Source organism: Vibrio sp. CDRSL-10 TSBA (assembly GCA_039696685.1).
Lineage (GTDB): Bacteria > Pseudomonadota > Gammaproteobacteria > Enterobacterales > Vibrionaceae > Vibrio.
Window position 1 is genome coordinate 1,384,117 of record CP155566.1, and the last position, 230,686, is coordinate 1,614,802.

The 230,686-nt window shown below is 49.1% G+C and carries 190 protein-coding genes, 6 tRNA genes, 37 pseudogenes and 1 riboswitch (2 of these 234 running past the window's edge); of the genes and pseudogenes, 139 read left to right on the plus strand and 94 right to left on the minus strand.

Annotated features, from left to right (window positions below; all coding sequences use genetic code 11):
• The 6 genes and pseudogenes from hutU to ABDK09_13880 form a co-directional block, all read right to left on the minus strand.
• Positions 1–686, minus strand: a pseudogene (gene hutU / locus ABDK09_13855) (urocanate hydratase) (it extends 1,013 nt beyond the left edge of the window).
• Positions 687–882: 196 nt separating this feature from the next.
• Entirely contained in the window at positions 883–1,896 is a 1,014-nt protein-coding gene (gene hutG / locus ABDK09_13860) for a formimidoylglutamase (GenBank protein XAW90480.1), read from the minus strand.
• Positions 1,889–3,092: pseudogene (hutI, locus tag ABDK09_13865) on the minus strand (imidazolonepropionase). The gene hutG and the pseudogene hutI overlap by 8 nt, the downstream one beginning before the upstream one ends.
• 304 nt (positions 3,093–3,396) lie before the next feature.
• A complete protein-coding gene (hutC, locus tag ABDK09_13870) occupies positions 3,397–4,110 on the minus strand; it encodes a histidine utilization repressor (protein XAW90481.1) in 714 nt (237 codons plus the stop codon).
• A 103-nt stretch (positions 4,111–4,213) separates the two neighbouring features.
• Entirely contained in the window at positions 4,214–4,501 is a 288-nt protein-coding gene (locus tag ABDK09_13875) for a DUF3187 family protein (GenBank protein ID XAW90482.1), read from the minus strand.
• Positions 4,502–4,505: 4 nt separating this feature from the next.
• Positions 4,506–5,183 carry a DUF3187 family protein gene (locus tag ABDK09_13880; protein ID XAW90483.1) on the minus strand — a complete coding sequence of 226 codons (678 nt, stop codon included), beginning with the start codon at positions 5,181–5,183 and terminating at the stop codon, positions 4,506–4,508.
• Positions 5,184–5,346: 163 nt separating this feature from the next.
• Here ABDK09_13880 and yqfB point away from each other — a divergent pair, with 163 nt between their 5' ends.
• Positions 5,347–5,661 (plus strand): N(4)-acetylcytidine aminohydrolase, encoded by a 315-nt coding sequence (gene yqfB, locus ABDK09_13885; protein XAW90484.1) that lies wholly within the window; start codon positions 5,347–5,349, stop codon positions 5,659–5,661.
• A 154-nt stretch (positions 5,662–5,815) separates the two neighbouring features.
• Here the strand turns inward: yqfB and ABDK09_13890 are convergent, their stop codons facing one another.
• Positions 5,816–6,136: an HI1450 family dsDNA-mimic protein gene (locus tag ABDK09_13890; GenBank protein ID XAW90485.1), complete on the minus strand. Its 321-nt coding sequence runs from the start codon at positions 6,134–6,136 to the stop codon at positions 5,816–5,818.
• 2 nt (positions 6,137–6,138) lie between these two features.
• Entirely contained in the window at positions 6,139–6,705 is a 567-nt protein-coding gene (yeiP, locus tag ABDK09_13895; GenBank protein ID XAW90486.1) for an elongation factor P-like protein YeiP, read from the minus strand.
• Between the two features lie 214 nt (positions 6,706–6,919).
• Here yeiP and ABDK09_13900 point away from each other — a divergent pair, with 214 nt between their 5' ends.
• Both ABDK09_13900 and ABDK09_13905 read left to right on the plus strand, forming a co-directional pair.
• The gene (locus tag ABDK09_13900) at positions 6,920–7,687 is read left to right on the plus strand and encodes a nucleotidyltransferase domain-containing protein (GenBank protein ID XAW90487.1); all 768 of its coding nucleotides are present in this window, start codon (positions 6,920–6,922) and stop codon (positions 7,685–7,687) included.
• A 187-nt stretch (positions 7,688–7,874) separates the two neighbouring features.
• Positions 7,875–9,957, plus strand: a pseudogene (locus ABDK09_13905) (EAL domain-containing protein).
• Here ABDK09_13905 and ABDK09_13910 read toward each other — a convergent pair.
• Positions 9,939–12,303: pseudogene (locus ABDK09_13910) on the minus strand (DNA polymerase II). The pseudogenes ABDK09_13905 and ABDK09_13910 sit on opposite strands and share 19 nt — an antisense overlap.
• 599 nt (positions 12,304–12,902) lie before the next feature.
• Between ABDK09_13910 and uvrY the strand changes: the two are divergent.
• From uvrY to ABDK09_13945, 7 genes are all read left to right on the plus strand, one after another.
• Complete coding sequence (uvrY, locus tag ABDK09_13915) at positions 12,903–13,547, plus strand: UvrY/SirA/GacA family response regulator transcription factor (GenBank protein XAW90488.1); 645 nt, start codon at positions 12,903–12,905, stop codon at positions 13,545–13,547.
• The gene (gene uvrC / locus ABDK09_13920) at positions 13,547–15,376 is read left to right on the plus strand and encodes an excinuclease ABC subunit UvrC (GenBank protein ID XAW90489.1); all 1,830 of its coding nucleotides are present in this window, start codon (positions 13,547–13,549) and stop codon (positions 15,374–15,376) included. The genes uvrY and uvrC overlap by 1 nt, the downstream gene beginning before the upstream one ends.
• A 46-nt stretch (positions 15,377–15,422) precedes the next feature.
• Positions 15,423–15,980 carry a CDP-diacylglycerol--glycerol-3-phosphate 3-phosphatidyltransferase gene (gene pgsA / locus ABDK09_13925; protein XAW90490.1) on the plus strand — a complete coding sequence of 186 codons (558 nt, stop codon included), beginning with the start codon at positions 15,423–15,425 and terminating at the stop codon, positions 15,978–15,980.
• Between the two features lie 273 nt (positions 15,981–16,253).
• Positions 16,254–16,327 (plus strand) — tRNA-Cys (locus ABDK09_13930).
• Positions 16,328–16,330: 3 nt separating this feature from the next.
• Positions 16,331–16,406 (plus strand) — tRNA-Gly (locus ABDK09_13935).
• A 68-nt stretch (positions 16,407–16,474) separates the two neighbouring features.
• Positions 16,475–16,561, plus strand: a tRNA-Leu gene (locus ABDK09_13940).
• A 22-nt stretch (positions 16,562–16,583) separates the two neighbouring features.
• Positions 16,584–16,659: transfer RNA gene (locus tag ABDK09_13945), tRNA-Gly, on the plus strand.
• 78 nt (positions 16,660–16,737) lie between these two features.
• On the opposite strand, the pseudogene ABDK09_13950 reads toward ABDK09_13945, so the two are convergent.
• Together ABDK09_13950 and ABDK09_13955 are read right to left on the minus strand one after the other, a co-directional pair.
• Positions 16,738–17,822 (minus strand): annotated as a pseudogene (locus tag ABDK09_13950) (PQQ-dependent sugar dehydrogenase).
• A gap of 215 nt (positions 17,823–18,037) precedes the next feature.
• Positions 18,038–18,538 (minus strand): GNAT family N-acetyltransferase, encoded by a 501-nt coding sequence (locus tag ABDK09_13955; GenBank protein ID XAW90491.1) that lies wholly within the window; start codon positions 18,536–18,538, stop codon positions 18,038–18,040.
• Positions 18,539–18,914: 376 nt separating this feature from the next.
• On the opposite strand from ABDK09_13955, the gene pheS reads away from it, so the two are divergent.
• The 3 genes and pseudogenes from pheS (at position 18,915) to ihfA (ending at position 23,052) form a co-directional block, all read left to right on the plus strand.
• A complete protein-coding gene (gene pheS, locus ABDK09_13960; GenBank protein ID XAW90492.1) occupies positions 18,915–19,898 on the plus strand; it encodes a phenylalanine--tRNA ligase subunit alpha in 984 nt (327 codons plus the stop codon).
• Positions 19,899–19,916: 18 nt separating this feature from the next.
• Positions 19,917–22,305, plus strand: a pseudogene (gene pheT / locus ABDK09_13965) (phenylalanine--tRNA ligase subunit beta).
• 450 nt (positions 22,306–22,755) lie between these two features.
• Positions 22,756–23,052, plus strand: coding sequence for an integration host factor subunit alpha (gene ihfA / locus ABDK09_13970; protein ID XAW90493.1), 297 nt, complete (start codon positions 22,756–22,758; stop codon positions 23,050–23,052).
• A gap of 75 nt (positions 23,053–23,127) precedes the next feature.
• On the opposite strand, the gene ABDK09_13975 is transcribed toward ihfA, so the two are convergent.
• Positions 23,128–23,904, minus strand: a complete 777-nt coding sequence (locus ABDK09_13975) for a phosphoribosylglycinamide formyltransferase (GenBank protein ID XAW90494.1) — start codon at positions 23,902–23,904, stop codon at positions 23,128–23,130.
• A 319-nt stretch (positions 23,905–24,223) separates the two neighbouring features.
• Here ABDK09_13975 and ABDK09_13980 point away from each other — a divergent pair, with 319 nt between their 5' ends.
• A complete protein-coding gene (locus ABDK09_13980; GenBank protein XAW90495.1) occupies positions 24,224–24,871 on the plus strand; it encodes a thiopurine S-methyltransferase in 648 nt (215 codons plus the stop codon).
• Between the two features lie 170 nt (positions 24,872–25,041).
• Positions 25,042–26,355, plus strand: coding sequence for a PAS domain-containing methyl-accepting chemotaxis protein (locus ABDK09_13985; protein ID XAW90496.1), 1,314 nt, complete (start codon positions 25,042–25,044; stop codon positions 26,353–26,355).
• Between the two features lie 229 nt (positions 26,356–26,584).
• Here ABDK09_13985 and purT read toward each other — a convergent pair whose 3' ends face one another.
• The 3 genes and pseudogenes from purT to ABDK09_14000 all read right to left on the minus strand — a co-directional run bounded on the left by purT (position 26,585) and on the right by ABDK09_14000 (position 30,208).
• Positions 26,585–27,760, minus strand: coding sequence for a phosphoribosylglycinamide formyltransferase 2 (purT, locus tag ABDK09_13990; protein ID XAW90497.1), 1,176 nt, complete (start codon positions 27,758–27,760; stop codon positions 26,585–26,587).
• Positions 27,761–27,868: 108 nt separating this feature from the next.
• Positions 27,869–29,182: a ferric reductase-like transmembrane domain-containing protein gene (locus ABDK09_13995; protein ID XAW90498.1), complete on the minus strand. Its 1,314-nt coding sequence runs from the start codon at positions 29,180–29,182 to the stop codon at positions 27,869–27,871.
• A 143-nt stretch (positions 29,183–29,325) separates the two neighbouring features.
• Positions 29,326–30,208, minus strand: a pseudogene (locus ABDK09_14000) (AEC family transporter).
• A gap of 609 nt (positions 30,209–30,817) precedes the next feature.
• On the opposite strand from ABDK09_14000, the gene ABDK09_14005 reads away from it, so the two are divergent.
• Both ABDK09_14005 and ABDK09_14010 read left to right on the plus strand, forming a co-directional pair.
• Positions 30,818–31,873, plus strand: coding sequence for a CHASE4 domain-containing protein (locus tag ABDK09_14005; GenBank protein XAW90499.1), 1,056 nt, complete (start codon positions 30,818–30,820; stop codon positions 31,871–31,873).
• Positions 31,824–33,314, plus strand: a complete 1,491-nt coding sequence (locus ABDK09_14010; protein ID XAW90500.1) for a GGDEF domain-containing phosphodiesterase — start codon at positions 31,824–31,826, stop codon at positions 33,312–33,314. Before ABDK09_14005 ends, ABDK09_14010 begins: the two co-directional genes overlap by 50 nt.
• Positions 33,315–33,455: 141 nt before the next feature.
• On the opposite strand, the gene cdd is transcribed toward ABDK09_14010, so the two are convergent.
• From cdd to sbcB, 4 genes are all read right to left on the minus strand, one after another.
• Positions 33,456–34,346: a cytidine deaminase gene (gene cdd, locus ABDK09_14015; protein ID XAW90501.1), complete on the minus strand. Its 891-nt coding sequence runs from the start codon at positions 34,344–34,346 to the stop codon at positions 33,456–33,458.
• A gap of 218 nt (positions 34,347–34,564) precedes the next feature.
• A complete protein-coding gene (locus ABDK09_14020) occupies positions 34,565–35,245 on the minus strand; it encodes a CidB/LrgB family autolysis modulator (GenBank protein ID XAW90502.1) in 681 nt (226 codons plus the stop codon).
• Positions 35,236–35,610 (minus strand): CidA/LrgA family protein, encoded by a 375-nt coding sequence (locus ABDK09_14025; protein ID XAW90503.1) that lies wholly within the window; start codon positions 35,608–35,610, stop codon positions 35,236–35,238. Before ABDK09_14025 ends, ABDK09_14020 begins: the two co-directional genes overlap by 10 nt.
• A gap of 200 nt (positions 35,611–35,810) precedes the next feature.
• Entirely contained in the window at positions 35,811–37,262 is a 1,452-nt protein-coding gene (gene sbcB / locus ABDK09_14030; protein ID XAW90504.1) for an exodeoxyribonuclease I, read from the minus strand.
• 359 nt (positions 37,263–37,621) lie between these two features.
• On the opposite strand from sbcB, the gene ABDK09_14035 reads away from it, so the two are divergent.
• Both ABDK09_14035 and ABDK09_14040 read left to right on the plus strand, forming a co-directional pair.
• Positions 37,622–39,244 carry a methyl-accepting chemotaxis protein gene (locus tag ABDK09_14035; GenBank protein XAW90505.1) on the plus strand — a complete coding sequence of 541 codons (1,623 nt, stop codon included), beginning with the start codon at positions 37,622–37,624 and terminating at the stop codon, positions 39,242–39,244.
• Positions 39,245–39,517: 273 nt separating this feature from the next.
• Entirely contained in the window at positions 39,518–40,567 is a 1,050-nt protein-coding gene (locus tag ABDK09_14040) for an NAD(P)-dependent alcohol dehydrogenase (protein XAW90506.1), read from the plus strand.
• A gap of 114 nt (positions 40,568–40,681) precedes the next feature.
• On the opposite strand, the gene ABDK09_14045 is transcribed toward ABDK09_14040, so the two are convergent.
• The 3 genes and pseudogenes from ABDK09_14045 to ABDK09_14055 form a co-directional block, all read right to left on the minus strand.
• Positions 40,682–40,981, minus strand: a complete 300-nt coding sequence (locus ABDK09_14045) for an MFS transporter (protein ID XAW90743.1) — start codon at positions 40,979–40,981, stop codon at positions 40,682–40,684.
• Positions 40,982–41,027: 46 nt separating this feature from the next.
• Positions 41,028–42,405: pseudogene (locus ABDK09_14050) on the minus strand (L-cystine transporter).
• Positions 42,406–42,805: 400 nt separating this feature from the next.
• Positions 42,806–43,561, minus strand: coding sequence for an NAD(P)H-binding protein (locus ABDK09_14055; GenBank protein ID XAW90507.1), 756 nt, complete (start codon positions 43,559–43,561; stop codon positions 42,806–42,808).
• Between the two features lie 446 nt (positions 43,562–44,007).
• On the opposite strand from ABDK09_14055, the gene ABDK09_14060 reads away from it, so the two are divergent.
• The 9 genes and pseudogenes from ABDK09_14060 to ABDK09_14100 all read left to right on the plus strand — a co-directional run bounded on the left by ABDK09_14060 (position 44,008) and on the right by ABDK09_14100 (position 51,883).
• The gene (locus ABDK09_14060; protein XAW90508.1) at positions 44,008–44,619 is read left to right on the plus strand and encodes a flavin reductase family protein; all 612 of its coding nucleotides are present in this window, start codon (positions 44,008–44,010) and stop codon (positions 44,617–44,619) included.
• A gap of 12 nt (positions 44,620–44,631) precedes the next feature.
• Positions 44,632–45,661, plus strand: a pseudogene (gene cobT, locus ABDK09_14065) (nicotinate-nucleotide--dimethylbenzimidazole phosphoribosyltransferase).
• Positions 45,662–45,663: 2 nt separating this feature from the next.
• Entirely contained in the window at positions 45,664–46,461 is a 798-nt protein-coding gene (locus ABDK09_14070; protein XAW90744.1) for an adenosylcobinamide-GDP ribazoletransferase, read from the plus strand.
• Positions 46,462–46,480: 19 nt separating this feature from the next.
• A pseudogene (gene cobU / locus ABDK09_14075) lies at positions 46,481–47,027 on the plus strand (bifunctional adenosylcobinamide kinase/adenosylcobinamide-phosphate guanylyltransferase).
• A complete protein-coding gene (locus tag ABDK09_14080; protein XAW90509.1) occupies positions 47,024–47,635 on the plus strand; it encodes a histidine phosphatase family protein in 612 nt (203 codons plus the stop codon). Before cobU ends, ABDK09_14080 begins: the two are co-directional and overlap by 4 nt.
• Positions 47,636–47,894: 259 nt before the next feature.
• Positions 47,895–48,923: a succinylglutamate desuccinylase gene (locus ABDK09_14085; GenBank protein XAW90510.1), complete on the plus strand. Its 1,029-nt coding sequence runs from the start codon at positions 47,895–47,897 to the stop codon at positions 48,921–48,923.
• A 117-nt stretch (positions 48,924–49,040) separates the two neighbouring features.
• Complete coding sequence (gene btuC / locus ABDK09_14090) at positions 49,041–50,030, plus strand: vitamin B12 ABC transporter permease BtuC (protein ID XAW90511.1); 990 nt, start codon at positions 49,041–49,043, stop codon at positions 50,028–50,030.
• 35 nt (positions 50,031–50,065) lie between these two features.
• A complete protein-coding gene (gene btuD / locus ABDK09_14095; GenBank protein ID XAW90512.1) occupies positions 50,066–50,821 on the plus strand; it encodes a vitamin B12 ABC transporter ATP-binding protein BtuD in 756 nt (251 codons plus the stop codon).
• Positions 50,822–51,310: 489 nt separating this feature from the next.
• A complete protein-coding gene (locus ABDK09_14100; GenBank protein ID XAW90513.1) occupies positions 51,311–51,883 on the plus strand; it encodes an NADPH-dependent FMN reductase in 573 nt (190 codons plus the stop codon).
• Positions 51,884–52,110: 227 nt separating this feature from the next.
• Here ABDK09_14100 and ABDK09_14105 read toward each other — a convergent pair whose 3' ends face one another.
• Entirely contained in the window at positions 52,111–53,493 is a 1,383-nt protein-coding gene (locus tag ABDK09_14105; protein ID XAW90514.1) for a carboxylesterase family protein, read from the minus strand.
• 316 nt (positions 53,494–53,809) lie between these two features.
• Between ABDK09_14105 and ABDK09_14110 the strand changes: the two genes are divergently transcribed.
• Complete coding sequence (locus ABDK09_14110; GenBank protein XAW90515.1) at positions 53,810–54,118, plus strand: DUF1272 domain-containing protein; 309 nt, start codon at positions 53,810–53,812, stop codon at positions 54,116–54,118.
• 156 nt (positions 54,119–54,274) lie between these two features.
• Entirely contained in the window at positions 54,275–54,487 is a 213-nt protein-coding gene (locus tag ABDK09_14115) for a hypothetical protein (protein XAW90516.1), read from the plus strand.
• A gap of 87 nt (positions 54,488–54,574) precedes the next feature.
• On the opposite strand, the gene ABDK09_14120 is transcribed toward ABDK09_14115, so the two are convergent.
• From ABDK09_14120 to ABDK09_14135, 4 genes and pseudogenes are all read right to left on the minus strand, one after another.
• Entirely contained in the window at positions 54,575–55,150 is a 576-nt protein-coding gene (locus ABDK09_14120; protein ID XAW90517.1) for a nucleoside triphosphate pyrophosphohydrolase family protein, read from the minus strand.
• 178 nt (positions 55,151–55,328) lie between these two features.
• Positions 55,329–55,680, minus strand: a pseudogene (locus ABDK09_14125) (DUF2750 domain-containing protein).
• Between the two features lie 338 nt (positions 55,681–56,018).
• A complete protein-coding gene (locus tag ABDK09_14130; protein XAW90518.1) occupies positions 56,019–56,579 on the minus strand; it encodes a DUF1415 domain-containing protein in 561 nt (186 codons plus the stop codon).
• A gap of 177 nt (positions 56,580–56,756) precedes the next feature.
• Positions 56,757–57,978: pseudogene (locus tag ABDK09_14135) on the minus strand (MFS transporter).
• 118 nt (positions 57,979–58,096) lie between these two features.
• Between ABDK09_14135 and ABDK09_14140 the strand changes: the two are divergent.
• A pseudogene (locus ABDK09_14140) lies at positions 58,097–58,967 on the plus strand (LysR family transcriptional regulator).
• 81 nt (positions 58,968–59,048) lie between these two features.
• Here ABDK09_14140 and ABDK09_14145 read toward each other — a convergent pair.
• Positions 59,049–59,282: a glutaredoxin family protein gene (locus ABDK09_14145; protein ID XAW90519.1), complete on the minus strand. Its 234-nt coding sequence runs from the start codon at positions 59,280–59,282 to the stop codon at positions 59,049–59,051.
• Between the two features lie 220 nt (positions 59,283–59,502).
• Here ABDK09_14145 and ABDK09_14150 point away from each other — a divergent pair, with 220 nt between their 5' ends.
• The 3 genes and pseudogenes from ABDK09_14150 (at position 59,503) to ABDK09_14160 (ending at position 61,566) form a co-directional block, all read left to right on the plus strand.
• Positions 59,503–60,006: a M48 family metallopeptidase gene (locus ABDK09_14150; protein XAW90520.1), complete on the plus strand. Its 504-nt coding sequence runs from the start codon at positions 59,503–59,505 to the stop codon at positions 60,004–60,006.
• Positions 60,007–60,242: 236 nt separating this feature from the next.
• A pseudogene (gene rlmF / locus ABDK09_14155) lies at positions 60,243–61,214 on the plus strand (23S rRNA (adenine(1618)-N(6))-methyltransferase RlmF).
• A gap of 121 nt (positions 61,215–61,335) precedes the next feature.
• A complete protein-coding gene (locus tag ABDK09_14160; protein XAW90521.1) occupies positions 61,336–61,566 on the plus strand; it encodes a hypothetical protein in 231 nt (76 codons plus the stop codon).
• A 111-nt stretch (positions 61,567–61,677) separates the two neighbouring features.
• Here the strand turns inward: ABDK09_14160 and pilW are convergent, their stop codons facing one another.
• Both pilW and metA read right to left on the minus strand, forming a co-directional pair.
• Entirely contained in the window at positions 61,678–62,364 is a 687-nt protein-coding gene (gene pilW, locus ABDK09_14165) for a type IV pilus biogenesis/stability protein PilW (protein XAW90522.1), read from the minus strand.
• Positions 62,365–62,778: 414 nt separating this feature from the next.
• A complete protein-coding gene (gene metA, locus ABDK09_14170) occupies positions 62,779–63,720 on the minus strand; it encodes a homoserine O-succinyltransferase (protein XAW90523.1) in 942 nt (313 codons plus the stop codon).
• 140 nt (positions 63,721–63,860) lie between these two features.
• Between metA and ABDK09_14175 the strand changes: the two genes are divergently transcribed.
• Positions 63,861–64,235: an ATP-binding protein gene (locus ABDK09_14175; protein XAW90524.1), complete on the plus strand. Its 375-nt coding sequence runs from the start codon at positions 63,861–63,863 to the stop codon at positions 64,233–64,235.
• 86 nt (positions 64,236–64,321) lie between these two features.
• Here the strand turns inward: ABDK09_14175 and ABDK09_14180 are convergent.
• The 5 genes and pseudogenes from ABDK09_14180 to ABDK09_14200 all read right to left on the minus strand — a co-directional run bounded on the left by ABDK09_14180 (position 64,322) and on the right by ABDK09_14200 (position 69,555).
• Positions 64,322–65,480 (minus strand): annotated as a pseudogene (locus ABDK09_14180) (ABC transporter permease).
• On the minus strand, positions 65,467–66,714 hold the full coding sequence (locus ABDK09_14185; protein ID XAW90525.1) for an ABC transporter permease: 1,248 nt from the start codon (positions 66,712–66,714) through the stop codon (positions 65,467–65,469). Before ABDK09_14185 ends, ABDK09_14180 begins: the two are co-directional and overlap by 14 nt.
• Before the next feature lie 2 nt (positions 66,715–66,716).
• Positions 66,717–67,692, minus strand: a pseudogene (locus ABDK09_14190) (biotin/lipoyl-binding protein).
• On the minus strand, positions 67,689–69,134 hold the full coding sequence (locus tag ABDK09_14195; GenBank protein ID XAW90526.1) for a TolC family protein: 1,446 nt from the start codon (positions 69,132–69,134) through the stop codon (positions 67,689–67,691). The pseudogene ABDK09_14190 and the gene ABDK09_14195 overlap by 4 nt, the downstream one beginning before the upstream one ends.
• Before the next feature lie 202 nt (positions 69,135–69,336).
• Positions 69,337–69,555, minus strand: coding sequence for a hypothetical protein (locus ABDK09_14200; protein XAW90527.1), 219 nt, complete (start codon positions 69,553–69,555; stop codon positions 69,337–69,339).
• Between the two features lie 352 nt (positions 69,556–69,907).
• Between ABDK09_14200 and ABDK09_14205 the strand changes: the two are divergent.
• The 5 genes and pseudogenes from ABDK09_14205 (at position 69,908) to ABDK09_14225 (ending at position 75,234) form a co-directional block, all read left to right on the plus strand.
• Positions 69,908–71,534: pseudogene (locus ABDK09_14205) on the plus strand (sensor histidine kinase).
• On the plus strand, positions 71,531–72,214 hold the full coding sequence (locus tag ABDK09_14210) for a response regulator (GenBank protein ID XAW90528.1): 684 nt from the start codon (positions 71,531–71,533) through the stop codon (positions 72,212–72,214). Before ABDK09_14205 ends, ABDK09_14210 begins: the two are co-directional and overlap by 4 nt.
• A gap of 187 nt (positions 72,215–72,401) precedes the next feature.
• Positions 72,402–73,097 carry a transporter substrate-binding domain-containing protein gene (locus tag ABDK09_14215; protein ID XAW90745.1) on the plus strand — a complete coding sequence of 232 codons (696 nt, stop codon included), beginning with the start codon at positions 72,402–72,404 and terminating at the stop codon, positions 73,095–73,097.
• Between the two features lie 23 nt (positions 73,098–73,120).
• On the plus strand, positions 73,121–74,095 hold the full coding sequence (locus ABDK09_14220; GenBank protein XAW90529.1) for a chemotaxis protein: 975 nt from the start codon (positions 73,121–73,123) through the stop codon (positions 74,093–74,095).
• A gap of 452 nt (positions 74,096–74,547) precedes the next feature.
• Positions 74,548–75,234, plus strand: a complete 687-nt coding sequence (locus ABDK09_14225; GenBank protein ID XAW90530.1) for a DUF2726 domain-containing protein — start codon at positions 74,548–74,550, stop codon at positions 75,232–75,234.
• Here ABDK09_14225 and ABDK09_14230 read toward each other — a convergent pair.
• Positions 75,226–76,281, minus strand: coding sequence for a GGDEF domain-containing protein (locus ABDK09_14230; protein ID XAW90531.1), 1,056 nt, complete (start codon positions 76,279–76,281; stop codon positions 75,226–75,228). The two genes, ABDK09_14225 and ABDK09_14230, sit on opposite strands and share 9 nt — an antisense overlap.
• Positions 76,282–76,559: 278 nt before the next feature.
• Here ABDK09_14230 and ABDK09_14235 point away from each other — a divergent pair.
• The 8 genes from ABDK09_14235 (at position 76,560) to ABDK09_14270 (ending at position 83,251) form a co-directional block, all read left to right on the plus strand.
• A tRNA-Val gene (locus ABDK09_14235) sits at positions 76,560–76,636 on the plus strand.
• 37 nt (positions 76,637–76,673) lie between these two features.
• Positions 76,674–76,750 (plus strand) — tRNA-Val (locus ABDK09_14240).
• A gap of 542 nt (positions 76,751–77,292) precedes the next feature.
• On the plus strand, positions 77,293–77,910 hold the full coding sequence (locus ABDK09_14245; GenBank protein XAW90532.1) for a tripartite tricarboxylate transporter substrate-binding protein: 618 nt from the start codon (positions 77,293–77,295) through the stop codon (positions 77,908–77,910).
• Positions 77,882–78,277 carry a tripartite tricarboxylate transporter substrate-binding protein gene (locus ABDK09_14250; GenBank protein ID XAW90533.1) on the plus strand — a complete coding sequence of 132 codons (396 nt, stop codon included), beginning with the start codon at positions 77,882–77,884 and terminating at the stop codon, positions 78,275–78,277. Before ABDK09_14245 ends, ABDK09_14250 begins: the two co-directional genes overlap by 29 nt.
• Before the next feature lie 100 nt (positions 78,278–78,377).
• Entirely contained in the window at positions 78,378–78,872 is a 495-nt protein-coding gene (locus ABDK09_14255) for a tripartite tricarboxylate transporter TctB family protein (protein XAW90534.1), read from the plus strand.
• A gap of 11 nt (positions 78,873–78,883) precedes the next feature.
• On the plus strand, positions 78,884–80,386 hold the full coding sequence (locus ABDK09_14260; protein ID XAW90535.1) for a tripartite tricarboxylate transporter permease: 1,503 nt from the start codon (positions 78,884–78,886) through the stop codon (positions 80,384–80,386).
• A gap of 564 nt (positions 80,387–80,950) precedes the next feature.
• Positions 80,951–82,318: a sensor histidine kinase gene (locus ABDK09_14265; protein XAW90536.1), complete on the plus strand. Its 1,368-nt coding sequence runs from the start codon at positions 80,951–80,953 to the stop codon at positions 82,316–82,318.
• A gap of 246 nt (positions 82,319–82,564) precedes the next feature.
• Complete coding sequence (locus ABDK09_14270; protein ID XAW90537.1) at positions 82,565–83,251, plus strand: response regulator; 687 nt, start codon at positions 82,565–82,567, stop codon at positions 83,249–83,251.
• Positions 83,252–83,309: 58 nt separating this feature from the next.
• On the opposite strand, the gene ABDK09_14275 is transcribed toward ABDK09_14270, so the two are convergent.
• From ABDK09_14275 to ABDK09_14285, 3 genes and pseudogenes are all read right to left on the minus strand, one after another.
• Complete coding sequence (locus tag ABDK09_14275; protein ID XAW90746.1) at positions 83,310–84,239, minus strand: ABC transporter substrate-binding protein; 930 nt, start codon at positions 84,237–84,239, stop codon at positions 83,310–83,312.
• Between the two features lie 32 nt (positions 84,240–84,271).
• A complete protein-coding gene (locus ABDK09_14280) occupies positions 84,272–85,060 on the minus strand; it encodes an ABC transporter permease (GenBank protein XAW90538.1) in 789 nt (262 codons plus the stop codon).
• Positions 85,053–85,800: pseudogene (locus ABDK09_14285) on the minus strand (ABC transporter ATP-binding protein). Before ABDK09_14285 ends, ABDK09_14280 begins: the two are co-directional and overlap by 8 nt.
• 230 nt (positions 85,801–86,030) lie before the next feature.
• Positions 86,031–86,128: riboswitch (TPP riboswitch) on the minus strand.
• A gap of 311 nt (positions 86,129–86,439) precedes the next feature.
• On the opposite strand from ABDK09_14285, the gene ABDK09_14290 reads away from it, so the two are divergent.
• The 12 genes and pseudogenes from ABDK09_14290 (at position 86,440) to ABDK09_14345 (ending at position 97,337) form a co-directional block, all read left to right on the plus strand.
• Positions 86,440–87,249, plus strand: coding sequence for a LuxR C-terminal-related transcriptional regulator (locus ABDK09_14290; GenBank protein XAW90539.1), 810 nt, complete (start codon positions 86,440–86,442; stop codon positions 87,247–87,249).
• 85 nt (positions 87,250–87,334) lie between these two features.
• A complete protein-coding gene (locus ABDK09_14295; GenBank protein ID XAW90540.1) occupies positions 87,335–88,555 on the plus strand; it encodes a M20 family metallo-hydrolase in 1,221 nt (406 codons plus the stop codon).
• Positions 88,556–88,570: 15 nt separating this feature from the next.
• The gene (locus ABDK09_14300; protein XAW90541.1) at positions 88,571–89,479 is read left to right on the plus strand and encodes an arginine deiminase family protein; all 909 of its coding nucleotides are present in this window, start codon (positions 88,571–88,573) and stop codon (positions 89,477–89,479) included.
• Positions 89,480–89,507: 28 nt separating this feature from the next.
• Positions 89,508–90,377 carry a TIM barrel protein gene (locus ABDK09_14305; GenBank protein ID XAW90542.1) on the plus strand — a complete coding sequence of 290 codons (870 nt, stop codon included), beginning with the start codon at positions 89,508–89,510 and terminating at the stop codon, positions 90,375–90,377.
• A 14-nt stretch (positions 90,378–90,391) separates the two neighbouring features.
• Positions 90,392–91,441, plus strand: coding sequence for a 2-oxoglutarate and iron-dependent oxygenase domain-containing protein (locus ABDK09_14310; protein ID XAW90543.1), 1,050 nt, complete (start codon positions 90,392–90,394; stop codon positions 91,439–91,441).
• Positions 91,442–91,550: 109 nt separating this feature from the next.
• A complete protein-coding gene (locus tag ABDK09_14315; GenBank protein ID XAW90544.1) occupies positions 91,551–92,351 on the plus strand; it encodes a transporter substrate-binding domain-containing protein in 801 nt (266 codons plus the stop codon).
• A gap of 140 nt (positions 92,352–92,491) precedes the next feature.
• Positions 92,492–93,100, plus strand: a pseudogene (locus ABDK09_14320) (amino acid ABC transporter permease).
• Between the two features lie 138 nt (positions 93,101–93,238).
• Positions 93,239–93,983 (plus strand): annotated as a pseudogene (locus ABDK09_14325) (amino acid ABC transporter ATP-binding protein).
• A complete protein-coding gene (locus ABDK09_14330; GenBank protein XAW90545.1) occupies positions 93,983–94,714 on the plus strand; it encodes a class II aldolase/adducin family protein in 732 nt (243 codons plus the stop codon). The pseudogene ABDK09_14325 and the gene ABDK09_14330 overlap by 1 nt, the downstream one beginning before the upstream one ends.
• Positions 94,714–95,256, plus strand: a complete 543-nt coding sequence (locus ABDK09_14335; protein ID XAW90546.1) for an NAD(P)-dependent oxidoreductase — start codon at positions 94,714–94,716, stop codon at positions 95,254–95,256. The genes ABDK09_14330 and ABDK09_14335 overlap by 1 nt, the downstream gene beginning before the upstream one ends.
• Positions 95,257–95,269: 13 nt before the next feature.
• Entirely contained in the window at positions 95,270–95,620 is a 351-nt protein-coding gene (locus ABDK09_14340; GenBank protein ID XAW90547.1) for an NAD(P)-dependent oxidoreductase, read from the plus strand.
• A 121-nt stretch (positions 95,621–95,741) separates the two neighbouring features.
• The gene (locus tag ABDK09_14345; protein ID XAW90548.1) at positions 95,742–97,337 is read left to right on the plus strand and encodes an ABC-F family ATPase; all 1,596 of its coding nucleotides are present in this window, start codon (positions 95,742–95,744) and stop codon (positions 97,335–97,337) included.
• Between the two features lie 416 nt (positions 97,338–97,753).
• On the opposite strand, the gene ABDK09_14350 is transcribed toward ABDK09_14345, so the two are convergent.
• Together ABDK09_14350 and ABDK09_14355 are read right to left on the minus strand one after the other, a co-directional pair.
• Positions 97,754–97,993 carry a hypothetical protein gene (locus ABDK09_14350; GenBank protein XAW90549.1) on the minus strand — a complete coding sequence of 80 codons (240 nt, stop codon included), beginning with the start codon at positions 97,991–97,993 and terminating at the stop codon, positions 97,754–97,756.
• 96 nt (positions 97,994–98,089) lie between these two features.
• A complete protein-coding gene (locus tag ABDK09_14355; protein ID XAW90550.1) occupies positions 98,090–98,569 on the minus strand; it encodes an Lrp/AsnC ligand binding domain-containing protein in 480 nt (159 codons plus the stop codon).
• 177 nt (positions 98,570–98,746) lie between these two features.
• Here ABDK09_14355 and ABDK09_14360 point away from each other — a divergent pair, with 177 nt between their 5' ends.
• Positions 98,747–99,763: a 1-aminocyclopropane-1-carboxylate deaminase gene (locus tag ABDK09_14360; GenBank protein XAW90551.1), complete on the plus strand. Its 1,017-nt coding sequence runs from the start codon at positions 98,747–98,749 to the stop codon at positions 99,761–99,763.
• 214 nt (positions 99,764–99,977) lie between these two features.
• On the opposite strand, the gene ABDK09_14365 is transcribed toward ABDK09_14360, so the two are convergent.
• Positions 99,978–100,892: a LysR family transcriptional regulator gene (locus ABDK09_14365; protein XAW90552.1), complete on the minus strand. Its 915-nt coding sequence runs from the start codon at positions 100,890–100,892 to the stop codon at positions 99,978–99,980.
• 357 nt (positions 100,893–101,249) lie between these two features.
• Here ABDK09_14365 and ABDK09_14370 point away from each other — a divergent pair, with 357 nt between their 5' ends.
• The 14 genes and pseudogenes from ABDK09_14370 to ABDK09_14435 all read left to right on the plus strand — a co-directional run bounded on the left by ABDK09_14370 (position 101,250) and on the right by ABDK09_14435 (position 115,962).
• Complete coding sequence (locus ABDK09_14370) at positions 101,250–102,776, plus strand: ABC transporter substrate-binding protein (GenBank protein XAW90553.1); 1,527 nt, start codon at positions 101,250–101,252, stop codon at positions 102,774–102,776.
• Positions 102,777–102,872: 96 nt separating this feature from the next.
• Positions 102,873–103,790: an ABC transporter permease gene (locus ABDK09_14375; protein ID XAW90554.1), complete on the plus strand. Its 918-nt coding sequence runs from the start codon at positions 102,873–102,875 to the stop codon at positions 103,788–103,790.
• A gap of 21 nt (positions 103,791–103,811) precedes the next feature.
• Complete coding sequence (locus ABDK09_14380) at positions 103,812–104,708, plus strand: ABC transporter permease (protein XAW90555.1); 897 nt, start codon at positions 103,812–103,814, stop codon at positions 104,706–104,708.
• A gap of 28 nt (positions 104,709–104,736) precedes the next feature.
• The gene (locus ABDK09_14385; GenBank protein XAW90556.1) at positions 104,737–105,252 is read left to right on the plus strand and encodes an ATP-binding cassette domain-containing protein; all 516 of its coding nucleotides are present in this window, start codon (positions 104,737–104,739) and stop codon (positions 105,250–105,252) included.
• Entirely contained in the window at positions 105,164–105,727 is a 564-nt protein-coding gene (locus ABDK09_14390; protein ID XAW90557.1) for an ABC transporter ATP-binding protein, read from the plus strand. The genes ABDK09_14385 and ABDK09_14390 overlap by 89 nt, the downstream gene beginning before the upstream one ends.
• Positions 105,727–106,548, plus strand: coding sequence for an ATP-binding cassette domain-containing protein (locus ABDK09_14395; protein ID XAW90558.1), 822 nt, complete (start codon positions 105,727–105,729; stop codon positions 106,546–106,548). Before ABDK09_14390 ends, ABDK09_14395 begins: the two co-directional genes overlap by 1 nt.
• Positions 106,549–106,775: 227 nt before the next feature.
• Positions 106,776–107,522: a M20/M25/M40 family metallo-hydrolase gene (locus tag ABDK09_14400; GenBank protein XAW90559.1), complete on the plus strand. Its 747-nt coding sequence runs from the start codon at positions 106,776–106,778 to the stop codon at positions 107,520–107,522.
• A complete protein-coding gene (locus ABDK09_14405; protein ID XAW90560.1) occupies positions 107,434–108,195 on the plus strand; it encodes a peptidase dimerization domain-containing protein in 762 nt (253 codons plus the stop codon). The genes ABDK09_14400 and ABDK09_14405 overlap by 89 nt, the downstream gene beginning before the upstream one ends.
• The gene (locus tag ABDK09_14410; GenBank protein XAW90561.1) at positions 108,185–109,339 is read left to right on the plus strand and encodes a M20 family metallopeptidase; all 1,155 of its coding nucleotides are present in this window, start codon (positions 108,185–108,187) and stop codon (positions 109,337–109,339) included. The genes ABDK09_14405 and ABDK09_14410 overlap by 11 nt, the downstream gene beginning before the upstream one ends.
• Before the next feature lie 111 nt (positions 109,340–109,450).
• Positions 109,451–110,771, plus strand: a pseudogene (locus tag ABDK09_14415) (D-serine ammonia-lyase).
• Positions 110,772–111,016: 245 nt separating this feature from the next.
• Positions 111,017–112,084 (plus strand): iron-containing alcohol dehydrogenase family protein, encoded by a 1,068-nt coding sequence (locus tag ABDK09_14420; protein XAW90562.1) that lies wholly within the window; start codon positions 111,017–111,019, stop codon positions 112,082–112,084.
• A gap of 414 nt (positions 112,085–112,498) precedes the next feature.
• Positions 112,499–113,816, plus strand: a pseudogene (locus ABDK09_14425) (methyl-accepting chemotaxis protein).
• Between the two features lie 238 nt (positions 113,817–114,054).
• Entirely contained in the window at positions 114,055–115,026 is a 972-nt protein-coding gene (locus ABDK09_14430; GenBank protein XAW90563.1) for a calcium/sodium antiporter, read from the plus strand.
• A gap of 77 nt (positions 115,027–115,103) precedes the next feature.
• Positions 115,104–115,962: pseudogene (locus ABDK09_14435) on the plus strand (mechanosensitive ion channel family protein).
• A gap of 155 nt (positions 115,963–116,117) precedes the next feature.
• Here ABDK09_14435 and ABDK09_14440 read toward each other — a convergent pair.
• Positions 116,118–117,762, minus strand: a pseudogene (locus ABDK09_14440) (BCCT family transporter).
• 345 nt (positions 117,763–118,107) lie between these two features.
• On the opposite strand from ABDK09_14440, the gene ABDK09_14445 reads away from it, so the two are divergent.
• The 11 genes and pseudogenes from ABDK09_14445 (at position 118,108) to ABDK09_14495 (ending at position 129,010) form a co-directional block, all read left to right on the plus strand.
• Entirely contained in the window at positions 118,108–119,625 is a 1,518-nt protein-coding gene (locus ABDK09_14445; protein XAW90564.1) for a methyl-accepting chemotaxis protein, read from the plus strand.
• 93 nt (positions 119,626–119,718) lie between these two features.
• Positions 119,719–119,844, plus strand: a complete 126-nt coding sequence (locus ABDK09_14450) for a hypothetical protein (GenBank protein ID XAW90565.1) — start codon at positions 119,719–119,721, stop codon at positions 119,842–119,844.
• Between the two features lie 278 nt (positions 119,845–120,122).
• Positions 120,123–121,386 (plus strand): annotated as a pseudogene (gene glyA / locus ABDK09_14455) (serine hydroxymethyltransferase).
• Between the two features lie 48 nt (positions 121,387–121,434).
• The gene (locus tag ABDK09_14460; protein ID XAW90566.1) at positions 121,435–122,688 is read left to right on the plus strand and encodes a sarcosine oxidase subunit beta family protein; all 1,254 of its coding nucleotides are present in this window, start codon (positions 121,435–121,437) and stop codon (positions 122,686–122,688) included.
• 13 nt (positions 122,689–122,701) lie between these two features.
• A complete protein-coding gene (locus ABDK09_14465; GenBank protein XAW90567.1) occupies positions 122,702–122,986 on the plus strand; it encodes a sarcosine oxidase subunit delta in 285 nt (94 codons plus the stop codon).
• Positions 122,987–122,998: 12 nt separating this feature from the next.
• Complete coding sequence (locus ABDK09_14470; GenBank protein ID XAW90568.1) at positions 122,999–123,598, plus strand: 2Fe-2S iron-sulfur cluster-binding protein; 600 nt, start codon at positions 122,999–123,001, stop codon at positions 123,596–123,598.
• The gene (locus ABDK09_14475) at positions 123,549–124,895 is read left to right on the plus strand and encodes an FAD-dependent oxidoreductase (protein ID XAW90747.1); all 1,347 of its coding nucleotides are present in this window, start codon (positions 123,549–123,551) and stop codon (positions 124,893–124,895) included. Before ABDK09_14470 ends, ABDK09_14475 begins: the two co-directional genes overlap by 50 nt.
• On the plus strand, positions 124,834–126,018 hold the full coding sequence (locus ABDK09_14480) for a glycine cleavage T C-terminal barrel domain-containing protein (GenBank protein XAW90569.1): 1,185 nt from the start codon (positions 124,834–124,836) through the stop codon (positions 126,016–126,018). Before ABDK09_14475 ends, ABDK09_14480 begins: the two co-directional genes overlap by 62 nt.
• Positions 126,011–126,679: a sarcosine oxidase subunit gamma family protein gene (locus ABDK09_14485; GenBank protein XAW90570.1), complete on the plus strand. Its 669-nt coding sequence runs from the start codon at positions 126,011–126,013 to the stop codon at positions 126,677–126,679. The genes ABDK09_14480 and ABDK09_14485 overlap by 8 nt, the downstream gene beginning before the upstream one ends.
• Positions 126,680–126,744: 65 nt before the next feature.
• Positions 126,745–127,615, plus strand: a pseudogene (purU, locus tag ABDK09_14490) (formyltetrahydrofolate deformylase).
• 14 nt (positions 127,616–127,629) lie between these two features.
• Positions 127,630–129,010, plus strand: a pseudogene (locus tag ABDK09_14495) (L-serine ammonia-lyase).
• Positions 129,011–129,200: 190 nt separating this feature from the next.
• Here ABDK09_14495 and ABDK09_14500 read toward each other — a convergent pair.
• Positions 129,201–129,365 (minus strand): hypothetical protein, encoded by a 165-nt coding sequence (locus tag ABDK09_14500; protein XAW90571.1) that lies wholly within the window; start codon positions 129,363–129,365, stop codon positions 129,201–129,203.
• A gap of 280 nt (positions 129,366–129,645) precedes the next feature.
• Between ABDK09_14500 and ABDK09_14505 the strand changes: the two genes are divergently transcribed.
• The 3 genes and pseudogenes from ABDK09_14505 to ABDK09_14515 all read left to right on the plus strand — a co-directional run bounded on the left by ABDK09_14505 (position 129,646) and on the right by ABDK09_14515 (position 131,154).
• On the plus strand, positions 129,646–130,242 hold the full coding sequence (locus ABDK09_14505; GenBank protein XAW90572.1) for a DJ-1/PfpI family protein: 597 nt from the start codon (positions 129,646–129,648) through the stop codon (positions 130,240–130,242).
• Between the two features lie 46 nt (positions 130,243–130,288).
• Positions 130,289–130,696: a GFA family protein gene (locus tag ABDK09_14510; protein ID XAW90573.1), complete on the plus strand. Its 408-nt coding sequence runs from the start codon at positions 130,289–130,291 to the stop codon at positions 130,694–130,696.
• A gap of 106 nt (positions 130,697–130,802) precedes the next feature.
• Positions 130,803–131,154, plus strand: a pseudogene (locus ABDK09_14515) (DUF3147 family protein).
• 132 nt (positions 131,155–131,286) lie between these two features.
• On the opposite strand, the gene ABDK09_14520 reads toward ABDK09_14515, so the two are convergent.
• Positions 131,287–131,817, minus strand: coding sequence for a chorismate mutase (locus tag ABDK09_14520; protein XAW90574.1), 531 nt, complete (start codon positions 131,815–131,817; stop codon positions 131,287–131,289).
• Between the two features lie 282 nt (positions 131,818–132,099).
• Here ABDK09_14520 and ABDK09_14525 point away from each other — a divergent pair, with 282 nt between their 5' ends.
• From ABDK09_14525 to ABDK09_14545, 5 genes are all read left to right on the plus strand, one after another.
• Complete coding sequence (locus tag ABDK09_14525) at positions 132,100–133,065, plus strand: sulfatase-like hydrolase/transferase (GenBank protein XAW90575.1); 966 nt, start codon at positions 132,100–132,102, stop codon at positions 133,063–133,065.
• Positions 133,046–133,690, plus strand: coding sequence for a sulfatase-like hydrolase/transferase (locus ABDK09_14530; protein XAW90576.1), 645 nt, complete (start codon positions 133,046–133,048; stop codon positions 133,688–133,690). The genes ABDK09_14525 and ABDK09_14530 overlap by 20 nt, the downstream gene beginning before the upstream one ends.
• 71 nt (positions 133,691–133,761) lie before the next feature.
• Entirely contained in the window at positions 133,762–134,994 is a 1,233-nt protein-coding gene (locus ABDK09_14535; GenBank protein XAW90577.1) for an anaerobic sulfatase maturase, read from the plus strand.
• 108 nt (positions 134,995–135,102) lie between these two features.
• Positions 135,103–135,408, plus strand: coding sequence for a YkgJ family cysteine cluster protein (locus ABDK09_14540; GenBank protein ID XAW90578.1), 306 nt, complete (start codon positions 135,103–135,105; stop codon positions 135,406–135,408).
• A gap of 115 nt (positions 135,409–135,523) precedes the next feature.
• Entirely contained in the window at positions 135,524–136,465 is a 942-nt protein-coding gene (locus ABDK09_14545) for a D-2-hydroxyacid dehydrogenase family protein (protein XAW90579.1), read from the plus strand.
• Positions 136,466–136,503: 38 nt separating this feature from the next.
• Here ABDK09_14545 and ABDK09_14550 read toward each other — a convergent pair whose 3' ends face one another.
• Entirely contained in the window at positions 136,504–137,409 is a 906-nt protein-coding gene (locus ABDK09_14550; GenBank protein XAW90580.1) for a LysR family transcriptional regulator, read from the minus strand.
• Positions 137,410–137,540: 131 nt separating this feature from the next.
• Here ABDK09_14550 and ABDK09_14555 point away from each other — a divergent pair, with 131 nt between their 5' ends.
• The 3 genes from ABDK09_14555 (at position 137,541) to ABDK09_14565 (ending at position 140,646) form a co-directional block, all read left to right on the plus strand.
• Positions 137,541–138,296 (plus strand): SDR family oxidoreductase, encoded by a 756-nt coding sequence (locus ABDK09_14555; GenBank protein XAW90581.1) that lies wholly within the window; start codon positions 137,541–137,543, stop codon positions 138,294–138,296.
• Between the two features lie 509 nt (positions 138,297–138,805).
• Positions 138,806–139,690, plus strand: a complete 885-nt coding sequence (locus ABDK09_14560; GenBank protein ID XAW90582.1) for an isochorismatase family protein — start codon at positions 138,806–138,808, stop codon at positions 139,688–139,690.
• A gap of 140 nt (positions 139,691–139,830) precedes the next feature.
• Positions 139,831–140,646 carry a siderophore-interacting protein gene (locus tag ABDK09_14565; GenBank protein ID XAW90583.1) on the plus strand — a complete coding sequence of 272 codons (816 nt, stop codon included), beginning with the start codon at positions 139,831–139,833 and terminating at the stop codon, positions 140,644–140,646.
• Between the two features lie 123 nt (positions 140,647–140,769).
• On the opposite strand, the gene ABDK09_14570 is transcribed toward ABDK09_14565, so the two are convergent.
• Together ABDK09_14570 and ABDK09_14575 are read right to left on the minus strand one after the other, a co-directional pair.
• The gene (locus ABDK09_14570; GenBank protein XAW90584.1) at positions 140,770–142,389 is read right to left on the minus strand and encodes a (2,3-dihydroxybenzoyl)adenylate synthase; all 1,620 of its coding nucleotides are present in this window, start codon (positions 142,387–142,389) and stop codon (positions 140,770–140,772) included.
• An 8-nt stretch (positions 142,390–142,397) separates the two neighbouring features.
• Positions 142,398–143,583, minus strand: a pseudogene (locus ABDK09_14575) (isochorismate synthase).
• A 196-nt stretch (positions 143,584–143,779) separates the two neighbouring features.
• On the opposite strand from ABDK09_14575, the gene ABDK09_14580 reads away from it, so the two are divergent.
• The 3 genes from ABDK09_14580 (at position 143,780) to ABDK09_14590 (ending at position 149,181) form a co-directional block, all read left to right on the plus strand.
• On the plus strand, positions 143,780–144,565 hold the full coding sequence (locus ABDK09_14580; protein ID XAW90585.1) for a 2,3-dihydro-2,3-dihydroxybenzoate dehydrogenase: 786 nt from the start codon (positions 143,780–143,782) through the stop codon (positions 144,563–144,565).
• A 112-nt stretch (positions 144,566–144,677) separates the two neighbouring features.
• Complete coding sequence (locus ABDK09_14585) at positions 144,678–146,594, plus strand: condensation domain-containing protein (GenBank protein XAW90586.1); 1,917 nt, start codon at positions 144,678–144,680, stop codon at positions 146,592–146,594.
• Positions 146,566–149,181 (plus strand): amino acid adenylation domain-containing protein, encoded by a 2,616-nt coding sequence (locus ABDK09_14590; protein ID XAW90587.1) that lies wholly within the window; start codon positions 146,566–146,568, stop codon positions 149,179–149,181. Before ABDK09_14585 ends, ABDK09_14590 begins: the two co-directional genes overlap by 29 nt.
• Positions 149,182–149,249: 68 nt before the next feature.
• Here ABDK09_14590 and ABDK09_14595 read toward each other — a convergent pair whose 3' ends face one another.
• Entirely contained in the window at positions 149,250–150,629 is a 1,380-nt protein-coding gene (locus tag ABDK09_14595; protein ID XAW90588.1) for a condensation domain-containing protein, read from the minus strand.
• A gap of 246 nt (positions 150,630–150,875) precedes the next feature.
• Positions 150,876–152,084 carry an NtaA/DmoA family FMN-dependent monooxygenase gene (locus ABDK09_14600; GenBank protein XAW90589.1) on the minus strand — a complete coding sequence of 403 codons (1,209 nt, stop codon included), beginning with the start codon at positions 152,082–152,084 and terminating at the stop codon, positions 150,876–150,878.
• A 366-nt stretch (positions 152,085–152,450) separates the two neighbouring features.
• Between ABDK09_14600 and fepB the strand changes: the two are divergent.
• From fepB to ABDK09_14645, 9 genes and pseudogenes are all read left to right on the plus strand, one after another.
• Positions 152,451–153,390 (plus strand): annotated as a pseudogene (gene fepB, locus ABDK09_14605) (Fe2+-enterobactin ABC transporter substrate-binding protein).
• An 83-nt stretch (positions 153,391–153,473) separates the two neighbouring features.
• On the plus strand, positions 153,474–154,424 hold the full coding sequence (locus tag ABDK09_14610; protein ID XAW90748.1) for an iron ABC transporter permease: 951 nt from the start codon (positions 153,474–153,476) through the stop codon (positions 154,422–154,424).
• Positions 154,421–155,467 (plus strand): iron chelate uptake ABC transporter family permease subunit, encoded by a 1,047-nt coding sequence (locus tag ABDK09_14615; GenBank protein XAW90590.1) that lies wholly within the window; start codon positions 154,421–154,423, stop codon positions 155,465–155,467. The genes ABDK09_14610 and ABDK09_14615 overlap by 4 nt, the downstream gene beginning before the upstream one ends.
• Positions 155,468–155,769: 302 nt before the next feature.
• Positions 155,770–157,846 (plus strand): annotated as a pseudogene (locus ABDK09_14620) (TonB-dependent receptor).
• A 90-nt stretch (positions 157,847–157,936) separates the two neighbouring features.
• On the plus strand, positions 157,937–158,176 hold the full coding sequence (locus ABDK09_14625) for an acyl carrier protein (protein XAW90591.1): 240 nt from the start codon (positions 157,937–157,939) through the stop codon (positions 158,174–158,176).
• Positions 158,177–158,214: 38 nt separating this feature from the next.
• Positions 158,215–161,082, plus strand: coding sequence for a condensation domain-containing protein (locus ABDK09_14630; GenBank protein ID XAW90592.1), 2,868 nt, complete (start codon positions 158,215–158,217; stop codon positions 161,080–161,082).
• Complete coding sequence (locus ABDK09_14635) at positions 161,069–161,212, plus strand: hypothetical protein (protein ID XAW90593.1); 144 nt, start codon at positions 161,069–161,071, stop codon at positions 161,210–161,212. Before ABDK09_14630 ends, ABDK09_14635 begins: the two co-directional genes overlap by 14 nt.
• The gene (locus ABDK09_14640) at positions 161,209–162,024 is read left to right on the plus strand and encodes an ABC transporter ATP-binding protein (GenBank protein XAW90594.1); all 816 of its coding nucleotides are present in this window, start codon (positions 161,209–161,211) and stop codon (positions 162,022–162,024) included. Before ABDK09_14635 ends, ABDK09_14640 begins: the two co-directional genes overlap by 4 nt.
• On the plus strand, positions 162,017–162,547 hold the full coding sequence (locus ABDK09_14645; protein XAW90595.1) for a 4'-phosphopantetheinyl transferase superfamily protein: 531 nt from the start codon (positions 162,017–162,019) through the stop codon (positions 162,545–162,547). The genes ABDK09_14640 and ABDK09_14645 overlap by 8 nt, the downstream gene beginning before the upstream one ends.
• Before the next feature lie 206 nt (positions 162,548–162,753).
• Here ABDK09_14645 and ABDK09_14650 read toward each other — a convergent pair whose 3' ends face one another.
• The 6 genes from ABDK09_14650 to ugpC all read right to left on the minus strand — a co-directional run bounded on the left by ABDK09_14650 (position 162,754) and on the right by ugpC (position 166,623).
• Positions 162,754–162,993 (minus strand): hypothetical protein, encoded by a 240-nt coding sequence (locus tag ABDK09_14650; protein ID XAW90596.1) that lies wholly within the window; start codon positions 162,991–162,993, stop codon positions 162,754–162,756.
• 196 nt (positions 162,994–163,189) lie between these two features.
• Positions 163,190–163,402: a glycosyl hydrolase 53 family protein gene (locus tag ABDK09_14655; GenBank protein XAW90597.1), complete on the minus strand. Its 213-nt coding sequence runs from the start codon at positions 163,400–163,402 to the stop codon at positions 163,190–163,192.
• Between the two features lie 32 nt (positions 163,403–163,434).
• Positions 163,435–164,220 (minus strand): glycosyl hydrolase 53 family protein, encoded by a 786-nt coding sequence (locus ABDK09_14660; GenBank protein ID XAW90598.1) that lies wholly within the window; start codon positions 164,218–164,220, stop codon positions 163,435–163,437.
• A gap of 203 nt (positions 164,221–164,423) precedes the next feature.
• Positions 164,424–165,317, minus strand: a complete 894-nt coding sequence (locus tag ABDK09_14665; GenBank protein XAW90599.1) for a substrate-binding domain-containing protein — start codon at positions 165,315–165,317, stop codon at positions 164,424–164,426.
• Entirely contained in the window at positions 165,259–165,432 is a 174-nt protein-coding gene (locus tag ABDK09_14670; protein XAW90600.1) for a LacI family DNA-binding transcriptional regulator, read from the minus strand. The genes ABDK09_14665 and ABDK09_14670 overlap by 59 nt, the downstream gene beginning before the upstream one ends.
• An 87-nt stretch (positions 165,433–165,519) precedes the next feature.
• Positions 165,520–166,623, minus strand: coding sequence for a sn-glycerol-3-phosphate ABC transporter ATP-binding protein UgpC (gene ugpC / locus ABDK09_14675; GenBank protein ID XAW90601.1), 1,104 nt, complete (start codon positions 166,621–166,623; stop codon positions 165,520–165,522).
• A gap of 222 nt (positions 166,624–166,845) precedes the next feature.
• Between ugpC and ABDK09_14680 the strand changes: the two genes are divergently transcribed.
• From ABDK09_14680 to lamB, 7 genes are all read left to right on the plus strand, one after another.
• Positions 166,846–167,862 carry an extracellular solute-binding protein gene (locus tag ABDK09_14680; GenBank protein ID XAW90602.1) on the plus strand — a complete coding sequence of 339 codons (1,017 nt, stop codon included), beginning with the start codon at positions 166,846–166,848 and terminating at the stop codon, positions 167,860–167,862.
• A complete protein-coding gene (locus ABDK09_14685; protein ID XAW90603.1) occupies positions 167,828–168,085 on the plus strand; it encodes a hypothetical protein in 258 nt (85 codons plus the stop codon). The genes ABDK09_14680 and ABDK09_14685 overlap by 35 nt, the downstream gene beginning before the upstream one ends.
• 177 nt (positions 168,086–168,262) lie before the next feature.
• A complete protein-coding gene (locus ABDK09_14690; GenBank protein ID XAW90604.1) occupies positions 168,263–169,516 on the plus strand; it encodes a sugar ABC transporter permease in 1,254 nt (417 codons plus the stop codon).
• Positions 169,506–170,348, plus strand: a complete 843-nt coding sequence (locus tag ABDK09_14695; protein ID XAW90605.1) for a sugar ABC transporter permease — start codon at positions 169,506–169,508, stop codon at positions 170,346–170,348. The genes ABDK09_14690 and ABDK09_14695 overlap by 11 nt, the downstream gene beginning before the upstream one ends.
• Positions 170,349–170,364: 16 nt before the next feature.
• Positions 170,365–171,597 (plus strand): glycosyl hydrolase 53 family protein, encoded by a 1,233-nt coding sequence (locus ABDK09_14700; protein XAW90606.1) that lies wholly within the window; start codon positions 170,365–170,367, stop codon positions 171,595–171,597.
• A complete protein-coding gene (locus ABDK09_14705; protein ID XAW90607.1) occupies positions 171,597–173,666 on the plus strand; it encodes a beta-galactosidase in 2,070 nt (689 codons plus the stop codon). Before ABDK09_14700 ends, ABDK09_14705 begins: the two co-directional genes overlap by 1 nt.
• Positions 173,667–173,810: 144 nt before the next feature.
• Positions 173,811–175,052: a maltoporin LamB gene (gene lamB, locus ABDK09_14710; GenBank protein XAW90608.1), complete on the plus strand. Its 1,242-nt coding sequence runs from the start codon at positions 173,811–173,813 to the stop codon at positions 175,050–175,052.
• A gap of 117 nt (positions 175,053–175,169) precedes the next feature.
• Here the strand turns inward: lamB and ABDK09_14715 are convergent, their stop codons facing one another.
• The 3 genes from ABDK09_14715 to ABDK09_14725 all read right to left on the minus strand — a co-directional run bounded on the left by ABDK09_14715 (position 175,170) and on the right by ABDK09_14725 (position 178,500).
• Positions 175,170–176,750 (minus strand): penicillin-binding transpeptidase domain-containing protein, encoded by a 1,581-nt coding sequence (locus ABDK09_14715; GenBank protein XAW90749.1) that lies wholly within the window; start codon positions 176,748–176,750, stop codon positions 175,170–175,172.
• Positions 176,719–177,543, minus strand: a complete 825-nt coding sequence (locus ABDK09_14720; GenBank protein ID XAW90609.1) for a transglycosylase domain-containing protein — start codon at positions 177,541–177,543, stop codon at positions 176,719–176,721. The genes ABDK09_14715 and ABDK09_14720 overlap by 32 nt, the downstream gene beginning before the upstream one ends.
• 435 nt (positions 177,544–177,978) lie before the next feature.
• Complete coding sequence (locus tag ABDK09_14725; GenBank protein ID XAW90610.1) at positions 177,979–178,500, minus strand: Rrf2 family transcriptional regulator; 522 nt, start codon at positions 178,498–178,500, stop codon at positions 177,979–177,981.
• Positions 178,501–178,662: 162 nt separating this feature from the next.
• Here ABDK09_14725 and ABDK09_14730 point away from each other — a divergent pair, with 162 nt between their 5' ends.
• Positions 178,663–179,652 (plus strand): FAD-dependent oxidoreductase, encoded by a 990-nt coding sequence (locus ABDK09_14730; protein ID XAW90611.1) that lies wholly within the window; start codon positions 178,663–178,665, stop codon positions 179,650–179,652.
• Between the two features lie 28 nt (positions 179,653–179,680).
• Positions 179,681–179,866 carry a hypothetical protein gene (locus ABDK09_14735; protein XAW90612.1) on the plus strand — a complete coding sequence of 62 codons (186 nt, stop codon included), beginning with the start codon at positions 179,681–179,683 and terminating at the stop codon, positions 179,864–179,866.
• A 99-nt stretch (positions 179,867–179,965) separates the two neighbouring features.
• Here the strand turns inward: ABDK09_14735 and ABDK09_14740 are convergent, their stop codons facing one another.
• Positions 179,966–180,394, minus strand: a complete 429-nt coding sequence (locus tag ABDK09_14740) for a hypothetical protein (GenBank protein XAW90613.1) — start codon at positions 180,392–180,394, stop codon at positions 179,966–179,968.
• The gene (locus tag ABDK09_14745; protein XAW90614.1) at positions 180,366–181,346 is read right to left on the minus strand and encodes a PLP-dependent aminotransferase family protein; all 981 of its coding nucleotides are present in this window, start codon (positions 181,344–181,346) and stop codon (positions 180,366–180,368) included. The genes ABDK09_14740 and ABDK09_14745 overlap by 29 nt, the downstream gene beginning before the upstream one ends.
• Before the next feature lie 114 nt (positions 181,347–181,460).
• Between ABDK09_14745 and ABDK09_14750 the strand changes: the two genes are divergently transcribed.
• The 3 genes from ABDK09_14750 (at position 181,461) to ABDK09_14760 (ending at position 185,408) form a co-directional block, all read left to right on the plus strand.
• Positions 181,461–182,072: an NAD(P)H-dependent oxidoreductase gene (locus ABDK09_14750; protein XAW90615.1), complete on the plus strand. Its 612-nt coding sequence runs from the start codon at positions 181,461–181,463 to the stop codon at positions 182,070–182,072.
• Positions 182,073–182,143: 71 nt separating this feature from the next.
• Positions 182,144–183,211, plus strand: coding sequence for a redoxin domain-containing protein (locus tag ABDK09_14755; GenBank protein XAW90616.1), 1,068 nt, complete (start codon positions 182,144–182,146; stop codon positions 183,209–183,211).
• Between the two features lie 103 nt (positions 183,212–183,314).
• On the plus strand, positions 183,315–185,408 hold the full coding sequence (locus ABDK09_14760) for a protein-disulfide reductase DsbD domain-containing protein (protein XAW90617.1): 2,094 nt from the start codon (positions 183,315–183,317) through the stop codon (positions 185,406–185,408).
• Positions 185,409–185,490: 82 nt separating this feature from the next.
• On the opposite strand, the gene ABDK09_14765 is transcribed toward ABDK09_14760, so the two are convergent.
• Both ABDK09_14765 and ABDK09_14770 read right to left on the minus strand, forming a co-directional pair.
• A complete protein-coding gene (locus ABDK09_14765; protein XAW90618.1) occupies positions 185,491–185,937 on the minus strand; it encodes a PaaI family thioesterase in 447 nt (148 codons plus the stop codon).
• Between the two features lie 40 nt (positions 185,938–185,977).
• Positions 185,978–186,838, minus strand: a complete 861-nt coding sequence (locus tag ABDK09_14770; protein ID XAW90619.1) for an alpha/beta fold hydrolase — start codon at positions 186,836–186,838, stop codon at positions 185,978–185,980.
• Between the two features lie 79 nt (positions 186,839–186,917).
• Here ABDK09_14770 and ABDK09_14775 point away from each other — a divergent pair, with 79 nt between their 5' ends.
• Together ABDK09_14775 and ABDK09_14780 are read left to right on the plus strand one after the other, a co-directional pair.
• On the plus strand, positions 186,918–187,274 hold the full coding sequence (locus ABDK09_14775; protein XAW90620.1) for a hypothetical protein: 357 nt from the start codon (positions 186,918–186,920) through the stop codon (positions 187,272–187,274).
• Entirely contained in the window at positions 187,246–187,491 is a 246-nt protein-coding gene (locus ABDK09_14780; GenBank protein XAW90621.1) for a hypothetical protein, read from the plus strand. Before ABDK09_14775 ends, ABDK09_14780 begins: the two co-directional genes overlap by 29 nt.
• Positions 187,492–187,548: 57 nt before the next feature.
• Here ABDK09_14780 and ABDK09_14785 read toward each other — a convergent pair whose 3' ends face one another.
• The 8 genes from ABDK09_14785 to ABDK09_14820 form a co-directional block, all read right to left on the minus strand.
• Positions 187,549–188,442: a GntR family transcriptional regulator gene (locus ABDK09_14785; protein ID XAW90622.1), complete on the minus strand. Its 894-nt coding sequence runs from the start codon at positions 188,440–188,442 to the stop codon at positions 187,549–187,551.
• A 113-nt stretch (positions 188,443–188,555) separates the two neighbouring features.
• Positions 188,556–190,259: an aconitase family protein gene (locus tag ABDK09_14790; GenBank protein XAW90750.1), complete on the minus strand. Its 1,704-nt coding sequence runs from the start codon at positions 190,257–190,259 to the stop codon at positions 188,556–188,558.
• Positions 190,153–190,947 (minus strand): aconitase family protein, encoded by a 795-nt coding sequence (locus ABDK09_14795; protein ID XAW90623.1) that lies wholly within the window; start codon positions 190,945–190,947, stop codon positions 190,153–190,155. The genes ABDK09_14790 and ABDK09_14795 overlap by 107 nt, the downstream gene beginning before the upstream one ends.
• Before the next feature lie 70 nt (positions 190,948–191,017).
• Positions 191,018–191,191, minus strand: a complete 174-nt coding sequence (locus tag ABDK09_14800) for a hypothetical protein (protein XAW90624.1) — start codon at positions 191,189–191,191, stop codon at positions 191,018–191,020.
• 25 nt (positions 191,192–191,216) lie between these two features.
• A complete protein-coding gene (locus ABDK09_14805) occupies positions 191,217–192,194 on the minus strand; it encodes an NAD(P)-dependent oxidoreductase (protein XAW90625.1) in 978 nt (325 codons plus the stop codon).
• A gap of 432 nt (positions 192,195–192,626) precedes the next feature.
• Complete coding sequence (locus ABDK09_14810) at positions 192,627–193,487, minus strand: GTP-binding protein (protein ID XAW90751.1); 861 nt, start codon at positions 193,485–193,487, stop codon at positions 192,627–192,629.
• A complete protein-coding gene (locus ABDK09_14815; GenBank protein XAW90626.1) occupies positions 193,393–193,671 on the minus strand; it encodes a GTP-binding protein in 279 nt (92 codons plus the stop codon). Before ABDK09_14815 ends, ABDK09_14810 begins: the two co-directional genes overlap by 95 nt.
• 245 nt (positions 193,672–193,916) lie before the next feature.
• Positions 193,917–194,510, minus strand: coding sequence for an undecaprenyl-diphosphatase (locus tag ABDK09_14820; protein XAW90627.1), 594 nt, complete (start codon positions 194,508–194,510; stop codon positions 193,917–193,919).
• A 577-nt stretch (positions 194,511–195,087) separates the two neighbouring features.
• Here ABDK09_14820 and ABDK09_14825 point away from each other — a divergent pair.
• The 5 genes and pseudogenes from ABDK09_14825 (at position 195,088) to ABDK09_14845 (ending at position 200,742) form a co-directional block, all read left to right on the plus strand.
• The gene (locus ABDK09_14825; GenBank protein ID XAW90628.1) at positions 195,088–195,468 is read left to right on the plus strand and encodes a DUF4011 domain-containing protein; all 381 of its coding nucleotides are present in this window, start codon (positions 195,088–195,090) and stop codon (positions 195,466–195,468) included.
• The gene (locus ABDK09_14830; GenBank protein XAW90629.1) at positions 195,446–196,906 is read left to right on the plus strand and encodes a DUF4011 domain-containing protein; all 1,461 of its coding nucleotides are present in this window, start codon (positions 195,446–195,448) and stop codon (positions 196,904–196,906) included. Before ABDK09_14825 ends, ABDK09_14830 begins: the two co-directional genes overlap by 23 nt.
• Entirely contained in the window at positions 196,827–198,698 is a 1,872-nt protein-coding gene (locus ABDK09_14835) for a DEAD/DEAH box helicase (GenBank protein XAW90752.1), read from the plus strand. The genes ABDK09_14830 and ABDK09_14835 overlap by 80 nt, the downstream gene beginning before the upstream one ends.
• Before the next feature lie 19 nt (positions 198,699–198,717).
• The gene (locus tag ABDK09_14840; GenBank protein ID XAW90630.1) at positions 198,718–199,791 is read left to right on the plus strand and encodes a DUF3320 domain-containing protein; all 1,074 of its coding nucleotides are present in this window, start codon (positions 198,718–198,720) and stop codon (positions 199,789–199,791) included.
• A 428-nt stretch (positions 199,792–200,219) separates the two neighbouring features.
• Positions 200,220–200,742: pseudogene (locus tag ABDK09_14845) on the plus strand (GNAT family N-acetyltransferase).
• A 118-nt stretch (positions 200,743–200,860) separates the two neighbouring features.
• Here the strand turns inward: ABDK09_14845 and ABDK09_14850 are convergent.
• Complete coding sequence (locus tag ABDK09_14850; GenBank protein ID XAW90631.1) at positions 200,861–201,298, minus strand: DUF3859 domain-containing protein; 438 nt, start codon at positions 201,296–201,298, stop codon at positions 200,861–200,863.
• A gap of 289 nt (positions 201,299–201,587) precedes the next feature.
• Between ABDK09_14850 and ABDK09_14855 the strand changes: the two are divergent.
• Positions 201,588–202,615: pseudogene (locus ABDK09_14855) on the plus strand (IS630 family transposase).
• On the opposite strand, the pseudogene ABDK09_14860 reads toward ABDK09_14855, so the two are convergent.
• From ABDK09_14860 to ABDK09_14880, 5 genes and pseudogenes are all read right to left on the minus strand, one after another.
• Positions 202,612–203,682: pseudogene (locus ABDK09_14860) on the minus strand (IS3 family transposase). The pseudogenes ABDK09_14855 and ABDK09_14860 sit on opposite strands and share 4 nt — an antisense overlap.
• 200 nt (positions 203,683–203,882) lie before the next feature.
• On the minus strand, positions 203,883–204,404 hold the full coding sequence (locus ABDK09_14865) for a DUF2058 domain-containing protein (protein XAW90632.1): 522 nt from the start codon (positions 204,402–204,404) through the stop codon (positions 203,883–203,885).
• Between the two features lie 168 nt (positions 204,405–204,572).
• Positions 204,573–204,893 carry a DUF1840 domain-containing protein gene (locus ABDK09_14870; protein XAW90633.1) on the minus strand — a complete coding sequence of 107 codons (321 nt, stop codon included), beginning with the start codon at positions 204,891–204,893 and terminating at the stop codon, positions 204,573–204,575.
• A gap of 58 nt (positions 204,894–204,951) precedes the next feature.
• Positions 204,952–205,098, minus strand: a complete 147-nt coding sequence (locus ABDK09_14875; GenBank protein ID XAW90634.1) for a hypothetical protein — start codon at positions 205,096–205,098, stop codon at positions 204,952–204,954.
• A complete protein-coding gene (locus tag ABDK09_14880; protein ID XAW90635.1) occupies positions 205,085–205,942 on the minus strand; it encodes a LysR substrate-binding domain-containing protein in 858 nt (285 codons plus the stop codon). Before ABDK09_14880 ends, ABDK09_14875 begins: the two co-directional genes overlap by 14 nt.
• 40 nt (positions 205,943–205,982) lie before the next feature.
• Between ABDK09_14880 and ABDK09_14885 the strand changes: the two genes are divergently transcribed.
• Together ABDK09_14885 and ABDK09_14890 are read left to right on the plus strand one after the other, a co-directional pair.
• A complete protein-coding gene (locus ABDK09_14885; GenBank protein XAW90636.1) occupies positions 205,983–206,417 on the plus strand; it encodes a DMT family transporter in 435 nt (144 codons plus the stop codon).
• 9 nt (positions 206,418–206,426) lie between these two features.
• Positions 206,427–206,888, plus strand: a complete 462-nt coding sequence (locus tag ABDK09_14890; protein ID XAW90637.1) for a DMT family transporter — start codon at positions 206,427–206,429, stop codon at positions 206,886–206,888.
• A 105-nt stretch (positions 206,889–206,993) separates the two neighbouring features.
• Here the strand turns inward: ABDK09_14890 and ABDK09_14895 are convergent, their stop codons facing one another.
• A complete protein-coding gene (locus tag ABDK09_14895) occupies positions 206,994–207,887 on the minus strand; it encodes a helix-turn-helix domain-containing protein (protein XAW90638.1) in 894 nt (297 codons plus the stop codon).
• Positions 207,888–208,499: 612 nt separating this feature from the next.
• Between ABDK09_14895 and ABDK09_14900 the strand changes: the two genes are divergently transcribed.
• From ABDK09_14900 to ABDK09_14910, 3 genes are all read left to right on the plus strand, one after another.
• Positions 208,500–209,699: a type III PLP-dependent enzyme gene (locus ABDK09_14900; protein ID XAW90639.1), complete on the plus strand. Its 1,200-nt coding sequence runs from the start codon at positions 208,500–208,502 to the stop codon at positions 209,697–209,699.
• Between the two features lie 247 nt (positions 209,700–209,946).
• Positions 209,947–210,630, plus strand: a complete 684-nt coding sequence (locus tag ABDK09_14905; protein XAW90640.1) for a response regulator transcription factor — start codon at positions 209,947–209,949, stop codon at positions 210,628–210,630.
• A gap of 1 nt (position 210,631) precedes the next feature.
• Positions 210,632–212,134: a HAMP domain-containing sensor histidine kinase gene (locus tag ABDK09_14910; GenBank protein XAW90641.1), complete on the plus strand. Its 1,503-nt coding sequence runs from the start codon at positions 210,632–210,634 to the stop codon at positions 212,132–212,134.
• 232 nt (positions 212,135–212,366) lie between these two features.
• On the opposite strand, the gene ABDK09_14915 is transcribed toward ABDK09_14910, so the two are convergent.
• Together ABDK09_14915 and ABDK09_14920 are read right to left on the minus strand one after the other, a co-directional pair.
• On the minus strand, positions 212,367–212,522 hold the full coding sequence (locus ABDK09_14915) for a hypothetical protein (GenBank protein ID XAW90642.1): 156 nt from the start codon (positions 212,520–212,522) through the stop codon (positions 212,367–212,369).
• A gap of 88 nt (positions 212,523–212,610) precedes the next feature.
• Positions 212,611–213,522, minus strand: a complete 912-nt coding sequence (locus ABDK09_14920) for an AraC family transcriptional regulator (protein ID XAW90643.1) — start codon at positions 213,520–213,522, stop codon at positions 212,611–212,613.
• A gap of 468 nt (positions 213,523–213,990) precedes the next feature.
• Here ABDK09_14920 and ABDK09_14925 point away from each other — a divergent pair, with 468 nt between their 5' ends.
• From ABDK09_14925 to katG, 3 genes are all read left to right on the plus strand, one after another.
• Entirely contained in the window at positions 213,991–214,620 is a 630-nt protein-coding gene (locus tag ABDK09_14925; protein XAW90644.1) for a carboxymuconolactone decarboxylase family protein, read from the plus strand.
• A gap of 382 nt (positions 214,621–215,002) precedes the next feature.
• On the plus strand, positions 215,003–215,353 hold the full coding sequence (locus tag ABDK09_14930) for a cyclophilin-like fold protein (GenBank protein ID XAW90645.1): 351 nt from the start codon (positions 215,003–215,005) through the stop codon (positions 215,351–215,353).
• A 395-nt stretch (positions 215,354–215,748) separates the two neighbouring features.
• Positions 215,749–217,923: a catalase/peroxidase HPI gene (gene katG / locus ABDK09_14935; protein ID XAW90646.1), complete on the plus strand. Its 2,175-nt coding sequence runs from the start codon at positions 215,749–215,751 to the stop codon at positions 217,921–217,923.
• A 126-nt stretch (positions 217,924–218,049) separates the two neighbouring features.
• Here the strand turns inward: katG and ABDK09_14940 are convergent, their stop codons facing one another.
• Entirely contained in the window at positions 218,050–218,658 is a 609-nt protein-coding gene (locus ABDK09_14940) for a DUF554 domain-containing protein (GenBank protein XAW90647.1), read from the minus strand.
• A 536-nt stretch (positions 218,659–219,194) separates the two neighbouring features.
• On the opposite strand from ABDK09_14940, the pseudogene ABDK09_14945 reads away from it, so the two are divergent.
• Positions 219,195–220,149: pseudogene (locus ABDK09_14945) on the plus strand (EamA family transporter).
• Positions 220,150–220,326: 177 nt separating this feature from the next.
• On the opposite strand, the gene ABDK09_14950 reads toward ABDK09_14945, so the two are convergent.
• The 8 genes and pseudogenes from ABDK09_14950 to ABDK09_14985 form a co-directional block, all read right to left on the minus strand.
• On the minus strand, positions 220,327–220,782 hold the full coding sequence (locus ABDK09_14950; GenBank protein XAW90648.1) for a hypothetical protein: 456 nt from the start codon (positions 220,780–220,782) through the stop codon (positions 220,327–220,329).
• Positions 220,783–220,785: 3 nt separating this feature from the next.
• Positions 220,786–221,229: a cytochrome c gene (locus ABDK09_14955; GenBank protein XAW90649.1), complete on the minus strand. Its 444-nt coding sequence runs from the start codon at positions 221,227–221,229 to the stop codon at positions 220,786–220,788.
• Positions 221,222–221,761: a methylamine dehydrogenase light chain gene (locus ABDK09_14960; GenBank protein ID XAW90650.1), complete on the minus strand. Its 540-nt coding sequence runs from the start codon at positions 221,759–221,761 to the stop codon at positions 221,222–221,224. The genes ABDK09_14955 and ABDK09_14960 overlap by 8 nt, the downstream gene beginning before the upstream one ends.
• A gap of 16 nt (positions 221,762–221,777) precedes the next feature.
• Positions 221,778–222,041: a hypothetical protein gene (locus tag ABDK09_14965; GenBank protein ID XAW90651.1), complete on the minus strand. Its 264-nt coding sequence runs from the start codon at positions 222,039–222,041 to the stop codon at positions 221,778–221,780.
• Positions 221,998–222,384: a hypothetical protein gene (locus ABDK09_14970; GenBank protein ID XAW90652.1), complete on the minus strand. Its 387-nt coding sequence runs from the start codon at positions 222,382–222,384 to the stop codon at positions 221,998–222,000. The genes ABDK09_14965 and ABDK09_14970 overlap by 44 nt, the downstream gene beginning before the upstream one ends.
• Positions 222,384–222,938 (minus strand): MauE/DoxX family redox-associated membrane protein, encoded by a 555-nt coding sequence (locus tag ABDK09_14975; protein XAW90653.1) that lies wholly within the window; start codon positions 222,936–222,938, stop codon positions 222,384–222,386. The genes ABDK09_14970 and ABDK09_14975 overlap by 1 nt, the downstream gene beginning before the upstream one ends.
• A gap of 1 nt (position 222,939) precedes the next feature.
• Positions 222,940–224,082, minus strand: a complete 1,143-nt coding sequence (locus tag ABDK09_14980; GenBank protein XAW90654.1) for an amine dehydrogenase large subunit — start codon at positions 224,080–224,082, stop codon at positions 222,940–222,942.
• A gap of 339 nt (positions 224,083–224,421) precedes the next feature.
• Positions 224,422–225,616: pseudogene (locus tag ABDK09_14985) on the minus strand (class I SAM-dependent methyltransferase).
• A gap of 266 nt (positions 225,617–225,882) precedes the next feature.
• Here ABDK09_14985 and yccX point away from each other — a divergent pair.
• Positions 225,883–226,158, plus strand: a complete 276-nt coding sequence (gene yccX / locus ABDK09_14990; GenBank protein XAW90753.1) for an acylphosphatase — start codon at positions 225,883–225,885, stop codon at positions 226,156–226,158.
• Positions 226,159–226,195: 37 nt separating this feature from the next.
• Here the strand turns inward: yccX and ABDK09_14995 are convergent, their stop codons facing one another.
• The 5 genes and pseudogenes from ABDK09_14995 to ABDK09_15015 form a co-directional block, all read right to left on the minus strand.
• Positions 226,196–226,525 carry a TusE/DsrC/DsvC family sulfur relay protein gene (locus tag ABDK09_14995; GenBank protein ID XAW90655.1) on the minus strand — a complete coding sequence of 110 codons (330 nt, stop codon included), beginning with the start codon at positions 226,523–226,525 and terminating at the stop codon, positions 226,196–226,198.
• 253 nt (positions 226,526–226,778) lie between these two features.
• On the minus strand, positions 226,779–227,441 hold the full coding sequence (locus ABDK09_15000; GenBank protein XAW90656.1) for a Bax inhibitor-1/YccA family protein: 663 nt from the start codon (positions 227,439–227,441) through the stop codon (positions 226,779–226,781).
• A 441-nt stretch (positions 227,442–227,882) separates the two neighbouring features.
• A complete protein-coding gene (locus tag ABDK09_15005) occupies positions 227,883–228,638 on the minus strand; it encodes an amino acid ABC transporter ATP-binding protein (GenBank protein ID XAW90657.1) in 756 nt (251 codons plus the stop codon).
• 22 nt (positions 228,639–228,660) lie between these two features.
• Positions 228,661–229,759, minus strand: a pseudogene (locus ABDK09_15010) (amino acid ABC transporter permease).
• A gap of 1 nt (position 229,760) precedes the next feature.
• Positions 229,761–230,686, minus strand: partial view of an amino acid ABC transporter permease gene (locus tag ABDK09_15015; GenBank protein ID XAW90658.1) — the 3' portion only. It continues 283 nt past the right edge of the window; 926 of the gene's 1,209 nt are visible here — the last part of the coding sequence; its start codon lies beyond the right edge, outside the window — the gene reads right to left on this strand; the stop codon is at positions 229,761–229,763.

Sequence of the window (230,686 nt, forward strand, 5' to 3'; positions counted from 1 at the left end):
GCCAGTGCTTCGTCCAGGCTGGTGGCTTTTTTATCGACATAGCCGGTACGCAGACGATAATCGATCCGTGATTCGTCACACTCAACCGCGATCATTGAGAAACCGGCCATGGTGGCTGCCAGAGGCTGTGCGCCGCCCATACCGCCCAGGCCACCGGTCAGTACCCAGCGTCCTTTGGCGTTGCCGTCAAAATGCTTTTTCGCGACTGCAACGAAGGTTTCGTAGGTTCCCTGGACAATGCCCTGTGAGCCGATATAAATCCATGAGCCGGCGGTCATCTGGCCGTACATCATCAGACCTTGTTTATCGAGCTCGTTGAAGTGCTCCCAGTTGGCCCAGTGCGGGACCAGATTCGAGTTGGCAATCAGCACGCGTGGCGCGTTTTTGTGGGTCGGAAAAACGCCCACCGGCTTGCCGGATTGCACCACCAGAGTCTGGTCCTCTTCGAGGCGTTCCAGTACTTCAACAATCTTGTCATAACATTCCCAGTTACGCGCTGCGCGACCAATACCGCCGTATACCACCAGAGATTGCGGATGTTCAGCCACATCCGGATCCAGGTTATTCATCAGCATACGCAGCGGCGCTTCCGTCAGCCAGGATTTAGCCCGCAGGGTAGTGCCGTGCGGTGCGCGGATAATACGACTGGTGTCCAGACGGGTACCTTGTTCTGGTTGCTTGGTCATGTTACAGCTCCTTCATGGTTAAGCTTAGCGCTGCCGCTTGTCGTAGGGTCGGGGTCAGCGCTGTATGGTCAGTCTTGCTCGGTGTCCGTGAGCGTTTTGTTGTTATAACTTGCTCTGCGCCAGTCAGCGCAAAGCGGGTGTTTATTGTATTGAGTCGTACTGGAGAACCGTCTCCTTGCAGTTCAACTCTGTTCAGTTAACAGGGAGAGGGTGCCTTTTTGTCCGCCATGGTGTTGGCAATCTCCCAGCACAAGCGTGCAGCCAGTCTGGCGGTCTGATGGTCGATATCGTAGCTCGGGTTGTACTCGGCGATATCGGCAATCATGAGTTTGTTTTTGTAATGCAGGATACGATCGAGAAACGGACTCAGTGCTTCGATACTGACACCCCGCGCGGCCGGTGCACTAACGCCGGGCGCAGTCGCGGCCGGAAAGACATCCAGGTCGATGGTCAGATACAGATAGTCACAGTCATCGATAAAGTGCTGCAGTTGAGTCATGTGGTAGATGTGGTTGAGTGACGAGAGCGCTTTGTCTTCGACATACCACACGCCCAGTTCATCTGCGCGCTCAAACAGGGCCGCAGTATTGCTGGCCCGGCTCACGCCAAGACAGGCATAGTGAAAACACCAGTTATGTTCGGCGCAAAAGCGTTGGATCTGATAAAACGGGGTGCCGGAGCTGGGTTTAACCTCAGCCTGCTCTGACTCAAACGCGCGCAGATCAAAATGGGCATCAAAATTGATGATCCCGATGCGCGGCGCCTGCGCGCCCGTCTGCTGCAGGTGCGCGGCCAGGCCCTGAAACGTGGCCCAGGCGACTTCATGTCCGCCGCCCAGCACGATGACCGGAGTGCGTTGCAACGCCTGAGTAATCACGCTGGCGGCATCGCCCTGAGCTTGTTCAAGCGCATCGCCCTGGCAGTGAATATTGCCGAGATCATACAGTGGCGAAGCGCGATGCCAGGCCATATTTGCCAGTGCCTGACGGATCAGATCCGGTGCCTGCTGCGCTCCGGTGCGGCCCTTATTGCGCGCCACGCCGGTATCACAGGCAAAGCCGAGTACAGAGACCGCCTGTTGGTCGGGCTCAAGACCGGGCGCAGACTGGCATTGCATTACATGATGCACGCGAGTCCCTAAAGCGCCGTCTTCGGCATCGTGACGACCTTGCCAGGTAAAGTTGTGTGAGGTTTGAATTGCATCAGTCATTGCACAGCACTCCATCGACGATTCGTGCATGTAATCTCGGAAACTCCCACCTGGTAGCTGAGGTCAGCCGGATGGTCGATACTCCAGATCGCCAGATCTGCATCAAAGCTGGGGGCAATTTGACCGCGGGTGTTGGCAAAGCCAAGTGCTCGCGCAGCATGCTGCGTCACACCGCGCAGAGTTTCTTCAGGGGTCAGGCCGAACAGAGTGCAGCCCATATTCATCATTAAGGTTAGGTCGGCAAAAGGTGATGTGCCCGGATTGATGTCGCTGGCCAGCGCCATCGCCACGCCATATTCACGCAGCAGTTCGACCGGTGGTTTTTGCGTTTCCCGTAAAAAATAGAACGCGCCGGGCAACAGGGTTGCCACTGTGCCTGATTGTGCCAGCGCCGCCACACCGGCCTCATCGAGATACTCGATATGATCGGCGGACAACCCCTGATAGCGTGCGGTCAGTGCACTGCCGCCAAGGTTCGACAGCTGTTCGGTGTGACCTTTGACCTGCAGGCCGTATTCGCGGGCGCAGGCAAAGACGCGCTCGGTCTGCTGCAGGTTAAAACCGACCGACTCGCAGAATACATCGACGCTGCTGGCCAGCTGCTGCTCAGCCACAGCCGGGATGATGGTCTGGCAAATGTGTTCGATGTAGGCGTCAGCGCGTCCGATAAATTCCGGCGGCAGCGCGTGGGCAGCCAGTAATGTCGTGCTGACTTTTACCCGCCGGTGTTGCTGCAGGGCCTGCGCCGCACGCAACATTTTCAGTTCGTCTTCCAGTGTCAGGCCATAACCGGATTTAATTTCCACCGAGGTAACGCCGCTACGCAGTAATCCGTCCAGGCGCGGAAGTGACAGTTCAATCAGCTCTTCTTCGCTGGCCTGTCGGGTAGCCGTGACCGTTGAAAGAATGCCGCCGCCCTGAGCTGCGATGGTTTGATACGGCACACCGTTAAGGCGCATTTCGAATTCGTTGGCTCGGTTTCCGGCATAGATCAGATGGGTATGGCAGTCAATCAAGCCCGGCGTGACCAATTTACCGTGGCAGTCTAGCTGTTTGCTGCTGTCAGCGATCGCGTCCGTGGTAATAGCCGTAATCTTACCGTCACGAATATGTACATTCAGCGGTTCAGTTGGCTGGTAGCCATTGGCCTGCGGCTGCATGCTGACAAGCCGGGCGTTGGTCAGAGTCAGGTCCATAATTCCCTCTTGGTGTCACAAGTCGTGTCGCGTGTACTTTGATCTTATGACATTTCTTGTCTGACACCGGGCTTTCGCTGCTTAACGGCGGCGGTCTGGCTGTGTCGTGACAAGATGATTTAATTGTCTGTTTAAATGTATATACAAATAATGATGCAATTAAACGCAACCGACAAGATGAATGTTGCAAAACTGTGATCAACTTTCCGTCTTACGGATGAGGAGGTCTTGCGGCAAACAGAGGTTTGATCTTTCACGAGGTCGAGAATCCTGAAAGATCAAAGCGAACAGGAGAAGTGGCCAATCAGGATAAAACGATCTTTGACGTCAGTTTGTATTTGGAGCCCGGATGATAGAGCAGAGCCGAGCTGACCAGACGATCGCCGCTCCAGGTACGGCGGTTTAACAGCAGGCAGGGCTCGCTGGCGCTCAGTGCGAGCGTGGTTTTGATGTGATTATCCGGCACGATAGCTTCTACCGTATGCTCAATGGCGCTTAACGGGCAATTCTCAGACAGGTATTGATTGGGCGTGATGAGGGTAAAATCTTGTTCGAGGTAGTGCGGTGCGTAGCGGGCATTAACCCAGCGTACCTCCAGTTGCAGCGGGGTATCATTAGCATAATGGAGGATCTCACTGTAAAACACCGCTGTACCGACCATGACGCCCAGTTTAATCGCTACGTTGTCATCGGCAATAAGCTCGCGCTGGCTGATGACTTTGTTGTGGTAGCGCTGACCGCGGCTGACCACTTCTTCGGCAATATTGCGAATATCCAACAACGGGGATTCGGCTTTCTCTTCCGGCGCGCAGACAAATGTCCCCAGACGCGGTCGGCGCTGCAGAATGCCATCGGCAACCAAATCACGGATCGCCTTGTTGACGGTCATCCGGCTGACACTGAACTGCTCGGTCAGCTCCAGCTCGGTACTGATACGATGACCGACCGGCCAACGGCCGGACTCAATGTTGTCCAGAATAAACTGTTTAATCTGTAGATAGAGGGGCGAAGAGGACATACACAATAAACCTTAATTTGAATATACAAATAATCCATAACTGAGCATAAAAATGCAATTCATCGTTTGTCTTTTCATCTTAAGGTGTTAGCTGGCTCCGGTTTTAACCGGGATTAAACTGGTGCCGATAGGCGAGGCTGAACGCGATATCGGTACTGTTGTCCATATTGAATACATTTTCGATCATAGAGAATTCAATCGCGCTGCTTGGTAGCAGGTAACGATAACCGAGCACAAATTCGGTTGATGGTTTGGACATTTCGCTAAAGCCATCTGAAACACCTTCATAAACATGTGCCTCGCCAATCAGATGATGGCGGGCGGCCAGCTCATACTGGTAACTGAGGCCAAATGTGGCGGTATTGTCACGGTATTCAAGATGGCGGAACACAGATTCACTGTGATGAAAAGAGACACCGAGCAGAAACGTTGAACAGATGGCGTTGGTATTGGTAGGCGTAATTGAGCTGCAGTGCCTGTTCGAAGCGACTGTTACTCAGTAAGCCGTGGTCGAGGTCGTTGTAATAGAGTGAGCCTCCCAATGACAAACCCTGGTACTGATCCTGATAGAGCTGATATTGCAGGTACGCCGTCAGCGCACTGCTTAAGGTTTCGCCCTCGAAGTTATCGTAATGGACATCATGATCCGGTACGTCGAGATAAAAGCGATCTCGATCGACGTCTTCTCGTCCTGCCTGATCGAGGCCAAACATGCGATGGAATCCCATTGTGACTTCATCAAGATGGTTGTTGAATGCCACGTTCCAGCGATAATTCATGCCCAGTTGCCAGCCTGGTGACATCTGCCATTTCATGCCGAGAAACAGTTGATTCTGATAGTAGTCAGCTTCGTAATCATCGGTCACAGCCCAGACACTGGCCATGGTTCCGCTGGTGGCAAATTCCATCGTGCCTTGCGGGAGTGAGAAACCGGAGCGTATCTGCGGAGTCAGGGAGTTGGTCTGCAGCGGCGATTGAGCGTAGAGTTGTAACGGGCCATATTGGCTGTTGGCATACGACAGACAGGGGAAGAGCAGCAAAGCTATTAAGCCGTTTCGGGTCTTGTTTATCATGATGTATCCTAGAGCAACCTAATCAACGCAAATGAGGTTGATATTTAACCAATCTATATTGGTGCCGTCCAATTGACATTTTGTATGGTTTGACCAGCAGGTGCCTTGATTGGATATAGTAAAATATCAGTCAGTTAATTGTATTAAATAAGGAATATGCAGTATGGCAGCGCCAACAACGATGACATTTTTTGCCCGTTTTGAAGCCGATATTCTGGCAGGCAGGAAAGTGATCACCATTCGTGATGAAAGCGAGAACGACTATCAGCCAGGTTCAGTGGTTGAAGTGTCAACGCTGGAAGAGGGGCGCTATTTTTGCCATTTACGGATTGAAAAAGTAGAACCGGTGCAATTTTCGCAACTGACCGAATTTCATGCCGAGCAGGAGAATATGACGTTAGATCAGCTCAAGCAGGTGATCAGCGATATCTATCCCGGTATCGAAGAGCTGTATGTGATCCATTATCAGCTGGTGTAGCAGAGCATCGTCTGCCGAGAATACAAAACGCCAACCCTGAGGTTGGCGTTCGACTTATCACTGCGTGTTCACTTTGTGTGATGAGCTTATCCAGTACAGAATTAACCCATTAACGGAATCACTTAGAAAACTGAATCCATTCACAAACTAAAAATTAATCACGTTTCCACAGCATGTGACAAGATTTCTGATCCGGATCGCGGCTGATTAGCATTCGGGCGAATACGTCATCCAGTACGTCATTTTCTTCGTCTACCAGACCAATGCGTACTTCTGCGAACACTTCCTTATCGACTTCGAAACCGACTTCTGCGTCCCAGTCATCACCCACTTCGACGATTTCTGCTGCACCGCGATCTTCAAATTGCGCGGTAAACAGAATGACATCGGCAGGTTCGAGGTTATCAGGTGCCATTTCGAGGAAAATATCGTAAGCGGCGTCGATAGCATCGTCGTAAGAAATTAAATCAGACATAATTAAGCTCGGCTCATAAATTTGCGTTCTGTGGTGTTCACAATAACACGTTCGCCAGTCGCAATATACTCCGGAACCTGAACAACCAGGCCAGTTGCAAAACGAGCTGGTTTAGTACGTGCAGAAGCAGAAGCGCCTTTGATTGACGGATCGGTTTCTTCGATAACCATTTCAACAGAAGAAGGCATTTCGATGGCGACAGCAGTACCGTCTACCAGTACCACTTGCATGCCCTGAATGTCTTCAGTGATGAACAGCAGCTCATCTTCGATATCAGCTTGTTTGAACACGAACTGTGAGTAGTCTTCGTTGTCCATGAAGATGTACTCGTCACCGTCTACGTAAGAGAACGAAATATTGCGTTTGTTCATCTCAACGGTATCCAGGAAATCGTCTGACTTGTAGCGCTCGTCAACACGGGCACCAGTTGTCAGATCAGTACAACGCAGTTTGTAGATTTTAGAGCCGCCGCGACCGCCAGGAGTGGTCACTTCGATGTCTTTGATCAGTAGCGTTTTGCCGTTAGAAACAATCGCAAAACCTTTTTTCAGTTCACTTGCCTTTGGCATGGATTTTTATCCTTCGTTCTAGAGTTGGCGGCATTATAACTAAAGGGCGGGGCAAAAAGGAATATCTCTGCACACTGCGACCTCAAGATAGTGTATTTATGGATGATTATTCGGCAGCGCAAACAGCAAGGTATTGATTCGCGGCGGGTCATCAGCGAACATTATATGAGTGAGTACAGCAATAAGTTAATTCAGCGCGGAGTTTCTGTTTGTCATGACATTGTCGGTCATCGATCCCAACCAGCCTTTTCAACCTGCTTATCAGCCGGCCATTGACGACTTAGTGCGTTTTTTACGGGCCGGATTGGGCGAGGTGCTGCACAGTATTTATATCTACGGCAGTGTGGCACGTAAAACCGCTCAGCCCGGACTCTCTAATCTGGATGTGGTGCTGGTCACTCATCGTGATTTTGACGATAAGAAAGCCACCCTGCTCAATACGATTCGCTGGCGCTTTCAGAAAAGCTTCCCGTTTGTGACCGATGTGGCGATCAAAACCGCTCTGGTGAGCGATGTGGCGACGCTGGAAAGTATTTTTTCCTGGGGGCCGATGCTGCGCCACTGTTGTGTGTGCGTGTATGGCGATAACCTGGGTGACTGCTTTGGTGATTACGAACCGAGCTGGGAAATCGCCAAACACTGGAATATGGATGTGGGTGACTGGCTGGTTTACTACCGGCAAAAAATCGCCAAAGCGGCCACGGCCAAAGAGCAAATCAGGGCCCAGCAGACCATTGCTAAAAAGCTGCTGCGCGCCAGTTATTCGCTGATTATGTACCGTGACAAAAACTGGTATGACGATCCGAAGGAATGTGGTCAGCATTTTGTCCGTTACCATCCGGAGAAGCAGATCGAGGTAGAGCGGCTGAATATCCTGCTCACCGCCAGAGCCATTCCCAAGCGCTCGGTGATTGGTCTACTGGACAGTTTTGGCGTTTGGTTAGTGAAGCAATATGAAAAAACCGAGTTTCGTATCGGCTGAGGGCTCAGATTCGGCGCAAATCGAGGGATTTCTCCCATATTCGAAAGATTTATTTACCATGTATCGTGCGGATTATCATGATATGTGACTGATATGTTAAGCTCAAGGTTCTGTGAGTAAACTCTCGCTCTGTGAGTAAATCGAGTTCTTTGAGTAAATGGAGTCATCTGGGTAAATGGAGTTATAGATGCCAGAGTTGTCAAAACCTCTCGCTTCTGGTCGGGAGCGGTTACTGGATAAAGGCGCACGGTTTATCGTCAGTTCTATGCAGGCGGTACGTGAAAGCATGGTCTGGCTGATTCCTTGTCTCATTTTGTCATCGTTTGCGCTGCTGCTGGCCAGTATGGGCGAATTGTTGCTGGATGATCGCCCGGGTTGGGTCGATGTGATGTATAACACCAATCAGGTTATCGGCGAGTTTCTTTCCTTACCTGATGACGGCGACCTTATCTTACGTGCTGGCAATGCACTGGCGTCTGCCAAGGCCGCCGGTAGCCCTGCTCAACATTTTTTATCTGGTGTTGGCGGCGGCAATGTCACATTCTGATGTGGCACTGATGACTTTTCATATCGTGCTCTCGATCGTTATCCCGCTGTTCTCGGTCCCTCTGCTGGCAAAACTGCTCGCTTTTGAGCGGTTCAATATCACCTCATCCAACAGTGCCGGATCCATCGTTAAAGAATCACTGAATATGGTGATCCCGGCCATCATGGTAGCTGCGGTGGTGATGTTGGTGACTCGTGGTCTGTTTCTCCTGTTATCCCATCTGCCGTTTGAAAGTTTATTCAGCCCCGATTATGCCAATGATCCGTGGCTGTTTGGCCTCACGTTTTCCGCCCTGAATTCGCTGCTGTGGTTTGTTGGTGTCCATGGCTATTATGCGCTGTTGCCTATGGTGAATTTGCTGCAGGAAGCCAGCAGTCTGAGCTATTCGACCGTACTTGCCGGTGGCGCCGCACCCTATGTCATGAACCTGTCTTTTATGGGCACGTTTGTGTTTATCGGCGGCAGCGGTGCGACCTTATCTCTGGTATTGGCGTTGCTGCTGTTTGCGCGTCAGCGCACCCTGCGTTTGATTGCCCTGGCCAGCATTCCGATTGCGTTTATCAACGTTAACGAGATTCTGCTGTTTGGCCTGCCCATCATTTACAACCCGCGTCTGTTACTGCCTTTTGTACTGACGCCGATGCTGAATGTAGTGACCGGCCTGCTCGCGGTACAGTGGGGCTGGGTCAGCGCCCCGAGTGTTTCGGTGCCTTTTCATACTCCGGTACTGTTTAATGCCTGGGTATCGACAGAAGGCGACTGGCACGCCGTGTTGCTGCAATTGTTCAATGTGGTGCTGGGCTGTGCCATCTATTTCCCGGCCGTGAAGCGGATGAATAAGTTCTATGCCGGCAGCGAAATCAAAATTTCCGCACTCAATACCTCTTACCTGCGCCGTGAAGAGGAAGCGCAGTGGCTGCAGGATGACCCGATTCTGCTCGCGCAGCAAAAACAACGTGAACAGCTTAACGTCGAGCAACATCTGCGCGGTATCAGCAGCAAAGAGTTTTGCCTGCAATATCAGCCTCAGGTTGATCCGCGTACTGGCCGGGTGACCGGCTGTGAAGCGCTGATTCGAACCATGGATGAAAAGGGTAATCTGCAATATCCGGGCAGTTTTATGCCCTGGCTGGAACAGGCCGGAATGATGAAAGAGATGGATTTGTGGGTGTTTCGCCGGGTCGCGCAGGACGTCGCCCGATGGCGAAGACTGGGGATGGAGTTACCGGTCAGTATTAATCTTTGCCCGCAGACTCTGGTCGACAGCGACAGTCTGGATATCATCGCGGCATTGATTAAACCGCTATCTGGTCTGGTTCATATCGAAATTACCGAAGAATCGTTGCTGGTGGACGAGCAGTACATTATGTCGGCCTTCAAACGCTTACGCGAGCTGGAATGTGAAATTCACATTGATGACTTTGGTACCGGCTACTCATCACTCAGTTATCTCAACCGCTTTGATATCGATTGTATTAAGATCGATCGTTCGTTTGTGCTGGCGCTGGACAATCCGAAAGGCAGAAAGGTATTCGCCAGCCTGCAGTCTGTGGCTGAGTCGCTGGATCTGAGTGTGATCGTGGAAGGTGTGGAAACAGAGCAACAGCTGAGCTGCATTGAAACCGGCCCCGAGGTGTCCGTTCAGGGCTGGTATTACGCCAAAGCACTCAATAGTGACGATTTAGTTGAGTATGTGCGCCAGGCTCAGAATAAGCCCAACTGAGGCGCACTCAACTGGTCGAATTGCCGGCCGATGAACGGCAGTATGGCATCGGCAACCGGTTTGAGCTGTTTGTCGATGTAATGCTGATAGTCCATCGCGCTGCGCTGATACTCTTTCGGCTCTGGCCCGTTAACCGTGATGCAGTATTCAATCAGCCCACGGTTCTGGTATTGCAACGGACGTCCGAGACGTTGATTGATTTCATCGGCCATACGGGCTGCACGTACCTGCGGCGGCACGTTTTTCTGATACTCATGCAGCTTACGGCGCAGGCGTTTCTGATACACCAACTCTTCATCGTGTTCACCGGCCAGCGTCTCCTCGACAATCCGGCGGATATAATCATCAGGCTGCTCGCCATGGAAAATCATCCGGTACAGTTCGGATTGGAACTGTTGTGCCAGCGGAGTCCAGTCGGAACGGGCGCTTTCCAGCCCCTTGAACACCATTCTTTGATTGTCACCCTCACCAATCAGTCCGGCGTAACGCTTTTTCGAGCCGGTTTCTGAACCCCGGATGGTCGGCATCAGAAATTTGCGGTAATGAGTTTCATATTCCAGTTCGAGAATCGAATTGAGGGCGTACTCTTGTTTGAGGTGTTCGCGCCACCATTGGTTGATGTGTTGTACCAGTGACTGACCAATTTGGTCGGCATCCTGCTGCGAGTGTTCATTGCCGAGCGAGACGAAGGTCGAGTCGGTGTCACCGTAAATGACCTGATAACCGCGCGCTTCGATGAGCTGTTTGGTCTGCTTCATGATCTCGTGCCCGCGCATGGTGATGCTGGACGCGAGGCGGGTATCAAAAAAGCGGCAGCCGGACGACCCCAGCACGCCATAAAACGAGTTCATGATGATCTTTATCGCCTGGGAGAAGGCTTTCTCGTTGTTCTTTTTCGCCACGTCACGTGCGGCCCACAGGTTCTCGATCATCTGTGGCAGAAAATGCCGGCTGCGGTGAAACTGGCCGCCTCGAAAACCGGGCACAGCCTGGTCAGGTGCGTTGCCAATCTCCAGCTGCAGCCCTTCAATCAATCCCATCGGATCAATCAGAAATGAGCGAATAATGGACGGATAAAGGCTTTTAAAATCCAGCACCAGCACCGAATCGTACAGGCCGGGGATTGAATCCATCACATAGCCGCCGGGACTGGCCAGCCAGTTTTCCGAATGCAGGTTGGGAGCGATGTAACCGGCGCGATGCAGCTGCGGCAGGTACAGATTGGTGAAGGCGGCAACCGAACCGCCGACGCGATCGAGTTTCGACACCGGTCAGACGCGAGCGCTCAATGGCAAACTCAAGCAAATGTGTGTGCTCAAAGATACGATTCACCAACACACAGTCCTGCAGGTTATATTTGGCCAGAGACGGTTTGTCTTCACGATACATGCGATTAATTTCGTCCATGCGGTCATGTACGTTATGAATCGCTTTCCCTTCGCCGAGCAGTTCTTGCGAGACCGACTCCAGTGACCAGGAGCGAAAATGGTAGGTCGCGGTTTTGAGGGTATCGATGCCATCGAGCACAACGCGGCCGGGGATAGTGATAAAGCCTTGTTGCGTCTGGCTGGCGGTGCGGAAAAAGCTCGGTTGGCGAGCGCGGCCGAGCATCAGTTTTAGCTTGTGCCACTCCGCGCGTTTATGCAGCAGACGAAAGTCAAAATCAATCACGTTCCAGCCGACGATGACATCCGGGTCAAACTTTTCGAACCACTCTACCATCGCGGTCAGCAGGGCATATTCGTCCTCAACCCACTGAATCTGAGTTTCTGCCGTTTGCGGTTTGCCGACCATGATAACCCGGCTGTCCATCTCGGAGTCGAGTCCGACAGAATAGAGAATGCCTTTTTCTGAGCACTCAATATCCAGTGAGACAACCTTGAGGTTGGGAATGTAATCGCCCGGGCGACACTTGACCTGCTGGGCGCTGGAGTAGGCGCCCATCGACTGGGCCGGACCGGAAAATTCGACGCTGCCACGAATAAAACGCTCCATCAGGTAGCGGTCGGCAAGGCGAATGTCCGCTTCTAGAGTCAGCAACTCCGCCTGGGTCAGATGCGAGACGAGTGCATTGGAATGCTGGATCGAATCACTGTAACAAGCGGCCAGTGGCTGTTGCTCGAATGATTTGAGCGGCAGGGGGCGAAACTGTGCCTGCAGACGATGTTGACGGGCGATGTTCTGCGCAGTGTCAATATCCTGCTGGAGGATAAAAAACACCGGCTGTTCGCCACGGATCAGCAGTTGAGTCGGGCCTTGCTCAGTCGCCAGCCACAGTTCGATCTGGGTCTGGCCTCTGACGTCCCGGGCTTGTCTGGTTAGTAAAAAGCCTTGTTGAATACTCACGTTTCTGATCCGCTATTTATTGTGCCGAGTGGTCATTATGCCGACGGATTATTATGCTGACTGGCAATAATTGACTTCACCGTTGCCACTGTGCGACTTTGTCCGCAACCGGACCAAGAAAATTGCATATAATGATAAGATGGTCGGTGACTGCGCGTCAGGCAGTACCGGGACGTCATCAGAAATGCTCTTGTGTCGCTGGTGGTGTCGTTGATTGCGCACTATAACAAATTTTTGTTTAGTGCGGACTCAATCCTGCTTTTAACCACCAGAGCCGGGCCTGATTGCTGATACCTTAAGCAAGATGAGCTGTTTTTGTTCATTGAACCGATTCAGGCACTTGTGCAACCTTTGTTCAAAGTCGTAGACGGCAAGCTTGTTGCGCGATAGTCTGAGGTTGAAAAGTTTCTTAAGTTATTGATTTGATAAATAATGCACAATCAATGGCATTAAGGATTAATAAGTGCTTGCTAAAGTTTGCGTTTCAGCACATATTCAGGGTAAGCAAAAAGTTTAATTTAAGTTAGACTAGGGCAGCCATGCTGCTATCCACTACCTCGGTGGGTGCAGAGCCATTAGTTAAGTGTGGAGATACAAGTTTGATAAGTGTTTTCCTTGTAGATGATCACGAGCTGGTTCGCACAGGGATACGACGTATTATTGAAGACGTCCGTGGAATGAACGTAGCAGGGGAAGCTGATAGCGGTGAAGAAGCCGTCAAATGGTGTCGTAATCACCATGCTGACGTTGTACTGATGGATATGAATATGCCTGGAATCGGTGGCCTGGAAGCGACTAAAAAGATTCTGCGTTTCAATCCTGATGTAAAAATCATCGTGTTAACCGTTCATACAGAAAACCCGTTTCCGACCAAAGTTATGCAGGCCGGAGCGGCAGGCTATTTGACCAAGGGTGCCGCCCCGGATGAAATGGTGAATGCCATTCGCGTGGTGCATAGTGGTCAGCGTTATATTTCTCCGGAAATAGCGCAGCAAATGGCTTTAAGCCAGTTTTCGCCAGCCTCTGAAAATCCATTTGCCGATTTGTCCGAACGTGAACTTCAGATCATGCTGATGATCACCAAAGGGCAGAAAGTTACCGATATTTCGGAGCAACTCAATCTGAGTCCTAAAACGGTCAATAGCTACCGTTATCGCCTGTTTGCCAAACTCGACATCAGCGGTGATGTTGAACTGACGCACCTGGCGATCCGTCACGGAATGCTGGATACCGAGAAGTTGTAGTGTCTTCGTTTGATTCTGTTTCGTTTCTAAAGACTGTCACTAATCAGCCCGGCGTGTACCGTATGTACAACGCTGAGGCTGATGTGATTTATGTCGGTAAAGCCAAAGATCTGAAAAAGCGCCTCTCGAGTTATTTTCGTAAGAAAATTGACAGTGAGAAGACCAAGGCGCTGGTCAGTCATATCGAGAAAATCGACGTCACGGTGACTCACACCGAGACCGAAGCCCTGATCCTGGAACACAATTATATTAAGCAGTATCTGCCGAAATATAATGTCTTGTTGCGGGATGATAAATCCTACCCTTATATCTTTATCAGCGGACACAAGCATCCGCGTTTGTCGATGCATCGTGGCGCGAAAAAGCGTAAAGGGGAGTATTTCGGGCCTTATCCGGACTCGGGGGCCGTGCGTGAAACGCTGCATCTGCTGCAGAAGATTTTCCCGGTACGACAGTGTGAAGATACGGTTTACAGTAACCGTACCCGTCCGTGCCTGATGTACCAGATCGGGCGTTGTGCCGGACCTTGCGTCAGTACCATTATTTCCGATGAAGAGTACGCCGAACTGGTTAACTATGTTCGTTTGTTCCTGCAGGGCAAAGATAAACAGGTGCTGGAAATTCTGATCGCCAAAATGGAAAAGGCGAGTCAGGAACTGCGCTTTGAACAGGCCGCCAAATATCGCGATCAGATTCACGCCATACGCCGGGTACAAGAGCAGCAGTTCGTCTCGGAAGACAGCATGGATGACATGGATGTACTCGGTTTTGCCCAGGAAAATGGCATCGCCTGTATTCATATCCTGATGATTCGTCAGGGTAAGGTACTGGGCAGCCGCAGCCATTTCCCTAAGATCCCAAACAATACCACCCAGCAGGAAGTGTTCGAAAGCTTCCTCAGCCAGTATTACCTCAGCCATAATGAGGCGCGCACTATTCCGAGCCGTATTATCCTCAATCAGGAACTGCTGCCGGATACCAGCGCACTGCAGGTGGCTCTGGGCCAGTTGGCGGGGCGTAAAGTCACCTTCCATGCCAATCCGACCGGCATCCGTCGTCGTTATCTGAATTTGTCGAACACCAATGCGCTGACGGCACTGACCAGTAAGATCAATCATAAGATGACCATTAACCAGCGCTTCAAAGCGTTGCAGGAAGAGTTGGGGATGGCCAGTATCGCACGTATGGAATGTTTCGATATCTCCCATACCATGGGTGAAAGCACCATTGCGTCTTGTGTGGTCTTCAATCAGGAAGGACCGGTGAAGCAGGAATACCGTCGTTACAACATTACCGGAATTACCGGCGGTGATGATTATGCGGCGATGGGGCAGGTACTGGAGCGACGTTACAGTAAGCAGTTGGATGTCGATAAGATCCCGGACATTATCTTTATTGATGGTGGTAAAGGACAGCTTAACCGGGCGCATGAGATTTTGCAGCAATGCTGGCAGGACTGGCCCAAACGGCCACGTTTGATCGGTATTGCCAAAGGCGTGACCCGCAAACCGGGACTGGAAACTCTGATCAGTACTGACGGAGAAGAGTCCCATCTGCCAAGTGATGCACCGGCACTGCATTTGATTCAGCACATTCGTGACGAAAGCCATAACCACGCGATTGCCGGACACCGTGCCAAACGGGGCAAAACCCGTCGCACCAGTGCGTTGGAAGGTATCGAGGGCATCGGCCCGAAACGTCGCCAGGCGTTGCTGAAATACATGGGCGGTTTGCAGGAGCTGAAACGGGCAACTGTCGAAGAAATCGCCAAAGTACCCGGCATCAGTCATTCTTTAGCAGAAAACATTTATCAAGCATTGAAACAATGACAAAAATACCGCACCATTAACGCGCAGTTGATAAGAGCCTAAAAATATGCGTTTGAACATACCCAACATTTTGTCTTTAATACGACTTTTCCTGATTCCGGTATTTGTCGTGTGTTTTTACCTGCCTTACAGCTGGGCACCGTTTGCTGCGGCAATGGTGTTCTGGGTTGCAGGCTTCACTGACTGGCTGGATGGTATGTTGGCGCGTAAGTTGGGCCAAACCTCCCGTTTTGGCGCTTTTATTGACCCGGTTGCCGACAAAGTACTGGTCGCCACCGCGCTGATTTTGATCACTGAGTATTACCACAATATCTGGATTACCATTCCTGCTGTCACTATGATTGCGCGCGAAATTATTATTTCGGCACTGCGTGAGTGGATGGCAGAAATCGGCAAACGCGCCAGTGTTGCCGTCTCTTGGATTGGTAAAGTGAAGACACTGACTCAGATGTTTGCTTTGTGGGTACTGATTTGGCATTACGATGACTGGATGGTCTGGTTGGGGTACGCCGCAATTTACGTCGCAACCATTTTGACTTACTGGTCGATGGTGCAGTATCTCGCTGCCGCAAAAGACGATCTGCTCAGCGCAGAACATCATTAGGAAAACGGGCTTCGGCCCGTTTTTTCGTTTCTGCGCTTTCTTTCTCCTGGCGGGCGATCTTTATTAAAAGAAACAGGGCGAGAGAATTCGGTTATCTTATGGAAATTACGACATTTTTTGTCGTCTAAATGAGCAATTTAACGCTTTTTGAATGTAAAATAGACAAACGATTTAAAATCAAAAAAATTGTGTTGACTCAAGGCATCGAATCCGTAGAATGCAATCCCGTACTCAGGAGCAACGTTGCAAAGCGTTAGCGAATAAGTGCACGAAGGCGCGTTGGCAGAGTGGCCATGCAGCGGATTGCAAATCCGTGGACCTCGGTTCGACTCCGGGACGCGCCTCCATTTGCGACACTAGCTCAGTTGGTAGAGCGCAACCTTGCCAAGGTTGAGGTCACGAGTTCGAACCTCGTGTGTCGCTCCAGATTTTATTTTAGTATGGCTGATGCAGCGATACTTTTAGATGGCGTTACCATCGCAACAATTTTGCGTGCCCTGGTGGTGAAATTGGTAGACACAAGGGATTTAAAATCCCTCGACTTTCGAGTCGTGCCGGTTCAAGTCCGGCCCGGGGCACCATCTCTCTGCTTATGCAGAACATGCGACACTAGCTCAGTTGGTAGAGCGCAACCTTGCCAAGGTTGAGGTCACGAGTTCGAACCTCGTGTGTCGCTCCATTTTAAACAAAAAAGCCTGACTAAATAGTCAGGCTTTTTTGTTTTCGGGATTCCGTTTTTTCGTTGCTGCCAGGTGAGCTAAGGCTTGAGCCGATACAGATTACCGTTGTCGGTGGAGAAGTAGATCCAATCGTCTGGTGAACGGCGGATATCGCGGATACGTTCGCCGAGTGAATCGAGCAGGCGCTCTTCTTTTACCCCGACCTGATTGCTATCGAGTGTAATTACGTTGATGTGAGTCAGCTTGAGTGCACCGGTGAGTAGTTTGCCATTTAAATCCGGGTAGCGCTGGCCGCGATAGAGCAGTAAACCACTCGGGGCGATTGAGGGGATGTAAACCTGACGCGGCGATTCAATCCCGGGCGCTTCTTTACTGTCACCGACATCGAGCGGGCCCCAGTATACTCTTTGCCGTGTGATGTATTCGGCCAGCCATAGTTCGCCCCCTTGTGGATCAGATTAATTTCGTCGCCGCCTCTCGGACCGTGTTCAATTTCCCACAGACTTTGAGTCTGCTGATCATAAAACAGCCCCTGCGGGTTGCGGTGGCCATAACTCCAGATCTGTGCCTGAGCATTCGCCTGGCCGGCGAACGGGTTATCATCCGGCGTACTGCCATCGAGATTGAGGCGCAGAATACTGCCGGAGTGGACACTGAGATCCTGACCATTGGGGCGCTTGCCGCGGTCGCCCACGGAAAAGTACAGATGCTGGTCATCAAAAGTGATGCGACTGCCGTAATGGCGGGAAGTGTCAGAGCCAGAGGTGGTAACCAATAAATCGTGCCACTCTTTGACTTGTTTTCCATCCCATGTCGCAACCGCTAACGTGGTATCGGAACCTGAATCGCGCTGTTTGCTGTAGGTGAAATAGAAGGTTTTTGGATCGCGTGGTGACAGGGCCACATCCAGCAGGCCGCCCTGGCCGTTGGCATATACGGAATCAACACTGAGCAGCGACGTTTTGCTCTGAGAGAGCAGATCAACTAACACCAGATCGCCGTTGCGCTCTGTCACCAGAAGCTGTGTATCAGAGACAAAACTCATTCCCCAGGGAACAATCAAACCGCTCATGACTTTTTCCGCCTGATAGGCCCAGGCCGGCGAATTGACCGCTAATACTGCCGCGACACTGAGAGCCGAGCTGCTTAACCAACGCAACATAATCTTTTCCCTGCTAGTTTCTGACTGACATATCTTGTCACTATAGCTAGCTTAGCAGTTCAAATATGCAATTGGTCAGGCATTAAGAAACGGTTACATTTTGTTTATCCGGAATAATGCGGTTCAGGGGATAAACCGCACAAATCAGGGCAGGACTGGTTACAAGGGCTGGGTTGTTTACCAGGGCAGAGTGGTTTACATCAGGGAAGAAGCGTTTACAGTTGTTTTAGCATCCAGACATCGCAGCCGTTATGCTCAGTACCGGGCATAGGCGCGGATAAATGCTGAAAACCAAGGGCTTCATACAAGCGCACAGCACTGGTCATCGTCGACAGTGTATCGAGATAACATTCCTGAAAGCCCTGTTGGCGTGCGTAAGCCAGGCATTGCTCTGCCAGTCTTTTGCCAAGTCCATGGCCACGACTTTGCGGCAGCAGAAACAGCTTACGCAGTTCACACACGCGGTCGCTGCCATTGAAAGGCGCAATACCGCCGCCGCCAACCACGTCACCATTCAGTGTCGCGACCCAGTAGCCCCAGCCATTATCCAGCCGGTAATAGTGACTCATTTGCGTGACTTCGGCATCCGACGGGCCGAATCCTTCACCGATAGCGCCGAACTCCGCGCCGACCGTTTGAATAATGTCCCCAATAGACTGATCAAATTCGGCTGAGATGGGAAAAATATCTGTTTGCTCGGATTGCTTGGATTGCATAGTGAGTGACCTCATAAGGTTCGGGTTTTATTCATCGCGGTTAGTGCAGCAACATAGCATAAAACCTGAGCTGACAGGGGTAAATTTAGTTGCCGCAACGAACCGTGATGGGCTGTTTTTGTCTTGGCTGCGCCCTTTTGCGGTCTGGTTTGGAAACAATTCTTTAACCAGAGGAAAAAAGCTGCCTAACAAATACGCGAAAGTCGCGTCAAAGCGGATTTCAATTTGGCTTTGACACCAGCTTTCGTTACTATGTACAGCTATTTAGAAACCCCCAAGAAACCCTTATGGTCACCCTTATCGGTCCCCCAAAAGGGCACCAAGGTAACCCTTTCGGGCTCCTTAAGGAAACTGCTCCTTAGCAGACGAGGAAACGATGCAACATCTACAAGAGATCATTGCTAACGCGACAGCAGCCATCAATGCTGCGGAGTCGTTAGTCGCACTGGATGAAGTGCGTGTTCAGTATCTGGGTAAAAAAGGTGAGCTGACCGCTCAGCTTCAGAGCCTGGGTAAACTACCACCAGAAGAGCGTCGCGCTGCTGGTCAGGAAATCAACGTCGCCAAAGAAACGGTTCAAAAAGCGATTGCTGCGCGTAAAGACAGCCTGCAACGTGCTGAGCTGGAAGCCAAACTGGCTGCGGAAACGATTGATGTGACCCTGCCTGGCCGTCGTATCGAAAACGGTGGTCTGCACCCGGTAACCCGCACTATCGAGCGTATTGAAAGCTTCTTTGGTGAACTTGGCTTTACTGTTGAGTCTGGTCCTGAAATCGAAGATGATTTCCATAACTTCGATGCCCTGAACATTGCTGACGATCACCCGGCGCGTACTGATCACGATACCTTCTTCTTCAATCCGAAGCTGATGCTGCGTACTCACACCTCAGGTGTTCAGATTCGTACGATGGAAGAGAGCCAGCCACCACTGCGCTTTATCGCACCTGGCCGCGTTTACCGTAACGACTACGACCAGACGCATACCCCAATGTTCCACCAGGTGGAAGGTATGCTGGTTGACGAGAACGTTAACTTCGCGCAACTGAAAGGTATCCTGCACGACTTCCTGTGCAACTTCTTTGAAGAAGATCTGGAAGTGCGTTTCCGTCCGTCTTACTTCCCGTTCACAGAGCCTTCTGCAGAAGTTGACGTGAAAGGTAAGAACGGCAAATGGCTGGAAGTTCTGGGCTGTGGCATGGTGCACCCTAACGTGCTGCGCAGTGTCGGCATCGATCCTGAAAAATACTCTGGTTTTGCCTTTGGTATGGGCGTAGAGCGTCTGACCATGCTGCGTTACGGCGTGAACGACCTGCGTGCATTCTTCGAAAACGATCTTCGTTTCCTTAAACAGTTCAAGTAATCCAGAGGTTTAATCACTATGAAATTCAGCGAATCTTGGCTTCGTGAGTGGGTAAGCCCTGCGGTTACCACTGACGAGCTTACTCATCAAATTACTATGGCCGGCCTGGAAGTGGACGATGTTCTGCCAGTTGCGGGTTCTTTTAACGGCGTTAAAGTCGGTCACGTTGTGGAATGTGGCCAGCACCCTGATGCTGACAAACTGCGTGTGACCAAAGTGGATGTGGGCGAAGAAGAACTGCTCGACATCGTGTGTGGCGCACCAAACTGTCGTCAGGGTCTGAAAGTCGCTGTGGCAACGGTTGGCGCAGTACTGCCGGGTGATTTCAAAATCAAAAAAGCGAAGCTACGCGGCCAGCCTTCACACGGCATGCTGTGTTCGTTCTCTGAGCTGGGTATCGACGTTGATTCTGACGGTATCATGGAACTGGCACAAGATGCGGTTATCGGCACTGACTTCCGTGAGTTTCCTGGGCCTGAACGACGTTACTGTCGATGTTGACCTGACGTCAAACCGTGCTGACTGTTTCAGCATTCGTGGTATGGCGCGTGAAGTGGGTGTTCTGAACCGTGCTGATGTGACTGAGCCTTCAGTGGCAGCCGTTGCGCCTTCAATTGACGATACCATTGCGATTGAAGTGAAAGCGCCAGCTGCATGTCCGCGTTACCTTGGCCGTATCGTTAAAAACGTCAACGTTGCAGCAAAAACGCCGCTGTGGATGCAGGAAAAACTGCGCCGCTGTGGTATCCGCTCTATCGACCCTGTGGTTGACATCACTAACTACGTGATGCTGGAGCAGGGTCAGCCAATGCATGCGTTTGACCTGGCACAAATCGACGGCGGCATCGTGGTGCGTCTGGCAGAGCAGGGCGAGAAACTGACTCTTCTGGATGGCAACGAAGCGGAATTGAACGCGGACACACTGGTTATCGCAGACAACTCGAAAGCGTTGGCGCTGGCCGGTATCTTCGGTGGCGAGCACTCAGGTGTGAGCGCAGACACCAAAGACGTGATGCTGGAGTGTGCATTCTTTGCTCCGGATCATATCCGTGGTCGCGCACGCAGCTACGGCCTGCACACCGATTCATCCATGCGTTTTGAACGTGGTGTGGACTACGCACTGCAACACGCCGCGATGGAGCGTGCGACGCAACTGCTGGTTGACATCTGTGGTGGCGACGTAGCGCCAGTTGTGGCGGCTGAATCGACTGCGGATCTGCCAACGCCAAACACTGTGACTCTGCGTCGCAGCAAACTGGATAACCTGCTGGGTCATCACATTGCTGACGCGGACGTAGTTGAAATCCTGCAGCGTCTGGGCCTGAGTGTTGAAAGCAACGCTGAAGGCTGGACGGCAACGGCACCAACCTGGCGTTTTGATATTGCTATCGAGCAGGATCTGGTAGAAGAAGTTGGCCGTATCTACGGTTACGACAACATTCCAAACCAGGCTCCGGCTGCGGCTCTGAACATGAACCTGCACAAAGAAGCCAATCTGCCACTGAAACGTGTGCGTGATCTGCTGGTTGACCGTGGTTACCATGAAGCGATTACTTACAGCTTCGTAGAGCCAGAGCAGCAAAAACTGATCGTGCCGGATGTCGAGCCGCTGGTTCTGCCTAACCCGATTTCAGCGGATATGTCTGCGATGCGTCTGAGCCTGCTGCAAGGTCTGCTGAACACTGTTGTTCACAACCAGAAGCGTCAGCAGCCACGTGTCCGTTTGTTCGAACAAGGTCTGCGTTTTATCCCGGATCAAGCAGCTGAAAACGGTATGCGTCAGGAGCCGATGCTGGCCGGTGTTATCTCTGGTACCCGCAGCGAAGAGCACTGGAACATTGACACCGCAACGGTTGATTTCTTTGACCTGAAAGGCGATGTGGAAGCGATCCTGGAACTGACCGCGAACGGCAAAGCGTACAGCTTTACTGCCGCTAAACACCCGGCACTGCACCCAGGTCAGTCTGCAGCGATTGTTGTTGACGGCAAAGAAGTGGGTATCCTGGGTACTGTTCACCCAGAACTGGAGCGCAAATTTGGCCTGAACGGTCGCACCATCGTATTCGAAATCGAATGGTCTGCGATCAACAGCAAAGTGATTCCAGAAGCCGTGGCGCTGTCTAAGTTCCCGTCTAACCGTCGCGATATCGCTGTAGTTGTTGATGAGAGCGTCGCATCCGGTGAAATCGTCAATGCCTGTCTGGCTCAGGGCGGTGAATTCCTCAAAGATGCTAAACTGTTTGACGTTTACGTCGGTAAAGGTGTCGAAGATGGCAAGAAGAGTCTGGCGATTGCGCTGACGCTGCAATCCGGCGAGCGTACGCTGGAAGATGCGGACATCGCAGGAGCGGTTGACGCGATTGTTGCTCATGTGTCTGAGACATTTGGCGCGACTCTGCGTGACTGATTGATTTTATGACTGAAAAGAGCAGGCCTTTGGGTCTGCTCTTTTTTTATCCGCGATTTGTCAATTGTCGGCTATTTTGCTGCATTTGGTGGAAATAGCGTGAGCAAGCACCTGATTTTACGATCAATTTGAAAAAATTTTTGGCGGAACAAAAAAAATTTCCTACTCTCTATTTAGAGAGAACCTCTGAAGATTTTGGTATACTCATTATAACTGACTAAAATATCAGTGATTTTTTACTCAATTTGATGTCACGTGTTGCTTTTCCACCCGAGTCTCGCCCTTTTGTAACTGATTGAATTGCAATAGAAGGATAAAAAAGTTGGCGAAAATCATACGGTTGGCATACACTTTTCAGAGAAAGCCGATAGGTTATTGATTGGCTGAGTAAAAGTTGCTTTGGTGTTGCCACTGGGCAGCAAGGTTTAACATAGCTTTGAGGGAAGTTTTATGGCGCTCACAAAAGCCGATTTGGCTGAAAACCTGTTTGAAAAACTTGGGTTTAGTAAACGGGATGCCAAGGAAACGGTGGAGGTGTTTTTTGAAGAGATTCGCAAAGCACTCGAAAGTGGCGAACAGGTAAAGCTCTCCGGGTTTGGTAATTTCGATCTGCGTGACAAGAATGAACGTCCGGGACGAAATCCGAAGACCGGTGAGGATATTCCGATCACCGCTCGACGTGTCGTAACGTTCCGCCCAGGGCAAAAACTAAAAGCCCGAGTCGAGAATATAGAACCGTCCGAATAAGACCGCGCATTAGACCACGCATCGCTGCGTGGTCTTTTCATTTCTCCTGCCGTCTAAAGCAGCGTAGCGTGCTGTTTATGCCGCCTGAATCCGGGTCGTAATATACGGCTGCCAGGCGTTCTGATACAAATCGCGTGAATGCTGGCGTATTTGATGTATTTTGGCCTGCTCCCAGTCATTAAGACCACGCTGTTCCTGTCCCGCTCGGCGTTCAATCGCCTGAATATCTTCATACAATTTATGCTCTGGGCCGCTTTTGACGTCAGCGATGGCTTTCAGGTGCAGCTGGACTTCGGCGATCAGTTTACTGCCGGGTAGTTGAACCAGAACCATGAGGTCCCGGTAGCCGGAAGGCGCCGGATTTTTAAAGCGGTTTTTGACTTTGACTATGGTGGCTTCGCGGCTGAGGACTTCATAAGCTTCGACCAGGCTTGGTACGTCGTCGGCGATTAATGTGGCCCGTGCCAGGTCGGTAATGCGCTGGGCATTGCCATCAAACTCAAGTTCCACTTTCTTGGCGGCGCGCGGATAAGATTTTACTCCGGCAAAGTAGGCTTGGGTGGAGGTCAGCATTGCGGTGCTTTGACACAGAGTTTCTAATTCGGTTTGTGCCTGCGCTGCATGGCTGTATAGGGTATCTAAGTCCTGATAAGGCTGCAGAACGTTACGTTCGCTGGTATGGATGGCGTATAGACCGCTCAGACTATGCTTAAAAAATCGGGCACTGACCTGATCCCGGGACTCTTCACGTGTCTCTTCCGCTGACACGTCATACGGCAGAGTTGCGGCGAATGCCGGCGCACGGCTGAGTACCAAAAGCATTAAAGCAGTCGTTCGTAGCAGTAGGCTCATTCCCTCTCCTTAACTTACGCTGTTAGGTCAAACGTGGCATTTAAAAGGCCCTAACACGAGATAAACGGCTGCTGCTCTGTTATGAGGTATGGGTGAGAGCGCTAAAATTCAATTCCACGCTGCGTCGTCTTGTGCACACTGTGGTTGTGATCACACCATAATCCTCGTTAATTCAGACGATTGTTAGCATAAACAGTTCCGTGTCCGGATGTAACCAAGTGTGACTTTCACAAAATGCTGACCGGAATTTGAAAAGCGGCTATCGAATCGTGCCGGAATTGGGTACTCTAGCGGGCTCGAAAATCTTCATGGAGCGGGTATGAAAGATCCAGAATTCTGGCACCAGAAATGGGCCGCAAATAAAATTGGTTTCCATCAGATGGATGTCAATACGTTGCTGACCGACTACTGGCATGCGACACAACCCAAGCGCGAAGATCGCGTGTTGGTGCCTTTATGTGGCAAAAGCGAAGATTTGGTATGGTTAGCCCAAAAACATGATGATGTTCAGGGTGTTGAACTGAGCCCAATCGCTGTACGCGCGTTTTTTGCAGAACACTTCTATACTCCATTGGTGACTCAGGTAAACAGTCAGCACGAACTGTATCAATTTGATGAGCTGTCAGTTTACACCGGAGACTTTTTCACGGCGCCGTTGGAGTCGGTTGATCTGATTTACGACCGTGCGGCTTTGGTGGCATTACCCGAAGAGATGCGTACAGACTACGCGCAGCGCTTAAAGCAACTGCTGCGTCCCGGCGGGCGTATTTTACTGGTCAGCCTGGATTATGACCAAAGCGAAATGAGTGGTCCTCCGTTTAGTGTGCCGCAACAGGAAATTGAAGCTTTGTTTAGTGAGTTTAGCGTCACCCGTTTGCATCGTGATGACAGTGAGGCTCAGCAACCTAAGCGCGGCGATAAGGCATTAACTCGTTTTGCTGAGGAAGTGTGGCTGCTTGAGTCGTAACAGAGTGCATGATTGTCCGATGATTGATTTGTCAAAATAGAGATTGCAAAGGAGGTGCTATACGCTAAAATACGCCTCCTTTTTCGCTAGGTGAAAAAATAAACAGCGCGAAGAACGTTGTGGCTATTCCTTAAACCGCGGTCGTTTGCCGCAAGAACAGAGGTCCTAGTATGTTTCTTTTTGGTAGCCGTAAACAAAATTCCCAACTGTCACCAGAGCAACTGAGCGAGATGAGCTCGGCGTTGCACATCCTGAATGCTGTTAAACAGAGCGTGCCTTATATCGAATTCACCACTGAAGGACGGATCCTGGCGGCTAATGATGCGTTTTTGCAGGCGGTTGGCTATACAGCGCAAGAAATACAAGGTCAGCATCACCGTATTTTTTGTGATTCGAAACTGGCTAACAGCCCTGAATATCAAATATTTTGGCGTGAACTGGCGCAAGGACAGCCACAACACGGTACGTTCCAACGTATTACCAAAACCGGCAGTGATATTTGGATTGAAGCAACCTATATCCCGGTGCAAGACGACAGTGGCAAAACAGTGAAAGTGGTTAAAGTCGCCAGTGATGTGACGGAAGAAACCCTGCAACTGAAACGTCAGGATGCCATTTTCTATGCGCTGAAGAAGTCGCTGGCGTTTATTGAGTTTACGCCGGAAGGTCATGTTCTCAATGCGAATAAAAATTTCTGCCGCACCGTCGGTTACAGCCTGGAAGAGATTAAGGGTAAACATCATCGTATGTTCTGCACCGATGAATTCTTGAAAAAACAGACTGATTTCTGGCCGTCGCTGGCACGCGGTGATTTTAAATCCGGTCTGTTTGAGCGTCTCAACCGCCAGGGAGATATTATCTGGCTGGAAGCGACCTACAACCCGATTTTTGATCATAATGGTAAAGTAGTTCGAGTCGTGAAATTCGCCAGCGAGATCACTGAGCGGGTGCTGCATATGCAATCCATTCAGCGCGCTTCAAAGTTGGCTCAGCAGACTTCACTGGATACGCTCGGTATGGCTAACGATGGTGCCAATACCCTGGATGCGGTGACCGAGATCGCCAACAATATTGATCGCTCGGTGGAGAAAGCCTCGACCTTGATGGATCAGCTGACTGAACAGTCACAACAGATCGCGAAGATTGTTACCACGATTTCTAACATTGCCGATCAAACCAACTTGCTGGCGCTGAATGCCGCGATTGAAGCGGCCAGAGCGGGCGAGTACGGGCGCGGTTTTGCGGTTGTGGCTGATGAGGTGCGTAAGCTGGCTTCAAACACTTCGAACGCGACCGGTGAGATTAGCAATATAGTGCAGCGCAACAGTGAGTTGACCAAGGTGTCCGGTCAGACGATGGATGACATTCAACGTAAAGTGATTGAGTGTAACCAGCAGTTGCAGGCCACTCAGGCGCTGATTGAACAGATTCGTGGTGGCGCTAATAATGTTGCCGACACGGTCGGACAATTGGTTAACGATTAAAGCCGGCGATTGTCTGTCTGGTGAACTGTTTGCCTGGTGAACTGTTAGCTTGGCGGGTAAATTCTGGCAGGTAAACAAACAATAGCTATGAAAAAGCGCGCTCTTGGGCGCGCTCATTTTTTTGTAGCCAACCTGAACAATTCCTTCAGGGCTATTTTCAAAGCCCTTGGGAATCTCTTGGGTGTGTGACGTTGTTATTTTTACTCAGCTAACACGGATACAGTCCCTGTTAGTATTCAATTTTTACCTGTTTAGCACATTCAATCGCACGTTCAGTCGCCTGAGTTGTGTCTTTACCACGTGACAGTGCGACACCAAGGCGGCGGCGGCCGTTGATTTCCGGTTTACCAAACAGACGCAGCTGAGACTGAGCAACGCTGAGCGCATCCTGCAGGCCCGAGAAACGGATATCGCCAGACTGACCCTGACCCAGAATAGCCGCTGAAGCTGACGGGCCGTATTGGGTAATCTGACCGATTGGCAGGCCGGTGAAAGCGCGTACGTGCAGGGCAAACTCGGAGACATCCTGAGAAATCAGAGTCACCATGCCGGTGTCATGCGGACGAGGTGAAACTTCGTTAAAGATAACCTGGTCACCTTTGACAAACAGTTCAACACCAAACAAGCCGTAACCGCCCAGCGCGTTAACGATCTGCTCTGCGACGTATTCTGCCGCTTTAAGCGCATTTTCAGACATGACTTGTGGTTGCCATGACTCACGGTAGTCGCCATCTTCCTGGCGGTGACCGATTGGTGCACAGAAGTGCACGCCATCCACTGCGCGTACGGTCAGCAGGGTGATTTCGTAGTCGAAGTCGATAAAGCCTTCAACGATGACACGTCCGGCACCGCTGCGGCCGCCTTCCTGGGCGTATTGCCACGCTTTATCGATATCTTGTGCAGTTTTGATCACACTCTGGCCTTTGCCTGATGAGCTCATAACCGGTTTACACACACATGGAATACCCACGAATTCAACGGCAGCAACAAAGTCTTCATAACTGTCAGCGAAGCGGTAAGGAGAGGTTGGCAGCGCCAGTTCTTCAGAAGCCAGGCGACGGATACCTTCACGGTTCATGGTCAGGCGAGTGGCATTTGCGGTCGGCACGACGTTCAGGCCCTGAGCTTCAAGCTCTACCAGTTTACTGGTCGCAATGGCTTCGATTTCCGGAACTACATAGTGAGGCTGCTCCAGTTCGATTACTTTCTGCAGTGCCTCAGCATCCAGCATGTCAAACACATGACTGCGGTGAGCGATTTGCATAGCCGGTGCGTTAGCGTAGCGGTCGCAGGCGATCACTTCCAGCCCCAAACGCTGACATTCAATCGCCACTTCTTTGCCCAGCTCACCAGAGCCCAGTAACAGTACGCGCGTTGCGCTTTCTCGAGTTGCAGTCCCGAACATACAGAAAGAATCCTTATAAAAATGCTTATGACTTTAGCGAAAACAGCGCAATGATACTGGATCCAAATAAAAAAGCAAACGTTTGCGTAAGGGTAATATGCTGCAATCTTATCGCATGGCGAAACGCTCAGAATAGAAACAATGCTTATCTAATCCCATGTTTACCAGTTGGTTTTTGAGACTGTGACCAAATCCGACCGGACCACAGAAGCTGACACTGGAGCGGGACAGGTCGAGTTGCCGGGCCACTCTCTCTGCGCACAGGTATTGATTCTGACTCGCCGTGTAAACATACAGGGTTACGTTTGGTAAACCTTGTACCAATTTATCCAGCAATTGGACAAAGTAGCGCTGATTTTCATTTTCACGGCAGTAAAACAGTTCGATGTGACGTGCTGATGACGAAGGTGTTATCCGCAGTGCCTGTAACCAGGCGAGGAACGGGACAATGCCGATACCCGCACCAATCCAGACTTGCTGCTCATGCGCGGGGATCTGAAAGCGTCCGTAGCCTCCCTCGACTCTGACCGTTTGATTTACTGACATTTGCTCAAACAGTTGATGGGTATAGTCGCCTAAGTCTTTGATCGCGAACTGAACGATCTGTTCAGATGCATCATAAGCGAGTACCGAAAATGGATGAGGCGGCTCGCCATCTTTAAAATTGAGATACGCGAACTGTCCCGGATGATAATCGAGGGCAGAATCTAACTGAATCGAAAGGTGAAGTACGCGATAATTACTGCTGTCGTCACGAACAGGGATGAGCGAGATTACCTTACCGTTGACGGTACGACGACGGCCGATTTTACTGCCAAGCGAAATCAGGGCGAATACACTGCCAAACAGGGCACAAACCAGCATGACGGCGTTCATCGCTGCCGCGCTCCACTCATATTCAAGCAAAATGACAGAGTGAAATGCACCGGCCAGAAAAAGTGCGCCCGCCACTTTATGAATAAAATGGAAACGACGATAGCTGATCGCCTGGATTAAGCTGATGGCGATAAACAAGACAAACGCGTAAAAACTGTATTCACCGACGACTTTCGCCCACTGTGTCCAGTTGATACTTTCTGACATTTGACCAATGCGAGCCCGTCTTTCCGGTCTGGCCAGCATATCCAGCGCTATCAGCCATTTAGCGGATTCAATAATCAGCCAGTGCAGAACCAATGTTACTAATGCACCGATCCCCATTTGCTTGTGAATAGCGTAACCTTTATCCAGTCCACGGACATACTCTTCAACGCGTTGGAAACGCATGGCCAACAGCATGGCAACACTCATATAAGCAAACCCCAATGCTCCGGTGAGCAGAGTCAGCTGATGTCGCCAAAAGTAAAAATCTGACTCCGGCTGCCAACTGAACACCACAAAGGGTAACCAGAGCAGAGTGATGATAACCGCGATGACTTTCATTGAATTCGAACCCTCAAATAGATGGTATATAAATCCTAATCCTGGCCATCAATATCCGGTATCGCTTTTAACCTGTTTTACCTGATTTGACATTTATTTACATAATTATTACTAATCGATAATGGGAGTGAGAGTGATTATTTTTAACTCGCCAGAGAAAACGCGAAAATTAATAACAGTGGCAGAGTAAGTACACAGAAAAAATTACCAAATAACACCATAGAGGCAACGTGTTCAGGTTCTATATGAAAACGCTCGGCAAAGAGATAGTTCATTACGGCGGGAGGCAACATGGTGAAGAGCACCATCATCTGCAACTGCATTTGAGGTAAGGGGATCAGATAGTAGATACAGGCAAACGCAATCGTGCCGGTAACCAGTGACTGCAGGGTTGCAATGACGCCGACTTTTAATCCGGACAAGCGCAGATTCGTCATTTGCGAGCCCAGCGACAGCAGCATCACGGGCACCGCAGCCTGGCCAAGCAGTGCAGTTGCTTCATACAGCGGTGACCACACCTGACTGCCAGTAAGATTCAAAGCCATCGCGGTGGCTGCGGCAATGAAGACCGGTGCGGTCAGGATTTGGCGCAGCGAACCGCCTTTGCTGAGCAGAGCTAGCCCGAGACTGATGTGCAGGCACGCGGAAACCACAAACAGCAGCACCGCCGAAGAGAGCGCGGCATCACCGAAGGTATAAGTAAAGAGTGGAATAGCCAGGTTTCCGCTATTACGAAACATATGCAGCGGCGCCCAGGCTTTAAAATTCCAACCACCCAGACGGCAAATCGGCACCATCAGCAGACCCGGTACCAGCACCGCAATAAGAGAAGCATAAATTAAAGGCAACTGTCCGTCACTGAGCGGCATGGTCGAGAGCGATGAGAAACACCAGGGCCGGCAGACAGGCATCCATGTTAATGCGGTTGATGGGACGAAAGTCGGGTTTGAGCCAATGGCCGATGGCAAAACCGACCGCAACCAGGGCCATAACCGGAAAGAGAATACTGACAACCTGCGCAAACATAGAAATCCTTTTCTTCAGTGCTGACAAGAGCGTCATGTGTGATGACGATATCTAAAACTATCAGGCTTTTAGGTTCAGGTCGTCGTGCTGGATAACAATCCTGAATGTTGCCAAAGCGAAACTTGCAGTATTGGTATGGTGCACATCGCGAATTATTTCTCTTTAATCGGAGCAGAGTATTCAAGCACCGGTTTTGTTGCCGCAACTGGAACGATGAACCAATACGTTATTTTGGGGTGTTGAGCTATACCATATCCCAAGTGAAATGAAATCCTGATGCGCTATTTTGTTGTTTTTGGTCATATAGTGATAAAAAAAAATGGATGATTTATTTTTATTGTGGGTATTTGCCATTACAATTTTTTCTATAACTAATAAGTCTATTTCGTGATTATTTGATGGTCAGTTTTCGAAACGTTCGACTACATACAAAAACCGCTTTAATTTTCACTGTCGCTTTAATGGCAGTGATTTTCAGTTGCTTGTTTGTAACACGCTATTTCTTTCTGTTCAGCATTAATCAACTGGAAGATATCGAAATTCGGCGTGCCAGTATGCAAGCCAAAGCGGTGATTGAGGATTTGGCTACCCGGCAGGAGGATGCTTCTTATGATTGGGCGTTTCTGGGACGAAACTTACCATTTGCTGACCGGCGATGATCCGGACTACGTTGAACGTAACTTCTCGATTGAAACTCTTGATGCACTCGGACTCGATTTGATGGCGGTGCTGCAACCGGACCGTAACGTCTTGGCAGTGAAGGTCCGAGGCTCGGACGGGCTATTTTTAACTCAACTGATCCTCAGCAGTCAAAGCATTGATGGTTACCTGGACTCGATGCAGCATAAACTAGACGGGGATAAAGTCAGTACATCAGGGCTGCTGAAAATTGGCAGGCAAGTCTGGATTGTCAGTCTGTCTCCGGTGCGTGACAGCAGTGGTGAATCTGAAACCGTTGGCTGGATGATTTGGGGGCAGCACTTAACCCAGCGCTTCCCGGCTAACTATCAGGATATTCTGATGGCGGATAATCATCTGATCACCAGTTATCAGGGTATGGCAGATGTCCATCATAAAATTGACCTGAATGATGACACTGATCCTGTGTACCGGGTTGACGGACGTCTGGTGCATTTTATGCCTCTCTACGACAGCGTTGGCAATGAAGTGGCGGTACTGAAAACGTCCGAAGAGCGGGTTTACTACCAGAAAGGCAATGATGTCTTTTTATTCTTGATCATCAGTATGCTGGTGGTGATGTGTGTTATCTCTTTGCTGTTTTACTGGTTGTTTAAGGATAAAATCAGCAAACGTTTCATACACTTTGAGCAGGATATCCAAAATCTGCTCGGTGCGTCCCCCGTCGGCTCTGACAGCCAAAAAGACGAGTTCGAACGTATTACTGAGCTGGTCCAGTCTCTGGCATACACATCGAGCCAAGCTCATGATCAGCTGAAAGATACACTGCGTAAATTTGATGCTCTGTATCACGGACAGTCGATGGGGATGATCCTGATTAACGATCAAGTCATGGTGGATGTGAACCCGGCTACTTTAGAACTGCTCGGTTACCAGCGTGAAGAGTTGATAGGTAACACACTGGATTTCATTTGCGGTGATAGCAATCAGAAACTGTGCGGTAGAGCAGTTCTATCAGCAGCTTGAGCGTGGTCAAAATAAGTTCGAGACCTTTATGCGTCGCAGCGATGACAGTGAAATTGCCTGTTTTGTCGAAGCGACGGTGCTGCAGGATAAAGCTCAGAAGTCGGTGATGATCGCGGTGCAGGACATCAGTGAGCAGAAGCAGCAGGCCGAACTGATTCAGACTCTGACCCAATACGATCCGATATCCGGTTTGCTCAACCGGCCGACCTTGCTGCATGCAATACGTCGCCAGTTACGTAAACAGGAGCAAGGGCAGGAGTTTTCGATTGTTTATTTCAATGCTTCTCGTTTGAAAGAGATCGATGAAGTCTACGGGCACGACATCTATGACGCTTGTGTGCGTCATTTTGCCGATACCTTGAAGCGCTACTTTATCAAAGATGACGTTGGCCGTATTAGTGAACAGGAGTTCACCGTTTGCTATACCGGCTCGCAGAAACGTCTAGAACGGATGTCGAATCATATTCTTGCGCTCTATCGCCAGAAAATTACCTTGCATGACACTGAATTGGATCTTGGTCTGAAAGGAGCACTGCTGCCTTCATCCATCGAGTTTGAAAGTGTCGAGAATATGGCGCATTGTGGTCATTTTGCGGTCACACACCAGGATACGATGGGGATCTCGCCGTTGATTGTGGTCACTCCGCAATTGTTTGAACAAACACAGGAATCTTTGGTTCTGAATCGAGATATCGTCGCCGCTTTGAAAAATCGTGAGTTCATTGCTCATTATCAGCCGATAGTTAAAGCAGATACCGGCCAGGTTGTGGGGTTTGAAGCTCTGGCTCGCTGGATTCATCCTCAGTTGGGGATGGTCTCGCCGGCGGTATTCATTCCGCTGGCAGAGGAGCGCAAACTGATTGTTGAGCTGGGTGAGCAGATTCTTGAGCAGGCGTGTCAGTTTTTACACACTTTACAAAGCAGCAGTGATGAGCTGCGCCGGCTGAGTATCCACGTTAACATTTCCAGCCCGCACTTCCACCACAACAGCTTGGTAGAGACGCTGCAGCGTATGATGGCGCAGTACCAGTTAGCGCCCGGGCAGCTGGTACTTGAACTGACGGAAAGTATCCTGCTTGGTGTGGAAGAAGAAACCCAGCAACGGATGGAAGCGGTCAAAGCGCACGGAGTCCAGTTAGCGCTGGATGACTTTGGTACCGGTTATTCATCGTTTAGTTCATTATGTAATTTCCCGCTCGATATCGTGAAACTGGATAAGTCCTATATTGACCGTCTTGAGACCAATGAGAAAGCCAAGTCGCTGATCCGTAATATCATCCATATGTCACAAGAACTGGGGTTAACGACAGTGGCAGAAGGCGTGGAAAACGGCGCTCAGTTGAGAAAACTCAATGTCTGGAATGTCGATGAAATCCAGGGTTATTACTTTTACAAGCCAATGGATGCAGAGCAGGCCCTGCAGACGTTTGGCCCAAAGTAGCTGGGCCTAAAGTCGCCGAGAGCGATGTGAAAGGTTAACCGTAAACCAGGTAAAACAGAAAAAGCCAGACATCAAGTCTGGCTTTTTCTGGCTGTGATGTCGTCCTGAAATGTGTTTATACAAAGGAGACGAATGATGGCTTCAGTCCAGTGACAGATAGGTCATCGGGATATCAGGATGGATGACTTCCAGCGTTGACTGGGTTGCAGCCAGATGACTGATGCGACCTGAGTTCATTTCAACCAGGGCAGCGGCCTGGATCTGCTCAAACTCTTCGCCGGCCATGCGAACCTGAATCAGAGCAACCTGGAGTGGTGGCAGGCTGGGGTTGAATGCTGCATTCTCTGCGTATGAACCCAGATAAACCTGCCCGTTCTGAGTTTGCAGGGCTACGCCGCTCAGATTGTTGGTGTAAGGTGAATGGCTGCGATTCAGCGCACTGAGAGCGTGTTGCAGTAACGCATCGTCTTCATCGCTGGTTTTACCATGGTCAACCTTCGCCATCAGTGCGGATTCGATGCCAAGATCTGACGGGCCGAACGATTCAGGCAGATAGTATTGCAGTGACTTTTCTTCGCGCTCCGGTAACTGAATCGTCAGCGTTTGCGACGTGTTGAGCTCATTCATAAACTGACGACAGTGGCCGCAGGGACTGTAGTTGACCGTAACGTCTGCCAGTCCTTCTTCGCCTTTCATCCAGGCATGGCTGATGGCCGCTTGCTCCGCGTGAATGGTCTGGTTCAGTTGCGCTCCTGAAAACTCCATGTTACCGCCAAAATAGAGGCGACCGGACAGACCGCGCACGATCGCACCGACATAAAATTCCGAAATCGGCACGTAAGCATATGCTGCTGCCATGGGCAGCAAGGCGACACGCAGTTCGGCATCGCTCATTTCTGCGATGGCCCGTAACTGGTTAAATTGATCGGAAGACAAAGTCGCGTCAAAGTCATCAGCCAGCACTATCGGAGCCAGATATTCTCTGACGGGTTGTGGCATGCCTGCCAGCGCCTGTTCAATACGGCTTCTCATACTCAATCCTTATTGGTGTATTGAAGTGTATTTTAGGCAACTGGCACCAAATGGATGTGATTTGCGTCACTTAATTAAATGTAACGTATTTTAATGTTTCATTATTAGAGTGATGTCACACATGGTATCGATTGCAGCGAGGCATAACCGCGCAGCCCGGCTTCTGCGAGAGAAAGCCGGACAGGTAAGAGAGCAGGAATGTTTACCAGAGAATAGCGTCAGAGACTGGATAGCCAGAGAGCCAGGCTAAAAACGGTCGGTGCCAGAATTGAGGTGATGACACCGCAGACCACCAGTGCCAAAGAACTGAATGCGGCATCACGGGGATCTTTCTCTGCACAGGTCGCAGTCCCGAGCGCATGCGAAACCGTCCCCATGGTCAGGCCTTTGGCGATAGGATGGGAAATATTGAGCAGATTGTAAATCGGATAAGCCATGATGGCTCCGAACAAGCCGACCAGCAGGACCATGATCGCGGCAACTGCCGGTTCACCACCGAGATTGCTGGCCACTTCCATCGCGATCGGGGTTGTGACCGATTTGGCCATTAAGGCCGCAATTAAAGTGATGTCCGCGTGCATAGAAACCGCAATCAGGCTGGCACTGAGCATCGACATCACGCTGCCGACGCCGCAGGCAAGCATAATGATGCGCCAGTTTGCGCGTATTTGTGGTAACTGTTCATACAATGGAAAGGCCAGTGCGACAACCGCAGGTTGCAGCAGATAGCTGATCCAGCGGTTGTCGGCATAATAGGTCTCAAAGGGGACTTTTAAAGCCAATAAGAGCGGGATCAGTATCGCGATACAGACCAACAACGGATTCACAAAAGGGGAACGTGCCTTTTTGGCGACCCAACGGGCAAAGAAAAAAACCAGTACAGTAACAATTAACCACATGATTTATTGCCTCTTTTTAGTAGACGATCGAGGATAAACCCTAGTGTGACAATCACCAGCGTGGTGCCGCCGATGGCGCTGGCAAGAATGATCCAGATATTGGCGGCCAGCATATCAAGGTGAACCATTAAGCCGACGCTGACCGGTACAAACAACAGCACCATATAGCGAATAAAGACGTTGGCTCCCGGTTTAACCCAGGCGACCGGTACCAGGCCGCTGGCCAGCAGGCCGAATAAAATCAGCATGCCGATAATGCTGCCCGGAATAGAGACTTCCAGCCAGCTTTGCAGATTGGTTCCTGCCAGCAGACAGAGAAAAATCAGTAAGAATGAAACAATATATTGTGCGATGGTTTTTGCCATGAATATCAGCCGTTATCCATTTCTGACATGATGAGTCAATTAAAAAGAGAGTGAATCAAATAAACGTTGTGTGAATCAACTAAAAAGTTGGTGAAGCAATTATGTGTGGAACAATTAAAGGGCTGCCCGTTAACTCCAAATAAAGCAGGGGCCTTGGCCCCTCAGAGATAACCTTAGATACAAGTCGAGCGCAACCAGGTTTAACTGGCCAGTTTTTCTACATATTGATAGACAGATTTTAATATTGCTATTTTTTTGCTGTCACTCTCATGTTCGTGAACTAAGTTTTCCAGGTTCAGCATGTAGTCGGGCAGATGAGTTTCAAAGTACTCCCGGCAATGTGCGTTCCAGCGACGCTGTTCGTTTTCGTTCAGCGTCCATGGATAGTGACGGGCACGATAACGGAACAGCAATGGTTCAATTCTCGGGTCACTGAATGTGATGCCCAGCTCTCCCAGAAACTCAGGGTTGGTCGAGCGGATGATATCCATTGACGCTTTGTCGGTGGGGGAGAAGAAACCACTGTAAAGCTGGGTATCCACATCGCCACTGTTATCGAATTCGCGCTCAATATTAAACAGACCAATCAGTTTTTCCCGGATTTCCGGATGTTGACGAATCAGTGCCAGATTGGCCAGACACTGCTGACGGTCAATCCCGATCTGCTCGGCATTTTCTGCCGTCAGGGTTTTAGCCGGCGCCAGAATCGGACATTTATTTAGGTGGATCAATTTGACCGGTACCGGTAGTTCATCCGGGCCCAGTTCATCGTGCCTCGTATACATACGGGCGTGCAGAGCATCGGCGTCTAAGTCGAGCAATGGCTGCGGATCTTTGGCCAAATCAACCACGATGGCGGCGTTCTGGTTGGTCGGATGCCAGGCCACGGGGACCACCCAACTGGTGTACTGGCACTCACGCCCCAGCATGCCGGAAACATGCATCAGCGGCGTCATATTAACGATGTCGATCAGTTCATTAAGCTTGCGCTTGGTGCGCATTGAGTAGAAATAATCAAACAGTTTGGGTTGGGCGGCTTTCACTTTCTTAGCCAGCTCGATAGTGGCGATTACGTCTGCCATTGCATCGTGGGCATTCTCATGTTCGATGCCGTTGGCCTTGGATAAATGCTCAAGCTTAAAGCTGGTGAAACCGTCTTCATTCTCCGGCCATTCAATGCCCTGAGGACGCAGAGCATGACAGGCACGCATCACATCCAGCAGATCCCAGCGTGAATTGCCGTTTTGCCAGCTCCAGGCATAAGGGTCAAAGAAGTTGCGGTAGCAGGTGTAACGAGTCACCTCATCATCGAAACGAATGCTGTTATAACCCAGGCTGGTCGTGTTTGGGGTTGACAGTTCCTGATGGATACGCGCGATAAATTCAGGCTCCGGCAGGCCTTGTGCCATCGCTTTCTGTGGCGTGATGCCCGTGATCAGCGCCGCTTCCGGACCTGGCAGGTAATCGCTGGGTAACTGACAGTAAATCACCAGTGGTTCACCAATGATATTGAAATCTTTGTCGGTACGTACGCCAGCAAACTGGCTTGGTCTGTCTTTCGCGGGACTGGTGCCCCAGGTTTCGTAGTCGAAAAAGAAGAATGTCGGTTGATTCTCGTGGTCGGGGCGATGTGGTTGCTGTTCGTTTTTCAAGCCAAGCCTATTCAGTCGATGGATGTTTCTTGCTGTTAGGCCACATGATATTTCAGTACAGCTGGGGTTACAATGGCAGTACCGGGTTTCGTAGGGTTGATAGCTAATTAATCATTTAAATCTGGTCTGTCCTTTGCTCCATTCGTGCAAAAATCTTAAAAATCAAACCACTTAGTTATATATATTGCTTTTGGTTATATCACTGTCGCTTATGGGTATTGATATTAATGGTCAAGGTGTTCAGGATGGCGCACTTTCAAAACTGGGTACGATATATTCCTGTAAATTATAAAGCTGCCATAAGCAATAAAAGGGATATTAGTGCTAGAGCCACTTTGACGTAAATAAATAGGAAATCAATGAGTCGTCGTTTAAGAATAGCAGCCAGAACTTCGTTGGCGTTTGGGGTGCTGGGGGTAATTACTCTAGTTTTAGGTATTTTTTCTTTGTTGCAGTTGTCGAAGCTCAACGACACCACCGATGTACTGACCTTACATCGTATGCCCGCAATCATGGCGGTGGATGACCTGAGGCGAGACACTTTGTTGATTCAGGTGCGGCTAAATCAATTGTCTGATGCGCAAAACCAAAAAGAAATTAGTGATTTAGTCGAATCTATTGATGCTATTTCCAAACGTTACGATGCCTCTGAGAGAAGAATGCTAGGTTTTTCACAATCTGCGGACTCCCAGCGTTTATATCATCAGGTTAAGAAGCTAAACGACGATTTGATGTCTTCGCTCCCGGCACTGATCAAGCTGAGTGAGCCTGGCAATATGGTAGCGGCGATCGCATACCGTGAGCAAACTGTGATGCCTATTGCAGTCGAGTTAAGAAAAGTGCTTGATGAATATGCCCGATACCAGCACCAGCGTGCCGAAGAAGACAACAACGCGGCGACAGAAAATTATCAGCAATCAAAGGCCTGGGTAATTGGCGGTATTGTCAGCTCCTTGGTGGTGATGGGGCTGCTTGCTTTCTTCTATACTCGTAGTCTGGTGACACCTCTGCGTCATGCTGTTGCGATTGCTCAAACTATCGCAACCGGCGATTTAACCCAGCGTTTCTCTGATGATCATCGCGATGAAGCAGCAGATATGCTGCGTGCCTTAGCCGACATGCAAAACCAGCTCAAAGAAGCGATGTCACTGATTTCAGACTCGTCACAACAGCTTGCAACCACTTCTGAAGAGCTCAGCGCTGTGACTAAGCAGTCGTCTTCGACCATCGAACAGCAAAGTGATCAGGTTAATCTGGCGGCAACGGCGGTGAGCGAACTGACCAGTGCCATTGATGAAGTGGCTCGTTCGGCCAACTCGACCAGTGATAATGCTGAAGTGGTGGACAGTAAAACCCAGCAGGGTAAAGTGAAGATCGTAGAGACCATTAGTACAGTCGACACATTGAAAAATGAAATTCAGCTGTCAGAGCAGAGCGTTATCGCTCTGGCTGACAGTATCCGACAAATCAGCTCGGTGCTGGATGTTATCCGCAATATTGCTGACCAGACCAATCTGCTGGCACTGAACGCGGCGATTGAAGCGGCGCGCGCCGGGGAAAATGGCCGTGGATTTGCGGTTGTGGCCGATGAAGTGCGCGCTCTGGCGCATCGTACCCAAACGTCCACTAAGGATATCGAGGTGATGATTGCAGAAGTGGGCGCGGAAACCGACAAAGCGGTGCAGAATATGCATAACAGTAATGAGATGGCGAGTTTAACTCTGGATATTGCCAATGCTGCCGGTGCGGCATTCGAAGAGATATCAGCACTGATTTCCAGCATCAATGATCAGAATGCGACGATCGCCAGTGCAGCGGAAGAGCAGTCTACGGTGGCGAGAGAGGTGGACCAGAACTTGGTGTACATCCGCGATTTGTCGATTCAGGCGTCTGCCGGGGCCGACCAGACCTCAGCCTCGAGTACTGAACTGGCCAAACTGGCCGAACACCTGAATCAGTTGGTGAAACGCTTTAAATTCTGATGCCTGAGCGCCATACTCAGCACATTGCTTGAATCTTTAATCCGGCCAGCCAGGCCGGATTTTTTCGTCGTCGTAAAATTCATGTTGCGGTTGGGGTAATGCTAGGGGCCAGATTTCTGAGCGACAACTGAGCGTTTATCGGCAATTTTGTAGGAATGGGCAAAAGAAAAATAAAATTGGGTATGCCCACTGAGTATCTATCATTAGATAATGGCTTTATGTCTTCGGGCATATTACGAGAAACTCATAGATACAACGAGAGGTTGGAAATCAATGAAAACTTTAGGATATGCGGCTCACTCCGCTGATTCAGCGCTAGTACCTTATCACTTTGAGCGTCGTGAGCTTCGCTCAAATGACGTTGCGATTGAAATCTTATACAGTGGTGTGTGTCACTCAGATCTGCACACTGTGAATGGCGACTGGGGTCCACAGCCTTACCCGCTGGTACCAGGTCACGAAATCGTAGGTGTGGTTACTTCTATTGGTTCTGACGTCACTAAGTATAACGTTGGTGATCGTGTTGCAGTTGGCTGTATGGTTGATAGCTGCATGGAATGTGACCAGTGTTCACATGGTGAAGAGCAGTACTGCCGTAACGGTATGACACCAACTTACGGTGCGCCGGATCGTCAAACTGGTGACATCACTCAAGGTGGCTACTCTAAGCACATCGTCGTACGTGAAGAGTTTGTTCTTTCAGTACCAGAAAACATGGATATGTCAAAAACTGCACCAATTCTGTGTGCAGGTATCACTACGTTTTCTCCACTGCGCACCTGGAATGTTGGTGAAGGCTCTCGCGTTGCGGTAATCGGTCTGGGCGGTCTGGGTCACATGGCAGTTAAACTGGCAGTGGCAATGGGCGCTGAAGTTACTGTAATCAGCCGTACCAAGAAGAAAGAAGCAGAAGCTGTTGCTATTGGTGCGAAGAAAATTCTGGCATCGACAGACGCTGAAGAGATGCAAGCCTCTGCATCGTCATTTGATCTGATTGTTGATACTGCGCCAGTGAAACATGACCTGAACATCTACACTCCGCTGCTGGATGTCGATGGTACTCTGGTTATCGTTGGCCAGATTGGTCTGATGGATGAGCCACTGACTGTACCTCTGGTTATGGGCCGTCGCCGCGTTGCAGGTTCATTAATCGGTGGTATCAAAGAAACTCAGGAAGTTCTGGATTTCTGTGCTAAGCACGACGTGTACCCAGAGTGTGAAATGATCAACATCGATCAAATCAACACTGCATTTGAACGTCTGGCACAAGGTGACCTTGCTCACCGTTTCGTTATCGATATGGCGTCTCTGAGCGCTGAATAATCAGACATGATGAAAGGGTGCATTGCACTCAGATTCAAACAGTTTGAAGGAAGCCGAAAGGCTTCCTTTTTTTTGCCTGCGGTTAGCCATCTTTATTCCTACTGGCAGCCATTTTTATTCTTGCTGTGTATAGGTAGCCAGAGTCAGCTGAGCTGAAGGCTCGGTGAGCCACTGCAGCAGTATAATCAGTACCGAAATGATCCCCACCGCAATAAAGACTGTGCGCCAGCCAAGCTTATCTCCCAGATAGCTGCCCAGCGGTGCGGCTGCCACTAAGGCGAGCGATACGCCGGAAAAAATGAACGAGAATGCGGCCGCGACATGATGCTCAGGTAAAGGGATACCGGACAGAGTGCTGGAATTGTAAAAGGAGCCCAGATTAAATAAGGGTAGAGTTGCTGTTGTGCACCGAATAAAAAGCCGACGGCTAAGCGTCGGCTTTTACTTTATTTCTGGACGATTAGGCAATCGCCTGTTCGCTTTGAGGCTGTTTGTCCGCGGTTTGGTTTAGCACGCGGCTGGTAATGGTACCTGCTGTCATGGCGCCAGAAACGTTAAGCGCAGTACGGGCCATATCAATCAAAGGTTCAATTGAAATCAGCAGAGCAGCGATAGTGACCGGCAAGCCCATCGCAGGCAGTACAATCAGTGCTGCGAAGGTTGCGCCACCGCCGACACCGGCGATACCAAATGAACTGATGGTGATAATCGCAACCAGTGACAAAATGAACTGAATATCAAGCGGGTTGATGCCCATAGTCGGAGCGACCATCACAGCCAGCATCGCTGGGTAGATACCTGCACAGCCGTTTCTGACCAATCGTCGCGCCAAACGATGCCGACAGGTTGGCAATCGCCGGAGACACATTCAATTTGGTGATCTGCGCTTCGACGTTAAGCGGAATGGTGGCGGCAGAGCTGCGTGATGTAAAAGCAAACGTCAGCACAGGCCAGATATTACGGAAATAGGTTTTCGGATTGACACCAACAAATGAAACCAGAATACCGTGCACCACAAACATCAGCGCGATAGCAATGTAAGAGGCGACGATAAAGCCCAGCAGGTTGAGGATGTCGCCCGCACTTGACGTTGCTACCACTTTCGCCATCAGAGCGGCAATGCCGTAAGGCGTCAGCGCCATGATCATTTTAACCAGACGCATCACAATCGATTGAATTGCTTCAACGAAAGTTCGGATAGGTGTTTCCAGCTGTTCTTTTTCGATGATGACTTTACGGGCTGCAATGCCGACCAGCACACCAAAAATTACCACGGCAATGATAGACGTTGAGCGGGCGCCAGTCAGATCGGCAAACGGGTTGGTCGGAATAAAGCTCAACAGCATCTGCGGAATAGTTAAATCAGCCACAGTAGAAGCGCGGCTTTCCAGCACGGCGATACGCGCTGTTTCGCGCGCACCTTCAGTCAGGCCGGCAGCAGTCAGGCCAAAAGCCTGGGCAACGAAGATACCGATCAGTGCGGAGATCGCTGTTGTGATCAGCAGAACAAAAATCGTCAGACCGGAGATTTTACCCAGCGAGCCGTTCTTATCCAGCTTAACCACGGCTGAAATCATCGAAACCAGCACCAGCGGCATGATCACCATCTTAAGCAGGCCAACGTAGCCATTACCAACGATAGCAACCCATGACAGAGTATCGCTGATGACAGGGCTGCCTTCTCCGAAGATAAGTTGCAGCGCAAGGCCAAAAATGCTGCCCAGCACCAGGCCCATTAAAACCATACGAGACAGGGTGTGTGACTTTTTCTGTTGTCCGAACAGGAAGAACAGAATGCCGACAAATACCGCAATCGCTGCGATAGAGGCAAATGACATGGTCGAAAATCCTTAAATTGGGGTTTATCCACGAGCCAGACCAGGCTGGAATTCGTCGATGCAATTAAGACGAATTGCATTGGATATAAAAGAGAGTCAGTGATTCAGTGCGCACTCTAGCGAGGATGATTTCAAATAGAAAAGATAAAAACCGAATTATTTATAATTAAAAGTTATATTGTTGGTGTTTTGTTTTGGTATTGTCGATAAATTCTGGTTAATTTGTCTATTTTCTATTCACTGGCAACAAAGTGAGTGTCTACGGGGCTTGGCAGGCGTATTGGCGGGCAGTAACAAAACCTCACCCGGAAAGAATGAGCCGTTCGAAAAGGTATATATCCAAACAACGTGGAGTTGCAGCCAACAGCGCTGCAGCTTCAAGTAGGAAGGGTATACGTGATTATAACGAGTCGTTGGTCCTGGTCAGCACCTGGCGCATAGCTTGTGAATTGAGGCAGGTAACAGGTGCGTGCTGGTAATTCAATAATCCGTCGATCATCACGGCAGCGACATCTTTCGCTGCGATCGGAATAAAGTTTTTTAACTCACCTAACATCAGGTATTGGCCAAATGTCATAAAACGCTGCAGCCATAACTCACTGGCCCGGATTTCTTCCCGCTTTCCGACTAATGGACCGGGGCGAACAAAGATAACCTGTTCGAACCCCATTTTGCTGATGGTCTGTTCAGCTCTCCCTTTGCAACGTAGGTAATGCGACATTGAGTTAGGGCTGGCACCGTAACTCGATACCACGGCTAAGCGGGTTACTCCTGCGTCTTTCATGCGCTGGGCGACCTGACACACCAAGGTATAGTCCACCGACTCCAGTGCAGACTTTGAACCTGCTTGTTTAAGGGTGGTGCCTAAAGCGATGATGCCAAGTTGTATGGTCATTGCCGTATTTACCCAGTCTTTGGTGTCAAGCAGGGGCGAAATCACTTCGCTCAGTTTGTCATGCTGAACCTTGAGAGGATGGCGGGTAAGGGTGATGACCTTATCGATCGCCGCATGTTGTAGTAACTGATCCAGGGTATGTGAGCCGACCAGTCCGCTGGCTCCGGCAATCATAACGCAATGAGCAGGTTTATCTGATGAAACCATAGCTGGTGAAGGTACCTTTTTATCTGAGTGGTTGTCTGAGTGATGGTGACTCATTGCTGTCGCTATATCATTGCTGTCGCTATAGTTGAACCGGCGTGACTGATACGGTAATAATTTAAAAATCGGTGAGTGTATGGGTAATGAACAGACACACTATAGTGCGGTCTTGAAGAGCATCACAGTTACGTTAAACCCAGAGGAAACCTGATGGCTTTTCTTATGGTCAGAAGGTTTTGTAGGTTGTTTTTGTGAACGTTGATTAGCAAACATAACGTCTCCTTTATCGGATGGTTTGTCATTAGTTAGTGTAGACCATATTTCTATCAACCACTTACTAAGTTGCTGAGCAACCTTTTACATACCTGGTGGTGAATGTTTGATCGATTTTGTGATTTAAATAGGCTGACGAGTGGGTTTCGTTTGTTATCGGTAAACGATTACGGTTAGACTGCCTAAAAGACTTCATCTTAATGTGTTTACCCAATTTACGGATAAATTGTATGTATATTGATTTAAGTCAGTGGGACCCGGCTAACATTTATCATTTAATGACACAGACTGTCGTCCCTCGTCCCATCGCATGGGTATTAACCGAATCTCATGAAGATAATTTCAATCTGGCGCCTTTTTCTTACTTTACTCCGGTGTCGAGTAATCCGCCTCTGTTGATGATTTCGATTGGCAAGAAACCCAATGGAGATATCAAGGATACTGCGGTCAACGTGAAAAAAACGCGTAAGTTGGTGATTCATATTGCTAATGGCTCATTAGCCAAGAGTGTTACCCGTACTGCGGCAACGCTTGAGCATGGCGAGTCCGAAGTGACCGCTAACGATATTGAACTGGAAGAGTTTGAAGGGTTTTCGCTGCCAAGAGTCAGTAATTGTCCGGTGGCCTTTGGTTGCTCATTGTACGAGATTCAGGAAATCGGCTCGACGCCGCAAACTCTGCTGATCGCTAAGGTAGAAAAAGTCTATCTGGCCAGCTACATCGCAGAGCAACATGGCGAAGGGCTGAAGGTCGATGCACGTAAACTTAATCCACTGTCCCGTTTGGGCGGTGGTGAATATGCCACATTAGATAAAGTATTCAGTTTTCAACGACCGAAATAATCAGGAACACACATGTTAGATCTCTCTTTTCGCGATGCGATTGCGCAGCGAATTGATCAAAAAACTAAGCCGCTTGGCGCGCTTGGCCAATTAGAAACTGTTGCCGCGCAACTGGCATTGATTCAGAGTCAGGGACGCAGTGCAGCGACAACTCAGATTGAGATTCACCAACCGACAGTGCTGGTGTTTGCCGGTGACCACGGTATTGCTGATGAAGGAGTCAGCATTGCGCCGAGTGCCGTCACTCAACAGATGGTGCTGAACTTTCTGGCTGGCGGAGCGGCCGTTAACTGTTTCTGTCGTGCTAACCAGGTTGCCATTAAGGTGATTGATTGTGGCATTTTATTGCCAGTGGAATCGGACCATCAGGACTTCGTGCAGCAGCGTCTGGGTGAGCGTACCGCTAACTTCGCGCAGCAGCCTGCAATGACGGCAGATCAAGTTGAGAAAGGGCTGGAGTTTGGCCGTCGGATTACCCGACAGGTCATTGAATCCGGATCTAACCTGGTGATGTTTGGTGAGATGGGTATCGCGAATACCAGCAGCGCAGCGGCATTACTGGCTGCATTGAGCGCTTTACCGGTTGAACAGTGTGTGGGTTTAGGCACCGGTATTTCCGAGCAGCAGTACCAGAAAAAGTGTCAGTTGGTTGCCCAGGGCGTCAGCCGTTGTGAGAGTGCGGATCCTAAATCCGTGCTGGCACAAGTGGGCGGCTTTGAGATAGTACAGATGGTGGGCGCTTTTCTGGGGGCTTGTGAACAACGTACACCGGTTCTGGTTGATGGCTTTATTGTCACTGTTGCCGCTTATATTGCGACTCTGCTGCAACCTGAATGCCGCGATTATCTGCTGTTTGCCCATCGTTTCCCATGAGTCGGGCCACAAAGCGGTACTTGAACTTCTGCAAGCGCAACCTTTGCTTGACCTCGACCTGCGTCTGGGCGAGGGCACAGGCGCTGTGCTGGCGGTTCCTCTGCTGCGCGCTGCAGCTGAGTTTTACAACTCAATGGCCAGCTTTGCTGAGGCAGGAGTAACCGTGTAATGCTGCGCGGCATGACTTATCAATGCCAGCTGTTTTTGCTGGCAGTGAGCTTCTTTTCCCGTCTGCCAGTACCCCGAAATTTACCTTACAGTAGTGAACGAATGAATCAGGCCGGGCGCTATTTCGCTCTGGTCGGTTTGCTGCTTGGGGCAATTTGTGCCGCTGTATATGGATTACTGAGCCAGTTTCTGCCTGCTAATGTCGCGATATTACTGACCATGGCAGTCAGCTTACTGCTGACCGGCGCATTTCATGAAGATGGGCTGACCGATATGGCTGATGGTATCGGTGGTGGCATGACGCTGGAGCGGCGCCTGACTATTATGAAAGACAGTCGCATCGGGACTTACGGCGCATCAGCTCTCATTATGGCGTTGCTTGGCAAGTATGTGTTGCTGACTACGCTGGCCGGGCAAATCTCGCTGCTTCCGGTGCTGTTGCTTGGCTACACCTTAAGCCGCGCTGTCGCTGCGACGCTGATTTATGACATGCCTTATGTCTCCGACCCCGACAGCAGTAAATCCAAACCTTTAGCTAACCGACAGAGCCGCCTGGAACTGGTGGTGTTGTGCCTGTGTGGTATCTTGCCGTTATTGGCATTCACTGGCGTTGTCTGGTTGTGGGCTGTGCTCATCTGTTTAGGTCTGCGTTACGCAATGAAGCACTGGTTGATGAAGCGCTTAGGCGGTTTTACCGGTGACTGTTTAGGCGGGGTTCAGCAGATCACTGAATTAGCACTCTACATCCTTGTGATTGCGTTACAGCACAACGGTATGACCATTCTTGGAGGAGTGCTATGAGTATTTGGGTAGGGGTTGTATGAGCATTCATCTGATTCTGGGCGGTGCCCGCAGCGGTAAATCCAGCTATGCCGAGCGTCAGGCCAGGCAGTATCTGGCTCGTACTCCGGGCGGGCGCTTGCATTACGTGGCGACCGCGATTGCGTTTGATGACGAGATGCGTGAACGCATTGCCCATCACCGGCTGCAGCGTGGTGGTGACTGGCAAGAACATGAAGCGCCGACGCAACTGGCTCAGACTCTGGCTGAGATGCAAGCCGGCGATGTGGTGCTGGTTGATTGTCTGACACTGTGGCTTAATAACGTCATCTACAATGATGGCCAGACGATGAATGCCGGGCAGATCAGTCAACAGGTGGAACAACTGGCTCAGTCTCTGGCGCGAAACGCAAGCCTCGGTGCTGTTAGTTTCTAATGAGGTGGGCATGGGTGTGGTGCCTATGGGCGAGGTTTCCCGTTTGTTTGTCGACCACGCAGGCTGGATGAACCAGGCGATTGCCGCGGTCGCAGACTCCGTTGTGTTGGTCGCGGCAGGCCTGCCACTGACACTGAAGAGTTCCTCATGATTCGGGTGTATCTGTTACGGCATGCCAAAACGCAAGGGCCGGCGGCGTTAAACGGCCGGACTGATGTTTTGGTGGCACCAGAGCGTCAGCGCCAGCTGGCCAGTCAGTTGCAAGCGTACCACTTTCAACAGGTGATCAGCTCACCGCTTAGCCGCTGCGCTGATTTAGCGCTGTTGTTGCAGCAGCAATCTCCGCAGTTGCCCGTCAGCCTGGAAGCTGACTTTCAGGAAATGGACTTTGGTTTGTACGATGGGCGCAGCTTTGATGCTCTTGCGCCTCACTGGGCGGAGCTGGAAGCATTCTGGCGTTCACCTGCCGATAACCCTCTGCTACAGGCCGAAACATTACAGGCTTGCTATCAGAGAGTCACATCAGCCTGGCAGCGTTGGTTGCCCTCTTTGCAGGACAACAGCCTGATTATCGCCCATGGCGGAACGATCCGGTTGTTACTGGCGCATATTCTTAAGGTGGACTGGCGTAACCCGGCCTGGTTCGCTTCACTGGCGATTGGTAATCAAACCCTGACCCGGCTGGATATCTATCCTGCTCAGCCACCAGTGGTTACCGTAAAGTGTATTGGCAGTGAACTCTCTGCCCCCGCCGATTAGTGGTGAGCAATTTGCAGCGAATGAAAAGATAACGTATTGAACTAATTCAATATAGAGTATCTGAAGCAGTTAGTGATAGAATTCGCGCTAACCAGCAATTCGTCACCCCGTTGTTTTTATCTGATGATTCGGTGTGGGCATTTAAAGAGTCGCTGTTTTTGACTGAACCCGGCCAACAGGTCTCCATAAGTGGGATCGTACCAACATAATTTGGCTGCACAATTCTTTAACATACCGCTGTGCAATAAAGGAGTAGCGCATGACGAAGTCTCTATTTCGCCAATCTTTTCTTTTTGACAGTTTAGATCTCGACCAGGCGGTCAGTGCAGCAGAAATGCAAACTGGCGGCGGGGTGACACTTAAGCTCCATGAGCGCGGTATTCTCGAAGTGATACCGGCCCGGCTTGACCACGAAACCCGACACATTGTGATTTCTACCGGTATCCATGGCGATGAAACCGCGCCGATGGAACTGATTGATAAACTGGTTGAAGATATCATGATCGGTTTCCAGCCGGTCAACGAGCGTCTGTTGCTGATTATCGCGCATCCGCAAGCCACCAATCAGCACACCCGTTTTATTGAAGAGAACCTGAACCGCCTTTTCGATGACAAGCCGCGAGAAACCAGCACTGAGCTGGTGATTGCTGATCAGCTTAAAATTTTACTGCATGAGTTTTTTGCCGATACGCCGATGGAGCAGCGCTGGCACCTTGATCTGCATTGTGCGATCCGTGGTTCCAAACACTATTCGTTTGCGGTCAGCCCTCGCGCACGCCATGCAGTGCGCAGCCGTGCCCTGATGGATTTTGTTGAAAGTGCGCATGTTGAAGCGGTGATGCTGTCCAATGCCCCTTCGGCGACGTTCAGCTGGTATAGCGCTGAGACATTTGGTGCTCAGGCGCTGACGCTGGAACTGGGCCAAGTGGCCCGGATCGGTGATAACGATTTAAAACGTCTGGTTGCTTTTGATTTGGCAACTCGTGACCTGATTTCACGCGAACCTTCCGAGCATTTACCGAAAAAAGCGGTCATGTATCGGGTCAGCCGTACCATTGTGCGTCTGCATGACGATTTCGATTTCCGTTTCGATGATTCAGTCGAGAATTTTACTTCGTTCGTCCATGGTGAAGTGTTTGGTCATGATGGTGATAAGCCTTTAATGGCAAAAAATGAAGGGGAAGCCATTGTGTTCCCCAACCGCCGGGTCGCGATTGGTCAACGCGCCGCATTGATGGTGTGTAAAGTGGATGTACGGTACGAAGACGATCAACTGGTATACGATTAAAGCGTAATCAGCCTGGTGCTTAATGCGGCGCTGCGTCGGTTGCAAGCAAAGTTAGTTCTTTCTATTTGAGTGGCTTAACGTTAATGTTAGGCCATTCTTATTTATCGTCCGAGTTTCATGGATTTTAGTCAGCTTATACAACATAAACAGCGCCGTTGGCAGCGCGCCGCGGTGGTCATGCTGCTCCTGCTGCTGGTGGCCAGTCTGTCCTATGTGATGGTCGGAGAACTGTTTATCTCACCATTCGAACCCATGAGCCCGCTGGAGCAGAAACTATTGCTGGATTTGCGTCTGCCGCGTCTGTTCGCCGCTATTGTCATCGGGGCTGCGCTGGCCGTTTCCGGTGCGACTTTGCAGGTGCTGCTCGGGAATGTATTGGCCGAGCCCGGCGTGATTGGCATTTCCGGCGGGGCCAGCGTCGCTATGGTTGTGGTGCTGTTCTTCTTTCCTGAGTCTGCCAGCCCGGAGCTTTTCATGATATCGGCTGTGATTGGCTCTTTGCTGTTTACTCTGCTGCTGGTCTCAATAGCGAAAGCGATGCGTCTCACCACAACCCGGTTACTGTTAGTCGGGGTGGCGCTGGGTATCTTATCCGGTGCGGTGGTAACTTGGGCGTTTTACTTTAGCGATGATCTCAGTTTACGTCAGTTGATGTACTGGCTGATGGGCAGTATCGGCGGGGCAAGCTGGTATCAGCATACTTTGTCTCTGGTCGCGGTGCCGGTCATCATCTGGCTGATGCTGCAGGGTAAAACACTCGACAAACTGATGCTGGGTGAAACCCATGCCAAGCAGTTAGGTGTTGATGTCGCACGTTTACGCTGGCAATTGATCCTGGCGGTCTCTGTTTTGGTTGGTGCGGCGGTCGCCCTGGGCGGAGTGATTGGCTTTGTGGGTCTGGTGGTACCGCATCTGCTGCGTCTGGCGCTGGGTACTGAAAACCGTATGTTGTTACCGCTTTCGGCGATAAGTGGCGCTTTACTGTTGGTGTTTGCCGATACCATCGCACGGCTGGCACTCAACTCAGCTGAACTGCCGCTCGGCGTAGTGACCACGTCACTCGGTGCACCTATCTTTATCTGGATGTTGATTAAAAATCATCACTAGCTCCTGTTATTTGAACTGTCCGGAATTGCGACGCTATGATTCAGATTAAAAGCCTCAATGTAGACTCACGTTTATTACCTCTCTCGTTTGATTGCCAGGCGGGCGAAGTGCTCCACGTTGTGGGGCCGAACGGCAGCGGCAAAAGTACCCTGCTGGCGGCTCTGGCCGGGGTACTCGACAGTGATGGCGACATCCGGGTGGGGGAAGTCGATGTTCGGGGTGCCAGTCTGTCCGATTTAGCCTTGCATCGTGCTTATCTGTCACAAAGTGAAAAGCCGGCATTTAACTTGGACGTGTTCCAGTATCTGGCATTGTCATTACCAGCCAGTGCGACAGGGATGGAAGAAGAGGTTAATCAGGCAATTAAAACCATCACTGCCATGCTGAAAATTGCGGATAAGTTGCATCGTTCCATTCACCATCTGTCCGGAGGGGAATGGCAGCGGGTGCGTTTAGCCGGCAGTTGTTTACAAGTCTGGCCGGCACTTAACCCCTACGCCAAGCTGATGATTCTTGATGAGCCGGCAGCCCCGCTCGATATTGCTCAGGAAGGTTTACTGTATGCTCTGATTGAGCAAATGGCAGAGCAGGGGATTACGGTGGTTATGGCCAATCATGATCTTAACCGTTCACTGCGTCATGCCGATAAAGTGCTACTGCTGAATCAGGGCGTTGTTCATCGCTTTGGCCGCGCAGATGAGGTACTGAGTGCCGAAAATCTGGCCCAAGTATTTGAAACCTCAATCAAGCGGGTCGAGCTTGAAGGCAAACCTTACCTGATCTTCGACTAATTTGGTGCACTGAGCACAACTCTGGGTCAGCTACTCCTTTAGAGTCAGAACGCTAAAAATAATACAATTAATTATTTTATTTTAAAACAATGAGTTATGTTGATTTTAAAAGTTGGCACGGTTATGGCATTAATAAGATCGATACATTCTCGTTCTTGTTAGGCTTTTTATAGTCTCCTTAGCCACCTTGCTCCCAAGGTGGCCTTTTTTTATCTGTCTTCCGACGACTTTCTGGTTTCTTTGTTGGTTTTTTGTTCTCCAAGGCTTTGCTGACCGTACATGACGTCATTATTTCTGAACTCCTGACCATCGCTGACCGTCAGACCAATCCGTATTCGACCAATTCAATCGTTCAGTCCTGCTCATGGAGAGAGGACGTTATCTCAACTAGACTCAATACGATTAAATCGAGTCGTTGCTGCGTGCTGGTTTGGTGGCAGCGATAAAATCTACCGATAGTGGATGCCGCTATTCTGATGAGGAGTTGTTATGGCTAACTATAAAATAGGTTACTTTGTCGGCAGTTTATCTTCGACGTCGATAAATAGAAAGCTCGCCCTGGCCTTGGCTAAACTTGCACCGCCTGACATGCAGTTAGTCGAAATACCCATTAAGGATTTACCGCTTTACAGCCAGGATTACGATGATGATTTTCCGCCGGTTGCGCGGGCGCTGAAACAGTCTATCGCTGAATGTGATGGCTTGTTATTTGTGACCCCTGAATTCAACCGCTCGATTCCCGGTTGCCTGAAAAACGCGATTGACTGGGCCAGCCGCCCCTGGGGTCAGAACTCATTCTCAAGTAAGCCTTCAGCGGTCATCGGTACTTCACCTGGCGCGATTGGTACTGCCATCGCACAGAGCCAGTTGCGCAGTGTGCTGTGTTTTTGTAATTCGCCGCTGATGAATACGATGGAAGCTTATATCCAGTACCATGATGGTATGATTGATGATAATCACGCAATTACCAACGAGCGAACAGAGGAGTTCCTGCAAAAATACATGCACGAACTGCATGCGTTTGTGGTGCGGGTACTGACGGTACTGCCGCGTCAGAGTTAGCCGGTTTGACGTGGAGTATTCTAAAGGATAGAGCGGCTCTTTCGGAGCCGCTCTTTGTATAGTCTGTCAAACTCGCTAAATGTTACTTGCGCGCATCACTAAAGAAATCATCGATTGCCTGCAACTGTTCGAGGTTTGCCACACTACCGATGCTGGGGTGCGTATTGAAATGCATCACCTGCTGTGTCTGATTGTCCCATTGTGGCCAGGCGGGGAGACCTTCCCCGTTAGGATCGCCGTTTCTTAGCGAAATTGATCCAGTAAGAAGACATCTGTTCAGCCAACTGTTTGTCGTTGTCGCGCCATGCCAGCGGTGGTAGCAGTAAGTTAAATACGTAAGGCATTTCCGCGGCGTGAGTCGGCCCTAAACTTGGCATATTAGGAAACGAAGGCGGGGTATGGTTAAAGTAGTAACTATAAACCGGACCTTGACCGTGTTGCGTTTGTAGTTTGGCCCAGGTCCAGCTGTGCCACGCAAATACCAGATCGCGGAACAGGTTCTGGCGCGATATCAGCGCCTGCTGGTCGTTTTCGGCCGGGAAGGCGGTCAGGATATTCTCGGCATGTTCACCGAAACTGCGTTTCACCAGATCGATATAGTTGTCCAGGCTTTCCTGATAAAAGAATAATGAGCCTTCAGCGGCGTTCGAACCGATAAGCACCGGCGTATCATTATGTTGAGCACTTTGATAGCGCGTCACCGGGTCACCGGCAATCACGTAATCATCACATATCGGCCAGGACGACTGCATAACAAAAGCACTCAGTTTTGGCATTCGCTCCAATACAGTCTGAGCGGGAAGGGCACGCAGATCTTCAATCGATTTGGCGCCAACCAATTGGCTGAATTCGGAGCCGAGAGATTCGGCATCAGCCAGCGGTTTTATTGACTGGCCGTCATTACCGTTTGAGCAGATATTGCCAAAGGAGGCGCCACTTTCCGCGATTGCCTTGTGGAAAAGTCCCCGGGTCAGCGGAGAAGCCACCAGCAGGCTGACTGATATGGCACCAGCCGATTCGCCCATGATGGTGACATTATCCGGGTTACCGCCAAACTGACGAATATTGTCTTGTACCCATTGCAGCGCGGCAATCTGATCCAGCAGGCCATAATTACCGGAGCCGTTATGTTCGGTCTCTGCTGACAGTTCAGGATGAGCGAAAAATCCAAATGGCCCGAGGCGATAGGCCATACTGACAAACACCACGCCTTTTTTAGCCAGCTCTGTGCCGTCAAACATCGCTTGCGCGGTCGAGCCAAAGGAGAATCCACCACCATGTATCCATACCAACACGGGCAGAGCGTCATCTTGGTGAGTAGCCGGTGACCAGACATTGAGGTACAGGCAGTCCTCACTGCGGGTCTGACCCGGAACATCGGTGAAGGGATTTCCCGGCTGCATACAGGCGGACTCAAAATTTACCGCCTGACGTGTACCCTGCCACGCGGCAGCTGGCTGCGGAGCTTTCCAGCGTAAGTCGCCAACCGGGGGCGCGGCATAAGGGATTCCTTTAAAAGTAGTGATATTCTCTGTCGTGGTCCCGGCCAATTGCCCCTGCTTTATTGTGGCTAGTGGCTGCTGCTGTGCGTCAAGCGGAAATAAATTCATAATTTGCACCAATCAGTTAATTGCAGAAATTAATATGATGAAAGTGAAGGCGTTAGATATATTTCAATCTACCCACCATAGCGCAATTTTTGTCAGCCGTTTATCGAATTTTTGTTATTTGGCGATAATATTGCGCTTAAAGGGAATCGCTCGCACAACTGCACACTTAACGAATAATAGTGCTGATATTTCTGAAAATTAAATCTGTTTTGTGTGAGTTAAAAGGATGTATTTTTTCTCTGCGTATTGCTGTTTATTAATTGAATAAGCTAAGTTAGCTATGTGGGAAAATCATCATTTGAGAGGGAACTCAACCATGCTACAAATAAAACCAAACTGTGAGTGTTGCGATACCGATCTGGCACCTGATTCGACTCAGGCCATGATTTGCAGCTTTGAATGTACCTTCTGCGCCTCGTGTGTTGAACAGATACTTGATAACGTATGCCCTAATTGCGGCGGTGGCTTTGTAGCTCGTCCGATTCGTCCGCACAATGAATGGCGTGCCGGAGTCAGTCTCACCCAACGGCCGCCATCAAGCGAACGGGTGCATACGCCGTATTCGGAGCAGGAATTGAGAGCATTTGCGACCAAAGTTCGTCATATTGAGCCTGCACAGCGTTGAGCTTTTCCTGAGATTCACCCATTGTGAAGGATATGACATGCAGGATTTTGAACGATTATTGGATATCGCCAGACGCAAAGCCGGGTTTGATGAAAATAATCCCTGGTACACCGGGCCTGAAACCTATTTATACCCTTCTTACTTGAAGCTGCAGCGGTGTTGGCTGCATTCGTTCACCCCAATCACATAGTGTCTGGCCTGAAACCTGTGATTCAACGGGCCTGTGACAAATACCAACAGCGTATGGCGACGCTCGAAGCGGGTGGCTCATGGGATGAGATTAAGCGTCAGCAACAACAAAATCTGCAACAGGAATATTTGGCAGACCAGAAGGTAGTGCTACAGCGTGACGTGAGCTGCGAAAAATAAGACTAAAAAGCCAGAGTGATTTGCATCGCTCTGGCTCTTTGCCATGTTCGCCGGCCCATTGACTCAGGCGGCTAAGTCGGACTCAGATTACTGAGTCAGCTTGGCCAGATCGGCTGGACGGTAATACACGGATTTCAATACTTTGCCCTGACGAATGGTTTTGCCCTCAGCAACGAAGTCCTCAGCACATTTCGCGATAATGTAGTCGCCTTTTTGCACTGCCATCAACTTGATACCTTGTTCAGCGTAGAAAGCTTCAGTTTCCGCGTATTCCTGCTCGTTTCGGCACACTTTACTCATGTTCGAGCTATGTACTTCATCCCAGCACGGAACGAAGTCGATACCACGGTTAACGGCAACGTTGAGCAACAGGTCAATCAGATAGCTTACCGCCAGGTTGTCACTGACTTTGGCGTCGCCCAGGTGCACCAGGCGTCCCATCAGGACATACACGCTGTCGACAATCGCATCAGCCTGTTCAGTTTTGTTGTCGGCTTCAGCAAGCTCGGTCAGCTCTTCAATCGCCAGAGATGTGTGCAGCGTATCTGCTTTATCGTCCAGGCTGCCTGGTGCAGCAACCGGCAGGTCAAAAGTGCTGCGAAACTCAGTGATATCGCGGTAAAGGTGATCAAAAATCTCTTGCGTCAGCTTAGATAAATGCATGCTGTCAGTCCGGTTAGTCAAAATCAAAACACTAATGGTAACAGAGGTTGCGACCCGCATCTATTGGCACGATAAAGGATGTCGACTGATTGGAGATTTGTCGGCCGATACAGGGTGTAAAGGCAGGGAATGGCAAAAATAATTAAGGCGCCACATCGGGCGCCTTAATCAAAAGCAATTACAGATACAGCTTGGCAAGCTCTACTGGCTCAAGCTCTTTGCCTTCCAGTGTCGCGTTTCCAGTTGATGCCAACCAGTACACCGTCTTCGTCTAGCGTGATCAGCCAGTCTTCAACGAAGATATCAAGCGGGATTTCCAGCACTTCGAAATCGGCCCACTCTTCAACGTTATGCAGTTCTGCATCTTCTTTTGAAGACCAAAAAGGCATGACTTCGCTTTCTTCAAATTCTGTCGACTCGCAAGACAACCAGCCTTCTTCATTGCGCAGACCCCAAACCAGGTTGTTTTCTTTGGACTCTTTGATGAACAGCTCAAGGTTAGCTTGAATATCTGTCGTTAATTTGCTCATTTTATTCTCTCACTAAGAATGATGGCGTAAGAGTAGCATTTTCAACGGCTAAATCCCATTAAGATTTGGTTTTTGTCCTGCTGTAACAGCAAGAAATATCCCCTTTCTACTTGAAGCTGCAGCGGTGTTGGCTGCACTTGTTCACCCCAGTCACATCGTGCTTCTATGCTCAAGGGAATTCACTCATTTGCCGCCTGGCTGCCACTGCAAGTTGTTTGGGTATAGCATCATTTAACCGCTACGAATATCGCCGGTTATCTCATCGGATAACGGAATTAACCGAACAGATAGCGGAATTAACCGAACAGATAGCGGAATTAACCGAACAGATAACGGAATTAACCAAACAGATAAGGAAACAGCGCCTTGCGTTCGGCTTCAGTCAGGTTGGAGACTCGTTCGATATTGATGTCGGGGATATCTTCCGGGTTTGGATAGTGCTTGAGAACCTTTTCCATACTCTCTTCGCGGATCAGGTGAAAGATCGGGTAGGGAGCACGGTTGGTCAGGTTTTCGGCATCTTCCGGTTCGCTGCCGGCAAAGCAGTAATCCGGATGAAAAGTGGCGACCTGGTAGACACCTTCCCAGTTTTCCTGGCGGATCAGTGCTTCAACCCAGTCGATGAAGAAGTTGTAATCGGTGAAATCATGCAGCATGTCCGGCACCACGACCAGGGTGGTTTCCAGTTCGTCGGGCTGCTTGCTGTCGAGTTCCAGCAATTGATCCAGGATATCCTGCAGCAGATCTTCTTCACGGGTCGCGTTGCTGACCTGGATTTTGATCTGCTTATTGCGTTGGGGCTTTGCGGCAAAAGGGCACAGGTTCAGGCCAATGACTACGTTGTCTAACCATTGGTTAACGCTGGCAGCAATGGCCTGATTGTTGATAGTTGAGCTCATGTTATTTTGTCGCCTTTATCGGTAGAAATAGTGTTGCGAATAAAATTGGCGCCAAGAATAACATAGTTTGTTATTTGGATAGTGTGTTTGGGATTTGGATAGCGTGTTTGGTATTTGGATACGGCTGCGCACGCCGGACCTCTGAACCTGATCCGGCGATTCACACAAGTTACCCTGTTAGTGCGAAGAGTTTAAAACGGTGGCCGTCGTATTGTTTGCGACGCGCTTTTGGCGCAGGCCAAGGCGCCAGCACAGAGTAAACAGAATCGCATACAGTGCCATGCCGCCGCTGGTTACCATATCCCAGCCACCATGCTGCCAACAATAGAGCAGGAAGAAGCCACCTAAACTCCCGCCGACGTAATAGTGCACCAGGTACAGAGCTGTCGCGGTGGCTTTGGCTTCGGTCGCTTTCTGGCTGACCCAGGCGTACGCCAGTGTGTGGGTAAAGAAACGCGCCGAAACTGATCAGCATCAGACCGAGCATCATAAAGGGAATAGATTCAATCATCGCAATCAGCATCCCTGACATACTCAACAAGGCCCCGAGCACCATGCCCGGAATCGGCGCATAACGTCTGCTCCAGTTGGCAGTCAGTTTCGAACTAAGAGTACCGGCCAGGTAGCAGAGGAAGATCAGCGAAGCTAACCCGATCGGCATGTTGTAAGGTTCAGCGACTAGGCGAAAACCCATCACCGAATAGAGGTTAACAAACAAAGCGAAGTTGGTGCCGCCAATCAACATCGCCAGCCAGATTGTGCGATTGGACAGGTGTTTGACCAGTGCACGGTTGTGATGAAAGAACATACCGCGCTGGGGTTTAAAGTGTGCTTGTACCGGCAGACAGAAGAGTACGATGACGGCACCGACCAGGGTAAAAGCTGACATAGCCATTACGGCTTGCTGCCAACCCATGGCATCGGTGAGCAGTCCGCCCACGATACGGCCACTGATGCCGCCCAGGGAGTTGGCGGCGATATAACCGCCAATCGCTTTGCTAAACGCCTGTGGTGACAGCTCTTCCACCATGTAAGCAACCGCGACGGAAGCAAATGCTGCCAGCGCCACACCCATCAGGGCCCGAGCCAGTACCAGCACCCAGAATTCGCTGCTGATCAGCATCAGCGCGCCAATCAGTGGCATGGCGAACAGGCCGAGTAACATCACACGGCGACGCCCAATCGCTTCGGAGCTGATCGCCCATGGCACCAGGCTGACGGAAAGCGCGAGTGTTGCGGCGGCAAATACCCAGTTAATCTGAGTTTCCGAGACCGCAAAGTGTTTGGCCATATAAGGCAACATCGGTTGGAACAGATACAAATTACAAAATACCAGGAACGACCCGAAGGCGAGGGCAAAAGTGACTTTACGATATTGAGGGCTGTGTAATTCGATCATGTTAACAACTCGGATAAGGCGGTTACGGCAATGTGATCAAACTACCAGTGTGGCGCGAATTAATAAAATATATTAAAAATATGGTTGTAATATATTTTGTATATAGAGAGCTTCATCGATGGAAACCCGGCACCTGCGTCACTTTGTCACCGTGGCGCGCAATGAAAGTTTTACCCATGCTGCTCAGGAGCTGCATATCGCTCAGCCGGCACTGAGTATCTCAATCAAGAAGTTCGAGCAGCAACTGGGTGTGGTCCTGTTTAAGCGCGATGAACGCAAAGTAACGCTGACCCATGAGGGACAGGTGTTGCTGGAGCACGCGACACGTATTTTGCAGCAAATTGAAGATGCGCAGCTGGCGATGGACGAGTTGAAAGGGCTGGTCAAAGGTGAGGTGCGTCTGGGCGCGCCGAGTATGATGGGCTCCTACTTTTTTCCGCAGATTGTGATGGCATTTAAAAGCCACTTTCCGCACCTGAAGATGACGGTAATCGAGGCCGGCACGCAATCGATTCGTAAGATGTTGTTGTCCGGAGAACTGGATATCGGGGTGATCCTGAATCAGGATTTGCCGCCGGATCTGGAAGTGGATCCACTGCTTTCTTCCCAGATGGTTGCGGTGGTCGGTAAAGAGCACGAAACTGGCGCAGCATCAGCAAATCGAATTTGAGGAGTTCTTCCGGCATGAGCTGGTGATGTTCAAGCCGGGCTATTTTCACCGTGAATTCATCGACAAGGTATGCAAAGAGCACAAGCTAAAAGCCAATTTCTCATTTGAAACCAATTTGCTGCCGATGATCCTCAGTATTGTGAAGCATGAATATGCGGTGACGGCACTGCTGGAGCTGGTTACGGATAACGAACCGGAGGTGAAAGCGATTCCGTTCCATCCGCCTGTGTGGCTCGACCTGGCGCTGGCATGGCGCAAGGACGGCTACTTATCCAATGCCGACCGGACCTTCATTGAGTTTGTGAAACAGTACGTGTGATCCAGTGCATGAGCGATCCAGTGCTACGTGTCACTGTGAGTGCCGGTCAATTTTTCCGGTACGGTGGCTTTCAGCGGGCAGTTAGTTTTTGCTGTTGTAAATACGCTCAAAGTTGCTCGGATTCCAGCCGATCATCACGCGATCGCCGATTTTCAGCGCTGGCAGACTGCGTGCGCCCATAGCGTCGAGCTCTTTACGGCCGCGTTCCATTTTCGCGTTGCATAAACGGTATTTGATGCCTTTGGCGTCCAGGTGACGCTGGGCATCTTTGCAATGCGGACATTTATCTTTAACGTAAAGTACAACTCGTTTCATGGTTAGGGCCTGTAAATGGAACAAGGGCGCTGAGTTTAACCATCCAACGGGTCAGATGCAAACCTGCAGCGCTGGGCGATGCAGTCAATACTCAGTCTGAGCAAGGGATATCAGACTTAAATGTTGCCGCAAATCACGGATGATTCAGCGCTTTGTTTCGGGTAAACTTTGCGCCCCCGACTTTTCGCGAACATGTTTGGCCTGAAAAAGCGTTGTTACTATGAATCCCGTACTGAAATACATCCAGGGTTATCCTGCTCACATTATCGAATCGGTAGAACGTCTGGTCGACGCCGATAAACTGGTCAGCTGGTTTGAGCAGCGTTATCCGCAGCGCCATGATGTCCAGAGTGAGAAGGCACTGTATGCGTACACGCTGGAGATAAAAAACCAGTACATGAAGAAGACCGCGCCACTGAGCAAAGTGGTGTATGACGGCAAGATTCACCTCATCAACAACGCGCTCGGCCTGCACACCTATGTTTCCCGGGTGCACGGCAACAAAATCAAAGCCAAGAATGAAATTCGAATTGCCAGTGCATTTAAAAATGCGCCGGAGCCTTTGCTGCGCATGCTGGTGGTGCATGAACTGGCTCACCTGCGCGAAAAGGAGCACAATAAAGCGTTTTATCAGCTTTGTTGCCATATGGAACCGAATTACCATCAACTCGAACTGGATGCGCGCTTATACATGATGGTTCTTGAACTGAGAGCAGGAAAATAATCATGCCTAAACCACCACGCAAACCATCCGGCAATCAACCGGCTCGTGTCACTGACAAGCCGCGTCGGCATAAAAACCGTCAGGATAAAGCAGAGCAGCCGAAAGCGGAAAAGCCGCGAGCTTCGAGCGCCAAGCAGGATACGCCACCTGGCCGCAAACCTGTTTCCAAAACAGGGCAGGGAAAAACGGCGCAGCCTGGCAAACAGCAATCCGTAAAGCAAAAGCCGGCTAAACAGGCAGGCAAAGCTGGCCTGCATGCCCGTAACCGCCACAAAGGGAATTATGATTTTGATGCTTTGTGTCAGGCTTTGCCGGAGCTCAAACGTCATCTGATCAAAAATCCCAAAGGGGACTGGACTATTGCCTTTTCCGATCCGCTGGCGGTCAAACTGCTTAATAAAGCCTTGCTGGCTCTCCATTATGGTGTGACGAACTGGGATATCCCTGATGGTTATTTATGCCCGCCCATTCCGGGACGTGCAGATTATATCCACCGCGTGGCGGACTTGCTCAGCCAGGATTGTCCGGCGGTGAATCATAAAGCGGTAAGGGCGTTAGATATCGGCATTGGTGCCAACTGCATTTATCCGATCGTCGGTGTGACCGAATATGGCTGGAGTTATGTCGGCAGTGATGTCGATCCTGTATCGGTTAAACAGGCCAATCTGATTGCCAGCAGCAATTCGTTATTGAAAGGAAAAATTGCAGCGCGACTGCAAAAAAACAGTAAGGCGATGTTCAGCGGCATTATCGCCGATGACGAGCGTTTTGATGTGACGACTTGTAACCCGCCGTTTCATGCTTCGCTGGCCGAAGCGCAGCAAGGCACTGAACGCAAAATTCGCAATTTGCGTGATAACCAGCGTAAACGCGGAGCACCGGTCGGCAAAATGACAGCGCCGCAAAATAGCGTGAATAAGCTGAACTTTGGTGGTCAGAAGGCCGAGTTGTGGTGCCCCGGAGGCGAAGCCGAGTTTATTAAGAATATGGCGCAGGAAAGTCAGCATTTTGCTGAGCAGGTGCTGTGGTTCACGACCTTGATCTCGAAAAGCGATAACGTACGCTGGATGAAAAAACAGCTTCAGAAAGTCGGCGCGGAGTCGATACAGATGGTAGAGATGCAGCAAGGCCAGAAAGTCAGTCGTTTTGTGGCCTGGACTTTCCATAATGCTGAGCAGCGCAAGCTTTGGTTGAGCACAAAACGCTAAATCTACTGCCTGCTTGACGTTGCAGCGCTACTGGCGGCAACTCTAAGTTGTTAGGGTATAGCTTAGCCAAGTTGTTTGGTTATAGCTTATTGAACGGAATAAACAGTCAAGGAGGTGGATAATGGAAATTGAATTCTATTCACCGTGTCAGCCGGATTGGTTGTGTGTGCCTTCACTTTCCATTTTGTCCGTGTTGTTTCTGATCGGACTGGGGCTATTTATTCGCATCCTTTATCGCGAATACAAAAAGATTAACCGTTCCACCAAGGTGCGTCGCCTGCGCCGGACCCATTATCGCGAGCGCAAAGGTGGCAAGGATGGCCGTCCGACCAATATCAGCAAAAAACGCTGATGGTTAAGTGACAGCGGTAAGTTATTTATTAACAACATAAGTTATTCATCGACACCAGAAGTTATTCATTAACAAAATAATTTATCCATTTACGTAAACAGCAGCCGGCGTTCAGCGCTGGCTTTTTTGTGTCTCTGCCTGAGTTGCATTCACTTTCAGCCAAAGTTGCTGCACTGCTTTGGGGTTACCGAAACGCTGGCTAAACGCGCGCAGTGTACTGCGGGCATCGTCTGTGTTCCCCACCGATAATTGCATCCGGGTTAGGGTCAGCCAAGCGGAGGCGTTGGACGGATCATAATCCAGGCTACGGACAAGATAGTGGATCGCTTGCTCTCGGTTGCCGGACTTGTCTGCACACAGCGCCGCATTTTCTAAAGTAGCGGCGGGCTGATTGTAATCCGGCCTTTGCAGCGCCTGATTAAACAGTGTGTCAGCCGAGAGATAGTCGCCGTGCTTACATAAAAAAGTGCCAAAGTTATTCAACACATCCCCGTTTTCCGGATGGGCTCGCCGGGCTTGCTGATAGATGTGACGTGCCTTTTCGGGTTCGCCGACCTGGTCCAGATAGTGTGCCAGCGCTAATTGTGAACGAGCGTAGTCCGGCGCATGACGTGTAGCGCGGTACAGATTTTCACGTGCTTTGTTCATATTCCCTTGGCTGAGATAGCCTAATCCCAGATCAATTCTTGAATCGGCCATCGCCTGAGGATTAGTGTCGGGGATATCGGTCACAGTGACGCAGCCCGCCGTCATCATTATCCACACTAGTATTAGTCGTTTGAATTGCACTCTGTCCACCTCTGTGTGCCTCAAGCGCTCGTGGCAGTGCAAAAGCGAACGGTGCTTTGCGCTAATAGCGTTAGTTGCAGCAATACTTTTGTCTGCAGTTAATGCCTGCAGTCAATCTCTTTGTGTCTATAACTAAAGCCTTTGTGTCTGTATGCAACACGTTTCCATTTGCGACTCACGCTGTTTGTTTGCGATTAACAAGTTTGTTTACGATTAACAAGTTTGTTCTCGATTTACAAATAGTAAGCAGCATGGTTACCGCGCGGCAGCAGTCAGAGAGGATAATGCGAGTCACCCGGCACATTTATTGTGGCCTGCGAGATGGATACCTCATGGCCGAGGGGATGAAAAAGGCCGCGTGGTCGGCGGCCTTCCTATTTCATCAAAATACGTCAGTTATCTATGAAGAGTATTGATGGCGAATTAATCGTCTTTGGTGAATTTATCTTCGCTGAAGTGCTCCAGATCGTACGGCGTTTGTTGATAAACGCAGTAGTTCAGCCAGTTGGCAAACAACAGATGACCGTGACTACGCCAGCTGGCGCGTGGTGTATTGTCGACATCGTCATTCGGATAGTAGTTGACCGGCATGGCAGGTTCCAGACCCGCGCTCAGGTCGCGGATGTACTCGTTATGCAGTGTCAGTGCGTCGTACTCCGGATGACCAGTGACAAACACGTTACGTTTATCTTTCGTGGATGCCAGATAAACACCTGCGACGTCAGATGTCGCTAGAATATCCAGATCGGTATGGGTTTCCAGATAACCAGGCGCAAAATCGGCATAACGTGAATGCGGAGCCAGGAAGGTATCATCAAAACCACGCAGCAGCGGATGGTACGGCTGCAGGTTTTCATGCACATAAACTCCGGACAGTTTCTCTTCACGTGTCTGTTTTGGCAGGTTATACAACAATTTCAGGCCGGCTTGTGCTGCCCAACACACGTAAAGTGTTGAGGTCACGTGCTCTTTGGCCCATTTCATAATCTGCTGCAGATGGTCCCAGTAGACGACATCTTCGAATTGCACTAAACCTAAAGGCGCACCAGTAATGATCAGACCATCGAAGTTACGGTGTCTGACCAGCTCAAACTGGCGATAAAATTCGTTTAAGTGCTCTTCTGGTGTGTTCTTGCTTGGGCGATCATCGATACGCAGCAGTTCAATATCCACCTGAAGCGGTGAATTTGATAACAGACGCAGGAACTGAGTTTCGGTTTCAATTTTCTTTGGCATCAGGTTAAGAATCAGAACCTTCAGCGGACGAATACCCTGGGTCGATGCGCGGGTTTCCGACATGACGAAGATATTCTCAGTACGTAAAACATCAGTTGCAGGCAGTTGATCGGGGATCTTAATCGGCACAGCTTTCTCCCTAAGCGTTACATTTGGACGTCTATACATCTAGACTTATAACCTAACTGATAGGCGTTGTCGATAGCAAAATGCGTGAGCCACAAAATTAAGTTAGTATGCCGGCTATGATTTGCCTAATTTGAACAAATATGACTCCGACCCTGACCTTAATTCGTGGTTTACCCGGCTCGGGAAAATCGACGTTAGCCCAGTCTTTACCGGCGGTACATCTTGAAGCGGATATGTTTTTTATCAATGCTCAGGGCGAATATCACTACCGTCCGGAGCAGATAGCACAGGCACATGCCTGGTGTCAGCAAGAAACAGAAAACTGCCTCAAGCAGGGCAAAAGCGTGGTGGTTGCCAACACGTTTGTGCGGCACTGGGAGATGAGTGCGTATAAGAAACTGGCCCGTCAGTACCGGGCCAAACTGGTGATTAAGGTATGTCGTGGTGAGTATCCCAACATCCATGGTGTAGAGCAGGAGACCATCGAGCGTATGCGTAAAAAGTGGCAGGATTAACATCAGCACTTGCGGTTTACTCCGCTCTTCGCCCAACCGTCCTTCATCTCACATCTTTGGTGTTACCAGGCGGGCATGTCTGATCGTTATCCTGTTTGACCTACTTTAAAATTTAAAGCGCTGTGATTACGCCGCAGTTGCCACCAGGCCAGGCTTCCCCATGCCACGGCTTGTACCCACAGCAGAGTCCATTGCGGCGCGATTTGGCGCCATTCAGCCCCCATCTGATTGAGTGCCAGAAAGCCCTGGATGCCCGGTGTACTCGGAAACAGGTTTGACAGCCAGATGATCGGTGCCGGAATGGCTTGCAGAGGCCAGATAAATCCGGCTGAAAACACCAGTGGCATTGAGCTTATCAGCACGACTAATGTGACCAGTTTCGCGGCGTGGTGTCGCTGCACCGAGCCAGATCCCGATAAAACAGGCCGTGAGCAAAAATGGCAACAGCAGAGTCAGCAATTGCACGGGCTGGCCAATCGTACTCACGCCTTGCAAGCTGAAGCTGGCACCGAAATAGTACATGCTGAGCAGATAGTAGAGCGCCACTATGATGAAGGTGCGCATTAACAGCAGAGGCAGTACCGGAATCTGCTGCCAGTAGCCTGGCTCAGCTCGCTGGGTGCCGGTTAACAGCCCGGCAGACATCGCCAGGGTTTGCTGCAGAATGAGAATAAACACCGCAGGAACGACGTAATCGACATAACCGACACGCGGGTTGAAAGTCGGCTTCAAGTTCGATTGCACGGCGGCATAGTGATGGGCCGCACTCTCAAGAGGTTCCCCCTGGCTGAGCAGGCGGGTCACCTTGGCTCGGGCCGACAGCGTGCCGCCCGCTTGCGCCAGACCTTCTACTATGGCGCCGTAGACCAGAAAGTAGGAAGCGTCTCCGGCAAACGCCAGGGTTGGGCTGGTACCAAGTAGCAGATCTTTATAGAAGTGCTCCGGTATTACCAGTATTCCGCTGACTTTCCCGTCCAGAAAAGCCTGCTTTGCTTGTTCCAGCGAGTGATCCCGTTGTACCACTTTGACTTGCGGGGTGGCATCGACCATGCGTTCGAGCTGATAGCTAATCTGACTCTTATCCAGATTGACGATGCTGATCGCCTGTTCACGCGGCGTTTGGTGGCTGTAGGGCAGAGGATAGAGAAATGAGTAAAACAGCACGCCACCAAACATGGTCAGCATGACGACCGGATTGGTCAGTAAGGCCTTTAATTCGGCTTTAAATAATTCAGTCAGTCGCATGGGCACTCCTCACCGATGTTGTGCGCAGATGCTTGCGCATCAGGACGACGGTTAACAGCAGTGGTAATAAATACCCGATCATCGGTAGCAGGTGCGTTAGCGACTGAAACCCGTCCAGTCCGTAACTGACCTGACTGACCTGGACTTCGATATAGTGACTGACCGGCAGCAGGCTGCGCCAGGTCTGGGCAAGCGTTCCCATATCGCTGGTTGGAAAAGTAATGCCCATAAAGGCAAAACTGGGCGCGGTAAATGCGCCCGCGAAGCTCATGGCACGTGCAGGATCCAGGCTAAGGAAGAAAAAGACAGCGCCCATAATCATACAGCCGACAGTGGTAATCATCTGGGCCAGGATTAAGACCAGCAGATTACCATGCATCGGCCATTGCAAGACGCTGTAGAACCACAGCAGGTACGCCGCGCCCTGAATAATGAAAATTGGATAGTAACGCAGCAGCGTCTGGCTCAGATGCCGTAAGGGTCGTTGGCCAAGCCAGCGCTGTAATCCATAAATTCGGGTATTGGCGCTGAGAATCAGAATGGTGCTCACCACGATCACAATCTGCCAGATGGCCGGAATAATGGCAGACACCAGAAACTGGGCGTAATTGGTGTTCTTATTAAATAGTGGCGTGATTTGCGTGCGTACCGGCACAACCTGACCCAACGCGCCCTGAGTGGTCTGATTGCCGGCGGAGAGGCTTCTGACGACCCCGATTTCAGCGTTGAGCGTTGCGACGGCCTGCATGATCGCTGAGCTGATGACCCGCCCGACCAGGATGTATTGGCTGTTGTAAAACGTGGTGACCTGCGGCAATTCACTGCGATAGACCGACTTATCAAACTGGCGGGGAATGACCACAAACGCGTAGATGTCGCTGGTGACCATATCCTGTTTCGCTGCGGCGACATCCTGGTAATGGCGGGTTACCGCTAAAGTTGACGTCGCATCAAGATGGCGCTGCAACTGACGTGATAACTGGCTGTGTGACAAATCCACCACACCGATGGGCAGGTTATGGACGATACCGGCAGAAAATATCCACCAGATACTGGCCGAGAGAAGCATCGGCAGCCAGGTCAGGCAGGCCAGCAACCATTTATCCTTGCGCAGCAGCGGCCACTGTGCAGGCAGGCGAGCTGTGTCGTCCGAGGCCGGACTTGCACCGTGATTAGCATGGTTAGCAACGTTCTGAGCGCCGCTATTACTGCTGTTAACCGAAGCGTGCTTCATGGCTATAACTCAACCACCAGGCTCATCCCCATACGTAAATCCGCCTGTGGATTTGTCGGGCGCGCTTCGACTTCAAAAGTGCGCAGATCAAAGCCCTGCGCGGAATCTGTTGAACGCCAGGTGGCAAAATCACCCATGACGGCAATATGGGAAACGGTAAATTCGATCTGCTTATCAAGCGCAGGAAGGTAGGCTTTGAACGTGCTGCCTTTTTTAAACTGACTGAGCAGATCTTCGCGCACATTGAGTACCGCCCAGGAATCCTGCCTATCAACTACGGTGACCACAGGAAAGCCCTGCGGTGCCAATTCGCCGCTTTGCATCAGGACTTGCGCGACTTCGCCGTTAAACCAGCTTTCAATCTTGGTATCGGCAGCGTAGGCTTCAACTTCCGCCACGGCACCTGCTGCAACGTTGACTTTTTCCTGAGCCGCTTGTTTGGTTTCGCTGCGGGCACCTTCACGCGCCATGTTATACATCTGCAATGCTGCGCTTTCGGTGTATTTGGCGGCTTGCCACTGGGTGTTGGCTTCATCGCGTTTCTGTTCCGCCACTACGCCATCTTTATACAGGTTATTGACCCGCAGGTAGGTTTTCTCGGCCAGTTGTGCCGCGGCTTTGGCTTTTAACCATTGATCTTGTGCGGCTCTGACCTGTTGCTCACGCGCCCCGTTTTCTGCTTCTTTAGCCATGGCACCAGCGGCTTTCTGATTAGCGACTGCCTGTTCGAGTTTTGCTTCGATTTCCGGGCTGTGCAGGCTGAAAATTAACTGGCCTTTTTTCACCTCATCGCCTTTACGCACGAACACCTGATCGATACGACCGGCGACTTTCGAAGAAATGCTGTATTGCTGGGATTCTATCTGACCTTGCAGGCGCACGGGTTTCGGGTTGATAGGCCTGATAAAAGCTGTAACCGATCCAGCCTGCGGCGGCCAGAGCGAGAATCGCGATCAGAGGCGTTTTAATGGTTTTCATGAAGATGGGGTCTCCGTCATCGAAATGGCCGAACGAGCAGCAGGTTGATTGGGCGCTGTACTGAGCGGCTGTGCACTTTGCTGGTATTGCGGGAAAGTGGTCATTTCACTGGAAATAGCCAGTAGCTTGGTTAGTGCGATCAGGTAGTGGAATCCGGCTGCCGCCTGTTGGGTACGTATGCTGGCGAGGTATAACTCGGCATCGACCACATCCACTGAGGTCGACAGCCCTTGCGTAAAGGCTTTCTGGCGTAAACGCAGGTTTTCCTGTGCCAGTTGCAGACTCGAGTTGAGTCCTTCCACTTCTTCTTGGGCTTGCTCGGCTTCTTTATAGGTTTTTTCAACCAGCACACTGAGATCTTGCTTAGCCTGTTCACGACGGTATTTCACTTGGGTGACCAGACTACTGGCGGCCTTCACTTGCTCACTGCGTCCGGTATTTTCCACTAGTGGCACATTGACGCCGACGCCGACCAGCCAGTCCGGTCTAAGGTCACTGGCGAGGGAATCATCTTCGTATAAGTTGTAAGTGCCGTACAGATAGACTTCAGGGTAGTATTTGCCTTTTTCCGCTTTGATAAGGCTGCTGGCCTGTTTTTCTTTAGCGTTGAGCAAGTCCAGACCCGGGTAAGTCGCCAGCGTCTGATCAATGAAGGCGCTCATTGGCGGTAAGCTTTGGTTGATAAACAAATCACCGCTCGGTTCAACCACTTGTCGTTGATTGAGGATCTGGGTGAGGGCGCTTTGGGCAATATCGAGATCTTTTTGCGCTTTTTTGCGTTCAACGGTCGCTTTATCAAGTGAGGCTTCGGCCTGCAGTCGCTCGACCCGGGCGATCTGGCCTTGTTGTTCGAGCTTAAGCGCGTTGTCCCGATGTTGAGTCAGCCCTTTTTCCACCTCAATACGGGTTTGTAGCACTTCCTGCGCCAAGACCACGCTGAAATAATACTTGGCCAGGTCTTCATATCGTGCCTGAACTTCCATCGCGAGCTGGCTTTCTGCCTCTTCTTTCTTGCCTTCAGCAGCATTTTGCGCAGCAGTAATACGACCACCGGTAAAAACAGGCCAGACTGCGCGAATAGAAGAGCTGAAAATATCGCGTTCCGTGATGGTCGAGGTCAGAGAGCCGAGAGAGGCGAAAAGAGGAGCCAGGGCTGCCGGGGCGGCGATGCCTCCTGCGCTGTCTGCGACCTGTTTAAGTGACAATGTCACATCTTGGTCAAGGCGGGTGTAATTGGCTCCCACGGTCACAGAAGGTAAATTCATACTGGAAGTGGCGTTATGCAGGTGCTCAAAATGATCGACATTGGCTCGCTCGGCGGCTAACGAATGGTTTTGTCGCTGCAAAATCTCCCACGCCTGGTCAAAGGAGATCGGCGCAGCAAACGCTGAAGGGAGCGCCAACAGAGAAGTTAACAGCACACTGATTGATTTCACTTTCATGCTTAAGCTCAAACTTCGATATTAGAGTTTATACTCTATGTTATCGGTTTTCCGTTGAGGATAACAGCATTTTCCTGATCAGCACATGAAGAATCAAATTTGCAGACTTTAAGCGGATTTAGCGTGAGTTAGGCCAATTTTGTCATGCCTTGTGAGCCCCGAAGTTGCTAAGGAGCTCAGTTCAGTTTCGGCTTGTAGCGGCTTATCGTCCGGGACAGTGAAAGTCGGCGCGCCACACCATCTCTTCTGTGCTTTGAATGGTATCGAGCAGATCTTGTCCTGTCATTTGTGGTATCGACAGCACGACTTGCAGATCATCCTGTTGCTCTGGCCCGTAAGCACGAACATGAGTAAAGGTTGACTGCAGGTGCTCGGTCAGCATTTGTTGCGACAAACATATTCCAAACGCATCTCTTTCCATGGTGAGTATCCTTCTTACGATAGTAGCGCAAGCGACAAACCAGGATTGAATTGATGATTATGTTGGTCTTGCCTGCAACGTTTCTGCCCTCACTGCCCAATCAGTATATGACCGAATGAACTGTTACAGGCTAAAAAAACCTAAATTGGATGTGATCTGTGCCATGTTTTTCTGCTGCAAAAAAATCCTGTTGTTGGTGATTTTTTACTCAATTTAACTGTGGTGAGTCAGAAAAAAAATTTGTCACCAAAATGAGTAAGTTGCGAACACACGCAGTGTTCACAGTTTCTCGAACCCGCTTTTCGCACCTTTGTTAAATTAGTGTTAGTTTTGGGCGTACAGGGAGATATTCATGACGTGGAACGATATCAGCTTTCGCAAACGTATGCTGATCATAATGACATTATCTGGTTTGATTGAGTTGTTGGTTTTGGTCGCCGCCGGCTTTGCCTACATCAAACATTCTCAGGAAGAAGAGATGGGGCACAAGGCTCTCGGCGTGGCGTCGTTTCTGGCCCGCTCGTCGGTGGTGATCGATGTGATTCAACGGGGTGATGACTCTGATGAGATCCAGCAACGTTTTCGCGATTTAACCCAACTGATCGGCGCCACTTTCATCGTGATTGGTGATGATAAAGGGATGCGGATTGTTCATCCGGTTGATGCGAGAATCGGTAAGCCGATGGTCGGCGGTGATAATGAGCGCGCTCTGTTGGGCGGTGAAGAGTACATCTCGTTTGCTCAGGGGTCACTGGGGAAGTCCGTGCGCGGTAAAGCCGCGGTGGTTGACGGCAACGGCCAGGTTATCGGCGTTGTCTCGGTGGGGTATCTGCTCGCTCGTTTACAAGACAGAATCGAACCATTTCTGACGTACCTTATCGTGATCACCTTTTTGGTGTTAATTGCCAATGGCATTGTCTCAAGTTACGTGTCACGGCGTTTCCAAAAGGCGATTTTGGGCTTTGAACCGGAAGAGATTGGTCGACTGTATGTCGAGCTTGATGTCACGATGAGTACCATCAAAGAAGGTATTCTCAGTATTGATGATAAAGGCGTCCTGCGTTCAATTAATAAAAGCGCCTGTGAAATCCTCGGTATTGATCGCGATAAGGCGATTAACCGTTTACTGACCGATTCACTGCCTAACAGCGATTTGTATAAAGTCCTGGAAACCGGCGAGATTGATCATGATATCGAGCTCTATCTTAACAAGCAGCGTTTGATCGCCAACCGCAGCCCGATCGTTGTTGAAGGTAAAGTGGTCGGTGCGGTATCCAGTTTCCGTTTGCGCGGCGAAATTAACGAACTGACCGAGCAGTTATCGCAGACCAGAGAGTATGCAGAAATGTTGCGCTCTCAAACTCATGAACATCGCAATAAACTCAATACCATCAGCGGACTCGTGCAAATGGGTGAACTGGAGGCGGTCCAGCAGTTGATTGGCCAGGAAACCGCCCACTACCAGAGTTTGATCGAATTTCTGCGTGAAACGGTCAAAGACCCGCTGATCGCCGGTATGCTGCTGGGTAAGACAGAGCGAGCACGTGAAATTGGCCTGGAGCTTAATGTCGATGATGGCTCGCATCTGGCCTGTTTACCGGGCCATATCAATGCGGAAGACATTGTCACTATTCTGGGTAACCTGATAGACAATGCCTTTGATGCGACACTGACTGCGATACGCCAATCAGAGCGTTTTCCTCAGGAGAGGCGTGTTATCGATGTGTCGATCAGTGACTACGGCAATGAAATTATTCTTGAGGTCGAAGATCAGGGCTGTGGCTTACCTCAGGAAACTGAGCCAGGAGATGTTGCTGCAGAAAGGGGTCTCCAGTAAAGCGAAGCACAATCGCGGGGTTGGATTATTTCTGGTTAAACAGTTATCCGATCGCTATCAAGGACAGTTAGAGATGTATAGTAATCATAAGGAATTTGGAACACGTATGACGGTTTATCTGCCCAAGGAAGAGCTGCTATGACGACCCGGGTACTGATCATTGAAGATGATGTGGCGATTGCCCAGTTACACCATAAATATCTCAATCAGATGGGCGGCTTCGACGTTGTCGGGATTGCGACGTCACAGGCGGAAGCCGAAATGCAACTGGAGGTACTGCAGCCGGATTTGGTGTTACTTGATGTCTATCTGCCCGATGGCACTGGTCTGGATATACTGCAATGGGTACGCAGTCGCAATGCCTGCTGTGATGTGATCCTGATTACCGCCGCGCGTGATGTGGAAACTCTGCAACAGGCGATGCGCGGTGGTGTGGTTGATTATCTGCTCAAACCCGTAATGTTTCCCCGTTTGGAAGCGGCGTTGAAGAAGTACCTGGCACGTCAGGTTGAGTTAGGAAAAGTCGCCGATTTGGATCAGGGGCTGGTGGATAAAATGCTCACTTCTTCCTCTCAGCAGGACACATCCGCATCGCGCTTGCCTAAGGGGATCGATGGTGTGACGTTGGATAAAATTCGTCATCTGTTCAATGCATCTGTCAGCCTGACCGCTGATGAAGCCGGTGAGAAAATAGGTGCCAGCCGCACCACAGCAAGACGTTATCTTGAGTATTTGATTGGTTCGGGAGAGCTGGAAGCAGATGTCCGTTATGGTTCTGTGGGGCGTCCTGAGCGCAGTTATAAGAAAGTCACCCGAATATGAGGTCAAACGGGCAGCCAATCATGACGGAGTAGAATTTTTGCGACCTTGCTCTCGTCGAACTCCATCTGACTCATCTAGCGTTAAAGTTCAGTTAAGTCGCAAGGTCGTCAGAATGAAAATAGCGAAACTGTTAGCAAGGTCGGCTGTTTTGTGGGCATTATCCTGGACTGTGTCATCAGCCACGGAGATGAGTGAGCTGACCTTCTACACCGAAGAATACCCGCCTTATAATTTTGAAAATAACGGCCAGATTACCGGTATCGCGGTAGAGCTGTTGTTGCAGGCCAGCGAGCAGGTCGGCGGCCAGATTACAAACTCACAGATTATTATGCAGCCGTGGCCGAGGGCTTATCGGTCAGCCCTGCTTAAACCCGACTCGGTGCTGTTTTCTGCCACCCGGACTCAACATCGTGAAGCCTTGTTTAATTGGGTGGGGCCGATAGGAGATATCCGGGTGTCCGTGTTGGCCCGCAGTGATACAAAGATAAAAATTGACCAGCCCATTGACCTGGCGAAATACCGTATCGGTGTTATCCGGGATGATGTTGGTGAACAGTTACTATTGCAACTTGGTATACCTCGTGAGTTGATGCAGGAAGCAGCCAATGTCGGCGTGCTGACCGAATTGCTGCTCAAAAACCGCATTGATCTGATTGCATATAATGAACAGGCGACGCACTGGTGGGCTATCCGGGCAGGCTACCAGGCTGAAGATTTCGCGACCATTTATGTTTTGCAGCAAGGTTTACTCTATTTTGCCTTTAATAAAGGGGTCGATCAGCAGTTGTTGAATGACTTACAAAAAGGGATTGATATAATTAGGGATACTTCCGGTAAAGATGGCGTGAACTTATATCAGGCCATTTTAAACAAATACCGATAACTGGCCTAAATGATGTGACCAATATGAGTAACCCCAGCAGTAATATTCTTCTAGAAAGCGGTACCAACGAATTAGAAATCATTGAATTTCATCTCGAAAAACAACTAGCAAATGGCGAAACTAAAACCTGTTATTACGGTATCAATGTAGCCAAAGTCCGAGAGGTCATCCGTGTACCGGAAACCACAGACTATCCCAATGCTCAGCCTCATATGATTGGTGTGTTCTCCTCACGCGATATTTTGACACCATTAGTGGATCTGGCCGGTTGGCTCGGTGTACCGACCGGCTCGGTAAACAGCAACAAATATGTGATTGTGACGGACTTTAACCGCATGACCAATGGCTTCCTGATTGACAGCATCAGTCGCATTCATCGTATTTCCTGGAATGATGTCGAATCTCCGAGTCAGTTTCTGGAGTCAGGTGAGCAGGACTGTGTGGTTGCTGTGGTGCGTAAAGAAGGCAAGCTGATCATGATCCTTGATTTCGAGAAGATTATTGCTGACATCAATCCGGAACTGAGTATGGAGAAATATGATGTGACGGTAGACCGCTCGGTCAACCTGAATCAGACCATGGTCAGTAAGCGCAATGCGAAAACAGTAATGGTGGTCGACGATTCAGCGTTCATCCGCAGTCTGATTCAAGATACGTTAAGTACCGCCGGCTATAACGTGATTGCCAGCAAAGATGGTGGTGAAGCGCATGAGAAATTGATGGACGTCGAGCGTATCGCAAAAGAAGAAAATCTGGCGGTCAGTGAGCTCATCGATGCCATTGTATCTGATGTGGAAATGCCGCGTATGGATGGCATGCATTTACTCAAGCGATTACGTGATACCGAAGCGTACCGTAACACGCCCATCGTGATGTTCTCGTCCCTGATGAGTGACGACAACCGCACTAAAGCTTTGGCACTCGGAGCCAATGACACCATTACCAAACCACAAATCGGCAAGCTGGTGTCCTTAATGGACGGTTTAATCTTCAGTTAAGTCTTGCGACCTGAGTTAAAGCGCAAGCGGCGTTGTCATGCATTGTGAAAGCCATGACGGAGCGCAGCTAAGCTTGTAGCACTTTATTAGTGATTGGGGCCCGCATTTGCGGGTCTTCTTATTTGTTTAGCTGCTTCACAATAGTTTGGCTGCTTCACAATAGCTTGGCTGCTCCTCAATAGTTTTGCTGCCTCACAATAGTTTGGCTGCTCCTCAATAGTTTTGCTGCCTCACAATAGCTTTGTGGCTTCGTGATAGTTTCTAGGAACTCCGTTGCGTTTTTACACATTGTGCAAAATCGGATAAATCTGCTGGCCTTTGGCTAAAACATCAGTTATCAATGAAAGAGTTAGCTTCCGAATCTAACGGTAGTTGCAGCGAATTCGGGACAGGTATTTCATCGTTCAGGCTTTGGGGTCAGTGCTTGAATTTATAGCGGTTAAAGGAACGTCATGACTAACATCTTCATCATTGTGGCACTGCTGGTGGTCTTTTTTGTGGTGATTCAAAAGTATGTGATTCGCCACGATGACAGCAAAAGTTACGCTTATCGTCGTAAAGGGCCGGTTTTGACTAGCGCAGAAAGCACGTTTTATCACGCGTTAACCGCTGCGGTAGGAGAGCATGGGATTGTGCTGACCAAAGTCAGTATGGCCCAGGTGGTTACCCCGTCAAAAGGTCTGAATAAGAAGCAGTGGTTTATCGCCAATAACCGGGTGGCCCGCAGCCAGTTTAATTTCTTAGTGTGTGATGCCAGAACACTTGAGCCGCGTGTGGTCGTGGAACTTGATGATGGCAAGGAGCTGACCAAGTTTAAGGTTGAACGAGAAAACTTGCTGATGCAGGTATGTAAGACGGCAAATATACCTTTGATCGGTGCCAACATCCGTTACAGCTATCAGGTGGGTAAACTGCGCCGGTTACTCGCCGCACATATAGATTTGATCGAAACTGACAAAGAAGTTCGTTTTTGTAAACGTTGTGGCAGCCCGATGAACATCAAAGTGGCCAGTCAGGGCGAGTTTAAAGGTCGTCGGTTTTTTACCTGCAGCCGTCAGCCACACTGTACTTATACCGAAAATTACAATGTGGTATTTGAGCTCGATGATGACGGTGAAGAAGCCGAGTCATTAAACTGATTCAGCTTGCGGTTGGCAATCGGGACATTCGACCGTCTGGCAAATACGAACCTGATTGCGTCCGTTATGTTTTGCCTGATAGAGCTCTTTATCCGCCAGCTTGATCAAATCGGTCAGTTTATCTCCGGCCTGATATTCACAAATGCCCACACTTAAGGTTAAGTGAATGGTCTGCTCGCGATAGTGGAATAAATGGGTTCCAACTGCGCTGCGCAGCCGCTCACCAATCATCTCCGCCTGTTCGAGATCGGTATCAAACAGAGTGACACAGAATTCTTCGCCGCCGATACGATACAAATTATCTTCGCCTACCACATTGGCCAGTATTTGGGCGGTTTCTATTAATACCTTGTCACCGGAATCATGTCCGTACTGATCGTTAATCTGTTTAAAGTAGTCTAAATCAATCAGCAGAAGACTAAGCGAATCTTCGCTGCTGCGATGCTTTTCAAAGTGGTTATAAGCCGCTCGCAGTGACAGACGATTATGAGCTCCGGTCAGGGCGTCGCGTGATGCAAGGTAAGTCAAAGAGTTTTCAATATTCTCGCGGTTAAATTCATAGCGATGCGAAACGATCCATACCCCGCAGTAACACAAGACTAAGTTAACCATGGTGGTCGATGCATTTAATGCCGGGACCTGAATCACGTCATCGTAGACACTCATGACCTGGGCAAGCAGGACTACGCCTGACATAAGGCGCCCCTGATTGAGACCAAGCAGGGCATAGAGCACTATCGGGCAGAATATCGTCCACAAATAGAGGCCATCTGCTAAGGGCTGCAGATAGGTGCTGATGCAGACGATAAACATCATTAAGTAAACGTAACATTGGGTGTGGCGATGTTTATGCTTGCGCTGCGCAGCAAGACGGTATACGTACAGTGAGTAAAGAGTAAAACACAGATAGAGCGAAGCGAGAACCGATTCCTGCTTGTTGAAATATAACCAAGAGAAAGCCAGCGCGACTGCGAACAGAAATAGACTCAAACCAGCCAGAACAGAGCTTCGTAGTGTGTGCGAGTGATCAAACAACCGTGAATCCATGTTCTTTTGTCTCAATTGTGCGTTTAGCGACCAATAAAAAACTCATACTACCTCTAAGTAGGTAGCAATCAAGGGTGTTGTTGAATTAAAGTCACAAAAGGAGAGCTGCTTCTGCATAGCGACCACTGTTTTAATGTGATAAAGCTCAATTAACTACATGCTGTTGGGATAAAAAATCAACAAACTGTCTACAGAAAAGCCAATCGATTCAAAAATAAAGAAATTTGACTTGCACGCTTTAAAATCTGTCGTTAATATCCATCTCGTTCTCAGGGAAAGCGTCCGTAGCTCAGCTGGTTAGAGTATCGCCTTGACATGGCGGGGGTCGGTGGTTCGAGTCCACTCGGACGCACCATGAGAAAACACTCAGCAAGTGTCTAAATATGCAGTGTGCGTCCGTAGCTCAGCTGGTTAGAGTATCGCCTTGACATGGCGGGGGTCGGTGGTTCGAGTCCACTCGGACGCACCAAAAATTCTAACAAAACCCGCTTTTTAGCGGGTTTTGTCGTTTCTGGGATTTGAGGTTTTCTCGGTGACGCTTAGTTATCGTTGTTGTTGCTTCATCTGCACTAATACATTTCATGCGCGCGAATGCGCTTCAATTTCTCACCCCAGATGAATTAACGTCAGCATCTTCCCTATGTCGTTTAGCGTTCCAGCACAAGCCTTAGTCGATTTCTACGCTTGAATTATAAGCGCGCCTAATCTTTATTCCTTTGCCAGTGCCCGTCAATTTCGCCCGCAAAATCTGGCGGCAATAATTAACGCCATAAAAACCATAAGCGTCATTGTTTGCCACGCGAATGTTGCCCTTTATCGCAACAAATTACCGAATTGTTAATTAGTATCATCAGGCTTGCAGCAGTTCAGGTTCTTTCTGTGGACTTAGTCGCTGCTTGCCACACTGTCCAACCTATCTGCTCAATAAATGAATAGCGCGGGTGAGATATTGTTACCTGCGTGTTGCTCATGAATGGATTCCCAAATACAAAATAATTAAAGGATAGCGCTATGAGAAAGCTAACGTTTGCTTTTGCACACCTGCTGATTGCTGCCACTACACTGGGTGCAATGTCTTCGGCTTCTGCCAATGATTACCCGCCAAGAACCGTCAATATGGTCGCACCTGCCGGCGCAGGTGGCGGATGGGATTTAACCATTCGTACCGTGGCCAAAACATTGAAAGACGAGAACCTTGTCAGCTCAAATCTGCCGGTTATTAACCGTCCTGGCGGTGGTGGTGCCGTTAACCTGACGTTTATGCAAACTCAAAAAGGCAAGGGCGATTTGATCTCGGTCTATTCACCGCCAATTCTGCTGACTAATCTGACGGGGATGACGCCATACAGTTATAAAGACACCACTCCTTTGGCTCGTTTGATTTCTGATTATGCCGCATTCGTTGTGCCGCAAGATTCGCCTTACACCTCGATTAATCAGGTGATGGATGCTCTGAAGAAAGATCCTAAGTCGATAAAAATTGGTGGTATCTCCACCGCAGGTTCCATGGACCACATTCAGTTCCTGCTGGTGGCGAAGGCCGCAGGCGTTAAAGACCTGAGAGATATCGATTACGTTTCCTTCCAGGATGGTGGCGTCGTTGCTCAGGTTTCTGGGTGGTCACATTGATCTGATTTCGACCGGGTTGGGCGATGTCGCGGGTCTGCTGGAAAGCGGGAAATTGCGGGCACTGGCACAAACCGCTGACAAACGCATTGGTGAGGGAGCGATGGCTAAGATTCCGACCGTGAAAGAGCAGGGCATCGATGTCACGTTTGAAAACTGGCGCGGTCTGTTCGGGCCAAAAGATATGCCAAAAGAGGCGGTGGATTACTGGCGTGATGCGCTGCAGAAAATGACTCAAACAGCCGAGTGGAAAGCAGCGATGAAACGGAATGGCTGGGAAGCTGCGTATCAGGATCAGGCTGAATTTGAGCAATTTCTCTCTACGACCAATGAGCAATACAAAACACTGATCCAAGAAGTGTTCCGATAAAAATTATTACACCAATAGCTGTTGGCTCCAGGTAAGGAGCCAACAGATTGATAAAGGGAAATGCCCTTTATGTTTCAGCTGGAATAAGGACTTCATTGACATGAACAAACAAACACAGCCTGCAAACTGGGACGGACTGACCGGCGTGGTCAGTATTTTGTTTGGTCTGGGCTATGGCGGCTATGCCTATTTGTTACCACGACCAATGTTCGGTAACCCGTGGGAACCCATTTTTATGCCATTGGCGATTGCCGCGCTGACGATTGTGATTGGCATTATGCTGATTATTAATGGCCGTATTGCCCCATCAGTGGCAGCAGTGAAAGAGTTTATTGCTGAGCACGCACAACGTAAGACTCATCGTTATCGGATTGTTTTGAGCTGTGTTGCGGCTTTTGTCTACGCGCTCATTTTTGAGCATGCCGGCTACATGATCAGTACTGGATTATTTATGTTCGCGATGCTGCTTATTACCAGTGGTGTTGGAGCATGGAAACGCTCGTTATTGATCGCGGTACTGTTTTCGACCGGTATCTATTTTATTTTTAGTGAGCTGTTGGCTATTAATCTGCCGACCTCTCTGATGTTTAGCTAAGGAGCCAGGGTATGACGGATATTTTTGCTAACCTTCTGAATGGATTCGGAATTGCTCTGCAGCCATATTATTTAATGTTGATCACTCTGGGCGGGGTAATGGGTACCATCATTGGTATGTTACCCGGCCTTGGCCCCGCAACCGGTGTGGCAGTACTACTACCGATGACTTATGCCATGGGACCGACGGCATCACTGATCACCATGACGGGTATCTACATGGGTGCGATGTTTGGTGGCTCCCGTAGCTCGATTCTGATCAATACTCCGGGAGACGGCGCGGCACTGGCGGCCACGTTTGACGGTTATCCGATGGCGATGAAAGGACGGGCGGAATCTGCGCTGGCGATCTCAGCGATTGCTTCTCTCATCGGAGGTACGATAGCCGCGGTATTAATGACTTTCCTGGCTGAGCCAGTCGCAAATTTTGCGATTCGATTCGGACCTGCTGAGTACTTTATGCTGATGCTGGCAGCGCTTTCGATGACCGTTTCTATGTCGAAAGGCAACATGTTGAAAGGCTTCCTCTCAATGGCAATTGGCTTGGCCATTGCGACCGTAGGCATTGATGCTCAGTCAGGCTTAAGCCGTTTCACCTTTGGTGTGCTTGAACTGCAGACCGGTGTTGATTTCCTGGTGGTGATCATCGGTATCTACGCCTTGGGCGAAGTAATGAAAAGTATGGAAGCGCTGAGTGATGGCAGTAAAAAAGCGCAGACTAAGTTCAAACGGATCTGGATCAGCAAAGATGACTGGCGTCGTTCTAAATGGCCAATTCTGCGCAGTGCACCGGTTGGCTTTATCATTGGCGCGTTGCCAGGCGCGGGCGGCACCATGGCTTCATTGATGTGCTACAACAATGAAAAGCAGCTTTCTCCTCATAAAGAAGAGTTTGGTCACGGTGCGATAGAAGGTCTGGCAGCGCCGGAGTCGGCGAATAACTCAGCTTCTATCGGCGCGATGATCCCTATGCTGTCTTTGGGTATTCCGGGTTCAGGTACAACGGCTGTGATGATGGGGGCACTACTGATGCTGGGTATCCAGCCCGGGCCTTTACTGTTCACCCAGCACCCGGATACCGCCTGGGGCCTGATTGCCAGCCTGTTTATTGCCAACATCATTCTGGCGTTTGTTAACATTCCTCTTGCCGGGATCCTGGTACGTATGCTGGCGATTCCTGCCAACATCCTTTACCCGATTGTACTGGGGCTGGCGTTTGTCGGCTGCTATGCAATCAGCAGTGCGGTCGTCGATTTCTACATTCTGATTGTGCTGGGTGTAATGGGAATGGTGATGCATAAAGTGAATATCCCGACTGCACCTATGATTCTGGCGGTGATTGTGGGCAGTCAGATGGAGCAGTCATTCCGTCAGGCGTTTAGAATCTCCAACCAGGAAATGGGTATTTTCGTTCAGTCCGGTATTGCTCAGGTGCTGTTGGCGGTCACTGTGATCTCAGTGTTGTGGCCATTGCTGAGCAAACTACGTGGCAAATCTGAACTGAAAACAGCATAACAGACCCAGGACATCACGTTGTTTGAGCGGATGTTATTTAGTGATTACCCAAAAGCCAAAGTCATCATCTGATTTTGGCTTTTGTCGTTTTTTTACTTGATGTGAGTGTCTGACTATCCGGTATGAACCTCGTATGGCAGGAAGATGTTTCACATATCAAAGTTTAGTAGTAAATATGTTTCAACCAAATGCCATCCTGTTACCTCCGTGTTATTCTTGCTGGTCTTTGTTGTTGTATCTCTGATGTTGTCTCACCTATGACGATCCGAAGCCAAGCTCCTGTTCAAAAGCCCCACAGCTTGTTATCGAGCCGTGCTGTTTTAGGCTCTATGCCAGTGCGCTGGCGCTTCAGAAATAAAATCTTTCTGTTGTTACTGACCTTATTGCTCATCCAGGCACTGGTGATGGCCTGGGGGTTTTATCAGACGTTATCCTCTTCGGTGGATCACCAGGTCAGAACCCGCGCCCTGATTCAGGCCAGGGAGATTGCCAGCGATCCCGAGCTGATTGCCAGCGTCGGACGCCGGGATAAGCACGCCATCAGAGTGATGGCAGAAACGGTTGATGCGGGACTCAGATGCCAGTTTTATTGTCATTGGAGACCAAAACGGTATTCGTCTGTTTCATCCGGTGGACGACCGGATTGGGCGTGCGATGCAAGGTGGCGATAATGACGGCGCTTTACTGCGTGGTGAGTCTTACACCTCAATTGGGGAAGGGTTTCTTGGCTATGGTGTGCGCGGAAAAGCACCGATCAAGAATGCCAGCGGGCAGATCATCGGTGTCGTTTCAGTGGGGTATCTGCTGACTCGCTTTGATCACTGGCTGAAAGAGTATCTGCAGCCCCTCATTGTGGACATGCTGGTTTTACTGATTTTGGTGTTTGTCTCGGTATGGCTTTTTACCCGCCACATTCAGAAGAAGATGAACAATATGGAGCCGGAGCAGATCGCACTCTCCTGGGAGATTCAGCGTTCCATTCTTAATGCGGTTTATGAAGGTATTATAGCGATAGACCGCCAAGGCCAAATGATGATCGTTAATCCCTCAGCGCAGCAATATTTACCGACAGGCACGGTGAACCTGTATCAGGAGAACATTGCTGATTATCTCGATGACTGTACATGGCTGGAGCAAGCCGAGCTGAATCCGTTGCGCCGTCAGCCAAAAGATGAATTCTATCAGCTTAATGGATTTCAAATTGTCGCTAATCGTGAGCCGGTGATGCATGGCGATGAGCTGGTCGGTTGGGTAATAAGTTTTCGCGAACAGAGCGATATTCATGCGGTGAGTGCCAGCCTGACCCAGATAAAACAGTACAGCGATAATTTGCGCGTATTGCGGCATGAGTTTTCTAACAAACTGACCACCCTGGCCGGGTTGCTAAAAATGGGTAAGACGGATGAAGCATTGCACCTTATCAAAAGTGAAAGCGATGACAAGCAGGCAACCCTGGATTTTATTAAGCAGGCTATTTCAGTTAATCAGGTCGCCGCATTTTTACTGGGCAAAGCCCTGAGAGCAAAAGAGCTGGGGATTACACTGAATTTGGACCCGACTTGTCAGCTCTTAGCGCTGAAAGGGAAACTGGATGAAAATCAGCTATGTACCATTTTAGGTAACTTGATCGATAACGCGCTTGATTCCTGTCGTCTGAGCGGTGTCGCAGCCCCCGAAGTGGGTGTGCTGATCACGGATGCCGGTCAGGATCTGCTCATCGAAATATCAGATAACGGCACAGGATTAAGCGCGCAAGAGAAGCCGGCTATTTTTGCAAGAGGCTCAACCCGCAAAGCGGATGCTGACAATCATGGCATCGGTTTGTATCTGGTTGAACGGCATGTCGAGCAGGCTGGGGGCTTTATCAATATTGATGATGCCATGCCACAGGGGTGTATTTTTTCGGTCTTTATCCCGAATAGCCCGGTTTAACCATAAAATCATCACTATTGCTAAAAGCATAACCATAAACATAACCATAACTATAAACATAGAAACGCCTCGCATTGGATTTGATTCCATTACAGGCGGATTAGCACAATTATCGGCTTTCATTCCGAACCTGGCGCGGACCTTCCTGGCTGCGGACGTACCGCAGTACGGGGCAAAAGGCTCCAGTTTTGATGCGTTTGTGGTCAGGTGTTCGGCCTTAAAGCCGTTTTGTAACGAGGAAGTGAAATGGACAAAATAGACGTTGTTATCATTGAGGATGATCCCAACATTACCCAAATCTATCAGGAGATCATTAAAACCACGACTCGATTTCAGGTCGTCGGGATAGCTGAAACCCTAAAAACCGCTCAAACCATCATTCAGGCTTATCAGCCGCAACTGATTCTGCTCGATAATTATCTGCCGGATGGTTTAGGCATCGATTTATATCGTGATCTGATCAGCCAGAAGAAGAAAAGAAAAATGGATGTGGTGCTGATTACCGCTACCGACGATGTCGAATCGGTGCGTGAAGCGATGCAACTGGGATGTTTTGACTATTTACTCAAGCCGATCTCATTCGACCGTTTTCAGGAAACCTTGCAGCGTTATCTCAACCTCAACAATGCGATGAAAGCGTATGACAATCTCAATCAGAAGCACATTGATGATCTGTTTAATTTGCAGCACCGAAAACAGCAGGTCAATCTGTTGCCGAAAGGGATTGAGCAGGTCACGTTAGACCGTTTTATCAGTCATTTTTCCCGCCATAGCGGGGAAAAGTTTACCGTTGAACATGTCAGCCAGAGCACAGGTGTCAGCAAAACCACCGCGCGCCGTTATCTTGAGTACTGCTCAACTCATGGTTTGATCGTCAGTCAGAATGAGTACGGCAAAGTGGGACGGCCGGAAAGGGTCTATATAAAGTACTAAGTGCTGTAAAGGCAGCCAGTGTTGAGCGGATATATTCAAAACACTGGCTGCAGAGCGGTTATTTAAGTGTCAGCACGTAGTCTGCTGCTGTTGGCAGCTTAGCGATCAGCTTGTGCTGATACAAAAACTCCGCGTATTGATCGTAGCGCTGTAAATCGGCTGCGGCCGGGCGCAGGGCAAAGCGGGTCAGGGTGTCCTGCCAGGCTTTATGATTGAGTTCATTATCCAGTGTATCGGGTGAGTATGCGACGAATTCATGCCAGGCCTGTTCAGGGTGATTGACGATATAAGTGACGGCCTGTTCCAGTGCCTGGTTAAATGCGACGACGGCTTTCTGGTTATAGTGATCGTGATTGGCAACAATCACCAGCTCGTCATAACTGGGTACACCATGTTCCTCCGGGTAAAACGAGATGGCTTTGTAGCCTTCCAGCGCCAGTTGGTTGGTCTCGAAATTACGCAGCCCGCCCCAAATCGCATCCACTTTGCCTGAGGCGAGTGAAGCGGAAAGTGCCCAGCCCACATTAATGATGTTCACATCGGAATAGTTCACTCCTGCGGATTTCAGCATGGTGCCTACATTGGCCTCTTCATTTCCGGCCAAAGCGATACCGATTTTCTTACCTTTCAGGTCTTTTAAATCGGGATTCTGACCGTTATCCAGCATCATCAGAGTGTTGAGCGGTGTTGCTATCAGCGTTGCAGTGCGCACCAGCGGCAGACCTTCAGCCACGTCCATGGTCAGGTTGGGCTGATATGTGATAGCCAAATCGACTTTATTGGCTGCGACCAGTTTAGGTGGAGTGCTCGGGTCTGCCGGCTCCTGGATGTCGACGTCGATGCCATGCTGCTCAAAGTAGCCTTTCTGCTTGGCGATGACGATCGGGCCATGGTTCGGGTTGACAAACCAATCGAGCATCAGGGACAACTTTTCTGCACCGGCAGGGGCGGCAAATGCCGTCAGGCTGAGCAAGCTTAATGAGGTAATCAGGTTTTTAAACACGGGCTATTCCTATACGTTTAAGGTTTCCAGGAGATCCATCGCTTCAGTAGTGCGTCGACGGAAAAATAGAGTGAGAGTGAAATCAGCGATAACACCAGCAGAGCCGCGAACATTTCACTGATCATCATTCGGGCATTGGCTTGTAGCATTAAATAGCCTAATCCTGAGCTGGACCCGACCCATTCGCCGGTGATCGCACCGATGGGGGCGACGACACAGGCGACCCGGATACCAGAGGCTATCGATGGCAACGCATGCGGAATTTGCACCTGAATCAGCGTTTGCCAGCGGGATGCGTTCATGGTTTTGGCCAGATCCAGATAACCCTGCGGGGTGGACGTTAAACCGTCATAGGCACAGGTGGTCATCGGGAAGAAGATAATGATCGCCGCTATCACCACTTTCGAAGCAATGCCGTAACCGAGCCACAACATAAAAATCGGGGCCAGTGCGAATACAGGTATCGCCTGGCTGATGATAAGGACCGGTAATAACCAGCGTTTCACCGGTTGAAACAGCAGCATCTGCAAAGCGAAAAATAAACCGCAGCTTAAACCGAGCAGCAGACCAAACAGTATTTCCTGTAAGGTCACCCAACCATGGGCCAGCAGTACATCGTAGCGTGCCAGCGCTTTGAGGAAGACTTGCTGAGGGCTGGGCATAATAAAGCTCGGCAATTCAAACACAGCGATAGCACCCTGCCACAATGCCAGAATAAACATTACGGTTAACGTCAGTTGGATAAGACGCGCAAGCAGGCGTGGTTGGGCCGCTTCTGAGCGGCTAATGGATGGCTGATTAAGCATGACGGGCTCCCAAACGGGCAAAAATCTGATTGTGTAGTGCTGTGGTTGCCTGGTCATAGTCTCTGGGAGTCGGCGTGGCCGGTAAGTCGAGTGACTCAAGGCGGGCGGCGCTTTTTTCCAGGCTCTTTTCCAGAATAAACAGGCGATCAGCCAGTCGGCAGGCTTCGGCCGGATCGTGGGTGATCAGCACCACAGTTTTCCCAGCCAGCAACTGGTGAGAGAGTTGCTGCAGTTGATGGCGCGTTACCGCATCCAGCGCAGAAAAAGGCTCATCCATCAGAAACGACCGGCTTATCCTGTAATAAGGTTCTGGCCAGGGCAACCCGCTGACGCATACCACCGGAAAGTTGCCGGGGCTTGTGATGAATCGCCGAACTTAATCCCACTGACTCGATCAGATGCTTGGCTTTAGTGATGACTTGCTGGCTGGTTTGCTTTTTCAGACGCGCTGCAAGGCAGACGTTATCCAGTACACTCAGCCACGGCAGCAACAGATCCTGTTGCGCCATATAAGCGATATTATCCGAGAGGCCTGAGCCTGCCTGCGCTTGCAATCCGCCACTGATTTCACATTCGGCTGGCAGCAGTCCGGCGAGATATTTCAGCAGAGTGGTTTTTCCACAACCGCTCTGACCGAGGATGCAATTCCATTGGCCGACACCGAGCTCCAGACTGAGCTGGTTCAGGGTAGGCTGCGGTTGCTGCGCGTAGCGTACAGTTAAATCTTCGATTACAAGCACAGGGGATGAATTATGCACGCTGATTCCCTTGTTCAACCGTAGGGAAACACAGTTCGAGGTGAGCAAAGCTCACAGCACTGTTCGGGTGACTAACGGGAATGATATTGAGTCGTGCAGAGACTGACTGGATTGGGTTCATCACTGTTCCTTGCTGGGCGTTGTGCGCAGGAACAGTCTGGTGCAGGAATACGGACAGCGTATCACTTCACAAGATAATCAATCGATGGAGCCATGCGATTGGATTAGTTCCCTACGCCAGTATTAACTGAATCAGGTTCAACGGGTCTCGCTTTGCGATCTCAGCCAAATGGCCCCCCGACTAACGAGCGCAGCATAGCAATGAATGAATCGGTTGTGCAATATAAGAATAGGCTGAGTGGTGATTTAGTGATGGATTACTCAGTCATACAATCAATGCGGTCAGTTTCATCGCGATGACTGATTGGGGATGAGTTGTATCAGGTGAGCACATGCTGTGATTTGAACGATGCAGAGGGTTGGCGATATATTCTGCAAAATAGCGAATGATATAAGATTTGTTGCTTAATTGCGGTTTACGTTGGCAGTTATATCAGTACAGAACGCTATTTATTTGTTATTTTATTTCACAGGAACAACAAAAGTTATGATTGTAAGGATATGAATCAACTCCACTTAGATGCAACCGACGTCACCATTCACGGGATCGCTGACTTAATTCTGGCGATTGGCGACACCACCTTTTTTGATAAGCTCACCTATCTGTTGCGCACTGCTGCCAGTTTTGACGATTATGTCATGCTGATTTATCACCCGGACAAACGTCCTACCGTGATGTCATCCTCGTTTGCAGTGGATGAGATGGCGGTGTGGGATCGCTATCTTCAGGGCGCTTACCTGCTGAGCCCGTTTTATGACTACTGTGCCAATAAAGGCAATGAAGGTATGGTGACTTTAGAAGAAATCGCGCCAGACGACTTCTATCACAGTGCTTATTTTGAAGAGTATTTTTGCTTTTCTGAGTTGATCGATGAAGTCTGTTTCTGTGTGCAGGGCCAGAACAACAACGTCTATTTGCTCTCTCTGGGGCGAACCAATTCTCTGGCTAAATTCAATCGCCGGGTTCTGAATCGCTTGCGTGCGTTATATCCGATTCTGAGCTCAATAGTTAAGATGCATGATAGTCATCTTATGCCACCTGAGCGGGATTCTAATACTCAGGTTAAAGAGTACATATATAATTTCGGTTCTGATGTGCTGACTCCGCGTGAAAACGAAGTCATGCAACTGTTGATCCGAGGCTATTCCAGTAAGGAAGCAGCCAGGTTACTGGATATCTCTTACGAGACCGAGCGTGTGCATCGTAAAAACATCTACAACAAGCTGGAAGTGTGTTCGCAACATGAGCTGCTGGCCAAGATCTTTGACGACCTGGTTAACCTCCCGCCATCATCACAAGCCCGGGTCTGAGGGTCTATACCTCAATCGGGTAATAGAATAGATATCGTGTCCATCGCTAAGCTGTCTGTAACGCAATAAAGACGGCAGTAAACGTATGGACACGATACAAATTAACCAACCAAGGCTTCTTAAGTTTATCCGGGATATGGCGCAAATCGGTGCCGGTAAGCATGGCGGCTGTAATCGACAAGCGCTTACCGATGAAGATCGCATTGGCCGTGAGTTATTTCTGGACTGGTGTCATGCCATTGGCGGAAGTGAACGGCTCGACAGCATGGGCAACCTGTTTGTGCGCTTTGAAGGCCAGCAACCTGACTTAGAGCCGGTGTTGATGGGCTCTCACCTTGATACTCAGCCTACCGGCGGCAAGTTCGACGGTGTATATGGTGTTCTGGCTGCATTAGAAGTGATGACGTCGCTGCACGACCATGCAATCAAACTCACGCATCCGGTCGAAATTGTGGTGTGGAGTAACGAAGAGGGCGCCCGCTTCAGCCCTGCGATGTCCGGTTCGGGTGTGTTTGCCGTTAAACTCAGTCAATCCGATATCTACCGTTCACAAGATGCTAACGGCATCACCTACCTGCAGGCTTTAACTGACAGTCAGCAAATGGGCTGCACACCTTGTCAGGCATTTCCTTTTAAGGCCGCGTTGGAGCTTCATATTGAGCAGGGCCCGATTCTGGAAGCCAGGCACAAGAGCATTGGTGTGGTATCGGGTGTACAGGGAATGAACTGGTATCAGATTACTCTCTCAGGTGATTCTGTGCATGCAGGCCCGACACCGATGTCGATGCGCAATGACCCGGTTCAGGCTTTACATGTCTTACTGTCTCAATTATTCAGCAAGATGACGGAATATGGCGAGGATGCCCGTATCACCGTCGGTAAAATTGGCACCTATCCTTCCGCTCCGAATACCGTTCCTGAACAGGTTGTGTTTACTCTGGACCTGCGTCATCCAAACCAGCAGACACTGGACGAAATGTCACGGGTAGCTTTGGATGTATGTCGCTCTTGTGAGCCGGTAAGCAGTCAGGTTGAGGTGTTGTGGCAGTCACCAGCAGTGCAGTTCGATTCTCATTGTATCGAAGTCATTCAGAGTGCGGCAGATATTCTCGAATTGGACTCTATGTCGATTGTCTCCGGGGCGGGGCATGACTCGGTGTATCTTTCGTCTGTTGGTCCGACCGGAATGATTTTTGTGCCGTGCAAAGACGGTATTTCTCACAATGAAAAGGAGCACGTCGACCCGGAATTTTTGATTGCCGGTACGAATGTTCTGCTCCATAGCTTGATTCAACTTTCAGAATAAAAGGAATTAGCGGAAATGAATACTCCATCTCGTCGTCGTCAGCCTCAAGGCGGTACCACACCGCTCACTGATTGGGGCATCTACTCAGAAACCGGTCGTCTGCAGGACGTATTAGTCGGTCCGATTGACCATTTTGAATGGCGCACAGGTAACTCGACCTCACGCCGCCATGTAGGCGCAGGTGCCCGTTACGATTTCAATGTTGCCAAAGCGCAATACAACGAAATGCTGGACGTATATCGTCAAGCGGATGTAAATGTCCATTTTCTCGGCGCTAAAGCTGAGCAGCCTTATGCCATTTATGCCCGTGATTCATCGGTCATGACACCATGGGGCCCGATCATCAGCCAGATGTACAGCCCGTGGCGTCGCAGTGAGTGGCTGACCGTGCTGGAATTTTATCAGCAGAAGGGTATCCCGGTTTACGACGTCGTAACAGCGGGCTGCTTTGAAGGCGGCGACTTTATGTTGATCGAGCCGGGGGTTGTATTGTGTGGTTACTCCGGTGAGCGCACCAGTGAAGCCGGGTTACAGCAGGTCAAAGGTTGGTTTGAGAAAGAAGGCTGGGAGTTTTTCGCGGTGAAGTTTGACTCCCATTTTCTGCATATGGATGTTCAGTGCGTGATGGTGGCTGAGAAGCTTGCGGCTGTTTGTACTGCTGTGGTTCCCGATGAGCTGCTGGTGTGGCTGCGCAGCAAGAATATCGACATTATAGATATCCCTTACAAAGAGGCGATGGAACTGGGATGCAACATTGTTTCTCTGGGTAGCGAACGCGTGTTGATTCCAGCAGAAAGTCTGACTCTCAAGCAGCAGTGTAATGCTCGCGGACTGAAGGTGTTCGACCCTGATATCTCGATGATCACCAAAGGCGGTGGTGGTGTGCACTGTATGTGTCAGGCGCTGAAACGCAGCGAAAGCTAATCCCGGAATATGGATAGAGGAAGCCGAGATGGAACTTGAGCTATACCGGACATTATGGGGAGTGACGGATTCGCTCTCCGATATCGCATCCCAACTCAAACGGGCGGGCTTTGACGGTGTAGAAGGCCGGGTACCGTTGGACGAAACACAGCGACTGACATTTAAGCGCCAGCTTGAAGAAACAGGGCTGAGCTACATCGCGATCATCTTTACCGGCGGCGATGTGATTCCGAGTCAGAGCCTGGGCATTGAGGAGCATCTCCATACCCTGGAAACTCAGTTAGAGTATGCCAAACAGTTAGACGCCAGGTTTGTCAACGTACTCGCGGGCAACGATCGCTGGCCGATGGCGACTCAGGTCGAGTTTTTCAGTCGTGCGGTCGGGATTGCTAAACAAGCGGGCATTACCTGCAGTTTTGAGACACACAGGGGCACCTCTCTTTATAGCCCTTGGTTGACTCTGGATCTGATGCAGAGAGTACCAGATATGATGTTCACCATGGATATCAGTCACTGGTTTCTGGTCTGCGAACGTCTGTTAAATCGCCCGGAGGATGATTTGACAGACTACCTGCAACGGGTATTCCATATTCAGGCACGTGTGGGTTATGACCAGGGCGCACAGGTTCCGCATCCAGCCGCTCCTGAGTATCAGGCGGAGCTGAAATTTCACCAGCAATTGTGGCAACAAGTGTGGCAATACCACCAGCAGCAAGGGCGTAAGATCACCACCATGACCACAGAATTTGGGCCGGATGGCTATCTGCATCATTTGCCGTTTACTAACGTACCGGTCGCTGACTTATGGTCGCTCAATGATTGGATTGCGCAGGAAGAACGCAATCATTTTAACCGCTTTATTCACAGTTCGCATATGAGTGATTGGGCAGAGGTTTAACAAGGGATTGAATTATGACAGCAAAACAAGGCGCTTTTACTGAAATACCGGTGGTGAATGTTGAAGGGCTATTTAGTGATAGCCTGGAGCAGCGCAAAGAAGTGGCTCAGGCAATGGGCAAAGCGGCCAGTGAAGTGGGATTTTTATATGTGATCGGTCATGGAATTCCGGCTGAAACTATCGCCGGACTGCGTCAGGCCGCGAAACGGTTTTTTGCCCAGCCGTTTGATAGCAAAATGCAGTATTACATTGGCAGCTCTAAAACCCACAAGGGCTTTGTGCCTGAAGGGGAAGAGATTTACGGAACCGGTAAACCGGATAACAAAGAGGCTTACGATGTTGGTTTCCCCGCACCTAAAGATAACCCGTATGTGCTGACTAATACCCCGTTGATCGGTGAAAATGAGTGGCCGGATCTGGCAGATTTTCGCGAACCGGTACTGGCGTACTACAACACGGTGTTTGCTCTGGGACGCAAACTATTTTCTGGCTTTGCGCTCGCACTGGGGCTGGACGAGGATTACTTCGAAGAGATGGTGACATGCCCGCCGGCTAAGCTGCGTCTTATTCATTATCCGTTTGATGAAAAGGTTCAGGATCGTCCGGGTATTGGTGCTCACACAGACTATGAATGCTTCACTATGTTGCTGCCGGACCAACCTGGCTTGGAAGTGATGAATGAAGAGGGTGAGTGGATTGATGCGCCACCATTCAGAGAGGGAGCAGAAGAAGCGCTGGTGATTAATATTGGCGATATGCTGGAAGTACTGACAGCCGGACAGTTTGTTGCGACCTCTCACCGGGTACGTAAAGTCGCGCATGAGCGTTACTCTTTTCCGCTGTTTTTTGCCTGTGATTACGACACTTTGGTTAAACCGTTACCGCAGTTTGATGACGGTAAGCATCAGTACAAGGAGCTGAGTATTGGTGAACATATGTATAGTCAGGCACTGCAAACCTATCGTTATTTGCGTGAAAAAATGGCAAATGGTGAATTAACGTTACCGGAAAGAGCCACCGGGGTTGCTACGTTCGGACATCTGAAAAAGCATAATAAAGGTTGAATATCAAAGAGTGAATCTTAACGGCAAAGGCCGTTTAACATCCTCATTATTATAAGTTTATTTGTATATATATTTACTTTTTACATTGAGTCACAAAGGAAGATAAATCATGGAAAGAATCAACAAACTATTGGTATCAGTGCTACTGACCACTTCGCTGGGAATGGCTTCTAATGCCGCTATGGCACAAACGACCATCAATGAGGGTAAGCTGGTGGTGGGGATGGAGGTCAGCTATCCACCATTCGAATCGTATGAAGGCGATAAAGTTGTCGGATTTGATCCGGAACTGAGTGCGCTGCTGGCTGACAAGATGAGTCTGGGACACAGTTTTAGTGATAATAAATTTACCGGCCTGATTCTTGGTCTGACATCGAAAAAATTTGATGCAGTGATTTCCGGTATGTACATCATTCCGGATCGTCTTAAAAAAGCCGATGCCATTCCTTATGCCCGCACCGGTGCTTCTATTCTGGTCAATAAAGGCAGTGACGTGACTCCGAAAACAGAGCACGATTTATGTGGTGTTAAGGTCGGTTTGCAACAGGGGACTACCTGGGTTAAGGCTCTGAATTCCTTATCCGACAGTTACTGTAGTGCAAATGGTCTAGAGCCGATTCAGGTACTGGAATTTCCATCGGCGCCAGAAGTGACTCAGGCGCTGTTGTCACGCAATGTTCAGGCTCAGCTTGAAATTGCCGGTGCAGCTCAGATGTTTGTTGAACGCACCAAAGGTCGGGTTGAAATTAGCTCACCGGAACTGGTTTTCCCACAAACGCTTGGCATTTATGTCAGCAAAGATAACCCGGCACTGAAGAGTCAGTTGCAGACTGCGATGGCTGAAATCAAAGCTGATGGTTCTTACTACGATCTGATTCATAAATACGAACTGACTCCGGTAGAGGAGTAATGCAGCGGGCCCCGGATGTTGTCCGGGGTCTATTTCGTTGCAATACGCCCAGTCGTTCCGATTGGGCGGTGTTACCCGTAAAAAGCTGTCGGAGTTAGAGTATGAGTTTAGATTGGGATTATTTCTTTTCGCTGTTTACCATGTCTGCGTTTTATGACGCGTGCGTGACGGTGATCATTCTGAGCACCTTATCCTGGGCACTGGGTGCAGTACTGGGTTTTGTGGTTGCTTGTGCCAAGTTATCAGAGAAAAAATGGCTGTCTGTGCCTACCGGATTGTATGTCTGGTTCTTCCGTAGTGTTCCGCTGCTGGTTGTGCTGGTATTTGTTTATAACATGCCGCAGCTGTTTCCCTCGACCGGTGCTTATCTTGGTGTGCCTTTTATTGCCGGTCTGGTCAGTCTGGTTGTGACCGAGTCGGCCTATATGGCGGAGATTCATCGCAGTGGTCTGCTGTCGGTTGCTAAAGGTCAGCGTGAAGCCGGCCACGCATTGAGTATCGGGTTTCTTGGTATTCAGCGAATTATTGTGATACCGCAGGCGATCCGGGTTTCAATGCCCGCGATGATCAATGAGTTCGTTACCATTATTAAACTGAGCTCTCTGGTATCGGCTATCTCGTTACCAGAACTGCTGCAAACTGGCCAGCGTCTCTATTCACAAAACTTTCTGGTCATGGAAACTCTGCTGGCTGTTGCGGTGTATTACGTAGCGATTGTCACCATTTTCGGCTCGGTGCTGCACTGGGCGGAAAAGAAAATGGATATACCTTCCCGCGCGCCAGAAACCCTATCTGATCATCAGTGTGAGCAGTTACGCCGTGATGCTGCTGCCGTGGTTCGTCCTTTGTTGCCACAGGCGCAAAAAGGTGCACCTAATGCGCTAGAGTTGCAGGGTATTACCAAATCTTATGGCAAGCATCAGGTGTTAAAATCGATTGATTTGACAGTGAAACCAGGTGAAGTTTCTTAGTCTTATTGGTCCTTCCGGCTCAGGTAAGACAACGTTGATCCGCACCATTAATGATCTGGAATCGATAGATGGCGGCGAGATAGTGTTGTATGGTGAGGACTACATTAAAGGCGGGGTGGTTGCCAATAAACGCCGGGTTCGCGAAGGCATCAAACGTATTGGTATGGTATTCCAGTCTTTTAATCTATTCCCTCATAAAACCGCCCTGCAGAACGTGATGATTGCCCCGCGCTATCATGGCAAAAACAGCAGCCACGAAGAAGCTAAAAAGCAGGCCCTGTATCTGTTGGATCGGGTCGGGTTACTGGCTCATGCGGAAAAATATCCGCATCAACTTTCTGGTGGTCAGCAGCAGCGAGTGGCGATTGCACGTTCACTGGCGATGTCGCCGGATATCATGTTGTTTGATGAACCAACCTCAGCACTGGACCCTGAGATGGTCGGTGAGGTGCTCAAGGTTATTCAGGATCTGGCTAAAGAGGGGATGACGATGATCATTGTCACCCACGAAATGGACTTCGCGCTATCGGTCTCTGACCGGGTAATTATGATGGAAAACGGTATTGTGCAGGTTGATGCGCCGCCAAGCGAGATTCTCGGCCAGCAAGATAGCGAGCAATGTTTTGAACGTATTAAGGAATTTATGGGGAGAGCGGCATAATGGACAGCCAGGAAAAGCAGTTACGACAGGACTTGGCTGCAGCATATCGCCTTGCCGCTATGCTGGGCTGGGAAGATACCCTATATACCCATTTTTCTGCGCGCCTACCCGGAGAAGGGGAGCCACGATTTTTGATTAACCCGTTCGGCCTGATGTTTGATGAAGTCACCGCCAGCAGCCTGATTATTGTTGATGCAAATGGTCAAATTGTCAGCGGTGATGCCAAATACAATCCGGCCGGTTTTACGATTCATAGTGCTGTGCATATGGCTCGCGATGATGCGCATTGTGTCATTCACACGCACACATTAGCCGGTATGGCCGTCGCGGCCTGTGAAAAAGGGCTACTCAACGTCAATCAGATAAGCGCTGAGTTTCACGACCAACTGGGTTATCACGATTATGAAGGTGTGGCGTTTAATCTTGAAGAGCGCAGCCGCATTCAGCAGTCTCTGGACAACAATATGGCGCTGATATTGCGCAATCATGGTTTACTCAGTGTCGGAGAAACGGTAGCGGATGCGTTTCAGGTCATGTTCTACCTAAACAAAGCGTGTGAAATTCAGCTTGCGGCAGCACAGATGTCGGGGATTTCGAACATCTCTTTGATCCCGGCCAAACTGGCGGATTACGTTTCTGGTCAGTTTAAAAAGGTGGCCAGTGAGCGGCAAATTGTCTGGCAGGCGTGGTTACGAAAGCTGGATCGTCTCGACCCTTCTTATAAGGAGTAATGATGACCAATCCCGTAGTACTGATTGCTACCAATGACCCGCATTACGGTGAGAAACTACGTCAATGTGCGGTAAGTACAGTCTCTGATGTCGACTGGGTATTCCCCGGAGAGAAAGCGGCCCTCAATGCCAGTGTTGCCGCTTGCTGGTATCCACAGAGCGATTTGGTGACTCAGTACCCCGCATTGCGCTGTCTGCATTCTGTCGGTGCTGGTAGTGACAATCTCGGCTCTCTGCTCAGTACTGACCTGGAGGTACGACGTATTGTCGACCAGGAGCAGAAAGTTGGTATGTTTGAGTATATTCTGTGGGGAATTCTTTATTATCAGAGAGATATGGACCGTTATTTAACAGCACAACATTCCCGGCAATGGCAGGCATTCCATCAGCGTCGAGCATGTGATACTCGGGTTGGTATTCTCGGCTTGGGAGAGATAGGTGGCTATGTGGCTTGTTGTCTGGCGGAGATGGGTTATCAGGTCAGCGGCTGGTCCAGAAACCGCGAAAAGATTACGCGGCGTTCAGTCTTACTCTGGTGTTAATGACGTGAACACTATGTTGGGTGATCTGGATATACTGGTGAATCTGCTGCCACTCAATGAGCAAACCGAGGGCATTCTCAATAGAGCTTTATTGTCACGTTTGCCAAAGCGGGCTGCTCTGATTCACTGTGGGCGAGGCGCACAGTTGGTTGAACAGGATTTAATTGATCTTTTGGATCATGAGCAATTACGCGGTTCGATACTGGATGTGTTTGCGATCGAACCATTACCAGAGTCCAGCAATCTTTGGTCGATGGATAAAGTGCTCGTCACCCCCCACATTGCTTCCAGTGCTAGTATCCCCCAAATTGTCAGGCAAATTTCCGCGACAGCCAGTGAATTAGCACAGCAGGAAAATCGTTGACCCGTGTTGTGTGTTTTTAGGGGTGATGTTAATCACAAAAACTGTTAGAATCCGATTACTTTGAAAAGTTGGCCAGTGCCAACTTTTCGCTTATTTACAATCCAACAACTTGGGATTCCCTGTGCTAACGACTGCAAACATCACCATGCAATTTGGCGATAAGCCATTATTTGAAAATATCTCGATTAAATTTGGTAATGGTAACCGTTACGGCCTGATCGGTGCGAACGGTTGTGGTAAATCCACGTTTATGAAAATCCTTGGCGGTGAACTGGAGCCGTCTTCTGGTTCGGTTTCAAAGGATCCGAATGAACGTATGGCCAAACTTGGTCAGGATCAGTTTGCCTTCGAAGCATTCACTGTTATCGATACAGTAATTATGGGTCACAAAGAGTTGTGGAAGGTAAAAGAAGAGCGCGATCGTATCTATGCTTTACCTGAAATGTCAGATGAAGATGGTATGCGTGTTGGCGATCTTGAAACTGAATTCGCTGAGATGGACGGTTACTCGGCAGAAGCACGTGCCGGCGAGCTGCTGCTTGGCCTGGGTATTCCGGAAGCGCAACACTTCGGTCTGATGAGTGAAGTGGCTCCTGGTCTGAAACTGCGTGTGCTGCTGGCACAGGTGCTGTTTGCTGAGCCAGAGATTCTGCTGCTTGACGAACCAACCAACAACCTGGACATGCACACCATCGCCTGGCTGGAGCAAACTCTGCTGGCGCGTAACTGCACCATGATCATTATCTCGCACGACCGTCACTTCCTGAACACCGTATGTACGCATATGGCGGATCTGGATTACGGTGAACTGCGTCTGTTCCACGGTAACTACGACCAGTACATGATTGCTGCAGAGCAAGCCCGTGAGCGTCTGCATGCGGATAACGCGAAGAAGAAAGCACAGATTGCTGAACTGCAAACCTTCGTAAGCCGCTTCTCGGCTAACGCATCAAAAGCGAAACAGGCGACGTCACGTCAGAAGCAACTGGATAAAATCCAGCTTGATGAAGTGAAGCCGTCCAGCCGTCAGTCTCCGTTCATTCGTTTTGAGCAGGAAAAAGAGCTGTTCCGTAATGCACTGGAAGTCGAAGGTCTGAAACAGGGTTACGAAGAAAACATTCTGTTTAACGGCGTGAACCTGATGGTTGAAGTGGGTGAGCGTATCGCCATCATCGGTGAAAACGGTATCGGTAAATCGACTCTGCTGAACACTCTGGCTGGCGCGATGGATCCGATGGCGGGTATGATCAAATGGTCTGAAAACAACAACATCGGCTTCTATGCTCAGGACCACGCTCACGACTTCAGTGAAGATATGTCTCTGATTGACTGGATGGGACAGTGGAAGAAAGACGGTGATGACGAGCAGACCGTGCGCGGTATTCTGGGTCGTATGCTGTTCTCACAAAACGATATCAAGAAATCGGTAAAAGTGATTTCTGGTGGTGAACAAGGTCGTATGCTGTTTGGTAAGCTGATCATGCAAAAGCCAAACATCCTGCTGATGGACGAACCAACCAACCACATGGATATGGAATCGATTGAAGCCCTGAACCTGGCGCTGGAAAACTACAAAGGCACACTGCTGTTTGTTTCTCATGACCGTCAGTTCGTATCATCGATTGCAACGCGCATCATCGAGATCACCAAAGAAGGTGTGAACGATTTCCACGGTACTTACGATGAGTATCTGGCTAAACAGGGCCTGACTGGCTAATGACGGTTTAACACCGTTCAAGCCAAAAATTATTGGAACCACCGCATAACGCGGTGGTTTTTTTATGGACGTTTCCAAACTGTCTGGTTATCGGGGTGTGTTTTGGTAGCAGCATCTCAAGCGCGATCGACTACACTTTTGAGCATAGATTCACAAAGAGGTCATCCGGCTCAGGGCCGGGGATGGAGGCGGCATTGGACGCGCAAACTCTTGCATCACATGTTTTTTTGCTGGTGGCAGGGCTGCTGATACTGTTGCTGACAGTTTCGGTGGTTTATCAAGCCGGGCAGTATCGGCGGCGAGATCGTCTGGCGCACAGTTATTCACGTCAACGCGTGCTGTGGCAGGCGCAATTCAAGCAAGATGTGTCTGCATTCAGCGCATTGGCGATGAAGCATTACTACAGCGTAAAAGATTTAGACCGTTTGCTGGCTGAGAAAGTCTTTGCTCAGGATGTGCGAGAATTGAATCAGCTGCGGGTCCGGGTGCGTCTCAGCCTCGACCCTTATCAAACCATCGATAGTGATGATACCAAGTTGATCCGTAGTATGCGCCGGGTCATCGTCCATTTTGAAACCCAGCACTATGAGGGGCTGGATTATGAACTGTTGCGCATTGAGCGTTGTGCGCAGCGCATTCTGCATCAGGAGCGGCACAAATCTTCACGCCTGGCGCGCTTCGGCACTATAGAGCCGGATACTACGGCGGGCAACTCACCACGTTTCCTGAAGCCGGACTCAATCTCTCCTGGCTCAGAAGGCCAGTGGTGCATTCTCTTTGACTTCCTTCATCACGAAAAAGGTGCGGATTTGACGCACGCCGGGCAGAGCCAGCAAATGATTGGCGTGCAGTTGATTGAAGTTGGCCATATCCTTCACGCGGATTTTGATGAAGTAATCAAACTCACCAGCAACCAGCTGGCAGTCAATGATCATTTTGAGTTTCACAATCGCCGCTTCAAACTCAGCAAAGCTTTCCGGGGTTGAGCGGTCCAGCACCACTCCGACGATAACCAGAGCCCCCAGGTCAATATCGGCCGGATTCAATTCCGCGCGCACTGATTTTACCACGCCTTGTTTAAATAGCCTGTCTACCCGGCGGTGACAGGTCGCGGGACTGATGTTAGCCAAATCAGCCAGTTCAGCGTTGGTCTTGCGCCCGTCCTGCTGCAACAGTTGCAGTAGCTTGCGATCGGTCTTATCTAATGAAATGCCCATGAAAGAATCTTCCATAATATTCCTATATATGTATTTTATTTAAACACTAATGGGTATTTATGGGAATATTTGATTAAAAATAACTCAAAATTAGAAAGCACATTTCTCGTGGGTTTGGGTAGTCTGTATCCATAGACGGCAGAAAGTTTCTGCTGATGAAATCGGAATCAGGCGACAATAAGGAGATTGCCCATGAATCTGGAAAAGTTTGAACGTTACCCGCTAACTTTTGGTCCAACCCCAATTGAAAAGCTGAGTCGTTTGTCTGAGTTTCTCGGTGGCGATGTCGACATTTATGCCAAGCGTGAAGACTGTAACTGTGGCCTGGCGTTTGGTGGCAACAAAATTCGTAAACTGGAGTACATTGTACCGGATGCGATTGCTTCTGGTGCTGATACCCTGGTTACCATTGGTGGTGTGCAGTCTAACCATACCCGCTTAGTGGCCGCAACCGCTGCGAAAATTGGCATGAAGTGCCGCCTGGTACAGGAAAGCTGGGTACCGTTTCAGGATGCGGTTTACGACCGGGTCGGTAATATTCTCATGAGCCGGGTGATGGGTGCTGAGGTTGAACTGGTCAATGACGGCTTTGACATCGGCATTCGCGAAAGTTGGAAAAATGCGTTGGCGGATGTGGAAGCGAAAGGGGGGAAACCTTATCCGATTCCTGCCGGTGCCTCTGAACACAAATACGGTGGCCTGGGCTATGTTCAGTTTGCTGAAGAAGTCCGTCAGCAGGAAGAAGAGATGGGCATCAAGTTCGATTACATCGTCGTGTGTACTGTAACGGGTTCAACTATGGCAGGTATGGTGGTGGGCTTTGCTGCTGACGGTCGTGCGCGTAATGTCATTGGTATTGATGCGTCGGCAACGCCGGAACAAAACCATGCTCAGGTACTGCGTATTGCTCAGAATACGGCTGATTTAGTTGAATTATCGACGCCAATCACCGAAGAAGACATTGTCATCATAGATGATTACGCCTACCCGGAGTACGGTGTGCCATCGGAAGAGACCAATGAAGCGATCCGTATCGCGGCCCGTACCGAAGGGATGATGACGGATCCTGTTTATGAGGGTAAATCGATGCAGGGTCTGATTGATCTGACCCGTAAAGGCTTCTTCCCGAAAGGTTCAAAAGTTCTTTATGCCCACCTGGGCGGCGTACCTGCTATCAACGCTTACAGCTACATCTACCGTAACGGTTAACATTAAACCTTAGTTAAAGCTGACATAATTATTTAAGGCCTCGCTGAGCGAGGCTTTTTGCGTTGGCTTTATTTTATTCGATATAGTAGATTTAATGCTCTATTAAAGATAAGTGGTAATGTTTATCATTACTTCTTTATGACGGTGTAAATAAATTTTTTCTTTGTGGGTGTATGAATTTATTTTTAAATAACAATCATAGTGAAATAATTTTTCACCGGTTTGGTTCCAGCTGGTTAATTAAAAAGTCGAGCACAGATTGCACCGCTTTGGGGAGCGTTCTGCCCGCTAAAACTTGTAATTCAATATTTCTCAATCCCATTGCTTTATCGGTAATCGGGATGGCTTTCATCCGGCCATTTTTGATCAGCTGCCGGACGGATATTTCTCCGGACAGGGAGACTCCCGCTCCGTTGATCACAAACTGATTCAGCGCTGACATATAAGAACTGACCAGCGCAGGCTCATAGGTAAGCTGCTGTTGGCTGACGCAAATATCAAACAGTTGGCGCAGGGTCGTATTCGGATAAGGAATCGCAATCGGGTAGGCGAGCAACTGGGCAATACTGATGCGCTTTTTAGTGGCTAAAGGGTGTTCCGGATGGACGATGGCATGAATCGGCGCTGGCTGGGTGTGCACGACCCGGATATCTGCTATCGGATTGAGGCTAAACGCAATACCAATGTCAGCATCGCCGTTACGAATCGCCTCTGAAACTTCAATTGGCGGGTAAACTTCTAATTTAAAATGAATTCTCGGAAAGAATTTCTGATAGCTACTGATCACGTTGGGCAGAAATTCCATTGCAAACCCTTCTGTTGTTGCGATGGTGACCTGACCTTTTTGCAGCCCCTCTAACGCTTCTATTTCTCCCAGAACCCGGTCTGTCTCCAGTATCACTTTACGTGCGTAAACCGTCAGAAGCTCACCGGCGGTACTTAATACCATACCGCGCGGGCGGCGCTCGAACAGGGGCGTACCGAGTAAATCTTCCAGTCCGGTAATTTGCCTGCTTATGGCGCTGGTTGCCACATTAAGGTGCAACGAGGCTTCGCTGATCGAGCCGCAACGGGCGACTTCAAGAAAGTATCGTAACGACGGCGAAGTAAGCTGGTGAACGGCTGCCATAAAGTTTTCCTCTCTACAGGTCAGGTGGTTGCCGGGTTAGTTCTTGATAAAGCAATATGTTTGCCAAAACGGCAATGGAATATTGCTAATTCTCTAATTGTGGCAATTGAGAGTTTTAACTAGCATGAATTTAAAGGTTATTAAAAAGGAGTTGATGAAATTACAGATTCAGGGATGCTGTGTATTAATGCAGTTAAAGGCTGAGTGGTGAATGATGATGTGTTTCATAACCTGAAGTGGAATAAATATTGCTGATGTTCTCGATAGCAAGATAAAATTAAATGTTATGGAATGCTTTATCGAAAATATCAGTGAACAACTTGTCGATGATTTTATATTAAGTATAAGGATGTGCTTATGTGGTTTCCAAGAAAATTAATCTCTCTGGCTGTAACCGGTGTGCTGGCACTGAGTTCGCACAGTGCTCTGGCCAACAAATCCGATGATACGTTGGTGTTTGCCTCCAACAGCTGGCCGGAAAATATCAGCCCGTACCACAACAATTTGCGCGAAGGGACGGTATTAGGGCATCTGGCCTGGGATACCCTGGTATATCGGGATCCGGCCACGGGCAATTACCTCCCTATGCTGGCGACCGAATGGGAATGGAAAGATTCCACCCATCTGGTGTTCAAGTTGCGTCAGGGGGTGAAATTCCAGAACGGAGATGACTTTACTGCTGATGACGTCGCGTTCACCTTCAATTACGGCCTTTCTCCCGACTCTAAAGTCGTCACACTGCAAAACATCAACTGGATTAAACAAGTCAACAAAATCGACGCTTACACAGTCGAATTCGAACTCAAACAACCTTTCCCCGCCGCTTTAGAATACCTCTCTGGCCCGCTGCCGATTTATCCGGAAAAATACTTTAAACAAGTCGGGCTAGCCGGCTTCAACAACGCGCCGATTGGCACAGGACCTTACCAGATCACCAAGGTCACCAATGGTGAATCGCTGGAGATGAAGCTCAATCCGAATTACTTCGCTGACAGCCCAATCAAGCAACCGAGTATTGGTCACCTTAAGTTTGTTCTCATCCCGGACCCGGACACCCAGATTGCCCAGTTAATGACGGGGCAAATTGACTGGATTTGGCGTGTGCCGTCGGATCAGGCCGAGCAATTGAAAATGATGCCGAATTTGTCAGTGCTGAGCAGTGAGACCATGCGGGTAGGCTATCTGACCCTGAACAGCCTGGGCACAGACTCAGAAGATTCGCCGTTCAAGAAGCTCAAAGTACGTGAAGCGGTCAACTACGCGATCAACCGGGATGGTCTGGCGCATGAATTAGTGCGCGGCGGAAGCCGTCCGCTGTATACGCCGTGTTTCCCTGAGCAGTTTGGTTGTGAAGAATCGGCGGCCAAGCATTATGAGTACAGTCCGGAAACCGCGAAGAAGTTGCTGGCAGAAGCCGGTTACCCGGATGGCTTTGAAACCGATATTTACGCATATCGCGATCGCGAATATGCCGAAGCCATCATTGGCGACCTGCGCAAAGTGGGCATCAAAGCGAAACTCAAATACATGAACTATGCGGCGCTGCGTGATTCACTGCGTGCCGGTAAAGTGCCGATGTCGTTCCAGACCTGGGGGTCATACTCGATCAATGATGCTTCCGCTATGGTCAGTGTCTACTTCAAAGGCAGCGCCGATGATGGTGACAAAGATGCTCAGGTCAAAGAGTGGCTGGAGATTGCCGACACGTCCATCAAACCGGAAGAGCGTATTGAGTACTATCAGAAAGCGATTTCCCGTATCACGGAAAATGCTTACTGGGCGCCGATGTTCTCTTTCACCAGTAACTACGCGTTTACCTCAGACCTGAATTTTACCGCCTATCCGGATGAACTGCCGCGCTTCTGGGAAGCGAGCTGGAAGTAAGCTTACTGTGGGCTGCGCTATTTTGTGAATGCGCAGCCCTGATATCACACGCTTCATTTAATTCATCATGTCTGTGATGGAACAGGGAGGTTCATCATGTTGGGATACTGTATACGCCGCTTTCTTATGGCGCTCAGCGTCGCACTGACCGTTTCCGTGGTCTGTTTTATGTTACTTCATCTTTCGGGAGATCTGGCAACCGCCATCGCCGGACCGGAAGCCACTTCCGAACAAATCGAGCAGATCCGGGTCCAGTTCGGGCTGGATCAGCCGATGACGCTGCAATACTTCAATTGGTTATGGGGCGCGCTGCAACTTGACTTTGGTGAGTCCTACTATTTTACCAACTCGGTTATTGAGCTGATCAGTGAACGCTTGCCAGTGACGTTGTCACTGGGTGCAATCGCGCTGGCGGTTGCAACCCTGGTTGCCATTCCGCTCGGCGTGATTGCTGCTATCAAACAGGATACCTGGATTGATCGTCTGGCGCTGATGATTGCGGTGTTTGGTCAGGCGATGCCGAGTTTCTTCTTTGGTCTGGTATTGATCATCATCTTTGCCGTCAATCTGCACTGGTTACCGGCCGGTGGCTCAGGCACCTGGCAGCACTATATTCTGCCGGCCATTGCTCTCGGCTATTACGCCACGCCGTCGATTATGCGCCTGACCCGTACCGGAATGCTGGAAGTGCTTGGTTCGGATTATATCCGCACCGCACGGGCCAAAGGCATCAGTGAAACCCGGGTGGTGGTCAAACATGCGCTGCGCAATGCAGTTATTCCTGTGGTAGCGCTGATGGCGGTGGAACTGGGTTTTATGCTTGGCGGTTCGATTGTGATTGAGTCTGTGTTTTCGTTGCATGGTCTTGGTCAGCTGGCGTGGGATTCCATTGCCCGTAATGACTATCCGGTGGTGCAGGCTATCGTGTTACTGATTGCGGTGTTTTATATCGTACTGACGTTTCTGGCTGACCTGCTTAATGCCATGCTTGACCCTAAATTACGCTTTGCTTAACGGGAGGTTAAGGTGAGTACTATGACGCTAATATCATCAATGAGTTCGTCTTTACCTGAGGTGCCGGCATGGCGCAAAGGTCTGAATAAAATCCTCGGCCATCACAGCCTGGCGCTGGGTGCGGGCATACTGCTTATTGTGGCGTTAGGTGCGTTATTGGCACCGCTGATTGCACCGCACGACCCGTATGCCCAGGATGTTACCCAGCGCATGATTCCACCGGTCTGGAATGAAAAGGGCAGTTGGGAACATATTCTCGGCACCGATAAACTGGGGCGTGATTACTTCAGCCGCCTGCTGTACGGCGCGCAAATCTCGCTCACGATTGGTCTGGCTGCGGCAGCAATCTCCGGTCTGATCGGTACCGTGATGGGCGTTCTGGCCGGCTACTTTGGCGGCCGTACCGACGCGGTGATCAGTTACCTCATCACCACGCGTCTGGCAATGCCGGTGATTCTGGTCGCACTAGCGATGGCTTCCCTGGTAGGGGGATCTCTGGAAATTGTGATTGTGCTGCTTGGTCTGCTGTTGTGGGACCGGTTTGCGGTGGTGGCCAGAGCGACGACCCAGCAACTGCGTGAAGCGGAGTTTATCGCTTCCGCCAAAGTGCTCGGCGCATCAACGCCCTATATTCTGACCCGTGAATTGCTGCCGAATATCCTCAGCCCGCTGATTGTAGTGGCGACTCTGGAAATGGCGCATGCGATTTTGCTCGAAGCCACGCTGTCATTTTTGGGTTTAGGCGTTCAGCCGCCGCTGCCTTCCTGGGGCTTAATGGTGGCGGAGGGTAAATCTTATATGTTCTTTCAGCCCTGGGTGATTGCCATTCCCGGTATCGCACTGATGATTCTGGTCCTGGCGATTAACCTGGTTGGTGACGGTCTGCGTGACCTCAATGCGCCGCAAAACCGCAGCTAACAGAGCAAGGACGAAAGGGAGAAATACGATGGAACCGATACTGAATGTTAAAGGACTGACCGTTTCACTACCCACGGCCAACGGCATGCTTAATGCGGTGCGCGGGATTGATCTGACGGTTAATAAAGGCGAAATGTTGTGTATTGTCGGTGAATCTGGCTGCGGTAAGTCGATGACGTCCATGGCGCTGATGGATTTATTGCCTAAGCGCGCCCGGTGCAGTGCCGAGAGCTTGAATTTTGCTGGTCACGACCTGCTGACGATTGGCAAAAAGGAACGTAATGCGCTGCGCGGTCTGCGTATGTCGATGATTTTTCAGGAGCCGATGACCTCGCTCAATCCGTCTTACAAGCTGGGCGATCAGCTGTGTGAAGGGATTCTCGCTCATAAAAACGTGACCAGACAGCAGGCGCGTGAGCGGGCGATTTATCTGCTGGAAACGCGCCGGGGTACCGATGCCGGAAGAGCGGCTGAACCAGTATCCGCATCAGCTGTCAGGCGGGTTGCGTCAGCGGGTGATGATCGCCATGGCGCTGATGTGTGAACCCGACCTGATTATCGCCGATGAGCCGACCACGGCGCTGGATGTCACTATTCAGGCTCAGATCCTCAAGCTGATCCGCGAGCTGCAACAGGAGTTTGGTACAGCGGTGATTTTCATTACCCACGATCTGGGCGTGGTCGCGCGGATTGCCGACCGGGTCGCGGTGATGTATGCCGGACAAGTGGTGGAAACCGCTTCGACCGAGCAAATTTTTACCTCGCCGCAGCATCCTTATACACAGGGGCTGGTCAACTGTATTCCGATTCCCGGTAAAACCAAACCGGGCGAGACATTAGCGACCATTTCCGGCGTGGTGCCGAGCCTTATTGGTAAACAGACCGGTTGCGCGTTTGCTAACCGTTGTCCGAGTGCATGCGCGCAGTGTTCGCAGCAGGATTTCCAGCTGGCTTCGGCTGGCGGCGAACACTGGGTACGTTGTATCAATCAGACTTACCCGATTCAGGAGGCGTCATAATGGATTATGCTCTGGAGCTGTGCAATCTGACCCGTCACTTCGACATCAAGAAAGGGATGTGGAAAGAGAAAACCCGCTTTACCGCGGTCAATGAGGTCTCATTGCGTATCAAACCCGGCGAAGTGGTTGGCCTGGTCGGGGAATCGGGATGCGGTAAAAGTACCCTGGCGAAGATGATTCTCGGTCTGCTGCCACCCAGTGACGGTGATGTACTGATCGAAGATAAACAGATCGATCTCAACGATCGTCTGGCGTTGGCGAAAGTAATTCAACCTGTGTTTCAGGACCCGTACTCTTCGCTCAATCCGCGCAAAAAGATTGCCGACATTATTCGCCTGCCGCTGCAGCTGCACAACATCGGTAACCGCAGTGAGCAGGACCAGCAAGTACTCGACATTGCGCAGCGTGTCGGTTTGCCGGAGCGCTTACTCGACCAGTACCCGGGCCAGTTGTCGGGCGGTCAGCGTCAGCGTGTCGCCATCGCGCGGGCTTTGATTCTCAAACCGAAAATTCTGGTGTGTGATGAGCCGACCTCGGCGCTGGATGTGTCTGTTCAGGCGCAGATCCTCAATTTGCTGCTGGAGCTGAAACGCGAACTGGGGCTGACCTATCTGTTTATCAGTCATAACCTGGCGGTGGTTGAACACTTGGCTGACCGGGTGATGGTGATGTATCGCGGCGAACTGGTCGAGCAGGGCGATTGTGAACAAATTTTCCATCATGCACAGCATCCTTATACCCAGGCTTTGCTGGCCTCGATACTGACGCCGGATCCAAGCCTTGGTTTGCCCGACATCGAAAGCTGGCAGGAAGCCAGTTAATCAGCGACTTATTTAGTAAGCATTGATTCAGTCAGCATTGAATCAATCAAAATAGGTTCAGCAGTCCCTCAGGTCAGTGTGCTCAACCTGACCTGATCGCTTTCATCATTTAATTTCGATACCCGAACTACGGGATTTGCAGCCAACAGCGCTGCAGCTTCACGCAGGAAGGGTCTATATACGTCCGCTAAGGTGGGTGGGACGTACTACGCCTTCAAGGAGCCATTATGAGTCGTGAAAATGCGATTGAACACATCACTAAATACTTTGATTCAGGTAAATTCTTACAAGAGCTGAGCGCCCGGGTGGCGATCCGCAGTGAAAGTCAGACGCCTACGGGTTATCCCGCGTTAAGCGATTATCTGCGCGATGAAATGATCCCCTGTTTAACCGAGATGGGCTTTGTTTGCGAAGTGATGCCCAATCCGGCTTCAGACGATCCGGTCGCCTGGCCATTTCTGCTCGCCGAACGAATCGAAGATCCGGATAACATTACCCTGCTGACTTACGGCCACGGTGATGTGGTGCGCGGCTACGACGATGAGTGGCGCGAAGGTTTGCAGCCGTGGCAGGTGACGGTAGAAGGTAACTTTTGGTTCGGACGGGGTACGGCAGATAACAAGGGCCAGCACTCGGTTAACCTCGCGGCACTGAAAACTGTGCTGGAAACGCGCGGTAAACTCGGCTTTAACGTCAAACTGCTGCTGGAAATGGGCGAAGAAGCCGGCTCGCCCGGTCTGGCTCAGTTGTGTGCGCTCAATAAAGAGCGTCTGGCGGCCGATCTCTTCATTGCCTCAGACGGCCCGCGCGCCGGTGCTGAGCTGCCGACCGTGTTCTTAGGCTCGCGCGGCTCACTCAATTTTGACCTCAACATAAAACTGCGCGATGGCAGTCACCACTCCGGTAACTGGGGCGGACTGCTGTCGAAACGCCGCGACCCGACTGACCCATGCCTGGGGCTCGCTGGTGGATGAAAACGGCCGTATTCTGGTACCGGGGCTGTTGCCGGATTCGCTGCCGGAGGCGGTAAAAAAAGCGGTGCAGAATATACCGGTGGGTCAGGGCCCGAACGATCCGCAAATTTGTCTCGACTGGGGTGAGCCTGGTTTGTCGCCGGCAGAGCGCGTGTTCGGCTGGAATACTCTCGAGATCTTATCGATGAAAGCCGGTAACCCGGAATCGCCGGCCAATGCTATTCCCGGTTCGGCGACCCTGCATGCCCAGATCCGTTACGTGGTGGGCAGTGACAGTAATCATTTCCTTGAGCACATCAAAGCGCATCTGCTGGAGAAGGGCTTTGATGATGTCGAAGTCAAAGCCGCCGGTGTGGTGCAGATGGAAGCGACCCGTCTTAATCCCGACGACCCGTGGGTTGACTGGATTCTTGATTCGGTGGCGCGCACGACCGGTAAGCAGCCGACCTTACTGCCGAATCTTGGCGGTTCACTGCCGAATGACTGCTTTGCCAAAACATTAGGTTTGCCAACGGTTTGGATTCCACATTCTTATCCGGCATGTTTACAGCACGGCCCTAATGAACATATGCTGGGCTCGGTTGCCAAAGAAGCGCTGCAAATGATGACCGGTGTGTTCTGGGAGCTGGCCGAAATCGGCAGCGGCATTAAGGAGAAGCGTAATGCAGCCTGAAGAAAAGATGAATTTTGTCGCGGCCTGGTTGCAGGAAAATCAGTCCCGCATGGTTGAGGTACTGGGTCAGATTGTGAATATCGACTCCTTCAGCCATGAGCCGGATGGCGTGCAGACCGTGCGCAACGTATTACAGCAGGTTCTGGAACAAAGTGGTATTAAGGTCACTGCGCTCGACGAACAGGACAGCCATGCGTTGTTTGCCTCAGTCGGCAGCGGCAGTGAGCAGAACATTTTTCTGACCGGGCATATGGATACCGTGTTTAAAGGCGGCACCGTCGCGCAGCGTCCGTTTCGGGTCGAGGGCAATCAGGCCTTCGGGCCGGGAGTGGCCGACATGAAATCCGGCCTGGTGATGAATGTGTTTGTGTTGATGGCATTTCATGAACTGAATGCTGTCGCGCCACTGCCGTTTCGGGTCAATCTGTTTTTTACCGCTGATGAAGAGATCGGTTCACCCAATGGCAGAACCCTGATTGAACAATATCTCAAACCGGCTACGGCGGTGTTTAATGCTGAGCCGGGACGGGTGTCCGGTAATGTGGTCAAATCACGTAAAGGTGGCGGCACCTATCAGATTGAGGTGACGGGCGTTGCTTCGCACTCCGGTGTCTCGCATCAGGACGGGGTGAGCGCGATTGAAGCTCTGGCGCGTATCATCAGCTCGATTCATCAGCTGACCGATTACGAGCAGGGCATTACCACCAATGTGGGTGTGATTGAAGGGGGAACTACGCCTAATACGGTCGCGCCGTTTGCTACCGCCAAAGTTGATGTGCGTTTTATGCGTCTGGCTCAGGTGGCCGAAATCGAAGCCTTGCTGGCACAATGTGTCGCCGGTCACGGCTTACAGGGCGCCAGTGCGAGCATCAGTAAAATTGCCGGCTTTTTACCGTTTGAAGAGCATGCCAGTGAAAGCCTGCTGGCACTGTATAAGCAGCAGGCTGCCAATATTGGTTTGATTGTGGACGGGGAATTTACCGGCGGCTGCTCTGATGCCGGCTGGACATCGGCAATGGGTATTCCGACGCTTTGTGCCACCGGTCCTGTTGGCGCTTATGCGCATACTGAACGCGAAACGTGCTTTATCGATACCTTCGCGGAACGCGCAACTGTGGTCGCCCGTTGCTGTCTGACATTGTAGTGCTTACTCTGGTATTATCGTCACTCTGACCAGGTGGCTAGTACTCTTACTATATCGCGCTCAGGTGCACGTTGGTCGTGACCTGAGCGCGTGAGATCAAAAGGAAAGGAAATGAATCAGTCCGAGATTGAACAGTTAGTCAGTCGTTATCCCTTGGTAGAGCAGTTGATTCAGTTACAGGAAACCTGTTGGTTCAATCCTGCAGCGACAGACCTGCAGACGGCTTTGCCAGATGTGGGGCTGGATGCGGTTGATGTGAAACAGGCCAGTGATCGCCTGGCTCGCTTTGCCCCCTATCTGATGCAGGCGTTTCCCGATACCCGTGCCAGCCAGGGGATAATCGAATCGCCACTGACCGCGGTCAGCCAACTGCAACAGCGGTTGGTCGCGGAATCCGGTCTGTCAGCCATCGGCAAGGTGTATCTCAAACAGGACAGCCATTTACCGATCTCCGGCTCGATTAAAGCGCGCGGCGGCATTTATGAAGTGCTGACTCACGCCGAATCCCTGGCGTTGCAAGCCGGCTTACTCAACCTCAATGACGATTACAGCAAGTTGCTCTGTGACGAGTGCCGGGCGCTGTTTGGCCGCCATCGCGTCGCGGTCGGTTCAACCGGCAATCTCGGCCTGTCAATTGGGATCATGAGCGCGAAATTAGGGTTTGATGTCACGGTCCATATGTCCGCCGATGCCAGGGAGTGGAAAAAGCGTAAGCTGCGCTCGCATGGGGTCACTGTGGTCGAGTATGAGCAGGATTATGGTGTGGCGGTGGCACAAGGCCGCGCGGCAGCCGAAAGTGATCCTGATTGCTTCTTTATCGATGATGAAAACTCCACAACGCTGTTTCTCGGCTATGCGGTGGCGGGAGAGCGTCTCAAAGCTCAGTTTGATGAACGAGGCATTGTCGTCGATGCTGAGCATCCGCTGTTTGTTTATCTGCCATGTGGTGTAGGTGGCGGACCGGGCGGGGTCGCATTTGGCCTTAAACTTGCGTTTGGCGACCATGTGCACTGTATTTTCGTCGAACCGACCCATTCGCCAGCCATGCTGCTGGGCGTACACACTGGCCTGCATGACGGTATTTGCGTACAGGATATTGGGGTTGATAACAAAACTGCCGCCGATGGTCTGGCGGTCGGACGTCCTTCCGGCTTTGTCGGCCGTGCCATGCAGCGTTTGATTGACGGTTACTACACCATCAGTGATGAGCACATGCTGACCTGGCTGAAAGCAGTCGACGCCAGTGAGCAGATTCAGATTGAACCTTCTGCGGCAGCGGCAGTGTACGGCCCGGTCGTGGTCAGTCGACACCCTGAGTATCTGCAAACCACCGGACTTAACACGGATAGCCTCGCGAAACAGTACCCATGTGATCTGGGCGACCGGCGGTGGTATGGTGCCTGCGGAGGAAATGGCGAAGTATCTCGCGTGATGCGGCAAGGATGCATTTATCTGAGAGTGCTATATCTCTAAGCGTGCTCCTCACCTGAGAAAGTCATTCACCCAGGAAAGCTATCCACCTGGTTGAATAATGAAGCCGTGGCCCGCTTAGTCCATAATGATGAGTAGTTTGAGCTATGAAATTAAGTCATGGCTCAGTTGCAAAGAATTCGATACTCATCACCGGGCCCACTCTGTAGATTGGCGCCAGATATAAAGGATACAGGGATCATTACCGTGCAAACACAAACCGTTTCGCTTCCACACCAAATTTTGAAAGGCAGTCATTGTCTGGATAACGTCTTTTCATCACTGAGTGATTCGCTGCAACGCGTGTTTATCGTGGCAGGCAAGACTGCGCTGTCTGTGACTCTGCCAACATTGCAACGCGTCAAGGGCAGCCGTGAACTAACAGACAGTTGGTACGGCGGTGAAGTGACGGAAGCGAACATGACGCGTCTCAGCGAGCAGGCGAAGCATGTTGGCGCCGATGTGATCTTTGCTATCGGCGGCGGTAAAGCGATTGATATGGGTAAATGGGTCGCTGATGACCTGCAACTGCCGGTGGTGACCATTCCAACGATCGCGGCAACGTGTGCGGCCTCTTCAACCGTAACGGTGATGTACGATGAATCAGGCCACTATGTGGGCATGAAGCAGCTGGCCAAGGCGCCGCTGTCTCTGGTGAACGATGCTGATATCCTGGCCCATGCGCCGCCACGCTGGTTATCTGCCGGCTTGGGTGACACACTGGCCAAACTGTACGAATTCCGTGCGATTGCCGATAACCTGCCTAAATGCAGCTTTAACTATTCCGCTTATTCAAATGGCCGTCTGTGTTATGACCTGATCCGTGATTACGGTGAGCAGGCGATGCAGGATAATGCCAAGCAACAAGCAAGCGATGCGCTGGAAGGTGCTGCTGATGCTATCGTACTGTTTGCCGGTTTCACTTCAATTATGGGCGTGGGCGATCACGTTGCCGCATCGCATGCGCTGTTTGACGGCTTTACCACCAACCCTAAAACCCGTGACTTTGGGCATGGCCTGCTGGTCGGTTTTGGTAACCTGGTACTGCAGGTGCTGGAAGGTCGTCCGGACGATGAAATCCGCGGGGAAATTGACCTGGCGAAACGTTGTGGGATTCCGGTGACTCTGGCTGAAATTGCTGAGCTGACGGAGACGGAGCTGTTTGATATCGCCACCGCATCAGTGAATACTTCAGATATGGGCAATATGCCACGTACGATTGCCGCGCAAGAGCTGGTTGACGCCATTCATTACGTGTCGGCATTGTCTAAATAGAGTGCATAAAATCATTGAAAAAAACCACCTGCGCTCAGGTGGTTTTTTGTTTCCGGGCTGTGCCAGACCGGCCAAATTTCAGGATGTCATTTTCTTTTCAGAATTACTCTATTTTTAATCGTCATGCTAAGTTCTATTTCTATATAGTGACTTTATTTTGAATAGTTGCTTCGTTGAAATAGATACTCTTAAAAAGTCCGGACCTTTGGATAGGCGGTGGTGTGGGGTTGGTTAAATTTGGAACCTACCTAACAGAATTATCAGCTGAAACAAAAGACTGGCATGTTTTATCCGATAACCATTAAACTTATCAATCATAAATATTCTTCCCTGACTGACTTTCAAAAGCTGTGTTTCATAACCGGTCATGGGCTAATATTGTTTCTATACCTTTGGCGTTTAAATAGGGCGAATATGTTTTTCAATAAGTCATTGCAAAAGGAAAACCAGCAACTGAGAGAATCTCTCTACTCTCTGGAACAGATGCGGGATAGCCTTGATACAGACATGATGCGAATCACCTTGGATACACAGGGGGATGTTGTATCAGTTAACCAACGCCTGCAAACAGATTTAGGGCTGACCGAGCAGACATTAGTTGGTAAACATTTGACTGACTTGGTGCCGCGGAATGCTCGTAATACGCCACACTTTAAGCGCATGAAAGCCGCTATTGAGCAGAAAGAGCATTGGAACGGCGCCTTACAGATTGAAAAGGGCAATGGTGATGATGCGTGGATACGCGTTATCCTGCAGCCTATAGTCAGTGGTAAAGGTAAGTTGGAACACTTTCTGATTTACGGCTCTGAGCTGACAAGGACCATCAAAACGTCCCGTGAGCACGAAGACATGCTCAAAGCGTTGAATCGTTCGACAGCGGTGATTGAGTTTTCCCTTGATGGCACTATTTTACGCGCTAACGATAACTTTTTACGTACCATGGGTTATCGCAGTAATGATCAGATCGCTGGTAAACACCACCGGATTTTCTGTGAATCACAAGAGGTGAACTCCTCATCGTACAAAGAGTTCTGGCGTAAACTGGCTTCGGGGCAGTTTGTATCTGATCGTTTCAAACGTATTGACAGTCACGGACAGGTTGTATGGCTAGAAGCTTCTTATAACCCGATTCACAATTCAGAAGGCGAGCTGTATAAAGTGGTGAAGTTTCGCCACTGTGATCACCGATCTGGTTAATCAGGAAATAGCGGTGTCGGAAGCGGCGCAGATTGCTTTTGATGTATCAGAGATTACCGGTAAACAGACCGCGCAAGGCCAGCAGGTGGTGAGTACCACCATCGCCAAAATGGAAGCACTGGTGGCGCAGATGAAACAGGCCAGTGCAGCGATTGAGGCGTTGAACGAACAGTCTAAACGCATCGACGATCTGGTCACCAGTATCAGCGGTATCGCGGATCAGACCAATCTGCTGGCGCTCAATGCGGCCATTGAAGCAGCGCGTGCCGGCGAACAAGGGCGCGGGTTTGCTGTGGTCGCCGATGAAGTCAGACAGTTGGCATCACGCACGAACAGTACTACCGAAGAGATCAGTACCGTGGTGACCGAGAACCTGAAACGCACCCGCACTGCGGTGGAACTGATTGCCGCTTGCCAGTCTCAGGCTGGTGATACGCTGGAGTTGTCGACAGAGGCCGGACAGGTGATGGAAGACATTCAGCGTGGTTCGCAGCGGGTTGTGGATGCGGTCAGTCAGTTCAACCAGAAGCTGTAACGCCTGTCTGATTTAATTCATTAGTCAGCCCATCCGAATGTTCGGGTGGGCTGACTTTTATGCCGCCCACGAAATTTTACGCCGACTGTAAAAATAAGCATGGTGAGCCCAAATTGTTGTCACAATCGAAAGTGATAATTTGGTATACTCATCAGAACAACGTCATAGTTTGATACTGACTCATACATCCTTCTTATTTCCCCGTTTTTAAGCATGTATAGATAGTAGGACTGAAACTATGTTGTTTTCGATACTGGCAATTATTGCCGGATTCATTCTCCTGATGTGGAGCGCAGACCGATTTATCGAAGGTGCTGCAGTAAGTGCGCGTTATGCCGGCACACCGCCATTGGTGGTTGGGATGCTGGTGATCGGTTTTGGTACCTCAGCTCCTGAGATGGTGGTATCCGCGATGGCGGCACTCGATGGCAACCCTTCGCTGGCTTTGGGGAATGCACTCGGCTCCAATATCATCAACATCAGTCTTATTCTTGGTTTAACGGCCATGATAGCGCCGTTAGCTGTCCATTCGACTATTATTCGCAAAGAGTTGCCGATTCTGCTTTTGATTACTCTGGCGTTAGGCGTGATGCTGTGGGATCACAATATCAGCTCGTTTGAGGCCTGGGTGCTGCTGATTGCGTTTGTCAGTATTGTCGGTTGGTCGTTATTGAGTGCTTTGCGCTCTCGGAAAAGCCAACTACCGCCTGAAGTAGAACAGCAGGTGATGCCGCAATCTATGACCTTATCCCGCGCTATTTTCTGGCTCGTTACTGGTTTGGTGCTGTTGGTCGCCAGCTCTCGTATTTTAGTGTGGGGAGCGGTCAATATTGCGCAGCAACTGGGCGTCAGCGAACTGACGATAGGTCTGACGATTGTCGCTTTGGGGACTTCATTGCCGGAACTTGCGGCCTCGCTTGCCGCAGCGCGTAAAGGTGAGCATGACTTGGCTGTCGGTAACGTGGTAGGCTCAAACATGTTTAACTCGTTGGCCGTGGTCGGTATTGCCGGTGCCATCGAACCGATTTCTGGTGTTGGTGCGGAAATTTTCTGGCGTGACTGGTCATCGGTCCTGTTCTGTACGGCCTTGCTGCTCTTCACTGCGGTCAAAATTGGTAAAGCAAAAACCATTTCCCGTTTGGAAGGGGGAGTGTTCGTTCTGTGTTATTTAAGTTATAACATTTACTTGATTCAAGGCAGTGTTGGTTAGCACTGCTTAATGCTGGTGCCTGGTTTAGATATCCGGGCACTGTTTTAAAACATCCATAACCCGTTACGGAGATAAAAATGGAGTTACTCGTCAGCTTTTACGAGACGCATCAGGCGTTGATTCTGGATATCATCCAAAATTCAATTTTGACCCTGCTTATTTTAGTGATCGCTTCTATCGCATCGAAACTGATGCGTGCCGGCATTCAGAAAGCCATCATGAAAGTGAGCAATGGTGATGAAATTGTCGCGTCGTTGATGTCAAAAGTCGGGGGCTATATCGTCTATATCCTGGCTCTGGTCATCATTCTTGACCTGTTTGGTGTCAACACAACCAGTTTAGTTGCTCTGGTCGGTGCGGCCGGTTTGGCGATTGGTCTGGCACTAAAAGATACCCTGAGCAATATTGCCGCGGGCATTATGATCCTGTTCCTGAAACCGATTAAAAAAGGTGAATTCGTTGAGTTCGCTGGTTACAGCGGCACAGTAAAAGATATTGGTCTGTTTACCTCGGTATTTGAGACGGGTGACGGCCTTTATATTTCCAGTCCGAACCGTACTGTCTGGAATGCAACCATCCGTAACTTCAGCCGCAACGGTCGCCGTCGTATGGAGATTGTGGTCGGCATCTCTTATGAGGATTCGATTGAAACTGGTCTGCAGGTTTCTGCAGGACTTAGCGCTCAGCCATGAAGCGGTGATGCTGGATCCTAAACCTCAGGTGATGGTGCAGATGCTGGCGGACAGTTCAGTGAATCTGCAACTGCGCGCCTGGTGTACTACGGATAAATACTGGGAAACCTACTGGAGCATTCAGCGCCAGGTGAAAGGTAAGATTGAGGAGGCTGGCATGACAATTCCGTTCCCGCAACGCGATCTGCACATTACGATGACTCAGCCGCAAGCGCAGGAAGTGCTGGGTCAGAACAAGGCCTGATAGAGCCGCCTTTAGCATTTCATGCGCACACAAACAAAAGCCTCGCAGTGGTTACTGCGAGGCTTTTTTCGTACTTAAACCGTTACGTTATCACTGAGTGGCGCCGTTGCTCAGACTTGGTCACGGCGCCTGCACTTTGTAGTTAAAACAAACCGCTATTTGGCTTTCTTAACCCGCGGTTCGCTCATCAGGCCTTTGATCAGCGATATGGTCGCGATCAACAGCACTATGGTGAACGGAAAGCCGGTGGTTACCGCCATCGCCTGGGCGGCAGCCAGGCCACCACCCAGCAGCAATGCAATTGCAACCAAGCCCTCAAACGTACACCAGAAAACGCGCTGAGGCGTCGGAGCATCCACTTTACCGCCTGCAGCAATGGTGTCGATAACCAGTGAGCCTGAGTCCGATGAGGTAATAAAGAACACCACAACCAGCACAATACCGATGAAAGACGTGATTTCATGCAGCGGCATGACTTTGAGCATTTCAAACAGTTTAAGTGGCAGGTCGGCGTCCATCACGGCTTTGTAGCCATCGTTAACGAACTGGCTGATAGCTGTGCCACCAAATGCCGTCATCCAGAACACACACACGGTTGACGGAACAATCAGAACGCAGACGATAAACTCGCGCACGGTACGACCACGTGATACACGGGCGATAAACATGCCGACGAATGGCGACCATGAAATCCACCACGCCCAGTAGAATGATGTCCAGCCTTGTGAGTAGTTCACATCTTCACGGCCGAACGGCATTGAAAGGGCCGGGAAGTTGGTCAGGTAGGCACCGATGTTATCGAAAAAGCCGAGCAGAATCGCCGCTGTCGGGCCAATCACTACCACGAAAAACAGCAGCAGTGCGGCAAGCAACATATTCACTTCAGACAAGCGTTTCACACCGCCATCAAGACCAGCCAGAACCGACAGCAGGGCAAAACCGGTGATGACAATGATCAGGATGATTTGCGTGGTATCGGTAAGCGGGATATCAAACAGGAAGTTCAGACCGGTTGCAGCCTGAGACGCACCATAGCCCAGCGAGGTCGCCAGACCGAAGACAGTCGCTACAATTGCCAGAATATCGATGATATGACCGGTCCAGCCCCAGACTCGTTCGCCAAACAGCGGGTAAAACACTGAACGCATGGTCAGTGGTAAGCCTTTGTTAAACGAAAAGATCGCCAGTCCCAGAGCGAGCAATGCATAAATCGCCCAAGGATGCAGTGCCCAGTGGTAAATGGTCGCAGCCATGCCGAGTGAACGTGCCGCTTCGCTATCGCCCAGAGCACCACCTAATGGTGCCCAGTCGGTCCGGACTCCGTTTTCAAAGGTAGGTCCAGCCAGAGCGGTGCTAAAATGCGACATCGGCTCAGATACGCCAAAGAAACACCAAGCCAATGCCCATACCGGCTGCAAACAGCATCGCCAGCCAGCCTGAATAGGAATAGTCCGGTGTTGCATCGGTACCGCCGATTCTGACCCGGCCTAACGGTGATATGGCCAGAGCCAGGCAGACGACGACAAAAATGTTACCTGATAACAAGAAGAACCAGTCAAGACTTGAGGTGAGCCAAGATCTTAAGTGAAGAAACAGGGGTTCGACTTGTTCGCGAAAGATTAGGGTTGCAAATACAAAGATGACAATCGCTAAGCCTGAGACGGCGAAAACCCGGTTATGAATGTCCAGACCAAACGGACCGACGGAAAGAACGACGTTGTCCTGACCAACGGTATAATCCGTATCGATTGGGTTTGCTTTGCCACTAGGGTGGGGAACACCACCATTATCGCTACTCATTTTCTCTCCATTGTTGGTTATAAAAAATCACTAGGTGTCGTGAGAAGCTAAGCACCCGTACAAGATGGGTGCTACTCTTTTCCAAGAAGGTGATTTAGGCCAACTCGCTCAAGTAGGTTTCTCTCCTACTATAGGAATATTCAGTCAGCACTGCCATAAATCACCATTTGAGATGGAAAAATAAATGAAAAACATGGGATTAAAAAGAACTTTATTACTATCCGTTATCTTGTTAGTTGCCATTTCCGTAGATCTGCCAATTTCGCTTCCTACTTTGAGCAAAAATCCTCCTTAACGAAGAGTATCATCGCTCAAAGTGAAAGCTTTGTGTTTGAGCAAGCAGGAATGATTAGCACCTATGTTAACGAAAAAGTGGGTGGTGTGAGCAAAATTGCTCAGCAGTATAAAAACCAGCCACTCACCGGAACCCAAGATGAACTGATTGCAAAAACCAAGTTTCTCGCCAATGCCATGAACCTAGGCAGTGCAGTACTGGCATTTGATAATGGCGACGCGTATTGGAACGTCGCGACAGCAAATTGGCCAAACCACAAATTCAATGATGATTTTACCCAGCGTCCCTGGTATCAGGCAGCGCAAAGCGCTTCCGGTGTCACAGTAACCGACCCATATGTCGGCACAGACGGTGCCTACTGGATAACCATCATTGAAAAAATGCACGGCGGCACGGTATCAGCGGATATGACCTTATCGTTTTTGAACGAAATGGTCAAAACGAGTATCCCTGGCGCTGTCGCGGTGATCATGAATGACAGCACCACATTGCTTGCGTCATCATCATCAGCGATTAAAGGTGGCGATAAAGGCACAGACTATCCGTGGTTTAAAGAAGCAGCGTTGAATGCCGTCGGTAAAGAGAAAGCGGTGTTTGAGTACACGCTCGACGGGCACGACAAAATCTTGTTCTCACATGCGATTAATGTCGGCGACAAAAAATGGTACTACGCCATTGGACTGGATCGTTCGGTTGCCTTTGCTCAGCTTGATGAAACCAGAAACAACGCCATCATAGTGACCATCGTTGCCACGATAGTTTGCGTGGTTATCGCATTTTTCCTGATCAATCTGCTGTATCGTCCGATTATTTCTTTGCGCGACACGATTGCCAATCTGTCCAGTGGTAACGGTGAACTGACCCAGCGTCTGAGCGTCTCTTCTAACGACGATATCGGCCAGATTTCGCAGGGGGTGAACCGCTTTATCGAAGATCTGCAGAACATGATGCTGGAAGTAAAACAGGCCAGTGGATCATTGCAGGATAACGTGCAGCGTCTGCGTCAGCAGTCAAGCAGCAACAGCCATATACTGCAAAGCCATGTCACCGAAACTGAACAGATTGTTACCGCAGTAGAGGAGATGGACGCGACGGCAAATTCCATGGCGACCGATGCCGCTAATACCGCCAGTCTGACACAGCAAGCCAACAGAACCAGTGATGAATCACGTCGTATTGTCGACAAATCGAAACAGACCGTATCGGCCCTGATTGCTGACGTTGAAAAAGCGTCACTGGACGTTCAGAAGATGAATGACCAAACACAAAACATCAGCACGATCCTGAACGTGATTGGTGATATTGCCGAGCAAACCAACTTGTTGGCGCTCAATGCCGCGATCGAGGCAGCGCGCGCCGGCGATCAGGGGCGTGGCTTTGCTGTGGTGGCAGACGAAGTACGCAAGCTAGCCAGCCGCACCAAAGAGAGTACCGGTGAAATAGAAGAAGCGCTGAGCGAGCTGCTGAGTGGTTGTCAGACGGTGGTTGATTCAATGCACTATACAAAGAACGCTGTCAGGAAACCGCTGAGGGTTCAACAGAGGTTGAAGCGAGCTTGGAAACCCTGACGCGCTTTGTCGATGAAATCAACGACCTCAGCGCCCAGATCGCGACTGCCGCTGAAGAAACAGAGCTGCGTGACTCAAGAAGTGAGTCGTAATATGAATGCGATCAGTGACATTGTGAGTAATCTCGACAAGAACGGACAGCAGGCGATACGTGACGCGGAAGAGATAGCAAGCGTCAATACTCAGCTTGGTTCTATTGTCGGCCGCTTTAAATTGTAGCGATTTTATCTGTCGTAAAACGACATTTTTAGCAAAACCGGAGTTATAAACTCCGGTTTTTTTATATTTAACAAAAGGTTATGTGTGTTTTTTGACCTTGTCGCAAATTCGCAATCTAACGGCGCGATTACGCAAGTAGCATGTTACCGATTCGTTACTATTGCGTTGTGATTACGGTTTCTGTTTTTGGATGACACAAGGCTCAACTGTGTACCAGATAACACCAGAATCCGGCATCAATCGAATAAAGGAAAAAAAGATTATATCAAGGAGACGACATGTTCAGCAAAGACCAGACAATCGAATCGTACGACAGCGAGCTGTGGGCGGCGATCACTAAAGAAGAAAAGCGACAAGAAAACCACATCGAGCTGATTGCTTCGGAAAACTACACCAGCCCGCGCGTTATGCAAGCTCAGGGCACCATGCTGACAAACAAGTATGCTGAAGGTTACCCGGCAAAACGTTACTACGGCGGTTGTGAATATGTCGATGATGTTGAACAACTGGCGATCGATCGTGCGAAAGCACTGTTCGGCGCTGAGTACGCTAACGTACAACCACACTCCGGTTCTCAGGCAAACGCAGCGGTATACATGGCGCTGTGTGAACCAGGCGACACGGTTCTGGGTATGAGCCTGGCTCACGGTGGACACCTGACTCACGGTTTCTCACGTGAACTTCTCCGGTAAAATCTACAATGCCGTTCAGTACGGTCTGAACGAAGAAACAGGCGAAATTGACTACGCAGAAGTTGAAGCGCTGGCTCTGGAACACAAACCAAAAATGATCGTAGCAGGCTTCTCAGCTTACTCACGCGTTGTTGACTGGGCTCGTTTCCGAGAAATCGCAGACAAAGTGGGTGCTTACCTGTTTGTCGACATGGCGCACGTTGCTGGTCTGGTTGCTGCTGGTGTTTATCCAAACCCGGTTCCTTTCGCTGATGTGGTAACAACCACAACGCACAAAACTCTGCGCGGTCCACGCGGCGGTCTGATCATCTCTCGTGACGCCGAACTGGAAAAGAAACTCAACGCAGCTGTATTCCCAGGTGGCCAGGGCGGCCCGCTGATGCACGTTATCGCAGCAAAAGCTGTTGCGTTTAAAGAAGCATTAGAGCCTGAATTTGCAGAGTACCAGAAACAAGTAGTTCTAAACGCTCAGGCGATGGCGAAAGTCTTCATCGAGCGCGGTTTCGATGTTGTTTCTGGCGGCACTGACAACCACCTGTTCCTGCTGAGCCTGATTCGTCAGGGTCTGACAGGTAAAGCTGCTGATGCAGCACTGGGCCAGGCGGGTATCACTGTGAACAAAAACGCTGTTCCTGGTGACCCTCAGTCTCCATTCGTCACCTCTGGTCTGCGTATCGGTACGCCAGTGGTTACTACCCGTAAATTCGGTGTCACTGAGTGTGAAGCTCTGGCTGGTTGGATTGCAGACATCCTGGATGTGCTCAACGAACCGCAAGCGCTGGCACTTGTGATTGAACAAGTACGCAACAACGTCCAAGCGCTATGTCGTGATTTCCCGGCATACCAGTAAATGTTAGTGATGACATTTGGATTTTGGCTGAAATGAAGGAACAAAACAATGCAGCATTATTCCGGCTTTGGTCTCTTTAAGCACTCGCTATCTCACCACGAAAACTGGCAGAGCGTGTGGCGTAATCCGACTCCGAAAAAGAAATATGACGTCATCATCGTTGGTGGCGGCGGTCACGGTCTGGCAACAGCCTACTACCTGGCCAAAGAGCACGGCATTACTAACGTAGCAGTAATTGAAAAAGGTTACCTGGGTGGTGGTAACACAGCACGTAACACAACTATCGTGCGTTCAAACTACCTGTGGGACGAAGCAGCATTCCTGTTTGAACACTCACTGAAACTGTGGGACGGTCTGTCACAGGATCTGAACTACAACGTGATGTTCTCTAAGCGTGGCTGTCTGAACGTTGGTCACACACTGCAAGACATGCGTGATATCGAACGTCGTGTAGCGGCAAACCGCCTGAACGGTATTAAAGGTGAAGTACTGGACGCAAAACAGGTGAAAGAAATTGTTCCTCACATGGATTGCTCTGAAAACGCTCGTTACCCGGTGATGGGTGCCTCATGGCAGCCTAACGCAGGTGTGGCACGTCACGATGCGGTTGCATGGGGCTTTGCCCGCGGCGCAGACAGTATGGGTGTTGACCTGATTCAGCAAACTGAAGTAGTTGACATGATCATCGAAGACGGCGCGATTGTTGGTGTGAAAACTAACCGCTACGGCAACATCATGGCTGACCGCGTAGGTTGTGTGGTAGCAGGTAACTCTGGCGTACTGGCGAAAATGGCCGGTTTCGATATGCCACTGGAATCACACCCGCTACAGGCTCTGGTTTCTGAGCCAATCAAACCAATCATCGACACTGTTGTTATGTCGAACCACGTACACGGTTACGTGAGCCAGTCGGACAAAGGCGACCTGGTTATCGGTGCAGGTATCGATGGCTATAACGGTTACGGTCAGCGTGGTTCTTACTCAACGATTGAGCACACGGTGCAGGCAATTGTTGAAATGTTCCCAATCTTCTCACGTGTTCGCATGAACCGTCAGTGGGGCGGTATCGTTGATACAACAGCAGATGCATGTCCAATCATGACTAAGACTCCGGTCGAGAACCTGTTCTTCAACTGTGGTTGGGGTACCGGTGGCTTTAAAGCGACCCCGGGATCAGGCAACGTATTTGCCGCGAGCCTGGCAAAAGGTGAAATGCATGAATTGGCTGCGCCATTCTCAATGTTCCGTTTCAACAATGGCGCACTGATCGATGAACACGGTGCCGCAGGCGTAGCGCACTAACAGGAGACGTATTATGTTGCTGATCTATTGTCCTCACTGCGGTGAGTATCGTGAAGAAGAAGAGTTCCATGCTAAGGGCCAGGCGCACATTCAGCGCCCTCTGGACCCGGATTCATGCACAGACGAAGAGTGGGGCCAGTACCTGTTCTTCCGTAAAAACCCGCGTGGTCTTCACCACGAAATGTGGGTGCATTCAGCAGGTTGTCGCAAGTTCTTCAACGTGACCCGCGATACACAGACTTACGAAATCAAAGAAGTCTACAAAATTGGAGAGCAACCATCAGTGGTTGCGGAGTAAAGGAGTGTTAGGATGACACAGGTAAATCGTATTGCAGCGGAAAGCCGTATTGATCGCTCACAACCTGTTACTTTCCAGTTCAACGGAAAGTCTTATCGTGGTTTTAAAGGCGATACGCTGGCATCGGCACTACTGGCGAATGGTGTTGATGTTGTTGGCCGCAGTTTCAAATACAGCCGTCCACGCGGTATCGTCGCGGCGGGCGCAGAAGAGCCAAATGCAATTTTCCAAATTGGCGCCACTGAAGCGACTCAGGTTCCAAACGTTCGTGGTACACAGCAAGAGCTGTTTAACGGACTAGTCGGTCAGTCGACTAACGGCTGGCCAAATGTTGAAACCGACGTGATGGGTATCATCGGTAAAGTCGGTGGCAGCATGATGCCTCCTGGTTTCTACTACAAGACTTTCATGTATCCGAAGTCTATGTGGGAAACCTACGAAAAATTCATTCGTCGCGCTGCAGGTCTTGGCCGTTTCTCCACTGGAAAACGATCCGGATCGCTACGAAAACGTAAACCAGTACTGCGATGTTCTGGTTGTCGGTGCCGGCCCTGCTGGTCTGATGGCAGCTCTGGCTGCAGCACGCAGCGGCGCACGTGTAATTCTGGCTGATGAACAATCTGAAATGGGTGGTTCACTGCTGAGCTCAAAAGAGAAAATCAACGATCTTCCTGCGACCGAGTGGGTAAACGACGTAGTCTCTGAGCTGAAATCTTGTCCGGAAGTGATGCTACTGCCTCGTTCAACAGTGAACGGCTACCATGACCACAACTTCCTGACCATTCATGAACGTTGTACTGACCACCTGGCTGACCTGGCTCCGGTTAACACTGTCCGTCAGCGCATGCACCGTGTCCGTGCAAAATGGGTTGTACTGGCAACGGGTGCGCACGAGCGTCCACTGGTGTTCGGTAACAATGACCTGCCAGGCAGCATGCTGTGTGGCGCGATTTCGACCTACATCAACCGTTACTCGGTTGTACCAGGCGAAAAACTGGTAGTAATGACCACCAACGACAGCGGTTACCAGACTGCACTGGACTGGCATGAAGCCGGCCGTCAGGTTGTGGCTGTGGTTGATACCCGTGCTCAGGCTGACAGCGTTCTGATCCACAAAGCGACTCAGGCTGGCATCCGTGTCATCAAGGGTTCTGCAGTTATCGAAGCGCAAGGCAGCAAACGTGTGACGGGTGTTCGCGTGGCTCCAATCGACGCCAACGGCAACGCTGTGCGTGGTAAGGGCGAAATTCTGACTGCTGACACAGTGGCAACTTCTGGCGGTTTCAGTCCGGTTGTTCACCTGTCTTGTCACACTGGCAGCCGTCCGGTTTGGGACGATGAAGTTATTGGTTTCGTACCAGGTGCAACTAAGCAGAAGCAACTGATTGCCGGTGCTATTACTGGTAAGTTCACCACTGAAGCTGCAATGCAACAAGGTATCGAAGCAGGTATCAAAGCGATTCAGGAAGTCGGTCTGAGCGCGGTTGATGTTGCTATGCCAGCACTGAACACTGAAACTTCAGCAAAACCTATGGCGCTTTTCCATATCCCGCACGATAAGAAAACGTCTAAGGCACCAAAACAGTTTGTTGACTTCCAGAATGACGTAACTGCAGCCGGTATCGAGCTGGCGTGTCGTGAAGGTTTTGAGTCAATCGAACACGTAAAACGTTACACCGCAATGGGCTTTGGTACTGACCAGGGCAAACTGGGTAACATCAACGGTATGGCAATCACTGCGAAAGCACTGAACAAGACCATTCCTGAAACAGGTACTACCGTATTCCGTCCAAACTACACACCTGTGACGTTTGGTGCGATTGCCGGCCGTAACTGTAAAGAGCTGTTTGATCCTAAACGCTACACTGCAATGCATCAGTGGCACCTGGAGAAACGGCGCGAAATTTGAAGATGTTGGTCTTTGGAAACGTCCATGGTACTACCCTAAAGGTAATGAGACCATGCAACAGTCTCTGGACCGTGAATGTATGGCCGTCCGTGAGTCTGTGGGCATTCTGGATGCATCAACACTGGGTAAAATTGATATCCAGGGTAAAGATGCCCGTGAATTCCTGGGTCGCGTATACACCAACGCTTGGGCGAAACTGCCAGTAGGTAAGTGTCGTTACGGCCTGATGTGTGGTGAAGACGGTATGGTATTCGATGATGGTGTAACTTCATGCCTGAGCGAAAACCACTTCATGATGACCACGACAACCGGTGGCGCAGCGCGAGTACTGGAATGGCTGGAACTTTACCATCAAACCGAATGGCCGGATCTGGAAGTGTACTTCACTTCTGTGACTGACCACTGGGCGACAGCGACTATTTCTGGTCCGAACAGCCGCAAACTGTTGGAAGAACTGACTGACGCAGACCTGAGCAAAGATAACTTCGCGTTCATGGACTGGCAGCAAGCAACAGTGGCAGGTATTCCGGCTCGTATCTTCCGTATCTCGTTCACCGGCGAACTGTCTTTCGAGATCAACGTACAGGCTAACTACGGCATGCACGTTTGGAAGAAACTGATTGAACACGGTAAGAAGTACAACATCACACCTTACGGTACTGAAACCATGCACATTCTGCGTGCAGAAAAAGGCTTCATTATCGCAGGTCAGGATACAGACGGCAGCGTTCATCCACACGACCTTGGCATGAGCTGGTGTGTGGCGAACAGCAAGCCATTCAGCTACATCGGTAAGCGTGGTATGGCACGTGAAGACTGTGTACGTGATAACCGTAAACAGCTGGTCGGTCTGAAAACGATTGATCCAAACGTGGTACTGCCGGAAGGTTCACAAGGCGTCTTTGACCCGAATGCACCAATTCCGATGCCAATGGTGGGTCACATCACTTCAAGTTACTGGAGTGCTAACCTGAACCGCAGTATTGCGATGGGCTTTGTCAAAGGTGGCCTGAACCGCATGGGTGAGAAAGTATTCTACCCGCAGGTTGATGGCTCTGTTATCGAAGCTGAAATCTGTAGCCCTATTTTCTTGGATCCAAAAGGAGAGCGCCAACATGTCTGATTCTGTTGTGATTGATAAAGCAAACGTTCAAGGTGGCGTTGACCTGATGAACCAGATCCCTGGTGGAGAAATCCTCGGTGAATCACCACTGCATCACGCTGAGCTGGATAAACTGGCCAGCATGCCGGCCAAAGGCAAAGGCGTGGTTCTGAAAGAGCTGAAACTGATGGGTCACCTGACACTGCGTTGTGATGCATCCAATGAAGAGCAAACCAGTGCTGTGGAGTCCATTCTGGGCTTCCCGCTGCCACTGCAACCGCTGACTTCAACCTCAAAAGGAGACTACGCAGCGCGCTGGTTATCTCCTGATGAGTGGCTGATCACCGTTCCTGGTCTGGCAGCATTTGATGTCGAAGCGGCTTTCCGTGAGCGTTTGCCTGGACACTACTCGCTGGTAAACGGCAGTGGCGGTTCAACCATTCTGGAACTGTCTGGCCCATTTGCGGTAGACGTGCTGAAGAAATCGTGTCCAATCGATTTCCACCCAAGCGAGTTCCCGGCAGGTAAAGTGGTATCGAGCGTGTTCGCGAAAAGCGGCGCAATCATCCGCCGCATTGAAGATGAGCGTTTCGAGTTAGTGATTCGCCGCAGCTTCGCTGATTACCTGTGGTTGTGGCTTCAGGATGCGAGCCTGGAATACGGCTTAGCGATTGAAAAATAATACTAACCACAACATCTAATCTCACCGGCACTTTATGTGCCGGTCTTATTTGAGTAGAGGGATCTATGACGAATATGACTCAACCGTGGATTTTTACTGCCCGCTGTCCGAGTGTTGTCGGAACGGTCGATGTAGTAACACGTTACCTTGCTGAAGCAGGGCATTATATTGAAGAAATTCAGTCATTTGATGACCGAGCTTCTGGCCAGTTCTTTATCCGTATCGAATTTTTGCCGGCAGAAACAGGATGCGTTTGCACCCGAGGCATTTGATGAAGCGTTTGGCGCTCGTGCGGCAGACTTCTCAATGGAATGGAATTTGACGGCTCCGGGACATCGTACCCGTATGGCTATCATGGTGTCGAAATACGATCACTGTCTGAACGATCTGTTGTATCGCTACCGTACCGGCCAGCTCAAAGTGGAAGTGCCGCTGATCATCTCTAACCACCCGGATTTGGAAGAGTTAGCGAAATGGCACAACATCCCTTACTACCATCTTCCGGTCAGCGCAGAAACCAAACCACAGCAAGAGGCTGAAATTGTTCGCCTGCTGGATGAGTATGATATCGAACTGGTAGTTCTGGCGCGTTACATGCAGGTGCTGTCACCTTGGTTGTGTGAGCAATTAGACGGCAAAGCGATCAACATTCACCACTCATTGCTGCCTGGTTTTAAAGGCGCGCGACCTTACCATCAGGCCTGGGAAAAAGGCGTGAAGATGGTCGGTGCGACCGCTCATTATGTCAACAATGATCTGGACGAAGGTCCGATCATCGCCCAGGGCATTCAGGAAGTCGGTCATGCGCATTATCCGGAAGATTTGATCGCAAAAGGTCAGGACGTCGAACGTATCACGCTGTTTAACGCGCTCAAACATCATGTTGAACGTCGTGTGTTCTTGTCTGGTGACCGCACAATTATTCTTAGCCACTGACAGGAGTTGGGGCAATGTCAATCAGTGTATTTGATCTGTTTAAAATTGGTGTGGGGCCTTCGAGCTCCCACACTGTTGGTCCAATGGTTGCGGCCAAGCGTTTCGTCGATGAACTTGAAGAAAGCGGCAACCTAGAACAGACCGGTCGTATCGTCGTAAAACTGTTAGGTTCGCTCAGTGCGACCGGGGTTGGACACGGTACAGATTCCGCTATTTTGGTCGGGTTGATGGGTGAACTGCCGGATACGGTCGACACCTCAATCATCCCTATTGTCACCAAAGAACTCAAAGAAGGCGGCAACCTGTGGGTAAAACGCCAGAAGTCGATTCCGTTTAACTGGAAAGACGATATGCAGTTCTTGAATGACACCCATGCTTATCATCCTAATGCGATGGAAATTATCGCGTTGGCGGATGATGGTAAGACACTTTACCGTAATACCTACTTTTCGGTTGGTGGTGGCTTCATTCTGGATGAGAAAGAAGCTCAGGCTAACAACGAACATCCGGCAGAAGTCTCGGCACCGTACGATTTCGGTAACGGCGAAGAGCTGCTGCAACTGTGCAAACGTCATAACATGAATATTGCGCAGTTGATGATGGAAAATGAAAAGAGCTGGCGCCCGGAAAGCGAAATCCGTGAAAAACTGATTGGCATCTGGCGTGCAATGGAAACCTGTATTGCCAATGGTCTTAAAGCCGAAGGTATTCTGCCGGGTGGTTTGAACGTTAAACGCCGCGCCAAGAAATTGCATGAGTCTCTGGTGTACTGCACCAAGCCGAATGTGATCAGTTCAACCCTGAATGCGATGGACTGGGTTAACTTGTATGCGTTAGCGGTGAACGAAGAGAAACGCTGCGGGCGGTCGTATGGTGACTGCGCCGACCAACGGTGCGGCGGGGATCATCCCGGCAGTGCTGATGTACTATACCGAATTCACACCTGATGTAACGGATGACAACATTGTTGACTTCCTGCTTGCTTCTGCGGCGATTGGTATCTTGTGTAAGAAAAATGCCTCTATTTCCGGTGCGGAAGTGGGCTGTCAGGGCGAAGTGGGTTCTGCTTGTGCAATGGCTGCTGCGGGCTTGTGTGCAGTATTGGGCGGAACACCAGGACAAATCGAGAATGCGGCGGAAATCGGACTGGAGCACAACCTGGGTCTGACGTGTGACCCGGTTGGTGGTCTAGTTCAGGTACCGTGTATCGAGCGTAATGCGATTGCTGCAATGAAAGCAATCAACGCAGCCCAAATGGCATTACGTGGTGATGGCGAGCACTTTGTTTCTCTGGATAAAGTGATCAAAACCATGCGTGATACCGGTATGGATATGCAGGACAAATACAAAGAGACATCACGTGGCGGCCTAGCGGTTAACGTAATCGAATGTTAATCACCACCTTCGCGTGTGAGCTGTTCATCTCAGGTTGGTGGTGAGTGTGGCAAGCTGCAGTGCTATCGAAAATTCTCTGTGACATTGTTTGTTATTGCCGGCCAAGATGAAAACGGCGCCCTTTGGGGCGCCGTTTTTCTTTGTTCATCGCTCAGCAATCGACTTAATTGTTCATGATTGCCAAAGCAGGTTATTTCTGCAAGCGCTCAATCAGTTGCTGCTGATAGTCAGCCAGACGGGATGAGGATACGGATTGAAACGCCAGCGGCGTCAGATAGGCGGCTAAACTCGTTTGCGCGGTAAACCAGCTCCACACCAAGATCAGGCCCGCTTTAAGTAAGCTGCGTCTTTTCATTAATAAACTCCTTTTTAGTCAACGGAACAGGGGCAAAACTCACCGATTTAATTACATACAGTTGCATATTTTTCTGGCCGAAGAAATCACAGATAAGTAACCAAAAGTGAATGATAACAGGTGATTGATAACCAGCGGATTAATGCTTGTTAATAGAGGATAAGTTGCTTATTTTGGTTATAGCATGCCGTAATCTGCAGCATAACAAAAACGTTGAGGTGGACGTCATGCAAAGCAAAGCAGATAAGCCCATAGATACTGAACCGACAAGGAAGCCAATATGAATATCGCCATACTTACGTTTGAGGGTTTTAATGAGCTGGATTCCTTTATCGCCGCCGGTATTCTCAACCGGATGAAGCTCCACGGCTGGAATGTGCAGATCTGCAGTCCAACTGAACGTGTGACGTCAATGAACGGAGTGACGATTGAAGCGCAGCAACCGTTGGAATTTGCCAATCAGGCGGACGTTGTGTTGTTTGGCAGTGGTATCTATACCCGGGATATTGCTCATGATGAACAGCTGTTGTCGCGTCTAAAGCTTAATCCGGAGACCCAGCTGATCGGCGGCCAGTGTTCCGGCACCTTGTTGATGTCGAAGTTGGGTCTTCTCAATGATATTCCGGCCTGCACGGATTTGACCACCAAACCTTGGATGATGGAATCGGGCGTGACTGTGCTGGAGCAAGCATTTTATGCCCGTGGCAATGTCGCGACGGCTGGTGGATGTCTGGCGTCTGAATATCTGGCAGCATGGGTGATCGCTAAACTCGCCGATATAGAGCAGTGTCGTGCGGCACTGCACTATACTGCTCCGGTAGGGGAGAAAGAACAGCGGGTGGAGCACTGTCTGGCTGTGATCTCTGGGTATTTATAGTTTTTGCATAGTCAATTTTAATATCAGCGAATGAAGGAGTTAACTCATGGAGCGAGTCATTACCGGCGGTTGCTGCTGCGGCAGTGTTTCTTTTTCGGTCAAAGACGATTTCAGTCGTTTTTACTTGTGCCACTGTGAGCAGTGCCGAAAACTGACCGGCTCAGCGCACGCATCCAATTTATTTACCACGCCGGACAAACTGACCTGGATACGGGGCAAAGACAAGACCAAACGCTACGACCATCCTGAGCGGGCTTTTTCGAAAGTGTTTTGCACCGAGTGTGGTTCAGGTCTGCCGTTTGAGGCTAAAAATGGTCAGTGGCTATTAGTGCCGGCCGGCAGTCTGGATGAGGAGCCGACCAAGTTACCGGATGCCCAAATCTTCTGCGCCGAGCAGACGCACTGGCATCAGGCCGGAATGAGTGCGATTAAGCTGCCCGGATTTCCCAAATAGCCTGGCTTATCGCCGTTGCTCTGTGCTGCATCTCAGTTAAGGACAGGAGAAAAACAGCAGCTGCGCTTAGACTGTAGGCAGGGTTGTTGTCAATCAAAGGTGGCCTATGATCTGGCTGATAGTGAAATATCTGACGACCGCAGCGATTGTGGTACTGGTGTCTGAAGTCGCGAAACGCAGCGATAAAGCCGGCGCATTGGTGGCGGCTTTACCAACCGTGACCATACTGGCGCTGATTTGGATGTATCTCGAAGAGCAGGGCACGGCAAAGCTTGCCAATCACGCCTTTTATACCTTTTGGTATGTGCTGCCCACTTTGCCTATGTTTTTGCTGTTTCCGGTTTCTGCTCAGCCGCTACTCGTTCTGGTTAACCTTGCTGATCAGTGCTGTACTGTCGATCGTCTGTTTCTTTTTGACCGCGTTTATCGCCAGGTACTTTGACGTGCGTTTATGGTAGCAATCCGACTGGCTGATAAGGTGCGCAATGTGGGGCACCTTTTTGTGCCCCGAATGATATTGTTCGTTAGTCAGCATTTTAAATTAACAAGCATTTTCAGAACGTCACCATCCGCATCCTACAGCGTTGTGGTTAGTTCAGTTTGATGTCTGCCAGGGCGTTAAACAGCATCTCTTTATCGCTATCGTTGAGGTAACGGGCCGTCAGGGCTTGCTTAAAGGCCGGTAAATCACTAGCGGCAAAGGTGCCTCCTTGTGACAGATACTGCGCAATCTCAACGTTAATTTGTTTACCCAGTTTCAGCAGTTCCGGACGAATGACCTGATTCAAATCACGTGGTTGTGCTGTGGTACTCTGGCTGAGCAGATCGGCGCGGTAACGATATTGAATCGCTTTGGCAGCTGAAATCTGAGCTTTAAAAAATCCCACAATACTTTGCTTGTTAAGCCCTTGCTGCTGGGCGGAATCACTCGCTTTGTCGATCACTACGGCTTCACGTTCGATATCTTCGATCGGCTGATGATGGTTTGCTTTGTAGAGCGCGACATCTTCCATGTAGCTCAGGCGCTGATTGATGGCAGAAAATAGTTGATCCGGCGCCGGCGCGGCAAAAGTGTTGAAAGAGAGCAGAGCTGCGGCAAATAAAATCCTGGTAGAGCGCATGTGTATGTCCTTATTGGGAGCGTTGACCTAAATAAATGCCTATCTTAGAGCAAGTTAGTGCTTATTCAAGCCATTGCTTTTCTTATTTAGGTCAAGGACTTTCGTGTTCCAAGTTTTACACGCCGCGCTTTGAACCTCCTCACACGAGCACTCGTTTCAATCCGGGCATCTATTTACCTTTGCTTGTTTTTTCACCGCTTTGAGGTTGATATCACATAGGCAATTCTATGCATTTCCTAAAGTAGTAGAGGCACACTTAGTACCGATAATAAGGAAAATATTATGAACAGAAACGTCAGGCGGCTGACACCGGTAGCTTCGGTGTTGTGCTCGGTGCTTCCCGCAGTGGCAGCAGCTAAAACCGATCAACCGAATATTGTGGTGATCTTTGGCGATGATGTAGGTTGGCAAAATGTCAGCGCCTACGGCATGGGGGTGATGGGATATACCACTCCCAATATTGACCGAATTGCCAATGAGGGCATCAAGTTTACCGATCATTACGCGCAGCCAAGTTCCACCGCAGGGCGCGCGGCCTTTTTGACCGGTCAATATCCGATTCGTTCTGGGATGACGACAGTGGCGATGCCGGGCGGTGCTTTAGGTTTGAAAAAAGAATCTCCCTCCCTGGCGGAAGTATTAAAGCAAGTGGGGTACGCAACCGGACAGTTTGGTAAAAACCATTTAGGTGACCACAATTTTGCATTGCCAACTGTGCACGGTTTTGATGAGTTTTTTGGCAACCTCTATCACCTTAATACTCAGGAGGAGCACGAGCAACGCGACTATCAGAATTTTGCGAAAGCCTATTCCGGCTCAATTGAAGAGTATCATAAAAAATTCGGCACACGCGGTGTGTTGCATTGTTATGCCACTGAAACAGACGATAAGACCGATGATCCGCGTTTTGGCGTAGTGGGCAAACAGAAATGTACTGATACCGGGCCACTCGGTGGTGAGCGGATGAAGGATTTTGACCGTGCGGAGATGATCCCGGCTGCATTAACGTTCATCGATAAAGCGTTGCAAGAAGATAAGCCGTTCTTTACCTGGATCAACACCAGTCGCATGCATTTGTATACCCGGCTGAATGAGCAATGGCGTTACGCGGCAGAAAACTATACCAGTGAATACGATATGTACGGCAGCGGTATGCTGCAGCATGATGCCGACATCGGTTATTTACTCGACCAGCTCAAAGAAACGAGGGCTGAAAGAGAACACTATCGTGATTTATACCACGGATAACGGACCGGAACACTCTTCCTGGCCGCATGGTGGTACGACCCCGTTTCGCGGAGAGAAGATGACCACCTATGAGGGGGGCATACGCGTTCCTATGGTGGTGCGCTGGCCGAAAATGATTCCAGCCGGTCAGACACTGAATGGTATTCAGGGACATCAGGACCTGTTCGTGACCCTGGCCGACGCGGCCGGTGTGAAAGACGTCAAGCAACAGATGCTTAAAGAGAAAAAACAGTTCATTGACGGTGTCGATAACCTGGCTTACTGGGAAGGGAAGTCGGATAAGTCCGCGCGAAATCATATTTTCCACTATTTTGAAGGCCAGTTATCGGCGGTGCGGGTTGGTCCGTGGAAGTTCCACTTCGCGGTGGCTGAGCACTATTACGATAACCTGAAGCCGTTGGCTAAACCAAGGGTGTTCAACCTGAGGGCGGATCCGTTCGAAAGCTATGACAGTGTCGATTCCAATGGTCATTTGGTGCAGAAAATGTCCTGGTTGTTGGCTCCGGTGCAGGAAATGGTGCAGCAGCACGTTCAGTCGTTGGTTGATTATCCGCCAACACAGGGTGGTACAACGTTTGATATGGCGAAAACGATTGAAAAAGCCATGCAGCAAACCCAGCAGTAAAGCACAGCTATAGGCCAAACACTCATTTTGCCGTTGGCAGGGTGAGTGTTTACTTTATCAAAGGACTGACGATGAGAAAAATGCAGACCAGCGACAGCACGAAACTGGCGGTGGTGCCGTTGAAAACGGCACAAAAAGATCACAGTAGCCAGCCCGGTTACCAGCGTGATTTTCACGTGATGGCCAAGCCCGGCGGTTCAAAATGTAATATTGATTGTCAGTACTGCTTTTATTTACATAAAGAAGATTTGTTGCATCAGCCCAAACAGCCGAAAATGGATGACAGGACGCTGGAAGCCTTTATCCAGGGCTACATAGACGGTCATGACGGCCAGGAAATTGTATTTTCCTGGCAAGGAGGGGAGCCGACATTACTGGGGCTAGATTATTTTCGTAAGATAGTATCACTACAGCAAAAGTACCAACCACCCGGAGTAACCATTCATAACGATTTGCAGACAAACGGTCTGCTGCTCAATGATGAGTGGTGCCGTTTTCTTAAACAGCACGATTTTTTAGTCGGCTTATCGATCGACGGGCCGCGGGAGTTACATGACAAGTACCGCGTAACACGCAGTGGTAAACCTACCTTTGAGCGCCTGATGCAAGCCGTGCAGCGCCTCCGTCAGTATCAAGTCCCTTTCAATGCCCTGACTGTTGTAAACCGACACAATGCTCAATACCCGTTGGAGGTGTATCGTTTTCTGACTCGGGAGCTTGGCGCCACCTATATTCAGTTCACCCCGTGTGTTGAGCCGAAAGTTTATAAAAGTACCGCACCTCAGTTTTGGTCCGAGCAGGCAATTCCGACTTTAGGTAGTGATGAAAGCCATCCCGGCCACCCGATGTCTGTGGTGACTGACTGGTCGGTCGATGCTGAGGACTGGGGCCGGTTTTTGAGTGCTGTTTTTGAAGAGTGGGTCAATCACGACTTGGGCCGGGTATTGGTCAACTTGTTTGAAACCGCTGTGGCGCAAACCATGGGGCATGCGGCTCAGACCTGCGTGACCTCTGAATTTTGCGGCAAGGCCCTGGCGATTGAGCACGATGGCAGCGTGTTTTCCTGTGACCATTTTGTTTATCCCGAGTATAAACTAGGCAACATCAGCCAGATACCGCTGAACGAGATGGCTTTTTCGATCCGACAGGAAGGATTTGGTATGTCGAAACGCGATAGCCTTCCGCAATGGACGCCGGATGGTGAAATTGGGCTGAGTTATTTATGCCCTGGCTTGAAATCCTTTTTTGATTATGCGACTCCCATTCTGGTTGGTATCAGCGAGGTGCTGCAGCGCAGAGTCTGATGAAAGTTGGTTTAAGAACGTGCTGAACAGACAGAGGACAAAAGAGATTAGTGGATTACAGCCAGTGGTATAACAGGTATGATGCTCAATTGAACCAAGGCCTGTGCTATGAATATTCCTGTTAAAACCGATACCAATCCGCCCGTTTTATGCTCAAACTGCAAAGCCTGCTGTTGCCGCCTGGAAGTGATGATCCTCACTGATACCGGTGTGCCGGAAGAGTTCATCAGTCGTGATAAATGGGGCGGTGAAACCATGAAACGTCTCGATGACGGCTGGTGTGCTGCTATCGATCGTGAAACCTTCATGTGCACCATCTACGAGAACCGTCCTTGGATTTGCCGCGAATTTGAAATGGGTTCGTATGAATGCCGTGACGAGCGCGACGAATTTTTTCAAACTCAGTCATCATAATTACTTCATAACCAGGTTGTTATCCGAATCCAGATGCTATGTTAATGGCGGAGCCATTGAATAAGCGCAGTGCTGATCTATCGGCGATTATGCTTTTAGTATAAGGATGAAGCTGTTGAATATAGCGATTTTGGATGACTATCAGGATGTGGTGCAATCACTCGATTGTTTCGGCTTACTGGCCGGGCACAATGTTACCGTAATAACCCAAACACTGCCTGAGAGTGTGTTAGTAGACAAACTGGCCGATATGGATGCTCTGGTGCTGATTCGCGAACGAACGCAAATTACCGCATCTTTATTAAACGCATTACCTAAGTTGCAGGTGATTAGCCAGACCGGTAGGGTCAGTAATCATATTGATCCCGAACTATGCGCCCGTTTTGGGGTTCAGGTTTTGGAGGGAGTCGGTTCACCTGTCGCTCCGGCAGAACTGTGCTGGGCACTCATCATGGCAGCATCACGGCATATTCCCGCATACAGCAGCAACCTGTTGCAATATCGCTGGCAGGACAGCAACCAACTCGGCCTCGGCCGCAGCCTGAATGGTCTTACACTCGGCATCTGGGGGGACGGCAAGATTGGTCAGCGAATTGCCCGCTATGCAAACGCGTTTGAAATGCAAGTGCTGGTGTGGGGTAGTGAAGCGTCCCGTCAGCGCGCCGCAGAAGATGGCTTTGTGGCCGCAGAGTCCAAAGCGGCATTTTTCTCTCAGGCCGACGTGCTTTCACTTCATCTGCGTTTGAATCAGGTCACCAAAGGCTGCGTGACCGCAGATGATCTGCGGCAGATGAAACCGGACTCGCTGTTTGTTAACACCAGTCGTGCCGAGCTGGTGGAGAGCAAGGCACTGTATCAGGAACTGAGTGCCTGTCCGAGTAAGCGGGCCGCGGTGGATGTGTTTGTACACGAACCTGCATCAACGCAAAACGAGCCTCTGTTATCACTGCCTAACGTCGTTGCCACGCCTCATTTAGGCTACGTAGAACGTAATAGTTACGAGCTCTATTTTCGTAAGGCATTTGAAAATTTGCTGACCTATATTGCCGGGCGGTAAACCTTTATATACTAACAGTAAATATAGTTTTGGCGGTTTCAGTTTGGGTCATTGCAGCTGTTGAATGCCAGAGTCAGCCACTGCATAAATGCGGTGACTTTCCGCGGTGTATATTGTCGTGATTCATACACAATCGACACAGGCATAGGTTTACAGCGGTGGTGAGGTAGAACTTCGACCAACTCGCCAGAGTTTAAATATTTTTGCGCGCCCAGTTTAGGCAATTGCACAATCCCCAGGCCGCTCAGGCACGAGGCCATATAAGCATGGGTGGTGCTGACCGTGACGCGTTGTGGGACGGTGACAAAGCGATCTCCATCTGGGGTGCTGTATTCAAACCCGCCGGGCTGGCCAGTATGACTGCTCGAATATCCGATAAGATAATGTTGCCCGAGCTCTTCGAGCGTGTTTGGCACGCCATGTTGCAGGGCATATTCACGGCTGACGCAGTTGATCACGTCCATCTGTCCTAATCTTTTGCCTATCAGTGTACTGTCCTGCAATTCCCCCATCCTGACCACAAAGTCGACCCGCTCTTCGATCGGATTAATACGATGGTCGACACCAAGCAGTTTAACCTCTGTTTTTGGGTGTTGTGTAAACCATTCATGGATACGTGGCAGAACAACATTGGTGTAAAAACTGCCTGGCATATCGACACAGATAACTCCGCTTAATTCTCCCGATTGCTGTTGAAACTGGCCTTCAAATTCATCAAGTTGTTGGAGAAATTGCTGACATTTTGCCAGATACTGTTCGCCTTGTTCGGTGAGTGTGACATTACGTGTACTGCGATGTAGTAAGCGGACTGTTAAATGTTGTTCCAGCTTAGTTATCGAAGAGGATATCGCAGATTTCGGTAAATTGAGCTGTTCCGATGCCTTGGTAAAGCTACTGGTATAGGCGACAGCGACAAAGCGCTTCATTGCCTCAATTCTGTCCATAACTCACTTATTTTGTCTTTTACTGTTCGTATTATGTGAACAGTATTGTTTGGGTTGTGGTGTTTATCAATCTTAATTCGCCGCTTAAGCTGTTCTGTACTAAGTGTAAACACCAACCAAAAGGCCGAAAGATGAGAAAACTGATATTAATTACCGGTGGTAGTCGTGGTTTAGGACGCAGCGGGGCTATCGCCTTGGCGAAGAGCGGAGTAGATGTACTTCTGACCTACAAGCAGAATAAACAGGCAGCACAGGAGGTGGTGGACATGGTCATCAGTCACGGAGTGAAAGGCTATGCCATACAGTGTGATACAACCGACATCGAAGAGTTCCCGGGTTTCTCCCGTCAGCTAAAACAGGTACTTGAAGCAGAGTTTAATCGCAGTACGATTGATTACTTACTTAACAATGCGGGAACAGGAATACATGCATCAATCGAACACACCCAAATTGAACAACTGGAAGAAATGTTAGCGGTGCATGTCAAAGGTCCTTACTTCATGACTCAGGAATTATTGCCATTGATTGAAGCGGGTGGACATATAATCAATGTCTCTTCCGGTCTGACGCGTTTTTCGTTACCGGGGTCGGCGCCTTATGCGATGGCTAAGGGAGCAGTCGAAGTGATGACCAGATACATGGCGAAAGAATTCTCCGACCGAAATATTCGGGTCAATACCTTGGCGCCAGGGGCCATAGCGACCGATTTCAGGAACGGAGCGATCAAACAAAGCGAGCAGGCTCAGCAGTTTGTCTCTTCCGTTACTGCATTGGGCAGAGTCGGGGAAGCGGATGATATTGGTAAGGCGCTGGCTGCAATATTTAGTGATGGCTTTCAGTGGATAACCGGACAAAGAATCGAAGTGTCAGGCGGTATGTTTTTATAGAGTGAGTGCCGGTTGACTTAGTTAATCGTGCTGCGCCTGCAGAATAGTTTCGCTAAGCTACATGATTTTTATCAGGGGCGTTCATCGCCCCTTTTTCATGTTTATCACTATTCTGCGTATCCGAGGGCCCCACAAGCTCTTATGACTTCACCTTCAGGCTCTGTTTACTTGGCCACGATGAATATATGAGGCTGTCAGTCACTGTCATATATAGCGAGTTTCAAGATTGTCATTCGGGCGGATTGCCCACTTATTTTTGCGTGCTTTTTCTTTCGTTCATGGCGTAAATCAGACTTACATTCCAGAAAACAAACTCAGATTAAACTAATAAATGGAAATGAGAATGACTATCGTTTACATGGTGTCGGTGGGTTGATATTATCCAATCAGTTTGACGCATCATCACCCGGCATAAGCACTGGAGCCTTTTCGCACCTGTTATGCGGGATGAAGCGCACACTAACAACGTCTAATCTAATAAAAGAAAATAATTGAAGGATCCGGACTCTATGGCAATTCCAAAAATTACAGGGTACCCGTTACCGGCTGATCATGAATACCCGCAGAACAAAACTCAGTGGCGGATAGAGGCGAACAAAGCCGTGCTGCTAATTCACGATATGCAGGACTACTTTGTCAACTTTTTTGCTGCTGGTCAGTCGCCGATGAGTGACATCATCGGCAATATTCAACGCTTAAAAAGTATCGTCAAAGCGGTGGGCATCCCTGTTGTTTATACTGCGCAACCAGCTAATCAGAAGCCAGAGGAGCGCGCTTTGTTAACCGACTTTTGGGGGCCGGGGCTGCAGGATGAAACCGCAGTCATCGAAGCACTGTCACCAGAGCCGGATGATATTGAGTATGTAAAGTGGCGTTACAGTGCATTCAAGAAAACGCCGCTGCTTGAGTTTATGAAGGAGCAAAACAGGGATCAACTGATTATCTGTGGGGTGTATGGCCACATCGGTATTTTATCTACCGCTCTTGAGGCTTTCATGCTGGACATAAAACCTTTTGTGATTGGTGATGCTATCGCAGATTTTTCCCATCAGGAACATGTGCACACACTGAAGTATCTGGCTGGTCGTGCGGCAAATGTGCAGACGCTCTCCAGTGTCGAGCAGGCATTGTCAGCAGAGACAGAATTAACACTGGATCAAATGTGTCTTGATGTCGCACAAGTATTATCACTTGAGCCTGAAGAAATCGATGTAAGTGAAAACTTGCTGTTTTTTGGCCTTGATTCGATTCGTGCCATGACCTTACTGGAAAAATGGCGTCCGTACGGAGTTACAGTGACTTTTGCTGAATTGATTGAGAAAGTGACGCTGCAGGAGTGGTGGACCTTGATCCATGACACACGCAGCCAAACGGCAATCAAAAACGTCGCTTAGCCAAGCGTTATATTCACAGTGTCGCCTGCCAGCAGCGTATCTCAGGTCAGATACCTCAGAGTGGCAATGGTTGGCAGAAAAAGACATGGACAGGCTTTGTCATGCCTTGCAGACAAAGCCTTTTTCTTCGGAGAGTAATCATGAGTGAACAGCAACCAAGACAAGTGTTGCCTAAATTGTTGCATTTTGTGCGCAAAGAGCAGATTTCGCAGCACTTGGTGCGTGTGTTCGTTACAGGCGAAGAGTTAACAGGACTGACAGAGGACTGTCACGGCGCACACATTAAGCTGTTTTTCGCGAATCAGCACAGTGGCGTGTTACAACTGCCTGTTTTTCACGAAGGTGAAGTCTCCTGGCCGGAGCATAAACCCGTTTCACGTGCTTACAGTGTACGTTGGTACGATCCGGTGGCAAACGAGATGGCGATTGATTTTGTGCTGCATGGTGACGATAGCCCGGGATCGGGGTGGGCGATTCATGCCAAACCGGGGGATTACATCGGAATGGCGGGGCCTGCGGGTCCGAATCCGCTGCTGGCGCCAGCTGACTGGCATCTGTTAGTTGGTGATCTGACGGCGCTACCAGCGATCAGTGCTGTTGTGGAACGTTTGCCGCAGCAGGCATGCGGAGAAGTTTGGATTGAACTCGATTCACTGCAGGATAGGATTGAGGTTAAGCATCCGGCCGGGATCAGCATCAACTGGAAACTGCGTTCAGCCGAAGACCCGATGCCTTTGGTAAAGCAAATCAAAAGTATTGTGCCACCATCAGAGGCACAAAGTCTGTCGGCATTTATTGCCGGAGAAAACAGCACCGTTGTTGAATGTCGTCGCTATCTGACTCAACATCTCGGCATTGATCGTAAGCGGGTTTACGCCGTACCGTATTGGAAAAGAGGTGTTACGGAAGAAGCCTATCATATGGAGCGCCATGCGGTGATGGATGCCGTAGACTAAACCTGATTAATCGATTGACCTTACTATGTCATCTACTTACGTCAAACAGCCCGCTGATGCGGGCTGTTTGGTTTATCTTCATCCAGAGTGAGTCATCAATCCTTTAATGACCACCAGACAAAGTCAGCCGTATAAAGCGCGCAACTCCTTTTTGTCCACTTTTCCGACGGAGGTTTTTGGCAGCACTTCACGAAACTGGATCTGATCAGGCAGTTTATAATCCGCGATGTCCAGGTCGCGCAAAAAGTGTTTCAACTCCAGCGATTTTACTGATTGACCATCTCGTTTGACCACGATCGCACAACTGCGTTCTCCCAGATACTGATCGGGAATTGCTATCAAAGCCACATCGTGTACCGCGTGATGACGCAGCAGATAGTTTTCAATTTCTTCAGCGGCGATTTTTTCGCCTCCCCGGTTAATTTGATCTTTGTCGCGTCCGGTTACCGTGATGTTGCCTTGTTCAGTACGTCTGACAATATCGCCGGTACGATAATAGCCGTCGGAGGTAAACGACCGCTCATTGTGTGCCGGCGCGCGATAGTAGCCACGAATAGTATATGGGCCCTGAGTGAGTAAAAAGCCCTCTTCGCCAACGGCCACATCTTGGTCGTATTCATCCACCACACGTACCTGATCATGAGCTGAAATCGGTCGCCCCTGAGTACAGGCGATGACCTCGTTATCGTCACCGAGGCGGGTGTAGTTAACCAGACCTTCAGCCATGCCAAAGACTTGCTGCAAGCGGCAATGGAGTTTTTCCGGCACGGCCCGGGCTGCGGTTTCACTCAGCTTGGATCCACCGACCAGCAGGTGCTGCAGGCTAGAAATGTCTTCGCTGGCTTTGTCTGCATAGTCCATCCACAATAACGCTAATGGTGGTACCAGAGCTGATACGGTAATGCGATGGCGCTCAATCAGTTCAAAGGCAACTTGCGGGGTTGGATCCTGCGCCGGTATCACACAGCCGCCCACCCAGAATACCCCCAATGCGCCCGGAGAGCTGAGCGGAAAATTATGGGCAACGGGCAGGGCACACAAAAAGCGAGTCGTTGCATCAAACTGACAGATGTCTACGCTCGCTGTCACACTGTAAGCATAGTCATTATGGGTCCTCGGAATCAATTTAGGTGTTCCTGTTGTTCCGCCGGAAAGCTGGAAGAACGCGATGTCATCCGGGGCAGCATTCTGCTCGGAAAGAGGAGGCATAAGACATGAGTCAAGAGAAACAAAACGCGGATCTGATACGGTGACCTCGCCCCGCACAATGACATGCTCAACGCTCGGACACGATGCGATCACCTCTGTCGCTAAATTCTGGTAACAGGGAGTGTGGCTCTGACCATCAATCAGATAGGCTTTGGCATCTGAATGATTACAAAAGTAGCTTATTTCCATCTTACGATGTGCGGGCAGAGCGAGCACCGGGCGTACACCAATCTGTAGCAGGGCAAAAAAGCACTGGTAAAACTCGGCAATATTGGTCATTTGCAGGACGACATTATCGCCACGTTGTAAACCCAATGCCTGAAAACCTGCGGCTAATTGTGCTGAAGTATGAATAAGCTCAGAATAAGTCAGGGAGCGTTCGCCACAAATGATGGCATCTTGACTACTGAATTCCTGGCCGGTTTCCAGTAAATAATCCAGCAAGGTTTTATCCTGCCAGTATCCAAGGGCGCGATACTGGTTGGCTAACTCGAGCGGCCAGGGCGTGAAATCTAACTCTCGTGGTGCGTTCATTGTTGTTCCTAGACTGTAAGTAATTCATTGAGCTGGATACCAGCGGCGGAAAGGATGGTGCCCATTTTGGCGCCGGTTTCATCCAGTTCACTTTGCGGCACGGATTCGTTAACGATGCCGGCACCCGCATAGATTTTCATTTGGCGTTTTTGTACTTCCGCGCAACGGATGGTTACGACCCATTCACCGTTACCTCGCGAATCACACCAGCCAATCATGCCGGTGAAATAGCCGCGGTCATATTGTTCAATAGAGCGAATCGCTTCATAAGCGTTGACGCGGGGGTAACCGCATACAGCTGGCGTAGGGTGCAGATCAGACGCAATTTTCAGCACATTGAGATCTGGGTCCCGGGCCTGGCCGTCCAGCACCGTGGACAGATGCAGCATGGTTTGGGTTTCAATCACTGACGGTACCATGGGGGTGTATAGGCTATGACAATATTGATTCAGTACCCGCTCGACCTCTTCAACGACCAGACCATGTTCGTGCAGATCTTTACGGGTATTGAGCAGCGAATGACGAGCTGTTTCGTTTTCTGCTGGCGATGCCGAGAGAGGCCGTGATCCTGCCAGCGGGTTGGAAATAACCTGACTGCCTTTTTTGGCAACCAGTAGCTCCGGGCTGGCACCAATCAGTTTGACTCCCGGACCGGTATCGGCGGCAAACGTGTAGCCATGGCTGTTATTCGCCCATAGGTTGCGAAGCAGGCCTGGCATATGAATGTCTTGATCTGTCTCAATTTCAACCGCACGGGACAGGACCGCTTTGGCCAGATTGGTTGTGGCGAATAAGTTAAGCAGGCTGGAAACACCTTGACGGTAATTATGTCCGGAAGGTGAAGATATCACTTTTGCCTGTGACGCCGTGTTTTGTGCCTCTTGTTTGAGGCAACGATGGCTTCCGGCAATATACAGTTGCTGAGGAATAAAAAAGCGGGTCGGATTTTCCGGCCTGAAGGGCACAATGCCGAATAGCACCGGGTTATCCGCTGGGTGTTGTTTCGCTGTCTGCAGCATCGACTGTGCGTGTTCGGCGAGTTGGTCAAAAGGAAGTGCCTGATGCAGTTTCCTGTTCAACACCAACCCCCAGTAAGGTATTACTCGGAGAAGCAAAGAAAAATGGCGCGTTCAGTTGTGGATCGCTCAGCAGATCATTTTCCATTCTGCTGTAACCAATGACTTCACGTTGCATTTGGAATCCCTCTTTCATTTTTAACCAGACAATTTGCCAATTCACCCTGCAATGGGTAGATTTATAAGAACACAAATGATAATGAGTATCACTATTGTTTGTTAATTATTATCATCTATTGCGTTAATGTCACGCTCTGCCGCGAATTAATTCATAAAACAGTCACTAGCTGACTGGTTAACAAGGAGTCATATCAATGAAACAATCATTCGAAGGTCAGGTGGTGTTGGTAACCGGTGCTGCACGGGGAATCGGTCTGAGTGTGGTGGAGTTGCTTCTGCAACATGAGGCGCGGGTGTTGGCGACGGATATCAATATGGAAACCCTACTGGATAACACCGAGTCATTACGCACAACCTTTGCCGGGCATTTACATTGTGCCGCGCTGGATGTGTCACGTCCTGAAACGTCACAAGAACACATCAGAGTATTACGCCAGCATTTCGGGCAGATTGATCATCTGGTGAGCTGTGCCGGTATTCTGCATCCGGGGATGCTGAGGGATATGCCTTTTGCTCAGGTACACGACACGTTTATGGTCAACACCTTTGGCATATTGGGTGTTATGCAGGCGCTAAGCAGCGAAATGCAGCAGGCCGGCCGGGGCTCGATGGTGGTCGTAGGGTCGAATGCAGCCAATACTCCACGGCCCAATATGGGAGCTTATGCTGCATCAAAATCCGCCCTGCACATGTTAGTGAAGTGCATGGCCATTGAGCTGGCGCCCTATGGTGTGCGTTGCAATCTGGTCAGCCCGGGGTCAACCCGTACTGATATGCAGATGCAGTTGTGGAACGATCACTATGGTGAAGCGCAAGTGATTGCTGGTGATAGCAGCCAGTACCGCCTGGGGATTCCGCTGCAAAAACTGGCTGAGCCTGAAGATATCGCGCGCAGTATCCTGTTTCTGCTTTCTGACGCAGCCAACCATATAACCATGCATGACCTGCGCGTTGATGGTGGTGCAACACTCGACAACTAAAGATATCCAATCCGAACCATTTTAAATCAGAGCCAACCGGGACGTCGTGTGACAGCCCGAAAGTTTTTATCTGAGGAACTCAAACGAAAGTGAGTGAAGCACGATGTATGATTTGACGACATTACAGGCTGCCTATTGGGTGGGCAGACAGAGCCACGATTTACAGGCGGGAGATTCTGCCCATTTATACGTGGAATTTGATGGTGTGGGGATTGACCTTGAACGCCTGTCCGATGCAGTTGAGCGGATATTTGAGCATCATCCCGTGTTGCGTATGACGGTGTCGGAGACGGGCACATGGTCGGTCAGCGAACAGTCTCAATGGCATCAGTTACGGATTCGGGACTGGCGTGACTTAACTCGTAAGCAGTGCGATCAGCAGTTGACCGAGCTGAGGCAATCCAAAACCCATCAACGGCTAGCCATTGACGATGGACAAGCGGCTGAATTCAGTTTGACACTCTTACCCGATCATGGCTTCCGTTTTCATATTGATGTCGACATGATTGCAGCTGATGCTCCGGGTTTTCGTACTCTCGTACACGATTTAGTTGCCTTATATCACGATCAGGGAATGCGCTTGGCCCGGCCATCATTCACCGTCTTCCTGGCCGGGGTGCAGGACAACGAGACGCTGACTGCGCTGCAACAACGTGATCGGAAGTACTGGCAGTCTAAGCTGGAGAATATTGCTCCGGCACCGGTATTGCCTGGCCAGAACAATAATGCGTGTCGCGGTACCGGCAGTGCGCATCACACTGAGCGTCACGCGGTGCAGTTAACCGCCCAGCAGCGTAGCCAGTTGCAGGCATTGGCAAACCGCTATCGAATCAGTATAACCACACTATCACTGACCGCATTTAACTGTGTATTGGCACATGCTATCTATCAGGCGACATTCCGGATTAATCTGCCCATGTTTTATCGTCCGGAGCAATACCAGCACACCGTTGGTGATTTTGCACAGCTTAGCCTGTTCTCGGCTCAGGTGGATTCAGACTGTTCATTACTTGAAATGTGTGAACAAACACAGCAGCAGTTGACGCAATGTATTGAACACCGTCATTACAGCGGTGTAAATATTATGCGTGATCTGTCCCGTCAGCGCGGCAGTCTGCAAACCTCGCCCGTGGTGTTTACGTCTGGCTGGGATATTGATGGTGATTTGTTCGCGACAGAAGTACATGACACGCTGGGGGAGTTAGTCTGGTCAAGCTCACAAGGGGCACACGTGCTGCTGGACGCACAAATAGTCCCTTACCGGAATGGTGTGCTGATAAACTGGGATGTGCGTGTTGATCAGGTGGCCCCGGCATTTTACCAGACTCTGTTTCAGCGCTATGTTGCCCTGCTACAACATATGGCAACCGATCCGGGCTGTATGCTGAAGCAATATCAATATCTAGCAAGTGAACAGAGCAGCGTTGTAAGTTTGGGTATACCGGAACATACAATGCCGCTTTCCGATTTACAAAAAGCGTATCTGGTGGGTCGACAGACACAATTACCGCTGGGTGGTGTCGCGATGCAGGATTTTCGCTGTTATCACGGCCATGTTGATATTGTGCAACTACGGACAAGACTGGCGGAGATGGTGGATAAGTTGGCAGTGCTACGAACGCATATCGACGAACATCAGCTGGTTCAATGGGTGAGTGAGGAACGCACGCTTAATTTTGAACATTTTGACTGGAGCCATTTAAGTCGGGATGAAGCCATCGTTAAAGCAGACGACTTGGTTGCCCGGTGTTCGCATTACCGGCACGACCTGTCGGCATCACCCTGGAAGGTATGGGTCGTTTCATTGCCCGAAGCTGAGGGAGATGATTCGGCGTTCAGACAGATTGTGCTGACTAGTATGGATGCGCTGATTTCAGATGGTCATTCCATTGCTTACCTGCTGGCCCGTTTACTGGAAAGCGCTCCCAAGCCTTTGCTAGTGCCGGCTAACCATTCGGATCCGACCGGGGAGATAACGCTTGCTACGGCTGAGAGGGTAAGTGCCGGGCCAGAAACGAGAGCAGGCTGAGCACTATTGGCGGGATAAGCTGGCCGCGGTCGATACTCCGGTAGCTTTACCCTGGTTACAGCCATTACAGCAGATTTTTGAGCCGCATTATGCCAGGCAGACGATTTGTCTGCCGGCACAGCAAACTCAGGCCCTGTTTAAACTTGCCGCAGAGCAGAGGTTATTTGCCAACAGCTTATTGACCGGGTTGATTCTGGAGACGTTATCCGCCTGGACCCCACATGGGCAATTGTGTATTGGCTTACCCGTTGCACCGCCACCGCAAGCCGGACGACTGGATAATCATTCAAGCTTCATCGCGTTGACATACTCTAATGCCCGGTCTGACTTTGCAGACCGGGTCGCTCAGATTCAGCGCGATATCGCCCACGGCGTGGCTCACCTTTCATTTTCAGGCATTGACCTCAACCGTTTGTTACTCAGCCATTTTGAGTCCGGACATATCCCACTACCTGTGGTGATCACTAATGGACTTGGATGGGAAACGCTTTGTGACGGAGATAGCGTGCGTCAGCATACCGGGTTGACTCAGACACCTCAGATAGCCATCGATTTTCGTATTACTTACGACGAAGAACGTAATTTGTGTATCAGTGCGGATTACGTAACCCAGGCTTTGAGCAAGGAGCAGGTGAAGACCTGGCTGAATGTGATTAACCGAGCGATGCTGGATATGATTGAGTTGCAGGCGATACAGTGGCGCGCCAATCAACTCGTGCCGTTGGGTCACTATTGTCACAACAGCAGTGCGGTGGTCAATAGTGACCCCTATCTGACTATCATCAGCCAGCGGCTGTTTTCTTCCGCTGATGACAATACCGCACTCATCAGTGACGGGCAGAGCTGGAGTTATACTGCTCTGGGGCTGCATGTACGCCGGATAATGACGCACCTGCAGGGCTTCGGCTTACAACCCGGAGATGTTGTGGCGGTGTGCTTGCCACGCGGTGCAGAACATATCATGGTCAGTGTGGCATGTGCGCTGAGTGGATTGATCTGGGTGCCTGTCGATGAAGCAAGCCCGGCGGAGCGCAAAGCTTATTTACTCTCACACTGTCAGGCGTCACTGGTGGTCACCCGCGGCAGTGATGATAGCCACGGCGGTGTGTCGATCGCTGCGCTGACCGGGCCGGTTGATAGTCTAGTGGAGGTTGCTGATGATGAATCACTCAGCCGGTTAAGTGCCAGCGAAAAGGCGGGGTATTATCTGTATACTTCCGGTACCACAGGTCAGCCTAAATGTGTTGTGGTCAATCATCGTGCAACAGCCAATGTGTTACATCATACACGGAAACAATGGCAGGTGACCGAACAGGATGTATTCATCTCAGTCACACCTTTGCATCATGATATGTCAGTGTTTGATGTGTTCGGTTCTTTGTCTGCCGGTGCCACTCTGGTCATTCCGGATGCTGACTCAGACAAGGATGCGTTATACTGGAATGAGTTGGTTTCTAGTTACGGTGTCACAGTTTGGTGCTCGGTTCCGGCTATTCTGGAAATGTTGCTCGCCTGTCAATCTCCCGGACAGGGTCACACGTTACGTCTGATCGCTCAGGGAGGGGATTACATAAAACCACAGACTATTCAGACGTTACGGGATACATTACCCGAAGCCCGGCTGTTTTCCCTGGGAGGGCCAACAGAAACTACGATCTGGAGTATCTGGCATGAGATTTCTGCTGCTGATCGTCAGATTATTCCCTATGGACGGCCATTACCCGGCAATCAATACTACATCGTCGATCAGGCTCATCGGCATTGTCCCACCGGTGTGGAAGGGCGCATTGTCACCGCCGGTGTTAATCTTGCGCTGGGCTATCTGGTTGAGGGCGAAATTGACCAGACGGATTTTATTCAGCTTGAGAGCCCGTCGGGACAAGTTGTCCGTGCCTTTAAGACTGGTGATCAGGGCTATTATCGCGATGACGGCACCATTATTTTCTCCGGACGGGTGAATGGATACGTTAAAGTACGCGGGGTGCGGGTTTCTCTGCCTGATATTGAACAACAGTTATTGGCGACTGGCCGGGTCCGCGATCTGGCCGTCATCGATTATCTGGACCCGCGCAGTAATGACATCGGTCTGGCTCTGTTTTATGTCTGCCAGGATACAAAGCAAATCAGTGCTTCTGAGTGGCGAACACTTATCCGGCAACGGTTACCAGCGTCTCACCTGCCGCAGCAATTTATTGCACTGCAGCAGTTTCCGCTCTCTGCGAACGGAAAAAAAGACAGGCGTGCACTGAAGGCCCGGTTAGAAGCACCAGAGTACCCTGAACCGGCTCATCTCGCCGTTTGCTCAGACCACAGCACGCAAGCACCTGCTCGCACTGGGAGGGAGGACCATGCGTCGAGCTCATCACATTGTCGACAGGTGATTGACATTTATCAGCGTGTATTGGGCCTTGATGCTGCGTTGTTGAGTGAACACAGTGAATTTATCGCGGCAGGTTTATTGCCTTCACACATCAAAACCGTGGCGGAAGAGCTGACTAGCCACTTTGGCCTGCCCGTCAATGCCCGCAACTTGCTGAGTTGTAAAAATGCCGCTCAGGTAGTGACATTATTGCAGCAAGCAGAGTAGCTAAGTGAAAAAGCCGACCTGAGGTCGGCTTTTTCACGGGCAATAGGTCAGCATGCGCCAGGTACTGGTTACGACGACGCCCGTTCGAGGGCCTGATAGAGTTTTTCCACGGGCTGATGCAGATAATCCTGATTTAGTCCTAACTGCAGAAAACGCTGGATACGTTCTGCGTGAGGGTTGAATTCGTTTTCCGGGTGCGCGTGCGAGTCAGCATCCAGGCACAGCAGCAAGTTGTCGCCATTCGTGCGACCGCGAAAAGTCAGATTGAATCCGTCAGCCGGGCCACTGGTAATCACGTGATGTCTGACTTCGCAATCGGCGAACTCGGGCGGATCAAAAGGAAGTACATTAATAAACGGTGAGAAGAAATAGCGACTGTTTTGTGTGACCCCCTGATCGCGGGCAATCTGTTCAATCCGATAACGGCCGTGTGCGTATAACTTGCGCAGTTGCTTGCCGTTTTCGATCAAATAGTCATTGAGCGTCACTTGTGGATTCACAGAGACATACAGTGGCAGAATATTGACCATCAAGGCTGGCATGTAAGCCCCGACACTGCCCCAACGGCTCATAAACGGTATCCACAGTGGCATGGTATTTTCCTGACCGAGATAATCCGAGGCCAGGTAGCGATGCATATACAGCCCGGACAGACCAACCAGTAAATCCGGCCAGCCCATACCGACCTGCTGCGCCAAATCGCGCAGTTGTTCACTGGTCCGGTTGCTCAGCTCATGGTGCATGTGCAATGTGTGCTCATCACCGTTATCTTCTTCCTTATCGAGAACGGTCAACCGGGCTGGATGAGACAAATAGTCATTCCAAAAGCGTTTATCGGTCTGATAACGGTTACTGGCCTGATAACTGTGTTCTTCATCCACAAAACTTCTGAAGGCGTTAAACGGTTTGCCTTTGTCTCTCTGGGTAAGGTAATGCTGATAAAGCGCGGCGCAGCGTTGCTCAAATAAAGTCATCCCAAATCCGTCCATCACGATATGGTGTGCTCTCAAATACCACACATAGTGATCATCGGCCAATTTCATTAACCATTGCGCGGAGAGAGGATCCTGCAGCAAATTGAGTCGCGCATTCACATCTTGCCGCATGGCGGTTTCTGCAGCAGCAAGCGGCTCCGGACTGCAAGTGAAATCGTAAAATGTAACCTGCGGTATCAGCGTTGCGTCGTGTGCCTGGAGCGGCGTTTGCCCGTCTTCGGCAAGACGAAAGCGCAGCGACAAGACGTCGGTTTCGATAGCGGTTTGTGCAATAGCACGCTGCAGAGCTGAGGCATCAATGTCACCTTTCAGTTCGATCGAGTGCGCCACCGTGGATAGGGGCTCATCAGGGTAAAGGGCGAATTCTTCCCAGAAATCAAGTTGCGGCAGCGTTAGCGGCATCCATTGAAGTGTTGAACCATTCACTGACATGTCAAAGCCTTTTGTTGTCATTATCATTAGTCTCAAACGCGCCCGACAAGCGCGTCATAAAGCTGACATCTGTTGGTGTCAGCTTCATCCATCTTAACCCTGAATATATAGTTAGCAATGATTATCATTTGCATTAATGTCAAAGTTTACGGACTTAGATCTCGACACACTTAAATCTCAAGATGGTCACGCAGAGTTTGGCCATTGTATTCACGGCGAAATAAGCCTGCCTCAGCCAGTTTGGGTATCAATTGATCAAAAAACAGATCAACGGATTGCCAGGACCCGCCGGGAAACCGCAATAAAACCGTCAGCGGCACCAGCCTGAACACGCTCAATAATCGAATTGAACGCATCTTCAACGGTACCAATCACTATCCAGTGGGCAGAACCAATGACTTCAGGGCGTTGCAGCAGCGCTTCCACGGTCGGGGACTCGCGTTCGATCAAACGTCGCAGCAGTTGGCTATGGGTTTGACTGCGCACTTGCGTTGGCTGGGCGGGTAACATTTCGGCACTGATTCTTTGTTTGAGTGGGAGCTGGCTGAGATCAATGCCCAGAGCTTCCTGTACGTAGGCGTATTTACGCGCAATATCGATACTGGCATGGGTTTCTCGGTGCAAAGCTTCAGCTTCTTCTCTGGTGTGTGCCAAATACAAAGAAAGTCCGGGCAGAACTTTAACCGCATCGGATGGTCGTCCCTGTTGTAGGGCGCGGCGCTGTAAGTCAGCGCGTAACTCGACGCCGGCTTCGATGTCTGGTGTCGCGGCAAAAATCGCATCCGCAATTCCCGCAGCAAACTGGCGGCCTGAATCAGACGCGCCGGCCTGAAACAGCGGAATATCGCCGCCCGGATAGCGGGGTACGTTGAGTGGTCCTTGGACCTTAAAGTAATCTCCTTGGTGATTTATCGCCTGGATCTGGCTGGTGTCGGCGTAATCACCGTTGGTTTTGTCTGCATGAATCGCTTCGTGAGGGTAGCTGTTCCACAGCCGTCGTACGACGTCTGTGAATTCGCGTGCTTTGAGGTAGCGATCTTCAGAGGGCATCATTGAGGCGTGACCAAAGTTCTGATGACCGTCAATCGCTGTGACCACATTCCAGCCGACACGTCCTTTGGTCACCCAGTTAAGAGACTGTAACTGACGCGCAACGACATAGGGTGGGTTAAAGGTGGTCGATGCCGTCGCGACCAACCCGATATATTCGGTTTCACGCGCCACGGTGGCCAGTAACACCATAGGATCCAGGCTGCTGAAGCCTGGTTCTGTAGCCACGGCATGGGTGGCAAGAAACAAGGTATCGGGGCGAAACAGAAAATCAAGTTTTGCCCGTTCGGCTCGCCTGGCCAGTTCGACATACAGATCGGTGTCGTAAAGGCGTTCAATTCCGCTGTCGGCTCGGCGCCATCCGTTTTTAGTCAGCCAGCTCACCGCCAGCGCCATTCCTATGCATAAAGGTTTGGGAGAACTCATGGTCAGGGTCCTTATTGTTTGAGGGGCAGCGATAAACCAGGCCAGCTCATCAGCGGGGGACAGTACTGGATCATCTAATCCGCAATATTTGGCTTTTCTGGCCTGTCGTGATGAGTCGTCGCTTCGTTTACCGCTGTTGTATATGTGAAAATGTCGCTCTTTTTGTGTTCGCTTGTTGAACTGAGTGCATAGTTGTGTGTAGCATAATTAGTCACCGTTGAGTGCCACGATTGATTTTTCCACCCTCTCCGCCATGGGTTAGAAACGTTCGCACTGTAAGAGGCCTCTTGTTCCGGGCATGATCTCCGTCTGTTTGAATCGTCTTTTTAACTGATGTTGGACTACATTAATGTAATGAGAATCACAATGATAATAAATATCATTAAGAAATTTATATTTATTTTAATCGTCATGAGTTTTCCACTCAAAGCGCATGAGTGGCCGAGAACTTTTGTCAATGCTGATGGTTCAGAAACAGTACTGCATGGGCCGGCGACACGCATTCTTTCCACTTCAGTCTCTATTACCGGGACATTGTTAGCCGTGGACGCGCCCGTGATCGCTAGTGCCACAGCCACCAATGGTGAATATTTTAGTCAGTGGCAGAGTATTGCTGAGAAAAGGGGAGTTGAACGCTTGTGGCCCGCTGGTAGTGTCGATCTGGAGATGGTGTATGCCTATCAGCCTGATTTAATCATCGTTTCCCTTGGCGGGGCGGATTCAGCCTTGGGGCAACTGGATGAATTGCGTCAAATTGCGCCAACCGTGGTTCTGGACTACGGTGGTCAAAATTGGCAGCAACTGGCACACAGGATTGGTCAGGCCACCGGATTGGAACAGCAGGTGCAGCGTAAGATCCAAACCTTTGATCATTATGTTAAGGCAATCCGGTCCAATCTCGAATTGCCACCGGGTAAGGTCAATATCATCAGCTATAACGGGGCGGGTGTCACCAACCCAATAGCCACACCGGATGGTTCACATGGCATGTTGTTGCGAGCGCTGGGCTTTGATGTTGAAGGTCCAGATCCGGCTTGGCAGACCGGACCGGGGAATTTGAATGACTTTGTTCGGTCTCATTATGAACATCTGACCCAAATGACAGCACCGACGACGTTTCTTGTTTAATGCTACAGATGAGAAAGTGCCGCAGTTCGTTAATGATCCGGTTTTGGCCAACTTGCCATCGGTCAAAACCGGACAGGTATATGGGTTAGGTGCCAATTCATTCCGGATTGATTATTTCAGTGCAATGGAAATCGTCGACTCAATTCAAGCGCGATTTAGCCGCCGGGCTGCACGATGACCACTGATATCCTCAATCATATGCCGATGCATCGCCGCAGTTTCAGACAACGATGGGGGTTAGTGTTCTTGCTGAGCCTGCTAATGATATGCGTTTGCTGCAGCGTATTTATTGGTACCCGTTTTGTGGCGCCATCGGTTACCTGGCAAGCGCTGATTGCGTTTGACCCCGGCAACAGTCAGCATTTGCTGGTACATCATTTACGAATTCCGCGCACTTTGCTGGCAATAGTGGTCGGCAGTGCTTTAGGCATCGCCGGGACTATGATGCAGGCACTGACCCGCAACCCCCTCGCTGATCCAGGTGTATTGGGTGTGAATGCTGGCGCAACGGTGGCGATTGTCAGCGCGATTGCGCTATTTGGTGTCACTGATGTACTTGGCTACATGTGGTTTGGTTTACTGGGCGCTAGCCTGGCTGGTGGGGCGGTTTATCTGCTGGCGGGGTTGAGGCAGGACATCAATCCGGTCCGTGTTGTATTAGCGGGATCGGCGTTGTCCGTGGTGTTGCTGGCGCTGACCCACATTATCACGGTAAATAGTGAACAGGCAGTATTTGATCAGTTCCGCCACTGGGCCGTGGGCTCCTTGCAGGGGCGAGGCTACGCCGTGCTGTGGCCGGTGTCGGCTCTGGTGGTGATCGGCATAGCCGTATCCTGGGGATTAAGAGAAGCACTTAATACGGTGGCCTTGGGGCAAGATGTTGGTGAGGCTCTGGGGGCCAGCCCGCAGCGCATTTGGTTGCTGGCAGCTGTGGTTATCATCATTCTGAGCGGGGCGGCGACATCGGCCGCGGGTCCCTTGAGCTTTATCGGTTTGATAGCCCCGCATATGGCCCGATTCCTGGTTGGGCCGGATCATCGTTGGTTATTGCCTTATGCGATGATCATCGCCGCGTTATTGACCGTGATTGCCGATATTCTTGGCCGTATCATTGGCTATCCCGATGAGATCAGTGTCGGGATTATGGTGGCATTAATTGGTGGTCCGTTCTTTGTGATACTGGTGAGAAAATGGAAGATTGCACAATTGTGAAAGGGACACGGAACGCAGGTTATTCGGTCTGGCGCTATGGCCGGGCCTCGATATGCTACTCACCTAAGTCACTGTACTGGTTGGCAGCGTTGACGCTGCTGGTGATCATTCTGGCTGTCTATTGTCTGTCTGTGGGCAGCTACTCAATTTCGGTCGCGGAGTTATGGCAGGTATTGACTGGCCAACGCGAGCAGGGCATTCAGCAACGGATTGTATTAAACCTGCGCTTACCTAGAGTGTTGACTGCGGTATTTGTCGGCGCGGCACTTGGCATGTCCGGCGCTGTTTTTCAGTCGGTGTCTCGAAATGCGCTCGGCTCTCCGGATGTCATCGGATTTACTACCGGTGCAGCAACCGGAGCCATTGCACAAATCGTGCTATTTGAATCGGGCCCGGTTCAGGTGGCGATTGCCGCGGTGGCCGGTGGCCTGGCTACGGCTGCAGTGGTCTATCTGTTAGCACGTAAGGCAGGTGTCGTGGGCGGTTATCGTCTGATCCTGACTGGTATCGGTTTGGGCGCGGTACTCAGCGCATTAAACGGACTAATGCTGGTGAAAGGCAATATTGATAATGCGATGAGTGCAAACCTTTGGCTGGCCGGCTCCCTTGATGCCCGTAACTGGTCACACGCGTTACCCGTGCTGGCAACTGTGTTAATCGTATTTCCGCTTATGGTCGCGTTGGCAAAATCACTCTCTATGCTCGAAATGGGCGGCGATTTAGCGACGCAGCTCGGGATTCGGGTTGAGTGGGTGAGGGTTGTCATGTTGTTCGCTGCTGTGGTTTTGGCGGCAGTCGCTACGGGGGCGGCGGGACCAATTGCGTTTATTGCCCTGGCGGCGCCGCAACTTATCCGCCGGTTAATTTGCCGAGACGGTTTGTCCATTTATGGCGCAGCCATCATGGGCGCGCTATTGATGGTTGTCGCGGATCTGATTACTCAATTACACCCTTTCAGCCTGAATTTACCTATTGGACGGATGACGGGAATTGTCGGTGGGATGTATCTGGTGTGGCTATTGACACGTTCCAATCGATTTTAATCGCGCCCTCAGATCGAAACATGTTTATTGTTTTAAATTATTGATATTAAGCGTTTTTAATTATTTTCGTTCTTCGGCGTGATTCAAATCAGATATTGTTACTAATTCTTACAAATGCAAATGAGAATGCTTTACATTTGTATTTGTTGGTTTTAAAGTGAGCGTCCTGATCGACGGGAATCTATCCGATCAGGCAATGACTCGCTCGCAGACTGAAGTTTATCTATCCGAAAAAATAGGGTAAATAAAGCTGTCTCAGCGGCGTGAGTGTGTGACGTAATTGCTGACGAGGGAGAAAATAAATGACAGCATCACACTCTGTTCCAATCAAAGCACCGTTACCGGCAACTCACCTGAAGCTGACGGTTTTGTCAGCCATGATGCTGGGTTTGTATCATGCACCGATGGCGGTTGCCGCCGAGCAAAGTAATGACGATCCAACCACTACAATGTCGACCATCACGGTATATGGCGAAAAGGTAGCGCGATCTGTCCATGATACCAGTGCCAGTGTCTCCGTGTTTGATGAAGATAAAATCAACTCGATGCCCAATGCGACGGATGTGACCGACCTGCTGCAAAATACACCGAATATCGTGGATGTTGGTGTCGGTAATGATGTCCCGGCTATTCGGGGCATAGACGGATCCGGCGCGGCACGCGGTGCAAACGCATTTTTGAACGGGACTCGTCCACGCTTGAATGTATCACTTGATGGTCGTTCGCTGACCTATAATGAGTTGGCATTCGGGCCACAGTCACTGTGGGATCTTAAACAGGTAGAAGTGTATCGCGGACCGCAAAGCTATATTCAGGGCCGTAATGCCATGGCAGGCGCTGTGGTATTGCAGTCTAATGATCCGACATTTGACTGGCACAGCTCAGTACGGGGTTTCGGTCGGAGAGCAGGGGTATTCACAGACAGCTGCCATGGTGTCAGGGCCGATTATCGAAGATGAGCTGGCGTTTCGCCTTTCTATTGATCGTCAGACACGGGAGAGTTTCGTTGATATGCCGTCGTATGAACCGATCGGTGATCCAAGAGATATCGAAACCATCACTGCCCGCGGCAAACTTTTGTATGAGCCGGCTGCATTACCGGGGTTATCGACCAAACTGACTTTGAACCACTTTGACAGTACCGCACCGCAAAACGAAGCCTTGATTCCTTCAGAGGAACACCAGAGCGCACGTTATGATGTGCGCCGTCCTGTGTTTGAAACCAAAAATACCAGCGCAGTTTGGGATTTCGAATATCAGACCGCAGGCAACCTCTCATTCCAGAATCAGCTTGCGTATACCGATTTCACCATTAATCGTCGCACGGTAACCACTTTGCCTTACGCGAACATCGACGGTAAGGAATTTCATATTGAACCTGTGCTGCATTTTGCAACGAATGATCAACAGTGGCGTGGCCTGGCCGGTTTACGTTATTACCACTCCAAGCAGGATGAATACGTCTACATCTTTGGCGGTAGTAGCTTTGATGACAAAACCGAAACCAGCTCTGCCTTTGGTGAACTGACATATGGACTGACACCCGCCGTAGACCTGACGTTTGCCGGGCGTTTAGAGCGGGAGCATCGTATTCGTGAGGGGGGCAGCTCGACTGTTGCTGTCGATTTTGATGAAACGTACAACGTGTTTCTGCCCAAAGCGGACATCGCCTGGAAACTTAATCAGGATCATACCGTCGGTATGATGGTGGCGAAAGGCTACAATGCTGGCGGTGCCGGAATGACGTTTGATACGCCGTATACCGCCTATACCTACGATGAAGAGTACGTCTGGACTTATGAGTTGTATTCGCGTCACCGCCTGATGGATGGTCAGGTCGAGCTGACATCCAACCTGTTCTATAACGACTATGATGATTTGCAACTGCCGTTCTACATCAGTGCACGCACTACGGCGATCATTAATGCCGACAAAGCGAAAACCTATGGTGCGGAGTTCACCTCGCGCTGGATGCCATTTTCCGATCTTGAGCTTTCAGCTGGCCTGGGCTTGCTTAAAACCAAAATTGAGCGTTTCGATGGCAGTGACAATGAAGGTAATGAATTACCTCGTGCTCCGTCCTATAGCATGAACTTTGGTGCTGACTACACCTTCTTCAATAACTTTGAGTTCAGTACCAGTATCAATTACACCGACAATTACTACTCCTATTACGATAATGATGAGCTGGGGGAAATTGACGCAGATTGGATTACCAACGTTCAACTGGCTTACAACTTCAGCATGGGACGGGCCACACTGTTTGCCACTAACCTGTTTGATTCCACCCAACCAACCATGATCACTGACAATGATGTCTATACCGCAGTGACGCAGCAGCCTCGTTTGGTTGGTGTATCTCTGCAACTGGACTTCTGACCGAAAGCGGTGCCTGTTTACGGGCACCGCTGTTTTGATGACCGGTGTTGCTGTTACTCAGCAGCCTATTCAGCGGATAAACCAATCAACATGACCGACATCCAACACATAGTACAACGAGAGGTGACGCTAATACTGCCTCAACAGGGGGCTGAGATCAGCGAGGATACCAACCTGTTTGATGCGGGCCTGCATTCACTGCTTGTGATGCGCCTAAGTGAACGCCTGAGTTCGCGGTGCGGAGTTCATATCGGCTATGCAGCGCTTGCTTCCCAACCGACGATACAGAGCTGGATACAACACATCCAGCACCTCAGCGATCAGCAATGATTCACCCCGATTAAACGCTCGACGCCAAGGAGACCATCATGAGCGAACTGCATTCTTACACCCAGTCAACCGCGGCCAGTCGCATAAGCACTAATACCCGGACGGCGAATGAATTTGAGCAGCAAGTCTGGCTGCATCATGAGCAATGCGGTGACAGTACGCATCAATACGTCAGTGCATTTCGCCTTAATGGTGAGGTTGATCTTGCGTGGCTGATTAAAGCGCTTGAAGCTATGCTGGATTCTCTGCCCGATATCAACAGTCGCTACCGGCTAAATGAAGATTTTGAGTTAGTCAAAGAGCCCGGACCGCAGCGTTCAGCCTGGGTTGAACTGATGCGTTTTTCTGAGCGTCGCGAAGCAGTGCAGCAATTGCTGACCTGGCAGGATCAACGTATCGATTTGGCTCACCAATCGCCATTGGCATGTCGCCTGATGATTGGCGAAGACGTGATTCTCGCGCTGCGTCACCACCGGATTGTGGCGCAATGCCTCAACTGGCAGGTCATGTTCAGTTCTCTGAGCGGGTTCTATCATGGTGAACTCAATATCGAAGACTGGAATCAATCACAACCTGGAGGTACGCCTGTTGTCCACCCATTTTATCAAACTCAGCAACCGCTGAACTCCAATCATCACTGGCTTGCCGCGGGACAAACCCGCTTACGTTATCCGCTTGAACATTTGGGTCAGGATCGTTTGAAATCCGTTGCCCGGCGAGCAGAGACTGTTCGGGTCACTGTACCGTTTAATTTGTTGACACGTTGCGTGGCTGGTAAAGAGGAAGCCAACAGTCAGGAGCATGCGGCGATGTTATGTGCTGCCATAGGTGCATTCGGTCGTTTTCTCGCCCGGTTAAACGGTCAGACTGAGTGCACGGTGTTTGCGCCGTCTGATATTCATCAGCGTCACCAAGAATTGAATGGCCGTGCCGTGCAGAGTGACTTAGTGCAAATTACGATCGACACCAGACTCAGTGAAATTAACGCCTATCAAAGCGTAAAGTCTGCCTGGCAGACACCAACAGGTGTGGCAAGGACTCCGACTGACTCGGGTGAACTGGCAACGCTGGTGACCTGGAGTGTTGACCCTGCCCGACACCTGCGACTAAGCCAGGTTCAGAGTGAGACAATTCGTATCCCGCCACTACACAGTGACTTTGATCTGGTGTTAGCGTTGGGACTGAGCTGTGACAATAAATTGCTACTTGAGCTGACCAGTGGCGAGCGGGTATCGTCTTATATTGGTGCCCGCTTACTTGAGCAGTTTGTTGACTATCTGCACGGCAATCAATCCTTCGAGACGCTTCCTGCACTGCTCGCAGACGGGGACGCTAAGGCAGTGGCCGAAGCATTGCCCGAACAGTTGGACACGGCAGACAGCACTTCTGCTGACGATACGTTACAACGTGAACGGATCGCATACCTGATTCGTGATGCTTTTGCCGAGGCCTTAAAAGTGACGCAGTTTGGTATACACGATGACTTCTTTGACTTCGGCGGACATTCGCTGGTTGCCACCCGGGTTATCGGCCAGTTAAAAGCTGAACATCAAATTGAAATTCATATTAATGATTTGTTCAGTCAGCCAACGGCGTGGGGGCTGGCGGAGCATGCTGTGGATCATGGCGGAAATCCGTCGCACCTGGCGCCAACGGACTTGTCGTACAGTACACTCACTTCTCACAGTCGCAGCGCGCCGCTTTCCTTCGCTCAGGCTTCGTTGTGGAAAGCTTACGCTGCCTTTGGTTACAACGAACTGTTTAATATTCCTTTTGCGCTGCGTTTTGTCGACCCGGTCGACGAGTCGGTGTTTGGTCTGGCCTTTGCTGACCTGCTACACCGCCATTCAGCGCTGCGCAGTCTGTTCCACTCTGACGGTGATCAGGTTGTGCAAACTGTGATTGAAGTCGGTGCGCTGGAGCATTATCGCTGGTTTTGGCCTTCATCAGCCAGCGTGGGAATGGATCGCCAGGCAGTTCTAAATCAGGAAGCCGGGTATATCTTTGATCTGAAAAAAGAACTGCCAATCAGAGTGCGTTTTGTACGTGATACTCAAAGCGGAGCACAGTACTTGTCGCTGCTTGTTCATCATATTGTGTTGGATGAATGGTCAGTTAACTTACTGATCGACGATCTCAAACTGGCTTATGCTGCACGCAGTGCTGGTCGTGAGCCGCAATGGCCGTGTGAGGTTGTGCCATTTACTGAATATGCTTTGCAACAAGCTCGTCATGGTGCTAATTCGGAGCATCTTGGTTACTGGTTGGAACAATTACGCGACGCTCCGTTTGATGCGCCGATCTTACCTGCGTTACAAGGTGACGTTCACTGCGCTTCTGATGCTGGTGGCTGGGTTGAAATTGGTCTCGAACCTAAGGTTATCTCAGGGTTATACGGGCTGGCGAAACAGCAGGGCGCATCGCTGTTTAATGTGGTTTATGCTGCGATAGCGATGACCCTGAAGCATCTTGGGGCTCCGGATAAACTGTTGGTGGGTACGCCAGCTTCTGGCAGGCTGGACAGTGAGTTTTACGATACGGTGGGCTATTTTACCACCCTCGCTATGCACCTGGTCCACTTTGATCAGGCTGACACAGTTGGTGAACTGGTGGCACAGGTTAAAAACACCATAAATCAATCACTGCCATACTCAGATGTGCCGATTGACTGGGTGGAAGACGCGCTTGCAGGGGCACGTCAGGATAAACATCACCTGTTTGAGGTAATGATCCAGCTGCACGCCAAGAATAAATTACATGGTGAACTCACTGCAGACGGAAATCTGGTACGTTTTGAACAGGTCGATCCGGAGAAAAGTGAATCAGCACTTGGCCTGCAGTTTGAAGTGATGGAAGAAACGGGTGGCCGGGCAGGACAGCCTGCGTATTCTGATGAGCTATCGTAGCGATGTATATGGTTCAGAGCAGGTCAGACAACTGACCTCAGTCACTCAGTTTATGTTGCACCAGTTTGCCCGTCCTGAGGCGGCCGGTCTCGGGTTGAATCTTTTGCTGACCAAGCAGGAGCAAGTATGACAAATGGTGATTTTCCGGCCCGACTGACCGGAACTAATTTACAATTGGGCTATGAGAGTCATACCGTATTTGACGGTATTGATGTTCGAATTCCGGACGGTCAGTTTACTGTCATCGTCGGGCCGAATGGCTGTGGTAAATCCACATTGTTGCGGACACTATGTCGCCTGCTCAAACCCAAGGCCGGCCAGGTATGCCTTGATGGTGAAGACATTCACCGACTTGAAACCAAAGCGCTGGCCAGGCAACTGGGGCTATTGCCTCAGAGTGCTTCAGCGCCGGACGGGATCAGGGTCGTTGATCTGGTCGCCAGAGGGCGCTACCCACATCAGAAGTTCTTTCGGCAGTGGAGTCTGGAAGATGAAAGAGCGGTGCATTCGGCGATGCAGTTAACCGGCGTTGAATCACTGGCGCAGCGTCAGGTTGATGCACTATCGGGAGGTCAGCGCCAGCGAGTGTGGATTGCAATGGTGCTGGCTCAGCAGACTTCTCTGCTGCTGCTGGATGAGCCGACAACCTATCTTGATATTGCTCATCAGATAGAATTACTTGACCTGTTCCGCGATTTGAATCAGCGTCAGGGTCACACCCTGATCGCTGTATTACATGACTTGAATCAGGCTTGCCGCTACGCTGACCATATTATCGCGATGGGCAATGGCGAGATAATTGCGGAAGGTAAACCTGCGGATCTAGTGACCGCTGAGTTGGTGCATCGTGTGTTTGGCTTGGAGAGTCTCATCATTGAGGACCCGGTCAGCCATACGCCGCTAGTGATCCCCTGTAGTCGTCCGGCCGCTAGCCATGAGTAGCCACTTTCTTAAGCCTGTGCGTTGCATCCGATTAGGCCGGGAAGCGATACAGGTGCGTCAGTTCGATACGGCGCACTATAATGAAGCGGTGCCTGAACACTATCACATTCGTATTCCCGACTCGATGAAACGGGCAGTGATTCAGCGCCAGGCAGAGTTTGTGGCCGGAAGAGTTGCGGCATGTGATGCTTTGCGAGCCTGTCGGTCGGCTGTGATGCAATTGCCGGTTGGTCAGCACCGCGCGCCAATATGGCCGGATGGCGTGGTTGGTTCTATCTCCCATCATGATCATCTGGCTGTTGCGATCGCAAGGCGATCACGCAGTGATATGCTGGGAGTCGATATTGAAAACTGGATCAAAGACGCGACGCTGGAAACGATTCAGGGCGCGCTGGCCGGCCGGGAAGACAGGGAGCAGATGCAGGGGTTATCGCTCAGTCAATACCAACGGATGACTGTTCTTTTTTCAGCTAAAGAGAGTGTTTTTAAAGCTCTTTACCCGCGAAACCGGCTGTTACTTTGATTTTTCTGAATCCATGCTCAGTAGTTGGCATGAGGGTAAACAAAGTCTGACTCTGGATCTGACGCCTGACGCAGCGCACAAAGCAGGTCGGGCGCTGCGGTTTCATATACACTATCGTCTGGAAGCTTTTGGAGTACTGACCCTGGCCCAAGGTAGGTGGCCGTAGCCAGGCCAATACTCTGACTGTGCGCGGGATCGCAAGCGGATCAGGCACACAACTGCGATATCAGGGCTTCACGGCGCAGATCCAAGATTTCACTCAACAGTTGCTGTTGGGAGTTCAAACCGAAATGTTCCGAGTACAGTTTCACCTTCTGGATTTCGTCCGGATTGAGCCGGTAAACTTCTTGCTTTAACACCGCTTTGGCCTCTTTTTTCAGCAGGCCTCGTTTTTCTTGCATCAGTTTGATGATGCGCGTATCCAGCGGATGTGATTCTCTCGTCATACTTGCTCACTTATTTCACACCTAAGTTAACGGCGTAAAAGGATAAATTAGTAATGGCGGCACAATTTATCTGGTTGGTATGACACTAGTATTGCATGAGTCAAATCTAAGACTTCTTGTAAAGACGTTATATGCTGGTCAGACAATGACAGTAAGGGGGTAATTCGTCCCCTTACTGTACACAGGAGAGCAGAATTCACTCTAGAAAAGCATCAAGGGCTTCTGTTGGTTGTTTCGTTTCAGGGTTCCAGGCTCCTAAAGTGTACCCTTGCCAGTTATAGGCTTGCGGCTCCCAATAAAAGATACCGATTCCTTTTCCTTGGTTAACACTTCGGATTTTGTGAATTAAGTCAGCGACTATTGTTTTGGATTCTGGATCGTCCCACGGTACGCCAATTTCACTGATCATGACTTCTGTTCCATATCGACTAACGAGGTCATTTAAGTTGTTAAGGCATTGGTTGTTGGCTTGTTGCCAGGTGATCCCCGCAGCATTTTTGGGTATGACGATGCACCAATCACATCCCACCATGCACCATTTGACTGTAGTCCGTCCAGAATCCAGCGGAAATTGCCATTGTCGTGACAGTTGGCTAAGTGTACGATAGGGAATATTTCCTTGGCGGCATTTCTGCCACTATTAAATAACCAAGCGAAGTTACGCATATTACTGGACGCTAAACCATCATTCCAAAGCATCCCGTTGTTGGTCTCGTTGCCAATTTGAATCCATTTAGGAGTGATTCCTGCCTCTTTGAGGGTAATGAGGGAATCTCTGGTGTAAGCCCAGACTTTATCCATTAGCTCTTCAAAGCTGAGACTATTCCATGCAGACGGTTTCCATTGGTTTGCAGGATCTGCCCATGTGTCGCTATAGTGGAAATCGATCATCACGTCCATACCGGCAGCTTTAGCCCACTGAGCTTTTACCAGTACATCCTGTAACGAATTATAATATCCGTCACTTGGGTTGACCCAAACGCGGAGACGTATAGCATTCATACCATGATCTCGTAAAATCGACAGTACATCTTGCCGATAGCCCCAGTCGTTGTAAAACTCGTAACCACCGTCTTCCATTTGGGTTATCCAACTGATATCCGCTCCTTTTGTAAATGCGTTTGCATAAGAGGTAGACGTTAAACAGCAGAGCAATACTGAATAATTTATTTTTCTTAACATATATTTGCCTTGTGATTTATGAAAGTGATATTTGGTTAATATCACTTAAACTCTAGCAACATATTTAAGGAACTAAACCTGACAAGAGTTATTAGTAATAATTTAATAATAACTTAATGTTTAGTTTGTGATGTTTTATCCAGGTTTGATTAAAATTTACCTAATTAAATGTTATCACGGCATCATAAGTTTTAATAAGGGATGAGATGCCTTGATTTTAGCACTAGTAATCAAGGCAGAGATAATGGCTATTTTTTTGTAAAACTATCACGCCAAATAAATTCATGACTAAACAGAACGGTTTTTTTGTGCCTGCGCCCTGCTAGATTTTCTATAAACATATCAATTGCGGCTTCGCCCATTTCAAAGGGAAAAAGCCGCATCGTTGTTAAACTGGGACTCATATGTCTGGCAGATGAAATATCGTTGGTACCAATCACTTGGATATCTTCAGGAATGGAAAACCCATGTTCATAAATAGCACGATATACTCCTACTGCGACCATGTCGGTGGCTGCATAAACAACATCTGGTAATGTCTTGTGTTGTAGCATCTCTTTCATTGCCTGGTAACCAGATTCAATACAATATTCTTTGCTGACTTTACAAAGACTCTCATTATACAAGCCATGACCTTGAGTCACTTCTCGAAAAGCATGGAGTCTTTCTTCATTGTTTCCAATAAAGGCGGGTCTTTTACATTGACTGCTGATAATAAAACTCATGACATCCTGTGCAAGTGCCATACGGTCGATTAACACGGAATCTGTTTTTAATCCGAGCGGATTCGAATCGACGAAAATCAAATTTTTATTGGTATGGTATAATAACGAAATTTCTTCATTTGAGAAGTGACCGACAGCAATAACTGTTGCTGCATTTCGCAGTAATACCTGATTGGCTTCTATCTGATGGATATGTAAACCACGTAGGGAGATCCCTTTTTCCAGGCAACGGTTTTGAATTCCTGCTCGTATTGAAGTGAAGTAGGGGTCATCTATCTCTTGAGTGGGGGTCAGAAAGTTCACTAAAATCAATTCGCAATTAGTATCACAATCTTGAGTATCATCAGCACTGGTTTGATTAAAGTTTCTTCTTACTTCGTTGTGGGGACTTGTAGCCAAGAGCATTAACCGCTTCAAGAATAGCTTGCTTCTTCTTATCGCTAACGGAGAGAGTTGGGTCATTATTTAAAAAGCGTGATATCGTCGAAGTAGAAATATTCGCTCTTACAGCTATGTCTTTTAAAGTTGTCAAAATGATAGCCTTCTTATCGTATCTAAACTAACCAGGCCAAAGGTTTGCCACATTCTTTGGCCGAAACTTAATGGTTTAGTTATCCAACTAGTGTAACGAATCAACCTGCGTAAAATTAATAGCTTTTCCGCTGGCTTCAAACAGATGCAATGCTGATGGAGATGCAAACAAAGGCAAAATATCACCTGGTCTAACTAGAGTATCACCATGCTGAAGGTATTTGAAATCGTCTATACCGCCACATTGACCGAAAACATAAGTCATGCCACCAAGTCGTTCAATGACTTCGCATTGGAAGTTTAGTTTAACAATATTTACTTCTGTAGAAATGTGTTCCGGACGAATTCCGATGGTTAGGCTTGTACCGATTTGCAAAGATTCAGTTTTAATCGGTAGTGTTAATGTATCTCCCACATGAGGTTTCACGGTTAAGCTTAATTCATCCCAGTGTTCGACCTTGCACTCGATGAAGTTCATTTTAGGAGATCCAATAAAACCAGCAACGAATCTGTTTTTTGGGTTCTGGTAAAGGTTCATCGGTGAACCGACTTGCTCTACTTTTCCGTCTCTCAACACTACGATTTTATCGGCGAGAGTCATTGCCTCCACTTGGTCATGGGTAACGTAAACCATGGTTGAGCGTAAGTCCTGATGCAACTTCGCTATATGCAGACGCATGTCGACACGTAATTCTGCATCAAGGTTAGAAAGAGGTTCATCAAACAGGAAAACTTTAGGATCTCTGACAATTGCGCGGCCAATGGCAACGCGCTGCCGTTGACCTCCCGATAGTTGGGCTGGTTTTCTATCGAGTAGATGTTCCAGTTGCAAAGCTTTACTGACTAACTTGACCTTTGACTCGCGCTCAGATTCTGGCACCTTATTCACTTTTAACGAGTAACCCATATTTTCCGCTACGGTCATGTGGGGATATAGAGCATAAGATTGGAAGACCATCGCCACACCACGTTCAGAAGGTGGTGTGTCATTGACAATATTTCCAGCAATAGAAACTGTGCCATCACTGATATCTTCCAGACCAGCGATCATTCTTAATAATGTTGACTTACCACAGCCTGATGGGCCGACAAACACAACAAATTCACCTTCTTCAATAGACAAATTGACATCATGGATAGTTTGATTGTCACCGAAACGTTTGACTACGTTGGATAGCAGAATAGAAGACATTTTGTTTTCCTTATTATCAGATAAAATTTTAGTAGTTGCTGTGATCAGATTCTTTGTTATTTAGTAAATTTTATTTACGCTTGTTTTGCTTATCACAATCTTCACTGCATATAGTGATTCAAATCACATCTGCAGATAACCTTTGTAGGAAAAAATAACACAATACAGCATATTTGCACCATAAATTTTATTTCTGCTAATAAAAATAAGGTGTGATTTTTCATGGATAGTAAAAAATTTAGTAAAAAAATAAATCTTATCTCTGCCACTGTTGCCCTGTTTTGTTCACCATTAACTTTCGCACAGCAATCGCTATTGGTTTGGGAGGATATTCAAAAATCTTTCGGGAATGAAGAAGCCGTTGCTGCGTTTGAAAAAGAACATGATGTCAAAATTAATGTCGTTGAAATGCCTTACGGTGGACAAGTTGAATCTCTCCGAATGGATGGGCCGGCTGGCACTGGCCCAGACGTGATACTTATTCCACATGATCAGATTGGCGGTGCCGTGATACAGGGGTTGCTTGCACCAATTAATGAAAGTAAAAACGTATTGGATACATTCAGTGAATCTTCAATAGAGGCATTAACTTATAATGGTGTACTCTATGGTTTACCAAAATCAGTGGAAACACTATTTATGGTTTACAACAAAGATATGATTGATAAATTGCCTGAAACACTGGATGAAATATATGAGCTTTCCAAGAGTTTCCGGGAAGAAGGAAAATATGGCCTATTGGCGAAATGGGATGAGCTTTATTATACCTATGGGATCCTCAGTGGTATGGGTGGGGATGTCTTCGCAAAGAAAGAAGATGGATCTTACAACTCAAATAAAGTGTTGCTCAATGAGTCAGGGGCAATTGAGGGTGCTAAATATATCCAGAAGTTTTATCAGTCAAAAGTATTTCCGGCAGGCATTGTTGGTAATAATGGTCTAAATGCCATCGATTCATTGTTTACTTCAAGTAAAGCTGCGATTGTACAAACAGGACCGTGGTCGCTTCAGCCATATAAAGAAGCGGGCATTAATTATGGTGTAGCCCCGCTACCAAAACTGCCTTCAGGTAAACATATGGGCGCATTCATGGGAGTGAAAAGCTACAGCATTTCTACTTTCTCTCAGAATAAACCTCTGGCTCAAGAATTTATCGAATTCATCAACAATTATGATAATGCTAAACGCCGTTTTGAATTGACCGGTGAAGTTTCCTGCTGTAAAGGCTCTCATCAATGATCCTGTGATTAAAAATGATCCTGGTGCACGAGCTATTGCTATGCAATCTATCTATTCGACCTCTATGCCATCCATTCCTGAAATGAATGAGGTCTGGGGACCAGCTAATAGCGCATTACAACTCATTGCAACCAATAAACAAGATCCGAAAAGTGCATTAGATGCGGCGGTTGCCAGTATCAATATGCAAATCGAGGCAAACCACGCAATGATGGGCCAATAATCGATTGAGATAACTATATATTGGTTATTGGTTATTGGTTATTGGTCGTTTTCCCCGCTTTTTTTGCGGGGGAAGTTAACATGATGTTCTCTTGTAAGGAGTTGTAAGTGATGTCTGACATGAGTGGACACATAGAACCTGGCGTAGGCTTCTACCGTTTCCCAGAGGTTTATAGCCATGCTTTGTGCTTTGATACCTGGTATGGGGCAGTTTTATAACCGCCAGTTTGCCAAGGGACTACTGTTCTGTGTGCTTTTGATGAGCTTTTATGGTGTTAGCCGAGAATTTATTTTGCATGGAGTGTGGGGGATTACCACACTAGGTGAAAACTTACCTGAGGACAATTCTGTCTTTTTATTAGCAAAAGGTATTATCGCACTATTAGTGTTGTTATTTGGCTTGACACTTTATGGATTGAGTTTCTTTGATGCGTATAAAAATGGCTTAAGAATTGATGAAGGTCGGCCACTTAATTCTATTCGTGTTCAATACCGGAATATTATAAATGCAGGATTCCCGTATTTGATGATAAGTCCTGGATTTATACTTCTTGTTTTTGTTGTTGTATTCCCGATTATATTTGGTTTTTCTATTGGATTTACAAATTATAATTTATACAATTCGCCGCCAGCAAAGTTGGTAGATTGGGTCGGCCTCAAGAATTTTTTTAATATTTTTCAGATAAACCTATGGAGAAATACATTTTTCGATGTCTTGCAATGGACGATAGTCTGGACACTGTTAGCCTCAACCTTACAGTGTGCCGTGGGAGTACTATTGGCGATTTTGGTTAATCAGAAAGATCTTAAATTTAAACCGTTAGTTAGAACGATATTTATTTTACCATGGGCAGTACCTGGCTTTGTTACCATTCTTATCTTTACTGGTATGTTCAATGATAGCTTTGGTGTCATTAACAATGTCATTCTGGATTTTTTTGGTGTCGAACCAAAAGCTTGGTTAACAGATCCTTTCTGGACTAAAGTCGCGTTAATTTTGATTCAAACATGGTTGGGTTTTCCATTTGTGTTTGCAATGACGACTGGTGTGCTACAGGCGATTCCTAATGATCTATATGAAGCCGCCACTATGGATGGTGCAAGTAAGATTCAGCAATTAAGGACAATAACATTGCCCTTAGTCTTCTACTCAATTGCACCTATTCTTATTACTCAGTACACATTTAATTTTAACAATTTTAATATTATTTATTTGTTTAATAATGGTGGTCCTGCGGTAATCGGTGGTAATGCGGGAGGAACGGATATCTTGGTGTCGTGGATTTATAAACTAACGATGTCATCGTCTCAATATAGTATTGCATCTGCAATCACGTTATTACTGTCAATATTTGTAGTGGGTATAGCACTGTGGCAGTTTCCGTATGACAAACTCATTCAAAGAAGAGGCAAGATAGTCTATGAGTATTAAACGCCGTAATCGAATTCGGTTGGCACTCAGTTATTCTCTGATTCTAATAGTATCTATTATTATAATTTATCCACTTATCTGGACGGTTGGAGCTTCTTTTTATCCAGGTAATAGTATTATGGGTGAATCAATTTTTCCTGATAATCCGACCTGGAGTCACTATGCAACTCTATTTGCTAATGACAAAGTTGCTTATTTAACTTGGTTTTGGAATAGCATGAAAATCAGTTTCTTAACCATGGTTTTGACGTTGTTTAGTGTATCTTGCACCTCCTATGCGTTTTCTAGATTTCGCTTCAGAGGTAGAAAAAATGGTCTGATGTTGTTTCTTCTACTTCAGATGATTCCGCAGTTTTCTGCATTGATTGCTATTTTTGTACTTGCTCAGATGTTGGGGTTGATCAATAGCCACCTCGCTTTAGTCTTAGTTTACGTAGGCGGAATGATACCTATGAATACGTACCTAATGAAAGGCTACCTGGATGCTATCCCTATCGATCTGGATGAGTCAGCAAAGATGGATGGAGCAAGTAATATAAGAATATTTATTGAAATAATATTGCCAATTTCCAAGCCAATTATAGCAGTAGTCGCATTATTCTCTTTTACTGGGCCGTTAGGGGACTTTATTCTTGCGACGACAATATTAAGAACTCCAGAAAATTATACCCTTCCTATTGGATTATATAACCTAGTGGTTGAAAAAATGGGAGCTAGTTATACCACTTATGCTGCAGGTGCTGTAATTATTTCTATTCCTGTCGCACTACTTTATTTATCGCTGCAGAAATATTTTGTGTCAGGCTTAACCGCTGGTAGTACAAAAGGCTAATTTCCGAGAGAACAATATGGATACTAAATTTAGAATTGCATTAATTGGTGCAGTCCTGGCTATTGCTGGCTGTCAGTCTTCTAGCCAAATTAAGTCAAATGCTACAAAGGTAGCCTTGGCCCATGAAGAAATTTCTATTAGCGCTCCAAAACTGAGAGATAACTTTATTAAGGGTATGGATATCTCGATGCTACCAGAAATTGAGTCATTGGGCGGGAAATATTTTGAAAACGGCCATCAGGAGGATTTACTTAAAATCTTGAAGCAACATGGTGTCAACTCAATTCGAGCCAGAGTATGGGTTAATCCTGAATCTGAAAATGGAGCGAAATACGGTGGTGGCAATAACACTTTGCGGCGTTCGATTGAATTGGGCCAGAGAGCCAAAGCTTTAGGGATGAGTTTCCTGCTGGATATTCATTACAGCGACTTTTGGTCAGATCCTAAAAAGCAGACGAAGCCTAAGTCCTGGGACGGTCTTAATTTTGAACAACTAAGTAGCAAAGTCTATCAGTACACGTCGGAAGTTATGCAGGCCCATATCCGCGCCGGTGTGATTCCAGATATGGTTCAGGTTGGGAATGAACTTAATGGTGGAATGCTTTGGCCGGATGGAAAAAGTTGGGGGCAGGATGGGCATGAATTCGACCGACTTTCAGTGCTGTTAAAATCGGGAATTAAGGCCGTACGTGAGAATAGTGCAGGCCAAGAGATTAAGGTCATGCTACACCTGGCGGAAGCGGGAGATAACGGTTTGTTTCGTTGGTGGTTTGATGAAATTACCAAGCGCAATGTCGAGTTTGACGTAATAGGTATGTCTTACTATCCGTGGTGGCACGGGCCTATTTCTAAAGTCAAAACCAACATGACAGATGTTATCAACCGTTACCATAAACCCGTGATTATCGTTGAAACAGCCTTTCCGTTTACCAGCGAAAATGGTGACGGATTATCTAACAGTTACTCTGAGTCAGGACCAATTGGCGGATATGACGTCAGTGTTGAAGGTCAGGCTCAATATTTATCCGACATTATGAAACTGGTTAATTCTTTACCTGATAACAAAGGATTGGGTATCTATTACTGGGAGCCCGCCTGGTTACCTGTCAATGGGGCAACTTGGTCAACGAAAGCTGGAATGGATTATAGCGGTGATTCTTGGGATATTGGTAATTCATGGGAGAACCAAGCGTTGTTTAATTTTGAAGGTAATGCTTTGCCATCACTAAATATATTTAAAGGTAAGTAATGAGAAACAAGAAATTTGTTATTCCCGAGTTCAAAGGGCTGCTCCATGGAGCAGATTACAACCCAGAACAATGGTTAGATCGACCAGATATCCTCAAAAAGGATATAGAGTTAATGAAGCAAACGAAGTGTAATGTTATGTCTGTAGGCATATTCAGCTGGTCTGCTCTTGAACCATCAGAAGGTGAGTTTCACTTTGAATGGTTAGATCAGATACTGGATAGCTTAGCGAAGCACGACATTTCTGTTTTCCTAGCAACGCCGAGTGGAGCACGACCGGCTTGGTTATCACAACGTTACCCGGACGTTCTACGTGTCAATAGTCAACGAGTGAAACAGTTGCATGGAGAGCGGCACAACCATTGTTACAGTTCACCGAACTACCGCGCTAAAGTCACTGTCATTAATACCAAACTGGCTGAACGTTATAGTCATCACCCTGCAGTTATCGGATGGCACGTATCAAATGAGTATGGCGGTGATTGTCACTGCAACTATTGCCAGCAGGAATTTCGGCTTTGGTTACAGGGTAAATATCATACTTTAGAAAATCTTAATAAGCGTTGGTGGAGCTCATTTTGGAGCCATACCTATACTGACTGGGAGCAAATTGAGTCACCGTCTCCAATTGGTGAGAATTCAGTCCATGGATTAAAACTGGATTGGAAGCGTTTCTGTACTGATCGAGTGGTTAATTTCTGTCAGCACGAGATTACCCCGTTGAAAGCCATCAATCCTGAGTTGCCGACAACGGCAAACTTTATGGAATATTTCTATGACTATAACTATTGGCAATTAGCTAAGGCAATCGACGTTATCTCTTGGGATAGTTATCCGTTGTGGCATCGGGATCATGATGAAGTGGCATTAGCCTGCTATACGGCGATGTATCACGATCTTATGCGCACGTTGAAGCAGCAGCCGTTTCTGTTGATGGAATCGACCCCAAGTCAAACCAACTGGCAACCGATTACTAAGTTAAAACGAGATGGCGTTCATTTGTTGTCATCATTACAGGCAATCGCTCATGGTTCTGACTCGGTTCAATATTTTCAATGGCGAAAAAGTCGTGGTTCAGTGGAAAAATTTCATGGTGCGGTCATTGACCATGTCGGTCACGCTGATACGCGCACCGGCCGAGAAGTCGCCGCGGTAGGGGAGTATCTCGAGCGGATACATCCAGTCGCGGGATCTCAAATCACTTCGGATGTTGCCATTATTTTTGACTGGGAAAATCGCTGGGCGCTGGATGATGCATCCGGGCCGCGTAACCAAGGTATGCATTATGAGCAAACAGTGTGTGATCACTATCGTGGATTCTGGGAACAGGGAATTAATTGCGACATCATTGAGCAGTTGAGTGACTTTGCCCCTTATAAAATTGTCGTCGCGCCGATGCTATATCTGGTTAAACCTGGGGTGGCGGAACGTTTAAAAGCATTTGTTGAAAATGGAGGAACTCTCGTTGCTACCTATTGGAGCGGCATTGTTGATGAAAACGATCTCTGTTTCCTGGGTGGCTTTCCTGGTGGTGAGAATAGTCCGTTACGAGAGGTGCTTGGGATCTGGGCTGAAGAGATTGACTCTATGTATGATCATGAGCGGGTAGAATTCGCTATGACATCAACAGCTGAGTTTCCTTTAGAGGGTGAGTTTGAAGCAAAACACTTAATGGAGCACATTCACTTGGAAACCGCGCAAGCTTTGGCATGTTACAGTTCAGATATGTTTGAAGGTCAACCGGTGGTTACACGAAACACATATGGCAAAGGGTTTAGCTATTATATCGCCGCTCGCACAGAGCATGACTTCAATAGTCAGTTTTATCACCAACTCGTTGGGCTATCTGATATTAAGCCACCGGTTGATAACGTTCCGTATGGCCTCTCAATCAGTTTAAGACAAGACCATGATAATCGTTATTTATTTATAATGAACTTCTGTAATGAAGATCGTTGGTTTAATTGTCCTGATGGTGAATGGATTGACCAGGATAATAATAAATTATGTGGGGAGATAAAATTAAATCCATATCAAGTTGTTACACTAATAAGTGATTTGAATCTGTAAAAGCATCAGCCTTAATTCTAAGGCTGATAAACCTAATAATAAAGATAAGAGAAAGCAACATTCTCTCGGATGAGTATTGCCCGAATATCTGCGCGGGCAATATTTTCCACCAATAACCATTTATTAAAACAAAAGGAATTTAGAATGAAGAAGACAACGCTGACCGTCGCGATACTCGCATCATTGATGGCAACACAAGTTTCGGCGGTAGATTTCTATGGTTACGTTCGCGCGGGGCTTGGAGTAAGTGCTGATGGAGGTGGCACGGAAGGAGGCGATGAATTTAACAAAACTAAACTGGGCCGTCTGGGTAACGAATATGACACCTATTCTGAGATAGGCTTGGGGCAGGAGTTATTCAATCAGGATGGGCATTCAATGTATTTTGAAAGTATGTTTGAAATGTCATCAGAGGGTAACCTTGAATCTGAGTCGACGAAAGACGATAGCGCCAACTTTGCCATTAAGCAACTCAATATTCAGGCGAAAGGTTATATTCCTGCATCCCCTGATGCCGTTGTTTGGGCAGGGAAACGTTTTTATCAGCGCCATGACCTGCATATTATTGACACTAAATACTGGAATATTTCTGGTTACGGTGTGGGTATTGAAAATATTAAATTAACCTCGGGAGCAATATCAGCGGCTGTGATACGAGCGGATAGTGATGTTGATGAGACAACAGGTGAGCTTAATACCTACTACATGGATTTACGATATGCTGGATTTAGCCCTTGGGAAGGAGCATGGACAGAAGTCGGTGTTGACTATGCAATCGTCAATCCAACTGATGAACAGGAAGCTGCCACAGAAAATTTTGACGATGGTTTAATGGTAACCGCCGAGTTAAGTCAAAGTTTTTCGTTAGGATATAATAAGTTTGTTCTGCAATATATGACGAGTGGCTTAGCGCAGAATGCCATCTCTCAAGGTGGTGGATGGTATGATTACTGGAGCGGTGATGTCAGCGACGCAAAGGCCTTTCGTTTTATTAGTACTGGCGATGTGAAGCTCAGTGATAGCATCGTTATCAATCATGTCCTAACTTACGGTAAAGCTCAGGATCATGGTGATTGGCTGGATAAAGAAGAAATGTTCTCTTTTGTTGCCCGCCCTACTTATAGCTGGTCATCTTATAATAAAACAATGTTAGAAGTTGGCTACTTTGATCAAGAGAAAACCTGGGATTCAGGTGTGAGTGAAAAATCTGGCGGGACTAAATTTACCATCGCCCACGCGTTGTCTACAGGCGAGGACTTCTTTGCTCGACCAGAGATTCGTTTCTACGCAAGCTATTTTAAAGATAACGAAAACAGCAATACATTCAACAGTGGTAAAAGTGATGACACCATTAATTATGGTGTACAAATTGAAGCCTGGTGGTAATTGCTTGCTGTGAGGAGTTTAAGCAGGTATCAGCGGTTTGAACGATCTATTTTAGTGCTGTAAAAATGCGGGCGCCTAAGATCCTTAGAGCGCCCGATGTCTTTTGCTGGTTTGAAATTAATTAAACAAACTGCGCAGGAAGCCGCCGATTTGTCGGCCGGCTTCGTTGATGCCGTTCCCCAAATCGTTCAGGCCATCTTCGAGCGGGGTTAAACAGCCGTTGTCAGGCTGACTCGATACATTCCACACCGGCAGACTGATCTGACCCAGGCAGCTTTGTTGCAGAAAGCCGTCAGAATCTAAGCGATAGTCGGCAAACTCAATTTGCTCCGGTTGCGGTGTATCTAACGAGCGGTATCCGTTTCTTTGCATGAAGTCAGCGTAAATGCGCAGCGGGCCGCTGGCTCCGGTCAGGTTGACTGGTTGATTGTCGTCGCGGCCAACCCAAACCGTGACGACATGCTCGGCGTCGAGACCGGCATACCAGCTGTCACGGCCTTGATCTGAAGTGCCGGTTTTTCCTGCCAGGTGCGCTCGTGGAGACAGGGCGCTCTTCAGGTAGCGTGCCGTACCTTGGTCGACGACCTGTGTCATGGCGTATTCGGTCAGCCAGGCGGCGCGTTTATCCACGGCTTGTTCTCTGTCGGTTTGTTCACTATCGGTTTGTTCATTAGCCGACTTGTGGCGGTAAAGGACATCGCCGTCTTCATCCAGGACTGCACTCAGCGCATATAGCGTCTGCTTTTCACCCTGATTGGCTAAAGTCTGGTACATCTGGGTCACCTCAATCGGGGTCAGAGCCACAGCGCCCAGTAACATTGAAGGCAATTGCGGAATCTGCTCAGAATCGAGACCTAAAGCGCTCAGGGTTTGTGTGACCCGGCCTAAACCTAACACCATGCCTAAGTTCACCGTCGGTACGTTGTAAGAGTGGGCCAGAGCCTGATACAAGCTGACCTGACCGCGGTACTGGCGGTCATAATTGCGTGGTGACCACAACTCATCGTTTTCACCGCGCAGACTGATTGGCCGGTCAGACAGCGAAGTTGCCAGGGTATACACCTGTGGTTGGGACAAAGCGGTTAAGTAGACCGCCGGTTTGATCAGTGAACCAATTTGACGCTTGGCATGCAAGGCCCGGTTGAAACCGTGGTAAGTCGGATTGCGGCTGCCGATCATGGCACTGACCGCGCCGCTGTGTTTGTCCGCAATCACCATCGCGGTTTCCAGCGACTGACCGGTTTTCTTCTCCAGCTGTGGCATTACTTTATAAACGGATTCCTCAGCGTGACGCTGGATATCGGGATCGAAGGTCGTGAAAAGGCGCAGACCACGTCCGCTGTTGTAGTCGATCCCATTATCCTGCAGTGACTGTTTGACGTAATCAAAATAGGCTGGCTGCAGCGCATTTTCTTTGCCCTGGGCTCTCACAGAAAGCGGTTTTTTGATCGCTCGCTGATAATCATACGCTTCGAGCGCGCCGGTCTCGGCCATCATTTTCAATACCAGGTTACGCCGTGCTGTGGCACGTTCCGGGTAACGCCAGGGATTATAATAAGAAGGTCCTTTCACCATGCCGACCAACAGCGCCTGCTGATCAAGACGCAGTTCTGATAATGGCTGAGCGAAATAATGGCGCGCGGCGAGGGCAAAACCATGGATGGAGTCATTGCCGTTTCTGCCCCAGATAGACCTGATTCAGATAGGCATCGAGCAGCTGATCTTTGCTGTAGCGGTAATCCATGATCACCGCCAGATAGGCTTCTTTGATTTTACGGGTCAGACTACGTTCACGCGACAGAAACAGATTCTTGGCAAGTTGCTGGGTGAGGGTACTGCCGCCCTGCACATTATGCCCGGCGCTGATATTGGCGATAAACGCACGAGCAATTGCCAGTGGCGAAATACCTTCATGCTGATAGAAATCGCGATCCTCGGTTGCCAATAATGCGGTGACAAGCGTTTCCGGCATATCATCTTTCGCCATATAGAGGCGCTTTTCGGTATTGTCATCATCCAGCATACCGAGGCTTCTTGGCTCCAGTGACAGCAGGCCGAGCGGATGGCCGTTCGCTTTATCGGTAATCTTCGCTATTTGTTGACCGGAAAATTGAATGCTTGCCTGGATAGCCGGCTGCTCGCCGTCAGGAAACATAAACGGACGTCGGATTAACTCGATAGTGCGACCAGACACACTGTATTCGCCGCTCGAAACCGGCTGAGTGACCTTGCGATAATGGAGTTCGGCAAGTTCATTCAACAGCTTTTGCTGGCTTAGAAGACTGCCAGGACTGAGCAGCAGAGGACGCGCGTACACCACATTAGGTAACTGCCACATCTGCCCTTCAAATTTATCTTTAACCAGGTTATTGAACTTTATACCGAAGTAAACCGTGGCCAAAACCAACAGAATGCCCGCGGCGCAAACCAGTTGCGTGACACGGCGTAACCAGGGTGATTTGACCTGCGGGGATGGACTTTTATCAGACATGGGCAGTTAAATAGCTCGCTCAGAAATATCTGTCGCGAAGCCTAGCCGCTTGGTGGCAGCTTTGTGTCAATGATAGGTAAACAGTCTGGAGTTAAATGTCACTTTACACAATAAAATGTAGGGATAGTCAGGCTGAATGAGAGCTTGTTGGATTGTTTACGCTGGACGAGCGTGCAGTAAGCAGACGGCAGTATCCAATTAGGCCTATAACCGTAGTTTTTCTTTTTCGGATAAACGGTTTTGGTGTTGAAAAAGCCATAGTTTTACAGTCCTGGGTAATATAACCCAGGTTGCACCATTCTTGCTCTATGGCCAAGTCGGCCAAAGAGCTGTCCGGCTTTGAGGGACATTGTTCAGAGCTATTGTGGATACTAACTTGAGGTATTTTCTCTGCCTCCACCCTTTGGTAAGTCATCGGAACAAATGGGAAAGGCTTTAACAATCTTTCGCCTCTGTTCCTTTGTTAACCTGAAACCATTCTTTCACTTCCACTGCGTAGGTTGGGTGTGATTTTTTATACATTTGCTGTGACAACATCAAAATAGTTGTTGCCATCAGTTCCTGCTCCATGCGGCTCTGGGCTTGGCGCATTACCGCATGGATGCCACAGATACCTTCACAAGCCCAACTCGGGACTTCGGCATGAAAGATGTCCATACGCTGGCGAATTTCTTTACATTCGAAAATCGCTTTTTTGCCATCAATAGCCTGCGCGATATCTAACACACTGATTTCTTGAGGTCGCTTAGCAAGTTTATAGCCACCTTTACGACCTTCTGAACTTTCAACTAATCCGGCCTTTGAAAACTTAGTAAAAATTTTCCCTAAGTAATCGTACGGAACGCCCTGTAACTTGGCGGCATCGCGTACAGACATTTCGCGAGGTTCCCCGTCTTCATCGACCATGTTCACTAAACAATGAATGCCGTACTCAACGCCCGAACTGTAAAAAGCCATAGTTTTCCTCTACTAACTGCTTGTCGGGGAGTGATATCTGCCCGTAAGTGCCAAGCATAATCAAATTGAGTAGAAAAATAAACTGCGACAAATGTTGTCGCAGTTTATTTTTTGGCGTATGCTCCCCAAAATCTTGAGAGAACAACTAACGAGGAATCTCATATGAACAAACAAATCGTCATTATCGGCGCAGGTTTTGCGGGTATGTGGACAGCACTCAGTGCCGCGCGCTTGGCGAAAATGAACAATGCAGATGAGGTAGAGATTACCGTCATCGCCCCGGTTGCGGAGTTGCGTGTACGACCAAGGTTTTATGAGTCGAATGTCCGTACGCTGGTCTCACCGTTAATGCCTGTTTTTGAAACGATGGGGATTAAATTTATTGCCGGTAAGGTCACGAATATCGAGGCTGGTTCTCAGGTCGTTCATTATCTGGACGCGACGGAAATGCCGGTGACAAAACGCTTTGACCGCCTGGTACTGGCAGCGGGTTCTCATCTGCGTACCGACATGGTAAAGGGCATCAAAGAACATGCGTTTGACCTTGACCAAATTGAGTCTGCCTCGGTTCTTGAGCAGCATATTAAAGCCTTGGCCGAAAAACCTTCATCAGCCGCACGTAATACGGTGATTGTGTGTGGTGGTGGTTTTACCGGTATTGAAATGGCGACGGAACTGCCAGCCAGACTGCAAGCACAATTTGGCAGTCATGAGTCCGTGCGGGTGATTGTTGTTGAGCGCAATAGCCAGATTGGCTCTAGTTACAGCCAGGAGCTGCAGGATGTTATCAAACAGGCAAGTGATGACTTGAACATCGAATGGATGTTGAATACCCAAATCGAAGAGATCACTTCTGAGGGTATAGTGCTGGCGAGCGGCGAAGTCATTTATTCCGATACTGTCATCTGGACTGCCGGGGTTCAGGCGAATGGTTTGACTAACCTGTTTCCGCAACAGCAGGGGCCAAACGGCAGACTGAAAGTAGATTCGTCATTGCAACTGCTTAATCAGTCAAATGTCTTTGCTACCGGGGATGTTGCCTATGCGGCGACTGACAATAAAGGCAATCACGCACTGATGAGTTGTCAGCATGCGATCTTGATGGGCAAGTTTCTCTGGCTACAATGTTGCGGCCAGCCTGCTTGGGTGTGATTTTCTGCCTTATCAGCAAGAAAACTATGTGACTTGTCTGGACCTTGGCTCTTGGGGGGCGGTGTTTACCGAAGGCTGGGAGCAAAAAGTGAAATCGGTCAAAGCGGAAGCGAAACAAATCAAAATCTCGATTACTAACGAACTGATTTATCCGCCGAAAGCAGAGCTGGATCTTATCATGCAGCAAGCGGATCCTCTGGCACCCTGGGTATAATTGAGTCAACGAGGCAAAGTGTACACTTGGGTATATTAGACAGCTGGACAAACAGCCGGAGCCGGGGGACCGGCTCTGATTTCTACAACCCCAGCGATACTATAACAGCTGTTTTAATCGATGAGCGAGCTGTTGGCATTCGTCTTCGGTCTGGATATTGGTAAAGCTGACAATCAGCCCAGGAGAGATGGGTGCGGATGACCACTGCGACAGCGGTTGAGAGAATAAACCGGCTTTGAGTAATTTGCCGGAGATTTCCTTATCGTCACGATTGGAATCTCTCAGTTTCAAAATGATATGCATGCCGCCTGGCTGGGGATCGATTGAAATTTTATCGCCTAGCACATGGATCAAAGTTTGAGCTACGAAGTCTCTTCTCTTTTTATAAAGCTTTCGCATACGTTGGATATGGCGGGTGAAATGCCCTTCTTGAATGAAGTCGAGCACACAGCGCTGGGTGAGTACCGAGACGTTACCGGCATATAATTCGGAGCAGTTTTCAAACAGGCCAACGGAACTCTGCGGCACGACGATGTACGACGTTTCTCAAGCCGGGAAAGAGAACTTTACTGAAAGTGCCTGAGTAAATCACTCTGTCCTGAGTATCCAGGCTTTTCAGCGCAGGCAGAGGCAGTCCTGTATGGCGGTATTCGCCATCATAGTCGTCTTCAATAATCCAGGTTTCCTTATCGATTGCCCAGTCCAGCAGCATCTGTCTGCGCGGAAGCGAGAGGGAGACGCAGGTCGGGCTTTGATGGGCTGGTGTGACAACCAGAGCTTTTACATTGTCGTCGTCGGGAATGTTGACGCCTTCTTTGTCTACCGCGATAGGAACGGGGACAAGCCGTTCACTTTCTAAAATGGCTTTGGTGAGAGGATAGCCCGGATCTTCTATGCCGACAGATTGCCCTGTGTCTAACAGGACATGGGTAATCCATTTCAAGGAATTAACGTAGCCGGAAGTAATGAAAACTTGTCCCGGTTGGCAGTGAACGCCTCTGTACAGGCTAAGGTATTGGGCGATCGCGACTCTTAAGTCCGGCAAGCCGTAGACTGACGGGTAGGTGAGGTTATCAATGTGAGTATTTCTGGCATTTCTGGCTGCCATTCGTGCCCAGGTTTTAAAAGGGAAAGCATCCAGAGCCGGGATACCTAATTGAAAAGGCAGGATGTCGGTGGATTGAATATCTGAGCTAAACCCGGGTGGACGTACGCTGGCTTTGGCAGCGGATGTTTTAGGTTGCTCAAGCAAGCTTTTTGACACTCTGGTACCGGCCTGACCAAGGGGCTCGATAAAGCCTTCCGATTTTAATAGGGCGTAACCTTCTTCAACGCTGCCTCTTGAGAGGCCCATTTCTTTGGCAAGAGCGCGAGATGAAGGGATTCGCTCACCTGGCTTAAGCACGCCTTCCAGAATGGCTGAATGGATACGTTGGTATACCAATCTATATGCAAACTGTTTATCTGAACGTTTTTCCATTAACTGTCATGGCCTATAAAAATAACAAACTTATGGCTCTTATAGTAAGCCATGATCCTTTGTACCATCAATCTATTGTCACGACGACACTCCTCGCGGAGCCATGGAGAACACATGAACATACTGGTAATTAATAGCAGCCCAAGACAACGGGATTCATCGGCTTATAACCTTGCTAAGATGTTGATTAAAAATATATCTCAAGCTATTGCGGTGCAAGTCGTTGAAGAGGATGTGACTCAGATCCAGCAAGTTGATCTGGAATATGCAGCCACAATCACTGGTGCGGTATCTGGCGGAGATGAGTCGCGTGGAAGCTTGGCTCTGTCGAATCAATTTGTTTCCCAGGTTGAGCAGGCCGATTTGGTGATTATCGTTTCTCCTATACATAACTTTTCCTTACCCTCAGGTTTAAAAAGCTGGGTCGATCATGTCGTAAGAGCGGGGAAGACTTTCACTATCACCTCGCAAGGAAAACAAGGCTTACTCAACAATAAGCCGGTTTATATTCTGACCTCATCGGGAGGCCGGTTTTCCTCTGAGCATGCTCAACAGCCGGATTTCTTTACCCCCTATATGAAAGACATTCTTGCGGTTATAGGTTTAACCGATGTTCACTTTTTCCAAATTGAAAATACCCAGGCGGGGAAAGAATTTATTCATGATTCAATAAATAACATTGGAGATGAATTGGTTTTACATGTGAGTGACAAATTTCAGGATTAATATAAACATAAAGTAATATTACTTTAAATATTAGCCTATTTATTTTTAAATATAATCAAAGGAAGCTTATTGTGATAGCTCGATTACTTGCGATTTTAAAAGCAATTTGTGTGACATCAATTTGTAGTATTTTAATCATTAGCCATACTTATGCTGAAGAGATAGATTACTCCGCTGATGGTCAACGCAGAGCGAAAGCGGCCGGTGAAGCACTTATCGGTCAGGCGGCGCCAAGTTTTGAAATAACCACAATCGATGGGCAAAAGATAAATTTAGCCAATGTGTATGGTCATAAGCCTGTTTATATAAAGTTTTGGGCTACCTGGTGCATTCCTTGCCGGGAGCAAATGCCAGGCTTTGAAGCGATCTATACAGAATACCAAGATCAGATCCAAGTCATATCGGTCAATACCGGGATTAATGATAATCTCAAATCCGTGTCTGCATTTGTAAAAAGAGTGGGCCTGACCATGCCCACCACGATTGATGACGGAACTTTAGCTCGTGCATTTCATCTGAGAGTGACACCACAACATGTCGTGATTGATCGGGAGGGTAAGTTTGCCTACTTCGGACATGTTGATGATGCTGAACTTCATCAGCAACTGCAACGTGTCGTTGCCCAGCAGTCGGCACAAGGTGCCGTAAATAAAGCTGTTATCAGTGAAGAAAAGCCAGGGTATGGCGTAGGTGAACATGTGTCTGAGTTAGCTTTCTCTACCATCAGTCAGCGTGAAATGAATTTCAAGTTTAATCAAGCTGACAGTAAAACGGTTGGACTGGTATTTTTTGGTCCGTGGTGTGAATGGTATCTCGAGGAAACCGCACCAGAAACATCCCTGGCTTGCGGACGGGTAAGGGAGCTGCTGGAAAGTAAGGCCGATGCTAGCAGCATTGATTGTGTTACTATCTCAACCAATGTCTGGTCCTCAGTGCCTGAACTTGAAGAGTATAAAAAGAGCTATCAAACGACTCTGCCGATTGTATTTGATCAAAGTGGTGATATTTTTAAAAAATTTGGAGTGAATCAAATTCCAACCATAGTCCTTATCAACAAGAATGGCGAAATTTATTCACATTCATCCATTCAAGCTGATGACTTCTCTCAGGTAATGAAAAGTATATCTGCAATGAATTGATTGTTCGTTGACGTTGCAGTTTCTATTTAATTTTAAACAGCAACGAATTATTTTCTGCTGTTGAATTAATATTGTATTTAGCAATCACCTATTTAGAAATGAGATGTACATCATGGTATGCTTGAATTCATTTATACGTATAATGATATTGATTTTTAGTATTGTTGTATCTGGTAAAGCTGTCAGTAGTTTTGGTGATTTTAATGATCATAGATTAGATGTTTCTATTATTACTGAGACATCAACTCCGGCACCAGGACAAACTATCACACTGGCTTTGAAAATGACACCGGTTCAAGGGTGGCATGGATATTGGTCGAATCCGGGTGATGCAGGATTTCCTAATCAGTTTGACTGGTCATTACCTGAAGGTATCACCGCTAGTGAGTTTGAGTATCCAGCCCCGAGTCCGCTGATTATCAGTGGCATGATGAACTACATCTATCATGGTCAATATGTTTTGTTGGCACAACTGCATATACCTGAAAATATTACGTTAGGCACAGTACTTCCAGTTGTGCTTAAGGTGAGTTATTTAGTCTGTAATCCACAAAGTTGTTTACCTGAACAGCAGTCACTTGCTTTCGAGCTGACCGTTGGTGACGGAAAAGTGGAATCTGACATTGAAGAGAGACTAAATCATTGGCGCTCCCGTTTACCACGGCCTTTAAATGAAAAAGGCCATTTCTATACGGCAGATGATGATTTTGTACTGAATTTGCCGTTGCCAAGTTCTGTCGATGTAAATGAAGCTCACATTTACCCTGTCACTAACGGTTTAATCAGCAACGAGTCAATCCAGCAGATGTCTCATGTCGGTGATATGTTGACTATGAAAACGAAACGAAGTGCAGAAGTCGCAGAGTATGGTTTCCAAGGCGTATTAGTATTAAATAATGGCACAGCACTAAGTTTTAGCGCTGATCCTACTGAAAGCTCTAAACCTGTATCCGTAATCGGAGATGTATCTGCGGATAAAAACTGGCAACACAGTGACTTAGTGTTGAGTTTAGTTTCCTTTTTAGGGGCGCTGTTGGGCGGTGTATTACTCAATGTAATGCCATGTGTTTTTCCTATCCTGAGCTTAAAACTCATGAGTATTACTGGTCATGACTCAGAGAAATCGGCAAAGGTGGGGGCTGTTGCTTATGCTCTTGGGGCAACTCTGGTCTGCGTCGTGCTGGGGGCTGTGATATTAGGTTTAAGAGCTCTGGGGCATCAGGTTGGCTGGGCTTTTCAGTTGCAACAACCTATCGTCATTGCGTGCCTCATCATGCTAATGAGCGCAATCGGGTTTAATTTAGCTGGCTTATATGAGGTCGGTACATTAACGTCGGGTTCTAGACTGCAGAATAAGCAGGGGCCTGCCGGAGATTTCTGGACCGGTGTTCTTGCGGCATTTATCGCAACGCCCTGCACAGGTCCCTTTATGGCCACGGCGCTAGGCGCGGCTATGATTCTGCCGTTCGTGAGTGCACTAATGGTGTTCGCCGGACTGGGGATAGGGATGGCATTGCCATTCTTACTGATTAGTTTCATACCGAAACTGAGAAAGCGGTTACCAAAACCAGGACAGTGGATGATCACGGTAAGACGCGTCCTCGCTTTGCCTATGTTTGTCACCGTTCTGGGACTACTTTGGGTCCTGATGCGGCAATCCACCGATATGTTTGCCTTAAACGTAATAGCAGCAGCGATGTTTTCAACATTTGGTTTTTGGTGGACGGGGATAAGGCAGCAGTCCCAACACAAGAGAAAATGGTTGCCAGCCATCGTATTGACGCTGTTACCTTTACTATTGCTGTTTTATCTCGGAGAGAATGCGAAAGCCCCAGAGATGAATAATCAGCATAGCGCTGATGTCGTGGTATTTGATAAAGATAAACTGGCCGCACTGAGAACACAGCATGATGTATTTTTGTATTTAACGGCAGACTGGTGCCTGACATGTAAAGTGAACGAGAAAGCTGCGATTGAGCGGAACAGCGAAAAAGAGGCATTCAACAAGCATGCAGTTGTATCTATGGTTGGTGACTGGACGAATGGAGAAAGTCAGATCACTAAGTTTCTAAATGATAATGGGCGTTCAGGTGTGCCGCTTTATCTGTGGTATAAAAAGGGTACGACTAAACCCGAAGTACTGCCTCAGTTACTCACCCCTCAGCTGCTAATTCAAAAATCTGATTTAAGCGACTAAATCCAGAACAGCAGCATTCTCAATTTGTAATTTTCCATGTGATTAACCCGCATAGAGTGGGTTAATTACATGTTTTAAATCATTATCTTGCTTTGTTGATAATAAAACAGGTCGCTGAACCGAACCTCTGGCAAACAGTTTCCCTGCTTGATCCCGAATTGTGCCCTCTGCCACACCCAGAGAAACGCGAGATATGAGTGACTTTTGCTTGTGCTATAAGCGTTTCGTTTTGGGGTATCGGACGCAACATTTTTACTGCCAAGTCGATGGTGCCATAGCTAATACCAGCCTTGAGCATACTGTGCACCGCACAGCCGGTGACTGAATCGAGTACGGTAGCAGCGAAGCCGCCGTGCACGCCCCCCATAGGGTTGCAATGCTGTTCGGCGGCGCGGCATTCGATCACCACGTTACCTTCTTCTACCTTCAGTCCGGACATGCCCATAGTGGCAAAAATAGTCGGAGGAGGGATATCCCCGTTGATGATGGCATTAAGGTGTTCCTGACCAGTTAAATGAGAAATGTCCATAGTTGATTCCTTTCATTAATGCATGTTTATAAGAGTTTTCTTAAGCGGCTTTATCCACACCAGGCAAGGTTTTAAACCAGTCTAGGCTCTGTTGCCAGAGTGGTTGTGCATTGTGGCGAAAGTAACCCATGTGGCCAATTTTTCCGCCTAATGTTTGCGGGGACAGAGTGATTCTAGTAACGGATGTGCGATTGTAGTACTGGATAAAAGCATCTCTTGATGCCGGCATTGCCCATAGATCATCGGATGCATTGGCGGCTACGATCGGAGTTTGTACAGACTGGTAAAGTTTTTCGATACCAGCCATCGCCGGATCGTCAAAAAAGTAATGACGGAAGCGGCACCAGTAGCGCCATTGTTCGAAAGCCTGTTTAGGTAAATCTTCACCCATGCCAAGCATGTTCCAGGCGCAGTAGCCTTTCCACCACGTAAGCACCGGTAATACCAGATTCCACATCGTCAGTACTTTCACTTGTTCAGCCAGCGGCATATACCCGTGCCAGCCAGCACCTGTGCCAAATACATAAAATCCAGAGACTTTATGATGATTGGGAAGTAAACCGAATGCGTGTCCACCGTAGGAATGGCCAATCACGAACACCGGCACGTCATCTTGTGCCATCAAATCGATTGCTGCCGCTAGATCATGTTTGCCCCAATCGAGCAGGTCCATTTTGAATCCCTTCAGTGAATCGGGTTTAGATTGACCGATTCCGCGATAGTCAAAGGTCAAAGTTTCAAAGCCTTGTTGGCTGGCAAACTGAGCAAAGCAGCGATAAAAGCCCTGTGGTACACCGGTAGCTCCGGCGACCACCACTTTGCCGTTTAGCTTACCAATTGCGGGGTATCTTTGTCCGCTAAGCAGATAGTTATCTGCGGTGTGAAACGACGTCGATATCATGAGTCCCTCAAATTATAACGAGTGTCCTAATTGGGTTTGATGTTATATTATGACAATTGTTATAACAAGAGGTTAACAAATGGCAACAGATGCTCAGAAAGGACGACAACGGGTGATCGAAGCTGCTGCTACCATGCTCTCATTGCACGGTTTACGGGCGATCAGTATCCGGGAAGTGGTTAAATTTGCTCAGGCTCCCCTGGGTTCGACTTATCACAATTTCCCGCAGGGAAAATATCAAATTGTGACAGAAGCCATTCTTTGGGCAGGAGATCAGGCATCAACTCAACTAAAAAGTAGTCTGACCCTGGATAGAGACAATGGGCTGACGTTATTTGTGAGCCGATGGCGGGAGCGGCTCAGTCAAAGCGAGTTTCGTGCCGGTTGTCCCATTGTCGCTGCAGCGATTGAAGCGCCGCAAGAAACCAGAGGCTGAGTCAGTACAAGCGGCGGTCTCCCGGGTATTTGGCGACTGGCAGCAGCTGATCGCCGAGTATTTGCAAGCGAAAGGTCACACAGAAAGTGTGGCGCAGTCCAGAGCACTGGGAATTATCGCCAGTATCGAAGGAGCGATTGTTTTGTGCCGTGCACATCAAAACAGCGCACCGCTGGATGCGATTTTAGAATGTCTGCCCCAGTTAGTTGAGTGTTAAAAACTAAGCAATAGCGTTAGTTTAAACTGCGTTGCCTCGCTGCATTTCTATGTTGCTTTAGCGCAGCAGATGACTGATTTGAGCAACACTGCTGATCGTATGCTGTAAATGTTCACGTAATGCTTGCGAGGCCTCAAGCTGTTTATTTTGCTCGAGTAAATCCAGAATGTGCAGGTGCTGAATAGCATGATCGTGATAGCGTTGTCTGTCCTGCATCGAGCGATAGGACAGCAGGCGGCGAATACGGTGAATCCGGTTCAGGGTATCGATAAAAAACGGGTTGCCAGATGCTTCAATTAAAGCTTGGTGAAATTGAACACCGCGTTGATGAAGTTGTTCGATACTGAAATGATCCGTGCCATTTTCCAGGATAGCAAGTTCCACCTCCCGACACCGATTGAGAACATCTGGATTAAGTTGGTAACCGGGCTCAAGCAGGGCTGCCGGCTCAAGGGCTAAGCGCAGACGATAAGTCTGAATCAGGCTGTCTGGCGTGGTCAGCATGGTGGAAAATACCCAGCCGTAGCCTGGTTTTTTGCTGGCCCAGCCTTCCTCTGCAATCCTGCTCAGAACGTTTTGTAACTGCGCAGCTGTCAAAGCGTAGCGTTTTTTAATCTGTTGCTCGGAAAATTCATCGTCGAGAACACCAGCCAGGCGGTCTTCCGCTATCTGGAAATAGACCTTATCCAACAAATCTTGTTGTTGCAGGTTGTGCCTGGATAAAAACGCTTCAACAGGTTGTTCTATGGTTTGATTAACGAAGTAGCCTTTATTGGGCTGACGCACCACAATGCCTTTTTTCTCAAGCATCGCCAGGGCTTTCGTCACCGGGGTTCGGGACAAAGAGAGATGGTCACCGATCACCTGGGCCGAAAGATGGGCACCCGCAGACAACTGCTGGTCGCAGATATACTCAATAATTTGTGCGGGAACTGTATATTCGTCTGACATATGGATGCTGTTAAAGGGAGTGGCTGTTCAGCTGTCAAAGATACCCCAGTCGATGGCAAATCGCAATTGAGTTAATGACTGGGCTATCCGTTACAACTTATTGATTATATGAATTAACTTACCATTGAATCTGCGTGCTCATAACAGGCATATTGGCTCAGAATGTGGCGAAAAACTCCGCCCTGACGCAGCAGCTCAGCTTCCAGCCGGGTTTCGATTGCTGCGTTAACTCTAAATGTCATTCGCTCTTCATCTGATTTAGCTCTGCGCACTGCAACCGTTACCTTTGCCTGAGGCTGAATGTGTTGTGGCTCGGCACAAATTTCAATTTGATCGCCATGTTGCAGGTTTAAATCGGCTAATTGCGCAGGTGACAGCACTAAAGGCAGAATCCCCATACCAATCAAATTGGAACGGTGGATACGTTCGAAACTCAGTGCCAGCACTGCATGGACATTGAGCAGTTTTTGCCCTTTTGCCGCCCAGTCGCGGGACGAGCCCATACCATACCGCTCTCCGGCAATAATCACCGTAGGTTGGCTCTCGGCGCGATATCGGTTCGCCACCTGCCAGACTGGCGCCACCTCACCGCTTGGGATGTGCAGGGTATGACCGACCGGGAGATTAGCTGCGAGCTGGTTGACTAGGCTTTTATTATAAAATGCCGCGCGCATCATCACTTCCCAGTTGCCGCGGCGTGAGGAAAACACGTTCAAATCCGCGCGATCTTCGCCCCGTTGCACCAGAAAATCGGCGATATAGCTTTGTTGCGGAATCGCGCTGGCCGGGGAAATGTGATCGGTCGTCACATCATCACCCAGTATCATCAGCGGGTAAGCACTGTAAGAGCCAAGGCTGCTTGGTGCATCCCTATCCACAAATGGCGGACGACGAATCGTGGTTGACTTACTGTCCCAGGCAAACAGCGGCGAATCCGTCACACTGAGCTTATCCCAGCCAGGTTGCTGACTGGCTTTTTTAAATTCAGAGCTAAAATCGTTCGCATCCATTGCAAAATTAACGCTGTCCGAGATTTCTTGCCGGCTTGGCCAGATATCACGCAGAAATATCGCTTCTCCTTGCGCTGTAATGTGCAGAGGCTGCGACTCGAGATTGATGTGGGCATCGCCCGCGATGGCAAACGCGACCACCAGAGCCGGCGACATCAGATAGCCCAGCTCCAGATCCGGATGAATCCGGCCCGGAAAATTACGGTTGCCTGAAATCGCCGCCACCGGAGTGATTTCCCCTCTGGCCTGAGCTTGCTGAATTTTCTCCGGTAGTTGCCCGGAGTTGCCTATGCAGGTGCTGCAGCCATAGCCAACAATATCAAAGCCGAGCTGTGACAGTTCATCCAGCAGACCGGCCCGTTGCAGGTATTTGGCCGCGGCTGGTGAACCGGGTGCAAGCGAGGTTTTAACCCAATCGGGAATGGTCATGCCATAGTGATTGGCTTTACGGGCCAGCAATCCGGCTGCAATCAGCAGGGCAGGATGTGTGGTATTGGTACAACTGGTGATCGCCGCTATCGCGACAGGATAACTCGGTAACTCATCGCCGGCGGTATGTTTGATGCACTGCAAATTCAGTGAGGCCGGAATATGTTGATAGTCGAGTAAATCTTGCGGCCGTTTTGGTCCGGCGACCTGAGTGGAAATCTGGCGCAAATCGATAACAAGAGTGCGCGAATACTCAGGTGTCTGATCGGGCTCAAACCATAGGCCGTTGTTTTTGCAATAATGCTCGATCAGGCGGACTTGTTGCGGTGTACGGCCCGTTTCTGCGCAGGTAGTCCAGAGTCTGGCTGTCGACAGCAAAGTAGCCGGTGGTTGCGCCATACTCAGGTGCCATATTGGCAATGACGCAGCGGTCGTCGGCACTGAGCGATGACACGCCAGGTCCGAAAAACTCGACAAAATCTCCCGTCACGCCAAGATGACGTAAACGCTGCGTCACCACTAAGGCGAGGTCAGTCGCCTGCGCTGTACCGGTGAGCTCACCCACCAGTTTTACCCCGACAATGTCAGGAATGCGCAGCATGGTCGGAATACCAAACATTGCGCTTTGCGCTTCCAGTCCGCCGACGCCCCAGGCAAGCACTCCAATGCCATTGACCATAGGCGTGTGACTGTCTGTACCCAGCATCATATCCGGCGCCAGCCAATGTTCCTGACCGGATTGATAAGTGGTCACCACGCTCGCCAACTGTTCCAGGTTAATTGTGTGCATAATGCCGGTGCCCGGCGGATTAATACGCACATTGTTAAATGCTTTGCTTGCCCAGCGTAAAAAGCGATAGCGCTCTTCATTGCGTTGCATCTCTAAAGCGAGATTCTTAGGTGCCGCATTGGGCTCGGCGTAATATTCAACGGCCAGAGAGTGATCAACAGAAATATCGACTTGCAGAGAAGGATTAAGTTTGTTCGGGTCAATACCTTGCTCCGCCAGACAGTCACGCAGGGCCGCCATATCAACCAAAGCAGGAGTGCTGGTGGTATCGTGCATTAACACCCGTCCCGGATAGTAGGGAATTTCCTTATCGCTGCTCGCGGTCGGCAGCCAGTCAAATATGGTGTCAATCAGTGCAGAAACGCTCGTCGCCTGAGTGATTACGTACGGTATTTTCCAGCAGCAAACGCAGCACATAAGGGAAAGAACTGATCTGTTGACCGCACAAGGACGGCAAATCCACATATTTGTAGCTTTTGTTATCCCATGGGAAATCATTAATAACAGACGCTTTTGTCATTGGATGGACCTCCTTTTAACCGACATTAACCATTGATGACGCTGTGCAGCGCCTCACCGTGAACAGAACGCAGAATATTGGCAAAGCAGTAATCGATTCTGCGTTGCCAGTTATCAATCGATGTTCCCGCCATATGCGGAGTCAGGATAACGTTGTCCCGATTGATGAATGGGTTATCAGCAGGGAGTGGTTCAACAGCAAAAGTATCGAGGGCGGCGCCGGCGATGAGTCCCTGGTCCAGCGCATCGATCAAGGCCGGTTCATGAATAATGGCACCGCGCGCGGTATTGATGAGCAGGGCATTGCGTTTCATCAGGCTAAACTGCTCAAAACTGAGCATCTGGCGGGTTTCTGTCACCAAGGGTGTATGCAGGGTAATGATGTCAGAGGTATTAAGCAGTTGATCCAGTGGCATCCATGTGGCGTTCAGGCTTTGTTCTGTCTCCGGGGCGATTCTGGAGCGCGAGTAGTAGGCCACCTTGCCCTTAAATCCCGCAACAATGTGCGCCACGGCCTGACCGATGTGGCCAAAACCGATAATACCGACCTGTTTATCTCTGAGCTCACCCAGGCTCAGCGCATGTTTATGGCCCAGCCAATCTCCGTTTTGCATGCCGTTGTGGTGTGCAGGCAGTTTTCTCAGCAGACTCAGCATCAGCAGGACGGCATGCTCGGCAACGGTCCATGAATTGACACTACCGTTATTAGCGACCGGAATATCCAGTTGTCTGAACCGGCCCAGATCGAGCAGATCGGAGCCGGCACTAAGTAGTTGCACCAGTTTTACATTGTGCAGAACGTCGAAATCGTTAAACGGCACGCTGTAAATGATTACGAATTCTGCACTGGCCAGTTTCGAACGGCGCTCTTCATCACTTGTCGTGTCGTCACAAAGGTGGAGTGCAAATCCGGCAGGGACACTGCTTTTGATCTGTTCGATGACCAAGTCAGGGATACTTGAGCTATTTTTATAGAGTAAAACAATAGATTGGGTAGAGGGCATAGAAAGCTTCCTTGTTTCTTGAGACCAGAATGGCTGACTTTTATCGTTATTAATTGCATTTTTTAGATGTAAAATGCACTTTCTGCATAATTGCATTTTTATATTTAAAAATGCAATAAGTGTGGGTGTGAAATTTTAAGAACTGTGCGCTTGATATGTGTGATTTGCACATATCAAGCGCTGTATCAACAGCGGGGAATTGGAAGGTATGCACGTCGCAAAGCGAAATCTGAGGGTTTAAGCAGTCTGAGACTCATGGTGTTTAGTTAAAATCCGGCCCTCGAACTGTGTAGGAAGTTTTGTCTGCAGGTGTTGGGTGTCGGACGGTCTGCTCAAATTGGAAATGCATGTCTGAGCACGGTTGGTAGTCAGGTTTCGCCCTGGTCTCATTCGGTTGATAAGGCCAGAGCGTGATACTCATGGGAAGAGGGCTTAAGCTTTAAGCTGGCACGCCAGCATATCGCGCTCGATCTGCTGCCAGTCTAATTCCCGGGTGCTGATGATTTCGATGCGGCTGTCGCGGCGATAGGCGACTTTATCGAAGTCGTGCTCGTCATTAACCCGGTTAAAGAAGACCCAGGCGTTACCGATGCGGATCACGCCTTTGATACGTTGTACATCGGTCAGTCCGGTTAATATCTCTTCCAGCGCCCAGTAATCGAAGCAATCGTCGCGGTGGAACAGCCAGCCGCAGCTGTATAAACCGCTGCCGTGACCGGTTTTACGCACCGGTTTACCCGGTTCAGGAGCAGTCTCATGGTGATGTTCGTGGGTGTGATCGTGGTGATGGTCATGATGTTGGTGTTCATGTTCATGTTCATGATTGTGAGCATGAGCATCCGGGAACTGCGCTTTGAGTTGTCCATTACGTACCAGATCCAGCAGAGCAGGATCAATCCTGCCGCGAATTGTCCGGCCCAGATGCTGTTTCGGCGGGAACATATTCCCTAAGCTACTTTCTGCCAGTTCAATTTGTGGCTCTTCGGCCAGGTCACATTTGTTGATCAGGACCACATCCGCCAGGTTAAGCTGATCGTGGAAAATCGGATTGCTCAGCACTTCTTCCTGCGCCAGACAGCGCGGGTCGAGCAGGCAAACTGTGGCGCGCAGGTCGAGTACGTTTTTAAAACCCGGTCCCATCAGAGTATCAATGATACCTTCCGGGTGGCCGATGCCCGTCGGTTCAATGATCAGACGATCAGGATTGGCGTGTTCGATTAACGCCCGGACGGTCTGACCCAGCGACGCGCCAAGTGAACAACAAATGCAGCCACCGGCCAGTTTCTTTAATATGCAGGCCGTCTTCGGTCGGCATCATCTCCTGATCAATCCCTACCTGACCAAATTCATTGACCAGTACTGCCCACGATTCACCTTGCGGCTTTTTCGCCAGCAGGGCGTTGATGGTTGTGGTTTTTCCGACCCCGAGAAATCCGGTGATGATGTTGGTCGGGATAGTTTTTGCTTGTTCATTCATAGTGATTCTTTGCTTAAGTCCAGGGCTTGAGTTGCAGCGATGCGAAGTTGTTATTCTGATTTAGTGTTACAACATAACAATATTGCGCGGGGTCTGGCAACTTAAACTGGTTGGATATCAAGGGCAGAGAACCTGAAACCAGGTTAAAGAGCAGGCTTTTACCGTCAGGAACAGCAAAAGCCTGTGTGTGGTGGGGGGGATGTGTCGATAAATTTAAAATGGCAGCGAGTATTTGCGCGGTAAGCTTACAAAGCAGATTTCTTCATTCTGACCAACCAGCCAGCGATGTGCCCACTTAACTCCATCATCAAGTTCACCAACCCTGCAAACTGAGCGGCTAAATACTGCTTGAATAGCAATGCGGTCAGCGCGCTAATCAAGTATCCACCCAAGATATCGAAAGGATAGTGCACGCCGACAAAAACCCGTGCCCAGCCGGTGCTTAACGACAAGGCTAAAAGCACCAACCCTAACTTGCGCAAGGATTTTTCGAAGCACAGGTAGAAAGCAACACTGGCGAACAAAGTGATGTGATCGCTTGGAAACGAGGAATCACTGGCATGGCTGATCAGCTTGATGCCTAAGTGATCGACAAACGGACGGTTGTGATACCAGACAAGTGAAATGGCATAGTTTACCGCCAGCGCCAATACGGTCGTTAACCCGGCGTTAAATGCCACCGTTTTAGAGTGTTTATCACGCATCCACAACAGTGCCAGACACAGCGGGATGAGAAAAACCGGCAGTTCTGCACATAGTTTTGCGAGTTCCAACAGCGCAGGGCTGGGTTGATGAGAAGGGTTAATCAGCAGAAATAGCCAGTGGTTAAAGGATTCCATAAAAAACTCGTTGAATATCTAATTAAAACTTGCAAGCAAAGCTACGCAACGAAACTTAAGAAACGCTTAAGGGACTGAATCAATGAGGTTTTTCTACTCGGGCATACTAAAGTCGGAACCACATCAAGCTGATGTTTGTAACGATGGTGATACAAACGCAAAGTGCTAAGCTCAGCTAAGCCTTCTCCATGGCCGATCGCCTCTGTTATCAGTACCTCCAACGTAACTTATAACAATGGTTGTCTTTTCTTTAATATTGCCGTAGGAATGAGGTCGGTAATTTGATATAAACTTATGCATTCTGTTGTCATTCATCGGCTTTGCTATCGACAAGGTATGGCGGTAGCGTTTCTGAAATTGAGGGATTGGAGCAGAATAGTCATGATATAAGTTTGTAGAATCGAGCTCCTGTGTTATTCAAAAGCTAAAGTGTAGATGTACTATAGCTATTACTGCACATAATCTCATTACTCTTTACGAATTTGTTAAACAATAAGTTTTTGAACCATATTATATGTATCGCTTAGTCTGATTCGATACAATACGGTTAATAATATTGTAAGGTTTTAACTGCAACATGAACTCAAATCTTAAAGATATTTTTGATAAAAGCCGTCAAGAGCTCCTTGATATGGGACTCAGAGGAAATACATTACTTAATGTCGGAAAGGGAGCCAAAATTCTAGACATTGTTGACGAAAAGTCTGAACAAGTGTTTGAGCATTTGGTTGAATATTCAAAGGCAATGTCATTTCTTCCTGCTCCTGATTCTCTAGATAAAGAGGATAGAAATTCGATATCTTTAATTGATTTGACAGCTCATCTTGAAGAAAAAAATGGTGATAAAAGGCACGCTGATAACGCTCTGCAAACTCAGCTATTTAGAAAATCACTTGATACGCGCTTACTAAAATTGAGCACGGAAGCTACGACTTTTGTTCAAGAAACAGGGTGTTGATCTACTTTATCTTGCTCTTGGTTTCGTTAAGTGGTTTGAAGACGATAACTCTGATAAACCGAGACATGCTCCCTTAGTTCTTATCCCTGTCGAAATTTTCCGAGCTGATGCAGGTGACGCACATAAAATTCGCTATACAGAATCAGAACTAGGAACAAACCTTACCCTTGCCGCTAAGCTTAAAATGGAGTTCGGTATTGTCTTACCTGACTTTGAAGAAGGAGACGATGGTTATGATTTCCAAGGCTACTTAAATTCAGTTGCGAATGCTATTTCAGGTGAAAAGCGTTGGTCGGTAGAAAGTAATAAAATCGTATTGAGTTTCTTTTCTTTTGGTAAGTTTCAAATGTATCAGGACTTATCAGATGAAGTGTGGCCTGAAGGTAAAAAACCATCGGAAAATAGTTTAATTAAAAAGCTGTTTACGGAAGGTTTTGAACGTGATGCAACTTTGCTTGATTCAACACCAATGGACGTCAACCGTGTTGAAGAAGTTCAATTGGTTTTAGATTCGGACTCGAGCCAAACAGAAGCCGTATTAGCAGCAAAATCAGGGGCTAATCTTGTTATCCAAGGTCCTCCTGGTACAGGTAAATCACAAACTATCACAAACATCATATCTCAGGCTTTATCTGATAATAAAAAAGTATTGTTTGTTGCTGAAAAAATGGCAGCACTTGATGTTGTTAAACGACGACTAGATAACTGCCATATTGGCGATTCAGTATTAGAGTTACACTCCCACAAAGCGAACAAGAAATCAGTACTTTCTTCATTAGAAAGTACACTCATGCAGTATGCTCCTGTCTCTCCAGAGAGAAGTGACGATATCGACCGCTTGGTATCTCTTCGTAATAAGTTGGATGACTACTGTCTGTCGGTGAATGAAAGCATTGCTAATACCGAAGTGAGTTATCATGATGCTCTAGGTTATAGCTCGCAGCTTGAGCGAATCGTTACTGCCGCTTCAATTGACTTGGATGAACTACCTAGTACCGACTTTGATTTAAATGTATGGGATAAGAGTTATTACTTATCTGCCCTGGCGAAGATAATTGAGGCTGTTGACTATTTAAGTGAGCACGATGTGCCGAGTCTTAATTTGTTTTCATCAACACCCCTTAAAGATTATTCGCCGTCTGATGACAAGGTGGCTCAAAAGCTTGTCTCTGAATTAGAACAGATACAGCGAGAAATTATCACCCAGATTGAAGGCCTTCATACTTGTGCTGGTTATGTTTCACCTATCACTAATTACACAGACTGTATCGCGGTTTTAGAGGGTCTTTCTCTTATTGCAGACAGACCCGAGCTTGAAAGTGTCGATGCGAATTCTTCCGCGTGGGAGTCTAAAGGTGATGCGATACTCGAGTTTCGCTCTTCAAGGTGCAACTCTACAAGATCAAAAGGCAGAGTTATCAGAGTACTTTGTCGATAATGCTTTAGATTACGATTGGATGCCTGTGCGTGGCTCATTGCTGACGACTGGTCAGAAATGGTGGCGATTCTTATCAGGTGATTATCGAAGAGCGAAAAGTACTTATGCTGGAATGTGTAGGAATGGACTCGCTGGCAGTGCAAGTGAATGGATTGAAAAAATTGATGCCGTATTGGAATATCGCTCGACTCAAAAGCGCTTCATCGATTCTGCGCAACTAGCAATAGATACTATCGGTAGTCATTTTAAAAATGAGAGTACTGACTGGATAGCGATCTTAAAACCGCTTCAATGGGTTCACCAGTGCCATTCAGGAATTAAGTCTGGTTCACTTGATGCGAGTGCTGCACAGTATTTAGATCCTTCAACGGAAATTGGATTTACTACAACAGAGCTTGACCATGTAAAAGAGCTAATCAGTAAGCGTAAAGGTGTGCTGTACGAATTAGCCTTATTACTTCAGCTAGATCTGACGAACTTTACCGACTGTTGTGATTCGCTATCTATTGATGAGGTTGAGTCGTTGGGTAAAGATATACAGAAGTTCTACCCTCTAACGCGCTTTAACCGCTTAGGAGCTGAGTTAGACCGAATAGGACTTTCAGAATGGACACAGGAGGCATTTACTTGGGGTGACACGCCAACACTTTTCCGTGACTGCTTCAAATATACGTTTTATCGATCACTTGTTGAACACCAGTATGGTTCAAGAGATGAAATCCGTTATTTCGATCGAGTTGAGCATGAAAAGCAGATTGAGCAGTTCAGCTCCATAGACGGACAACTGTTCCACTTTGCTCAAGAGTCATTGGTTAAGCAGCTCTACGATAATTTACCCAACCCATCAGCAAGAGGTGAAGTGGAAACTCTAAGACGTGAGTTCAATAAGAAGCGTCGTCAAATGCCAATTAGACGACTGCTTAATAAATCAGGTCGTGTGATTCAGCAGATAAAGCCCGTATTTATGATGAGTCCAATGTCGATAGCTACTTACTTAGAGCCAGGTGTGGTTGATTTCGATTTGGTAATCTTCGATGAAGCGTCACAGGTTAAAGTTGCTGATGCTCTTGGGGCTATTATGCGCGGTAAACAGGTTGTCGTGGTTGGTGATACCAAGCAGATGCCGCCAACAAGTTTCTTCGGCAAACAATTAGTTTTAGATGATGAAGATGCAGAAGAAAGTCTAACTGCGGATATGGAAAGTATTCTAGGTATGTTCTTAGCGTCAGGTACACCAGAAAAAATGCTTAAATGGCACTACCGTAGTCGACATGAGTCATTGATTGCAGTCTCTAACCAGGAGTTTTATGACAATAAGCTGATGATTTTCCCTTCATCGGGCATTAACCCTCATGCGAAAGGTTTAAGTTTTAACTACTTGCCGAATACTACATACGATCGTGGTGGCTCAAGAAGTAACGTGGGAGAGGCGACAGAGGTTGCAGAAGCAGTAATTAAACACGCGAAGACTACGCCAAATCAAACATTAGGTGTTGTCGCATTTAGTACAGCTCAGCGTGATGCAATCCTTTTGGAAATTGAACGACTAAGAAAAGTGAACCCAGATCTTGAGGACTTCTTTGGAGAGCATGAGGAAGGGGAAGACTTCTTCGTTAAGAACCTTGAAAACGTGCAGGGTGACGAGCGTGACACTATTTTTATCAGTATCGGTTATGGTAAGACAAACGAAGGTCGTTTGCCAATGAGTTTCGGTCCACTAAACAGTGATGGTGGTGAACGAAGACTCAACGTTTCTTATCTCACGTGCTCGTATGTGTATGGAGGTATTTAGCAACTTCAAAGGTGATGAGATGCCAACGACTGATGCATCTCCGTTTGGTGTTCGAGCGCTAAAGAACTTCTTACATTATGCTGAAACAGGTGATCTCGTTAAGCGCTCAGAAACAGGCAAAGCACCTGATTCACCTTTTGAAGAGGAGGTGATTTCTTCAATTCGCTCTCTAGGTTATCAAGTTCAACCACAAGTAGGTTGTGCAGGTTTCTACATTGATATTGCAGTGCGAGATCCAAATAAACCGGGTCGCTATATACTTGCAGTCGAGTGTGATGGCGCGACATACCATAGTTCAAAGAGTGCACGTGATAGAGACCGTATTCGTCAGAGTGTCCTTGAAGGACTTGGTTGGCGTTTCCACCGCATTTGGAGTACTGATTGGTTCCGTAACAGTCATAAAGAAACGGAAAGGTTAGATGATGCTATAAAGTCAGCTATTGCTTACTATGAAGCCTTTGATTCAGAGCCTATTGTTGTAGATCCTGTAAAATCAAAGCCAAAAGCGTCTATTGAAAGGGTGGAGGTTGAACCTCAGGCATCTGCTGCTGTTTACCAAGTTTTCCCTACAGAGCAGTTATACCTTGGGTATGGTGATACGATCCCAGAAACAAGCACGGCAGTCTTAGCTCAGGATATTCTCAAAGTTGTAGAGCTTGAATCTCCAATTCACGTCAAACATCTAACTATTCGTCTTTTGTCCGCGGTTGGCAGCTCTCGAAGTGGTGCTCGGATAAATCGCTCGGTTCTAGACGGTATCGGTTTACTCAATCGGCAAGGTAAAGTCGAATTAGACGGTGAATTTATTATTGCGAAAAGCCAAGGTGAACTTACGATTCGGAATCGAGTTGAACTCCCATCAAATGAGCGCAAGTATGATTTGATCTATGATGGCGAAATCGCAAAGGCCGCAATAGAGACTGTTAAGGATACTTTCTCTATATCTAGTGATGACTTAGTTAAATCGATTACGGAGGTACTCGGTTTTTCTAGCACAAGTAAAGCGATGAGAGATAGGACAGAAACAATACTGTCTGAGCAAGTTCAGTTAGGTTATTTGGAAATAAAGGGCGACATCTACCACGTTGTTTAGTCTGTTCTTGTCATATTCTACTGAGTTGTTACTCAGTAGAATTGTTTTACTTTTTAGACTGCTATGCTTAGCGGTAGGCTATCGGACTTATATTTTCCTCACGGCATATTGATTAGAAAAGACAAAGTGCTCGATCGAGAATGGTAATCACTGTGGTCTGCTGACGGAATCTGTAGATACAAAAGTTATTGCGCATGTTTATGTAGGCTCTCGCGCTAATTGGGATGCGGGTTTCATAAACGATGGTATAGCGCAATTTGAAACTATGCCAAGTGAAGCAGAGTGGGAGGTGCTATGCAGGTAAAATTCGCATAGCAATGACGACAGTTTCAACCATTAAATGATCACGTTGGTCATCATTGTCGGTCACATATTAAATGTTGATTTGATAATCCGCATAGGGCTTACCGCCAAACAAGGAAATTCACATGGAAGTAGTAGAGGCAAACCTTACCTTAGCACCGTTGTTAGTCAGTTATGCTCGAGAATGTTCTGCATCTGGTATCGAGAAATACTCAGGTGTTGAATATGATCCGCATTCTTATTTATCGGGCTTGGTAATACGCTCTCAGGCCACCTCTCAGTTGGCTAATGGTTATTTACCGAGCACGACTTACTATTGTCTCTTTGGTGAAAAAATCCTGGGAGCTATTCGAGTTAGGAAAGGTAGTAATAGTAACGTAGAGAATGTGATTGGCCATATTGGTTATGAAACCAGGCCATCGGAAACGAGGTAGAGGTATAGCTTCGTTTTTGCTGGCCTGGGTACGTGATCATGTTATCTCCGACTCAGTGATTGTGACTTGTTCAGTCAACAATCCAGCCTCACAAAAAGTGATTGAAAGGTGTGGTGGTGAATATCTTGGCGATTATAGTGACGAGACAGAAGGGACGGTCAGGCGATATCGTTTATTAAAAACATTGGATCATACTGAAAGTTTGCCGCTTTAAGCCTGTGAGTCAGATCTAATTGAAGAGTTACATTTGACAGGTTTTTATAAGTCCAACTGAAATCTTAGAAAAGGACAAAATTCAAAACGGACTTTTAGTCTTTCGGCGTCGGGATTACCTAAAACCCTCTCGACTTCCAGAACTGCCCCTCATCACGTCCCACGACTTTGAACGTCTTTTCGGCTATGGTTCTGCCTTGCATTTCCAGCGTCATACGCCATTCGCCTAAATTACTTTCCAGGCCGTTGACCGGGCATAGCAGTTGGATGGTATCACCGAGATAAAAATCCCAGTCATTGCTGCGCACGTAGACTTCACCGTCAAATGGGGCGAGGACTTTGCCTTTCTTATTGATGATGCCTGGATGATGAATGCAAAACTGCAGCAGCTCGCCTTTGGCCTTTTTGATATTGACGATAAAACCGAACTCGACGTCTTCCTCGGCGGTAACGACCTGGGTGAATTCCTTTATTTTAGGTAGATCTTTGGATTTGGCATCCCAATGGGAATAAATGCCGTAGGAAGTCATTTCGGTGATTGGGGAACGTTTCGCCACGTGCGGATTCTCGTTAATTCAAAGTGTCGTGATTTTACTCAAATAGCATCGGGGCTTCAAATCGCATCTTGCTGATTATTCACTTTTTATTCGCTGGAAGTGATTGATAATCTGAGGATTGAATCGCCACTACTTCAGTAGACGACTTTTAGCCTCATTAAAATACTGACGTTCATACTCTAACGGTGACAGCCCGTCATTGGAACTATGCTGTCGTTTCGGGTTGTAAAACATCTCATACCAATCGCACTAATTTTATGATCTAATATCAGCTTCAATAGGAGCTGATATGACGACCCCTGACTTCCCTAAACTTATTCGTGAAACATCCGATGCTAGGATGCGTACGAGACTTCTTGCGATATCTCATTTCGTGGATGGAAAAAGCCGCACTCAGATCGCCAAATATTTAAAAGCCAGCCGTACCAGTATCAATAACTGGGTTGCGGCTTATTTAAAGAATGGTGTTGAAGGCTTGGTAGAAAAGCAGCATACAGGCCGTCCTCCACGACTGACTGAAGACCAGCTATCTCAGTTAAAGCTGTACATCACTTCCAATGCGATTAAGCCTGAAGGTGGAAGACTACAGGGGACAGATATTATTGAATTTATCCATGAGGAATTTGGCCTATCGTACAGCTTATCAGGCATCTATAAGATATTGAGAAAACTTGATTTAGTTTGGATAACAACGCGTTCAAAGCACCCAAAGCAATCTGCAGAAGCGCAAGAAGCTTTTAAAAAAATTCCCAATAGAAACGATCCTTAAGATCCCAGGACATGTTGCTTTAAAAGACGTTCAAATCTGGTTTCAAGATGAAGCCAGATTTGGCCAGCGCAACACAACAACCCGAATATGGGCAGAAAAAGGGACTCGTCCCAGAGCGGTACAACAACAGCAATTTGAGTATGCGTACCTATTTGGAGCGGTGTGCATTAATACCGGAGAAACTGAAGCTATTGTTGTTCCGATGAGCAACATGGAAGCAATGAAAGAGCAACGCAGGCTCATTTCTCAATCCACACCCGCAGACAAACATGCTGTCGTCATCATGGATCAAGCCAGTTGGCATCAAAGTTATCTTGCTGATTCATTCAAGAAACCTGACTGTCATTCATATACCGCCCTATTCACCGGAACTCAACCCAATAGAGCAAGTATGGAGTTGGTTACGTCAGAACGAAATAGCCAATAGGTGTTTTGAATGTTACGACGATATTGTCGACAAGCTGTGTAGTGCTTGGAATCGTTTTTGTGCAGACAAAAGCAGAGTCATTTCGCTCTGCTTTAGAGATTGGACTATATTGACCAGTTAATTAGTGTGATTGGTATCAATATAATTAAACACATCCATCTTTGCGTCGTCCCTGGTCGCATAAATTTTTCGCTTAATTCGTTCACGTTTCAGCAGTTGGAAGAAACTCTCTGCTACTGCGTTATCATGGCAGTTGCCTCGACGGCTCATGCTACCTTCCAAACCATGAGCGCTTAGAAACTCACTCCAATCATGGCTCGTGTATTGGCTTCCTTGATCTGAATGAACCAGCACTTTGCCAGCAGGTTTACGACGCCATACCGCCATTAATAAAGCATCTAACGCAAGCTCTTTAGTGATACGACTGCCCATTGACCAACCAATAATTCGTCGTGAGAACAAGTCCATTACAGCGCCAAGATAGAGCCAGCCCTCATGCGTTTTGATGTACGTAATATCCGTTACCCAAGCCGTGTTGGGCGCTAATGGATCGAATTGCCGCTCTAAACGATTTGGCGTAACAACGTGTTGCTCACCACTAGGAGCTCTCGGTTTTCGATAGCCAACTTGCGCTCGCAATCCTGCTCTCTGCATCAGGCGATGCACACGATTAATACCGCATTGCTCGCCAAGATCACGCAGATCTCGATGGAGTTTGCGGTATCCATAGACGCCACCAGACTCAAGCCAACATTGTTTGAGTTGGCCTGTTAGTCGTTCATTGTCACGTTGTCGCTTCGACTTTGCGCAACTCCTCCACGCGTAATACCCGCTCGGATGAACATCAAACAACTGACACAGATGTCGCACAGAGTGACTGTGATGATGCTCTTGGATAAAGGCGAATCTTACTCGGGGTGGCTTGCGAAGTACGCTGCGGCTTTTTTTAACAGGTCACGTTTCTTCAGTAACACGCTTAAGCTCTTTTTGTAATCGTCGAATTTCTGCGGACTCAGCAGACTGCTGAAGGTGTTCCTCAGAGTCAGGACCATAGCGCTTAATCCAGGCGTAAAGACTGTGTGTGGTGGTACCTAAACGCTGAGCAACATCAGCAACAGAATGGCCGGCAACAGTGACTTGTTTCACTGCTTCGATTTTGAATTGTTCGGGGTAACGTTTATGGCTCATGGACACCTCTTTTTTAGCTAGTTTATCTAACTAAAAGGCGTCTAGGAAATCAGTGGCGATTCAGATTGAGCAGGCAGAAAATGCGTGCTAAGGGAGAATAACGGAGAAGTTTGGCCAATGTATCTGGTGCGGCGCTGATTGGGTGAACACTCCCATGCTGGGCATGGGAGTGACATGTGGTTGTGCTCATACCGAGCTGATTACCACATCAGATCGTCTGGTACCACGAAGTCGGCGTACGGATCGTCTTCGTCGATCGCGTCTGATTCCGGCTCTTTCTGATCGATGATGGCTTGCTCGTCGCGCTGGGCAATTTTGTTGGCTACTACGCTTGGGATCACGGCGTAACCTTCTTCAAAGCGGGCAATCGCCAGGATGCCTTTGCTCAGTTGTTCACGCACCAGTGACTCAACGTAGAGTGATTTTACCAGCGTGCCGTCGGTGAAGTTGTATTTGATGTCGCCGTCACCCAGGTCAAGCTTGTTCATCGCGATCAGCTGTTTGATTTGCGCCTGAATCTCTTTGCTCTGGCGCTCTTCGTTTTGCTGTGCGCTTAGTGCTTTATCGCGCTCAACCTGCTGGCGTTTTTTCTCTTCAACCGCTTCTTTTACTTCACGTGCCTGAACACGTGATTTTTTCGAGCCTTTCTTTGCTTTTTTCAGCTTTTTTTCATTTACCAAGCCTGCTTTCAGCATTTGCTCTTGGAGTGTCAGTTTTGCCATGTTGTTCTCGGATTGCTGTCTATCTGGGTATTCTACTGGCTCACGCCGCGCAAATAAAGACGGGCCGGTGAGGGCAGTGTATTGATTTTTCGATGATAAACCCGGTTGGCTTTTCTTAACGGGGTTTATCGGAATAGTTTAGGTGACGCTGTCACCTAAAGCGTATCGTTATTCGTTGTCCCACATGATGCCACACTCTTCGCTGATGGCCGCGTTAAGCATATCAATCAGTGGCAGGGCGCGGTTGGAAATACTGACCGGCGGATCGTCACGTTCATCGTCGTCATCCTGATCATGTTCTTGCTGATCGGCACGTTTTTTCTCTACCGTTACCGCCGATTTAAGCAGGCTTAACGCGTGGGGAATCTCTTCAGCACCGATGGCACCGGGAACCGTGCCACTGTGACCCATCATTTTGATCATCTGCAGGCCGATAGAGCCAAACATGGTGACGTTGGCGTACGCTTTACATCGGAAGGTTATTAACATAACAGGCCTCGCTTGTGTCGGGCAGGATCAGATGCGGATGACACTGCCCATACGGATACTATGATTGCCAGTATAAGGGATTGCCGTACATCTGGGTAAAATAATCAATCACCGCGCGCACATTCAGCGGCGGGTGGCGCACATGCGGATAAATCGCAGCGATGTGCTGCGGCTGAGTATTGATCGCCGCTTCATACTCCGGCATCAGTTGGACCAGTGTACCGTGCTGCAGTTTCCTGGCCGATTAACCAGTCGGGAAATAACACAATCCCCATACCATCAAGTGCGGCGGTCAGCAGGCTTTGCGCGTTGTTGGAGCTAAGGCGCGGCGTCAGCGGGTAGTGCACCCATTCTTCATCTGCGCGGCGCAGAAACCAGCGGTTGGCCCCTTCAAATCCTTTGTACACCAGGCAGCGATGCTGCTGCAGGTCATGTCCGTTGGTCGGCATACCGTACTTAGCGATATAGGCGGGTGAAGCCGCCAGATGGTAGCGCTGATTGCCGAGAATGCGGGCGTGAAACGATGAGTCGGTCAGTGTGCCGATACGAAAAATGATGTCGGTGCCGTCTTTAAGCGGATCAATATATTCATCGGTCAGGGTCAGGTCTATCGCCAAATTGGGGTAGCGTTCGGATAACTGCTGCAGCCAGGGCGCGATATGGCGCTCACCAAAAAACACCGGTGCATTGAGCCGGACTAACCCGGACGGCTCCGCTGCGCGATCCTGCAGCTGCTCCTGTGCTTCATCAAGCTGTTCAATCACGGTTTTGGCATAACTGAAAAACAGTTTACCGGCTTCGGTCGGCACCACTGCACGGGTGTTGCGGTAGAACAGCTGTTGGCCGAGTGCATCTTCCAGATTATGGATAGTACGTGAAATCATCGAGGCGGAAACGTCTTCGCGCCGCGCGACCACAGAGAAGTTCTGTGCATCAAACACGCTGACAAAAAACCGCAATGCGCGGATATCAATGTTATTGGTTCGGTTCATTTGTGCAATATCTGCAAAGGTGATTGCCAGATTATGTCGTTTTTCTTTGCAATTCACCACTATATCATGCGCGCCTGATTTATTAGGAGCCTTGTATATGCAGTTATTGTTAATCCTACTCGTGATTGTCGGCGGGATGGGGCTGTCGGTTGAAGCGGGTATTCTCGGTCCGCTCGGTGAGCAGGTCGGCCATCTGTGGGCCACTTTCAGTATTTTTGGCGTCGGTGCAGCGCTGACGTTTTTGTTGATGCTGTTTTTCAGCCCGCGCAACAGTCCGTCGTTCTTTGAGCAGCCTTCGTGGCAGTTGCTGGGGGGTATTCTGGGGACCGGCTATGTGGTGATCCTAACCATGACCACACCGGTTATTGGGATCGCGATGACCATGATTGGCATCTTAGCCGGTCAGGTATCAAAAAGCCTGATCATTGACCATTTCGGTTTGCTGGGGACGCCGCATCGTAAAATTGATCGCAAGCGTCTGATTGCGCTTCTGTTTATCGTTGCAGCACTGCTGCTGATTGCCAAAAGCTAAGGAGACACTATGACCCTGTTAATGATTGTAATGGCGGTGCTGGGTGGCGCGTTACTGAGTATTCAAGCGGCGATTAACGGCCAGCTTGGTAATAAAGTCGGTGTGTTTCGCTGCGCGTTTCTCACCTTTTCTATCGGTGCTTTAGTGACGGCGTTGCTGATCTTCTACTTTGAACCGAAACACAGTATGACCTTGCTGGATGTGCCGAAATGGCAGCTGCTCGGAGCGATGTGCGGCGTGCCGTATATTGTGATTATGGTGCTGGCGGTGCAGCGTATCGGCGTGGCGGTTGCCACGGTGGCGGTGATTTTTGGTCAGCTGCTGATGAGCCTGCTGATTGATAATTTTGGCTGGATGAACAATAGCGAAATGGCGTTTTCACCTTATCGCCTGGCGGCGGTGGTGTGTCTTGGCATCGCGCTCTATTTTATTTACTCCAGCAGCCGCGATCAGAGTGCGGCTGCGGAGTAATCCGCCGTAATTTGGTCAGAGTGAGTCATCGGTGACCGGATCTGATAAAGCAAGCCCCCACAGTGATGCGGGGGCTTTTGTATTGGCGGTAGCGTCACTTAAGTATTAGTGCTTGCGACTGAGGCCCTGTCTGAGCTGCGTGGGTGAATAACCGAAGTGATCTTTAAAGCAGTTACTGAAGTGGCTGCTGCTGACGAAACCGCAGCCGAGGCCAACCTGAATAATCGACTCGCGGCTCTCTTCCAGCTGTTTGTGAGCAAACGCGAGGCGCAGCTTGAGGTAGTAACGCGATGGTGAAGTATCGAGGTGAGTCTGGAACAAACGCTCGAGCTGACGGCGTGACATCGCCAGACAGCGCGCCAGCTCTTCCGGGGTCAGCGGCTCTTCAATATTTGATTCCATCAGTGAGATGGCTTCCTGCAAAGCGGCCGGGCGTGCCTGTACCGGTGCGGCCGGCTCAGGTGCGGAGCCATGCAGGATAGCCTGACGACCTTCCGAAGCCTGATCGCAGCTGAGGATTTCGCGAATTGCCCGCACTAACTGACGGTCAAACTGACCTTCAATCATATTCAGCATCATTTCCATCGCGCTGTTAGGTCCGGAGCAGCTCGCGCTGTGCTCTCCGACCTCGTAGGTGTGAGTGGCCAGTTTCAGGTTTGGAAAAGTGGTACGAATATAGTGGTGACTGTTGGGATGCACCGCTGAAACCACATCTTCATCGATGGCCTGCGCATGGGCGAGGGCAATGGTGCCGTTCCAGATACTGCCGAGATTGATCTGCTGGTTGTAAGCCGCTCTGAGGCAGTAAGTAAGTTCATCGGCTGAGGCTGTATCACAACGATAGCCGCCACACACGAACAGCCAGTCCATCGAGCCGCGATTGTGCAGGTTCAGTGATTCCACTGTTGCATCGGTTGCGATGTCGATGCCGATGTCACTCAGCACCTTGCGCGAATCTATACCAAAGGTATGAATTTGGTAAAGCGGACGTTCGTGCACCAGGTTTCGCCGTAATCAAGGCATCCATCGCAGCGGTAAACGCCATCAGAGAAAAGTTGGGCTGCAGAATAAAGCCGATATTTACCGGAACGGACTGGGATGGATTCGAAGTAGTTACGATCTCGGACATAGGGAATTAAGTTCACTGCTGGTTACAAAGGCGCTGAATTTTTATCTCACTCACCACACCAGCTTACCTGCTGTGGCGGTTAAGCGTTAACTCATTGATAGCTCTAACAGCGTTTTAACAGGTTATCGGTGCGATGTATATGATGAGTTCTCAGCGGCGCGAATTTAACCTCAATTCTTGTGCATAAAACCCTGAAATCGAGGCTGCAAATAACGATTAATAAATCGAATCTTAACCACAAAAACCTTTTGCTTTCAAAGCCGCATTTTTTATTGCGCTCCGTTTCTTATGACCCTATTATCGCCTCGCTTCTTGATGATAGCCAATCCGAGTACATCACAGTCTGTTTTGTGGCAAGGCGATAGAGCAACTATCCAAGAGTGACTTTGACAGCGCATTTACGCGCTTTTATTGACGCTCCACTTTTCATTATTACCGCCAACAACAAATGAAAAGTGTCATAACCACATTGGAGGTTTGCCATGGCTAGTTCTCGTTCTGTTCTTAATTTTCAATCTTTCACTTCTCAAGCTCTGTCTGCTGATGACGTTCAACTTATCGAAACGTCTGTTGAGCAGTTTGGTGCACCATTACTGATGCTGGATTGCGATATTATCCGTCAGCAATACCGTGCCCTGAGCAATGCACTGCCAAACGTGACTCTGCACTTTGCACTGAAACCGCTGCCGCACCCGGCTGTGGTCAGAACCCTGCTGCAAGAAGGCGCGAGCTTTGACCTGGCAACCAGTGGTGAAGTTGAGCTGGTGGCGCAAGAAGGCGTACCGGCAGAACGTACTATTCATACTCACCCGATTAAACGCGATGCCGACATCCGTGATGCACTGGCGTACGGCTGTAATGTGTTCGTGGTGGATAACCTGAATGAACTGGCTAAGTTCAAAGCGTATAACGATCAGGTTGAACTGCTGGTGCGTCTGAGTTTCCGTAACTCAGAAGCGTTTGCGGACCTGTCGAAGAAATTCGGCTGTACTCCTGAGCAGGCTCTGACCATCATCGAAACGGCGAAAGAGTGGAATATCCACATTAAAGGTTTGTCATTCCACGTAGGTTCTCAAACCATGAACCCGCAAAAATATGTGGAAGCGATCAATACTTGTCGTGTAGTGATGGAACAGGCAGTAGAACGTGGCCTGCCAGCATTGAGCACGTTGGATATTGGTGGTGGTTTCCCTGTGAACTACACCAAACAAGTGATGCCGATTGATCAGTTCTGTGTGCCGATCAACGAAGCACTGAGCCTGTTGCCAGAAACTGTACAAGTGATTGCTGAACCGGGTCGTTTCATTGTGGCTCAGTGTATGATGAGCGTCGCTTCAGTGATGGGTCAGGCAGAGCGTGACGGTCAGACCTGGTACTACCTGGATGACGGTGTTTACGGTTCGTTCAGCGGCCTGATCTTTGATGATGCCCAGTATCCGCTGGTGACTCTGAAACAAGGCGGCGAGTGCGCACCAAGCGTACTGGCAGGACCGACTTGTGACAGTATCGACGTGATTGCTGAAAACATCATGCTGCCTAAACTGGACAACGGTGATTTGATCATCGGTCGCATGATGGGTGCTTACACCAGTGCAACAGCAACCGACTTTAACTTCTTTAAACGCGCACAAACCGTCGTGTTTAACGAGCAAGTGGCCAACTGCGAACGCATGATCGGCTAACATCTGGGCGTCTCAATGACGCTACAGAGACCCACTTATTAAGCTCTCACTCCGGTGGGAGCTTTTTGTTTTGCGGCAGTGCTTGGTATTACTCTTTAAACCCAATCTTAAACACTGTGTTTTGTTCGGGCGATTCAGCGCTTTGCTTTGTGGCGACGAGCTCAAGGATGTCCACATTTGGGCTGATTTCAAGTAAGCTAACGCCTTCTATCTTAACCAAAGATACAGAGTAACAACGGATATCAGCGTGAAATTACTTATTATCGAAGACTCAGAAACGCTGCGCCGCAGTTTGGTGGTCGGTCTCAATCATCTTGGCTTTACCATTGATGATACAGGGGATGGCCAGGAGGCGCTCAGTCTGGCCACGCATCATGACTATGATTTAATTATTCTCGATCTCATGCTGCCAAACGTCAGTGGCCTGGATATTTTGCGCGCCCTGCGTAAACAGAAAAAGCAGACTCGGGTGTTAATTTTATCGGCCAAAACCAAGACCGAAGAAAGGGTAGAGGGGCTGATGCTCGGCGCGGATGACTATCTCACCAAACCGTTTTCGTTTGAAGAGCTGCATGCCCGGATTCTGACCCTGATGCGACGTGGTTCGCTGGATCAGGTGGATCATAATCTGGTGGTGGACGATTTTCGCCTCAATCAACAGGATAAAACCTTCTATTACGCAGAGAAGAGTATTGAACTGACGCCGAACGAGTACAAAATACTGCACTGTTTGTTTAGTGCGCCGAACCGGGTCCTCAGCGTCGAGCAAATCAGTGAAGCGGTGGTGGGAAATTTTGATTATTTATCGAAAAACACCATCGAAGCGCACATTTCTTCGATTCGTAAAAAAGTGCGCGATGCGCAGGGTTCGCTGCCGCTGAAGAATAAGCGCGGCTTTGGCTACGTGATGGAAAAATCAGCTGAGGGTTAACATGTCAGTCAAATCAGTGTATCAGCAATTAGCCTCTGGTCAGGGTGCGAGTTTTACTTCGATAGAACGTAAACTGATCAACTCTGTTTCTCTGGTGTTTGGATTCTTTCTGTTCGCGGTATTTCTGTCGGTTGATATTGGCCTTGATGACTGGGTAGAAGATCAATTCAATCAGGCAATGCTGAATAAGGCCAACTACCTCAAATCCGAAATCAGTTTTAATCACGATAAAGTCGAATTTACCGCTGATCTGCGTTTTTTACCTGAATACAGCTCTGAAGACGATCCGCACTATTTCCAGATCTGGCACGACGGTCAAACCATCGGTCGCTCGCCAACTTTGACAGCCTATCCAAATGTGAATCTGATTGAGCCGGACATCGCGATTGGTGAATTGCGCATTATTGATGTGGTGATGCCAAACGGAGAACTGGGCAAAGCAACCTTGTCGAATTTTGTGCCGCAAAGTGATGATGGCAGTATCGAAGCGGTGTCCATGACGATTTATGAGTCAGCCGGCGGCCTGGATAGCCTGCTGTGGCTGGTGGACGGGTTACTGATCGGCAGTTTTCTGTTGGCGATCATGGTGATGCGTTTTGTGACCAAAACCATCATCCGCCGCGGCCTGGCGCCGCTGGATAAACTGAATGAAGAGTTGAAAACACTGAGTCTTGCTGATCAGTTCTCGGCGCTTGAATTGATTATTCCTGATACGCAAGTAGTCGAAATTGAGCCGATTCGTAAAGAATTGAACCGATTTATCCGCAGTAACCAGCAACTGATTAAAAATGAGCAGCGCATCACCGGCGATATTGCCCACGAACTGAAAACCCCGCTGGCAGAGATGATTACACTGAGTGAGGTCCATATCCGTTATCCGGATGATGAACGCATCAGTAAAACCTATCCGGATGATATTCTGGCCATTGCCAAGCGGATGAAGTCGATTGTCGAAAAACTGCTGCTGCTGCAACGCACCGCCTCTCCGTCACTGAATCTGAGTAAAGAAGCCTTGTCGATCCGCTCAGTGTTTGCCCAGGTCAAACATGATATTGAATTCAAATACCCGAATGTGGAACAACGCCTTGAGCAACGCTGTGAAACCGATGAATGGTTCCTGACCGACCGCTTCAGCCTGGAAACCATACTGATCAATTTGCTTGATAATGCGCTTTACTATAGTCCGGCGCAAACCAGGGTAGAAGTGCGTTGGCGTGAGTTGGAGGGTGACTACGAGCTGAGTATTTCCAATCACCTCAACCATACCATTTCTCAGGAGCAGTTGGATAAAATGGTTCAGCCACTGTTTCAGATTGATGATTCGCGGACCAACAATGAACGCTTTGGTTTAGGGCTTTCTATTATAAATAATATTTGTCAGCAGCATCGCTATGATTTGAGCTTTACCCTACCTGAACCACTGACGCTGATGGTCACAATCCGTATTCCTAAATCTGGTGCTCAGATTGAAGACGAGCATCTTGAGGAAGAGGCTGCGCTTTAATTCGAGAGCACAGCTCAAAATGCAAAAGAGCACTCCGTGTGGTGTGCTCTTTTGCATCGGCAGTCCCGTTCGGGAATGGGCTGTTTTACCGGTTGGTTCCTGGCTGATCTCGACATTCATCCAGTTGAGCAGCTATTTCTGTAGCGATGGACGTTGCGCTATCATCAGCAGCAGTTCCAACAACTATTCTTTACTGATGTCGTGTTTTTCTGCCAGGGCATTGTCCGCTGGGTCAAGTATAGTCCGTGGGTGCAAGTAAACCCCTACGCTCTTTTTCCGGCATACGAATAAACTGGTATTGATCTATCTCCACCGGTTCAAGCTGCAGCCCCAAATCCAGCAAGCCCTGACTGAGTTTCTCTTTGATGCTCTCCATCAAATCGACCATTTGCTCTGCCTTTTTCAACACTGCATAGCCAGATTCGGTCAGGCTAAGCTGTTTGTCGTGGATGTCGGACAGCTGGCGCTTTGCCGGATCAAGCCGAGTCGGCTTCGCGCAACGCTTTGATGTCTTTTGACGGCGGCGCGCCGAACAGGCGGCTGTATTCTCGGCTGAACTGAGACGGGCTTTCGTAACCCACTTTAAATGTCGTAGCCATTGCATCGAGGTTTTCCGTCAGCATCAGGCGGCGAGCTTCATTCAGGCGCAGCTTTTTCTGGAACTGCAGCGGTGTCATCGACGTCATCGAGCGGAAATGGGTATAAAACGCGGATTTGCTCATGCCGCTGTAAGACGCTAAATCACCGACACTGAGTGGTTTGACGAAGTTGTTTTTAAGCCAGTCAATGGCTTTAGAAATCTGGTGGCTGTGGCTGCCAGCGGTGACCAGTTGGTTGAGGCGAACGCCTTGCTCAGTCATCAGCAGACGATAAAAGATTTCACGTTTGATGACAGGAGCCAGAATTTTTATCGTTTCGGGTTCGTCCAGCAGTGCCATCAGACGAATGAATGCGTTGAGCAGGCTGTCAGACAGTTCACCAACGGCAATACCGCTCTGGGCTCCTTTACCGTGGTTAAAGGAAAACTCACTGTCTACGATTAATTGGGAGATCTCTTGCAAATCGAGTTCCATAATCAAGCCCAGGTAGGGTGCGTCTTCACTGGCTTCAATAATGTTAGCGATGACCGGTAAATCAACCGATGAGATCAGGAAGTGGTTCGCGTCATAAGTGTGGGCTTCATCACCAACGATTACCCGTTTGGTGCCCTGAGCAATCAAGCAGATGCTTGGGTTGAGGGTATAACTTGTTGGCGGAGTAGGCGCGTTCCATCGGCTGAGTTTCAGGCCGGGAATGTCTGTCTCAAACTGAGTATTTGTGGTTGTCCAGTTCTCAATTTGCCTGGCCAGTTTTTGTGAAGCGCTGACCATACGTTGTTCACTGCTCATAGGTACTCCACAGATGACCTTAATGGTGATGTGATAGATAAAGATAGAATAGTTATAACAGCAACTTTCTCTATGTAAAGAGTATTAGGCAAGATTGTTGCCAGCTTTAAAGGGTTGTGAAGAACGGAGGTTTGGGTGTTCTCGTTGGTTCTTGCTTCGTTTTTTAAAAGATTATTTGTTTCTAAACATATTATTAAGTTTGTTTTCAATAGTCGGCTCTGTGTGTGCGTGCTCAGGTGTTTACTTGGTTGTTGTTTGATGTTTTGTACAATCAGGCAAGTATTGGCAATGATTAGGCTAACGCAAAATCGCAGACAGGGAGTAAATTGGCACTACAGTTTGGAAGCTTGAAGAAGTCATGGGATAAAACAGGCTTTGATGAAATGAGTGTAAATACTTCTGACAGACACCGCATTTTTCCCAAACTTTAAGAAGTTTTCCTCAACCCAAAATGTCGGAGAGTTGATTATGCAAACAGAGTTTAACCAGAAAGAACAAGCCATCGTACCTATCGCGGCGTTTACCGCCAGCGGAGACATTGAGCAGCTGAAAACCAGTCTGGTCAAAGGCTTGAACGTCGGTTTAACCGTTAATGAAATCAAAGAAGTTCTGACACAGTTGTATGCATACACTGGTTTTCCGCGCAGTCTGAACGCAATGGGCACTTTTATGGGTATCATGACTCAGCGTAAGGCCGACGGTATCAATGATCCTGAAGGGCCAACCGCTTCTCCGCTGCCAACAGATATAACCAGCCTGGAATTTGGTACTGAAAACCAAACTAAGTTGATTGGTCAGCCAGTGTCTGGTCCTTTGTTCGATTTTGCTCCGGAAGTGGATCAATATCTGAAAGCACACTTGTTCGGTGACATTTTTCAGCGTGATGTTCTGAGCTGGAGAGTCCGTGAATTGGCTACTATCGCAGCATTGGCGAATTTGCCGGGCGCAAACAGCCAACTTCAGGCGCACTACAACATCAGCCTGAATAACGACATTACACCAGAGCAACTGCGTGCTTTCGTAGAAATATTGAGCCAGGATTGTGGCGATCAGATTGCTGCAAATGCCGCTCAGGTTCTGGACGCTGTGCTGAAATAACGGTTCCGGATAAGGAGCATTGATCAAATATTCCTTACCCTCTCATTGGTTCTGTTAGCACGCTATCAACGTTGATTTCAGCTCCCCGCAAGTTTGTGGTGCCGAAGGCCGTGATAGCAAGATGAAAATGACGTTAACGCACAGATTAACGTAGCTATTTAAATTTATTTATTACAGGCACCGCGCAAGGGGCCAGGGCCTTTTTTGTCCTGAAAACTCGGCAGAATAAAATCAACGATTCGTGTTGAATATTATTCTTTCTTTCCTCGGCTACAAGCAATTCACCCAAGGTTAAAGAGTGAGTTTGGCACTGTTTACCGCTCATACCAGTTTAGCTGCGGACGATACGAATCTTTCCGGGCTAAATCATGGAGATAATACAATGAAAATTCGTTTCGTTTTTGATGACCGCAGCTTGACTGCAACCCTGAAAGATACGCCAAGTGTGCGTGATTTTGTCAGCCAACTGCCTCTAACCATGGAACTGGAAGATTACGCCAGTACGGAAAAAATTGCTTACCTGCCCAGTAAACTGACTCGCGAAGGTGCTCCGAACGGCACTAAATCGAAAGCCGGTGATATTTCTTATTATGCACCTTGGGGTAACCTGGTTATCTTTTACAAAGATTTTGGTCATGCGTCTGGCCGGATCAATCTGGGTAAACTGGAAGGTGGCCTGGAGCGTTTTACTGCAGAACGTTCGCCAACCGTGACCATTGATCTGGTCGACTGATTCCTGACTGTGAGCCCATCCTTGTGATGGGCTTTTTCTACTTTACTATCTTCATCACGAACTGCCATAAACGGCGCTTTATTGACACGTTTTACCTGCCAGTTGCGCTTCCATTCTTTCTTCTTTACAGCGTACATTTTGTCCGCCTGAGCGCTTTCCGTCTCTCAAACCGCATTTGTGCTTAATAGCCCGCCATAGTTCGATAGTTTTATTTTTATCAATAGATTTAGACTATCAAATTGATTGATACAAATAATATGAATAATGGTTAGTTAGCTACTAGACTCAGAGTCATAGTCATTAAATATTTTGATATTTCTTGCAGTTAGCTGACTCAAACGGTGGGAAGGCTGACAAAAATTACTGAAACCAATAACACGAAAAAGGGACAATGTATGGCAAATCATGACAGTCACTCTGCGGGTCAGTGTCCGGTAATGCACGGCGGTATGACTTCTGCGGGCAAGTCCAATATGGATTGGTGGCCGAATGCTCTTAACCTCGATATTCTTCATCAGCACGATACCAAGACCAATCCGCTCGGAGCCGACTTCAATTACCGTGATGAGCTAAAGAAACTCGACGTTGAAGGACTGAAAGCTGACCTTAAAGCTTTGATGACCGACAGTCAGGAATGGTGGCCGGCAGACTGGGGCCATTATGGTGGCCTGATGATTCGCATGGCCTGGCACGCAGCCGGCAGTTATCGTACTACTGATGGTCGCGGGGGCGGTGCAACAGGCAACCAACGTTTTGCTCCTCTTAACTCATGGCCGGACAATGGCAACCTTGACAAAGCACGCCGTCTGCTGTGGCCGCTGAAGAAAAAATACGGCAACAAAATAAGCTGGGCAGATTTGATCCTGCTGGCGGGCAACATGGCGTATGAGTCAATGGGCTTTAAGACCTTTGGTTTTGGTTTTGGTCGCGAAGACATCTGGCATCCGGAAAAAGATACCTACTGGGGTTCAGAAAAAGAGTGGCTGGCGCCAAGTGGCAGTGAAGGTACGCGTTACTCTGGTGAACGTGATCTGGAAAACCCGCTGGCGGCGGTAATGATGGGCCTTATCTATGTAAACCCTGAAGGCGTTGATGGTAATCCAGACCCGCTCAAAACCGCACAGGACATGCGAGTGACTTTTGCCCGCATGGCGATGAATGATGAAGAGACGGTGGCACTGACAGCCGGCGGCCACACCGTGGGTAAAACGCACGGTAACGGTGATGCTGCTGAACTGGGCCCGGATCCGGAAGGCGCTGATGTTGAAGAGCAGGGCCTGGGCTGGATTAACCATAAATCACGTGGTATTGGCCGAAACACAGTAACCAGTGGTCTGGAAGGCGCGTGGACCACGCACCCAACTCAGTGGGACAACGGTTACTTCAAAATGCTGCTCGAGCATGAGTGGAAACAGACCAAGAGCCCGGCAGGTGCCTGGCAATGGGAACCGGTTGATATCGCAGAGCAAGATAAACCGGTTGATGTGGAAGATGCCTCAATTCGTTGTAATCCGATGATGACGGATGCGGATATGGCCCTGAAAGAAGACCCGGAATACCGCAAGATTTCTGAGCGTTTTTACAAAGATCAGGACTACTTCAACGAAGTCTTTGCCCGAGCCTGGTTCAAGCTGACTCACCGTGACCTGGGGCCAAAATCTCGCTATGTTGGTCCGGATGTACCGGCGGAAGACCTGATTTGGCAAGACCCGATTCCGGCTGGCCGCAGTGACTACGATGTGGATGCTGTCAAAGCCAAAATCGCCGCGAGCGGTTTGAGCGTGAGTGACATGGTTTCAACTGCCTGGGACAGTGCCCGCACGTTCCGTGGTTCGGACAATCGTGGTGGTGCGAATGGCGCACGTATCCGACTGGCTCCGCAAAAAGACTGGGCAGGTAATGAACCTCAGCGTCTGAACAAAGTACTGGCTGTGCTGGAAGGCATTGCTGCAGACGCAGGCATCAGTGTGGCGGATACTATTGTTCTGGCCGGTAACGTCGGCATCGAACAGGCCATCAAAGCGGCTGGCTTTGACGTTAAAGTCCCGTTCAGCCCTGGCCGTGGTGATGCAACGGCAGACATGACTGATGTTGAGTCTTTTGATGTGCTGGAGCCTGTGGCGGATGGTTTCCGTAACTGGCAGAAACAGCATTATGTAGTGAAGCCGGAAGAGCTGCTGCTGGACCGCGCGCAACTGATGGGCCTGACTGCACCTGAAATGACGGTGCTGATTGGTGGTATGCGAGTACTGGGTACCAACCATGCAGGCAGTGCACACGGCGTGTTTACTGACCGTGTCGGCACGTTGACCAATGACTTTTTCGTCAATCTGACTGACATGTCATACAGCTGGAAACCGACCGGTCGTAACTCATACGATATTGTCGAGCGTAAGAGTGGCACAACCAAATGGACAGCAACCCGTGTGGATCTGGTGTTTGGTTCCAACTCCATCTTACGTGCTTATGCCGAGGTGTATGCTCAGGATGATAACCAGGCGAAGTTCATCAATGACTTTGTGGCCGCATGGACCAAAGTGATGAACGCAGACCGGTTTGACTTGGTGTGAATGGTTATATCATCAAACAGAATCAGACTTAAAATTTGGCTCTAAAGCAAAGAAGACTCCCGGTTGGGAGTCTTCTTTTTGCATATGGCTGGCATGCATATAACTTGCATACAGATAATCGGTATATCAGCCAAAAAAGTGCAGCCACATCGCGGATACCGGCATTGCGATCACGACGGCTGGCAGCAGGTTGGCAAGCGGGAAATGGATGGTGCCGCAGATTTTAAATCCGGTTGCGAATACCAGTAGTCCACCGACAGCAGAAAAGTCGCCAATCATGGTTGGTGTGGTGAGTGGCATAATCGCTGCCGCTGAGAAATACAGGATGCTCTGCACGATGACTTGCGGTACGGCCAGTGCGGCAACCGGTAATCCCAGTGAAATGGCAAAAATAGCCGCAGTGAAAAAGTCGAGGAATGATTTCGCGATCAGTAATGCCGGGTCACCGGTAATTCCTTCGTTCATCGCACCGAAAATACCGGTACCGCTGACACAGAACAGAATCATGATTGAGATAAAACGGTCCATATAGGCGTTTTGATCCATTGAGCTATTCGGTGGCGAGACAAAACGTGCAATTAAAGATTTGAGCAGGTTTGCAAAGCGTTTAATTTGCAAATCCAGGTCAATCAGTTCACCGATCACAGCGCCGAGAATCAAGGATAACACGACTGCCGGTAACAACTGCACTTTCATGGTCAGTGAAATCCCAATTCCCATAGAAACCAAGGCCAAAGACCATCGGCATTCGCTCTTTCATGCCTTCGGGAATTTTATTGCCAAATAAATCGCCCAGTATACTTCCTGAGACGATTGCCACTGCGTTGATGAATGGACCAATCATGTTTAAGCCTGTATTCGTAGAATTATTGTGATAGAAAGGAACCGCTCTGCTAATGAGAGACGCGGATGATCAAATTCAGGGTGTGAATTGCATCACGATTTTTTACTATACCGAGTGCATAACTAACTTTTAGTTAATTAATCGACTGAAAGTAAAGTGAAATTAAATCAATGAGTTGCAACATGGTGTTCACTATTAATTGTTGATAGTTATCATGCGTTTAGCATGATAACGTTTGTCTGGACATTTAGACGGATGAAGCCAGGTTGAATCGACAATAAGTTTTGTTGCGATATGTGAAATCATACTTTGCATATTTGGTTTAAATTGTTCGGTAATCATCCGATAACGCAAAGCCAACGGTTGGATTTATCAACTAAAACAGACGAACAGATAAAACAGATCAAACAGATAAAAAGGCGGGTAAGTGAAGCAAAGTGGACATTGGGCAGTACTGCTGGCAGCACTGTTATGGGGAACGACAGGCACGGTTGCCAGTTTTGCACCGCAGATAGGAGCACTGGCGATTGGTGCATTTGCGATGGGGATCGGTGGACTGTTACAAGCATTGTTGGCGCGCAAGCCGTTGCGCCGCAGTTGGCGGGATCTGCTGGCAGACAAACCCTTGTTAGTTTCAGGCGGGATTGCGGTCGCTATTTATCCACTGGCGTTTTATTCGTCAATGCGAATGGCAGGTGTCGCCATCGGCACAGTTATTACCATTGCTTCAGCTCCGTTCATCTCGGCTCTGTTTGAACGTTTCCTTAGCCAAACACAGACCATCGACCGCCGTTGGTTACTCAGTTTGTTACTGGGAGTGGTCGGCATGACGTTGCTTTGTTTTTCCAGCTTGGGTTTCTCCAACTTAGGGTTCTCAAACCCGGTCAGCGACGGTCGCGTTAATTTTGACCTTGATAAATACATCGGGATTGGACTTGGCCTAGTTGCGGGTGCTTCGTATGCCTACTATTCATGGGTGGCTAAAAAAATGATCGACCAGGGAATTCGTTCCGATGCGGCGATGGGCAGTCTGTTTCTGTGTAGCGGCACTTATATTGTTACCGTCGTTATGGTTTACCGGTGATCACCTTTTCACCAGCGTGCGGAATATTTTAGTCATCAGCTATATGGCTTTTGTCCCGATGTTTATCGGCTATCTGGCGTTTGGCTACGGCTTACGTTCTGTGTCTGCCAGCAGCGCTACTTTACTTACTTTGTTTGAACCTGTTGTCGCCGCTGTGCTTGCCGTTGTGGTGGTCGGTGAAATCATCCCGTTTATCGGATGGGTTGGGATTGGTTTAATTTGTCTTTGTCTGATGATTCAGGTGCGTAATAGCAGTGTCTTACCTGACTCAGACTCTCAGTTGCTGCATGTTAATTAATCGATGCGTGGCGATTTGAATACGTTTGCCTGCACATTTCCCAATTAGTAATGGCTCAAGTAATGCCCAAACGTCGATGAAAAAAGGCCTGCAATGCAGGCCTTTGCTGGTTTTCTGCTCTGTTTTTATCTCAAGAGACAGTTTGAATGCAACGGATAGGTTTTGTTACCAGAAACGCTAAGGCCATGGATAACTGCCGGTTTCGATACCTGACAGGTTAAAGCGCTCCACTATCTGGCGACGGTATTTCACCACATCTTGCAGAGGGGCAGAGCGAATCTGCGCGATTTCTTCTGCGGTGTAGGGCCGTGCGTTGACTTTATCTCCCCATTTATCATTGAGATAGTTCATCAAAACCGCGAGGTCATGATTGTTCAGTCCGGAAGCGACCACCCCGGGTACATTCATCAGGTAGATGCGCCCTTGGTCATCATCCATAAAAGCCCCCAGATAGCCGGGTAAGGGAGGAATACCTCCCGGGACGGAACCTGAGCCATCGCTGTCATGGCATCCGGAACATTTCAGGATGTAGTTCTGCTGAGGTGTATTGCTGGTGGCGAATAACATACCGCTCATCACGCTTAAGCTCAGCACTCCACATTGCAACCAACGTCGGTAATGCCTGATTTTCATAACCTATTCTCCGTCGCGTAACTGATGAAGCTCCGGATGAGAGAGTGGATTCTCCTTATATTTGTCAATTAAGTTGGCATCCGGGCCACCGCTCAGATGGTTGATATCACTTAAGATATAGTGAGTGATTTCAACCAGATCAGCAGTTTCAAGATAGTTTTGCGGAGGCATAGCAAATCCCTGATAAGTGTTACCTAAAGACTCGATTTTGCCGCTCATACCACCGGTTACTACGCCGGCGATGTATTGGTCACGGTGACTCCCCAATCGTTTCCAAAGCTCGGGATTGTCCAGAGACGGAGCAAGACCAACAATGCCTTTGGCGTCCAGTCCATGACAACCGGAGCAGTTGGTCGCAAATTTTTCTTGTCCTGAGCTTGCGTTGGCGCCGGAACACATGCCAAGCAATATTGCAGTCGTCAAAACAGAGCGTAACGATTTACTCATTGGCTAACCCCACAAGAGCAGCAACAGTACAGTGATAGCCTTTGTTAGTATTCGCCATACACCAGTTGATATCATTGTGCAGACCCATACGGTATCCGGGACGTTCGCGATCGCTGTTCAGGCAAGCCTCAGAGCTGTAAACGCTGGCTTTACCACAGCAGTCGTTATAAGAAACCAGGTAGTTTTTGTTGTCATGCGGGTTAAGACAGGTGCCGACCCAGGCGACTTTTGATGCTTCAGAGCCTGCTGGGCAGGTGGTTTCACTACCGCCGGATGACGTACATAAGTTGCCATCCAGTGCGCAGTAGCGCCAGTAATCACAACTGTTGGGATCATCGCCCGGTCCTTCCGCCGCAAATACTTTACCGCTGGAGCGATCGAATGGTAACAGCGGCATCATGCCGGTACCGACCATGAACACACCAGCTTTGGCGAGGAAGTTACGTCGCCCGATTTGGCGTGCTGAATGACGCACGGTTTTTTCTGAGAGCCTGTCCATGGCATTCAATAACATTTCGCTGAATTTTTTCATTGTCACTGTCTCCTGCTTAGTGATTAACCGTCATGGTCTGTTTTTGAGAAAAATCTTGGAGTGAGGCGAAGCCGCTCTCTTTAGCGTTGAACAGACTTTCCAACTGTTCACGGCTGTTGATCAGACCTTTTGAAATGATTTGACCTTTCTCGTCCATCAGTACTGAAAATGGCAGTTTGGCGACGCGATAAGCCATACCCAATTCTTGTGACAGCACATAAGGAATGTGCTCGAGTTTATGTTTGGTGATCAGAGCCCGTTGAGCCGGTTTCGTCACCATCGCTGGCGAGAACTACATTTAGCCAGGACGCTTCGGCTTTTTGCAGGCTGTTAATAAGTGGTAACAGTACTTTACAGATAGGGCAGGATGGGGCAACAAACAGCACCAGTGTGCTCTTAGCCTGCTGGCCGCCTAAAGTCACTTCACCTTGGTTAAGAGACATCAGCGTCATCGGTTGCGGTTTTTCTCCCAGTTGTGGACCGTTATTATTGATCATGGCACCAACCGGGGTAATGCGTTCGAACAAAATCCCGACCTGCCGGGAGAGTGCGATAAACGCAACGAAAAGCAGTGCGACAAGCAATGTTAGAAAGCCGACTGCGAACAGTAATACAGTATTCATTAGATGTCCTTTTCCTGATCGTGTTGAGCGATTTTCAAAATCAAATCGTGGTTGTGCATCAGTTGTTCCAGAAGGTAATAACCAAACCAGAGGATGATTCCACCGGCGATAGCCATGGCCAGACTCAGGCTGCTGATAGGCTGAGTCGCTGTCATCAGCATGGAAGCTGCCAGAACAATCAGTGTTGCATTGCGTAGCAGAGTACGGCGGGAGACCACAATGGGTGTGCCGCCGCAGCCACAGTCTATTTCCCGTTGACCGGTTCTCATTTGATGAGCCATCGCTGCGGTGTAACCGCACAGTAAAGCCAGCATCAAACCTTCGCCAATCTGGTTGGTGGCGGGAAAGATGCTGAGTACTATCGCGGTAACTTCGGCACTAAACAGCAACAGTGCCAGAGCGAAGGCGGGTTTTTCGAAATGACGGGAATAGTGACTGATATAGCCGGAGAATCGGCGTAAATCCGAGCCTTTGTGCAATGCAGCCTGAATAAACACCAGCACGAAGAAAGTCATGATGGTCAGGTGATATTGGGTTATCCAGGAAGTGAGCATATTAATAGTCCACCATCAGCATTTGAGTAAATCCGCCGATTTCTTCGACTTCGTGTACTTTGCTGCCTGTAAACTTGTCGCCGCTAAAGGTGTATTTCACCACGCTGCCTTCATCGGTCAGTGTGTACACATCCGGTGATTGAGTTTGAGATACCGCCAGTGAAATGGGTTCATCCGCTTCAATTCGGGTCACGACTTTATGGGTCTTCATGTCGATGCCCCAGATCTCCTCAGCGCCATCTTTGTGGCTGCCTTCGTGGCCTTCTGGATGCATGGTGACAAACATCAGTTTATTCGGCTGGTTGTAGCCAATTACTTCATACCCGCCAGGTAACCATTCACCCTCGATGTTCTGGGTATAGTTGAATTTTTCAGTGAGCTTAACGCTGTCTGCTTTATCGTCCAGGACATACATATTGCCTTTAAACGATGTGAACATCAGTTGGTTGCCATCGCGTTGAGCGGTAATGAACAGGGCATCGTCGTCGGTATCGAAGATTTTCTCGCTTTTGTGGGCGGTATAATCTTTAGCATCGCTGCTGATCACATAGGTGGAAAAGGTGCCGTCGCCACAGGCTGAACTGAATTTGTTGTCATTCTGAGAGGCATAGATACCCCAGCAGCCCGGAGTCGGTATTTCGAGCAGCTCTTTGCCGTTGGCAATATCAACCACAGAGACTGAAGCGGCGGGTGTCGCGTTTTGCACAAAAGCGTATTTGTCGCTGGCGGATAGCTGGAACGAATTCACATAAGCTGCGGATTGCGCCATTTTAGGCGATGATTCAATCTCTTTATCCAGGCTGAGTGAGTTCACATTGAACTTCTGCACTACAGCATCGATATCACCCCAAACGATGCGTTTTGGGTAAACGGATGCGGTGTACAGTTGGGACTTGTCTTTAGACAGGCCAAACTGTGCAATCAGACCAGTGGAGATGCTACCTTTGGTTTGCAGTTCCTCAGAACCAAGCACGGTGATCATACTGGCACCAGACCAACTTTGGTCGATGACGAATACGTTCGGCCCTGGTTTAATTTCTTTCTCTACTGAGACATGTTCTGGTTTGAATTGCGTCGCTGCATATGACGTTGGAAGGAAGATTAAGCCGCTGATAAATAACGCGCCTAGTACAGTTTTTCTCATTGAATGATCCTTTTCGTTTTAAGAAATCATTCTTTAAATGGCAATGTTTATGCCATGTATTTATTTTATTTCTATTGAGTTAAATATACGGTGGTGACATACCTTGTTACATCTGGTCTGGCATCTGTTTCTGTGGTCAACTTTACCGCCAGTATCGCATGTATTTTATTAAAACTATTTTGTTTTCAATGCACTGTTTTGGAGTATGTGCACTAAATTGAACTGTGTTGAATGGCGTAGTAAGGCCATAAAGCACCGCGCTAAAGAAAAGGCTTCCCGTGTGGGAAGCCTTTTACGTTGGGTCGCTGAAAATTATGCTTAGTCGCTGAAGAGCGGGAATTAGAGCACTTTACAGGCAAAACCTTTCAGGTAGAAACCTTCCGGGTAAGCGGTATCGGTCGGGTGATCGGCCGCTTGCTCGAAGCGTTCAATAAACTTCACGTCACGACCGGCATCCAGCGCCGCATCGGCAATGATTTTTTGGAACAGCACCTGATCCATTAAACCCGAGCAAGAGTAGGTCAGCAGCGTACCGCCTGGTTTCAGGATTTGCATCGCCAGCATGTTGATGTCTTTGTAGCCGCGGCACGCACCGTTGAGCTGAGCTTTTGATTCAGCAAATTTTGGTGGATCCATGATGACGACGTCAAACTGGGTACCCTGATCACGGTATTCACGCAGCAGTTTAAATACATCGGCGTTGAGGAACACGGCGCGTTTTTTACTGATATCGAACTCGTTCAGTTCAGCATTGAATTTGGCGGTATCCAGAGCAGGCTGAGATACATCGGCGTTGATAACGCGCTTCGCTCCGCCTTTGAGGGCATACAAGCCAAAACCGCCAGTGTATGAGAAGCAGTTCAACACTTCTTTATTCTTCACGTATTTCATTGATTGCTGACGGCTGTCACGCTGGTCCAGGTAGAAACCCGTTTTATGACCACCAACGATATCGACGCTGATCTTGACTCCGTTTCTCTTCAATAACCACGGATTTAGGCGGCTCTTCGCCATGCAGCACGCCGACGCGCTCCTGCAACCCTTCTTTTTTGCGAACTGCTACGTCTGAGCGCTCATAGATATTGCATTGCGGGAAACATTCTACCAGTGCGGCAACCAAGTCTTCTTTCTGATGTTCAGCGCCGGCACTCAACAGTTGGCATACCAGGTAATCCTGGTATTTGTCGATGGTGATTCCTGGCAGACCATCAGATTCAGCGGCAATCAGGCGGTAACCGGTCAGACCGTCGCGTTCAATGATGTCTTCACGCAGCAGTTGTGCCTGCTGAATGCGTTTGACGAAAAATGCACGGTCGATGGCTTCTTTTTCAAAACTCCAGACACGGGCACGGATTTGAGAATGCGGAGAGTATGCAGCTTTGGCAAGCCATTGGCCTTCGTGGGTATAGACATCAACGGTTTCACCCAGGCCAGGTTCGCCTTCGATTTTGCTGATACCACGAGAAAACACCCAAGGGTGTTTGCGGCGTAAAGATTTCTCACGACCTTTGACCAGATAGATTGCAGGAGTCATTGCGTTACTCAAATGATTATTAGAAAAGGGCGGGTATTTTCATGGAACTGCTGCAGAAAAGCAAACATAGATGAAAAATAGTCTTTGAGATTAAGCACGGTGGAGCAGGATAAAATTGTCTATCCTTGAATAGGTTGAATAATTAGCTCGCAGATTAACTTCAGTGTGCATGGCGTAGCAGTATGATAATGAAGATATTAAAACGGCTATTCACCAGGGATGGTGGCAAGCAGCCGGATTTGGAATCGGAACGGGAAGAGAACAACATGTCGATCAAATGCGATAAGTTTATTGTGTCGGGCGTTGTCCAGGGGGTGGGATTTCGCTATCACACCGCGCACCAGGGATTGGTACTAGGTTTAACCGGTTATGCTAAAAATCTGTTTAGTGGTGACGTGGAAGTGATTGCATGTGGTGACCACGATAAGGTCGAAGAGTTATATCAATGGCTGCAGGAAGGCCCAAGAACCGCCAGTGTTGAGCGGGTAGAGCGCACTGAGTGTGTCACCGATAAAAACTATCGTGGTTTTGAAATCCTGTAAATTGGCTTACAGGATTTCACGGCTTGGAGATTGGCGCTTATAAGCACTTGGCCGGTTTTGGCAGACCGGCGAGCTTGGTTGCTTGTTTGGCCGGACCTTTAGGGAACAACTTAAACAGATATTTGCTGTTACCTTTTTCCGGACCGTGCTCTTTTTCCATTGCTTTCACCAACATACGAATGGCCGGCGACGTGTTAAATTCTTCGTAGAAGCGACGCACGAAATGCACAACCTCAAGATGAGCATCGGTCAGCGCAATGCCTTCTTCCTTGGCCAGAATGTCAATCATCCCTTCTTCCCACACCGTGTAATCAAGCAGGTAGCCCTGGGCATCGGTGTCGATAGTTTTGCCGTTGTATTCAAACATATTATTATCCAGTGAACGATTTGCGCTAAGGGTAGCGAAGGGAATGAATTTGCTCAAGCTCTAATATCGGCTTGTTATCATGCAGTGTTATGAGCCTCGGCAAACGCTCATCAGCTGTTCCATTTTTACGGTGGTTCAGCCTTAAGTAAAACAAAAAGCCCGAGAGCAGAGCTCCCGGGCTTGATAGACATTAAGTTAGCGATATTTATCTACCGCAACTTAGGTTGTCTGTGGCAACTTCGCCAGCTAAGACTTAGTCGTCGTTCATGATGCCAAGGATACTTAGCAGGCTGATGAACAGGTTGTAGATCGATACGTACAGTGACACTGTCGCTGAGATGTAGTTTGTCTCACCACCACGTACGATCTGCTGAGTTGTCAGCAGGATTACGCCAGTTGAGAACAGTACAAACATGCCGCTCATTGCCAGGTGAAGCATAGGCATTTGCAGGAAGATGTTTGCGACCATACCGATCAGCAGAACCACAAAACCGGCCATCAGTACGCCACCCAGGAATGACAGGTCACGTTTAGTGGTCAGTGCATAAGCAGACGCACCCATGAAGGCCAGAGCTGTACCGCCCAGTGCGGTCAGAACCACATCGCCCATACCTGCACCAATGTACATGTTCAGGATTGGACCTATGGTGTAACCCAGGAAACCGGTGAACAGGAATGTGAAAACAAGGCCCATACCGTTGTTGCGGTTTTTCTCAGTCAGGAATAGCAGGCCATAGAAACCGACCAGCATAATGATGATTCCCGGGCGAGGAAGGTTCATCGCCATTGAGATACCAGCCACAACCGCAGACCATAGCAGTGTCATTGAAAGCAGTGCGTAAGTGTTTCTCAGCACCTTGTTAGTTTGTAATGCACTGTCATAAGACGAGGTGCGTGAATACATAGGACTGTTCATACTCTTCCTCATAGAAAGGTTGTGATATTTATATGGCCATTTATGCGGGCAAAAGTTCCATTTTTCAAGTCTCTGCCGCATCCACGTACCGTAAATTTTAACCAAAAACGGCGATTTGTTGTGGGTTCAAATTGTAACACACTATTACCACCGTGGTTGGCTTAGTATCACTAATTGCATGATTGATAATACTATTTTAAAAAATGGTTGTTTTTAAATGAATGTTAGCAATCACACTAATACAGCATTGTGATTCTCAGCCGGAATAAAGTGATGGGGCAGGTAGTACGATATGCCAAGTGTATGTGACGGTAAATGGATATAGCCGCAAAAAATAAAGAGGCGATGATTCGCCTCTTTGAGTGGTATTTACATCAGGTTGACTTGCATCAGTGTGTGACTTGCATACGTGGTTGATTACAAACCAGTCATGTCAGCAACTTAGTGATGCAGAATCTGCGCAAGGAATGCCTGTGTCCGGTCAGATTGCGGATTTTCGAAGAAATCTTTTGGATTGTTCTCTTCGATAATTTCGCCGGCATCCATGAATATCACCCGGTCAGCCACTTCTTTGGCAAAGCCCATTTCGTGGGTCACACACAACATGGTCATGCCTTCTTCTGCTAACTCAACCATAACGTCCAGCACTTCGCGCACCATTTCTGGGTCGAGTGCTGATGTCGGTTCATCGAACAGCATTACTTGCGGATTCATGCACAACGAGCGCGCAATGGCTACGCGTTGTTGTTGACCACCGGAAAGCTGGCCCGGGTATTTGTCTGCCTGATCAGGGATTTTTACCCGTTTCAGGTATTTCATCGCAATCGCTTCGGCTTCATCTTTCGGCATTTTCTTTACCCAGATAGGCGCAAGGGTGCAGTTTTCCAGTACCGTCAGATGCGGGAAGAGGTTGAAGTGCTGGAAACACATACCGACTTCACGACGTACCGCTTCGATGTTTTTCAAATCTTCAGTCAGTTCGTTGCCGGAGACAACGATCTGTCCTTTCTGGTGTTCTTCCAGGCGGTTGATACAGCGAATCATGGTCGATTTTCCTGAACCGGATGGACCACAAATAACGATACGTTCGCCTTTCTTAACTTCCAGGTTGATGTTTTTCAGTACGTGAAATTCGCCGTACCACTTGTTCATGTCTTTAATGGAGATCATGGTTTCATTTGAGTTTTGTGGCGTCATAATACGTTCCTTGAATCATTGCTTATCGTTTGTGGCCGGTGTGGAGTTTACCTTCGAGCCAAATCGAATATCTCGACATGCCGAAACAGAACACCCAGAACACTAACGCGACAAATACATAACTTTCCGTAGCAAAACCTAACCAGTCGGGATCGGTATTGGCGGCCTGGCCGATGCCCAACACATCGAACATCCCAATGATCAGCACCAGACTGGTGTCTTTGAACAGACCAATGAAAGTGTTCACAATCGACGGAATGGTGATTTTTAATGCCTGAGGCATGATAATCAGGCCGATTTTCTTCCAGTAGCTCAGACCCAGAGCATCAGCCGCTTCGTACTGACCTTTCGGTATCGCCTGCAAACCACCGCGGATAACCTCGGCCATGTAGGCGGAGCTGAACATCACCACACCAATCAGAGCACGCAGCAGTTTATCTGTCTCTGAACCCTCAGACAGGAAACAGCGGCAACATGACCGATGCCATGAACAGCACGGTAATAAGCGGTACACCGCGCCAGGCTTCGATATAAACCGTGCTCAGGCTGCGAATAACCGGCATGTCTGAACGACGGCCGAGTGCCAGCACGATACCGATTGGTAAAGAGGCAATAATACCGACCAAGGCGATGATGAGCGTGACCAGCAGACCCCCCCAGTTGTGGGTGTCAACCACTGGTAGTCCCATGACGCCACCGTACAGTAATGTGGCCATGATGAACGGGTAGACGAAGATAAAGAACAGCCATAACCAGCTACGCTTTGGCGTTTTTTCGTACGCAAGTAATGCGACGAAGATAGCCAGCGTGGCGAAGAACAGGCGAGGGCGCCATAATTCTTCCGTCGGGTAGAAGCCGTACATAAACTGATCCCAGCGCACGCTGATGAAAACCCAGCACGCGCCATCCCGGCTACAAGCATCACGTGTCGTACCGATCCAGTCAGCCTTGATGATTGCCCAGTCCAGTACGGACCAGATTCCTGAGATGGCAACGTAAGCCAGAATCAGGGTGACAACCGAATTGACCGGACCATTGAACAGATTTTTCTTCAGCCAGCCGACCAGACCTGTGGTATTTGCTGGTGGCGGCAAGCTAGGTTGAAACTGATGTGTTTTCATCTTATCTCTCCACCAAAGCAACTTTACGGTTATACAGGTTCATCAGCGCTGATGTGATAAGGCTAAGTGCCAAATATACACCCATGGTCATGGCGATGATCTCAATAGCCTGACCTGTCTGGTTCAGTGTGGTACCGGCGAACACAGACACCAAATCCGGATAACCAATCGCCATCGCCAGGGATGAGTTTTTGGTCAGGTTAAGATATTGGCTGGTGAGTGGCGGTATGATGATGCGCAGTGCCTGTGGAATGACGACCAGTTTCAAGGTTTTAGCGCGTGGTAAGCCAAGAGACATGGCCGCTTCGGTCTGACCATGGCTGACTGCGTTGATACCGGAACGGACAATTTCTGCGATAAAGGCGGCGGTATAAACGCTTAAAGCAACCAATAAAGCAGCCAGTTCAGGAATGATGCTGATACCACCACGGAAGTTAAAACCCTTTAACTCTGGATATTGCGCAGAAATTGGCATACCCATAATAAAGTAGGCAATCACTGGCAGGCCGATACACAGCAGCAGCGCGATGCGCCCCATCGGCGTTTGCTGACCGGTCAGTTTCTGTTTGTTTTTAGCCCAAACCCCGATAGCGAATGTGGCAATAATGCCCAAAACAAACGCAATCACCACTACATTGGATCCGGGTTCAAAAACCGGTGCCGGGAAGTACAGCCCCCGAACGTTCAGAAAAATCGCTTCACCCAGACTCATACTCTGACGCGGTGACGGCAGAGCCTGTAACACAGCGAAGTACCAGAAGAAGATCTGAAGCAGAAGAGGAATATTACGAAACGTCTCAATGTATACCGCTGCCAGTCGGCTGACCAGCCAGTTGGATGACAAACGGGCGATACCCAGAATGAATCCGATGACAGTAGCGAAAATAATACCCAGAATCGACACTAACGCGGTGTTGAGCAGGCCCA

Excerpts from the sequence above, each read along its gene's own strand:
- hutG (XAW90480.1), bottom strand. The coding sequence starts at position 1,896 with ATGACTGATGCAATTCAAACCTCACACAACTTTACCTGGCAAGGTCGT.
- hutC (XAW90481.1), bottom strand. The coding sequence starts at position 4,110 with ATGTCCTCTTCGCCCCTCTATCTACAGATTAAACAGTTTATTCTGGAC.
- ABDK09_13880 (XAW90483.1), bottom strand. The coding sequence starts at position 5,183 with ATGATAAACAAGACCCGAAACGGCTTAATAGCTTTGCTGCTCTTCCCC.
- yqfB (XAW90484.1), top strand. The coding sequence starts at position 5,347 with ATGGCAGCGCCAACAACGATGACATTTTTTGCCCGTTTTGAAGCCGAT.
- ABDK09_13890 (XAW90485.1), bottom strand. The coding sequence starts at position 6,136 with ATGTCTGATTTAATTTCTTACGACGATGCTATCGACGCCGCTTACGAT.
- yeiP (XAW90486.1), bottom strand. The coding sequence starts at position 6,705 with ATGCCAAAGGCAAGTGAACTGAAAAAAGGTTTTGCGATTGTTTCTAAC.
- ABDK09_13900 (XAW90487.1), top strand. The coding sequence starts at position 6,920 with ATGACATTGTCGGTCATCGATCCCAACCAGCCTTTTCAACCTGCTTAT.
- pgsA (XAW90490.1), top strand. The coding sequence starts at position 15,423 with ATGCGTTTGAACATACCCAACATTTTGTCTTTAATACGACTTTTCCTG.
- ABDK09_13955 (XAW90491.1), bottom strand. The coding sequence starts at position 18,538 with ATGCAATCCAAGCAATCCGAGCAAACAGATATTTTTCCCATCTCAGCC.
- pheS (XAW90492.1), top strand. The coding sequence starts at position 18,915 with ATGCAACATCTACAAGAGATCATTGCTAACGCGACAGCAGCCATCAAT.
- ihfA (XAW90493.1), top strand. The coding sequence starts at position 22,756 with ATGGCGCTCACAAAAGCCGATTTGGCTGAAAACCTGTTTGAAAAACTT.
- ABDK09_13975 (XAW90494.1), bottom strand. The coding sequence starts at position 23,904 with ATGAGCCTACTGCTACGAACGACTGCTTTAATGCTTTTGGTACTCAGC.
- ABDK09_13980 (XAW90495.1), top strand. The coding sequence starts at position 24,224 with ATGAAAGATCCAGAATTCTGGCACCAGAAATGGGCCGCAAATAAAATT.
- ABDK09_13985 (XAW90496.1), top strand. The coding sequence starts at position 25,042 with ATGTTTCTTTTTGGTAGCCGTAAACAAAATTCCCAACTGTCACCAGAG.
- purT (XAW90497.1), bottom strand. The coding sequence starts at position 27,760 with ATGTTCGGGACTGCAACTCGAGAAAGCGCAACGCGCGTACTGTTACTG.
- ABDK09_13995 (XAW90498.1), bottom strand. The coding sequence starts at position 29,182 with ATGAAAGTCATCGCGGTTATCATCACTCTGCTCTGGTTACCCTTTGTG.
- ABDK09_14005 (XAW90499.1), top strand. The coding sequence starts at position 30,818 with ATGATTGGGCGTTTCTGGGACGAAACTTACCATTTGCTGACCGGCGAT.
- cdd (XAW90501.1), bottom strand. The coding sequence starts at position 34,346 with ATGAGAAGCCGTATTGAACAGGCGCTGGCAGGCATGCCACAACCCGTC.
- ABDK09_14020 (XAW90502.1), bottom strand. The coding sequence starts at position 35,245 with ATGTGGTTAATTGTTACTGTACTGGTTTTTTTCTTTGCCCGTTGGGTC.
- ABDK09_14025 (XAW90503.1), bottom strand. The coding sequence starts at position 35,610 with ATGGCAAAAACCATCGCACAATATATTGTTTCATTCTTACTGATTTTT.
- ABDK09_14035 (XAW90505.1), top strand. The coding sequence starts at position 37,622 with ATGAGTCGTCGTTTAAGAATAGCAGCCAGAACTTCGTTGGCGTTTGGG.
- ABDK09_14040 (XAW90506.1), top strand. The coding sequence starts at position 39,518 with ATGAAAACTTTAGGATATGCGGCTCACTCCGCTGATTCAGCGCTAGTA.
- ABDK09_14055 (XAW90507.1), bottom strand. The coding sequence starts at position 43,561 with ATGAGTCACCATCACTCAGACAACCACTCAGATAAAAAGGTACCTTCA.
- ABDK09_14060 (XAW90508.1), top strand. The coding sequence starts at position 44,008 with ATGTATATTGATTTAAGTCAGTGGGACCCGGCTAACATTTATCATTTA.
- ABDK09_14080 (XAW90509.1), top strand. The coding sequence starts at position 47,024 with ATGATTCGGGTGTATCTGTTACGGCATGCCAAAACGCAAGGGCCGGCG.
- ABDK09_14085 (XAW90510.1), top strand. The coding sequence starts at position 47,895 with ATGACGAAGTCTCTATTTCGCCAATCTTTTCTTTTTGACAGTTTAGAT.
- btuC (XAW90511.1), top strand. The coding sequence starts at position 49,041 with ATGGATTTTAGTCAGCTTATACAACATAAACAGCGCCGTTGGCAGCGC.
- btuD (XAW90512.1), top strand. The coding sequence starts at position 50,066 with ATGATTCAGATTAAAAGCCTCAATGTAGACTCACGTTTATTACCTCTC.
- ABDK09_14100 (XAW90513.1), top strand. The coding sequence starts at position 51,311 with ATGGCTAACTATAAAATAGGTTACTTTGTCGGCAGTTTATCTTCGACG.
- ABDK09_14105 (XAW90514.1), bottom strand. The coding sequence starts at position 53,493 with ATGAATTTATTTCCGCTTGACGCACAGCAGCAGCCACTAGCCACAATA.
- ABDK09_14110 (XAW90515.1), top strand. The coding sequence starts at position 53,810 with ATGCTACAAATAAAACCAAACTGTGAGTGTTGCGATACCGATCTGGCA.
- ABDK09_14120 (XAW90517.1), bottom strand. The coding sequence starts at position 55,150 with ATGCATTTATCTAAGCTGACGCAAGAGATTTTTGATCACCTTTACCGC.
- ABDK09_14130 (XAW90518.1), bottom strand. The coding sequence starts at position 56,579 with ATGAGCTCAACTATCAACAATCAGGCCATTGCTGCCAGCGTTAACCAA.
- ABDK09_14145 (XAW90519.1), bottom strand. The coding sequence starts at position 59,282 with ATGAAACGAGTTGTACTTTACGTTAAAGATAAATGTCCGCATTGCAAA.
- ABDK09_14150 (XAW90520.1), top strand. The coding sequence starts at position 59,503 with ATGAATCCCGTACTGAAATACATCCAGGGTTATCCTGCTCACATTATC.
- ABDK09_14160 (XAW90521.1), top strand. The coding sequence starts at position 61,336 with ATGGAAATTGAATTCTATTCACCGTGTCAGCCGGATTGGTTGTGTGTG.
- ABDK09_14175 (XAW90524.1), top strand. The coding sequence starts at position 63,861 with ATGACTCCGACCCTGACCTTAATTCGTGGTTTACCCGGCTCGGGAAAA.
- ABDK09_14185 (XAW90525.1), bottom strand. The coding sequence starts at position 66,714 with ATGAAGCACGCTTCGGTTAACAGCAGTAATAGCGGCGCTCAGAACGTT.
- ABDK09_14195 (XAW90526.1), bottom strand. The coding sequence starts at position 69,134 with ATGAAAGTGAAATCAATCAGTGTGCTGTTAACTTCTCTGTTGGCGCTC.
- ABDK09_14200 (XAW90527.1), bottom strand. The coding sequence starts at position 69,555 with ATGGAAAGAGATGCGTTTGGAATATGTTTGTCGCAACAAATGCTGACC.
- ABDK09_14210 (XAW90528.1), top strand. The coding sequence starts at position 71,531 with ATGACGACCCGGGTACTGATCATTGAAGATGATGTGGCGATTGCCCAG.
- ABDK09_14215 (XAW90745.1), top strand. The coding sequence starts at position 72,402 with ATGAGTGAGCTGACCTTCTACACCGAAGAATACCCGCCTTATAATTTT.
- ABDK09_14220 (XAW90529.1), top strand. The coding sequence starts at position 73,121 with ATGAGTAACCCCAGCAGTAATATTCTTCTAGAAAGCGGTACCAACGAA.
- ABDK09_14225 (XAW90530.1), top strand. The coding sequence starts at position 74,548 with ATGACTAACATCTTCATCATTGTGGCACTGCTGGTGGTCTTTTTTGTG.
- ABDK09_14230 (XAW90531.1), bottom strand. The coding sequence starts at position 76,281 with ATGGATTCACGGTTGTTTGATCACTCGCACACACTACGAAGCTCTGTT.
- ABDK09_14245 (XAW90532.1), top strand. The coding sequence starts at position 77,293 with ATGAGAAAGCTAACGTTTGCTTTTGCACACCTGCTGATTGCTGCCACT.
- ABDK09_14255 (XAW90534.1), top strand. The coding sequence starts at position 78,378 with ATGAACAAACAAACACAGCCTGCAAACTGGGACGGACTGACCGGCGTG.
- ABDK09_14260 (XAW90535.1), top strand. The coding sequence starts at position 78,884 with ATGACGGATATTTTTGCTAACCTTCTGAATGGATTCGGAATTGCTCTG.
- ABDK09_14265 (XAW90536.1), top strand. The coding sequence starts at position 80,951 with ATGCGGGACTCAGATGCCAGTTTTATTGTCATTGGAGACCAAAACGGT.
- ABDK09_14270 (XAW90537.1), top strand. The coding sequence starts at position 82,565 with ATGGACAAAATAGACGTTGTTATCATTGAGGATGATCCCAACATTACC.
- ABDK09_14280 (XAW90538.1), bottom strand. The coding sequence starts at position 85,060 with ATGCTTAATCAGCCATCCATTAGCCGCTCAGAAGCGGCCCAACCACGC.
- ABDK09_14290 (XAW90539.1), top strand. The coding sequence starts at position 86,440 with ATGAATCAACTCCACTTAGATGCAACCGACGTCACCATTCACGGGATC.
- ABDK09_14295 (XAW90540.1), top strand. The coding sequence starts at position 87,335 with ATGGACACGATACAAATTAACCAACCAAGGCTTCTTAAGTTTATCCGG.
- ABDK09_14300 (XAW90541.1), top strand. The coding sequence starts at position 88,571 with ATGAATACTCCATCTCGTCGTCGTCAGCCTCAAGGCGGTACCACACCG.
- ABDK09_14305 (XAW90542.1), top strand. The coding sequence starts at position 89,508 with ATGGAACTTGAGCTATACCGGACATTATGGGGAGTGACGGATTCGCTC.
- ABDK09_14310 (XAW90543.1), top strand. The coding sequence starts at position 90,392 with ATGACAGCAAAACAAGGCGCTTTTACTGAAATACCGGTGGTGAATGTT.
- ABDK09_14315 (XAW90544.1), top strand. The coding sequence starts at position 91,551 with ATGGAAAGAATCAACAAACTATTGGTATCAGTGCTACTGACCACTTCG.
- ABDK09_14330 (XAW90545.1), top strand. The coding sequence starts at position 93,983 with ATGGACAGCCAGGAAAAGCAGTTACGACAGGACTTGGCTGCAGCATAT.
- ABDK09_14335 (XAW90546.1), top strand. The coding sequence starts at position 94,714 with ATGATGACCAATCCCGTAGTACTGATTGCTACCAATGACCCGCATTAC.
- ABDK09_14340 (XAW90547.1), top strand. The coding sequence starts at position 95,270 with ATGTTGGGTGATCTGGATATACTGGTGAATCTGCTGCCACTCAATGAG.
- ABDK09_14355 (XAW90550.1), bottom strand. The coding sequence starts at position 98,569 with ATGGAAGATTCTTTCATGGGCATTTCATTAGATAAGACCGATCGCAAG.
- ABDK09_14360 (XAW90551.1), top strand. The coding sequence starts at position 98,747 with ATGAATCTGGAAAAGTTTGAACGTTACCCGCTAACTTTTGGTCCAACC.
- ABDK09_14365 (XAW90552.1), bottom strand. The coding sequence starts at position 100,892 with ATGGCAGCCGTTCACCAGCTTACTTCGCCGTCGTTACGATACTTTCTT.
- ABDK09_14370 (XAW90553.1), top strand. The coding sequence starts at position 101,250 with ATGTGGTTTCCAAGAAAATTAATCTCTCTGGCTGTAACCGGTGTGCTG.
- ABDK09_14375 (XAW90554.1), top strand. The coding sequence starts at position 102,873 with ATGTTGGGATACTGTATACGCCGCTTTCTTATGGCGCTCAGCGTCGCA.
- ABDK09_14380 (XAW90555.1), top strand. The coding sequence starts at position 103,812 with ATGACGCTAATATCATCAATGAGTTCGTCTTTACCTGAGGTGCCGGCA.
- ABDK09_14385 (XAW90556.1), top strand. The coding sequence starts at position 104,737 with ATGGAACCGATACTGAATGTTAAAGGACTGACCGTTTCACTACCCACG.
- ABDK09_14390 (XAW90557.1), top strand. The coding sequence starts at position 105,164 with ATGCCGGAAGAGCGGCTGAACCAGTATCCGCATCAGCTGTCAGGCGGG.
- ABDK09_14395 (XAW90558.1), top strand. The coding sequence starts at position 105,727 with ATGGATTATGCTCTGGAGCTGTGCAATCTGACCCGTCACTTCGACATC.
- ABDK09_14400 (XAW90559.1), top strand. The coding sequence starts at position 106,776 with ATGAGTCGTGAAAATGCGATTGAACACATCACTAAATACTTTGATTCA.
- ABDK09_14405 (XAW90560.1), top strand. The coding sequence starts at position 107,434 with ATGGCAGTCACCACTCCGGTAACTGGGGCGGACTGCTGTCGAAACGCC.
- ABDK09_14410 (XAW90561.1), top strand. The coding sequence starts at position 108,185 with ATGCAGCCTGAAGAAAAGATGAATTTTGTCGCGGCCTGGTTGCAGGAA.
- ABDK09_14430 (XAW90563.1), top strand. The coding sequence starts at position 114,055 with ATGTTGTTTTCGATACTGGCAATTATTGCCGGATTCATTCTCCTGATG.
- ABDK09_14445 (XAW90564.1), top strand. The coding sequence starts at position 118,108 with ATGATTAGCACCTATGTTAACGAAAAAGTGGGTGGTGTGAGCAAAATT.
- ABDK09_14450 (XAW90565.1), top strand. The coding sequence starts at position 119,719 with ATGAATGCGATCAGTGACATTGTGAGTAATCTCGACAAGAACGGACAG.
- ABDK09_14460 (XAW90566.1), top strand. The coding sequence starts at position 121,435 with ATGCAGCATTATTCCGGCTTTGGTCTCTTTAAGCACTCGCTATCTCAC.
- ABDK09_14465 (XAW90567.1), top strand. The coding sequence starts at position 122,702 with ATGTTGCTGATCTATTGTCCTCACTGCGGTGAGTATCGTGAAGAAGAA.
- ABDK09_14470 (XAW90568.1), top strand. The coding sequence starts at position 122,999 with ATGACACAGGTAAATCGTATTGCAGCGGAAAGCCGTATTGATCGCTCA.
- ABDK09_14475 (XAW90747.1), top strand. The coding sequence starts at position 123,549 with ATGGCAGCTCTGGCTGCAGCACGCAGCGGCGCACGTGTAATTCTGGCT.
- ABDK09_14485 (XAW90570.1), top strand. The coding sequence starts at position 126,011 with ATGTCTGATTCTGTTGTGATTGATAAAGCAAACGTTCAAGGTGGCGTT.
- ABDK09_14500 (XAW90571.1), bottom strand. The coding sequence starts at position 129,365 with ATGAAAAGACGCAGCTTACTTAAAGCGGGCCTGATCTTGGTGTGGAGC.
- ABDK09_14505 (XAW90572.1), top strand. The coding sequence starts at position 129,646 with ATGAATATCGCCATACTTACGTTTGAGGGTTTTAATGAGCTGGATTCC.
- ABDK09_14510 (XAW90573.1), top strand. The coding sequence starts at position 130,289 with ATGGAGCGAGTCATTACCGGCGGTTGCTGCTGCGGCAGTGTTTCTTTT.
- ABDK09_14520 (XAW90574.1), bottom strand. The coding sequence starts at position 131,817 with ATGCGCTCTACCAGGATTTTATTTGCCGCAGCTCTGCTCTCTTTCAAC.
- ABDK09_14525 (XAW90575.1), top strand. The coding sequence starts at position 132,100 with ATGAACAGAAACGTCAGGCGGCTGACACCGGTAGCTTCGGTGTTGTGC.
- ABDK09_14535 (XAW90577.1), top strand. The coding sequence starts at position 133,762 with ATGAGAAAAATGCAGACCAGCGACAGCACGAAACTGGCGGTGGTGCCG.
- ABDK09_14540 (XAW90578.1), top strand. The coding sequence starts at position 135,103 with ATGAATATTCCTGTTAAAACCGATACCAATCCGCCCGTTTTATGCTCA.
- ABDK09_14550 (XAW90580.1), bottom strand. The coding sequence starts at position 137,409 with ATGGACAGAATTGAGGCAATGAAGCGCTTTGTCGCTGTCGCCTATACC.
- ABDK09_14555 (XAW90581.1), top strand. The coding sequence starts at position 137,541 with ATGAGAAAACTGATATTAATTACCGGTGGTAGTCGTGGTTTAGGACGC.
- ABDK09_14560 (XAW90582.1), top strand. The coding sequence starts at position 138,806 with ATGGCAATTCCAAAAATTACAGGGTACCCGTTACCGGCTGATCATGAA.
- ABDK09_14565 (XAW90583.1), top strand. The coding sequence starts at position 139,831 with ATGAGTGAACAGCAACCAAGACAAGTGTTGCCTAAATTGTTGCATTTT.
- ABDK09_14570 (XAW90584.1), bottom strand. The coding sequence starts at position 142,389 with ATGAACGCACCACGAGAGTTAGATTTCACGCCCTGGCCGCTCGAGTTA.
- ABDK09_14580 (XAW90585.1), top strand. The coding sequence starts at position 143,780 with ATGAAACAATCATTCGAAGGTCAGGTGGTGTTGGTAACCGGTGCTGCA.
- ABDK09_14595 (XAW90588.1), bottom strand. The coding sequence starts at position 150,629 with ATGACAACAAAAGGCTTTGACATGTCAGTGAATGGTTCAACACTTCAA.
- ABDK09_14600 (XAW90589.1), bottom strand. The coding sequence starts at position 152,084 with ATGAGTTCTCCCAAACCTTTATGCATAGGAATGGCGCTGGCGGTGAGC.
- ABDK09_14610 (XAW90748.1), top strand. The coding sequence starts at position 153,474 with ATGATATGCGTTTGCTGCAGCGTATTTATTGGTACCCGTTTTGTGGCG.
- ABDK09_14625 (XAW90591.1), top strand. The coding sequence starts at position 157,937 with ATGACCGACATCCAACACATAGTACAACGAGAGGTGACGCTAATACTG.
- ABDK09_14630 (XAW90592.1), top strand. The coding sequence starts at position 158,215 with ATGAGCGAACTGCATTCTTACACCCAGTCAACCGCGGCCAGTCGCATA.
- ABDK09_14635 (XAW90593.1), top strand. The coding sequence starts at position 161,069 with ATGAGCTATCGTAGCGATGTATATGGTTCAGAGCAGGTCAGACAACTG.
- ABDK09_14640 (XAW90594.1), top strand. The coding sequence starts at position 161,209 with ATGACAAATGGTGATTTTCCGGCCCGACTGACCGGAACTAATTTACAA.
- ABDK09_14645 (XAW90595.1), top strand. The coding sequence starts at position 162,017 with ATGAGTAGCCACTTTCTTAAGCCTGTGCGTTGCATCCGATTAGGCCGG.
- ABDK09_14650 (XAW90596.1), bottom strand. The coding sequence starts at position 162,993 with ATGACGAGAGAATCACATCCGCTGGATACGCGCATCATCAAACTGATG.
- ABDK09_14655 (XAW90597.1), bottom strand. The coding sequence starts at position 163,402 with ATGATCAGTGAAATTGGCGTACCGTGGGACGATCCAGAATCCAAAACA.
- ugpC (XAW90601.1), bottom strand. The coding sequence starts at position 166,623 with ATGTCTTCTATTCTGCTATCCAACGTAGTCAAACGTTTCGGTGACAAT.
- ABDK09_14680 (XAW90602.1), top strand. The coding sequence starts at position 166,846 with ATGGATAGTAAAAAATTTAGTAAAAAAATAAATCTTATCTCTGCCACT.
- ABDK09_14690 (XAW90604.1), top strand. The coding sequence starts at position 168,263 with ATGCTTTGTGCTTTGATACCTGGTATGGGGCAGTTTTATAACCGCCAG.
- ABDK09_14695 (XAW90605.1), top strand. The coding sequence starts at position 169,506 with ATGAGTATTAAACGCCGTAATCGAATTCGGTTGGCACTCAGTTATTCT.
- ABDK09_14700 (XAW90606.1), top strand. The coding sequence starts at position 170,365 with ATGGATACTAAATTTAGAATTGCATTAATTGGTGCAGTCCTGGCTATT.
- ABDK09_14705 (XAW90607.1), top strand. The coding sequence starts at position 171,597 with ATGAGAAACAAGAAATTTGTTATTCCCGAGTTCAAAGGGCTGCTCCAT.
- lamB (XAW90608.1), top strand. The coding sequence starts at position 173,811 with ATGAAGAAGACAACGCTGACCGTCGCGATACTCGCATCATTGATGGCA.
- ABDK09_14720 (XAW90609.1), bottom strand. The coding sequence starts at position 177,543 with ATGTCTGATAAAAGTCCATCCCCGCAGGTCAAATCACCCTGGTTACGC.
- ABDK09_14725 (XAW90610.1), bottom strand. The coding sequence starts at position 178,500 with ATGGCTTTTTACAGTTCGGGCGTTGAGTACGGCATTCATTGTTTAGTG.
- ABDK09_14730 (XAW90611.1), top strand. The coding sequence starts at position 178,663 with ATGAACAAACAAATCGTCATTATCGGCGCAGGTTTTGCGGGTATGTGG.
- ABDK09_14745 (XAW90614.1), bottom strand. The coding sequence starts at position 181,346 with ATGGAAAAACGTTCAGATAAACAGTTTGCATATAGATTGGTATACCAA.
- ABDK09_14750 (XAW90615.1), top strand. The coding sequence starts at position 181,461 with ATGAACATACTGGTAATTAATAGCAGCCCAAGACAACGGGATTCATCG.
- ABDK09_14760 (XAW90617.1), top strand. The coding sequence starts at position 183,315 with ATGTACATCATGGTATGCTTGAATTCATTTATACGTATAATGATATTG.
- ABDK09_14765 (XAW90618.1), bottom strand. The coding sequence starts at position 185,937 with ATGGACATTTCTCATTTAACTGGTCAGGAACACCTTAATGCCATCATC.
- ABDK09_14770 (XAW90619.1), bottom strand. The coding sequence starts at position 186,838 with ATGATATCGACGTCGTTTCACACCGCAGATAACTATCTGCTTAGCGGA.
- ABDK09_14775 (XAW90620.1), top strand. The coding sequence starts at position 186,918 with ATGGCAACAGATGCTCAGAAAGGACGACAACGGGTGATCGAAGCTGCT.
- ABDK09_14785 (XAW90622.1), bottom strand. The coding sequence starts at position 188,442 with ATGTCAGACGAATATACAGTTCCCGCACAAATTATTGAGTATATCTGC.
- ABDK09_14795 (XAW90623.1), bottom strand. The coding sequence starts at position 190,947 with ATGCACGATACCACCAGCACTCCTGCTTTGGTTGATATGGCGGCCCTG.
- ABDK09_14800 (XAW90624.1), bottom strand. The coding sequence starts at position 191,191 with ATGACAAAAGCGTCTGTTATTAATGATTTCCCATGGGATAACAAAAGC.
- ABDK09_14805 (XAW90625.1), bottom strand. The coding sequence starts at position 192,194 with ATGCCCTCTACCCAATCTATTGTTTTACTCTATAAAAATAGCTCAAGT.
- ABDK09_14815 (XAW90626.1), bottom strand. The coding sequence starts at position 193,671 with ATGAATGAACAAGCAAAAACTATCCCGACCAACATCATCACCGGATTT.
- ABDK09_14820 (XAW90627.1), bottom strand. The coding sequence starts at position 194,510 with ATGGAATCCTTTAACCACTGGCTATTTCTGCTGATTAACCCTTCTCAT.
- ABDK09_14825 (XAW90628.1), top strand. The coding sequence starts at position 195,088 with ATGAACTCAAATCTTAAAGATATTTTTGATAAAAGCCGTCAAGAGCTC.
- ABDK09_14835 (XAW90752.1), top strand. The coding sequence starts at position 196,827 with ATGCGATACTCGAGTTTCGCTCTTCAAGGTGCAACTCTACAAGATCAA.
- ABDK09_14840 (XAW90630.1), top strand. The coding sequence starts at position 198,718 with ATGCCAACGACTGATGCATCTCCGTTTGGTGTTCGAGCGCTAAAGAAC.
- ABDK09_14865 (XAW90632.1), bottom strand. The coding sequence starts at position 204,404 with ATGGCAAAACTGACACTCCAAGAGCAAATGCTGAAAGCAGGCTTGGTA.
- ABDK09_14870 (XAW90633.1), bottom strand. The coding sequence starts at position 204,893 with ATGTTAATAACCTTCCGATGTAAAGCGTACGCCAACGTCACCATGTTT.
- ABDK09_14875 (XAW90634.1), bottom strand. The coding sequence starts at position 205,098 with ATGCCGGAGTATGAAGCGGCGATCAATACTCAGCCGCAGCACATCGCT.
- ABDK09_14885 (XAW90636.1), top strand. The coding sequence starts at position 205,983 with ATGCAGTTATTGTTAATCCTACTCGTGATTGTCGGCGGGATGGGGCTG.
- ABDK09_14890 (XAW90637.1), top strand. The coding sequence starts at position 206,427 with ATGACCCTGTTAATGATTGTAATGGCGGTGCTGGGTGGCGCGTTACTG.
- ABDK09_14900 (XAW90639.1), top strand. The coding sequence starts at position 208,500 with ATGGCTAGTTCTCGTTCTGTTCTTAATTTTCAATCTTTCACTTCTCAA.
- ABDK09_14910 (XAW90641.1), top strand. The coding sequence starts at position 210,632 with ATGTCAGTCAAATCAGTGTATCAGCAATTAGCCTCTGGTCAGGGTGCG.
- ABDK09_14915 (XAW90642.1), bottom strand. The coding sequence starts at position 212,522 with ATGGTCGATTTGATGGAGAGCATCAAAGAGAAACTCAGTCAGGGCTTG.
- ABDK09_14920 (XAW90643.1), bottom strand. The coding sequence starts at position 213,522 with ATGAGCAGTGAACAACGTATGGTCAGCGCTTCACAAAAACTGGCCAGG.
- ABDK09_14925 (XAW90644.1), top strand. The coding sequence starts at position 213,991 with ATGCAAACAGAGTTTAACCAGAAAGAACAAGCCATCGTACCTATCGCG.
- ABDK09_14930 (XAW90645.1), top strand. The coding sequence starts at position 215,003 with ATGAAAATTCGTTTCGTTTTTGATGACCGCAGCTTGACTGCAACCCTG.
- katG (XAW90646.1), top strand. The coding sequence starts at position 215,749 with ATGGCAAATCATGACAGTCACTCTGCGGGTCAGTGTCCGGTAATGCAC.
- ABDK09_14950 (XAW90648.1), bottom strand. The coding sequence starts at position 220,782 with ATGAAAATCAGGCATTACCGACGTTGGTTGCAATGTGGAGTGCTGAGC.
- ABDK09_14955 (XAW90649.1), bottom strand. The coding sequence starts at position 221,229 with ATGAGTAAATCGTTACGCTCTGTTTTGACGACTGCAATATTGCTTGGC.
- ABDK09_14960 (XAW90650.1), bottom strand. The coding sequence starts at position 221,761 with ATGAAAAAATTCAGCGAAATGTTATTGAATGCCATGGACAGGCTCTCA.
- ABDK09_14965 (XAW90651.1), bottom strand. The coding sequence starts at position 222,041 with ATGGTGACGAAACCGGCTCAACGGGCTCTGATCACCAAACATAAACTC.
- ABDK09_14970 (XAW90652.1), bottom strand. The coding sequence starts at position 222,384 with ATGAATACTGTATTACTGTTCGCAGTCGGCTTTCTAACATTGCTTGTC.
- ABDK09_14975 (XAW90653.1), bottom strand. The coding sequence starts at position 222,938 with ATGCTCACTTCCTGGATAACCCAATATCACCTGACCATCATGACTTTC.
- ABDK09_14980 (XAW90654.1), bottom strand. The coding sequence starts at position 224,082 with ATGAGAAAAACTGTACTAGGCGCGTTATTTATCAGCGGCTTAATCTTC.
- yccX (XAW90753.1), top strand. The coding sequence starts at position 225,883 with ATGTCGATCAAATGCGATAAGTTTATTGTGTCGGGCGTTGTCCAGGGG.
- ABDK09_14995 (XAW90655.1), bottom strand. The coding sequence starts at position 226,525 with ATGTTTGAATACAACGGCAAAACTATCGACACCGATGCCCAGGGCTAC.
- ABDK09_15000 (XAW90656.1), bottom strand. The coding sequence starts at position 227,441 with ATGAACAGTCCTATGTATTCACGCACCTCGTCTTATGACAGTGCATTA.
- ABDK09_15005 (XAW90657.1), bottom strand. The coding sequence starts at position 228,638 with ATGACGCCACAAAACTCAAATGAAACCATGATCTCCATTAAAGACATG.